A 223,121-nucleotide genomic window follows, 5' to 3' on the forward strand; every position below is an offset into this window, starting at 1 on the left:
GACCTTCGTGCTGTGCTGGGGGACGACCTCGACGGCGAGTGCGCTCACCGTGCTGCTGCTGCGCGGGTCGGGTGTCATCAACCGGAACGACCCGTTCTGAGATGGCCGCGGTCGACGTCGCCCTGGTGACCGGCGCCGCGCTCATGGGCGTCGCCGGTGCGCCTCACTGCGCGGCGATGTGCGGCGGCGTGAGCGCCGCCGCGGTCGCACGGTGTGGCGGGCATTCGCGTGCGTTCCACGCCGGCCGTGTCGCCGCCTATGCGGCGGGCGGGGCGGTGGCGGCGTCGAGTGTCGGGGCGATCGCACAGTGGAGCGCGATGGCCCCGGCGCTGCGGCCGGTGTGGGCGATGGTGCAGGCCGCGGCGCTCGTGCTCGGGCTGTGGCTGCTGTGGACGGGGCGCCAGCCGGCGTGGATGGCGGCCTCGCGGGCGCCCACGCTGTCGCCCGCGCTCGCGGCGGGTGGCTGGCAGCCGGTCGCCGGGCCCCTGCGCGCGGGCGCCACGGGAGCCGCCTGGATCGCCTGGCCCTGCGGGCTGCTGCAGTCGGCGCTGGTGGCCTCGGGGCTCGCCTCGTCGGCGGCCGGGGGGGCGCTCGTGATGGGGGTGTTCGCGGTCGTCTCGTCCGTGGGGCTGTGGGGCGCGCACCGCGTCTTCGGGCGTTCGGACACCGCCTGGGCCGTGCGGGCCGCGGGGGCGATGCTCGCCGCGGCGGCGGGCTGGGCCCTGGGCCACGGGCTGTGGCAGCGGCTGCTGGCCCTGTGCTGAGCGGCCGTCAGGCCAGCGCCTGCATCACCAGCGCCTGCAGCAGCGTGTCGATGTCGGCCTCGTCGGGGGCCAGCGCCCGCGCGGCGTCGAGAGCCCCGTCCAGCAGCGGGCGGTCCACCCGGTCGTTCAGCTCGCGCACGATGCCGGGCGGCACGCCGTCGGTCAGCAGGCCATCGTAGAGGCGCCCGAGCAGGGCCAGGGTTTCCGGGAAGGCCGGGGTGTCCGCGGGCGGCAGGCTGCCGAGCTGGACCATGACCACCCGCGCCCCGAGCGCCTCGGTGGCGCGCACGAGCGTCAGCGCCGCTGGCGTGTCGGGTGACGGCGTCAGCAGCGCGACGTTCTTGCCCCGCAGCGGCCGCGGCGGGCTGCCCGCCAGGCCGGCGGCCCGCAGCTGCGACGCGGTGTCGAACAGCGCGGCGGCCAGGAGGGAAGGGCGGGGCAGGGTGGAATTCATCGGAGCCCCGAGCGTAGGGCGATGGGCGCCGGCGTCCTTGACGGGAGTCAAGCCGTCCCTGCGGGTTCCGTTTTGTCACCGTTCGTTTACACAGCGCGACGCAGCGTGACACGGTGTTCGTCGGCCGGTGTCGGGCGGAACCTAACCTGACGTCATTCCAGAAACACACCGCACCGGAGCCTCCCATGACCGCCCTCGCCGCCGCCTCGTCGTCCCATCCGCAGATCCGCCCCGCCGGGCTGCCGGCCACCGGAACGGGCGATCGCATCGCGGAGGCGCTGCAGCTGGTGCGCGGCACGCTGCCGATCACGCGGCGGGTCTGCCAGCCGGGCACGGCGATCTACGAGGCGGGCGAGGTGTTCCGTTCGCTGCACATCGTGCACGCCGGGGTCTTCAAGCTCGTGACGCGGTCGTCGGACGGCCGCGAGCAGGTCACCGGCCTGCAGTTCAAGGGCGACTGGCTCGGATTCGATGGCGTCGCCTCGGGCCGTCACGGCGCCGACGCCGTGGCCATCGACACCAGTGAGATCTGGACCGTGCGCTACGAGGACCTGCTGCGCGCCTGCGCCACCCAGCCCGCGCTGATGCACCTGATGCACGTGGCGATGAGCCGCGAGATGACGCGCGACCGCGACATGCTGCTGTCGATCTGCACGCTGCCCGCCGACGCCCGCGTGGCCGGCTTCCTGCAGCAATGGGCCTCGGCCCTCGCCGAGCGCGGCCTGCGCACCGACCAGATCACGCTGCGCATGACGCGCGCCGAGATCGGCAACTCGCTGGGCATGAAGCTCGAGACCGTGAGCCGCGCGCTGTCGCGCCTCGCCCGCGACGGCCTGATCGCGTTCTGCGGCACGGGCCGGCGCGACATCACGATCCCCGACGTCGACGCCCTCGGCGCCATCGCCGGGCGCCACGCCGCCACCCTTCAGTGAGGGGCGCTCGCGGCGAGCGCGCGCACGATCGCGTGGCGCAGCTCGTTGCGGGAATAGGGCTTGGCCAGCAGCTCCCATGACGCGGGCGCCGTCTCGCTGGTGTCGATGAGCGCCGCCGGATAGCCCGAGACCAGCAGCACGGCCAGCGCCGGATCCGCGAGGCGCGCCTCGCGGGCCAGCTCGGTGCCGCGCTGGCCGGCGCCGAGTTCGATGTCGGTCAGCAGCAGCTCGAACGCGCCGGGCTGGCCGAGCCGTACCAGGGCCTGTTCGGCCGTGGCACACGGCGTCACCTCGCACCCGAAGGCCTGCAGGAAACGCACGGCCACGGCGCGCACCTCCGGTTCGTCCTCCACCAGCAGCACCTTCAGGCCTGCCGGGATGGCGGTGTTCGCGACGACCAGCTCGGGTTCGGCGGGGCGGGCCAGGTCGGCGGGCAGGTACAGCGTGACAGTGGTGCCGACACCCGCCCCGCTGTCCAGGCCGATGGCCCCCTGCGACTGCTTCACGAAACCGTAGACCGTGCTCAGGCCGAGGCCCGTGCCGCGGCCCACTTCCTTCGTCGTGAAGAACGGCTCGAAGGCGCGTTCCTTGACGGCGTCGCTCATGCCGGCGCCGGTGTCGGTGATCGCGATGGCGACGAGCAGGCCGTCGGGGTCGTCGCGTTCGAACGGCACGGAGAGGTCGTCCGGGGGCGACGTGACGCCGCGGCACGTGAACGTGAGCTTGCCGCCGGACGGCATCGCGTCGCGCGCGTTGATCGCGATGTTGAGCAACGCGGACTCGAGCTGCACCGCGTCGGCGAGGCAGGCCGGCACGTCGGGGGGCACGTCCACGTCGATGCGGATGCGCGGGTCCATCGTGCGGCGGAGCATGTCGGCGAGCGACGTCACCATCGCCTGCACGTCGACGTGACTCGGGCTCAGCACCTGGCGCCGCGAGAAGGCGAGCAGCTTGCCGGTGAGCTCGGCCCCGCGCCGGCTCGCGCGGGTGGACGCGGCCACGAGGTGGCGCGCGTGGTCGTCGCCGGCCACGGCCGGCAGCTCCTCCAGCACCTGCAGGTTGCCCTGGATGACGGTGAGCAGGTTGTTGAAGTCGTGCGCGATGCCGCCGGTCAGCTGGCCCACGCTTTCCAGCCGCTGCGAGTGGCGCAGCTGCTCGTCGCTCTGCACGCGCTGGAGCGTGGCGGCGAGCAGGTTCGACAGCGAGACGAGGTAGTGCACCTCGTCCTCGCCGAACTGCTGCGGCGACCGCGCGCGCACGGTGAGCAGGCCCACGTCGCGGCCGCGGTCGGACAGCGGCACGCCCAGCGCGCTCACGAGGCCGGCCTCGAGGTAGGCGGACGGGACCTCGAAGCGCGTCTCGCGCCGGTAGTCGGGGACGACGACCGGGCCGCCCTGGGCCAGCACATAGCCAGGCGTGCTCGCCGGGTCGAACGGCAGGCGCTGGCCCACCGGCTCGCTGGGCAGCAGGCCGACGCCCGCGGCCACCATGAACTCCATGCGGTTCGGCTCCAGCAGGAACAGCACCGCGGTCTCGACCTGCAGCGCCTCGGCCGCCTCGGCGGGGATGCGCTGCAGCAGCACCTGCGGGTCGAGCGTGTCGACCGCGATGCGGCCGATGCGGGCGACCGATTCGCTGTAGCGCGCGCGGGCCAGCGCCTGCTGCACGCGCGGGTAGGCGCCGATGCCCCGGATGGCCGCGACGACGTACGGCAGGCCGTGGCCCTGCAGCGGGCTGAGGGCGATCTCGACCATCACCTCGCTGCCGTCCTTGCGCTTGGCCACGAGGTCCATCTGCGTGCCCATGGGCCGCGGCCGCGGCGCGGCGCCATAGGCCTGCCGGAACGCCGCGTGGCGTGGGCGGATGCTGTCGGGGACCAGTGCGTCGACCGGGTGGCCGTTCAGCTCGCCCGGGGCGTAGCCCAGCAGCGTGTCGGCCGCGGGGTTGCTGAGGCGGATGACCCCGGCGTCGTCGACGAGCAGCAGCGCGTCGGGGTAGGCGGCGAACAGCGACCGGTAAAGCGCCGGGTCGTTCGCGGGGTCGACCGGGGGCGTCATGCCGGCTCCACCGCCGGCACGAGCACGTAGCCGGCGCTGCGCACGGACTTGATGATCTGGGGCAGGTCGGCGTCGGCCTCGATCTTGCGGCGCAGGCGGCCGATCTGCACGTCGATCGTGCGGTCGAACGGACCGGCCGAACGGCCGCGGGTGTGCTCCAGCAGGAAGTCGCGCGAGAGCACGCGGCCCGCGTGGTGCACCAGCACGCGCAGCAGTTCGAACTCGCCGCTGGTGAGCACCACCGGGGCGCCGTCGGGGCTGCGCAGCTCGCGCGAGCGTTCGTCGAGGGTCCAGCCGGCGAAGCGCCAGCGGGTGCCGGGTTCGGCCGACGGTCGCGCGGCGGGCGGGGCCGGCGGGGTCATGCGGCGCAGCACGGCCTTGATGCGGGCGACCAGTTCGCGCAGGTCGAACGGCTTGGTCACGTAGTCGTCTGCACCCACCTCGAGGCCCACGACCTTGTCCACCGCGTCGCCGCGGCCGGTGACGATCACGAGGCCGCACTGCCAGTGCTCGCGCAGCTGGCGGGCGATCGCGAAGCCGTCCTCGCCGGGCAGACCGAGGTCGAGCAGCACGAGCGTGGGCGGGTCCGACGCCATCAGCCGCATCAGGTCGCCGCCGGTGTGCAGCGGCGTGACCCGGAAGCCGTGGCCGGTCAGGTAGCCGGTGAGCAGGCGGGTGATCTCGGGTTCGTCGTCGAGGACGGCCAGGTGCGTCGGGTCCAAGGGGCGTCAGGGGGTGGTGCTGCAGGGGATCCCGCAAGCGTACCGCGTTTGCGCGACGGGTCTCCCCGGGGCCAACGCCGCGCCGCCGCAAGGGGCTTGCGCCCCGTTCGCGTGACCGATTGCCCGGGGTGGCGCAGGATCACCCGGATGGGGGTGTGCCGGCGGTTCCTGGCTTCCGGTAAAGTTCGCGTCTTGATCGTTCAAGTAAAACCGGTTCCACAGAATGGGCCCGGTGGTGGATGATCCGGCTGTTTTTCCGAATTCCGACCTCATGTCCCACGCCAAACCTCAAGTCGTCTACCAGATCTTCCCCGAGCGTTTCGCGATCGGGCGGCCGCACGACAGCCGCTCGAAGCTCGCGTTGCCGGCGTACCAGAAGCCGGGCTATTCGCTGCGAGCCTGGCACGAGCCGGTGCTGCGCGAGCCGGGCTCGCGCGAGGCCGCGGCCGATCCGGGGCTGTCGTTCTACGGGGGAGACCTGCAGGGCGTGACGGACCACCTGGCCTACCTGCAGGACCTGGGCGCCACCACGCTGTACTTCACGCCCGTCTTCGAGGCGCCGTCGAACCACAAGTACGACGCGGTGAGCTTCGACCGCGTGGACCCGATGTTCGGCGGCGACGCCGCGTTCGCCACGCTGCTGTCGGCCACGCGCGAGCGTGGCATGGGCGTGGTGCTCGACGCCGCGCTGAACCACGTGAGCTTCAACCACCCGTGGTTCCTCGCGGCCCGCCGCGGCGAATCGCCGTACCGCGACTGGTTCACCTTCCTCGATCCGAAGTCCCACGCCGAGATCCACTCGCGCGACCCGGCCGTGCTGGCCGAGGCCGACTACCTCTGCTGGTGGGGCCACCGCTACATGGCCGAGCTGCGGCTCGACGCGCCGGGCCTGGAAGACCTGCTGTACCGTGCGCCGGGCAGCCTGCTGCGCCGCTTCCTCGACCAGGGCATCCAGGGCTGGCGCTTCGACACGGGCCAGGACATCGGCCTGCCCTTCGTGCAGCGCATGCGCGCCTCGCTGCAGGCGGCGTACCCGAAGGCCGAGTTGCTCGGCGAACTGATGAACTACGGTGGCGGCTGGGTCGGCGACGACCGCTTCACCGGCGTGATGAACTACTACCAGCGCTCGGCCGTGCTCGGGTGGCTCTCGGGCGACGTGGGCGCGCGGCAATCGAACGCCGCGCTGCGAGACGGCTACGTCGGGTGCGGGCACGAAGGATCGCTGTCGTCGTGGAACATGCTGGCGAGCCACGACACCCCGCGCCTCAAGCACCTGCTGCCCGATTGGGCGGACCGCCGCCTCGCGCTCGTCGCGCAGTTCACGCTGCCGGGCATCCCGGTCATCTACTACGGCGAGGAAAACGGCATGGATGGCGCGGGCGACCCCGACTGCCGCCGCCCGATGGAGTGGGACCCGTCGAAGTGGGACGGCACCACGCGCGAGTTCTACCGCATGCTGATCGCGCTGCGCCAGGGCAACCCCGCGCTGGGGCAGGGCCGCCTCACGGTGCTGGGCGACCGCCTCGACGGCACCGATGCACTCGTGTTCCTGCGCCACACCGGCCAGCCCGGCGAGACGGCGCTCGTGGTGCTGAACCGCGGCGACCGCGCGTTCGACGGCAGCCTGCTGCTGCCCGATCCGCACCTCTACAGCGGCCTGCGGCTGCGTGACGTGGTGGGCGACGGATCGGCCGAACTGCTGATGGGCGGGCAGACCCGCGTGAAGGTGCCCGCACGAACGGCTGCGGTGTTCCTCCCGGATGACCACCTGCCGAACTTCCGGTACTTCAAGCCCCGCAACCGCTGGGCCTGAAGCACCGCGGGAGCGGTCAGAGCTGGATGCGCGCGCCCACGGCCGGCGCCGTGTGCTGCGTGACGGTGCGGGTGGTGCCGTCGTCCAGACGCACGGTCACCTTGTAGACGGTGGTGGCGCGGGCCTGCTTCTCGATCTCGTGGCCGGCGAAACCACCGCCGACGGCGCCGAGCACCGTCATGGCCTTCTTGCCGTTGCCGCCGCCGACCTGGTTGCCCAGCACGCCGCCCACGACACCACCGGCCACGGCGCCGACGCCGGTGCCTTCACCCTTCTGTTTGACCGCCACGACTTTCTCGACCACGCCGCAGCTGCGGCATTCGGCGGCGTCTTCCTGCACGACCGGCTTGGTCGATGCATGGTTCTTCGCGGCCTTGGCCGCGGGGGCCACGGGCGCTTCGGCGACCACGGGTTCGGGCGCCGCCTGGTTCTTCACGAGCGCGGTGGACAGGGCGCCCCCGCCCACGGCCCCCAGCACGCCGACGATGCCGGCAATGGCCCACACGGGCAGCTTGCGGCGCGGGGCGGGCGTTTCAACATGCGAAGCAGCAACGACATCGGTCATTTCATTTCCCTCTTTTTCCTTCGTTCATCGGTGGCAGCGGCGTGTCGGCCGGTCTGCACCCACCTCCAACGCCGTCGCCAGACCCGGGGTTTACCCCGTGACGGATCGCACGATGTAACGAAGGGTTCGAGGTTCACGCGCGGGCAACCGACGTGCCCGGCGCCGCATCCAGGCATCCGAGGGCCTGCAGCGTCGTTCGGACGGCTTCATCCAGCGGCGTGTGCGGTTCGGCGCCGAGGAAGGCGACGAGGCGGCGGTTGTCGAGTTGCACCGGCTGTTGCCACAGGTAACGCAACTCCTGCATTTCGCGGAACACCGTGATGAACGGCGACATCAGTCGGTACAGCCACCAGGCCGGGCGTCCGATGGTCACGCCGGGACGGCCGGCCACGCGCACGATCGCGCGGGCCATGCCGTCGCCCGCCGCGTCCCAGTGGCCGGCCATGTGGAAGGTCTCGAATGCCGCAAGGTCGGCCTCGCGTTCGATCAACCTCACCATCGTCTCCGCGACGTCGGGCAGGTAGGCCCAGGCGTGGCCCACGTCGGGATCGTTGGGGTTGGTCACCGACGTCACGGGCCGGCCCGGCTTCACGAGCGCCTGCGAGAACCAGGCGTTGCCCGGGTCGGGGCCGAAGAAGTCGCCGGCACGCACGACGAGCGACCGCACGCCGGTGGTGGCCGCCCGTGCGAGGCGCTGTTCCATCTCGACGCGGATGCGGCCCTTGCGCGTGACGGGGTGCTGCGGCGAATCCTCGCGCAGCAGCGGGAATGCGTCGGGGCCGTGGTTGTAGACGTTGCCGGGGAGCACGATGCGCGCGCCGTGCGTGCGGGCCGCGGCGATCGTGTGGTCGAGCATCGGCAGCACGAGGCGGTGCCAGTCGCGGTAGCCGGGCGGGTTCACCGCGTGCACGATCACCGAGGCCCCACGCGCGGCGGTGGACACGTCGGCCGCGTCCATCGCATCGCCGCCCACCCATTCGACCGCGAGGCCGGGCCGGCGGGCCGCGGCGGCCACCGGGTCGCGGTGCAGTGCGCGCACGCGCCAGCCGCGCTGCAGCAGGGTGCGGGCCACCTGGCCGCCGATGCCGCCAGTGGCGCCGAGGACGAGGGCTGCGGGTCGGGTCATCATTCTCTCCAGTCGTTGTCGATGGGCAGACTGTCGGCGCGAGCGGCACGGCGCACAATTGCCCATCGCCGCATGGCCGCTATAGAAAATCGCATGGCCCTCCCCGAAGAACCGTCCTGGGACCTGTACCGCACGTTGCTGGCCGTGCTGGAGGAGGGCTCGCTTTCGGGCGCGGCCCGCCAGCTCGGCATGACCCAGCCCACGGTGGGCCGCCAGGTGGAGACGCTGGAGCGCCTGCTGGGCGTGCCGCTGTTCACCCGCTCGCAGCTGGGCCTCGCGCCCACCGACGCGGCCCGGGTGCTGCGGCCTCATGCCGAGCAGCTGCGCGCGGCGGCCGCGGCGCTGTCGCGTGCCGTCGGCGGGTCGGCCGACGAGGTGCGGGGCTCGGTGCGCATCACCGCCGCCGAGGTGATCGGCATCGAGGTGCTGCCGCCCATCCTCGCGTCGCTGCGCGACGCCCACCCCGGACTCGAACTGGAGCTGGTGCTGTCCGACCGCGTGCAGAACCTGCTGCAGCGCGAGGCCGACATCGCCGTGCGCATGGTGCAGCCCACGCAGGACGCGCTGGTGGTGAAACGGGTGGGCCGCATCGGCCTCGGCCTGCACGCGCGGGCCGACTACCTCGCGCGCCGCGGCACGCCGGCGACGATGGCCGACCTCGACGGCCACGCGCTGATCGGCTTCGACACCGAAGCCCCGTTCATCCGGCTGATGCAGGAAGACCTGCCCGTGCACCGCGGCATGTTCTCGCTGCGCACCGACAGCAACCTCGCCCAGCTCGCGGCCATCCGGGCCGGGTTCGGCATCGGCTTCTGCCAGAACGCGCTGGCGCGGCGCAGCGGCGACGTGGTGCGCGTGCTGGCCGACCACGTCGCGCTGCACCTCGAGACCTGCATCGTGATGCACGAGGACCTGCGCGACGTGCGGCGCTACCGGGTCGTGTTCGACGCGCTGGTGGAGGGCCTGTCCCGTCACGTGGACGTCACGTAAATAATCTTTACGCGATGCACGGCGCGTGACAGAATCGCGCTTCCGCATCCGGGGTGGATGCGGTTCCATCCCGCTCCCGCATCGTGAACGACACCACCCGCAAAGTCGCCATCCCCGGCCTGATCGCGCTCGCCTGGCCCATCTTCATCGAGCAGGCCCTGCACATCCTGACGGGTGTGGTCGACACCTTCATGGTCAGCCACGTGTCCGACGACGCGGTGGCCGCGCTCGGCACCGCGTGGCAGATCGTGGTGCTGTTCCTGATCGTGTTCAGCTTCTTCTCGATCGGTGCGTCGGTGGTCATCACCCACCACCTGGGCGCGAACGACCGCGAGGGCGCCGACCGCATCGCCGCCACGGCCGTGGGCACGAACACGTGGATCGGGCTGGTCGTGAGCCTGGCGGTTTGGTTCTTCGCCGAACCCATGCTGCGGCTGATGCAGCTGTCCGAGCCGCTGCTGGTGCACGCGGTGCCATTCCTGCACTGGATGGGCGGCACGCTGTTCCTCGAGGCCATGAACTTCGCGCTGTCGGCCGTGCTGCGCTCGCACGGCCACACGCGCGAGGTGATGATCGTCACGCTCGGCCAGAACCTGCTCAACTTCGCGGGCAACGCCGTGCTGCTGTTCGGGCTGTTCGGCGCGCCGAAGATGGGGGTGCTGGGGGTCGCGCTGTCCACGGTGTTCAGCCGCTTCGTCGCCTGCATCGCGCTGTGGATCCTGGTGGAGCACCACACGCACCTGAAGATCCGGATCAGCGACTTCCTGACGTTCCAGCGCGAGCGCCTGTCCCGCATCCTGCACATCGGCCTGCCGGCGGCCGGCGAGAACATCAGCTGGTGGGCCGCCTTCATGGTGATCACCGCGTTCACGGCCCGCATGGGCGACACCACGCTCGCCACGCAGTCGTACACGATGCAGATCGCGATGGTGATGATGCTGTGCAGCCTGTCCATCGGCCTGGCCACCGAGATCCTGATCGGCCGCCTCGTGGGCGCCGGCCGGTTCGAGGACGCCTACGCCGAGTGCATGCGCAGCCTGCGCATCGGCCTCGTGGTGACCATGGGCGTGGCCATCACGTTCGCGATCCTCGCGCCGTACATCCTCGGCCTGTTCACGAAGGACCCGGAGATCATCGCCACCGGCTCGATGCTGCTGCGCCTCGGCCTGCTGCTGGAACCCGCGCGTGCGTTCAACCTGATCGTCATCAACAGCCTGCGGGCCGCGGGCGACGCACGGTTCCCGCTGTACGCGGGGCTGCTGTCGCAGTGGTGCATCATGGCCTTCTGCGGCTGGCTGTTCGGCACGTTCTTCGGGCTGGGCCTCGTGGGCGTGTGGTGCGCGTTCCTGATCGACGAATGGCTGCGCGGCCTCGCGATGCTGCACCGCTGGCGCAAGCGCCGGTGGCTGAAGTACGCACTGCGCATGCGGGCCGAGGCGACGGCCGCGGCCCCGGCCACCGCGGCGTGATCTACAAGGAGGCCATGGCCGCGCGCGTGCGCGCCGCCTGGGCCTCGATCCATTCGCAAAAGCGCCGCGCGTCCTCGGACAGCTGCGCCGGCGCCGGCTTCACCAGCCAGTAGCCGAACGGCGAGGCCATGCGCCGGCCCGGGAACACCTCGACGAGTTCGCCGCGCACGGTGGCGTCGATGGTCATCGCGAGCCGCGCCATCGCGATGCCCTGGCCCGCGAGCGCGGCCTGCACCTGCTGGTGCGTGTAGTTGAAGAAGAGCCAGCGCCGCGGCTCCAGGTCGGGCTCGCCCTGCTCGGCCAGCCAGCGCTGCCAGCTGACGAACTCCTGGCTGCCGCGCGGGTTGTCCTCCTCCATCAGCGTGTGGCCCGCGAGGTCGCGCGGGTGCGTGAGCGGCGGGCCGGTGCGCTGGGCGCGTTCGAGCAGCAGCGGGCTCACCACCGGCGTCACGATCTCGTCGAACATGGGCACCGCATGCGGCGTGATCTGTTCGGGACGGCAGTAGCGCAGCGCGACGTCCACCTCGCCGCTGTCGTTGCCGTCGGGGTCGACGATGTTGTCGGTGGCGCTGACGCGGATGTCGATCTCCGGGTGGGCGTGCTGGAACTCCTCGAGCCGCGGGATCAGCCACAGCGTGGCGAACGACGCGAAGGTGCTGACACTCACCACCCGCCGGCCGCGCGCCTGGCGCACCTGCCGCACCGCGCCGTCGAGGCGTTCGAGGAACGGGTCCACCGCGCGCAGCAGCATGTGGCCGGCCTGCGTGAGTTCCACCTTGCGCGTGCCGCGCAGGAACACGACCGCGCCGAGGTCGTCCTCCAGGGCCTGGATCTGCCGGCTGATGGCCGACTGCGTCAGGAACAGTTCGTCGGCCGCGGCCCGGAAACTCAGGTGCCGGGCGACGGCCTCGAACGCACGGACGGGCCCCACCCCGAGCGGCCGGCGGCGTACGTTATTCATGAGCAGAACGAGATAATCGGGTGCGGGCAACTCATTGGACGCATCAGGGGCTCCCCTCTAAGCTTCGCTTCATTCCAGTGTAGATGGAGAAAGTCATGAGCGGACAACTGATGAGCAGGACGCAATCTCGGCGCGACGCCCTGTGGACGCTCGCCCCCGGCGAAGCGCTGCGCCTGACCGTGGGCCCCGGCCCCCGCCAGCTGCGGGTGGTGGAGGGGTGGCTGTGGTTGACGACCGAGGGCACGCGCGAGCAGCCGGCCGAGGACGTCTGGCTGCTGCCGGGCGAACCGATGGAACTGCCCGCCGGCAGCGAGTGGGTGGTGGAAGCCCGGGCGACGGGCCGATTCCAGCTGCTGGTGCCGCCGCAGCCCCGTCCGTGGCGGGCGTGGCAGGCACGCATCACGTGGTGGCTGCGCGGCTTCCGCCCGGCGCCGCCCCGCGGGCTGCGCGCCTGAGCGCCGCTCAGGCGTCGCGCGCCACGTAGCGCCGCCAGGCGCCCTCGGGCTGCGACAGCCGGTCGGCCACCACCGACAGCACCTTCGGGTTCCACGGCAGGCCCATGTGGCTGCCGTCCACCTCGACGTTCTCGGCCATGCGGCCCCGCTGCAGCACGCAGGCCTGCCAGGCCACCACGCCGTCGCTGCGGCTGTAGACCGACGTGGTGGGCACGCCGGGCGTGGTGCGCAGCCGGGCGGACAGCTCGGCGTCCACCGACGGCGCCTGGCCGTTCATCGTGTGGTACAGCCAGCCGACGTTGGTCTCGTGGCCCGAGCCGGCGAAGGGCGTGCCGAGCGTGACCACCTGGCGCACGGCGCCGGGCACGATCTTCGCGATCTCGCGAGCGTAGATGCCGCCCAGGCTCCAGCCCACGAGGCTGGCGCGCCGTCCATGTTCGCTGGAGACGGATTCGACGTGGCGGGCCAGGCCGCCCAGCCATTCGTCGATGTGCCCCTGGGGGCCCGTGTTGAACCCCAGTTCCCAGTCGAACACCGCGTAGCCCAGCCTCTCGCAGCAGTCGCGCAGCGGCGCGATGGCCCGCCGGTCGGTGGCGAGTCCGGGGAAAAAGACGACCGGGTGGCCGTCGCCGGCCTGCAGCCGCGACCGGTCCATCAGGTGCATGCCGGCGAACTCGAAGGCCGCGCGCAGCGGTTCCATGCCCAGCAGGCCGAGTGAAGGCGGGAAGGGCAGGAAGGCGGTGCTCATGGGGGGTCCTCTCCGTGATGATCGTTCTGTCTGCATGATGCGGTGGCACCGCGACGGCTCGCAATGCCTCCGACGGATGATTCGCCGGTCAGCGTTCGCCTACGTGATGCAACGTAGGGCCCTCCAGCATGAATCCTGCCTGCTGTCCCGCGCCCGCCGATGGTGCGATCCAGATGTCGAAGGCGCCCGGTTCGGCCACCCACTGGCCTTCGGGCCCGATGAAACGCAGGTCGCTGCGGTCGAGGCGGAACGTGATGGTGGCGGACGCGCCCGCGGCCAGCGGCACGCGGCGGAACGCCTTCAGCTCGCGCACCGGACGGGTGACCGATGCCACGCGGTCGTGCACGTACAGCTGCACCGTTTCGACCGTGTCGCGCGCCCCGCGGTTCGTGATGCGCGCGGTGACGGTGAGCACGCCGTTCCACGGCAGGCGGGCCGGGCTCACCGACACGTCCTCGTAGACGACGTCGCCGTAGCCGAGGCCGTGGCCGAAGGGGTAGAGCGGTGTGTGGGGCGAGTCGAGGTAACGGGTGGTGTAGAACGCCTCGGGCCGGGACGGCACGACGGGGCGCCCGGTGGGCTTGTGCGCGTAGTGGTACGGCACCTGCCCGGACTCGCGCGGGAAGCTGACCGGCAGGCGGCCGGTGGGGCCCGTGTCGCCGAACAGCACGTCGGCCACCGCGTGGCCGGTTTCGCTGCCGAGGAACCAGGTGACGGCGACGGCCTGCGCGTCGCGCACGGCGCCCTGCAGCGCGAGCGCGCGGCCGGTGCGCAACAGCACCACCACCGGCTTGCCGGTGGCGGCCACGGCCTCGGCCAGGGCCTGCTGCGCGGGCGGCAGGCCGATGCCGGTGCGCGAGCGGGCCTCGCCCGACTGCGCCTCGGTTTCACCCAGCGCGAGCAGCACCACGTCGGCGCGCCGCGCCGCCGCGACGGCCGGCGCGATGTCGGTGCCCGGCACCACGAGCAGGTCGGACGGCCGCGCCATCGCCGCGCGCAGGCCCTCGGCCAGGCCCACCGGCGGGCGCGGGCCGGGGAACAGCGTCCAGGGGCCGTTCAGGTCGGCGGGGCCGCCCGTGAATGGGCCGACGAGCGCGATGCGCCGGCCGACCTTCGGCAGCGGCAGCAGCGCGCCGTCGTTCTTCAGCAGCACGATGGACCGGGCGGCGGCCTCGCGGGCGAGGGCGCGGTGCTCGGGCCAGTCCGTGCGCTCGGGCGCGTCGAGCCCGCGCATCGGGTCGTCGAACAGGCCCAGCCGCTGCTTGAGCCGCAGCACCCGCCGCACCGCGTCGTCGAGCCGGGCCAGGGGCACCTCGCCCGAGGCCACCAGCGCGGGCAGGTGGTCGCGGTACAGCCCGCTCTGCATGCTGATGTCGGTGCCGGCGAGGAAAGACAGGCGCGTGGCCTCGCGCGCGTCGGCGGCCACGCCGTGGGCGATGAGTTCCTCGTCGGCGGTGTAGTCGGACACCACCACGCCCGGGAACTTCCATTCGCCGCGCAGCACCTGGCCCAGCAGCCAGGGGTTCGCGTTCGACGGCACGCCGGCGATCTCGTTGAAGGAGGTCATCACAGCGAGCGCGCCCGCGTCGAGGCCGGCCTCGAACGGCGGCAGGTACACCTCGCGCAGCGTGCGTTCGGACAGGTCCACCGTGTTGTAGTCGAGGCCGCCCTCGGCCGCGCCGTAGGCCGCGAAGTGCTTGACGGTGGCGGCCATCGCATCGGGTCGCGACAGGTCCGCGCCCTGGAAGCCGCGCACGCGCGCGGCCGCGAAGCGGCGGCCGAGGAACACGTCCTCCCCCGCGCCTTCGACGCCGCGGCCCCAGCGGGCGTCGCGGGCGATGTCGACCATGGGGGCGAAGGTCCAGCGGAAACCGTCGGCCGCGGCCTCGACCGCGGCAGCGCGGGCCGTGCGTTCGGCGAGGTCGGGGTCCCAGCTGGCGGCCTCGGCCAGCGGCACCGGGAACGTCGTTCGGAAGCCGTGGATCACGTCGGCCGCGAACAGCAGCGGGATGCCCAGGCGCGACTCGGTCACCGCGATGCGCTGCGCCTCACGCTTGCCCGCGAGGCCCTGGCCGTTGAAGAAGCCGGTGATGCGGCCGGCGCGCAGGTCGGCCCGCTGTTCCTCCGCACTCGGCTGCCGGGTCTCGGGGTTGGCGATCGTGCCCGCGGCGACGGGGGCGAACAGGCTCAGCTGGCCCACCTTCTCCTCGACGGTCATGCGGGCGAGCAACGTCTCCACGAAGTCCGTGGGGGCCGGCGCGGCGGAGACGAGGGTGCACGCGAGCACCGGCAACGCGAACAGCAGGCCGCGCCGCCGCATGGGTCAGGCGGAACGCCGGTGTTCGGCGATGGCCTCGGCCAGCAGCCGTGCGATGTCGTCGATGGCGTACGGCTTGGCGATGGTGCGCACGGGCAGGTCGGTGGTGTCGAGCACGGCGGCGTAGCCGCTGACGAGGATCACCGGCAGGCCGGGGCGCTGGCGCTGCAGCGCGTGCACGAGGTCGACACCGCTCATGCCGCCGGGCATCACGACGTCGGACAGCACGGCGTCGATGTCCTGGCGCGATGCCGCGATGGCGAGCGCGTCGGGGCCGCTGGAGGCCACGAGGATCGAGAAGCCGCAGTCTTCGAGCGCCTGCGCGGTGAGGCCGCGCACGAGGGCGTCGTCCTCCACGAGCAGCACCGTGCCGCTGCGCGTGGGCACCGGCGTGGCGAGTGGCGTGGCCGTGGCCACCGAGGGGACGGCGTTCGAGGCCGGCAGGAACAGCGTCACGGTGGTGCCGCGGCCCATCTCGCTGCGCACGGTGGCGAGGCCGCCGGTCTGCACCGCGAAGGCGTACACCTGCGCGAGGCCGAGGCCGGTGCCTTCGCCCACCGCCTTGGTGGTGAAGAACGGTTCGAACACGCGCGGCAGCAGGTCGGAGGCGATGCCGTGGCCCGAGTCGGTCACGCCCACGGCGACGTAGTCACCGCCGCGCAGGCCGGGGATCTCGTTGTCGTTGACCCGCCGGTTGAACGCCCGCACGGTGATGGTGCCGCCGCCTCGCCCCTTCATGGCATCGCGGGCGTTCAGCACGAGGTTCAGCACGGCCAGCTCGAACTGCACGGGGTCGAGCAGCACCGGCGAGGTGTTGTCGCCGGGATCGAGTTCGACGGTGACCCCTTCGCGCACCGCACCGCGCACCAGGTCGGCCAGGCCGTCGAACTGGCGGGCGAGGTCGACGACCTCGCGGTGGCCGGGCTGGGCCCGCCCGAAGCTCATCAGCTGGCGCGTGAGCTTCACCGCCTTGCCGATGGCGCGTTCGCACGCGCCGAGCGCCTTGGTGGCACGCGGGTCGGAGGCGAGCTTGCCGGCGAGCTGCACGCCCGAGGACATGGTCTGCAGCAGGTTGTTGAAGTCGTGCGCGATGCCGCCCGTCAGGCGCCCGAGCGCCTCGAGCTTCTGCGTGGCGAGTGCCACGCGCTGCGCGCGTTCGGCCTCGGCCACGGCGGACTTCACGCGCCGCTGCAGGTTGGCCTCGTTGTCGCGCAGCTCGCGGCTGGCGGTGGCGAGCAGTTGCTGCACCACGTCGGTCTCGGCGAGGCCCGTGGGCTTGGGCCGCACGACGTTGCCGGCGCCGAGCGCTTCGGCGTCGGACTGCAGCAGCGCGACCGGGCCCTCGATGGAGCGGCCGAGCCACACCGCGGCCAGTGCGGCCAGGCCCCACATGGCCGCGGAGATCAGGAGCATGGTGCGCAGGGCTTCCAGCGCCGGGCGGCTGAGTTCGTCGCGCGGCACGCCGATCAGCACGGACCAGCCCGAGTCGGGGGCGCGGCTGAAGACGGTGAACACCTTGGTGCCGTCGAGCGTGACGGTCTCGTGCACGCCTCGGGTGTCGAGTCGCAGGCGCTCGAGCATGTCGGGGGTGGCCGAGCGGCCGATCATCTTGTCGGCATCGGCGCTGCGCGCGAGCACGCGGCCCTTGGCGTCGACCAGCGTGCCGGTCCAGCCGGCGGGAAGCTGCTGCTGGTCGAAGATGCGCTGCAGCTGCGAGGCCACGCTGGCCATCGACACGTGCATGCGCACCTGGCCGTCGCGCATCACCGGGATCCACACCAGGAAACTCTGCTGGCGCGTCACGGGCGACATGTACAGATCGGAGACGATCGGCCGGCTGTCGATCCGGCCGAGGTCGGGCGGGGCCGGGACGGGCGCCTGCGGCACCGACAGCAGCGAAAACGGCGCCCGCGTGTTGATGAGCGTGCGGCCCGAGAGGTCGGTGAGCATCACCGCGTTGTCGGCCCCGGGCGAGACGGCACGGGCCTGCTCGTAGAACGCGCGCAGGTCTTCCCGGTCGAGCGCGGGGGACACGGCCAGGGTCTTCAGGACACCGGCGCGGTACGCCACCTCGCGGTCGGCCACGAGGCTCAGCGCGCGGGCCGTTTCGGACGCGGCCGACGTGAGCGACTTGCGCGCCTCGACGTGGATGGTGTACGCCGCGAAGAGCGAGATGCCGCTCGTGGGCAGCAGCACGCCGAGGGTCAGCAGCATCAGGCGACGACGCACCGAGGGCGATCGGCTGCGGAGTGGCGCCATGGGGAAGGCGCTGTCGGTGGCCGGGGCTTGCATGGACCGATTCTAGGAGCAGGACCAAGCCGGACCGGGGCGTCGGGACACTCCGTAACAACACCGCCTTCGTGACACGCCTGTGACCTCTGGGGCACACCCTGGCTGGGGTGCGCGACAGCTGGTGGCGGGACGGGCGCATCCCTACGCTTCGGGTCAATCCAGTTCCGAGGGGTTCCCCATGTCGGCCGTCCAGAACAGTTCCAACCCGCCATCGCGCACACCCGGTTCACCCGACGGGTGGGACGTGGTGCATGGCGTGCTCGACGTGGCCGGGTTCGTGCCGGGCCTCGGCGCGGTGCCCGACCTCCTCAATGCCGGGCTCTACGCCGTCCGGGGCGACCTCGGCAACGCGGCGCTGTCGGCCGCCGCGGCGGTGCCGCTGTTCGGTGACGCCGCGAAGGGCACGGCCATGGCGGTCAAGGCAGGCAGGGGCCTCGCGGCCGATGCCGGCGAGGCGGCCGTCAAGCGGGCGGTGCGCGAGGGCGGCGACGACGGGCTCGGGCGCGCGCTGGGCACGGGACAGCCGTACGAGGCCCTGGTGCGCGGCGAGAAGGTGACGCTCGACGGCGTGACGACGCGGTCCGTCGAGTACGTCAAGCGGGCCCGCGACGAAGCGGCCGAGCTGCGCAAGGCCTTCGACGGCGGCGGGCGCAAGGACTTCCTCGTGTCGCTGGCCTCCGACCCCAAGAAGGCCGCCGCCCTGCGCGAGGCGGGTTTCTCGCCGGCCGAGATCGAGCGCATCGCGTCCGGCCGCGTGCCGCAGGGCTGGCAGGTGCACCACAAGCTGCCGCTCGACGACGGGGGCACGAACGATTTCGGCAACCTCGTGCTCATCAAGAACGATCCGTACCACATCGCCGTCACCAATACGCAGCGGACGCTGACGGGGCACCTCGAGCCGGGCGGTGCCGCGCGTGTCGAGTGGCCGATGATCCCCGGCTTCGTTTACCCTGCGAAACCCGGAGTCACCGCACCATGACCGCCACCACGATGTACGACGAGGTCCTCTCGAAGATCCACGAGGAACAGCGCGAGGCTGGCGAGGCCGTGTTCGCGGGTGCGTCCGACGCGCGGCTGGCCGACCTCGTCGAGGAGGCCCGCGCCACGTTCGGCGCCCCGCTGCCCGACGACTACCTCGACTTCCTCCGCGAAGCCGACGGTCTCGACTTCAACGGCCTCGTGATCTACGACTCGCATTCGTCGCCCGAGGCGCGCACGGGGCACTTCTGGCAGGGTTTCGTGGCCGCCAACCTCGCGTGGCGCGAGGACGCGGCCAACCGCCGTTGCCTCGTCTTCGGCGACACCGACACCGACCTGCTGCTCCAGGACCTGGCCTCCGGCGAGTTCCGCCGCGTCGATCGGGTCGGGCGCGACCTGCAGGAGGTGTTCCCGTCGCTGCGCGCGATGTTCGAACAGGTGCTGTCCGAACGCGCCGCCTGACCTTCGGGGTTTCCCGGGGCACAATCGCCCCGTCATGAAAGTTGTCGGATCGAAGTGGTGGGTGCTGGCCGGTCTCGGGCTGGTGGTGGGCGTGGTCCTGGTGTTCCAGGTGGCGGTGCGCCAGATGCGCGTGGGGGTCGAGCAGGCCCTCGGGCCGCGCGCGTCCGTGGGCTCGCTGGGGGTCGGGTGGTCCGGGGTCGTGATCACCGACCTGCGGGTGCGCGCCGAACGGCCGCGCTGGCCGGCCGAGGACGAGCTGCGCGCGGCGCGGGTCGTCGTGGTGCCCGAGTTGTCGAGCGTGTTCCGCGCTGCCTGGCGCGTGCGCCTCGTGCGCGTGGAGGGCGCCTACGTGTCGCTGCTGCGCAAGCGCGACGGCGGGCTGCAGGTGGTGCCGGGCCTCGTGCGCACCGAGGCGAAGCCGGAGCAGACCGGCCGCCCCGTGAACATCGGCCGCATCGAACTGGTCGACGCCGCCGTCGAGTTCTTCGACGCCACCGTGCGCCAGCCGCCTCACCGCATGCGTTTCGAGCGGCTCAACGCGGAACTCGAGGACCTCGCGCTGCCCGGCCTCGACCAGCCGGTGCAGGTGGCGCTGTCGGCCGTCTTCAAGGGGCCGAAGCGCGATGGCGACATCACCCTGAACGGCCACGTCGTCCCCGCGACACGCAACGGCGAACTGAACGCGCGGCTCACGGGCGTGGACCTGATCGCGCTCGAGCCGTACCTGCTCAAGGTGCACGAGGCCGGCGTCAAGCGCGGCACGCTCGACCTGACGCTCGACGCGAAGGTCGAACACCAGCGGCTCCATGCGCCCGGCGTCGTCACGCTCAAGGACCTGGAGCTCGGCACGGGCAGCGGCGTGTTCGGCACCTTCGCCGGGGTGCCGCGCCAGGCCGTGCTCGCGAGCCTCGACCGCAACGGCCGCATCGAGCTCAAGTTCACGCTCGAGGGCCGGCTCGACGATCCGAAGTTCTCGGTCAACGAGGCGCTGTCGCTGCGCATCGCCGCCGGCCTCGCCGAATCGCTCGGCGTGAGCCTGGGCGGCGTGGTCGAGGGCGTGGGCGGCGTGATCAAGGGCCTGTTCGGGCACTGACCCGCCGTCACGCCCGCGCTCATTTGCGGGCGACCTTCGCAGGCGCCTTCGGTGCGGCCGGCAGCGCGCCGCGGATCGACGCGGCCGCCTGGTCGAGGGCTTCCTTCGAGGTCTTGTCGCCGGTGTTGATGTCGTACAGCGCCGTGCTGAAGTGCTTCCAGAACAGCGTCATCTCCGGGTTGTTCGGCATCGGACGGCCGTTGTAGATCGTGTCCATCGACGTGCGGATCTTCTCGTCGCTGTACATCGTCCAGAACATCGCCTTCGACGCCGGCACGCCGATGGGCTTGTCGGCGTTCATCGCGGCCAGCCCCTCGCGCTTGAGCAGGTGGTTCTTCAGGAAGTCGTTGGCCGCGGCCTTGTTGGGCGAGTTGTGCGTGATCATCGCGCCGAGCACGCCCACGAACGGCTTCGGCGCCTTGCCGGCCACGGTGGGCAGCATCGCGACGCCGTAGTTGATCTTCGCCTTCGAGAGCGACTCCCAGGCCCACGGGCCGGTGATCCACATCGCCTGCTTGCCGCTCTTCATGCCCTCTTCGGCTTCCTGGTACGTCATGCCGCCCTCGGGGATGGCGCCGCCCTTGATGAGCTGCTGCAGCATGTTGCCGCCGGCCACCGCGCCGGGGTGGGCGATGCCGGTGTCGGTCGCGTCGTACGAGCCGTCGATCTTGCGCTGGAAGACGTAGCCGCCGCCGGCCGAGAGCATGGGCCACGTGAAGTACGGGCTCGCGGTCTCCCAGCCGATCGCGCGCTGGCCCTTGACCTTCAGCTTGTTGTTCAGGGGGATGATCTCCTCGAAGGTCTTCGGCGGGTTGGGCACGAGGTCCTTGTTGTAGATGAGGGCCACCGACTCCACGGCGATGGGGTAGGCCCACACCTGGCCGCCGAGCGTGAAGGCGTCCCAGGCGATCTGCACCACGTCGCGGCGGAACTCGGTGCCGGGCACCACGGGCTCGAGCCAGCCGGCCTTGACCCAGCCGCCCAGGCGGTCGTGCGGCCAGATCCAGATGTCCGGGCCCTTGCCGGCCTTCATGGCCGCTTCGAAGCCGGCCGGCGCATCGGTCGAGTGCGATTCGTTGTCGCCGGGGGCCTTCGGCCCGGAGACGTCCTCGAAACGGCCCGTGCTGCCGTTGAACGGCATCACGCGGACCTTGGTGCCCGTCTGCCGGGTGTACGCCTCCGCGACCTTCTGCAGTCCCTTGTAGCCCTTGTCGTTGTTGATCCAGATCGTCAACACGCCGGGGTCTGCCGCCTGCGCGCCGCCGGCGGCCAGCAGCAGACCCAGGAGCGTGGACGCCGCGGTGCGGCGGGTGAGGGGAAGGTACTTCATGGGTTTTCTCTCCGAGGATGAAAAAAAGCCCCACCCGTTGCTGGGCGGGGCTCGCGAGTCGTCGGCTGTGTCGCCGCTCGATCAGTTCTTGACGACGTAGACGAGCGCGGTGCGGGCCGGCACCGTGAACGTCCCCGTGCCGGTGACGACCGACGCGGCGGTGGCCGGGCGGCGGTCGGTGCCGGTCGCGTGCACCGGGTGCAGCTCGTAGGCCTTGCCGGCTTCGGACGCGATCGTCAGGGTCTGCGGGACCTTGTCGGCGTTGACGAAGTACAGGACGTCCTTGAAGTTCGCGCCGGTGTAGCCGGTGCCGTTCAGGTGGCCCACCAGCACCGTCGGGACCTGGGTCGGGCCGGTGTTGGGGAACGTCAGGCGGGCCTTGACCTCGTCGGCGGTGCGCAGGCGGAAGAGCGAGGAGCTCTTGCGGATCTGCAGCAGGTCACGGAACATGCCGCTCGCCGCCTCGATCTCCGGCTTGCCCGGCTTCATCGCCGGCAGGTTCGCCGCGGCCAGCACTTCCTTTGCCAGGTCCTCGCTGCCCGAGATGGGCAGGCCCACGCCGAAGTTGTTCGTCGTGTAGGTCCAGTCGAGCACGTTGAACCAGTCGCCCGAGTTGAAGCTGTTGCTGTCCATCGACTTCGAGCGCAGCACGTCGGCGCCGGCGTGGAAGTACGCGATGCCCTGGCTGAAGCTGTTGATCGCGGCGGCGAGCGTCTGCGCGCGCACGCGGTCGTCGAGCGTCGTGGTCTTCGGCATCTTCGCGGCGAGCGCGTCCCAGAACGTGCGGTTGTCGTGGTTCTCGTAGTAGTTCACCACTTCACCCGGCTGGCTCACGTACCCGGCGGGGTCGTCGCCGTAGCGGATCTCCGAGCCCTTCTTCGTGCTGCCGTCGGCGACCACGAAGCTGTACTCGCGCAACGAGCCGGCGAGGCCCACGCGGATCATGTCGGCGGCTTCCGTCAGGTTGCCCACCGTGTGACCGCTGGCCGATTCGTTCTGGTCGTAGAAGAGGCCGCTCACGAAGCCCTGGCGCTTGAAGTCGTTGCCGTCGTCGCAGCAGCCGCCGCCGCGGATGCGGTCGCGGGCACGGTCGCTGAACGTGGCGATGCCGCTGCCGTTCAGGGAGAGCTGCGAGGCCTGCACGAAGCGCTGACCGTTCGCCACTTCACCGAAGTTCCAGCCTTCGCCGATCAGGAACACGCTGCGGCCGGCCGCGGCGTCGACGTCGGTCTTGAGCTTCTCCATCACGCTGCGCGGCTGGTGGCCCATCAGGTCGAAGCGGAACGAGTCGATCTTGTACTGGGTGGCCCAGGTCTTGACCGAGTCGATCATCAGCTTGCCCATCATCGCGTTTTCGGTCGCGGTGTTGCTGCAGCAGGTCGACGTGGTGACGTTGCCGTCCGCGTCCAGGCGGTGGTAGTAGCCGGGGACGATGCGGTCGAGCACCGACTTCTCTTCCTGGCCGTGCTGGAACGTGTGGTTGTAGACCACGTCCATGCCCACGCGCAGGCCGGCGGCGTGCAGCGCGGTCACCATCTGGCGGAACTCGACGATGCGCGTGGCGCCGTCGGCCGCGTTGCTCGAGTAGCTGCCTTCGGGGGCGGTGTAGTGGTACGGGTCGTAGCCCCAGTTGAAGCAGTCGGTGTCGGCGACGGCCTTCACGGCATCGCGCGGGCCCGTGGCGTCGCTGCTGCCCGCGGTGATCGCGGGGGCCTTGCAACCGGTCTCGGGCACGCTGCCGATGTCGTACACGGGCAGCAGGTGCACGTCGGTCAGGCCGGCCGTGGCCAGCGCCTTCAGGTGCTTCATGCCGTTCGAGCCGGCTTCGGTGAACGCGGTGTACTTGCCCCGCTTGGCCTCGGGCACCGTGGTGTCGCTGACCGAGAAGTCGCGCACGTGCAGTTCGTAGATCGACATGTCCTCCTGCGACGCGAGGACCGGGGCCGGGGTGGTGTCCCAGCCGGCGGGCTTGAGCGCGGCGCTCGAGAGGTCGGCGATGTACGAGCGCTTGGAGTCGGTGGTCAGGCTGACCGAGTACGGGTCGGTGACGCGGTTGCGCACGACACCGGTGCCGCGGGCGTACACGTCCACGAGGTACGTGAAGTATTTGCCGGTCATGTCGCCGCCGAGGCCGCCGCTCCACACGCCGGTGGCGGCGTCGCGGGTCAGGTCCTTCACGGTGGTGGCGTTGCCGGTGCCGGCGTCGTAGATGCACGCGCGCACCTGGCGCGCGGTGGGCGCCCACAGCTTGAGCGTGGTGGCGCCGCCCGCGGTCGTGGCGCCGAGGTCGTTCACGGCGGAAGCGCCCGCGTAGCGGTCGTCGAGGGCCCCGGCGATCTGGGTTTCCGTCGCGGTGATGGCCTTGCCGTCCGCGGTCTCCTCCACCAGCACGAGCTGGCCGGCGTACAGGTCGGGCAGCTTGTCCAGGTCGGCGTCGGCGACGGACAGCACGGTGCCTGCGGCCACGTACTTGAACCGCTCGGCCGCGGCGGCGGGCACGCTGCCTCCCACGGCGAGCGTCAGCGAACCGTCCGCGCCGCTCACGGGCTGGCCCTTGGCTGCGGAGACCTTCGCCGTCTTCGAGTGGTACAGCTTGAACACGGACGTGTTCGAGGTGCCCGGCCACTGGATCAGCTGGCGGTTCAGCCAGTAGGCGTTCGCGGTCGTGAGGTTGAGCTGGGTCAGCGCGGCTTCGCTGTTGTAGACCTTGGCGTCACCTTGCAGCAGCCACACGTCGCCGACCTGGTTCGTGACGGTGAGCGGGCTGTACGCGACGGAGATGTCGGCGGCGCGGCCGTCCTTGTCGCCGTTGTCCGGGTTGCCCGCACCCCCCATGCCATGGATGATGAACTTGAAGTCCTTGCGGTTCGCGTCGTCCTTGGGGTTGAGCACGGGCACTTCGAACACGATTTCGTTCGCGCCCGCGGCATAGCCCGGCAGGGCCGTGAAGGGCACCGGCGCGTTCCAGACGTTGATGTTCACGCCCGCGGGCAGGCGCGTCGTGTCCACGCCACCACCGTCCCACATGTGCAGGCCCCACCCGGCGTAGTTGCCATCGGTGCGGCGGTAGTGCACGCGCAGGGTCTTGATGTCCTGCACGGCGACGTTGGTCTCGGCCGGGCCGGTGGCCGAGGCGTTGAGCACCTGCTGGAAGGCGGTGCCGTTGCACAGCGCAAGGTCGGCATCGACCGGCGGGGACACGGTGGTGTCATCGCCGCCGCAGGCCGCGATCAGCGCGGCCAGGGAAACCGCGGTCAGGGTGGCGTGGCGCCGCCAGGCGCGGGAAGGGGTGTTTCTCATTCGTCGTCCTCGGTGTTCTTCGGAGCGGGCCTTGTGGGCCCGGCGGAGCAGCCGGATCGAGGAAAACGAAGAGCAACCAACGGGGAAACGTCGGCAAAACCTTTATCGATCCAGCGTTGCGGATTCTGAATCGGTAAAGTTTTGGGTCAAGGCCCCTGGCGCGGGGACTTTCCCTGAGACGCGCCCTCCCGGGCGCGCCATGTGGAACTTAGTGCACGATCTTGCCGTCGGCGCCGAACATGGCGAAGTCGACGTACTGCGAACCGGTGCGGTTCTTCTGCGTGAAGTCGAGCACGTAGCCGCCCACGTCGATCGAGCGGGCCGACACGATGGCGGAGGTCACGCTGCTGGCAGTCGGATTCGACACACCTTCGAGCGTCTTGACCAGCGCCTTCGCGGCGATGAAACCTTCGATGGAACGGGCCGACAGGTTGGGGTCCTTGGAGGCCTGGCGCAGCGCGAGGTACTCGCGGACCACCGGGCGGTTCGTATCGACGGCGAGCGGCAGCACCACCGAGAACGCGTAGCCGCGCGCGCCCTTCGGGCCCAGGGCCTTCAGCAGCGCCTCGGTGTCGATGATCGACATGCCGTAGAGCGTCGCGGTGCCGCCGGCCATGCCGTACTTCTTGACGAACTCCACGGCGGCCGCGGTCGTCGCGCCGAGCAGCACCACCTGGGGCTGGGCCTTGAGCATGTCGGCCACCGCGCCTTCGACGGCCGTGGTGTTGCGCGGGTACGCGGCCTTCGCGGTCAGCGTCACGCCGGTCTTGCGCGAGGCCGCTTCGGCGCCCCGCAGCACGTCCTGGCCGAGGCCGTCGTCCTGGTAGACCAGGCCCACGTTCTTGATGCCGAGCTGGTTGAGCTGCGTGAACAGGCGGGCCACTTCATCGTGGTAGCTGGCCTTCACGACGTGCATGCCGTCGGCCTGCGCCACGGAGGCGGCGCCCGAGACGGCGCCCACCATCGTGACCTTGCGCTGCTGCAGCACGCCGTCCTTGGCCAGGGCTTCCAGGTTGGTGGTGCCGACGGTGCCGATCATGGCCACGGGCGATTCACCCGCGATCAGTTCCTTCGTGAGGCGCACGGTCTCGACGGGGTTCTGCGCGTCGTCGCGCGTGACGAGGGTGACCGGACGGCCGCGCACGCCACCCTTGGCGTTGATGGCGTCGAAGTACAGCTTGGCGCCGGCGTTGATCGCGCGGCCGGTGACCCCTTGCGGGCCGCTCATCGGCGCGACCTGGCCGATGACGATCGGTTCACCGGCGGCCCAGGCGGGCAGGGTGGCGGCGAGGCCGAGGCCGAGGATGGCTCGGCGCAGCAGCGAGGGGAGACGAACGGGGGTAGACATCGGAGCTCCAGACAGCAAGGGACACGCGACAGGCGTGGACGGCCGGCATGGTAGCGTTAAATCCGGGTTAACCCTAGGGGTCTTTCGCGCTGTTTCGAAGAGTTGCGACGTGGTGCACGAATGTTGCTATTCCGGGCGTTCGAACCACCCGTCCGGACGGACCCATGGAGGCAGTCGGGCTTCCATCTTCCGAACATTCCACTACGGACGCGGTGGCAGTATGGTTGTGGACACTTCCGTCCGAGGACTTTGCGATGACCCCCGAACCCTCCACCCCCCTCTCGTTCGTCAGTGACTCCCCCGAAAGCCCGTGGGCCACGTACCTGTCCCAGGTCGACCGCGTCGTGCCGTACCTGGGCCCGTACGCCAAGTGGGCCGAGACCCTGAAGCGGCCGAAGCGGGCCCTGATCGTCGACGTGCCGATCGAGATGGACGACGGCACCGTGCGGCACTTCGAGGGCTACCGCGTGCAGCACAACCTCTCGCGCGGCCCCGGCAAGGGCGGTGTTCGTTATCACCCCGACGTGACGCTCGAGGAGGTGATGGCGCTGTCGGCCTGGATGACGGTCAAGACGGCCGCGGTGGGCCTGCCGTTCGGCGGCGCCAAGGGCGGCATCCGCCTCGACCCGAAGGAACTCTCCATCAAGGAACTGGAGCGGGTCACGCGCCGCTACACCAGCGAGATCGGCATCATCATCGGCCCGCAGCGGGACATCCCGGCACCCGACGTGAACACCAACGGCCAGATCATGGCCTGGATGATGGACACGTACTCGATGAACGTCGGCGGCACGGCCACCGGCGTCGTCACCGGCAAGCCGATCCACCTGGGCGGCTCGCTCGGCCGCGTGAAGGCCACCGGCCGCGGCGTGTTCGTCACCGGCCGCGAGGCGGCCCGCCGTCTGGGGCTGAACCTCCAGGGCGCACGGATTGCCGTCCAGGGCATGGGCAACGTGGGCGGAACGGCGGCCGAACTGTTCGTGCAGGCCGGCGGCAAGCTGGTCGCGATGCAGGACCACACGGGCACGGTGGTGAACCCCGCCGGGTTCGACGCGAAGGCCGTGCTGGAGCATGTCAAGCGCACGGGGGGCGTGGCCGATGTCGCCGGGGGCGAAAAGGTCGACAACGAGGCCTTCTGGGACACCGACTGCGACATCCTGATCCCCGCCGCCCTCGAAGGCCAGATCACCCCGGCCCGCGCGAAGCGCATCAAGGCGAAGCTGGTGCTGGAGGGCGCCAACGGCCCGACGCTGCCCGAGGCGGACGACGTGATGCACGAACGCGGCATCCTGGTCGTGCCCGACGTGATCTGCAACGCCGGCGGCGTGACGGTCAGCTACTTCGAATGGGTGCAGGACTTCAGCAGCTTCTTCTGGACCGAGGACGAGATCAACGTCCGGCTCGACAAGATCATGGTCGACGCGCTGAACCACATCTGGGAGACGGCGGACCGGCACAAGATCACCCTGCGGACGGGGACGTTCGCGGTGGCGTGCGAGCGCATCCTGATCGCCCGCCAGGAGCGCGGCCTTTACCCCTGAGACGTCATCCCGGCGAACGCCGGGATCCACTGCCGCCGGGGCGCATCCATCGAACGGTGGGCCCCGGCTTTCGCCGGGGGCGACAGGGCGGCGAATCGTGCGGAAATGCTGAATTAGGGGTTAACCCTTAAATCAGTGCTTGCAAAACGTCAGGGTAAACCCTAGATTTGGGGTGTCGGCACCTGTTGTGCCGTTTTGGAGACCCTGATGACCACCGCCGCCCGTTTCCTGACCTCCCTGCTCCGCGCTCGGGGCGTTCCTTCGGATGTGGCCCGCACCGCACGCATGATGCGCGAGGCGAACCGCCTCGAAGCCTCGTCCCCGGCCGCCGCCGCTGCGCTGCGCGCCGCCGCCCGCGAAGTCGTGCTGGCCTGAGGCCGGTCTGCGGCGGCCCGCACGGGCCGCCGTCGTTCCCCTCCCGGCCATCGCCGGGATTCCGTGTGCTGTGCGGTTCGCCGGACCGGAAACGAAAACGCCCGGCAGGTGCCGGGCGTGATCGTGAACAAGCCAGCGAGCCAGCGGCCGTGAGGCCGCCGCCGCTCAGTATTCCCAGAAGATGCGCTGCAGGTCGGCGCTCGAGACACCCTTGGCCAGCGCCACCGCGGCCAGGATCTTGGCCTTCTGCGGGTTCAGGTCGTGGGCCACGACCCAGTCGTACTTGTCGTCGGGCTGCTCCGAGTTGCGGATGACGAAGCCGTCGGCGATGCGCGACGACCGCACGATCTGGATGCCGGCCGCACGCGCCTGCTTCAGCCCCTCGACGCCGTAGTCGGGCACCGAGCCGTTGCCGGTGCCGGCGTGCACGATGGCCTTCACGCCCGACTTGATCGCGGTCTGCACGAAGGCCGTGCCCATGCTGCCGGAGCCGTAGACGATGGCGACCTCGGGCAGCGCGGTCATGCTGTCGATGTCGAACTCCGACGTGGTGGTCTGGCGCTTGACCGGCGCGCGGAACCAGTAGGCGCGGCGTTCGACCATCATGCCGAGCGGGCCCCACTGGCTGCCGAACGCGCTGGTCTTGATGTTCACGCGCTTGGCGGCGTCACGGCCCGAGAGGATGTCGTCGTTCATCATCACGAGCACGCCCTTGCCGCGTGCCGTGGGCGTGCCCGCGAGCACCACCGCGTCGTACAGGTTCAGCGCGCCGTCGGCCGACAGTGCCGTGCCCGGCCGCATGGAGCCCACCAGCACGATGGGCTTCTCGGTGCGGATCACGAGGTTCAGGAAGAACGACGTCTCTTCGAGGGTGTCGGTGCCGTGCGTGATGACCACGCCGTCGACGGCCGGGTCCTTCACGAGGGCCGAGACCTGCTTGCCGAGCGCCACGAGCCGTTCGTTCGTGAAGCTCTCGGAGGCGATCTGGAAGGCCTGCACGCCCTTCACGTCGGCCACGTCGGCGAGTTCGGGCAGGCCGGCGATCAGCTTGTCGACCGGGACCTTGGCGGCCTGGTACGTGGCGCTGTTCGCCGACGATGCGCCGGCACCGGCGATGGTGCCGCCGGTGGCGACCACCACGATGGACGGCTTCTTGGCCGGCGCCGCCGTGGTGGCGGTCTGGGCACAGGCGGTGAATGGCGCGAGGACGGCGACCGCCAACAGGGCGGTCACGGAACGGCGCAGCGAGGGCAGCATCGGATTCATGTCGGGAAGCTCCATGACAAGGGACAGGAAGTGTGCGCCGGATGCAACTGCCATGCCACTCGGGTCAGGGGAGCCCCCGAGGCCGTCGTCAGCGCCCTTGACGGCGCTGCTGCCACGCAAGCAGTTCGCCCACGATGCCCCGGCGGAACGCGATCACGCAGACCACGAAGATCGCACCGATGATCACGGTGATCCACGAGCCCACCCGGTCGGCCAGGAAGTTCTGCAGGCCGATGATGGTGAATGCGCCGATCACCGGGCCGGCGAACGTGCCCATGCCGCCCAGCAGCGTCATCAGCACCACCTCGCCCGACAGCGACCAGTGCACGTCGGACAGCGTGGCGAATCCGAGCACCAGCGTCTTGAGGGACCCGGCGAGGCCGGCGATGGCGGTGGACAGCACGAAGGCGAGCAGCTTGTAGCGGTCGACGTCGTAGCCCAGCGAGACGGCCCGCGGCTCGTTCTCGCGGATCGCCTTGAGCACCTGGCCGTACGGCGAATGCACGATGCGCACGATGGCGAGGAACACGGCGGCGAACACGGCCAGCACGACGAAGTACATGGTCAGGTCGTTCGACAGCGGGATGAAGCCGAAGAGCTTGCCGCGGGGCACGCCCTGCAGGCCGTCCTCGCCGCCGGTGAACGGTGCCTGCAGGCACACGAAGTACACCATCTGCGCCATCGCGAGCGTGATCATCGCGAAGTAGATGCCCTGGCGGCGGATGGCGATGAGGCCCACCACGAGCCCGAGGCCCGCGCCCACCGCGAGGCCGGCCAGCAGGCCGAGCTCGGGCGGCCAGCCGGCCGAGCGAACGAGCCAGCCGGTGGCGTAGGCCGCCGCGCCCATGAAGGCGGCGTGGCCGAACGACAGCAGGCCGGTGTAGCCGAGCAGCAGGTTGAACGCGCACGCGAAGATCGCGAAACACAGCGCCTTCATCATGAAGACGGGGTAGAGCCCGATGAACGGCGCGGCGATCAGCACGACGAACACGGCGGCCCAGAGTCGCGGGCCGGTGAAGAGCGAGAGGCTGGATTTCATGGCGGGCACCGGGGTGGAAGCGTTGGATGTCACGGCGGAGCTCAAGTCACTTCTCCTTGCCGAACAGGCCCGCCGGGCGGATCACCAGCACGATGGCCATGATCACGAACACGACGATGCTCGACGCTTCAGGATAGAACACCTTGGTGAGGCCCTCCACCACGCCGAGCACGACGCCGGTCAGGATGGACCCGAGGATGGAGCCCATGCCGCCGATCACCACCACGGCGAACACGATGATGATGAGGTTCGACCCCATCAGCGGGGTGATCTGGATCACCGGGGCGGCCAGCACGCCGGCCAGCGCCGCGAGGGCCGCGCCACCCGCGTAGGTGAGCGTGACCATCACCGGCACGTTGATGCCGAAGGCCTGCACGAGCGACGGGTTCTCGGTGCCGGCGCGCAGCGTGGCGCCGAGGCTGGTCTTCTCGAGCAGGAACCAGGTGCCGAGGCAGACGGTGAGCGAGGCCACCACGACCCAGGCGCGGTAGTTCGGCAGCACCATGAAGCCGAGGTCGGTGGCGCCCTGCAGCAGCTCGGGCACCGAGTACTGCTGGCCGGACACGCCGAACTGCTCGCGGAACACGCCCTCGGCGATGAGCGCGAGGCCGAACGTGAGCAGCAGGCCGTAGAGCGGGTCGAGCTTGTAGAGGTGGCGCAGGAGCGTCTTCTCGATCAGCACGCCCAGCGCGCCCACCACCAGCGGCGACAGCACGAGCGCCACCCAGTAGTTCAGCCCGAACTTCTCGAGGCTGAGCCAGGCCACGTACGCGCCGATCATGTACAGCGCGCCGTGCGCGAAGTTCACGATGCCGAGCAGGCCGAAGATGACGGCCAGGCCAAGGCTGAGCATCGCGTAGAACGAGCCGTTGACCAGGCCGAGCAGCAGCTGGCCCAGGAAGGCCTGCACGGGGATGCCGAAAATTTCGTCCATGGGAGTCCAGGAAATCGGGCAGGCCGGGCGCCCGCGGAGCGGAGCGCCCGGAGGGTCAGTGGGTTACTTCCAGAGCTCGCACTTCGACTCGGCCTTCGTGGTCCACGCGGCGTCGCCCTTGATGGTCTCGACGACGTTGTAGTAGTCCCACGGCTCCTTCGACTGCTCGGGCGTCTTGACCTGCATCAGGTACATGTCGTGCACGAGGCGGCCGTCGGCGCGGATGGTGCCGTTCTTCGTGAACACGTCGCTGACCGGCGTCTTGCGCATCTGCGCGAGCACCTTGTCGCCGTCGTCGGTGCCGGCGGCCTTCACCGCCTTCAGGTAGTTCAGCGCGGCCGAGTAGTCGGCGGCCTGCAGCGACGAGGGCATGCGCTTGAACTTCTCGAAGAACTTGCGGCTCCAGGCGCGCGTTTCCGCGTTCTGGTTCCAGTACCAGCTGTCGGTGATGTACATGCCCTGCGTGTTCTTCAGGCCGAGCGAGTGCACGTCGTTGATGAACACCAGCAGGCCGGCGAGCTTCATCTTCTTCGTGATGCCGAACTCGTTGGCGGCCTTCACCGCGTTGATGGTGTCGCCGCCCGCGTTCGCGAGGCCGAGGATGTCGGCCTTGCTCGACTGGGCCTGCAGCAGGAACGACGAGAAGTCGCTGGCGGACAGCGGGTGGCGCACGGCGCCGGCCACGGTGCCGCCGGAGGCCTTGACGACGTTGGCGGTGTCGTTCTGCAGCGCGTGGCCGAAGGCGTAGTCGGCCGTCAGGAAGTACCAGCTCTTGCCGCCGGCCTTCACGACCGCGCTGCCGGTGCCCTTCGCGAGGGCGACGGTGTCGTAGGCCCAGTGCACGGTGTAGGGCGTGCAGCGTTCGTTGGTGAGCGCGGAGCCGCCGGCGCCGATCACGAGGAACGGCTTCTTCTTCTCGGCCGCGACACCGGCCATGGCCAGCGCGGCGCCCGAGTTGGTGCCGCCGATCAGCATGTCGAGGCCCTGCTGGTCGAACCATTCGCGGGCCTTGGAGGCGGCCACGTCGGGCTTGTTCTGGTGGTCGGCGAAGAGCACCTCGATCTTCTTGCCGTTGATGTTGCCGCCGGCGTCGGCCACGGCCATGCGCACGGCCTCGACACCCGCGGGGCCGTCGATGTCGGAGTAGAGGCCCGACATGTCGGTGATCATGCCGATGCGGATCACGTCGCCGGAGATCTGGGCCTGGGCGGCGCCGCCGGCCAGCGTGGCGGCCCCGGCGAACAGGCAGGCCGAGGCGATGCGGGTCATCTTGTTGAACGTCATCTGGAGTTCTCCTGTTGGATGAGAGCAGAGCGGGAGGGTGGGCGTGTCAGACGCCCAGGTATTCGTGGAGGCTGTCGAGCTTCGACGGCAGTTCGGCCTGCGTGAAGGCCTGCTGGATGCGGCCGTGTTCCATCACGAGGAAGCGGTCGGCGAGCGGCGCGGCGAAGCGGAAGTTCTGTTCGACCATCAGGATCGTGTAGCCCTTCTTGCGCAGCGTGGTGATCATCTGGGCGAGCTTCTGCACGATGACCGGGGCGAGGCCCTCGGAGATCTCGTCGAGCAGGAGCAGCCGCGCGCCGGTGCGCAGGATGCGGGCCACGGCCAGCATCTGCTGCTCGCCGCCGGACAGCCGCGTGCCCTGGCTGTGCGCGCGCTCCTTCAGGTTCGGGAACATCTCGTAGATCTCGGAGACGGCCATGCCGCCCTGCGCGAGCATGGGCGGCAGCATCAGGTTCTCCTCGGCCGACAGGCTCGAGAAGATGCCGCGTTCCTCAGGGCAGTAGCCCACGCCGAGGCGGGCGATGCGGTGCGGCGACAGCGAGATGGTCTCGGTCCCGCGCACCTTGATGGAGCCCTTGCGGCTGCCGATCAGGCCCATGATGGCGCGCATGGTGCTGGTGCGCCCGGCGCCGTTGCGGCCGAGCAGCGTGACGACCTCGCCCTCGTTCACGTCGAGGTCGACACCGTGCAGCACGTGCGATTCGCCGTACCAGCCCTGGAGGTTGCGGATTTCGAGGAAGGGAGTTGCCATGGTGTTCTCGTGGCTCGCTTCAGTGGCCTTGCAGCTGGGCGTCGGCGCTGCCCATGTACGCTTCCATCACGGCCGGGTTCTTCGAGACCTCGGCGTACGGGCCTTCGGCGAGGGTGGCCCCGCGCTGCAGCACCGTGATGGTGTCGGCGATGCTCGAGACCACGCTCATGTTGTGCTCGACCATCAGGATGGTTCGGTTGGCCGACACCTTCTTGATCAGCTGGCGGATGCGGTCGACGTCTTCCAGGCCCATGCCCTGGGTGGGTTCGTCGAGCAGCATCAGCTCGGGGTCCATCGCGAGCGTGGTGGCGATCTCCAGCGCGCGCTTGCGGCCGTAGCTCAGCTCGACGGTGGGCAGCGCGGCGTAGGCGTCGAGGTCGACCGACCGCAGCAGCTCCATCGCGCGGGCGTTCAGCGGTTCGAGGATCGACTCGGCGCGCCAGAAGTGGAACGAGGTGCCGAGCTTGCGCTGCAGCGCGACGCGCACGTTCTCGAGCACGGTGAGGTGGGGGAACACGGCCGAGATCTGGAACGAGCGGATGACGCCGCGGCGCGCGATGCGGGCCGGCGACTCGTTCGTGATGTCGCTGCCGTTGAAGAGGATCTGGCCCCGCGTGGGGATCAGGAACTTCGTGAGCAGGTTGAAGCAGGTGGTCTTGCCGGCGCCGTTCGGTCCGATCAGCGCGTGGATGTGACCGCGCTGGACCTTGAGGTCGACCTGGTTGACCGCGACGAAGCCCTTGAACTCCTTCGTGAGGCCCCGGGTTTCGAGAATGGTGTCCATCGGATCTTTCCTGGCTTCGAGGTGGCTGGGCGCAGGCCGCGCCCACGGTGGAACAAGCGATGGTGGCCCGACGTGTCGTGGACAGCGGACGCAGCGAAGAATACGAACGAGGTTGTGCCCCAGCAATGCGCAAAATTACCTTAGGGTGTTCCCTCGACCCATCCCACACCCGCAGGCCGGGTCGGCCTGCGGGTCGTCAGCGCCGTGTCAGCGAGACGGGGTCGGTTTCACTTCAGTTCGCGCTCGGTTCGCGCTCAGTTGGGAATGACGATGGCACCGGCCGCGGTGGTGATGGTGTCGCCGGCCGCGGGCGCGGCCGCGATGTCGGGCACGTTCGCCGCGGCGATGGCGGGCGCCGCGCCCGGCGTGCCACCACGCGGCACGGTGCGCACCACCTGGCTCGGGGGCAGGGCGGTCTGCTGCTTCATGTGGGCCCACATCAGGTCGAGCGCCTTGTTCATGTAGTGGTGCACCGGGATGAACAGCGTGTCGTAGCCCACCACGCCGCCCGCGGCGGGGTTGAAGCCGTCGAAGTGCTGGCCGTTGAGCACCTCGTAGTAGCGCAGCTTGCTCGCGGCACCTTCCACCTTCGAGTTGTAGGCGGCGTACGCGCGGGCGGTGTGGTTCGGCGGCAGCAGCGTGTCGCTGCGGCCGGCCACGATGACCGTGGGCTTGCTGCGCAGGTTGCCCGACATCAGCACCTCCTGCACCCCGGCCTGCACCCGCGTGCTGCGCGCCAGCGCGGCACCGGTGAGCGGTGTGCCGGTCACCGTGTCCACGCCCTTGACGAGGTCGTGCAGGCACAGCAGGCCGTCGAGCGAACCGTCCATGCGCTGCGTGGACGGCGACACCCCCACGTGGTACAGCTTCGCGCCGCCCACCGAGTCGTTGTAGACCACGTCGCCGCCGGTGTTCAGGCCGTTGCCGGTGGCGAACAGGATGGCCTGCGTCGCGGCCACCTGGGCCGCGACGTTGCCGGTGGCGTCGACATTCGCGAGGCTGAAGCCGCAGACGTTGTCGCCCACCGAGAAGCGGCCATAGGCGTTCACGTAGTCCAGCGCGACGTACACGTCGGCCAGCCGGTAGTGCGAGGCGTGCAGCGCGTCGTGGTTCGGGTCGGTCCAGCCGTAGGCGCGCATCTTCGCGAGCGCGTCGTCGGCCTGGGCCGCGGTGGTGGCGCCGGTGACGAGGCCCTTGTCGGCCAGGCTCTGGCAGCGGTTCGTGGCGATGGTCTGCAGCTCGACGCCGCCGACCATGGTGAACGCGTTGCCGAGCGGCGCGGTGCCGCCGCCGAACCAGCCCGGGCGCACGCCGGTGGGCGCCTGGGCGGACGCGGAGATGGCGGCGCACGGCTCGTAGATCATGCGCCAGGTGAAGTAGTCGGCGAGCGGGCGGCCGGCGTTCGCGACGGCGGCGCCGCCGGCCGTCACGGTGACCCCGGCCATCGACTTCGGCTGCACGTTGGGCTCGGAGACGGCCACGGCGTCGATCAGGCCTTCGGTGTCCTGCTCGGCCGCCTGGATGGACTCGCCGCCGCCGTTCGAGACGGACGAGGCGATCACGAGCACGTTGCCGGCCTGGTAGGACCGCAGGTGCTTGCCGCTCGGCGTGTCGACGGCGGCGTACTCCTCGTTGATGGCCCACAGCGCGAAGCGGATGCTGTCGAGCACGTTGCGGCCCCAGTCCTTCTCGGGGTTCTGCTGCGAGTGCGCGTGCTTGTAGGCGAAACGGTTCGGCGTGGCGGTGTTGAAGTCCGTGAGCGCGGTGCCGGTCAGGTCGCTCGCGAAGTGGGCGTCCTTGCCCGCGGTGGCGCGAGCCACCAGCCGGCCGTCGATCAGGTTGACCTTGTCGGCCTGCAGGTCGTGGTAGCCGATGCCCTTGCCAGCGTCGGTGTAGGCCACCGCGCAGCCGCGCTTGAGGCCCCATTCGCCCGAGGTGCCGATGGCGCCGTAGATGCCGCGCGAGCCGGAGGACGGCGCGGTGATGATGCAGGGGGCGGTGCGGTCGAAGGTCGAGGGGATCTGCACCATCATGCCCACGTTCTTGCGCCCGGTGCCGTCGTCGGCGAACGCGATGAACTCCTTGCCGGCGATCTTGCCTTCGCCGGCGGTGACGGTGCCGGCGGACGTGACGTTCGGGCCGTACAGGGTGCCGTAGCCGCCGCCCGCGGAGAAGTCGACGAGGGCGCGGTAGTTCACGTAGATGGCCCGGCGGCGCAGCTCGGCGGCGGTGGGGTTCACCGGGTCGGCGAACGTGGGGGCGGCGCCGGCGATGCCCGTCTTGCCGAGGCCGGCCGTCAGCAGGTCGTCGGTGGTGCCGTCGTAGCTGGTGGTCTTGACCGTGCCGAATCCGGCGGGCAACTGGTTCAGGTCGGGGGTGTCGTCGTCGTCGCTGCAGGCGCCGAGCGCCAGCGGCAGGCAGAGCAGGGCGGCGGCGAGCCGCGTCAGGGTGTGCGTCATCGGATCTCTCTCTCGGGAAGAAGGTTGATGAACATCCAGCCATGTGTCGGGTGACACATTTCCGCGGCGACACCACGTCAAACTAACGGTTTCCCACAGTTGAAATCAGGGTCTTCCGGGTCAGACTGGTCACCGTGGGGCAGGAGCGTACGAGGGCCCCCTCCGTGCCACAACCCGCAAAATTTCCCTAGGGCTTCCCCCAAGGTCATGTCGATCGACCCGCTGATTTCAGACCCGCGCATGGCGTTCGTGTTCGACAAGGCCCCCGTGGGCCTGTGCGTTTCCGAACACCGCATCATCCGCCGCTGCAATGAGAAGTTCGCCGCCATCTTCGGCTACGAGGTGTCCGAGATCGAGGGGCAGTCGTTCGCGATGCTGTACCCCACGTTCAGCGAGTTCGAGCGCATCGGCCAGCTGAGCCAGACCAGCATGCGCGCCTCGGGCCTCTACTCGGACGATCGCATCATGCGGCGCAAGAGCGGCCAGCTGTCGTGGTTCCATTCGGTGGGGCAGTCGATGGACCCCGACGTGCCGTTCGCCGTGGCGGTGTGGATGTTCGAGGACCTGGAGGCCACGCGCCCGGTCACCGTGGAACTCACCGCCCGCGAGCGGGACGTGGCCAGCCTGCTCGTCACCGGCGCCACGGCCAAGACCATCGCCCGCACGCTGGGCCTGTCGCCGCGCACGGTGGAGCACTACCGCACCAAGCTCATCAACAAGTACGACGTGCGCACCACGCACGAGCTGATCTCGCGCCTGGTGGGGCCGGTGCGCTGATCCCTCAGTGCGCCGCGCGGGCGCGCCACGCCGCCACGAAGGCATGGGCGCTGGCGGCCACGTCCTTCGGGGTCATGCCCGGCGTGAACAGCTGCGAGCCGATGCCGAAGCCGGTGGCGCCGGCATCCACCCACGATGCGAGGCTGGGCGCGGTGACCCCGCCCACGGGCCACAGCGGCACCCCGCGCGGCAGCACCGACTTGAACGCCTTGAGCCCCGCGATGCCGATGGATTCGGCCGGGAACAGCTTGAGTGCATGGGCCCCCGCCCGCAGCGCGGTGAATGCTTCGGTGGGGGTGGCCACGCCCGGTGCGCACAGCATGCCCGAGGCCTTGGCGTGGGCGATGATGCCCGGGTCGCAGTTCGGCGCCACCATCAGGCGGCCGCCGGCCTCGTGCACGTGGTCCACGTCGTCGATGGTGAGCATGGTGCCGCCGCCCACCCACACGTCGGGTGGCGCGATGCCGGCCAGCCGCCGGATGCACTCGACCGCGAACGGGCGGTTCAACGGCACCTCCAGCATCCGGAAGCCCGCCCCGATCAGCACCTGGCCGATGACCTCCGCCTCGTCGGGCACGATGCCTCGCAGGATGGCGACCAGCGGCGGGTCGACGGCGGCGAGGAATTCCGCAGGAGTGTTCTGGGTCATGGGCACACCCTATGCCTTTCGGTGGCGGTTTCCAAGAGGGACAGTCAGGACAGCGCCTGGCGCACGCGCGGCGCAAGATGCCGGAGGGCGGCCAAGTGCACCTCACGCGGGTCGAGGATGTCGAGCTTCACCCGCATCAGCGCGGCAGCGGCCGCGTGCCCCTCGGCCAGCGCGCGCGAGCCGATGGCGTGCACCTGCGCGGGCGGCCGGTCGCCCCACGTGCGGCGGCGGTCGTGCCATTCGGCGCCCATCAGCAGACCGCTCAGGTACGACGCGGCGTGGGCCGCAGGCATCTCGCCCGTGACCACCTTCGCGCGGCAGCCGAACAGCGTGGTCGACAGCGCGCCGTCGCGGGCCGCGGCCACGCCGGCCTCGAAGGCGGCGGGCGAGGCGACCGGGTCGCGGCTGGCCGCGGCCAGCGTGCCCTGCGTCGACAGCAGCGCATACAGCTCGCCGGTCATGAAGGTCTGGAACGCCACCAGCCGGCCGTCGCGCACCTCGGCCCACTTGCTGTGGGTGCCGGGCAGCACGAACCAGCCGTCGCGCACGCCCAGCGCCACGGCGCCGAGCAGCTGGGTCTCTTCGCCGCGCATCACGTCCACGCGGCCGTCGCCGCGCCAGCGCACGCCGGGCACGATGGCTGCCGGGCGGCCGAGCGTGGGGGCCGGCACCGGCACGAGCGCCTGGGCGAGCGATTCGAGCGGCTGGCCGGCCTCGATGTAGGGCACCTCCTGCCAGCCCATCGCGCTGCCGATCATCCCGGACATCACGACCGGCGCGTCGGCCGGCACGCCGGGCAGGTGCAGCAGCAGGTCGGCGAGCGAGGCCTCGAACCGCCCGCGGGCCGCCAGCACGCCCTGGTCGTCGGCGGCCTCGGCGGCACAGGTGCCGTCCGGCGCGAGCAGCCAGGCGCGGCGGTTGGTCGTGCCCCAGTCGATGCCGACGAGGGCGGAGGCGGGAGGGCTCATGCGGGGCTCCGGGACGAATCTCCATTCATCATACAATATGGTCCAGCCGCAGGCGGCCGGGCCGATAGACTCCGTCATCGCCATTTCGCCCCGCCCGCCACCCCCCATGGCCACCCACCGCCCGCCTTCCGCGTCCACCTACGCCGGCCGCAACCTGCACGGCAAGGTGGTGAACGAACTGGGGCGGCGCATCGCGGGCGGCGACTATCCGCCCGGCGCGACGCTGCCGGTCGAGGAGACCTTGTGCGTGGAACTGCAGGTCAGCCGCACGGCACTGCGCGAGGCCGTGAAGGTGCTGGCCGCCAAGGGCCTGCTGGAATCCCGTCCCCGCGTGGGCACCCGCGTGCGGCCGCCGGAAAGCTGGAACCTGCTCGACCCGGACGTACTCGCCTGGCGCTGCGCCACGCGGCCCGACCCGGCCTTCCTGCTGCAACTCGCCGAGATGCGGGAGATCTTCGAGCCCGCGGCCGCCGCGCTGGCGGCCCGTCACCGCACCGGCGAACAGCTGGCCGCGATCGAGGCGGCGTTCGACGCGATGGCCTCGGCCGAGGAACTGGGTGCCTGGGTGCAGGCCGACCTCGCGTTCCACGACGCCGTGCTGCAGGCGACGGGCAACCCGCTGCTGTCACCACTGGCCGCGATGATCGGCTCGGCCCTCGAGAGCCTGCTGGGCCTCACGGCCCGCACGGCGGACAACTTCAACGCGAGCCTGCCGGACCACCGCGCCGTGCTCGACGCCATCCGCCAGGGCGACGGGGTCGCCGCGCGGGGGCGCATGGAATCGCTGCTGGGGGACACGCGGGCGCTGATGACCCGGTCCGCGCCGTTCGTGTGACGCCGGTCAGGACCCCACGACGAACACCGACACCGACTGCGGCGGCAAGGTGAAGCTCGCGTTGCCGTAGGCATCGGCCGCCGCGTCGGCCGCCCCCGCCGGGAACTCGCGCTCCAGCACCGCCGTGGCCGGCAGCCCGCTCGCCGACGCGGTGGCGGCCGTGGTGCCGTAGTTGATGGCGATCACCGTGCGCTCGTCGCCCAGCGTGCGCTGGAACGTGTAGACGAGGCCGTTGACGGTCGGGTTGTCGTAGGTGCCCCGCGCGATCGACGGCAGCGCGTGGCGCAGCGAGATCATCGCGCGGTAGTGGTTCAGCAGCGAGTTCGGGTCGTTCTCCTGTGCCGCGACGTTGTTCGTCGCGACGTTGGCCGAACGCGCGCGGAACGGCGTGCCGGTGGTGAAGCCCGCGCGGGCGGTGTCGCCGGTCCAGCTCATCGGCACGCGCAGCTGCACGTCGCCGTCGATGTTGCCGCGGCTCATGCCGATCTCCTCGCCGTAGTAGATGAACGGCGTGCCCGGCTGCAGCAGGTACGTGGCGGCCGCGAGCTTGTACTGCGCGACGTTGCCGGCGAGCTGGTCCCAAGGGCGCGGGCCGGCGAAGGTGTCGTGGTTCGACAGCAGCGTGGACTTCGTGGAGGCCTGGCCCGTCGGGAAGTACGAGGCCGACGCCTGCACCGCCCAGGCTTCGCCGCGTGCGGCCGCGATCACCTGCTGCTGGTGGCCGAAGGCGAATGCGCTGCCGCAGGCCGCGTTGTTCGCATCGACGGCGGGCGGCGCCTCGCACACCATGAAGCGCTGGTGGTAGGCATCGAGCACGGTGCGCACGTCGCGCATCAGCGGCAGATTCTCGGGCTGGGCCTCCCAGGCCTGCGGGCCGTTCTCGACGAGGTTCGCGGTGGCGTCGAAGCGGAAGCCGTCCACGCCGCGGTTGAGCCAGAAGCGCAGGCTGTCGTGGTGGTACGCGACGACGGCCGGCGTGCGCAGGTTCCAGTCCGGCATCTGGTCCCAGAAACCGGCGAAGTAGGCGCCCGTCGTGGTGGCCAGCGTGTACCAGGGGTTCTTGCCGTAGATGTTCCAGCCGCCCGGCAGGCTGTCCTTCCACACGTACCAGTCGCGGTAGGGGCTCGTGCGCGAGGCCTTCGACGACTGGAACAGCGCGTGGTCGGCCGCGCTGTGGTTCATCACGTAGTCCATGACGATGCCGATGCCCAGGCGGTGGGCCTCGGCCACGAGCGCGTCGAAGTCGGCGAGCGAGCCGTAGTCGCGTTCGATGCCGCGGTAGTCGGTGACCGCGTAGCCGTGGTCGTGGTCCTGGCTGTTCGTCACCGGCATCAGCCACAGGCCGGACACGCCCAGCGACTTCAGGTACGGCAGCCGGCTTCGCAGGCCCTTCAGGTCGCCCTGGCCGTCGCCGTCGCTGTCCTGGTAGCTGCGCACGAAGATCTGCGCGAAGACACCCGTCTGCCAGTGGGCCGGCAACGCACTGCCCGGGTCGTTCACCGTGACCGCGGCCATGGGGTCCGACGGCTGCGACCCGGAGGACGGGGAGGGTGGGGGAGGCGCGGGCGCCGGGGCGGTGTCGCCACCGCCGCCACCTCCGCAGGCCTGGAGGATCAGGAGGGAGGTGGCGCACACCAGCGTGCGCAGCGAGGGAGCGAGCGGCATGGAACGAACTTCGATCGATTCGGGAGAGGCCGGGAATTGTCTCGTGATCGATCAAGAGCCGTATCGGCGGTTACCCTCGTGATGGGGGCCGCGCGGTCCGTCAGGCGTCGTTCAGGCGGCGCATCGTCTCGCCGTCGAGCGCCAGCGTGGGGGCCGCCAGGGCTTCGTCCAGTTGCGCCACGCTGCTGACGCCGAGCACGGGCAGCACCGGCACCGTGCCGCGCAGCATCCACGCGAGCACCACTTGATTGGGTGTGGCGCCCAGCGTGCGTGCCACCTCGTGGAGCACCGCGCGGCGCCGATCCGCGCCGGGCGTGTCGTAGTCGGCTGGCAGCGGGCGGTCGGGGCGGGCGTAGGCGCCGGACAGCAGCGCCGAGTAGCCCAGCACGGTCAGTTCGCCGTCGGTGCCGGCGTAGTCGACCAGTTCCGGCGTGACCGGGAACTGCGTGGCTTCTGGCGCCGGTGTGCGCAGGTGCCGCGCTTCGAGGTAGCTGTGCCGCATCTGCACCGCGCGGAACAGCGGCAGGCCGGCCTGCCGTGCGTGGTCTCTCGCGAGGGCCAGCCGCCAGGTGGGGTAATTGCTCGCGGCGACGGCGCGCACGTCGCCATCGCTCACCAGCGTGCCCAGGGCGCGCAGCGTCTGCGAGAAGGCCGTCGCGCGGTCGTCGACATGGGCGTAGTACAGATCGAGGCGGTCCACGCCCAGGCGCTTCAAGCTGGCAGCGGCCTCGGCCTTGATCACCGAGGCGGCCAGTCCCTCGCGGTTGAACGCCGAATACGGCTGCGACGGGTCGCGCGGTGCGGCGCCCACCTTCGAGGCGATCACGACCCGGTCGCGCAGCCCGCGGCTGCGCAGCCAGCGCCCGATGAGCGCCTCGCTCTCGCCGCCGCGGCCGCCGTCGGTCCAGAAGCAATAGCAGTTGGCCGTGTCGATGAAGTTGCCGCCCGCCTCGACGAAGCGATCCAGGATCGCGAACGACGTGGGCTCGTCGATGCGCGTGCCGAAGTACATCGTGCCGAGGCACAGCTCGGACACGTGGAGGGAAGGGTCGTTGCCGAGGGGAAGGTGTTTCATGGGGCCTCCGGGATTGCGGTGTGAGGTCACTGTAGGCACCCGGGGCACGCAGGAGAAGCCGGCGGGACGGCGGTACATTCCAAACTCTCAGTTGGGAATCGAACCGCCATGGACCAGTTGCGAGCGTTGACGCTCTTCTCGAAGGTGGCCGCGATGGGCAGCTTCCAGCGTGTCGCCGTCGCCGAGGGCATCACCGCCCAGGCCGTGGGAAAAAGCGTGCGCCAGCTCGAGGAGCACCTCGGCGTGCGACTGCTCCACCGCACCACGCGCCGCTGCACGCTCACCCAGGAAGGCCAGGCCCTGCTCGACACGACCCGTGCGCCGCTCGACGACCTCGGGCGCGCGCTGCAGCAGGTGCACGCGACGAGCCAGCAGGTGGCCGGTGCACTGCGCATCAGCGCCGCGCCGTCGGCGCGCGGGTTGCTGGCCGAGCCGGTGGCCCGGTTCTGCGAACGCCATCCGCGGGTGCAGGTCGACCTCCTCGCGCACAACGCGTTCGCGGACACCGTCGACCAGCGCGTGGACGTGGGTTTCCGGTCCGGGCACGAACCCTGCGGCGACCTGGTGGCGCGCCGCCTCTTCACCGTGCGCCAGCAGCTGTGTGCCGCCCCGGCGTACCTGGCGCGCCACGGCACGCCGGCGACCCTCGGCGATTTGCGCCGGCACCGCTGCACCGTCTTCCGTGACGCGCAGACCGGCCGGCCCTGGCCGTGGCAGCTGGGTTCCGCGGGCGAGGCGTTCGAGCCGGACGCCGCGGCGTGCACCAACGACCCGGAAACCGAGGTGGCGCTGGTGCGCGCCGGGCTCGGCATCGGCCTGCTGGACGGCATCTGTGCCGCGGACGACCTGCGGGCCGGGCGGCTGGTGGTGGTGCTTCCGGACCTGCATCCGGAAGACCTGGGCTTCTACCTGTACTACCCGAGCCGGCGGCGCCTGCCGCAGCGCACGCGCGCGTTCATCGACTTCGTCGTGGCCCATTTCTCGGGCCATTCCGCGGGCCGGTGAGGCACCGGCCCGCCCCGCGCGGCGTCACGCCACCGCGAGCTGCGGCTGGGCCGCGTTCACGCGCTGTTCGGTCTTGGCGTCGAACAGGTGCACGTCGGCCGGCTGCCAGTTGAGCGACACGGTGTCGCCCACCTTGCCGTCGACCTTGCCCGGCACGCGGATGACGAGCGGGCCCGCGGCGGTCTCGACGAACGCGTAGCTTTCCGGGCCCGTGGGTTCGATCATCGTCAGCTTGCCGGCCAGGCCCGTGCCGGCGGGCGCGAAGCGAAGCGCTTCGGGCCGCAGGCCGTAGACCAGTTCCTGGCCATCGTGGGCAGCCAGCGCGGCGCCCAGCTGAGGGCCGAGCGGCAGGTCGACGCCGTTGGCCACGAGCGTGTTGCGCTCGCGCTTCGCCTTGATCATGTTCATGGCCGGCGAGCCGATGAACTCGGCGACGAACTTCGTGGCGGGGCGGCTGTAGATCTCGTCGGGCGTGCCGAACTGCTGCAGGATGCCGTCGCGCATCACGGCGATGCGGTCGCCGAGGGTCATGGCCTCGACCTGGTCGTGGGTCACGTAGACCGTGGTGGTCTTCGTGCGCTGGTGCAGCAGCTTGATCTCGGCGCGCATCTCGACGCGCAGCTTGGCGTCGAGGTTCGACAGCGGCTCGTCGAACAGGAACAGCGACGGCTGGCGCGCGAGCGCACGGCCCATCGCGACCCGCTGGCGCTGGCCGCCGGAGAGCTGGCCCGGCTTGCGGTCGAGCAGGTGGTCGAGCTGCAGCATCTTCGAGACCTTGTCGACGAGCACCTTGCGCTCGTCCTTCGGCACCTTGCGCATCTCGAGCGCGAACTCGATGTTCTGCGCGACCGTCATGTTCGGGTACAGCGCGTAGCTCTGGAACACCATCGCGATGTCGCGGTCCTTCGGGGCCACGTACGTGATGTCGCGGTCGCCGAGGAGGATGTTGCCCGAGGTGGGCGAGTCGAGGCCGGCGATCATCGACAGCAGCGTCGACTTGCCGCAGCCCGACGGGCCCACGAGGATGATGAACTCGCCCTTCTCGATCTCGAGGTCGACGGACTTGAGGATGTGGTGCGAGCCGTAGCTCTTCTTGACCTGGCGGATGGACAGTGCGCCCATGATGTTCTCCTTAACCCTTGACGGCGCCGGCCGTCAGGCCACGCACGAAATATTTGCCGGCGATCACGTACACGAGCAGCGTGGGCAGGCCCGCGATCAGCGCGGCGGCCATGTCGACGTTGTATTCCTTGACGGAACTCGTGGTGTTCGCGAGGTTGTTCAGGCCCACGGTCACCGGCTTGGAGTCGGCACCCGAGAAGACCACCCCGAACAGGAAGTCGTTCCAGATCTGCGTGAACTGCCAGATCAGGCACACGACGATGATGGGCGTCGACAGCGGCAGCACGATGCGCGTGAAGATGCGCCAGAAGCTCGCGCCGTCCAGCATCGCCGCCTTGATCAACTCGTCCGGCAGCGCCGCGTAGTAGTTGCGGAAGAACAGCGTGGTGCCGGGCAGGCCGCACAGCAGGTGGACGAGGATCAGGCCCCACACCGAGCTCGCGATGCCGAGCCAGCCGAGCACCTGCGACATCGGCAGCAGGATCACCTGCAGCGGCATGAACACGCCGAACAGCAGCAGCGCGAACATCGTCTCGCTGCCCTTGAACTTCCACTTGCTGAGCACGTAGCCGTTGATGCCGCCGAGCGCGGTGGACACCAGCACGGCCGGCACCACGATCATCACCGAGTTCCAGAAGAACGGCTGCAGGCCGTTGCAGTCCGCGCCGGTGCAGGCGGTGGACCAGGCCTTGCCGAACGCGGCGAAGTCGACGGCGTGGGGCAGGGCCAGCAGCGAGCCGCCGCGGATCTCGTCCATCGACTTGATGGACGTGACGACCATCACGTACAGCGGCAGCAGGAAGAAGGCGGCGAAGCCGATCAGCACGGCCCACAGCAGCCAGCGCTGCCAGGTGAGCGAGCGGCTGGGCGCCGGGGCGGACGCGGCGGGCGCGCCCAGGGTGGTGGCGCTGCTGCTCATCGCTTGGTGCTCCGGAGTTCGCTGTAGAGGTACGGCACGACGATGGCCGCCACGACGGCGAGCATCACGGTGGCCGAGGCGGCGCCGAGGTTGATCTGGCCGCGGGTGAACGCCATCGAGTACATGTAGGTGGCGGGCAGGTCCGTGGCGAAGCCCGGGCCGCCGGCGGTGAGGGCCATCACGAGGTCGAAGCTCTTGATGGCGATGTGCGACAGCACCATGATGGTGGAGAAGAACACCGGCCGCAGGCTCGGGATCAGGATGCGCCAGTAGATGCGGGGCAGCGAGGCACCGTCCACCTGGGCGGCCTTGATGATCGAGTCGTCGATGCCGCGCAGGCCGGCGAGGAACAGGGCCATCACGAAGCCCGCGCTCTGCCAGATGCCGGCGATGGCCACGCAGTAGATGGCCTTGTCGGGGTCCACCAGCCAGTCGAACGTGAAGCTCTCGAACCCCCAGCCGCGCACGGTGGCCTCGATGCCGAGGCCGGGGTTCAGGATCCACTTCCACGCGGTGCCGGTGACGATGAAGCTCAGCGCCATCGGGTACAGGTAGATGGTGCGGAGCACGCCTTCCTGGCGGATCTTCTGGTCGAGCAGCACGGCCAGCAGCAGGCCGAGGGCGAGCGCACCGCCGATGAACAGCGTGGCGAAGATGGCCAGGTTCCACGAGGCCACCTGGAAGCGGTCGCTCTCGAAGAGGTTGATGTAGGGCTCGATGCCGGCGAACTCGTAGTTCGGCAGCAGGCGCGAGGCCGACACCGAGAAGTACGCGTTCCACAGGATCAGCCCGTAGATGAAGAGGAAGCCGAGGACGAACGACGGGGCGACGACGAGCTTCGGGAGCCAGTCGATGCGCGGCCGGGCCGGCGAGGTGCTGGGGGTTTGACTCATGAAGTGGGTGGCCCGGGGCGGACTCGTGATCCGCCCCGGGCCGGTCTCCTGCGGGCTAGCTGAGGAAAGGTCGGTCGAGGACCCGGATCACTTGGCCTTGGCGGCGGACACGAGCTTGTCCATCACCTGTTCCGGCGTGTCCTTCTCGCTGTTCCAGTACTGCGACACCACGTCCTTGATGGCACCTTCGGCGGCGCTCGACACGGCCATGCCGTGGGCGATCGACGGCACGAGGCTGCCGGCCTTCGACGTCTCGACGAAGTCCTTCGACGACTGCTTGGCGCAGCTGTCGAACTTGTCGAGGTTCATGTTCAGGCGGACCGGGATGGAACCCTTGTTCAGGTTGAACAGCTCCTGGAAGGCGGGCGACATGATCGCGCCGGCCAGGTTCTTCTGGGCCTTGATGTTCGCTTCGTTCTTCAGCTGGAACATGGCGAAGCTGTCGACGTTGTAGGTGTAGGCCTTCGACGTGCCCGGTGCGGCCACGCATTCGAAGTCCTTGCCCGGCGTCTTGCCGGCGGCGATGAACTCGCCCTTGGCCCAGTCGCCCATCAGCTGCATGCCGGCTTCGCCGCGGATGACCATCGCCGTGGCGAGGTTCCAGTCACGGCCCGGAGCGTTCTTGTCGGTGTAGTCCTTGACCTTCTTGAAGGTGGTCAGGACTTCCTTCATCTTCGCGCTCTTGAGCGTGGCGGGGTCCAGCTGCACGAGGGCCTTCTTGTAGAAGTCGGCACCACCGACGCCGAGGGCGACGTCTTCGAAGATGGTGAAGTCCTGCCAGCTCTGGCCACCGTGGGCGAGCGGGATCAGGCCGGCCTTCTTGATGGCTTCGGCGGCGGTGAAGAACTCGGCCCAGGTGGTGGGCGCCTTCACGTTGGCCTTCTTCAGCACTTCGGGGTTGACCCACAGCCAGTTCACGCGGTGCACGTTGACCGGCGCGGCGATGTAGTGGCCCTTGTACTTGAGGCCGTCGGCGATGGCCTTGGGCAGGTTGGCGTCCCAGTTGTCGGCCTTGGCGACGTCGTCGAGGTTGGCGAGCACGCCTTCCTTCGCCCAGTCCTGCAGCGACGGGCCCTTGATCTGGGCTGCCGACGGCGGGTTGCCGGACACGACGCGCGACTTGAGCACGGTCATGGCCGAGTCGCCACCACCACCAGCCACGGCGAAGTCTTTCCACGTGTCGCCCTTGGCCTGCATCGTGGCGGCGAGGGCCTTCGCGGCCTTGGCTTCACCACCCGACGTCCACCAGTGCAACACCTCGACCTCGCCGGCGTGGGCCAGCAGCATGGTCGAACCCAGAGCCAGCGCGGCTGCGGCTTGCAGCGGCTTGACGGAGAACTTGCGCATGTTTTTCTCTCGCTTTCAGTAGGGAGGGGAGGGCATGAGCCCCTTGAAGTCATGGAGAAAAGATGCCGGCAGGGAGGAGCGGGGGCACCCCGGGGCACATCGACCTTCCAGGGAGATCGATCCCTCGATTCTTAATGAAAGATTAATTGACATTAATGAGTAATAACCCTCAGGCCGGATGCGACCGGAACAGGGATGTGCGGGGGGCGGACGAAAAAAGGGCCGGTCCGCCCCGGCGTTCGCCGAGGCCGAACCGGCCATGAGCCCCAGAGGAAAAGGAAACCGTCAGCGGGTCAGTAGGTGAGGCCGAAGCCGAACGGGAACAGCGTGTCCGCGGCCGGGTACCCCGGCACGTCGGGCTGGTTGTCGAGGATGGCCTGCACCTTGTTCGCGAGGGCGAACGGCATCTTGCCGGCCGGCTTCACGGCGGCGCCGGTGGCGAGCACCTTGCCGCCCAGCACGTCGAGCAGTGCGGTGTTGCTCACCCCGAACCCGGCCACGATGGCGCCGGCGTCCTTCAGACCGCTGGCGTCGTCGAGCACGTACGGCTGGCGGAAGTAGATCGCGAGCACGGTCTTGCCCGGACCCACCTCGTTCATCACCGCCTTGATCTGGTCGAGCGAGGGCGAGACGAGCCACGACTGGGCCGTGTCCATCTCGGTGAAGGACAGCATGCCGTTCTCCCACGGGAACGAGCCGCCGAACACCAGGCCGCTGTCGATGCAGGCCTTGCCGGCGTCGTCCGCCGAGAAGTCGGCCGGGGACACGCAGCGGTCGCTCGAGCCCCAGCTCTTGCCGGTGGCCGGGTTGATGCGGCCGCCGGTGGCGGGGTCGGTGCTGCTGTAGGTGCTGGTGTACTTCGTCGTCGTCCCCGGCACGAGCCGGTTGTTCGACACCTCGACGCGGATGATCGCGACGTCGTGCCCCGCGGCGCTCGGCCGCGCGCCGCCGACCAGCGCCTCGCCGTCGGTCACCGTGTAGCCGTACTTGTCGACGTCGCTCTTGGCGAGGCCCATCGTGTAGACCTTGGCCCCGGCCTTCAGTGGCAGCGTCTTGCCGCCGCCGGCCTGGTCCTTGTTCTGCAGCAGCACGATCGACTTGCGCTGGATGTCGAGACCGGCGGTGCGGTTGGCATCGCTGCCGATGGCGCCCGCGGCGAGCGTGGCGTCCACGTACGGGTTCTCGAACAGGCCCAGCTGGAACTGCTCCTTCAGCAGGCGTTTGGCTGCTTCGGTCACGCGGGCCTCGGAAACGAGGTTGGCGGTGACGAGGTCGACGATCGTTTTGTTGACGTTGAAGCCCGACAGCGTCTCGGTGCCTCCGTTGATCGCCGCGGCGACGCGCTCGGCGACGCTCTTCTTCTCGAGGCCCCAGGCGCGGTCGTTGATGATGCCGGTGTCCGAGTTCACGTAGCCCTGGAAGCCCAGCTTGCCGCGCAGCAGGTCGGTCACGATCTGCTTCGAGAAGGCCATGCCGGTCTGCTCGTACGTCACGCCTTCGTACGTGACGTTGATGGGCACGCCGTAGTACGGCATCACGGACGACACGCCGGCGTCCAGTGCCGCCATGAAGGGCTTGAGGTGGTAGCCGAAGTTGCCGCCCGGGTAGACCTGGTTCTTGCCGTGGGCGTAGTGCGGGTCGAGGCCCATCTCCTGCGGGCCGCCGCCGGGGAAGTGTTTCATCGTCAGCGCCACGGCCGAGCTCGGCGACACCGATGTGCCGTCCTTGAGCGCCGTGCCCTGCAGGGTCTGCACGAGCGTCTTCATGATGTTGGCGTTGAGGTCCGCGTCCTCCGTGAAGGTCTCGTGGACGCGGTACCAGCGCGGTTCGGTCGACAGGTCGGCCATGTAGCCGTACATGCCGCGCAGGCCGATGGACTTCCACTCGTTGCCCATCACCGTCGCGAAGTTCCTGATGAGCGACATGTCGCCCGCGCCGAGCGACGCGGCGGCGAGGCCGGCCTCCTTCGGGAACTCGGTGAACGCGCCGGCGGCCTCGTTGATGCCGACGCGCGCGTCCTTCTCGTAGTGGTTGCGCGCGTTCGACTTGAACAGCGAGGGGATGCCCAGGCGGCTCGCCTCGCTCATCGCCTGCACGGCGTTCGTGAACTCGGCCGCCTGCTGCGGCGTCACCTGGCCGGCCGCGGGCGTGGCGGTCACGACGCTGCGGAAGATGAAGCGGCGCATCTGCTGCGTCTGCACGAAGTTGGTGGCGTTCGCGGGCAGGGCGCCGGCGGTGCCGGCGTTCATCGTGTCGATGAGCATCAGGCCGGCCTTCTCCTCGAGGGTCATCAGCGAGACGAGGTGGTCGATGCGCTCCTGCAGCGGGCGGCGCCAGTCCTCGTACACGTCGAGCGTGCCGTTGCCGTTGGCGTCCTTGAACTGCTTGCCGTCGACGGTCAGCACGGCCTTCGTGCGCACGCCGATCACGGGCTGCGGGGTCTCGGCCACGGTGTCGTCGTCCCCGCAGCCGGCCAGCAGCGATGCGGAGAGGGCGCCGGTCAGCAGGATCTTCAGGGCGACGGGGCGAGGCACCGGACGGCGGCGTGCACGAACCAGGGATTCGTTCATGAGGTACTCCAGAAAGTCGATGGGGTTCCTGTCGCGGCCGCAACAGACCAGAAGGGTCGTCAACACAGCGTGTTAACGTTATCTTCGTTGACTTTGCAAGGATTGCTGATGGGGATATCCCTGTAGGAGATTGCCCACAGGCTCGGCGGCCCACCCGGATCGTTTGGGTGTGTTTATCGATAACAAGACCGCGCGCCCGAGGCGCGGGTCAGGTGGCGCGGCGCAGCTGGATGTGCACGCGCAGGCCGCGGGGGATGCGGCTGTGCAGCTCGACGCGGCCGTCGTGGCGCTCGACGATCTCCTTCACGATCGCGAGGCCCAGGCCGCAGCCGCTGCCCTCGTGGGTGGCGCGGAAGAAGCGCTCGAAGACGGCCTGGTGGTGTTCCGGCGGGATGCCGGGGCCGGAGTCCTCGACCTCGACGATGGCCTTCTGGTCCTGCGCGAGCACGCGCACGGTGACCTCCGCACCGCGTCCGGCATAGCGGATCGCGTTGTCGACGACGTTGACCACCGCCTCGCGGATCAGCAGCGCGTTGGCGTCCACCATCACGGGTTGCGGGGACCTGGCGCCGGGATCGGCCATGCCGAGGTCGATGCCTGCGGCGAGCGCGCGCGGCACCATCTCGGCGGTGGCTTCCTCCACGGTGCGGCGCAGGTCGAAGCGCGAGCGGCCCATGCTGTTCGTGGACTCGGGCTCGGCGCGGGCAAGCGTCAGCAGCTGGCTCACCAAGTGCGCGCTGCGCGTGGCGCTGTCGTGCACGCGCTGCAGCCGGGCCTTGAGCGCCGGGTCGTCGGTCTCCTTGAGGGCCAGCTCCGTCTGGCCCTTGAGGCCGGCGAGCGGCGTGCGCAGCTGGTGGGCGGCGTCGCTGATGAAGCGCCGCTGGCCCGCCACGCTGTGCTGCACGGCGTGCAGCAGCTCGTTCAGTGCGTTGACGAGCACCCGCACCTCCTCGGGCGACGTGGCGAGCTGGATGGGCGTGAGGTTGTCGGGGGCGCGGTCGACCACGGCGTCGCGCAGGCGCGCGAGCGGCGCGAGGCCGGCGCGGATGCCGGCCCACACGATCACCGACATCAGCAGCACGAGGCCGCTGAGGGGCAGCGCCATGTCGACGAGGATCTGGCCGGCGAGCGCGTCGCGGCTCGCCCGGCTCTTGGCCACCTGCACGAGCATGGTCTGCGGCGTGTCGTCCTCGCCCCAGCCCACGTACAGCGCGGCGATGCGCACCGAGACCGGCGTGCCGTTCTGGTCGGCGACGGTGGCGTTGTAGAACACCGGGTCGTTGTAGGGCGGCATGGTCGCCCCGTTGGGCGGCAGCGGCAGCTTGTGGTTGCCGAGGATGAACTCGCCCGGGGGCGAGCTCACCATGTAGTAGACCTTGTCGTCGGGGTCGGACTCGATGATGTCGCGCGCGGCGCGCGGGAAGTCGATCAGCAGCCCGTTGCCGAGCGGCTTGACCTGGCGGCCGAGCGCCTGCGACGACTGGTACAGGTTGCGGTCGATCGCGAGGTTGGCGTAGCGCGCGGCGACGTTGTACGTGATGAACGCGGCCGCCGCCCACAGCACGAGCTGGGGCAGCAGCAGCCACACGAGCAGGTGCGTGCGCAGCGAGCGCGAACCGGGTGTGAGCCACGGGACCGTGCGCAGGGATTGGGAGAGGCGTTCGATGGGCATCGAAACCACGTCATCCCGGCGAAGGCCGGGACCCTGTGCGCACGCCGAAGGTCCCGGCCTCCGCCGGGATGACAGCCTGCTGGATCATCCCGCCGCTTCGAGCAGGTACCCGAGCCCCCGCACCGTGCGGATCCCGAGGCCCGACCCTTCGAGCTTGCGCCGCAGCCGGTGGATGTAGACCTCCAGCGCGCCGGCGACCGTGCCCGGCTCGTTGCCTTCGCCGGCCCATGCCTGGCCGATCTGCTCCTTCGTGACGACCTTGCCCTCGTGGGAGAGCAGCAGGTCGAGCAGCAGCCACTCGCGCGGGGACAGGTCCACCGGGGACCCGCCGATCGCGGCGCGGCGGCCTTCGCGGTCGAAGCTCAGCTGGCCGCTGGTCTGCACCGGCTGGCGCGCCGGCGTGCCCACGAGGCGGGCGCGGCGCAGCAGCGCGCCGACGCGGGCTTCCAGCTCGGGGAAGTCGAACGGCTTGGTGAGGTAGTCGTCGGCCCCGGCGTTGAGGCCGGCCACGCGGCTCTCCAGGCTGTCGAGGGCGGTGAGGATCAGCAGCGGCAGCGCGGGCCGCGCGGCGTGGGCGCGCTTGAGCACCGTCAGCCCGTCGACCATCGGCAGGCCGAGGTCGATGATGCCGAGGTCGAACGGCTGGTTGAGCAGCAGGTACTCGGCCACCGCCCCGTTGTCCGCATGGACCACCTCGAAGCCGGCCTGCCGCAGGTTCGCCGACAGGGCGTCGGCCAGCGTGGGATCGTCTTCGGCGAGGAGGAGTCGGGTCGGCGTGCTCACGCGGCGGATTGTGGCACGGGGGCGGAATCAGCCGATGTGGGAGATCCAGACCCCGGGCGCCGGGTTGGCCTGGCCGTCGCCGTTGCCCGTGGCCGGCGCAGTGGCCTCCGGCATGCGCCGCACCGCGAGGCCCACCGACACCATGTCCACCACCAGCAGGTGCAGGATGCGGGAGATCATCGCGACGAAGGTGGAGCTGTCCTCGTCGTGGTCCACCGCGATGCACACGTCGGCCTTCTTCGCGAGCGGCGACTGGGTCGACGTGATGGCGACGATGGCCGCGCCGCGGTCCTTCGCGGCGTCGGCCGCGCGCACGAGTTCGGGCGTCTGCCCCGAGCTGGAGATGAACACCGCCACGTCCTTCGGGCCCAGCACCTCGGCCGCGATCGAGAACACCGACGGGTCGGACCGCGCGACCACCGGGATGCGGAAGCGGAACAGCTTGTGCTGCGCGTCGAGGGCGACCATCGCCGAGTTGCCCACGGCGAACAGCTCGACGCGCGAGGCCTCGCGCAGCAGGCCGATGGTGCGCTCGATGGTGTCGACGTTGAGGCTCTCGCGGAACTGCACGATCGACGAGATGGTGTTGTCGAGCACCTTCGCGCAGAGGTCCGACATGGCGTCCTGCCGGCGCACCTGGGTGCGCTGGAACGGCACGGTGCCGGTCAGGCCCGACCCCAGCTTGAGCTTGAAGTCGGCCAGGCCCTCGAAGCCGAGCGAACGGCAGAAGCGGATCACGGTCGGTTGGCTGACCTCGGCGCGCTTGGCGATCACGCCCACCGCGTCGTTCAGCATGGCGCGCGGGTTCTCGAGCACGACGTTGGCCACGCGCCGCTCGGCCGGGGAGAGGCCCTCGCGCGCGTGGCGGATGCGTTCGAGCAGCGGGTTCCCGCCGTCGCGGCTCGGCACGTGGTCCACGAGCAGCGTCGACACGCCGTGGAAGGCGAGGTTGTCGGCGGTCAGCACGTAGGTGGGGATGCGAGCGAGGTATGCGGAGAACCGCCCCTTTTCCTCGAAGCGCTGGCGGAACGGCGACTTGAGGAACAGGTCGCCCAGGCGCGGCACGATGCCGCCGCCCACGAAGATGCCGCCGGTGGCGCCGAGCGTCAGCGCGAGGTCGGCCGCCACGGTGCCCAGCATCGCGCAGAAGCAGTCGATGGTCTCGGCGCACAGCGCGCTTTCGCCACGCTGGGCGCGGCGCACCACCTCGGCGGTGGCCAGGCCCGACGGATGGGCGGGGTCGCCGTCGCGCAGCGCCTCGTAGATCAACTCGATGCCGGGGCCCGACACGAGGCGTTCGGCCGACACGTGCGACATCGACTTCCACACGTGGCGCAGCACGCGCAGCTCGCGTTCGTCGATGGGCGAGAAGCTGGTGTGGCCGCCTTCGCTCGCGAGGCTGATGTAGCGGTCGTTCGCGGGAATGAGTGCGGACACGCCGAGGCCGGTGCCCGGCCCGAGCAGGCCGATCACGCCGTCGCTCGCGGCCGTGCCGCCGCCCACCTGCACGCGGCCGCCTTCGCCGACGCCGGGCAGCGCCATCGCGAGCGCGGTGAAGTTGTTGACGACCAGCAGCGTCGACAGCCCGAGCTGCTGCTGCACGTCCTGGATCGAGAACTCCCAGGCGCGGTTGGTCATGCGCACGCCGTCGCCGTCGATGGGGTACGCGATGGCGAGCGCGCCGTGTTTCGGGCGCAGGTCGGGCACCGTGTCGAGGTACGCGCGCACCATCGGCACGAACTCCGCGTAGTCGTCGCACGGGAGCACGGCGATGCGCTCGAAGCGGCCGCGCACGCGTTCGATGCAGAAGCGGGCGTAGGTGGCGCCGATGTCCGCGAGCAGCCGGGGTTCGGCTTCGCCGGCGTCGAGGTCCGTTGACATCAGCTCGGCCAGGTGCGGGTCGGTGGATACGACGTACGGTTCCATGAGGGTGCAGGAGAGATCCTGCACCCACTGTACCGAACAACGGCGGGGCGCATGCCGGGGGTCAGGGCGCGCGTTCGAGCAGCACCCAGCGCCGGGCGTCGAGCGCCACGCGCCCGCCGGTCACGATGCCGGGCTGGCCGGAGTACGCGTCGCGCACCTTGGTGCCTTCGGGGAAGGTGTCGCCCGTCACGATGGCGCGGCTGCCCGCCGCGTTCATCGCCACCACCACGCGGTCGCCGCTCTCCTTGTCGATGCGGCTGAAGGTGTAGGGGGCGTCGCCGAGCGCGCGGTGTTCGCCGCGGGCGAGCGCCACATGACGCTGGCGGAACGTGCCGAGCCTGCGCCAGTGGGCGAGCAGTGCGGTGTCCATCGACGACCAGTTCATGTCCGAGCGCGTGGCCTGCTGCGGATCGGAGTCGGGCACGGGGCCGAGCGGGCGGGCCGTCTCGTCGCCGTAGAAGATCTGCACGGCGCCCGGCGACAGCAGCAGGCCGGCGCCGGCCTCCTCGAGTTTCTTGCGATCGAACAGCGAGGTGTCGTGCGACGACAGGTAGTTCAGCGCGGTGTAGCCGGGGCGGCCGGACAGCAGCTTCGCGTAGCGGGCGAACATCGCGTCGGGCTTCGCGACGTCGGTCTGGAATTCGAAGTTGATCAGCGCGTCGAAGCCGTGGTCGTGCAGCGAATCCCGTTCGGGGCCCTTGCCCCAGTACTCGCCCACCATCCAGAAGGGTTCGTCGTCGATCTTCTTGCCGGGGTTCTTCGACTTCCATTCGGCCAGGGCTTTCGTGGCCGTGGTCTTGAGTTCGGCCCACGCGGCGGGCTCCACGTGCTTGACCGTGTCGGCCCGGAAGCCGTCGATGCCGTACTCGCGCACCCAGTCGGTGAGCCAGGTGATCAGGTAGCCGCGGACCGTGGTGTCCGGCAGGTCGCGGGCGTTCGTGTCGGGTTTGCCGGGGTAGGGCTGCGGCGCGGGCTGGGCCGCGGCTGCGGCGGCGGCCTTGCGTGCCTTCTTGCCTTTGGGCGCAGGCGCGGGCGGCGGCGGGGTGAACGGCTGGCGCTTCTGCAGGAAGGCCGGCAGCTTCACGAACTCCGTGCTTTCGGTGCGGAAGTCGGGCAGGTACGCGAGCTGCATCGTCTGGTCGTCGCGGCCGCCGTCGATGTAGCCCGGCAGGCCGGCGCGCACCCAGTCGCGGCCCCACCACTGCGTGAAGTTGAAGTTGTTGTAGTCGATGTAGCCGTGGTAGTCGGTGAGGGTCGCCTTCTCCGAATCGGGCCACAGCACCTTGAGGCCCAGGTCCTTCGCGCTCTGGATGTCGAGGTAGCCGGGGTGGTTCATCACCACGTCGAAGAGGATGCGGATGCCCTGCGCGTGGGCCGTGTCGACCATCTCGCGCAGTTCCTCGGGCGTGCCCATGGACTGGTCGAGGGTGGTGAAGTCGAGCGCGTAGTAGCCGTGGTAGGCGTAGTGCTTGAACTCCTTGTTGCCGCCCACCACCCAGCCGTGGATCTGCTCGTACGGCGCGGTGATCCAGATGGCGTTGACGCCGAGCTCCTTGAACCAGCCCTGCTTGAGCTTGTTCGTCACGCCTTTCAAGTCACCGCCGTGGAACGTGCCGATCTCGTCCTTGCCGTCTTTCTGCCGCCCGTAGGCGTGGTCGTTCGACGGGTTCCCGTTCTCGAAGCGGTCGGTGATCAGGAAATAGACGATCGGGTTGTCCTTGAAGCGGCCCGGCACGGCGGCCGGGGGCTTCGCGGCGGCCGTGGCCTGGGCGACGGCGAGCGGCTCCTGCACCGGAGCGGGGGTGGAACACGCCGTGGCCAGCATCGCCAGCACGGAGGCGGCGACGAGCCGCAGGGAGGGGCGGAAATTCACGGCGTGTCGTTCCCGTCGGTGGATCAGTTGCAGGGCTTGGCTTCGCGGGCCTTCTTGGCGTCTTCCAGCGACGTGTAGATCTTGCGGTCACCGCTGTTGACCCAGATCTCCTTGGTCGTGCTGGCATCGAACGCCATGTCGCGGCCGCCCTGTTCCTTCGAGTCGCCCTTGTGGATGATGTAGTTCACGCGGCCCTTCGTGAAGTCGTCGACCTTCACGGTCCAGAACACCCCGAAGTCGTTCTTGCCGGAGACGGGCATCGGCTTCTGCCACTCGATGCCGGCCAGCGGAATGCCGCCGTCCTTCCACAGGTGCGCGCCCCACCCGTCGTAGGCGTTGTCGCAGCGGTTGTAGTTGATGGTGGCGGTCTGGGCCTGGGCGCCCAGGGCGCAGGCGGCCAGGGCGGCGGCCACGGCGATCTTCAGGGTCGAGCGGATGTCTTTCATGAGTGAGACCTCTTGTTCAACGTGATGGAACGGGGCAGCCGCCCCGGGCTGGGGGAATCGAAACGATCCGAGTCGGGCTCAGCCTTTGATGCCGCCGGCCGTGAGGCCGGAGATCATCCATTTCTGCGCCAGGATGAAGACGACGGTGATGGGCAGACCCGACAGGATGGCCGCGGCCGCGAAGTCGCCCCACAGGTACTTCTGCTCGTAGAGGAACAGCTTGGAGCCGACGGCGAGCGTGAGCTTGGCTTCCTCGTGCAGCAGGATGGAGGCGACGGGGTATTCGATGATGGCCCCGATGAACGCGAGCAGGAACACCACCATCAGGATGGGCACCGCCATCGGCAGCAGCACGAGGCGGAAGGCCTGCCACGGCGTGGCGCCGTCCACCTTCGCGGCCTCCTCGATCTCCACCGGGATGGTGTCGAAGTAGCCCTTGATGGTCCACACGTGCAGCGCGATGCCGCCCGAATACGCGAGCAGCAGCGACCAGTGGCTGTCGATGCCGAATGTGGGGAACACGTTGCCGATGCGGTCGAAGATCGCGTAGATGGCGACCAGGGCCAGCACCGACGGGAACATCTGCATCAGCATCAGGCCCGCGAGCGAGGCCTGCTTGCCGCGGAACTGCATGCGCGCGAACGCGTAGGCCGCAGTGGTGGAGAGGAACAGCGTGATGATGGCGGTGAGGCCCGCCACCTTGACCGAGTTCCAGAGCCACAGCAGCACCGGGAAGTCGGGCTTCACGAGGCGTCCGTCCTCCGCGGTGTACGAGATGCCGAGGGCGAGCTTCCAGTGTTCGAAGCTGATCTGCTCGGGGATCAGGCTGCCCGCGGCGAAGTTGCCGGGCCGCAGCGAGATCGAGAGGATCATCAGGAACGGGAAGATCACCACGAGCACGAGGCAGATCAGGAACACGTGCGCGAGCACGACGCGCCAGCGATGGGATTTGTCGACGACGATGGCCATGTTCTTGTCTCCTCAGCGCGTTTCTTCGCGGGCGATCTTCGTGAAGCGCATCTGCACCAGCGAGATGACGGCCACCATGGCGAAGATCACGGTCGAGATGGCGGCGGCCAGGCCGAACTGCTGGCCGGAGTCCTGGAACGCGATGCGGTACGTGTACGACACCAGCAGGTCGGTGGTGCCCGCGGGCACGCTGGTGTCGAGGAAATCGGGCCGGCCGCCGGTCAGCAGCGCGATCAGCACGAAGTTGTTGAAGTTGAACGCGAACGCGGAGATCAGCAGCGGCGTGAGCGGCTTGAGGATCAGCGGCAGCGTGATGCGGAAGAAGTTGACGAGCGGGCCGGCGCCGGCCACGGCCGAGGCCTCGTACAGGTCGGCGGGGATGGCCTTGATGAGGCCCATGCACACCACCATCATGTACGGGTAGCCGAGCCACACGTTGACGATCAGCAGCATGATCTTCGCGAGCGTCGGGTCCGAGAACCACGCCGGCTTGATGCCGAACAGCGCGTGCAGGATCAGGTTGATCTCGCCGAAGTTGTTGTTGAACAGGCCCTTGAACACGAGGATCGAGATGAACCCCGGTACCGCGTAGGGCAGGAACAGCATGATGCGGTACACGCCCTTGAACTTCAGCGCGTCCCAGTTGAACAGCACGGCCAGCAGCATGCCCAGCGCCGCGGCGAAGAACACCGTGAGCGCCGAGAACATGACCGTCCACACGAAGATGCGGATGAAGGGCTCGCGGAACGCGCTGTCGGTGAAGATGCGGCGGTAGTTGTCGAGGCCCACGTTGACCTGGAAGCCCGGCTGGATGCGCTCGCCGCGCTGGTTCTCGTAGAAGCCGGTCTTGAAGTTCGCGGTGAGGACGTCGCCGTTTTCCTTGTTGAGCAGCGTGCCGTCGCCGCGCGGCTCGTACAGCGGCTCCACGGGACCGAACTGGCGCAGGCCGGTCATGCGCAGCTTGCGGCCGTCCGGCGTCACGAAGGTGAGGGCCTTGAGGGCGGCCTGGCGCGGGATCAGGTCGCGCAGCTGCAGCGGCTCGCCCAGCGGGATCTTCACGTTCTCGGCGGGCTCCACGGCCAGCTCGAGCGGGTTGTTGTTCTTGAGCGCCAGGGGGCCGGAGACGAAGGCGGCCTGGGTTTCGGGGTTCTCGAAGCGGGCGCGGAACTCGGCGCCGTCGGCGTGCAGCGTGAACTGCAGGCTCTGGCCCTCGACCTGGTGCGTCTCGTCGATCAGGTACTGGGTGGCGCGGGGGAACTTGAGCAGGTTCTTCGAACTGTGGTTCGTGAAGCCGATGCCCATCGTGTAGACCATCGGGAACACGACGAAGATCAGCGCCGCCCCGATGCCCGGGAACAGGTAGCGGTACGCGTAGGCCTTCGACGACGAATAGATCCACGCGGCGAGCGCGACGATCACGAGGATGGTGCCTGCCAGCAACGTCTCGCCGGCGGCATGCACGGCCACCACGACATACAGCGCGGCCAGCAGCACCGCGGCCAGGAGGACCGGAGGCAACCAGCGGGACAGGGACATCTTCAAGCTCATGGGGTCAATCAGGAAATCGAAAGCCCGCCGGGGCTCGTGGCTCCGGCGGGTGGGGTCACGAACGGGTTACTTCGTGGTGATGCGCTTGGCCGCGCCGTCCAGCGCTTCCTTCGGCGACTGGCGGCCTTCGGTCATGTTCTGCAGGGCCGACTGCATCGACGACCAGAAGCGGCCCATTTCCGGGTTGTTCGGCATGGGAGCGCCGTCCTGCGCGCTGGCCATCGTCGCCTGGATGTTGGGGTTCGCCTTCAGCTCGGCGTACAGCGCCTTGCTGGCCGGGGTGCCCAGCGGCACGTCGTCGTTGATCTTCTTCAGGCCGTCGACGCTCAGCATGTGGTTCTCGATGAACTCGATCGCCACGTCGCGGTTCGGCGACGCCTTCGAGACCATCGCGCCCAGCACGCCCACGAACGGCGCGGCCTTCTTGCCGGCGACGGTCGGGATCTTGGCGACGCCGTAGTCGATCTTGGCCTTCTTCAGGTTGTCCCACGACCACGGGCCGTTGATCATCATCGCGACCTTGCCCTGGGCCATGCCGGCTTCCATCTCGGCGTAGCCGGCACCCTTGGTCATCACGCCGTCCTTGACGTACTTGGCCAGCAGGTCGGCGCCCTTGAGCGCGCCGGCGTTGTTCACGCCGGTGTCGGCCGGGTCGTACGTGCCGTCGGCCTTCAGCTTGAACGCGTAGCCACCGTTGGCGGCCAGCAGCGGCCAGGTGAAGTACGTGTTGTTGTAGTCCCAGAGGATGGCCTTCTTGCCGCCGGCGGCCAGCTTCTTGTCGAGCGCCGCGATTTCCTCGAAGGTCTTCGGCGGGTTCGGCACGAGGGCCTTGTTGTAGACGAGGGCGACGGCTTCGATCGAGAGCGGGTAGCCCCAGGTCTTGCCACCCACCGTGAAGGCCTTCCAGGCCAGCGGGTCGATGTCGGCCTGGACCTTCTTGCCCGGGGTCACGGTCTGCAGCAGGCCGCCGGCGATCCACTCGCCGATGCGATCATGCGGCCAGATCCAGATGTCCGGGCCCTTGCCGGCGGCGGCGGCCTGCTGGAACTTGCCCGGGGCGTCTTCCGGGTGCTCGACGACGACCTGCACGCCGGTCTTCTTCGTGAATTCCTCGCCGACCTTGGCCAGGCCGTTGTAGCCCTTGTCGCCGTTGATCCAGATCAGCAGCTTGCCGGGTTCGGCGGCCTGGGCGTGCAGCGCGAAGCCGCTGCCGAGGGTGAGGGCCGCCGCGGCGGCCAGCAGTTTGATCTTCTGGCGTTGGATCTTCATCTTCAGTTCTCCTTCAGTGGATGCCTTGGCAGGGGTAACGCGTCAGGGCAGGGTGTGCCCCTGTTCGTCGAACAGGAAACAACGTTGGGGCGGGAAATTGAGCCAGGCGGTGTCGCCGGTGTTTAGGGGGTTGTCCGGGTCGGTGCGCACCGTCAGCGGCTCGGGCGAATCGCCCACGGTCACGTGCAGGTACGTGGTGTCGCCCAGGTGCTCGGCCAGCTGCACGAAGGCCTTGACGGCTTCCTCGGTGCGCGTGCCGGTCGCGACGATGTGTTCGGGACGCACGCCCAGCGTGACCTTGGCACCCGTGGCGAGCCGGCTGGTGTCGGCCTGCACCGAGACGCAGGTGCCGTCCTTCAGTCGCACGTGGCCGCCGTCGTGCAGCACGCCGTCGATGAAGTTCATCTTCGGCGAGCCGATGAAACCCGCGACGAAGCGGTTGACGGGCTTGTGGTACAGCTCCATCGGCGTGCCGACCTGCTCGATGCGGCCGGCGCTCAGCACCACGATGCGGTTGGCGAGGGTCATCGCCTCGACCTGGTCGTGGGTGACGTAGATCATCGTGGTCTGCAGCTCGCGATGCAGGCGCGAGAGTTCCACGCGCATCTGCACGCGCAGCGCGGCGTCGAGGTTCGACAGCGGTTCGTCGAACAGGAAGACGCCCGGCTTGCGCACGATGGCGCGGCCGATCGCGACCCGCTGGCGCTGGCCGCCGGACAGCGCCTTCGGCTTGCGCTCGAGCAGGTGCTCGATCTGCAGGATCTGCGCGGCGCGGGTGACGGCCGCCTTCATCGCGTCCTTCGTGAAACCGGCGAGCCGCAGGCCGAACGCCATGTTCTCCGCGACGCTCATGTGCGGATAGAGCGCGTAGCTCTGGAACACCATCGCGATGCCGCGCTTGGCGGGCGGCACCTCGTTCACCTGCTGCTCGCCGATCCACAGCTCTCCGGCCGTGATCTCCTCCAACCCCGCGATGCAGCGCAACAGCGTGGACTTGCCGCAGCCCGACGGACCCACGAACACCACGAACTCGCCGTCCTGGATCTCGAGGTCGATGCCGTGCAGCGTCTCGACCTCGCCGTAGGACTTGCGCAGTCCCTTCAACTTCAGATGTGCCATGTGTGTACCGTCCGCGGGATCAGGCCGCGATCTCGCCGAAATAGAAGCCGTGGCCGGGCAGGGTGAACCGCTGGCCCTCGCGCTGCCCCTGCAGCGCCGGGTCGAGGTGGGTCGCCACCGCGAGACTGTCGGGCACCGCGAGCGTCAGGTCCACCGGGTCGGCCCCGAGGTTGAACACGCACAGGAGGGTCGCCCCGTCGCCGCCGTGTTCGGGCGAACGCACCAGGACGAGCACGGGTTCCGGGGCGTCGACGAAGCGGATGTCGCCCGTCACCAAAGCCGGTTGCGTGTGGCGCCAGGCCAGCAGCCGGCGCATGAAGTTCAGCGGCGAGTCCGGTTTGGCCTCGTTGACGTCGACGGCGCGGGTGGCGTGTTCGGCCGGCACGGGCAGCCAGGGCGCCACGTCCAGGCCGCGGCTGAAGCCGGCGTGCGGCTGGGCCTGCACCCAGGGCATCGGCGTGCGGCAGCCGTCGCGTCCCTTGAAGTCGGGCCAGAAGGTGATGCCGTAGGGATCCTGGAGCTTCTCGAACGGGATGTCGGCTTCGGTCAGGCCCAGCTCGTCGCCCTGCCACCAGCACACGCTGCCGCGCAGCGAGACGAGCATGGCCATCGCGACCTTGCTGTAGTCGGTGCTGGCACCCGGGCCGCCCCAGCGGGTCAGCACGCGGGGCACGTCGTGGTTGCCGTACGACCAGCTGGCCCAGCCGTCGTGCATCTGCGCCTCGAGCTCCTCCACCTCGTTGCGGATGTGGCCCGCGGTGTTGTCGCTGGTCAGCAGGTTGAAGCTGTAGGCCATGTGCAGCTTGTCGCCGCCGCGGGTGTACTCGGCCATGATGCGCAGCGAGTCGTCGTCGCCGATCTCGCCGACGCTCGCCGCGCCGTACTCGTTCAGCAGCGTGCGGATGCGCTGCAGGAACGGCAGGTTCTCGGGCTGCGTCTTGTCGTACAGGTGGCGCTGCATGCCGTACGGGTTGCTCTCGCCGACGCTGCGCGTGTCGCGCTTCTCGGCCGGCGGGTTGTCGCGCAGCTGGCGGTCGTGGAAGTGGAAGATGCAGGCGTCGAAGCGGAAGCCGTCCACGCCGCGCTCCAGCCAGAAGCGGATGTCGGCGAGGATCTGGTCCTGCACTTCCGGGTTGTGGAAGTTCAGGTCGGGCTGGCTCGACAGGAAGTTGTGCAGGTAGAACTGGCGGCGGCGGGAGTCCCACTGCCAGGCCGAGCCGCCGAACACGCTCAGCCAGTTGTTCGGGGGCGTGCCGTCGGCCTTCGGGTCGGCCCAGACGTACCAGTCGGCCTTCGCGTTCGTGCGGCTCGAGCGGCTTTCCTTGAACCATTCGTGCTGGTCGGACGTGTGCGACAGCACCTGGTCGATCATCAGCTTCAGGCCCAGCTCGTGGGTGCGGGCGATCAGGCGGTCCATGTCGGCCAGCGTGCCGAACAGCGGGTCCACGTCGCGGTAGTCGGCGATGTCGTAGCCGAAGTCCTTCATCGGCGACTTGAAGAACGGGGAGACCCAGATCGCATCGACGCCGAGGCTGGCGATGTAGGGCAGCCGGTCGATGATGCCGGCGATGTCGCCCACGCCGTCGCCGTTGTGGTCGGCGAAGCTGCGGGGGTAGACCTGGTAGATCACGGCGCCGCGCCACCAGTGGGTGTCGGCAGCGGGAGCGAGTCGGGAGGTAGAGGTGTTCACGGGACGGGACTCGGCGTCGGGAGGGTCAAACAGTCGAACGGAGCTTCAATGCCATGGGCGCCGCGCGGAGGCGGCGCACATGGCGCTGAAGGCAGGCCCAACGGCTCGTGACCGCTGGAACTGCCCGGGTTGAGGTCGGCGAAACGGCAGCATGCTCCTCGGGGGAATTCCTGCCAACCGTTTCGTCAGGCCTCGTGGATCACCACCAGGACTCGACTTGCAGGCCGTACGTCAGGCCGTTGGTCTTGTCGCCGAAGACGCCGTTGGCGATCTTGTTGCCGCCGAGCGTGTTGGCGTCGTTCCACTTCGCATAGGTGACGAAGCCGCGGAAGACCGGACGCGACCAGAAGCCCTTGGAGAGCGTCAGTTGCGGGGCGATCGTCAGCTTGGCCAGCTTGGCGGTGGGTTCCGAGCCGCTCTTGGCCTGGTCGTAGCCGGCTTCGACGGCGATGCTCACGTTGTCGTTGAAGTTGTACTGCGGGCGGATGCCGAAGCTGGCCCACTGCGAGTCGGCGCCGCCGGCGTTCGCGAACACCTTGCCGTACGAGGCGGTGGCCATGCCGCTCACGTTCGTGCCGGCCAGGTCGAAGTAGAACTGGTCGTGGATGCGGTAGGACCAGTCGTTCTCGGCGGCTTCGCTGCCACCGACGTACGTCGGCACGAAGCTCCAGTTGGCGCCCAGGCCTTCACCCAGCACCACGGCGAACTTGTTGAAGCCGCCGCCCATGACGTTGCTCTGGGTGTGCTCGAGGAACAGCTGCGTGCCCTTGCCTTCCGGCGCGGCGGTGGCCGTCTTGTTGGCGGTGCTGCCGAAGAGGTACAGCAGTTCACCTTCGAGCTTGCCGTCCTTGTTGGTCGGGATCTCGTACAGGCGGGCGCTGAGGTGCTTCGACGTCATGTTCGCCGAGTCGTGGCCGTTGCCGGTGCCGCCGTCGCTGTTGCGCTGCTGGTAGGCGAAGGCGAACTTGACCGTGCCGAACGAGATGTCCTCGATGCCGGCGCCGGGGCCGCTGTTGCTCCAGTAGTAGTAGTCGTTGATGTGGATGTCGTGGCGGTTGTAGTAGCGCTTGCCGACCCACACCTTGGCGTCGCCGAAGGTGGCGCTGTCACCGAAGAAGCCCCCACCCTGGAAGAAGTTCTGGCGGCTGGCCACGTTGAAGCTGTTGCCGTTGGTGCCTTCGAAGTCCTGGGCGTTGTTTTCCTGGAGCGCGAGCATCAGGTTGTACTTGGCCCAGGCGCCGTCGGCCTTGCCGAACGGGGCCACGACCATGGCTTCGCCGTACGAGTCGCACTCGTTGCCGAGGCGGTACTTGGCCTGGGCGCCGCGTGCCTGGAAGCACTGCAGGCCGCCGCCTTCACTCGTGGCGCCGACTTGCGTGCGCATGTAGCCGTGGAACTCGATGCCCTGGGCGAACGCCGAGGGCGCACCAAAGGCGCCGGCCGCGGCGGCTGCCACGGCCAACATCTTGAACTTCTTGATCATCACGGAGGGACTCCTCGTCTAGTTGCTGCTCGATACCGACAGCGAACCTCAATGGGTTCTTGTGCGTCGGCGGTTGGGGGAAACGGTTCCGGCACGACAGGCCACCCGGAGCGCACGCCGCGGCCCACGCCTGGAAGGCGGCCTGCGGGGGTTCGACGGGAAGGATGTAGTGCGACATGAATGAGGTGTGCGGTGCAGCACCCATCAAAAGTAGCTTGACTACAGAATCAGGTGCCATTTGCGACTGGGGTGGACTTTAGGGTTCGTACTGAATCGAGAAACAGCGGGATAACCCTAGTGTTGGTTCGGGCCAAACCCTAATGGTGTTGGTCCCTGGTTGACGTTTGTGGACGTTCTCCAGGTCATCGCATACGATGCCGCCATGTAGTCTGAGTACAAAAAGACTGCGAATAGGCGGCCATCGTGTCGACAGGACGCCACATTTCCATGACCAGGGACCTTGTTTTGAACCAGCAATTCACGTATCCGCGCCTGCTGGGCGACATCGGCGGCACGAATGCCCGCTTCGCATGGCAGGAGGCCGAAGGGGCCCCGCTCACCGACATCGCGACCCTTCCGTGTGCCGATTTCGCAACGGTGCTCGACGCGATCAGGGAATACCTGAGGGCCCATGGCAAGGCCCAGCCGCGCTGGTCCGCGATGGGCATCGCGAACCCGATCACGGGCGACCGCGTGCAGATGACCAACCACCACTGGTCGTTCTCGATTTCCGAGGTGCAGCGCGACCTGGGCCTCGACCGCTACCTGCTCATCAACGACTTCACGGCGCTCGCGCTGTCGCTGCCGGCGCTCGAGCGGGCGCAGCTGCGCCAGGTGGGTGGCGGCGACGCCGTGCCGGGCGGCCCCATCGCGCTGCTCGGCGCGGGCACGGGCCTCGGCGTGTCCGGCCTGCTGCAGACGGCGGGCGGTCAGAGCGTGCCGCTGAACGGCGAGGGTGGGCACGTCACCCTCGGGGGTGTCGACGCGCGCGAGGACGCGGTGATCGCGGTGCTGCGCCGTCGCTATGGCCACGCTTCGGCCGAGCGGGCGCTGTCCGGGCCCGGCATCGTCGCCCTGTACGAGGCGCTGTGCGAACTCGACGGGGTGGCTGCGAAGCCCATGACGGCCGCGACGATCACGGCCGCGGCCCAGGCCGGGCAGGATGCCCAGGCCGTCGAGACCGAGGCCGTCTTCTTCTCGCTGCTCGGCACCGTGGCCGGCAACCTCGCGCTGTCGCTCGGCGCGCGGGGTGGGGTTTACATCGGGGGGGGTATCGTCCCGCGCCTCGGTGACCGTATCCTCTCGTCCAGCTTCCGCAGCCGATTCGAGAGCAAGGGGCGGTTCCAGCCGTACCTCGCGTCGATTCCGGTGTTCGTCGTGGCGGCCGAGGTCTCGCCGGCCCTGATCGGTGCGGCCCGCGCCCTCGACGTCCTTTGATGACCTGATCGTCCTTCCTGGAGACCCATCGATGATCCACCCCACCGCGTTCCGCCGTGCGACCGCCTGCGCCCTGCTCGGGCTCGCCTTCGCCCTGCCCGCGTACGCCCAGAAGCCGCTCGACTGGGCCCTCGGCGGCAACCCGCCGAAGGAAGCGCCGGGCGAGAAGCTCATCTTCCGCATCGGTGAATCGAGCGGGCTGGAGCTCGTGCCGCGCGAGAATGGTGCCGCACCGAACGACCAGCCGCGCACGGTCGACCCGGCCGTGCTGCGCCAGCAGCTGATGCTGCTCACGTACGTGACCCCGAAGGGCGCGGCGGAGCCGCTGTTCTCCGACGACGAGGCCACCGACATCTCGGGCCCCCTCGCCAAGGCGTTCGCGATCGCCAAGCCGACGCAGGACGTGCTGCTGTTCTCGTCGTACCGCCGTGATTCCTACTTCGTGCCGCCTCTCGGCATGACGGCGCGCCTGTTCCTGCTCGGCGACAAGCTCAACGTGATCGTCGGGCAGCCGCGCATCGAGTACTACGGGCAGTGGCGCATCAACGCGAGCGTGCGTCCGGCGCTCGTGTTCGGTTCGCGCACCACGGCCGGCAAGGCGAAGCTGCAGGCGCCGGAAGGGGTGCTGGTCCGCAGCGACTGGGGTGTGCTCCCGCTGGTGTCGGTGGCCACCGCGCCGGCCCGCACTGCGCCGCCGGCCATCGCCCCGGTGCCCGTGCCAGTCCAGGCCGCTCCGGCCGTGGCGCCTGCCGCCGCACCCGCGCCGGCCGCCGCGCCCGTCACCGATCCGGAAGCCCGCCTGCGCACGCTGAAGCGCCTGCGCGACGGCGGCCTGATCAGTGAAGAGGAGTTCCAGCAGAAGAAGGCGGAGATCCTGAAGACGCTGTGAAGCGTTTCGTACCGTGAGTGACCCCGGCGAAAGCCGGGGCCCACGGCCTCGCCCCGTGTGCCTGGGGCGCGGTGGATCCCGGCGTTCGCCGGGATGACGGGCGCGTTTGGGTTGCGCCGGAGGGGCCCTCAGGACTCCGGTGTGCGCTTTTCCTGCAGCACGGCCTTTGAGCGGCGCAACTGCGCCACCAGTTCGGGGCCGCGTGCGAGCGCCACCGACACGGCCAGCACGTCCAGCACCGCCAGGTGCGCGAGGCGCGAGGTCATCGGGGCATAGACGTCCGGGTCCTCCGGCACGTCCACGTTCAGCGAGATGTCGCAGGCGCGGGCCAGCGGCGAGCCTGGCACCGTGAGGCCGATGGCCGTGGCGCCCGCCTCGCGGCCAATCTCGACGCTGCGGATCACGTCGCGCGTTCGGCCGCTGCCGGAGATCGCGACGAGCACGTCGCCGGGTTCCAGCAGCGAGGCGGACATCGCCTGCACGTGTGTGTCCGACAGGGCCGCCGTGGGCACGCCCAGGCGGAAGAACTTGTGCTGCGCGTCCATCGCGACGATGCCCGAGTTGCCGACACCATAGAACTCGATGCGGCGTGCCGTGCACAGCGCCTCGACGGCCCTCGTGAGCGATGACGGGTCGAGGTGGTTGCGCACGGTGACCAGCGCGGCGATCGCGCGGTCGAACACTTTCGCCCCCACCTCCGCGGAGGAGTCCTGCGCGTTGACGTCGTGGTGGATGTACGGCAGCCCGGTGGCCAGGCTCTTGGCCAGGCGCAGCTTGAACTCGCGCAGGCCGCTGAAGCCCAGTGCGTTGCAGAAGCGCGCGATGGTGGGCTGGCTCACGCCGGCGCGCGTGGCCAGTTCCGCGAACGACAGGTCGATCACCTCGTTCGGGTGCTGCAGCACGTAGTCGGCGGCCTGCTGTTCGGACGGACGCAGTTCGTCCCGCGCGGCCTCGATGCGTTGCAGCAGCGTGGCGGTGGCGGGCGAGGGGTCGGGGGTCTTGGGGGTGGCGCGGGAACGGGGCATCGGGGGGCGGGGACTCAGGGGCTCCAGTACATCCTAAGCGGTCGCGTGCGGTGAAGCATCAAGGCATCGATCGGCAGTGGGTTGTCGGCGCGGGCGGCGCGGGCCTCCGCCGTCAGCATCGCGCCCTTCTGCGTGCCCTGCACGAGCAGCGCGACGTGACGGGCGGCCAGCAGCGCGGCGAGGTTCATGCCGAGCCGCGCATGGGGCGCCACCGGCGGCTCGATCGCGGCGAGGGCGGGTGCGGCGGCCGGGTCCAGCGCTTCGGCGAGGCCGCGGGCGCGCGGGAACAGCGAGGCGGTGTGGCCGTCCTCGCCCATGCCCAGCACCACGGCGTCGGCGCCGGCGAGCAGGGCCTGCAGCGTGCGGGAGCGTTCCTCCACGGCTTCGGCCGGATGGTCCGCGCGGGTCTTCAGCGGCACGAACGTGGCGGCCGAGGCGTGGCGCGTCAGCAGCCGCTCGCGCACGAGGCGCTCGTTGCTGTCGCCCGAGGCCGGGTCCACCCAGCGTTCGTCGACGAGGGTCACGGTGACACGGGACCAGTCCAGGCGCGAGCGCGCCAGCTCGTCGAACAGCAGCTTGGGGCTGCGGCCGCCGGACACCGCGAGCGTCGCCGCGCCCCGGGCCTGCAGCGCGGCCGCGAGGATGCCGACGAGTTCGTGCGCGAGGGTCTGGGCCGCCTGCAGCGGGTTCTCGAAGGTCGCGAGATCCGGCTCGCGTAGGGAATTCGGGGTCATGGTGGGGCTCGGTAGTTTCTCTACAGATCGGGTGACGGCTGCACGCCGGTCCGAAGTGTGATTGCAGTGTTTATAGGGTCAATCAGGGAAGGTGAGGCTGGAAATTCGTTTTGGAACCGTGTAGCATTCCTACAAGACTTTCGAAGTATCGCCCAAAACATCGATTCAGATCGATCCGGACATATGTCACTTCATCCCGTGGTCGCGCGAGTGACCGACCGGGTGCGCGCCCGCAGCGCCACCCTCCGCGCCGACTACCTCGACACCGTGGCCGCCAGCAAGTCCGCTGGCGTGGCCCGGGGCGCCGTTGCATGCACGAACCTCGCGCATGCCATGGCTGCTCACCCCTCGCATGAAAAGCTGGTGTTGCGTGAGGCCCACCGGCCGAACGTGGCCGTCGTCACGTCGTACAACGACATGCTGTCGGCCCACCAGCCTTATGCGGACTATCCCGCGCGCATCAAGCGCGCCCTGCATGGCGCAGGCGCCGTCGGCCAGGTGGCCGGCGGCGTGCCGGCCATGTGCGACGGCGTCACGCAGGGCCAGCCCGGCATGGAGCTGTCGCTGTTCTCGCGCGACGTGATCGCGATGTCCACCGCCGTCGCGCTGTCGCACGGCGTGTTCGACGCGGCGATGTGCCTCGGCGTCTGCGACAAGATCGTGCCGGGCCTGCTGATCGGTGCGCTGCACTTCGGCCACCTGCCGGTCGTCTTCGTGCCGGCCGGGCCCATGTCCACCGGCATGAGCAACGACGAGAAGGCGAAGGTGCGCCAGCTGCACGCGAAGGGCCAGGTCGACCGCGCCGCGCTGCTCGAGGCCGAGAGCAAGGCGTACCACGGTGCCGGCACCTGCACGTTCTACGGCACCGCCAACAGCAACCAGCTGCTGATGGAGGTGATGGGCCTGCACCTGCCGGGCGCCGCCTTCATCCCACCCGATTCGCTGCTGCGCGGCGCGCTCACCGAAGCCGCCGCCGTGCGCGTGGCCTCGCTCACCGCGCAGGGCAACGAGTACACGCCGCTCGCGCAGGTGGTCGACGAACGCGCCATCGTCAACGCCATCGTCGCGCTGCTCGCCACGGGCGGGTCCACGAACCACACGATCCACCTCGTCGCCATCGCCCGCGCCGCCGGCATCGTGATCGATTGGAGCGACTTCGACGAGCTCTCGAAGGTCGTGCCGCTGCTCACGCGCATCTACCCGAACGGCACGGCCGACATCAACCACTTCCATGCCGCCGGCGGCATGGGCACGCTGATCGGCAACATGCTGTCCGAGGGCCTGCTGCACGAGGACGTGAGCACGGTCGCCGGCCCGGGCCTCGCCCGCTACGCCGAGGAGCCGGTGCTGACCGAGTCCATGGGCGTGAGCTGGCGTGCCGCGCCGGCCGTGAGCCACGACACCACCGTGCTGCGCCCGGTGGCCGACCCGTTCAGCGCCGACAGCGGGCTGCGCATGCTGAGCGGCAACGTCGGCCGCGCCGTCATCAAGGTGTCGGCCGTCAAGCCGCAGCACCGCCGCGTCGAGGCGCCGGCCGTCGTGTTCGGCAGCCAGGCCGAGTTCCTGCAGCGCTACAAGGCCGGCGAACTCGACCGCAACTTCGTCGCCGTGCTGCGCTTCCAGGGCCCGAAGGCCAACGGCATGCCCGAGCTGCACCAGCTGACGCCCGCGCTCGCCAACCTGCAGGACAAGGGCTTCGCGGTCGCGCTCGTGACCGACGGGCGCATGTCCGGCGCGTCCGGCAAGGTGCCGGCGGCCATCCACATCACCCCCGAGGCGCTGGGCCAGGGCCCGATCGGCAAGGTGCGCGACGGCGACATCGTGCTGCTCGACGCCGACCACGGCGTGCTCACCGTGCACGTGCCGGCCGGCGAATGGGCGGCCCGCCCGCTCGCCGCCGCCCCTGCGGGCGCCCAGCGCGGCATGGGCCGCGAACTCTTCACCGCGGCACGCGCCGCCGCCGGCACGGCCGAGGAGGGTGCCTGCACCTTCGGCTGGGCTGCTGTCTCCTCCAAGGACCTGACGCATGAAAACGCCTGACATCCTCGCCCTCTCGCCGGTGATGCCGGTCATCGCCCTCGAACGCGTCGCCGACGCGGTGCCGCTGGCCCGTGCGCTCGTGAAGGGGGGCATCCGCCTGCTCGAGGTCACGCTGCGCACGCCCGTCGCGCTCGAATGCGTGCGCGCCATCGCGGCCGAGGTGCCCGAGGCGGTGGTGGGCGTGGGCACCATCACCACGCCGGCCGACCTGGAGGCCTCGGTGCGCGCCGGCGCCGTCTTCGGCGTGAGCCCGGGGGCCTCGGCCTCGCTGCTCAAGGCCGCCGCGGCCGGCCCGCTGCCGTTCGTGCCGGGTGTGATGACGCCGTCGGACGTCATCAACGCCGCCGAATCGGGCTTCAACACGCTGAAGCTGTTCCCCGCGGCCCAGGCCGGCGGCCTCGAGATGCTCAAGGCGATGGGTGGGCCTTTCCCTCATGTTCGCTTCTGCCCCACGGGTGGTGTCACACTGCAGTCCGCCCCGGCGCTGCTCGCGTTGAAGAACGTGGTGTGTGTCGGAGGCTCGTGGCTGACCCCGAAGGCGCTGATCGACAGCGGCGACTGGGCGGCGATCGAAACCCTGGCCCGCGACGCCGCGGCCCTTCGCCAATAACACGACCATGTTCGATCACCAATCGACCCCTTGCCGCAGCCTGGTGCTGTTCGGCGCCACCGGCGACCTGGCCCGCCGCATGCTGTGGCCGTCGCTCTACGCGCTGCACGCCGACGGCCTGCTGCCCGAGCAGTTCGCGCTGATCGGCGCCGCGCATTCGAAGTACGAGCCGGCGAAGTTCGCCGAACTCGTGCGCAACTCGGTGCTCGGCTCGGCCAACGCGGCGATGTTCGACGAGGCCAAGTTCGCCACGTTCATCGCACGCGTGAGCTACGTGTCGGTCGACGCCTCGAGCGAGGCCGGCATGCAGCCCCTGCGCGACGCGCTCGCGCCGCACGAGGGTGGCACGATCTTCTACCTGTCGACCTCGCCCCACATGTTCGGCCCCATCTGCCGCACACTGGGCGCCTGGGGCGTGCACCCGGACAGCCGCGTGGTGGTCGAGAAGCCCATCGGCACCGACGAGAAGAGCGCGAACGCCGTCAACGACGCCATCGCCTCGGCCTTCGCCGAGCCGCAGGTCTTCCGCATCGACCACTACCTGGGCAAGGAAGCGGTGCAGAACCTGCTGGCGCTGCGTTTCGCGAACGCCATCTTCGAGCCGCTGTGGAACGCCAACGCCATCGAGCAGGTGCAGATCACGGTCGCCGAGACCGTGGGCGTCGAGGGCCGCTGGGGCTACTACGACGGCGTGGGTGCGCTGCGCGACATGGTGCAGAACCACCTGCTGCAGCTGCTGTGCCTGGTCGCCATGGAGCCGCCCGCGAGCTTCACGCCGTCGGCCGTGCGCAACGAGAAGGTGAAGGTGCTGTGGTCGCTGCGGCCCATCAACGGCACCAACGTGCACACGCACACCGTCACCGGCCAGTACACCGAGGGCTTCGCCGGTGGCCAGTCCGTGCCGGGCTACCGCGACGAGGCCGGTGCCAACAAGGTCAGCGACACCGAGACGTTCGTGGCCCTGCGCGCCGAGATCGACAACTGGCGCTGGGCCGGCGTGCCGTTCTACCTGCGCACCGGCAAGCGCATGCAGCGCCGCTCGAGCGAGATCGCGATCCACTTCAAGAGCGCGCCGTACAACATCTTCTCGGGCATCGGCGCCACGCTGCAGCCGAACGTGCTGCTGATCAAGCTGCAGCCGGAGGAAATGATCACGCTGAGCCTGATGCACAAGCTGCCGGGCCGCAACGACATGCAGCTGGGCCAGGTGGGCCTGAACCTGTCGCTCGGCGACAAGTTCACGCAGACCCGCCGCCGCATCGCCTACGAGCGCATGCTGATCGACGTGCTGGCCGGCAACCCGTCGCTGTTCGTGCGCCGCGACGAGGTCGAGGCCGCATGGAAGTGGATCGACGGCATCGTCGAAGGCTGGCGCCAGACAGCCCAGAAGCCCAAGCCGTACGGCTCGGGCTCGTGGGGACCGAGCGCGGCCATCGGGCTGCCGGAGCGGTTCGGGCATTCCTGGAACGAGTGAGATGATGTCGGGATGCCCACGCCCGACACCCTCCTCGCGTTCTTCGGCATCGCCGTGCTGCTCTGCCTGAGCCCCGGCCCGGACAACGTCTTCGTCCTCTTCCAGTCCGCCCTGAACGGCCGGGCCGCCGGTTTCGCCGTCGTGCTGGGTCTGTGCACCGGCCTGCTCGGGCACACCGCCGCGGTGGCCCTGGGCCTGGCGGCGCTGGTGGCCGCGTCCGAGACGGCCTTCACGGTGCTCAAGCTCGCCGGCGCCGCCTACCTCGTGTGGCTCGCGTGGCAGGCCTTCCGTGCACCGGTCGGGCCGCTCTCCGCGCAGGCCGAGGCCGCGCCACTCGGGCGCATGTACCTGCGCGGTGTGGTGATGAACCTCACCAATCCGAAGGTCACCATCTTCTTCCTCGCGTTCCTCCCGCAGTTCGTCGACCGCGCGCGTGGCGAGACCGGCGTGCAGGTGCTGTGGCTCGGCGCGGTGTTCATCGTGGCCACGCTGCTCACCTTCGGCGCCATCGCGGTGTTCGCCGCCACGTTCGGGCGGGTGCTTCAGCGGTCCGAGCGCGCGCAGCGGGTGCTCAACTGGGGCGCCGGCACGGTGTTCCTGGGGCTGGCGGCGCGGCTGGCCTTCGCGCAGCGCTGAGGAATTCAATCGCAAGAGTCGGGGTGATGGCCGGCGGGGCCGCCGGCACCATGGGGTCTCCGTTAGATTCAAGAGGCCGTGACCATGAAACGAGACCTTCCCCCGACCTTCGCGTCCGACGACGCCCGCTGGGCCGCGGTCGCGTCGCGCGACCCGTCCGCCGACGGGCAGTTCTTCTATGGCGTCGCCACCACGGGCGTCTACTGCCGCCCGTCGTGTGGCGCGCGGCTGCCGCTGCGCGGCAATGTGAGTTTCCACGCCACCTCTGAAGCCGCCGAGGCGGAAGGCTTTCGGCCTTGTCGGCGTTGCGGGCCGGACGGGCCCACCAGGGCGCAGCGGCAGGCCGAGTTGGTGACCGCCGCCTGCCGCGCCATCGAGTCGGCCGAGACCCCGCCCGACCTCGAGACGCTGGCCGCGGCGGCCGGGCTGAGCCCGCACCACTTCCATCGCGTGTTCAAGGCCGTGGCGGGCGTGACGCCGAAGGCGTATGCGAAGGCCCATCGCGCGGGCCGCGTGCGCGACGGGCTGGTGCGTGCCGGCACCGTCACCGAGGCGCTGTACGACGCGGGCTACGCCTCCAGCGCGCGCTTCTACGACGACGCGTCCGGCGTGCTCGGCATGGCACCACGTGCCTACCGGCAGGGCGGGGCCGACGCGGTGATCCGCTTCGCCGTCGCGCAGTGCAGCCTGGGTGCGCTGCTCGTCGCGGCGACGGACAAGGGCGTGTGTGCCATCGCGCTGGGCGACGATCCCGATCCGCTGGTGAAGGAACTCCAGGACCGCTTCCCCCGCGCCGAACTGCGGGGTGGTGACGCCGCGTTCGAGGCGATGGTCGCGGTGGTGGTGGGCGCCGTCGAACGCCCGGGCCCGGCGCTCGACGTGCCGCTCGACATCCGCGGCACCGCCTTCCAGCAGCGCGTGTGGCAGGCCCTGCGCGAGATTCCGCCCGGCCGCACGTGCAGCTACACCGAGGTGGCCGAGCGCATCGGCTCGCCCACGTCGGTGCGTGCGGTGGCCGCGGCCTGCGCCGCGAACACGCTCGCGGTGGCCGTGCCGTGCCACCGGGTCGTGCGCAGCGATGGCGGCCTGTCGGGCTACCGCTGGGGAGTCGAGCGCAAGCGCGCGCTGCTCGCCCGCGAGGGAGAGGGTTCGTGAACCTCGATGCCATCGACTGGAGCCGAGTCGAACACGACCTCGACGCGCAGGGCCAGGCCGTGCTGCCCGGCCTGCTCGACGAGGCCGTGTGCCTCGAGGTGGCCGCGATGTACGCACAGCGCGAGCGCTTCCGCAGCCGCGTGGTGATGGACCGCCACGCCTTCGGCCGCGGCGAGTACCAGTACTTCGCGTACCCACTGCCCGAGCCGCTCGCGGCGCTGCGGCCCGCGCTCTATGCGCGGCTGCGGCCCGTGGCGAACCGGTGGAACCGCGCGATGGACATCCCGGTGTCGTACCCCGAGCGCCACGAGGAGTTTCTCGAACGGTGCCATGCGGCGGGACAGACCCGGCCCACGCCGCTGCTGCTTCAGTACGGCGCTGGCGACTACAACTGCCTGCACCAGGACTTGTACGGCGAGCACGTGTTCCCGCTGCAGGTGGCGGTGCTGCTGTCCGCGCCGGGGCGCGACTTCACGGGCGGCGAGTTCGTGATGACCGAGCAGCGGCCCCGCATGCAGTCGCGGCCCATGGTGGTGCCGCTGGGGCAGGGCGATGCCGTGGTGATGGCCGTGCACCACCGGCCCGTGCAGGGCACGCGCGGGCCGTACCGTGTGCAGCTGCGCCATGGCGTGAGCGAAGTGCGCTCGGGCCATCGCCACACGCTGGGCCTGATCTTCCACGACGCGACATGACACCCGGCCTGTTCGACGAACCGCAGGAGCCGCTCGGCGACGGTGCCGTGCTGCTGCGCGGCTTCGCGCGCGACGAGTCCGAGGCGCTGTTCGCCGCGGCGCAGGCCGTGATCGCCGAGGCACCGCTGCGCCACATGGTCACGCCCGGCGGCCTCGCGATGGCCGTCGCGATGACCAACTGCGGTCCGCTCGGCTGGGTGTCCGACCGCCGGGGCTACCGGTACCAGGGCACGGACCCGCTGTCCGGCCACGCCTGGCCCGCGATGCCCGGCGTGTTCCGCGCGCTCGCGGGACGGGCCGCGGCGGCCGCGGGGTTCGAGGGTTTCGAACCCGATGCGTGCCTCGTCAACCGCTACGTGCCCGGCACGCGGCTGTCGCTGCACCAGGACCGCGACGAGAGCGACTATGGCGCCCCCATCGTGTCGGTGTCCCTCGGGCTGCCGGCCGTGTTCCTCTGGGGCGGAACGAAGCGGGCCAACCGGCCGCACCGCGTGCCGCTCGACCACGGGGACGTGGTGGTGTGGGGCGGCCCTTCGAGGCTCGTGTTCCATGGTGTCGCACCACTCGCGCCGGGCGAACATGAACGCTTGGGGACACAACGCGTGAACCTGACCTTCCGCAAGGCCGGTTGATCTCGGGTATCGTCCCGCGATGACCTCGACGACAGCCCCTTCCGCGACGCGTGTGGCCGTGGCGGGCCTGTTGTCCCTGGCCGTCGCGATGGGCATCGGCCGCTTCGCGTTCACGCCACTGCTGCCGGTGATGCTCGGCGAACACGCCGTCGACCTGACGGGCGGCAGCTGGCTCGCCACCGCGAACTACATCGGCTACCTGCTCGGCGCGCTGATGTGCACGGCGCAGCCTACGCTGTGGGCGCGCTGGCAGCGCCCGCCCATCGATGCGGCCCGCTGCGTGCGCGGCGGGCTGGTGGCGACCGGGCTGCTGACGGCGGGCATGGCCTTGCCGGTTCCGGCGCTGTGGCCCCCGCTGCGTTTCCTCGCCGGCGTCGCGAGTGCGGTGGTGTTCGTCTACACGTCCGGCTGGTGCCTCGGGCGCCTCGCGGGCCTGGGCAAGCCGGCGATGGGCGGCGTGATCTACGCGGGACCCGGCGTCGGCATCGCGGCCAGCGGCCTGCTCGTGGGCGCGGTGATGGCGGCGGGCGGGTCGTCACCGGTGGGCTGGGTCGTGTTCGCCGCGCTCGCGGCGGCGCTGACGCTGACCGTGTGGCCCACGGTGCGCGGCGCGGCGCACACGTCCGCCGCGACGTCGGCGGCGCCGGGGCCGTTCACCGCGGAGAAGGGCTGGTTCGTGCTGGGGTACGGCCTCTCCGGCTTCGGCTACATCATCACCGCGACGTTCCTGCCCGTCATCGCGCGCGAGACGCTGCCGCCCACGGCGTGGCTCAACTGGTTCTGGCCGCTGCTGGGCTTCGGCGTGGTGGTGGGGGCGCTGCTCGCGACGCGCGTGCCGCGCCGCATCGACTTCCGCGACGCCCTCGCGGCCTGCTTCGTGATCCAGGCCGTCGGTGTGGTGATCGGCGTGTGGGTGCCGGGGGTCGCGAGCTTCGCGCTGGGCAGCCTGCTCGTGGGGCTGCCGTTCACCGCGATCAGCTTCTTCGGCATGCAGGAGGCGCGGCGGCTGTCGCCGGCGGCGCCCGCCGGGCTGATGGGGCTGTCCACCGCCGTGTACGGCGTGGGGCAGATCGCCGGGCCGCCCATCGCGGCCTGGCTGATCGCGCACAGCGGCACGCGGGCCCAGGGCTTCGCGTGGGCGCTGGAGGCGGCCGCCGGGTCACTCGTCGCGGGCGCGGTGATCCAGCTCGTGCTGGCGCGGGCGCACCCGCGCCCGGCCGGTCAGTGAATGCGGATCGAACCCAGCCCGAAGATGCCGATGAGGCCGATCGCGATCAGGTAGATCGCGACGATGAAGTTCAGCAGCTTGGGCATCACGAGGATCAGGATGCCGGCGATGAGCGAGATCAGCGGGGTCAGCGACAGGTGGATGTTCAAGGGCAGGCACTCCAGGGTTGAAAACGACGGGGCACTGTAGCGCGGTTCACTCGCGGAGTTCGGCGAGGGTCACGTCCACCTTGCGCACTTTGCCCGCCCGGGACACGGTCAGTGTCACGCGGTCGCCCGGCTGGAAGCGCTCGAGCGCGGTGAGCATGTCGTCGAGGTCGGAGACCTCCTCGCCGTCCACCGCCTGGACCACGTCGCCCTGCACGATGCCACCCTCGGCGCCGCGCTGGAAGGGCACGAGGCCGGCCTTCGCCGCCGGGCCGCCCGGGGCCACGCGCACGAGCGGCAGGCCCTTCGGCAGGCCGAGGGTTCGGCCCATCCCCTCGGGGCCGGACGTCACGCCGAGCGAGGGCCGCACCATCCGGCCGTCGCGGATCAGGCGCGGCACGATGCGGTTGACCTCGTCCACGGGGATCGCGAAGCCGATGCCGGCGCTGGCGCCCGACGGGCTGTAGATCGCGGTGTTCACGCCGATCATGCGGCCGGCCGAGTCGAGCAGCGGGCCGCCCGAGTTGCCGGGATTGATCGCCGCGTCGGTCTGGATCGCGCCGCGGATGCTGCGGCGGGTCACGGACTCGATCTCGCGATCGAGCGCGCTGACGATGCCCACCGTGAGCGTCTGGTCGAGCCCGAACGGGTTGCCGATCGCGTAGACGCGCTGGCCCACGAGCAGGTCCTTGCTGGTGCCGATGGCGATGGGGGGCAGCTTCGCGCGCGGCGCGTCGATCTTCAGCACTGCGATGTCGCGGTCGGGGAACACGCCGACGAGCTGGGCCTTGTGGCTGCTCTGGTCGGACAGCGTGACCCGCGCCCCGTTCGCGCCCTGGATCACGTGGTAGTTGGTGACGATGTGGCCGCGGTCGTCCCACACGAAGCCGGTGCCGGTGCCCTGCGGGACCTGGTGGGTGCGGGCCGAGAAGAAGTCGCGCTCCAGGCCGAGGGCGGTGATGTTGACGACCGAGGGCGACGCGCCCTTGAAGACGGCGATGTTGTTCTGCTCCTCGGCGGTCAGCGGGCCGCGCGGGGCGATGGGCCGCGGTGGGGCGTCGGTGCGGGCGACGGCGGTCAACGTGCCGGCCAACAGAACGGCGCTCACGAGGAGGGAACGGGGCGAGGGCAGGGGCATGGTGTCGGTGCGGGCGAGTGGCGTCCGGCGCCCATGTTAAGCAAGGCCCGGGTCGGCACGATTGCACGGCGCGGGATGTCGCACGTCGCTGCAACGCGGCTACGATGCGCCACCTCCACGGCCGGCCCGACCATGAACCCCGTCACCACCGCCAGCTTCGTGTTCCTCGCCGCGCACCTCGTCGCGCTCGTCGTGCGAGGGTACGGCGACACCACCCTCGCCCTCGTCGTCAGTTCGCTGCTCATGTTCGCGTGCTGCCTCGCGAGCGCCGTGCACCTGCTGGGCGCGAAGGCGGCGCTGAAGTTCGTCGCCATCGCCGTGGTGCTGGGCTGGTTTGCCGAGCAGATGGGGGCGTCCCACGGCTGGTTCTTCGGCGAGTACGACTACACCGACGTGCTGGGCCCCCGCCTCGGCGAGGTGCCCGCGGTGATCCCGCTGATGTGGTTCTCGCTCACCTACATGGGCTACGTGATCGCGAACCTGATCGTCTGGCGCGCGCCGGTCGACGGCTCGCCGCGCTGGTTCGACGCCGTGGTGCTGTCGCTGCTGGCCGCGATGGTGGTCACCGCCTTCGACCTCGGAGCCGATCCCTACTTCGTCTACACGCTGAAGGCCTGGATCATGGTCGAGAAGGACGGCTGGTGGTTCGGCGAGACGGTGCAGGGCTTCTTCGGCTGGATGTTCGTGTCCTTCTGCATCGTCTTCCTGTTCCGCCTGACGCTCCGCCACACGCCGCCGCTGCCCTGGAGCCCGGTGAACCGACGGCATGCGCTCGTGCCAGTGCTGATGTACGCGGGCTTCATGGTGTTCCAGATGTGCGTGAGCCACCCGATGGAGCTGCGCACCATCGCGTTCTTCGCGATGGGCATGCCGATCCTCTGCGCGCTGGCGGGCTGGCAGCACTGGCTGCCGTCGGGAAAGGACGTGCGATGAGCCGCCCCGATCTCGACCGCATGCAGCATGTCGCCGACCCCCTGGCCGACGACACCGTGGCCGCCGTGCTGGGCGACTGGGCCGAGGTCGGCATCGCCGAACGGCTCGAGCGCATCCGCGTGATGAACCGCCTGATCGGCGGGTGGAAGACCAACGGCGACCTCGTGGGGTGGCGGGCGGCGGGTGACGGTGTCACGCCGGGCATCGCCGCGCCGCTGGAGGCCTTCGTGCAGGCAGGATGCAAGCTGCCCGGGTGGGTGGACAAGGACAAGATCGCGCGCGCCGAGGAGATGTTCTTCGCGCAGGGGCCGCTGTCGTGCCTGCTGCTGTTCTGCCGCAGTCTGCCCGAGTGCTACGTGGTGCCCGACCTCGCGGCCGTGCTGCAGGTGTCGGGCCAGCTCACGCAGCACACGGACTACCGCGTGCGGTCCACGGCCGCGATGATCTTCCCGGTGATGATGAAGGGCGGGCTCACGACGCCGGAGGGCGGGGGCATCGCCCAGACGCTGAAGGTGCGGCTGATCCACGCCACGATCCGCCACCTGATCCTGCACGGGAACCCGTCGGACGTCCGGGGCGTGGTGCCGCCGCTGGTGCTGGGCGGGCCACCGAAGTCGATGCACGAGGCGCTGCTGGGCCACGGCTGGAACGTCGAGGCCGACGGCTTGCCATGCAACCAGGAGGAACTGGCCTACACGCTGTTGACCTTCAGCCACTGCTTCCTGTCCAGCCTGCACCGGCTGCACCTCGGCCTGGGTCCGGAGGAGGAGGGCGCCTACCTCCACGCATGGAACGTCGTGGGCCACGTGCTGGGCATCCACCGGGAACTGATGGTGCAGGACACGCCGCAGGCCCAGGCCTTGTTCGACGAGATGCAGGCGCGCGGCCGCGCCGATCCCGTGTCGCCCGACCCGCGGCCCGCGCTGGCGTCGGCGCTGATGAACGCGATGTCGGCGGAGATCCCGTTCCGCGTCGCGAAGCCGGTGCCCGTGCTGATGACCCGCCACCTGTGCGGCACGGCGACGTCGTCCGACCTCGGTCTGAACGGCCACGTGTCATGGCTGTCGCGTGCGCTCTTCGCGCTGGGCATGGGCATCGTGGGCGTGATCGACCGCGCGGCACGGCTCGTGTGGCCCGACTTCTCGCTGTCGCGGTTCGTCGTGCGGGTGCTCGGCTACCACGTGGTGACGAAGCTGCTGATGGACCAGACGCGGCCGCTGCAGCTGCCCGACCACCTGCTGTCGCGGGTGCGGGACGTGGTCGCCGCGTGGAGCGACGACCCGAAGGCACCGCGCTGGCTGAACGTGATGGAAGACCGGTTTACCACGATCGGTACGTGGAAATCCGTGGTTCGCCGGTGATGCCGTGCGGGGTGTCCCCCCGATAATGGCGCGCCGCTCCGGCATGGCGCCGAGCGGTCCCTGCAGTTCCTCCATCCCATGCACTCCCGCCGCGCCCGGTCGCTCCTCCTCTGGTGCCTTGCCTTCCTGATCGGCGGGCTGCTCTGCGCCTCCGGCCTCCGTGCGCAGCCCGTCGCCGGGCGGGCTCTCGTGCTCGACGGCAGCGTCGAGACGGTCGACGCCTGGTCGGCCGCCACGCTGCGCTTCGATGCCACGCGGTCGCAGACCCTCGACGACGTGCTGGCCGACCCCGCGGGCTTCAAGGCCCCGGCCTCCGACTTCCCCACCTTCGGCGTGCGCAAGGACGCGCTGTGGGTGCGTGTGCCGCTCGACGTGCGCTGCCAGAGGCGGTGCCCGTGGGTGCTCGACATCGACTACACCGCCATCTCCTACGTCGACGTGTTCCTGCTGACCGAGGGGCGGCTGGTCCAGCGCATCGAACTCGGCAACCTGCGGCCGTTCGCCGACCGCCCCCTCGGCGCCCGCAGCCACGCCGCGGTGCTCGACCTGCGCCCCGGCAGCCGGCAGGAGCTGGTGCTGCGCATCGAGACCAAGGGCGCCATGATCGTCCCGCTGTCGCTCAACACGCCGGCCCAGTTCCACTCGCGCGCGCTGAACGAGCAGATGCTGCAGGGCCTGCTGTCGGGCCTCGGCATCTGCTTGCTGCTCTACAGCATCGGCCAGGGCATCGGGCTGCGCGAGAGCCTGTTCCTGAAGTACGCGCTGATGATCTCGGGCAGCATCGTCTTCTCGCTGCTGCAGTTCGGCATCGGGGCGCAATACCTGTGGACCGACAGCCCGTGGGTCGAGACGCACATCGGGCCGCTGTCCGCGCTCATCGCGTCGGTGGGGTCGTTCCTCTTCATCGAGCAGGTGCTGGCCGGGCCCGACACCAGCCGCATGTTCAGCCGCGTGATGAAGGGCGGTGCGGTGTTCGCGGCGGCCACGGCGGCGGCCTACGTGGCCGGTGTGATCGACACGCGCATCGTCAGCGGCATCGTCAGCATCCTCGCGCTGATCCCGGTGCTGATGGGCATTCCCGGGGCGGTCAAGCGCGCGATCCGCGGCGACCAGGTCGGCGTGTGTTTCCTGATCGCGTGGGCGGTCTACTTCTTCGCCACCGCGGTGATGATCATGGTGATCAACGGCCGTGCGCCGGTGAACTTCTGGACGCTGCACTCGTTCCAGTTCGGCGCCACGGTCGACATGCTGCTGTTCATGCGCGTGCTGGGGCTGCGCATGAAGGACATCCACACGCAGGCGCGCCACGCCACGCTCGAGCGCGATGCCATGCGCTCGCTCGCCCACACCGACCCGCTCACCGGCCTGCCCAACCGCCGCGGCCTCAATGCCACGCTGAATGCCGCGCTGAATGCCGCGCTCGCGCGGTCGGGCGACAACCGCCACGTGGCCGTCTACATGCTCGACCTCGACGGCTTCAAGCCCGTCAACGACCGCCACGGGCACGACGTGGGCGACGAGCTGCTGATCGCCGTGGCCGGGCGCCTCCTGTCGAGCGTGCGCCGCGGCGACACGGTGGCCCGGCTCGGGGGCGACGAGTTCGTCGTGATGTCCGAGCAGCTCTCCGGCGAGGACGATGCCCTGCTGTTCGGCGAGCGCCTGCTGGCGGCCTTCGCCACCCCGTTCGACATCGACCCCCACAGCTTCCGCGTGGGGGGCACCATCGGCTACGCGCTGGCCCCGGCCGACGCCACCGACGCCGTCACGCTGCTGAAGTTCGCCGACGCGGCCATGTACCTCGGCAAGGAATCGGGCAAGGGCTGCATCCGCCGCGGCGGGGCGGCGGTGCTGCGGGAAGCCTCGTCCCCGGAAGCCGGCCTCGCCTGGCCCCAGCCCCCGGAAGGACAACCCACTGCGTAGATCCCACTACGGGTTTTCCGGTCGTTGACGCGGCTTCGGTTAACGTTAACAATTCAATCCCCCGGCCCCTCCGGGCCGACTGGAGAGTTCGATGAAGACCTGGTTCCGTTCCTTCGCCGCCTTGGCCGTTTCGGCCGTGATCGCGTCGCCCGCCTTCGCCTGGCCCGACAAGCCCGTGACGCTGCTCGTGCCGTTCCCGCCGGGCGGTTCCACGGACAGCCTGGCGCGCACCCTCGGCGCGAAGCTGCAGACCGACTGGAACCAGACCGTCATCGTCGACAACAAGCCGGGTGCCACGGGCACCATCGGCGCCGGCCAGGTCAAGCGCTCGGCGGCCGACGGCTACACCGTGCTCGTGTCGTCGCTCGGTCCGTTCGTGATCGCGCCGCACCTGATCAAGAACGTGCCGTACGACGCGTCCAAGGACTTCGACCTGCTGATGGTCGCCGTGCAGGCCCCGAACGTGCTGGTCGTGCCGGCGGTGTCGCCGTACAAGAGCGTCGCCGACGTGCTCGCCGCGCTCAAGAAGGACCCGGGCAAGATGAGCTTCGCCTCCTCTGGCAACGGCTCCTCCGATCACCTGACCGCCGAACTCTTCTGGCAGCAGACGCACACCGAAGGCCTGCACGTGCCGTACAAGGGCGGCGCCCCCGCCATCAGCGACCTGCTGGGCGCGCAGGTCGACGCCTCGTTCCAGAACATCAACGCCGTGATCTCGCAGATCCAGGCCGGCAAGCTGCGCGCGCTGGCCGTCACCGGCGACAAGCGCTCCGCGTTGCTGCCGCAGGTGCCCACCCTCGCCGAGTCGGGCGTGAAGGGCGCCGACGTGTACTCGTGGCAGGCCATCGCCGCACCGAAGGGCCTGCCGGCCGACGTGAAGGCGAAGCTGCACAAGTCGCTGGTCGCGGCCCTGCAGGACCCGGCCGTGCACAAGAAGCTGACCGACGTCGGCTTCGAGATCGTCGCCAACACGCCCGAGCAGTTCGCGCAGTTCCAGGCCGCCGAGTTCGCGCGCTGGAAGAAGGTCATCGAGACCGGCAAGATCACCGCCGACTGAGCCGGCTCACGTTTTTTCCCCTGGGAGTCATTCCATGTCCACCCCGAAGGTCGTCGACCTCAAGGTCATCCCCGTCGCAGGCCGCGACGGCATGCTGCTCAACCTCAGCGGCGCACACGCGCCGTTCTTCACCCGCAACATCGTCATCCTCACCGACAGCGACGGCCACACCGGCGTCGGCGAGGTGCCGGGTGGCGAGAAGATCCGCCAGACGCTCGAAGACGCACGCCCGCTGCTGATCGGCCAACCCATCGGCGACCACCTGCGCCTGCTGCAGGAAGCCCGCGCGGCCTTCGCCGACCGCGACAGCGGCGGCCGCGGCCTGCAGACCTTCGACCTGCGCATCGCGATCCACGCGGTCACCGCGATCGAGTCCGCGCTGCTCGACCTGCTGGGCCAGCACATGGACCTGCCGGTCGCCGCACTGCTCGGCGAGGGCCAGCAGCGCGACCGCGTCGAGATGCTCGGCTACCTGTTCTTCGTGGGCGACCGCACGAAGACCGGCCTCGACTACCTGAACCCCGGCGACGAACCCGACGAGGCCGACGGCTGGAAGCGTGTGCGCCACGAGACCGCGATGACACCCGAGTCCGTCGTGCGCCTGGCCGAGGCCGCGTACGCGCGCTACGGCTTCAACGACTTCAAGCTCAAGGGCGGCGTGCTGTCCGGCGAGGCCGAGGTCGAGGCCGTCACGGCGCTGCACGAGCGCTTCCCCAAGGCGCGGGTCACGCTCGACCCGAACGGCGGCTGGCTGCTGAAGGATGCGATCCGCCTGATGCGCGACATGCACGGCATCCTCGCGTACGCGGAAGACCCGTGTGGCGCGGAGGAAGGCTTCTCCGGCCGCGAGGTGATGGCGGAGTTCCGCCGCGCGACGGGCCTGCCCACCGCGACGAACATGGTGGCCACCGACTGGCGCCAGTTCCAGCACGCGCTGTCGCTGCAGTCCGTCGACATCCCGCTCGCCGACCCGCATTTCTGGACCATGGCGGGTTCGGTGCGCGTGGCGCAGACGTGCCGCGACTGGGGCCTCACGTGGGGTTCGCATTCGAACAACCACTTCGACATCTCGCTCGCGATGTTCACGCACGTGGGCGCCGCTGCGCCGGGCCGCGTGACCGCCATCGACACGCACTGGATCTGGCAGGACGGCCAGCGCCTGACGAAGGACCCGCTGCAGATCAAGGGCGGTTTCGTCGAGGTGCCGAAGCGCCCCGGCCTCGGCATCGAGCTCGACATGGGCGAGGTGATGAAGGCCAACGCGCTGTACCAGCAGCACGGCCTCGGCGCACGCGACGACGCGATGGCGATGCAGTTCCTGATCCCGAACTGGAAGTTCGATCCGAAGCGGCCCTGCCTCGTGCGCTGATCGCCCGAAAAATCCCCCCGGATCGCGGGAGGCCCCCCGCGCGAAGCCCCCGATCCGGGTGATTTTTCACAAAGATCCCCGCAGGTCGGGGGACCGTCCCGATGCGTGCTGTCACACAGCGGGCGTACAGTGCGAACCAGACGGCGGTGCGGCGTATCCGCTCATCCGCACCAAGAAGACCGGCAATGTCTCGTGACCGGCGCCGTCGCCATCTTCACGTGCCCACGACCCCGCCGTCGTGGCGCCTCACCACCACGGTGGCCGACCTCGGCCGGCCGCCGTCGGGCCAGCGGGAATGCAACGACGGCCAGGCCGGCTCGTTGCGCGCCGCCACCGGGCTCTCGCCGGGATGCTGGATGTTCACGAACAGCGTGCGCAGGTCCGGCGTCGACGTCACCCCGGTCACCTCGCATTGCCTCGGTCCCGTGAGGAAGCGCCGCACCTCGCCCGTGGCCGGGTCCGCCGCGAGCATCATGTTGTTGCCGTAGGTGCCGGTGGACGACGAGTTGTCGGTCTGGATCCACAGCACGCCGCGCGGGTCGATCCACAGGCCGTCCGGACTCGCGAAGAGGTCGCCGCGCACCGTGCCGCCGTGTTCGGGGGCGCCCGCGAGCACGAAGTGCGACCACGTGAACGTGGTGCCATCGAAGTCGCCGTCCTCCTTCCAGCGGATCACCTGGCCCCACACGTTGCGCGCGCGCGGGTTCGCCGCGTCCACCCCCGGCTGGCCGGGCGCCCCGCGCTTGCTGTTGTTCGTGAGCGAGCAGTAGACCTCGCCCGTGGACGCATCCACCGCGATCCATTCGGGCCGGTCCATCTTCGTCGCACCGAGCAGGTCGCTCGCCTGCCGTGTCTTCACGACCACCTCGCCCTGGTCGGCGAACCCGGCCTGCGGCGTGAGCGGGCCTTCACCGGCGACGAGGGGCAGCCACCGGCCGCGGCCGTCGGCATCGAAGCGTGCGGCGTACAGCGTGCCGTGGTCCAGCAGCGTGCGGTTCGCGGCCGCGCCGCCCGGCGCGATCCGGTCGCGGCTGACGAACTTGTAGACGTACTCGAACTGCGCGTCCTCGCCGGAGTACACCACCGCGCGGCCGTCGCGGGTCACCGCCACCGTGGCGCCTTCATGGGCCGCGCGGCCGAGGGCCGTGCGCTTCACCGGCGTCGACGTGGGGTCCATCGGGTCGATCTCGACGATCCAGCCGAAGCGGTTCGGTTCGTTGGGATGCCGCACCGCGTCGAACCGTTCGTCGTGCTCGGCCCAGCGCATGCCCACGCCGCGGCGGGTCACTCCCCAGCGGGCCGCGTGGGCGTCGGGCCGGTCCGGGCCGTTGAAGTAGAGGATGAAGTTCTCCTCGCCCGTGAGGTAGGTGCCCCACGGCGTGATGCCGCTCGCGCAGTTGTTCAGCGTGCCGAGCACCCGGCGCCCCGACGGGTCCGCGGCCGTGCGCATCAGCGGGTGGCCAGCGGCCGGGCCCGACACCGCGACGGGCGTCAGCGTGCTGATGCGCCGCGCGTAGCGGGACGGCCGCACGACGTTCCAGCGATCGCCGTCGCGGGCCACCTCGATCACCGAGACCCCATGCGCCGCCTGCCCCTTGCGCACCTTCTCCGCACTCCAGTTCGCCGTGCCGTCGGGGTGCAGCAGGCCGTCGTCGACGTACTCGTGGTTCATCACGAGCAGGCCCCGGTCGGACCCGTCGAGCGCGAAGTAGTGCATGCCGTCGTGGTGCATGCCCATCTGCACGGCCTGCTCGTCGGCGGTGTTGCCGGCATCGGGGCGGAAGGCGGGCATCGCGCCGGCGAGGCCCACCGGGTCGCCCCACGGTGCGATCACCTGGGCCGTGTAGCCGGGCGGCACGACCACCGTGTCGGCCGTGGACACCGGCACGGACTCGAAGCCCAGCGGGGAGGGCGGCGCGGCGGGCACCTGCCGGCACGCCGCCACCGGCCCGAGCAGCGCGCCCACCGTGAGGCCCACGCCGCCGCGCAGCACCGTGCGGCGCGCGGGGTCGGACACCTCGTGGATCGACGGGTTCGCCGATCGGTTGCTGTCTTCCATCGTGTCGAAGTCTTTGGCCATGCGCGATTCTGTGCCATGCTCGCGCGATCACAACACCGGGGATCCCATGTCCACTGCCGCCCACATCGTCGTGGCCCTCATCGGCCTGCTCCACATCTACATCCTCGTCCTCGAGATGTTCCTGTGGACGAAGCCCGCGGGCCTGCGCGCCTTCGGCCAGACGCCGCAGACGGCGGAGCTGACGAAGGTGCTCGCGGCCAACCAGGGCCTCTACAACGGCTTCCTCGCCGCGGGCCTGCTGTGGGGCGTGTGGCTCGGCCCGGCCGGCAACGCGATCAAGGTGTTCTTCCTGCTGTGCGTGCTGGTCGCGGGCCTCTACGGCGCGGCCACCGCATCGCGCAAGATCCTGTTCGTGCAGGCCGTGCCGGCACTGATCGGCCTCGCCCTCGTCGCGCTGTCGTAGTCCCATCCCTACGCGCATCAGCGGGCCGATCCGATGGGCCCCGCGTGCGTTCGTTGGTGCAATGAAGGCTCAGTGAACATCCCTCGAAGGAGAAGCACCATGGCCTACGACAAGCACTCACCCGAACGCGATGCGAACCTCGACCCGATCACCCGGGAGCCGGGCGCCCACCCCGTGGGCACCGGCGTGGGCGCCGCTGCGGGCGGCATGGCCGCCGGTGCGGCCGTCGGCACCGTGGCCGGCCCCGTCGGCTCGGTGGTCGGCGCCGCCGTGGGCGCGGTGCTCGGCGGCCTCGCCGGCAAGGGCATCGCCGAGGCGATCGACCCCACGGTGGAGGACGACTACTGGCGCGCGAACTACCGCGCACGCCACTACGTCGACGCCGCCGAGACCTACGACGACTACGGCCCCGCGTACCGCTACGGCGTGGAGCGCTACGCGCACGCCGAAGGCCGCTCGTACGACGAAGTCGAGCCCGAGTTGTCCCACGACTGGGGCGCCGCGCGCGGTGGCTCGCGCCTCGACTGGGAGCGGGCGAGCCCCGCCACCCGCGACGCCTGGAGCCGGCTCGACGCCAACCGGTGACGGAGGCCGCCATGCTGAACACCGTCTCCGACCGCTACCACGCCTTGCGGGAGGAACTCTTCCGCCTGCAGGCCCAGGACGTGCGTGACATGCCGGCGATCGAACGCGTGCTCGACGCGCTCTCCGCGGAATACCGTCGCCTCAAGAGTGAGGATGGCCAGCATGGCAACAACCCGCTCGAGTGGCGGCACGGCGAACCGCCGGTGCTGACCCTCGACGCCGAGGACGTGCTGCCGCTCCCGTGACATCGCGCGGCGCGGGGATGTGGTGCAATCTGCCGCCACGTCCGATCCCGCCGCCGCATGCCCGCTCCGCTTCCCTCGTCCCGTGACGCCGCCATCGCCGCGTGGGTGACGGCGCTGCGCGCCGGGGCCGATGCCGCGGCCTTGCGGGCGCTGCCGGAACTCACGCCGGACGAATCGGCGCGCGTGATGGAGGCGATGCGCGTGGCCGGCCAGGTGGACCCGCCACCCACCGACGGCCCGCGGTTCCGTCCCCGCCTCACGCTGCAGACGCTCGGTCGTGGCGAAGGCCTGCTGGGCATGCGCCCCTCGGGGCCGTTCGGGCCGCGCGGCACCGCGGTCACCGTCGCCTTCGTCGACTGGGTCTACACGCTGCCGTCGGGCGCGGTGGTCGAGGTGCCCGCGCCCACGTCCGTGCTCAACAGCCGCGCCCCCGCGCGCATGTCCACCACGGACACCGAAGGCCGTGCGGTGACGCTGCGCCGCGACGCACGTGCCGAGGCCGACGCGATGGACCAGGTGTGGGGCCTCGGCCTGCACCCGCTCGACGCGTCGACGCTGCAGTGGCGCGACCGCGCCTACGTGTCGCCGGGCGCGGCCCTCTGGTCCCTCGAACAGGAAGTCCGTTTCGCCGACCTGTGGGCCGATGCACTGCCGGGCCTGCGTGCGAGCGGCTGGCGCATCGTCGTGCGCCCCGGCTTCGCGCACGAGAGCGCCCGGGTGCAGGCCTGGCGGCTCGTGCTGGACCCGGTGAGCGGCGAGGTCCTCGGCAAGGAGGTGGCGGGGCCGATGTCGCCGCGGCCCGCGGCGGTGGGGTCGCTGCGCCAGCCGAAGCGGGAGGGGTCGTTCATGCTGAGCCTCGGCGTGGAGATCGAGGGCGAGACCTGGGACCTCGCCCCGTTGCTGTGGGACCTGCTGCGCCGCGACCGCCGCTGGCTGGACGCCCGCCAGATCGCGGCCATCCCCGACGAGGCGGTCATCACGCTGCGCGCGCCGGGCGGCCGCCGTGTGGACGCCCCGGCCGCGCCGCTGAAGGCCATCGTCGGCACGATGGTGGACCTGCTGACCGGGCCCGAGGCGCCGTCGGGCCCGCTGCGCCTGTCCGCGTGGGACACCCGCCGCCTCGACGCGCTGCGCGCGAGCCTGCTCGACACGCAGGTGGAACGTGCCGGTGAACACGGCCGCTGGGCGCTGACCGGCGACGTCGGCCTGCGCGACCTCGCGGCCCGCCTGACCCACACCACCGAACCCGCGGCGGTGGCCGACCCGCCTGGCCTCGCCGTCACGCTGCGCGACTACCAGCGCCGCGGCGTCGCGTGGCTGCAGTACCTGCGTGAGCAGCACCTCGCCGGCATCCTCGCCGACGACATGGGCCTCGGCAAGACCGCCCAGGCGCTGGCCCACCTGCTGATCGAACGCCAGGCCGGCCGGCTCGCGGGCGCGCCCGCGCTGGTGGTGATGCCCACGTCGCTCGTCTTCAACTGGCAGGCCGAGGCGAAGCGCATGGCGCCGGACCTGCGCGTGCTGACGCTGCACGGGCCCGACCGCGCCGAACGCCTCGCCGACATCGCGACGCACGACGTGGTGCTCACCACGTACCCGCTGGTCTGGCGCGACATCGACGCGCTCGAGGCCGTGCCGTTCCACGTGCTGATCCTCGACGAGGCGCAGACCGTCAAGAACCCCGCGGGCCGCGCCGCCCACGCGCTGCGCCGCCTGCGAGCCAACCACCGCCTGTGCCTCACCGGCACGCCGCTCGAGAACCACCTCGGCGAGCTGTGGGCGCAGTTCGATTTCCTGATGCCGGGTTTTCTCGGTGACCAGCGCTCGTTCACGCGCCGCTGGCGCAAGCCCATCGAGGAGAACGGCGAGACGCTGCGCGCCGAACTGCTGCGCCGCCGCGTGCGGCCCTTCATCCTGCGCCGGCGCAAGGACGACGTGCTGGCCGAGCTGCCGCCGAAGACCGAGGTGATCGAACGTGTCGAACTGCAGGGCCGGCAGCGCGCGCTGTACGAGAGCGTGCGCGTGGCGTCCGACGAACTCGTGCGGCGTGTGCTCGTGCGCAGCGGCTTCGGCGGCGGGCTGATCTCGATCCTCGACGCGCTGCTGAAGCTGCGCCAGGTGTGCAACGACCCGCGGCTGCTGCAAGGCCGCCGCATCGCGCAGGACATCGAAAGCGCCAAGCGCGAGCGCCTGCGCGACCTGCTGTCGTCGCTGGTCGCCGAAGGCCGGCGCGTGCTGGTCTTCTCGCAGTTCACCGCGATGCTGTCGCTGGTGCAGGGCGACCTCGACGAGCTCGGCCTGCCGTGGCTCGCCCTGACGGGCGACACACCGCCCGCGCGGCGTGGCGCGGTGGTGCGTGCGTTCCAGGCCGGCGAATGTCCGCTGCTGATGCTGAGCCTGAAGGCCGGCGGCGTGGGCCTGAACCTCACGGCGGCCGACGCCGTCGTGCACATCGACCCCTGGTGGAACCCGGCCGTCGAACGCCAGGCCACCGACCGCGCGCACCGCATCGGCCAGGACAAGCCGGTGTTCGTGTTCAAGCTGATCGCGGCCGGCAGCATCGAGGAACGCATCCTCGACCTGCAGGCCCGCAAGGCCGCACTGGCCGACGGCGTGCTGGGCGAAGACGAGGGTCTGGCGATGAAGTTCTCGCCGGCCGACCTCGACGCGCTGCTGGCGCCGCTGGCCTCACCCTGATTCACAACCAAGGAGACAAGCATGACCCTGAAGCTCGAAGGAAAGTCCATCGTCATCACGGGCGCCGCCAGCGGCATCGGCCGCGCGAGCGCGCTGCTGTTCGCGCAGGAGGGCGCGAAGCTGCTGCTGGTCGACCGCGCAGACGAGGTCGAGGCCACCGCCAGCGCGGTGCGCGCGTCCGGCGGCACGGCCGACGCCCGCGTGGCCGACGTGTCGAGCGAGGCCGAGGTGGAGGCCTTCGTCGCCGCGGCCGTGTCGCGCCACGGTGCACTCGACGGCATCTTCGCGAACGCCGGCATCAGCGGTGGCGTTCGCGCCCTCGACGAACTCACGGCCGAGGATTGGCTGCGGGTGCTCAACGTCAACCTGATCGGCGCGTTCCTCGCGGTGAAGCACGCGGCGCGCGTGATGGTGCCGGCGGGCCGTGGCGCGATCGTGTGCACCGCGTCGGTGGCGGGCATCCGCTCGGGCGCGGGCGGGCTGCCGTACAGCGCGAGCAAGGCCGGTGTGATCAGCCTCGTGCAGACCACCGCGAACCAGCTCGCGGGGTCCGGGGTGCGCATCAACGCGGTGTGCCCGGGCCTGATCGAGACCGGCATGACGCAGGCCATCTTCGACCGGGCGCGCGAACGCGGCAACGAACACAAGATCGGCCAGCTCAATCCGCTGCGTCGCAGCGGCCAGGCGCACGAGATCGCGAGCGCCGCGATGTTCCTGCTGTCCGACAGCGCCTCGTACGTGAACGGGCAGGCGCTTGCCGTCGATGGGGGCCTCACGAGTTCGCTGCCGGTCGTGCCGCCGCGGGCTTGAAAGATTGGCTGTCGCCACCACAACACACTGTTGCTTGCGATTCAAACGCCCGAAGCTCACAATGCGCTCCATGTTCAAGACCACCGCACTCACCTCCAACGCCTGCCGTCACTCGGTGGCGCGCGTGGGTGAGCGCGTGAGCTGCTTGAAACACTAGCCTTTCGACTTCGGTCGGAGGGCGTGCATGCCTTCCGGACCGTTCTCCGATGAACCCCGGTTGGCACTGCCCTCCGGGGTTTTTTGCATCTGGGGCATCTGGAGATTCGCCATGTTCAACCAACGCACCTACGACAAGCTGATCGCGACGATTCGCTCCCGCCAAACCGCGGGAGGCTTGCACTCGCGCTTTGGCCCTTCCTTCCGGCAAGTGAACTGCCGGCGCTGACCCGATCTGTTTCGTGGGGGCGCCGGCCCCACACGAAAGAGATCACCATGAACACCCATCCCATCCGCAACATCGGCGTCATCGCACACGTGGACGCCGGCAAGACCACGACCAGCGAACGCATCCTGTTCCACACGGGCAAGAACCACCGCATCGGTGACGTCAGCCATGGCGACACCACGATGGACTTCGACGAGCAGGAACGCCGCCGCGGCATCACGATCAACAGCGCGGCCACCACCGTGTTCTGGAAGGGCGCGCAGATCAACCTGATCGACACGCCCGGGCACATCGACTTCAACATCGAGGTGAACCGTTCACTGCGCGTGCTCGACGGTGCGATCGTCGTGTTCGACGGCGTGGCCGGCGTGGAGCCGCAGACCGAGACCAACTGGCGCCTCGCGGACCGCTATCACGTGCCGCGCATCGCGTTCGTCAACAAGCTCGACCGCGTCGGGGCGGACTTCCCGCGCGTGGTCGCGATGATCGGCGAACGCCTGGGCGTGAAGACGGCCGTGACGCAGTGGCCCATCGGCGCGGAAGGTGGATTCCGCGGCGTGGTGGACCTGCTCTCGCTGAAGGCGCTCACCTGGACGTCGGACGAGGTCGGCGGCCACCTGCACGAAGGGCCCGTGCCCGAGGACCTGCGCGCGGTCGTGCAGGCCTGGCGCGCGAAGCTGATCGACCAGGTGGTCGAACAGGACGACGACGTGCTGGCTGCGTTCCTCGACGGGAACGAGCCGACCGTCGAGCAGCTGCAGGCGTGCCTCCGCAAGGGCACGCTCGCGGGTGCGTTCGTCCCGGTGCTGGCCGGCGCGGCGTTCAGGAACAAGGGCGTCGAGCCGCTGCTGGACGCGGCCGTGGCGTACCTGCCCGCGCCGGGTGAAGTGGCGGCGCAGGCGGGGCAGCCCGAGGCCGATCCGGACGGGCCGCTGGCCGCGCTCGCGTTCAAGGTGGTGGCGGAGCCCACCGGCACGATGGTCTACGTGCGGGTGTACCGCGGCCGCTTGAAACCGGGCGACGTGGTGCTCAACGGCAACACCGGCAAGCGCGAACGCATCGCCCGGCTGTACGAGGTGCATGCGAACAAGGTCGAGGAGCTGGAGGTCGTCGAGGCCGGCGGCATCGCGGCGATCGTGGGCCTGAAGGACACGGTCACCGGCCACACGCTCACCGACCCCGCGGTGCCGCTGGTGCTGGAAAGCATCACGGTGCCCGAGGCGGTGATCGACGTGGCGATCGAGCCGAAGACGCAGGACGACCAGCAGCACCTCGGCAAGGCGCTGGCCGCGATGGTGCGCGAGGACCCGAGCCTGCGCGTCCGCCAGGACGCGGAGTCGGGCCAGACGCTGCTGTCGGGCATGGGTGAGCTGCAGCTCGAGGTGTCGGTCGAGAAGCTGCGCACGCGGCACCGCGTCGAGGTGACCGTGGGTCGGCCGCAGGTCGCGTTCCGCGAGACGCTGTCGCACGCGGTGGAGGTCACGCACCTCCACAAGAAGCAGTCGGGCGGCCCCGGGCAGTTCGCCGAGGTCGTGTTGCGCTTCGAGCCGCTGGCGCGCGGTGACGGTGTCGTGTTCGAGAACGAGAGTGTCGGGGGCGCGATCCCGCGTGAGTTCGTGCCGGCGATCGAGGCGGGCATCCGGCGTGCGGCGCAGTCCGGGGTCGTGGCGGGGTATCCCACCGTCGACTTCAAGGCGACGCTGCTCGACGGGCGTTTCCACGAACGCGACTCGTCGGCGATGGCCTTCGAGCTGGCCGCCGGCGCGGCGTTCCGCGAGGCGGCCGCGCAGGCGGGTGCTTCGCTGCTGGAGCCGGTGATGGCCGTGGAAGTGACGACGCCGGCCGAGTTCGTGGGCGACGTGCTCGGTGACCTGAGCCGCCGCCGCGGCCTCGTGCGCGGGCAGGACAGCCGTGGCAATGCCGCGGTGGTCGATGCCCACGTGCCGCTGCGCGAGATGTTCGGCTACATCGGGCACCTGCGTGCGATGTCCTCGGGACGCGCGCAGTACACGATGCAGTTCGAGCGCTATGCCGAAGCGCCGGCGTCGGTGCTGTCGGCGGTGCGTGCAGGTTGACACCCTGTGCGCGAGGGGGCGGTCCGCAAGGGCCGCCCCCTTCTTTTTCATGCCGATGGATGAAGGGGATTCCACTTCCCTAGTCCGTCGTTTCACGTGTTTCAGCCCCCTACCTTGAACGTTGAAGGGCAGGGCGCCAGTGACGAAAGTTCCTCGACCGCGCGGATCGTTCGCGCGGGTTCCACCCAAGGAGGAAATCATGTCGATGAAGTCACTGAGGAATCTGCTGTCGGGTCTCGTCGCCGCCTGCGCCGTCGCGGCGCCGTTCGCCACGTTTGCGCAGACCACCACCGCGTGTGGTGAAGGGGTCAAGGCCGAGGTCGCCAAGGCGGTCGATGCCGCGGCCTCGTTGAGCGAGGGCGAGAAGCTCAAGGTCGAGGCGCAGCTCTACGACAAGTTCAAGAGCTGCGGCACCATCGACGCCGCTCAGCTGCCCGCGGCCGATCCGATCTTCACCGCGGCGCGGCAATGCGGCGCGAAGGTCTCGGCCCTCGGCAGCCTGTTCTACGAGGAGATGTCGTGTTGCGGGTACGACCCGCAGCGGCGCACCTTCGCCTGCCCCGTCAAGGTGAAGCAGCGCTTCGGGTTCGGCGGCTCGCCGCTGCCGGGCAGCCGCGAGCATGTGCTGCACTGCGTGGCGGACGCGGCCGGGGTGCTGCAGCCCGTCGGTGCCGACAGCGTGCACCTGTCGAACTCGGCGCTCGCGCCGACGTGGCAGTTCGCGGTGGTGGCCAACGCCACCGACAACCTGCCGCTGGTGCAGCCCATGAACGGGCAGGTGCGCCGGGCCCGCTCGATCCTGTCGTGGAACCTGCGGCCCACGAACTGCAACTACCAGCCCATCTGGGGCAACGCGCTCGACTACGCGATCCGCCTCGACCAGTAGGCTCAGCCGCCCGAGGCGGCCAGCGACTCCTTGAGGAGCTGGCGCAGCTTCTTGCGGCCGTCGGCGTTGGTGGCCCGCCAGGCCTTCAGCGCCGTCGCCAGGAACTGCTGCTCGGACGGGCTGAGGCCGGCCGGCTCGCGCTCCTCGTCGAGCCAGCCGGCCGGCTTGCCGCAGTGCTGCTCGATCTGGCGGGCGAGCTTGTCGCCGATGGGGCGCGCCGACTTGATCTGGCTCCACATGCTGGGCGAGATCTCGAGCTTGGCCGCGAAGGCCTGCTCGAGGCCTTTCGGCGGGGCGCCCGAGGCCATCGCCGTCTCGGCGAAGGTCTGGAACAGGTTCAGCGCGTTGCGGCGCCGTTCGAGGGTGGTGTTGCTCACGGGGGACTGCGAAAAAAATCTGTTGCGCGGATTGTCGCAAAGGCTTGACGCCTCGGTAAAGACTATTTACGATCGCTCCATCCAATTGCAAGACCACCTTCCAACCCACACCCACCACCTGGAACTTCCGTGAATTTCAACTGCACCACCCCACGTATCGCGCCCGCTTCGGGCCGTGGCGTCGTGTCGCTCCGAATTCACTCTTCCACGTCGTCTGGTCTGAATGTGATGGTTGTCGCGGGGTCCGGGACAGGCTGAATCCAGCCTTCTCTCTGAATTTTCAGAGGCCCGGGTTCCGCAAAGGACCCGGGCCTCTTGCATTTCCACGGCGCCCCGCCACGGGGCACGACGTTTCACTTCGGGTGTGTCTTCGCACTCCAGGCCGCGCAATCAGGTGCGAGCGGCTCGGGATGTGCGCGGCCGGATCCGGTCTCGTGCAGCGAGGCACCCCTTCGACGGAAGGGCTCGCGCGACGGGCACAACCGAAGTGGAACCGCGTCCATCCGGCCGGTTTTTGTTCCGCTGTCGTCGACTCACGAGGGAGACTCCCATGCAAAAGAAGCAGTCTGAAAACAAGTTCCTGCTGCAACTGGCGGCCCTGAAGCCGCGCAACCCGTTCGCGGCGCTCGGGCGCCAGCGTGCGGCAGGCAGCCACACGTCCGTCAAGCGCACCCGCGGCAAGGAGGAAAAGGACCTCGTGCAGCGGCTGCGGGAGGCGGGGCTGTGAACGCGCGGGCACTCGCCGGGATGGCGGTGACGGTGCTGATCGCCGTGGTGGCATTCGCACTGCTCGTGGGCCGCTGGGCTGCACGGGACGCGGGCTTCGGGTAACCTTCGGTCCGACACCGATTCCGGAGCCGAGATGGACGACCACCCCGCCCGCGCACTGCCAGGTGCCGCTGCGGGCGGCGGTCCACAACCGGCAGGCCTCCTCGAACTCGACGGCAGCGCCGGCGAGGGCGGTGGACAGCGCCTGCGCTCGGCCCTGACCCTGTCGATGTGCACCGGCCGGCCGTTCCGGATGCGCCACATCCGGGCGGGCCGCGAGCGGCCCGGCCTGCTCCGCCAGCACGTCGCGTGTGTCACCGCGTCCCAGGCGGTCAGCGGCGGCTCGGCCGAGGGCGCCGAGGTCGGGTCCACCGAAGTGGCCTTCTCACCGGGCGAGGTGCGCGCCGGCGACCACGTGTTCGGGGTCGGCAGCGCCGGCAGCTGCACGCTGGTGCTGCAGACCGTGTGGCCGGCCCTGATGGCCCTGCGCGAACCCAGCCGCATCATGCTGCGGGGCGGCACCCACAACCCGGGCGCCCCGCCGTTCCACTTCATCGACCGGGCCTACGCGCCGCTGATGCGCCGCCTGGGCTGCCCCTCCGAACTGCGGCTGCGGCGCCACGGGTTCTACCCGACCGGTGGCGGCGGCATCGAGGTGGTGCTGCCCGGTTCTCCCGACGGGACACTCACGCCGTTCGACCTGCTGGAGCGCGGGGCGTTGCGCAACGGCTACGCCGAATGCCTCGTGGCCGCGGTGCCGCGCCACGTGGGCGCCCGCGAGCTGGACACGCTCGGCCGCGCTTTGGGCTGGTCCGGCGAGCAGTTGCGGCTGCCGCTCGTGCGGCAGAACGAGGGGCCCGGCAACGCGTTGATGGTCACCCTCGAGCATGAGCACCTGGTGGAACTGTTCACCGCGTTCGGCGAGAAGGGCGTGAGCGCCGAGACCGTGGCCCGCAACGTCGTGCGGGAGGTGCGGGCCTACACCGCGGGCCAGGCCGCCCTCGGCCCGTGGCTGGCCGACCAGTGGATGCTGCCGCTGGCCATCGCCGTGTGGCGCACGGGTTCCCCGGCCGGTTTCACCTGTTCGGGACTTTCGGCCCACGCGCGCTCGAACCTCGAGCTGATCGGGCAGTTCCTGCCCGTGACCTTCCGCACCTCGCAGGCGGACACCGGCTGGCGCGTCGACATCGGCGCCTGACCCCCGCGCCCACGGAGGAGCCCCCTTGTGCCGGGGGAGGGTCCGATCTATAACGGATGACAGCATGCCTCCGGGGGGAGATTCCATGTCCAGGTCCAGGTCCTGCGCCCGGCCAGAAGGGCCTCGCCGATGAGGGCACCTCGTCGCGCGCCGTGGTCGCCCGCCTGGTTCCGCTGGGGCTGGCTGTGCCTGGCGGCGCTCGCCGCCGGAACGACCTGGGCCGTCGACGATCGCAACGGCGACTGGCCCGAAGCGGGCGAAACCGAACTGCGCACCAAGGCGGTCTACCTGTACCAGTTCGGCGCGTTCGTCGCCTGGCCCGCCCGGGCGTTCCCGGCCGTCGAATCCCCGGTCGTGATCGGCATCCTCGAGGCCGAGGCCCTCGCCAACGAACTCTCGATGGTGGTCGACGGGCGCAGGCTGCAGGGGCGGCCCGTCGCGGTGCGCAAGCTGCACCTGGGCGATTCGCTGGGCGGCGTGCACGTGCTGTTCCTCGGCCGGGGCGCCGATGCCCAGGTGATCGAGGCGATTTCGGCGCTGCGGGGCCAGCCGGTGCTGACGGTGGCCGACACGGTGACGCCGGCCGACGTGCGCAGCATCATCCGTTTCCTGGTGGCCGACGGCCGGCTCCGGTTCGACGTCTCGCTCAAGGCCGCCGAGCAGGCCAGCCTCGGCATCAGCGCGCGGCTGCTCGCGGTGGCCCACCGCGTCGACAGGGGGACGGCGCCATGACCCCCACGGCTCCGGACGCCGGATGAACCCGCCGGTCCAGCGCACCGTCAGCCGCAAGCTGGTCAGTGTCGCGTTGCTGACCACCCTGGTCGTGCTGGTGCTGTCGATCGCGGCACTCTGCGCGCATACCCTGCGCACCGACTACCGCCGGCTCTCGGCCGACATGCGGGTGCAGTCCGAGCTGATGGGCCACATGACCGCGCCGGCGCTCGCGTTCCACGACCGGGCGCTCGCCCGCAACAACCTGCACCTGTTGCGGCTGCGGCCCGAGGTGCTCGGCGCCACCCTCTACGACCACCAGGGCCATGTCTTCGCGACGTACACCGCGCCGGAGCAGCCGATGCGGGAGCCGGGCGAGGTCGAGCACGACGGCGTGCGGCTGGAAGGCGACGAGATGGTGGTGTTCTCGCGCATCGTGCAGGACAAGGACGTGCTCGGCACGCTGCACCTGCGCGTGGACCACGGCCTGTACGACCGCCTGGTCGGGCTGGTCGCCATCGGCTTGCTCGTCACGGCGATCGCGATGGTGGTCACGTACCTGCTGTCGACCCGGCTGCACCAGGCGGTGACCGCCCCCATCCTGTCCATCGCCGACATCGCCCGCGACGTCGTCGAGCGGCGCGACTACTCGCGCCGCGCGTCGAAGACCAGCGACGACGAGATCGGCCTGCTCGCGGACTCGTTCAACGACATGCTGAGCGAGATCCAGCGGCGCACCGAGGCGCTCGAGCGGTCCAACCAGGAGATCGCCCGCGAGGTGGGCGAACGCACCCTCGCGCAGCAGGAGGTGATGCGGCTGAACACCCAGCTCGAGCAGCGGGTGCGAGAACGCACGCTGCAGCTCGAAGCCATCAACGAGCAGCTGGTGCTGGCGAAGGCGGTGGCCGAGAAGGCGAACCAGGCGAAGTCCGAGTTCCTCTCCAGCATGAGCCACGAGCTGCGCACGCCGCTGAACGCGATCCTCGGCTTCACCCAGCTGCTCGACAGCGACGCGGTGCCGATCCCCGTGGCCAAGCGCCATGAGTACCTGACGCACATCCTGAAGGCCGGCAAGCACCTGCTGGTGCTGATCAACGAGGTGCTCGACCTCGCGAAGGTCGAGTCCGGCACGCTCGCGCTGTCGCTCGAGACCGTGAGCCTCGCCGAGGTGTTCCGCGAGTGCCGCGAAATGATCGAGCCCACCGCGGTGCAGCGGCGTGTGCGCATGGCGTTCGCTCCGGCCGATGGCCTGCACGTGGTGGCGGACCGCACGCGGCTCAAGCAGGTGCTGCTGAACCTGCTGTCGAACGCGGTGAAGTACAACCGCGAGGGCGGCGCGGTGGCGGTGGAGGCCCGGGCGTCCGCCACGGGCCGCGTCCGTGTCACGGTGCAGGACACCGGCAAGGGCCTCGACGCCCGCCAGCGCGCGCTGCTGTTCCAGCCCTTCAACCGGCTCGGCCAGGAGGCGGGACCGGAGGAGGGCACCGGCATCGGCCTCGTCGTGACGAAGCGGCTGGTGGAGCTGATGGACGGGGAGATCGGGCTCACGAGCACGGTCGACGTGGGCAGCGTGTTCTGGTTCGAGCTGGCCTCGGGCGAGGGCATGACGCCGCGCGAGGCCGCGCAGGCCGGCGACACGCGCCCGGACCCGTTCTCGACCTCGCCGGTCGAGGGGCGGCGCACCGTGCTGTACGTGGAGGACAACCCCGCGAACCTGCGGCTCGTCGAGGAGATCGTGGCGCTGCGCACCGACCTGCGCCTGATCTCGGCGGCCGAAGGCGGGCTCGGGGTGACGATGGCCCAGGCGCACCTGCCGGACGTGATCCTGATGGACCTCAACCTGCCCGGGGTGGGTGGCGTGGAGGCGCTCAAGCTGCTGGCCGAGGACCCGCGCACGGGCCACATCCCGGTGATCGCGCTCACCGCGAGCGCGATGCCGCGCGACGTCGACGCGGGCCTCGCGATGGGCTTCTTCCGCTACCTGACCAAGCCGCTCGACGTGGCGGTGTTCCTCGCCGCGCTCGACGACGCATTGGCGGCCGCGAGCGGGCCGCCCTGACTCAGAGGAAGCGTTCGAGCAGGCGCCGCGACGCCTTGTCGAGCCCGAAGCGGTCGCGGATCAGGAACTGCACGCCACGTTCGTCGGCGATCAGCAGCGCGCCACCGCCCAGGCGGCGGATGTTCTCCTCGACCTCGAGCACGAGGCGGGTGTCGCCGCGGTCGGTCTCCACGTCCCACGTGGTGGGCGTGGCGAACGTGGACACCGAACGGATGCGCAGGATCACCGGCGTGAACTCGCGCTGGGCGAGTTCCTCCTCGATGAGCTGGCGGGGCGCGTCGGCGAGTGCGCTCAGCCGGTCGATCCACACGAGTTCGTGGCCGTCGGCGCCCACGAGCGAGATGCCTTCGTCGGGCGCCGCGATGGGGAACGCGCGCACCGGCACGCAGTGCTCCGAACGCACGCCGTCGGCGCCGATGTGGACGAGGTGGCCGAGCGGGGAACGTTCGAGCCGGAACGCGGGCGGGGTGAGGGCGGTGTCGGTCATCGGGAGGCTCACGGGTTGCCGGCGGGGTGGGCGGCGTGGGGCACGGGGTCGGCGGGCGGCAGTTCGTTGCCGTCGTCGTCCACGCGCCGCAGCTGCGCCTGGTAGAGGCGCCAGTACGCGCCCTGTCTGGCGATCAGTTCGTCGTGCGGGCCCACCTCGACGATGCGGCCGCGGTCCATCACGACGAGGCGGTCGGCCTTGCGCAGCGTGGAGAGGCGGTGCGCGATGGCGATGGTGGTGCGGCCCTGCACGAGGTTGTCGAGGGCCTTCTGGATTTCCTTCTCGGTCTCGGTGTCGACCGCCGACGTGGCCTCGTCGAGGATCAGCAAGCGCGGGTCGATCAGCAGCGCGCGTGCGATCGAGATGCGCTGGCGTTCGCCGCCCGAGAGGCCCTGGCCGCGTTCGCCCACGAGCGAGTCGTAGCCCTGCGGCAGGCGCAGGATGAACTCGTGCGCGTGGGCCGCGCGTGCGGCCGCCACGATCTCGGCGCGGGTGGCTTCGGGTTTGCCGTACGCGATGTTCTCGGCGATGGTGCCGAAGAACAGGAAGGGCTCCTGCAGCACGAGGCCGATGTTGCGGCGGTAGTCGGAGACGGCGTAGCGGCGCACGTCGTGGCCGTCGACGTGGATGGCGCCGTCGGTCACGTCGTAGAAGCGGCAGATCAGGTTCACGAGCGTGCTCTTGCCCGAGCCGCTGTGGCCCACGAGGCCGATCATCTCGCCCGGCTGGATGTCGAGGTCCAGGCCGCGGATCACCGTTCGGTTGCCGTAGCGGAAGCCGATGTCGCGCATCTCGATGCGGCCCTTCGCGTTCACGAGCGGCACGGGCTCGGCGGGCTCGGGCACGTTCGAGACGTGGTCGAGGATGTCGAAGATGCGCTTGGCGCCCGAAGCCGCCTTCTGCGTGACCGACACGATGCGGCTCATCGAATCGAGCCGCGTGTAGAAGCGGCCGATGTACGCGATGAAGGCGGTCAGCACACCGACCGTGATCTGCTGGTTCGCCACCAGCCAGATGCCGAAGGCCCACACGACCAGCAGCCCGATCTCGGTGAGCAGCGACACGCTCGGCGAGAACAGCGACCACGTCTTGTTGAGCCGGTCGTTGACCTCGAGGTTGTGGACGTTCGCGGTGCGGAAGCGCTGCGCCTCGCGGCGCTCCTGCGCGAAGGCCTTCACGACGCGGATGCCGGGGATGGTGTCGGCCAGCACGTTGGTCACCTCGGACCACACGCGGTCGATGCGTTCGAAGCCGGTGCGCAGGCGGTCGCGCACCTTGTGGATCATGTACGCGATGAAGGGCAGCGGCAGCAGCGTGACGAGCGCGAGCCACGGGTTGATGGAGAACAGGATGACGGCCGTCATCCCGATGGTCAGCACGTCGATCGCGAAGTCGAGCGCGTGCAGCGAGAGGAACACGCAGATGCGGTCGGTCTCGGAGCCGATGCGGGCGATCAGGTCGCCCGTGCGCTTGCCCCCGAAGTAGTCGAGCGACAGCTGCAGCAGGTGCTCGTACGTGGTGGTGCGCAGGTCCGCGCCGATGCGTTCGGAGACGAGCGCGAGCAGGTAGGTGCGTGCCCAGCCGAGGCCCCATGCGACGAGCGCCGCGGCGAGCAGGCCGCCCAGGTACAGGCCGACCTTCCACGGGTCGATCTGGGCGCCGTTCTGGAACGGGATCAGGATGTCGTCCATCAGCGGGATGGCGAGGTACGGCGGCACGAGCGACGCTCCGGTCGACAGCAGGGTCAGCAGGAAGCCGAGGCCGAGCTGTTTCCGGTAGGGGTGTGCGAAACGCCACAGACGCAGCAGCACCCACGTGGACGGCACGGGTTCGGCTTCCGCGGAAAACGAGGTTTCCTCGTCGGGCTCGAGGGGCTCGGCGTGACGTCCCTCACGAAGTGCCTCGACCCGTTGCTCGAAGACCTTCACCAATTTCAGCGATTGGGCGTGTGCACCGAGCGTGAACCGCCATTGCGCGAGCCGCGAGCTTGTATCGAGGAGTTCCAGCGTGGCCACGCCGGCGTGATCGAAGGAGCGCATCGCGAGGTCCGCGGACAGCGTCCAGGCCTGCCATGCGTCGCTGTTTGGCGACAAGTTCCACACGCGAGAATCTGTGATCGCCACGAGGCCAAAACCGAAGCGCAACGAGCCCGGATCGAGGTCAACCGCGAGCGTGGCGAGCACGTTCTCATTCGGGGCGAGTTCAGCTCGCAGGGCCGCAAGAGATGTCTCGGTGCGGGCTTCCAACGTCAGATCGGAATCGAGTAGTGGCATGGTGATGATGTCGTACCGCGGTGCAGTGCATGGGTCCGCTTTCCGCAGCGGGGTCGGGAATTCTCGCCGAAGCGCACCGTTTCGTGTTTCATCGGAGGGAGCCGGGCATTTCCATACGGCGCACAATTGCGGGCTGGACCGGATCCTTCCGGTCATGACCACCTTGCCGAAAAAACCGCCCAAAATGACGAAGAAGGCCGACATCCAGCTGCAGCGCATCCGCTACCTGCGGGGTCCCAACATCTGGACGTACCGCCCGGTGCTCGAGGTCTGGCTCGACCTCGGCGAGCTGGAAGACCATCCCTCCAACGTGCTCCCCGGCTTCAACGAGCGGCTGCTGAAGATGCTGCCCGCCCTGATGGAGCACCACTGCGGCGTCGGTGAACGCGGCGGCTTCATCCAGCGCCTCGAAGGCGGCACCTGGGCCGGCCACATCCTCGAGCACGTGGTCATCGAGCTGCTCAACCTCGCCCGCATGCCCACCGGCTTCGGCCAGACCCGCAGCACCTCGCAGCGCGGCGTCTACCGCATGGTGTTCCGGGCCCGCGACGAAAGCGTCGCCCGCTCGGCCCTGGCCGAAGGCCACCGCCTGCTGATGGCGGCCATCAACAACGAACCGTTCGACGTCGACGCGGCCGTCGCCCGCCTGTGCGAGAAGGTCGACGACTGCTACCTCGGCCCGAGCACCGCGCACATCGTCGGCGCCGCCACCGACCGCGCCATCCCGCACATCCGCCTGAACGCCGGCAACCTCGTGCAGCTCGGCTACGGCGCCAGCCAGCGCCGCATCTGGACGGCCGAGACCGAGATGACCAGCGCGATCGCCGAAGGCATCGCCGGCGACAAGGACCTCACGAAGAAGCTGCTGGCCGCCGTCGGCGTGCCGGTGCCCGAAGGCCAGGTGGTGTCGTCCGCCTCGGAAGCCTGGGACGCGGCCGAGGACATCGGCCTGCCCGTCGTGGTCAAGCCCACCGACGGCAACCACGGCTGCGGCGTCACGATGGACCTGACCGAGCGCCGCGACATCGAGGCCGCCTACGACGTGGCCCTGAAGCAGGGCAGCGAAGTCATCGTCGAGCGATTCATCCGCGGCCATGAGCACCGCCTGCTCGTGGTGGGGGGCCGCGTGGTCGCCGCCGCCCGCGGCGAACTCGCCACGGTCACCGGCGACGGCACCTCCACCGTCCGCCAGCTGGTCGACAGCCAGCTCAACACCGACCCGCGCCGCGGCGAGAACGAGGACTTCCCGCTCAACCGCCTCGACTACGCCGAAGACGAAACCCTCGGCATCGAGCTGCAGCGCCAGAACCTCACCCCCGATGCCGTGCCGGCCGCCGGCCGCGTCGTGCTGATCCAGCGCAACGGCAACCTGTCGTTCGACTGCACCGACCAGGTGCACGCCGACGTCGAACATGCCGTGGTGCTCGCCGCCCGCGTGGTGGGCCTCGACATCGCCGGGGTCGACCTGGTCTGCGAGGACATCTCCAAGCCGCTGCACGTGCAGGGCGGTGCCGTCGTCGAAGTCAACGCGGGCCCGGGGCTGCTGATGCACCTGAAGCCGGCCGTGGGCGCGCCCCGCCCGGTGGGCCGTGCCATCGTCGACCACCTGTTCCCCGAAACCGAAGCCGGCGCCGGCCGCATCCCCATCATCGGCGTGGCCGGTTCGCAGGACACCCACACCATCTCGCGCCTCGTCGCGTGGCTGGTGCACCTGAGCGGCCGCCGCGTGGGCCTGGCCTGCCGCGACGGCATGTTCCTCGACCGCCGCCGTGTCGAGCAGGCCGACTCGGCCCGTTTCGATCCGGCCCACCGCCTGCTGATCAACCGCGCCGTGCAGGCCGCGGTGATCGAGAACGGCGCCGAATCCATCCTGCGCGACGGCCTCGCGTACGACCGCTGCCAGATCGGCGTCGTGACCGACTTCGAGGGCTGGAAGTCGCTCGCGAACTACGACGTGCAGGAAGCCGACCAGATGACCAAGGTGCTGCGCACCCAGGTCGACGTGGTGCTGCCCGACGGCGTGGCCGTGCTGCATGCCGCCGACGACCGCGTGGCCGACCTGAAGTCGCTGTGCGACGGCAGCGTCATCCTGTACGCCCTCGACGGCAAGAACGAGAAGCTCGCCGCCCACCGTGCCGAAGGCGGCCGCGTGGCGTTCATGCGCGACGACCACGTCGTGCTGGCCACGGGCCACAGCGAAACCACGCTGAACAGCCTGCGCCGCGGCCGCGTGCGCAACGACGAACAGGGCCTCGCCCGCCAGCGCGTGCAGCTGGCCGCCGTGGCCACGGCCTGGGCCATGGGCATCTCGCTCGACCTGGTGGCCGCCGGCATCGAAACCTTCGACTGGGACCTGCGCCAGGCGCGCCCGGTGGTGGCCAAGTCGGCCCGCTGATCGACCGATCTCTCTGCGAAAGCACACGCCAATGGAAGTCTCCCGCATCCGGGCCCTGCGCGGCCCGAACCTCTGGAGCCGTCACACCGCCATCGAGGCGATCGTGACCTGCGCCGTCGACGAACGCGCCAAGGCCGAGATCCCCGGGTTCGAACCGCGCCTGCGCGCGCTGTTCCCCGCCGTCGGCGAGCTGCGTCCGCGCGGCTACGTCGGCAACATCTCGCTCGCCCACGTGCTCGAGCGCGTGGCGCTCGCCCTGCAGGCCCAGGCCGGCTGCCCCGTCACCTTCAGCCGCACGTCGTCCACGCTGGAGCCGGGGGTGTTCCAGGTGGTCGTCGAATACAGCGAGGAGCCCGTGGGCCGCAAGGCCTTCGAACTCGCGCTGGCGTTGATCGATGCCGCGCGCCATGACACCGCCTTCGACGTGGCCGCGGCCATCGCCGAACTGCGCGACACCGACGAAGACGTGCGCCTCGGCCCCAGCACCGGCGCCATCGTCGACGCCGCCGTCGCGCGGGGCATCCCGTACCGCCGCCTCACCGAAGGCAGCCTCGTGCAGTTCGGCTGGGGCTCGCGCCAGCGCCGCATCCAGGCCGCCGAGGTCGATTCCACCAGCGCCGTGGCCGAGTCCATCGCGCAGGACAAGGACCTGACCAAGCTGCTGCTGCGTTCCGCCGGCGTGCCGGTGCCGCTGGGCCGCCCCGTCTCCGACCCGGACGACGCGTGGGAAGCCGCCATCGAGATCGGCCTGCCCGTCGTGCTCAAGCCGCAGGACGGCAACCAGGGCAAGGGCGTCACGGTCAACATCGTCACCCGCGACCACCTGAACATCGCGTACAAGGCCGCGGCCGAGTACGGCGAGGTGATGGTCGAGAAGTTCCTGCCCGGCAACGACTTCCGCCTGCTGGTGGTGGGCGACAAGCTCGTCGCCGCCGCACGCCGCGATCCGCCGCAGGTGATCGGCGACGGCGAACACTCGGTGCGCCAGCTGGTCGACATCGTCAACCAGGACCCGCGCCGCGGCGAGGGCCACGCCACGTCGCTCACGAAGATCCGCTTCGACGACATCGCGGTCGCGCGCCTGAAGGTCCAGGACCTCGAACCCGACTCGGTGCCCGTGAAGGGCCAGCGCGTGATCCTGCGCAACAACGCGAACCTCAGCACCGGCGGCACCGCCACCGACGTGACCGACGACGTGCACCCCGACGTGGCCGCCCGCGCCATCGAGGCCGCCCAGATGGTGGGCCTGCACATCTGCGGCGTCGACGTGGTGTGCGAGAGCGTGCTCAAGCCCCTCGAGGAACAGAGCGGCGGCATCGTCGAGGTGAACGCGGCCCCGGGCCTGCGCATGCACCTGTCGCCCAGCTACGGCAAGGGCCGCAACGTCGGCGAAGCCATGGTCGCGAACCTGTTCGGCCCCGGCGACGACGGCCGCATCCCGGTCGTGGCCGTCACCGGCACGAACGGCAAGACCACCACGGCCCGCCTGATCGCCCACATCATCGCGGGCAGCGGCATGCGCATCGGCATGACCAACACCGACGGCGTCTACGTGAACGGCCGCCAGATCGACAGCGGCGACTGCAGCGGCCCGCGCAGCGCGCGCAACGTGCTGATGCACCCCGATGTCGACGCGGCGGTGTTCGAGACCGCCCGCGGCGGCGTGCTGCGCGAAGGCCTCGGTTTCGACCGCTGCGACGTGGCCGTGGTCACCAACATCGGCGCGGGCGACCACCTGGGCCTGAACTACATCACCACCGTCGAGGACCTCGGCGTGCTCAAGCGCGTCATCGTCCAGAACGTCTCCACCACCGGCTACGCGGTGCTCAACGCCGCCGACCCGATCGTGGCCGGCATGGCCGCCAGCTGCCCGGGCAAGGTCATCTTCTTCGCGGCCGACCGTCAGCAGCCCGTGATGGCCACGCACCGGGCACAGGGCAACCGCTGCGTGTACGTCGACGGCGACGCCATCGTCGCGGCCGAGGGCCCGTGGCGCGAGAAGGTGTTCCTGCGCGACATCCCCATCACCCGCAACGGCACCATCGGCTTCCAGGTCGAGAACGCGATGGCGGCCGTGGCCGCCGCATGGGGCCTGGGCCTGCATCCGGACACCATCCGCCGCGGCCTCGCCAGCTTCTCGAACGACGCGGACAATGCGCCGGGCCGCTTCAACGTGCTGTCGTACCGCGGCGCCACGGTGATCGCCGACTATGGCCACAACCCGGACGCGATGCGTGCCCTGGTGTCGGCGGTGGACGCGCTGCCGGCGAAGCGCCGCTCGGTGGTCATCAGCGGGGCGGGCGACCGCCGCGACGAGGACATCCGCGAGCAGACCATGATCCTGGGCGACGCCTTCGACGAGGTCGTGCTGTTCCAGGACGCCTGCCAGCGCGGCCGTGCCGACGGCGAGGTGCTGGCGCTGCTGCGCGACGGCCTGGCCGGCGCGAAGCGCACGAAGGACGTGCACGAGGTGCGCGGCGAGTTCGTCGCCATCGACCTCGCGCTCGAGCGCCTGCAGCCGGGCGACCTGTGCCTCGTGCTGGTCGACCAGGTCGAGGAGGCGCTGGCCCACCTGGCCGCGAAGGTGGCCGAGGCCGTCGCCGAAACCGCCTGAGGTTCCTCTCTCCCTCGCAACGGGCCGCTTCATGCGGCCCGTTCCCTTTGGCGCGCGCGAATGCCCGTTTTCGCGGGCACCGTGATGAAAACCGATTGGTCCGCAGGGGCAACGCGCTGCCGCGGGTGGTTTCGCGTTTAATACATACTAACCCTTGTGGATCGATAAAGATTCTGTGAGACGGAAACCAATTCCCGCATGAGAAAAGAATCTTTCGCAGGGGTGGAGGAGAGGTTTCAACCTCAACACACTCAGGGAGAGAGTTTCATGAAAAACGCAATCTGGCACGCGGTGGGCCTTGGCCTCGCCGCGTGGTCGACCGTCGCCTCGGCCGCCGGGGAAATCAAGCTGCAGCAGGTCACGTCCATCGTGTCCAGCAAGTACGGCATCTCGCAGCAGAGCAGCACCTTCGAGGTGAACGTCGCCAACCTGGCCTACAACAAGCAAGTGTTCGCCCACTACAAGCAGGCGGACGGCAGCTGGGTGGACCTGCCGCTGACCTACAGCCGTGCCGTGGGTTCGGGCCGGGAAATCTGGACCACGTCGTACTCGCCGCCGCTCAATACCACGTTCGACCTGCAGTTCGCCCTGAAATACGTGGTCAACGGGCAAACCTACTGGGACAACAACAACGGCAACAACCACTTCGTGCCCAAGGATTCCGGCGCCCACCTCGGCGCGGGTATCAATGTCCACAACCTGTATTACCAGCCGACGGTGCGCCTCGGGGTTTCGGACGCGTATGTGTACGGTGCCGCGGCGCTGCGGAACCTCGCCGTGCTCAAGGACGTGACCATCGTCTATTCGACCGACAACTGGGCCACGACGAAGAGCACCACGGCGACGTACTCGCCGAACCACTGGGCCGGCGCGTACAGCTCGGCGGCGAACCCCAACGCCGACGGCATCGAGGTGTGGCCGTTCTCGCTGAACGTGGGCGCGGGCGCCTCGCAGGTCGACTACGCGATCCGCTACACCGTCAACGGCGAGGTGCACTGGGACAACAACGGCGGCCAGAACTACCGTTCGGCCCTGGTGCGGCAGTAAGGCAGGGGGCGCGGGGCGTCAGCCCCGCGCAGGTGGGCACAGCAGGCCGATGAACATCGGGCGCAGGTACAGCTCGGCCACGTTGTCCTCGGTGATCTCGCCCACCCAGTGTTTCAGGCCCGCGGCGCCGCTGATGAGGCCGGTGCCGATGTGGCCGGCGATGGCCTGGTCGATGGTGCGGATCGACCCGTCGATCATGCCGTCCACCACCACGCCGGTCTGGCGGGTGGTGAGCCGGTTCATCGTGCGGCTGACCTCCGCGCGGCGGGCCGGGTCCACCACCGCGCTGATGGCGCCCAGGCGCAGCAGCGGCCCCTCGGCCGACAGCTGGAACCGCGACAGCGCGCGGGTGCTGGCGCAGGCTCGCTCCCAGCCGTTGCCGAAGTTCCGGTCGCTGAAGGCGAGCGCGGCGCGGATGATCTCGAAGGTGCGCTCGAAGCACGACCAGACGAGGTCTTCCTTGTTGTCGTTGTGGTGGTAGAACGAGCCCTTCGTGACGTTCAGCTGGGCCGAGATCTTGTCCACCGAGGCGCCCCGGTAGCCGTGTTCATTGACCATGTGCGAGGCCGCACGCAGGAAGGCCTCGGCCACCGGGTCGGCGTCGCGGCGGAACTGCCAGGCCAGCTCCTCGGGCGTGGGCGGGGTCCAGGAGGAGCCCCCGCCGGCGCTGCCGTTCACGAGGATGTCGCTCACGCGCGTGGCCACGTCCTCGTACTCGACGGCCTCGTGGCGCACGATCCACGCGCGCATCCAGTGGCCCATCGACACCACGCCGTAGGCGCGCGCGTTCAGGTCGGCGCGTGACAGCGCGGCCGTCTCGGGCCCGCGCAGCAGGTCGCGCACCTTGCGGAACAGGGTCGTGTAGGCGGCCGACACCTCTTCGAACTGCGGGCTGGGCAATGCACGCATGTCGTTGAACAGCACGAGCGGCGGGTGTTCGCCGAGGTCGACCGAGGCGAAGAGCAGGGCGAGTCCGCGGAAGTACGCAGCCACGCGCCCCGCCACGGTGCGTTCGGCACGGGCCGCGTCGGCGACCTTCGAGAACGCCTCGATGGAACGCTGGAAACATGCGCTCGCGAGGTCTTCCTTCTTGCGGTAGTAGTACGTGACGCTGTTGGTCACGAGCCCCACGCTGGCGGCGATCTCGGACAGCGTCGCGCCCTTGACCCCGTGCTGGTTGAACTGCCGGGCGGCCGCCGAGAGGATGGCCTCCCGCTTCTCCTGGTAACGCTGGGTCTGAGGGGCAGACGTCGTCGACGGCATCGGGAACTCGGGGGTTGGGCGGTGGGCCCGGATTATGCCGTCCGGACCACCCGGCTTTCGTTGCTGCTGTGTTGCATGGGTGGCGGGGCGACGGCCGAGGTGACCGGCGGGTGCACCAGGTGGCAGGCCACCGCGCGGCCGCCGCCTGTGGAGGTGAGCACGGGATCGACGGTCTTGCAGACGTCCGTGGCCATCGGGCAGCGCGGGTGGAAGCGGCAGCCCGACGGCGGGCGCAGCGCACTCGGCACCTCGCCGCGCACCGGGATGCGCGGGCGCTGGCGCTCCACCTCCGGATCGGCCACCGGCACCGCCGACATCAGCGCCTGCGTGTACGGATGCAGCGGGCGCGCGTAGAGGTCGTCGCGGCTCGCGATCTCGACGATGCGCCCGAGGTACATCACCGCGATGCGGTGACTGATGTGGCGCACCACCGCGAGGTCGTGCGCGATGAAGAGGTACGACAGGCCCAGGCGCTGCTGCAGGTCCACGAGCACGTTGACCACCTGCGCCTGGATCGACACGTCGAGCGCCGAGACGGGCTCGTCGCAGATGATCAGGCTGGGCTCGAGCGCGAGGGCCCGTGCGATGCCGATGCGCTGGCGCTGGCCGCCGGAGAACTCGTGCGGGTAGCGGTCGGCCATGTAGGGCAGCAGCCCCACGGTGGCCAGCAGCTGCGCCACCCGCTCGTCGTACTCGGCCTGGCTCGACACCAGCCTGTGTACGGCCAGCGGCTCGCCGATGAGGTCGCGCACCCGCATGCGCGGGTTCAGCGAGCCGTACGGGTCCTGGTAGACCATCTGCATGCCGCGGCGCAGCGGGCGCATCTTCGCCTTGTCGAAGCCGGTGATGTCCTGGCCCTCGAAGATGATGCGGCCGCCGGTCGGTTGCAGCATGCGAAGCGCGGCGAGGCCCGTGGTGGACTTGCCGCAGCCCGACTCACCGACAAGGCCCAGCGTCTCGCCGCGTTTCAGCGAAAACGACACGCCGTCGACGGCCTTCACGGTGGCGCGCGGCTTGCCGAAGGGCCACGAGGGGCCGACGGGGAAGTGCACGGACAGGTTCTCGACCCGCAGCACCTCGTCAGTGGCCGCGGGGAGGGGAGCGAGGTGGTCAGACATCGGCGAAACACGCTTTCTGGTGGCGGGGCTCGGGGCCCTGCACCACCGTGAGTTCCGGGCGCTCCGCGCGGCAGCGGTCGTGGGCGAGGCGGCAGCGCGGGGCGAACGCGCAGCCCGTGGGCAGCGCGGCGAGGTCGGGCGGCTGCCCGTCGATGGGGATCAGGCGCTGGGTGGTGTCGCTGTCGAGCCGCGGCACCGAGGCCATGAGGCCCTGGGTGTACGGGTGCTTCGGGTTCTTGTACAGCGCCATCGCGGGCGCGGTCTCGACCACGCGGCCGGCGTACATCACGACGACGCGGTCGGCGTAGCGCGCCACCACGCCGAGGTCGTGCGTGATCAGCACGAGCGCGGAGTTCGCCTTCGTGGCCAGTTCCTTGAGCAGGTCGAGGATCTGCGCCTGCACCGTGACGTCGAGCGCTGTCGTGGGCTCGTCGGCGATGATCAGCTGCGGCTCGCACGCCATCGCCATCGCGATCATCGCGCGCTGGCGCATGCCGCCCGAGAACTGGTGCGGGTACGCGTCGCGGCGCGACAGCGCGTCGGGCATGCGAACCCGGCCGATCAGGTCCACGGCCCGCTCCAGCGCCTGCTTCCACGGCGTGCGGCGGTGCAGGTTCACCGGTTCGGCGATCTGGTAGCCCACGGTCAGCGCCGGATTCAGCGACGACATGGGCTCCTGGAAGATCATCGCGATGCGGTTGCCGCGCACCGCGCGCATCTGCGCGTCGGTGAGCTTGAGCAGGTCCTGGCCGTCGAACAGGATTTCTCCCTGTTCGATGCGGCCGGGTGGCGACGGGATCAGGCGCATGATCGACATCGCCGTCACGCTCTTGCCCGAGCCCGATTCGCCCACGATGGCGACGGTCTCTCCGGCGTCGACGTCGAACGACACCCCGTCCACCGCGGTGACGTGGCCGCGGTCGGTGCGGAAGCGGGTGGTGAGCCCGCGGATGCGCAGCAGCGGCTCGGTCATCGTCAGTACCCCATCTTCTTCTTCAGGTCCTGGTCGACCCACATGCGGGCGTGGATCGGGCCCGGGCGGGCGGCGCCGGCACGCAGTTCGCCGCCATAGTTCTTCACCCACGGCCACCACGCTGTGTAGACGTACTGCACCGGCAGCCAGATGTACGGCGCCTTCTCGATCACCTCGCGGGTCATCAGCTTCGTCATCGCGAGGCGGCGGCGTTCGTCGGGTTCGGTGAGGATCGCGTTGAAGCGGCGGTCGAAGTCGGGGTCGGCGTACATCGACACGTTCCACTGCTGGCCCGTCACGAACTGCTTGCGCAGCGAGGTGGTGGGGTTCGTGGGCGAGTTCGTCATGAAGTAGCCGGCCGCGTGCTTCTTGCTGTTCATCGCCGACAGGAAGGCGCCGTACTCCAGCTGCTGGATCTCCATCTTGATGCCGACCTTCGACAGGTAGCTGCCGAGCATCGCGAGCAGGTCGGCCTCGGCGGTGACGGCGGTGGCCTGCACCTTGAACGTGAAGCCGTTCGGGTACCCGGCCTCGGCCAGCAGCTTCTTCGCCTTCGCGGGGTCGTACGTGAAGAGCTCCTTGACCGCGGGGCCCATGGCTTCGAGCGGCTCGTACGAGCCGACGTAGTCCGGGTGCTGCGGGAAACCCATCATCTCGGCGTGCCCGCCGAAGTACGACTTCAGGATCTCCTGCTTGTTGACCGCGAGGTTCATCGCACGGCGCACGCGGATGTCGTCGAACGGTTTGGTGTCCATGCGCATCGCGAGGAAGGTGCTGCTCATGCCGAGCCAGCGCGACCACTGCAGCTTCGGCGCGCTCTTCTTCAGCTCGTCGACGGCGCTCCAGCGCACGGCCTCCAGCACGTCGATCTTGCCGGTGCGCAGGCCCGTGAGCCAGGTGGCCTCGTCCTTGATGGTGCGGTAGACGATTCGGTCGGCGAAGGGCAGCTTGTACTTCTGGCCGCCGATGGTTTCCGTGTCCCAGTAACCGGCGTTCTTCGTGTACGTGTAGGAGTTGTTCTGCACGTAGTCGGTCAGCATGTACGGGCCGGTGCCGTTGGCGTTCTTCCAGTTGTTGGCGCCGGCGGTGACCACCTCCTTCGGCACGATGGCGGAGTAGTAGCCCCAGCCGAAGCGGTAGTCCCACTCGGCGTTGTACGCGTTGAACGTGAACACCACGGTGTGTTTGCCCGTGGCCTCCACCTTCTCGACGTGGTCGAAGTAGTTGGCGATCTTCTTCGGGCTCTTGTTCAGGCGGTCGTAGGCGTACACCACGTCGTCGGCCACCAGCTCGCGCGCTTCCATCACGCCGGGCTTGGCCGGGAACATCACGCCCTTGCGCAGCTGGATCTCGATGCGCAGCGGGTTCTGCTTCCATTCCCACTTCTCGGCCAGCTCGCCCCGGATGGACTCGGGCGGCAGCCACGCGTCGGCGTAGTACGGGTAGGGGCCGCCGTTGCGCTTGGCCTTGGTCAGGTCGGCCGCGAACAGCTGCTCGTAGACGAGGCCGGTGTCGACGTTGTGCTTCCAGTTGTAGTCGGCCGGATCCCACGACAGTGCGCCGATGGTGATGTAGGGCGTGCCGATGGTCAGCTGGCCGCCGTACTGCGGCTTGGCGGGCTGCGCCAGCACGGCGGCGGGCAGGGCGGCCAGGGCGAACGCGGCGATCAGGGGGCGGAGGGCCATGGGAGAGTTCCTTTCCGTGGAGACTGCGGGAGGGATCGGTCGATGGGTCAGCGGCTGCCGCGCATGCGCGGGTCGAGCAGGTCGCGCAGGGCGTCGCCGAACACGTTGGTGGCGTAGACCACGAGCGTCAGGCACAGGCCGGGCGCGAGCGCGAGCCACGGGCCCTGGAACATGAACTGGCGGCCGGTGCCGGTCAGCATGCCGCCCCAGGTGGGCGCCGGCGGCGGCACGCCGAGGCCCAGGAAGGCGAGGCCCGATTCGGCGAGGATCACCGCGCCGATGCGCGTGGTGAACAGCACGATCACCGGCGGCAGCACGTTCGGCACGATGTGCTTCCAGAGGATGCGCGGCGTGGACGCGCCGATGGACTGCGCCGCGTGCACGTACATGTTCTCGCGCACCGACACCACCGCGCTGCGCACGATGCGCGAGCCGCCGATGCCCAGCAGCAGGCCCAGGGTCAGGATCACGGTGGTCATGCTGGGCCCCATCACCGAGACCACGACGATCAGGATGACGAGGTCGGGGAAGCTCATCCATGCGTCGACGAAACGCTGCACCAGCATGTCGGCCTTGCCGCCGAGGTAGCCGCTCACGACACCGATCAACAGCGACACGAGCGTGGCGAGCGTGGCGGCCGACAGGCTGATGATGACCGACAGCTGGGCGCCGTAGAGGCAGCGCGACAGCACGTCGCGGCCGAGGTTGTCGGTGCCGAACGGGAATTCCCACGATGGGGCCTTCAGCCGCTCGATGGGGTTGATCTCGTTGTAGTCGTGCGGGGCCAGCACGTCGGCGAAGATGCCGCAGAACAGGAACACGAGGAACAGCACGCCGCCCGCGGCACCGAGCGGCTTCTCGCGGAACATGCGCGTGGTCAGGCGCCACACGCGGTGCGCGAGCCGCGCGCCGGGGACCACGCGGCGGCGCGGGGCGGCCAGCGCGGCGGAAGGGGAGGTCTGCAACGTCATCCTTGCCTCACGCGGGGATCGAGCAGGCCGTAGCTCAGGTCCACGGCCAGGTTGATGAGCATCACGGCGACCCCCACCACCAGGAACACGCCGGTGATGACCGGGTAGTCGCGCTGGCTCACGGCGTCGATCAGCAGCAGGCCCATGCCCGGGATCACGAAGATCTGCTCGATGATCACGGCGCCGCCCACGAGCAGTGGTGCCTGCAGGCCCACGAGCGTGATGACCGGGATCAGCGCGTTGCGCAGCGCGTGGCGCCACACCACGCGGCGCTCGTCGAGGCCCTTGGCCCACGCGGTGCGGATGTAGTCCTGGCGCAGCACCTCGAGCGTCATCGTGCGGGTCATGCGCATCGTGACGGCCGACAGCCCCATGCCCAGCACGGCGGCGGGCAGCAGCATGTTCTTGATGTTCTGCAGCGGGTCGTCGGCGAAGCGCACGAACTCGACCGGCGGCGACCAGCCCCACCAGATGGACGGGAACACCATCACCATCGTGCCCACCCAGAAGCTGGGGACGGCCAGCAGCAGGATGGAGAACGAGCGGGTGATGTAGTCGCCGGCGGTGTCCTGGCGGATGGCCGAGTACACGCCGATGGGCACCGCGAGCACCAGCGCGAACACGAGGGCGATCAGGCCCAGCTCGAAGCTCACCGGCAGCCGCTGCGCGAGCTGTTCCCAGACGGAGTCACCGGCCCACAGCGACTGGCCCAGGTCGCCGCGGCTCACGATGCCGCCGATCCAGTGCAGGTACTGCTGCCACATCGGCTTGTCGAGGCCCAGCGTGGCGAGCAGCTGCTCGCGGCTCAGCTGCTGGGCCGAGATGTCGTTCTCCGACAGCATCATGTCGATGACGTCGCCCGGGATCAGGCGAACGGTCACGAACACGATCAGGCTGGCGAAGAAGAGGGTGGGGATCAACCCCAGCAGGCGGCGGATGGCGTAGGTGCTCATCGCCCGGGACCCCTGCTCGTTTCCGAGGCATCAGGTCCGCATACCCATTCTTCGGTTCCGCGGGAATTGGTGTGCATGCTCGTCCAGTGAAGTGGGGGGCAGCGGGGCCTCGGGCCCCAGGACATCATGTCCCAGTAGCGGCAAAACATTGCGAGGGCAAACACCTAGGCCTGTCCGAATTGGAAATCCACGCCCGGTGAAAGCCCATACCGTTAGTTCTAAACGTGTCACCTAGGTGCGGAAAGTTCCATTGCTTTCTGCTAACGTGGCCGCACACCGAACTCACCCTCAAGGAGCACCATGGATTTCTCGATGTCGCAGCGGCAGCAGCACTGGCAAGGCCGCGTGAAGGACTTCATGCAGAAGCACGTCTACCCCGCCATCCCGGTCTACACCGCGCAGATGAAGGCGTTCGGAGACAACCGCTGGCAGGTGGTGCCGGTGGTGGAGGAGCTGAAGGCGGTCGCGAAGGCCGAGGGGCTGTGGAACCTGTTCCTGCCGAAGGACTCACTGCCCGAAGACAGCCCGTACCGCGGCGCCGGCCTCACGAACCTCGAGTACGCGCTGTGTGCCGAGGAGATGGGCCGCGTCGGCTTCGCCTCGGAGGTGTTCAACTGCTCGGCGCCCGACACCGGCAACATGGAAGTGCTGGCTCGCTACGGCTCCGAGGCCCACAAGAAGGAGTGGATGGAGCCGCTGCTGCAGGGCAAGATTCGTTCAGCCTTCCTGATGACCGAACCCGACGTGGCGTCGAGCGACGCCACCAACATCGAGACGTCGATCCGCCGCGACGGCGACCACTACGTCATCAACGGCCGCAAATGGTGGTCGTCCGGCGTGGGCGACCCGCGCTGCAAGATCGCCATCGTGATGGGCAAGACCGACCCCGACGCGCCGCGCCACGCGCAGCAGTCGCAGGTGCTGGTGCCGCTCGACACCCCCGGCATCGAGATCGTCCGCATGCTGCCGGTGTTCGGCTTCGACGACGCGCCGCACGGCCACGCCGAGGTGGTGTTCCGCGACGTGCGCGTCCCGGCGTCCAACCTGCTGCTGGGCGAGGGCCGCGGCTTCGAGATCGCCCAGGGCCGCCTCGGCCCGGGCCGCATCCACCACTGCATGCGTTCCATCGGCAGCGCCGAGGTCGCGCTCGAGAAGATGGTGCGCCGCCTGCAGGCCCGCACGGCCTTCGGCAAGAAGCTGTCCGACCACTCGCTGTGGGAGGAGCGCGTGGCCACCGCTCGCATCGACATCGAGATGACCCGCCTGCTGTGCCTGAAGGCGGCCGACATGATGGACAAGGTGGGCAACAAGGTGGCCCGCCTGGAGATCGCGATGATCAAGGTGCAGGCCCCGCGCATGGCGCTGCAGATCATCGACGACGCCATCCAGGCGTTCGGCGCGGCCGGCGTGTCGAGCGACGCGGGCCTGGCCAAGCAGTACGCCAGCATGCGCACGATGCGCATCGCCGACGGGCCGGACGAGGTGCACAACCGCACCATCGCCCAGCTGGAGTACGGCAAGTACCGCGGCTGAGGATCAGCCTTGCAGCGCCTTGCCCACCTCGTTGCGGCCTTGCACGGCGCCCGACTCGGGCACGTACTCGTCGTCGCGCGCGGAGATGGCATCGAACTGCTCGGCGATGCGCTCCGGCGTGTCGGCGTCGAGGCCGAGGTGCACGCCCTGCGTCATCGTGACGTAGGCGCGCTCGAAGGTGCCGGCGCCCGCGCACAGGATGGCGCGGCTGGGCGCGTCCTCGCTCACGAGGTACAGCAGGCCCGGGGTCACGGCCTCGGGCTTGAGCTTCTCCAGGATGGCCGCGGGCATCAGGCCCTCGGTCATCGCGGTGGCCGCGGTGGGCGCGAGGCAGTTGACGCGGATGTTGTCCTTCGCGCCTTCGAGCGACAGGGTCTGCATCAGGCCCACCAGGGCCATCTTCGCGGCGCCGTAGTTCGACTGGCCGAAGTTGCCGTACAGGCCGGACGACGAGGTCGTCATCACGATGCGGCCGTAGCCCTGCGACTTCATCAGGTCCCACACGGCCTTCGTGCAGATGGCCGCGCCCATCAGGTGCACGTCCACCACGAGGCGGAAGTCGTCGAGGGTCATCTTCGCGAAGCTCTTGTCGCGCAGGATGCCGGCGTTGTTCACGAGGATGTCCACGCGGCCCCAGGCGGCCACCGTGTCGGCCACCATCGCGGCCACGGCGTCCACGTCGGTCACCGACGCGTTGTTCGCGCGCGCTTCGCCGCCCGCGGCCACGATCTCGCGCACCACGGCCTCGGCCGGCGTGTCGCCGCCTTCGGCGGGCGCCCGCCCGAAGTCGTTCACCACCACCTTCGCGCCACGGGCCGCGAGGGCCAGCGCGTGCTGGCGGCCGAGGCCGTTGCCCGCGCCCGTGACGATGGCGACCTTGCCGTCAAAACGAATGCTCATGTTTCTCTTCCAGTGATCCGGGTGGGTTGTGCAGGAACCGAGCGGGCGCTCGGTCCGGAGGCCGACACCCTATCAGATGCCGGTGTCGCGCGGCAATCGCGCGATGCGGCCCCGTTCTCGTTTTTCCCCTGAACTTCAAAGGAGACATCCACCATGACCACCCTCTTCTCGCTGGCCGGCAAGGTCGCCATCGTCACCGGCTCGTCGCGCGGCATCGGCAAGGCCATCGCCGAACGCATGGCCGAACACGGCGCCAAGGTCGTGATCTCGTCGCGCAAGCCCGAGCCGTGCGCCGAGGTGGCCGCCGCCATCAACGCGAAGTACGGCGCCGGCAGCGCGATCTCCGTGCCCGCCAACATCTCGTCGAAGGACGACCTCAAGCACCTCGTCGACGAGACCACGCGGCAGCTGGGCAAGGTCGACATCGTCGTGTGCAACGCCGCGTCGAACCCGTACTACGGCCCGATGGCCGGCATCGAGGACGACCAGTTCCGCAAGATCCTCGAGAACAACGTGATCGCCAACCACTGGCTGATCAACTTCGCCGCGCCGCAGATGATCGAGCGCAAGGACGGCGCCATCGTGATCGTCTCGAGCATCGGCGGCCTGCGCGGCTCGCCGGTGATCGGCGCGTACAACATCTCGAAGGCCGCCGACTTCCAGCTCGCGCGCAACCTCGCCGTCGAGTACGGCCCGCACAACATCCGCGTCAACTGCATCGCCCCGGGCCTCATCAAGACCGACTTCGCGAAGGCCCTGTGGGAGAACCCCGAGACGCTCAAGCGCGCCACGTCCACCACGCCGCTGCGCCGCATCGGCGAGCCCGACGAGATCGCCGGCGCGGCCGTGTTCCTCGCCTCGCCCGCGGGCTCGTTCCTGACGGGCCATGGCCTCGTCGTGGACGGCGGCGCCACCATCTGACCCCACGACCTCCGCCGCACGATGGACGACCTCACCGACTTCCGTGCCCGCACGCGGGCGTGGCTCGAACAGAACTGCCCGGCGGAGATGCGCCGGCCGCTCACCAGCGAAGACGACACCTGCTGGGGCGGCCGCCGCTGGACCTTCGCGTCGCCGGCCCAGCGCACGTGGCTCGAACGCATGGCCGAACGCGGCTGGACCGTGCCCACGTGGCCGCGCGAGTACGGCGGCGGCGGGCTCTCCGGCGAGGAGGCCAAGGTGCTGCGCCAGGAGATGCGCGCGCTCGGCTGCCGCTCGCCGCTCGACAGCTTCGGCATCTGGATGCTGGGCCCGGCGCTGCTGAAGTTCGGCACCGAAGCCCAGAAGCTCGAGCACCTGCCGAAGATCGCCCGTGGCGAGATCCGCTGGTGCCAGGGCTACTCGGAGCCCGGCGCGGGCTCCGACCTCGCGTCGCTGCAGACCCGGGCCGAGGACCGCGGTGACCACTTCGTCGTCAACGGCCAGAAGATCTGGACCTCGTACGCCGACCGGGCCGACTGGATCTTCTGCCTCGTGCGCACCGACCCCGGCGCGCGCAAGCACACCGGCATCAGCTTCGTGCTGTTCGACATGGCCACGCCCGGCGTGTCGGTCAAGCCCATCGTGCTGATCTCGGGCAAGTCGCCGTTCTGCGAAACCTTCTTCGACGACGTGCGTGTCGAGAAACACAACCTCGTGGGTGCGCTCAACGGCGGGTGGGACATCGCCAAGTACCTGCTGACCCACGAGCGCGAGATGATCGGCGGCATCGGCGACCGGGCCAGCGCCCGGCCGCTCGGGGCCACCGCCGCGTCCCTGGTGGGCGTGGACGAACGCGGCCGCCTCGACGACCCGCTGCTGCGCGCGCGCATCGCCGAGTTCGAGGTGGACGAGGCCGCGTTCCGCGCCGCGATGGAACGGGCCGGCGACCTGGCCCGCGCGGGCCAAGGCAACCCCGCCTTCTCGTCGGTGCTGAAGTACCTCGGCGCCGAACTCAACAAGCGCCGGCAGGAACTGCTCGTCAGCGCCGCCGGCAGCGATGCGCTCGACTGGGACAGCGACCGCACGAGGCAGGGGGCGCTCGCCCGCGCCTGGCTGCGCAGCAAGGGCAACTCCATCGAGGGCGGCACGAGCGAGGTGCAGCTCAACGTGATCGCCAAGCGCATCCTCAACCTGCCCGGAGCCTGAACCGATGCCCCTCGTGCTCACCGAACAACAAGGGCAGCTGCGCGACAGCGCCCGCGACTTCCTCGCCGACCGCTCGCCGGTCTCCCGCCTGCGCGCGCTGCGCGACCAGCGCGGCGACCTGGGTTACGACCCGCAGCTCTGGACGCAGTTCTGCGAGATGGGCTTCACCGGCATGTGCGTGCCGGAGGCCTTCGGCGGCCTGGGTCTCGGCCAGGTCGAGGCGGGCGTCGTGGCCGAGCAGATCGGCCGCCACCTCACGGCCTCGCCGTTCCTCGCGTCGTCCGTCGTCGCGGCCGCGGCGCTGTCCCTCGCGGGCAGCGAGGGACAGAAGGACACGTGGTTGCCCCGCATCGCCGGCGGCGAGGTCATCGCCACGCTCGCGGTCGACGAGGCCGGCAAGCACCGGCCGTCCGCCATCGCGCTGAAGGCCACCGCCGACGGGGCCCACTTCGTGCTCGACGGCCAGAAGACCTTCGTCCCCGACGGCCACGTCGCGGGGCTCCTCGTGGTCGCCGCGCGCACCGCGTCGGGCGTGTCGCTGTTCCTCGTCGAACCGGGCGCGCCCGGCCTGCGCATCGAACGGTCCGGCATGGTGGACGCGCACAACGCGGCGCGCCTCGCGTTCGACGGCGTGCGCGTGCCGGCCACGGCGGTGCTCGGCGCCGTCGACGCGGGTTCGCAGGTGCTCGAGGCCGTGCTCGACATCGGCCGCGTGGCCGTGGCCAGCGAGCTGGTGGGCATCGCCGACGAGGTGTTCGAACGCACCGTCGCGTACCTGAAGGAACGCCAGCAGTTCGGCAAGGTGATCGGCGAGTTCCAGGCGCTGCAGCACCGCGCCGCGTTCCTGTTCTGCGAGATCGAGCTCGCCCGCGCGGCCGTGCTCAAGGCGCAGCAGTCGATCGACGAAGGGCTTGCATCCGCTCCCGAACTGACCGCCGTGGCCAAGGCCAAGGCCGGGTCGGTCGCCACGCTCGCCGTGCAGGAGGGCGTCCAGCTGCACGGCGGCATGGGCATGACCGACGAGTTCGAGCTGGGCTTTTTCATGAAACGCGCCCGTGTCCTGCAGGAGCTGTTCGGCGACGCCTCGTTCCACGCCGACCGCCTTGCCCACTTCAGGAAGTACTGAGATGACCGATCCGAAACCCTGGCCCGTGATGTCGATCGAGCGGGCCCATGAACTGATGACCACGCCCGGCTCGGCCTTCGAGATCGAGGAGCGCGTGATCCGCGGCGTGCCGTTGCGCGTGTGGAAGAACGCGCCGGCCACGATGCGCGAGGTGTTCCTCGTGGGCCGCTCGCACGGCGCCGCCACGTTCCTCGTCTACGAGGACGACCGCGCCACGTTCGAGGGCTTCGCGCGCGCCACGCTCGTGCTGGCCGAACGCCTGCAGCAGCAGGGCGTGGCGAAGGGCGACCGCGTGGCCATCGCGATGCGCAACGTGCCCGAGTGGCCGGTGGCGTACTTCGCCGCACTGCTCGTGGGGGCCATCGCCACGCCGCTGAACGCGTGGGGCACCGGCAACGAACTCGAGTTCGGCCTGAGCGACTCGGGCGCGAAGGTGGCCATCGTCGACGCCGAACGCTGGGACCGCATCGAGCCGCACCTGCCGCAGTGCCCGGCGCTCGAGCGCGTGTTCGTCGCACGCGTGAAGGGGTCGGTGTCGAACCCGATCGCCACGCCGCTCACCGACGTGATCGGCCCGGTCAACGGCTGGTCGGACCTGCCCGCGCGGCCGATGCCGGCGGTGCCGCTGGACCCCGAGGACGACGCCACCATCTTCTACACGTCCGGCACCACGGGCCGCCAGAAGGGGGCGCTCGGTACGCACCGCGCGTCGATCAGCACGGTGCTCGCCAGCAGTTTCTCGGCGCAGCGCAACTTCTGGCGCAAGGGCGAGCCGGTGCCCAAGCCGGAGGACCGCAAGTTCCAGCGCGCGGTGCTGCTCGCCATCCCGTTCTTCCACACCACCGGCTGCCAGGCGATCCTGTGCGCGGCGGTGTACGGCGGCACGAAGATCGTGTGCCTGCACCGCTGGGACGTCGAGCAGGCGATGGGCCTGATCGAACGCGAACGCTGCACGCAGGCGGGTGGCGTGCCCACCATTGCCTGGCAGATCATCGAACACCCCGAGCGCCACAGGTTCGACCTCTCGAGCCTCGAGAGCGTGTCGTACGGCGGCGCACCGGCCTCGCCCGAACTCGTGCGGCGCATCAAGGAGGTGTTCCCGCTGTCTGCGCCGGGCCTCGGCTGGGGCATGACCGAGACATCCGCCACGTTCTCGAGCCACGGCGGCGAGGACTACGTGCGCAAGCCCGACAGCAGCGGCCCGGCCCTGCCCATCTGCGACATGAAGATCGCCGACGACGCAGGCAACGCGCTGCCGCCGGGCCAGGTGGGCGAGTTGTGGGCCCGCGGCCCGAACGTCGTGAAGGGCTACTGGAACAACCCCGAGGCCACGGCGGCCACGTTCGTCGACGGCTGGGTGCGCACCGGCGACCTGGGCTACATGGACGAGGAGGCCTTCCTGTTCATCGTCGACCGCAAGAAGGACATGCTGATTCGCGGCGGCGAGAACATCTACTGCACCGAGGTCGAGGATGCGCTGTACGCCCACCCGGCCGTGATGGACGCGGGGGTGGTGGGCCGGCCCCACCGCACGCTGGGCGAGGAGCCGGTGGCCGCGGTCACGCTGAAGCCGGGGCAGTCGGTGAGCGAGGCCGAGCTGCGCGCCTTCGTGGGCGAACGGCTCGCGGCGTTCAAGGTGCCGGTGCGGATCCATTTCAACGCCGGCATGCTGCCGCGCAACGTCAATGGCAAACTGCTGAAGCCCGAGATCAAGAAGCTGTTCCCGCAGGAGGCGGCATGAGCGAGAAGGAACCCACCCCGAACATGAAGGCGCCGCTCGCCCCGCTGGCGGGGGCGGTGCCGCCGCGTCCGGCGTGGTTCGAGGCCGCGCTGGCGCGCGCGCCGGAGCGGTCCGTGGTCGACGTGCTCGGCACGGGCATCGAGGTGCTGACGTGGGGCGAACGCGGCCGGCCCGGCCTGCTGTTCCTGCACGGCAACCGGGCCCACGCCGACTGGTGGAGCTTCATCGCGCCGTACTTCGCCGACACGCACCGCGTGGTCGCGATGTCGTGGTCCGGCATGGGCGGCTCCGGCTGGCGAGACACCTACGCGATGGCCACGCTCGTCGAGGAGATGGACACGGTGGCCCAGGCCACCGGCCTGTTCGACGGGCCGGTGAAGCCGGTGGCCGTGGCGCATTCGTTCGGCGCGTTCGTCGCACTGCGCTACGCGGCCGATCGCGGGCGCAAGTTCGGTGGCGTGGTCACGGTCGACATGCCGATGACCAAGCGGCCCGACGGCCCGCGCGAACGCTCGAACGAGATGCGCGACAACGCGGTGTACCCCGACATGGCCGCGGCCCTCGCCCGCTACCGCTTCGCGCCGCTGCAGCCTTGCGAGAACCTCTTCATCGCCGACCACATGGCGCGCCTGTCGCTGAAGCCCGCGGCCGACGGCCCCGGTGTCACGTGGCGCTTCGACCCCTACATCTGGCGCGAGCTGCGCATCGGCAGCCCCGGCCAGGACATGGTGGCCAGCCAGTGCCCCGTGGCCGTGATGTGGGGCGGGGACTCGGTGCTGATCGACAAGCCCCACCTCGACCACGTGCGGTCGAAGTACGCGTCGGGCATGCCGTGGATCGAGATCCCGTCGGCGGGCCACCACGTGATGGTGGACCAGCCGCTCGCGTTCGTGACGGCGGTGCGCGGGCTGCTGTCGGGGTGGCCGCGCACGCCGCGCCCGGCCGTGGTGCCGGCGCCGGCCGCGGCCGAAGGGGTCAGTCCGCCGTGACCTTGGCGCGGCGGATCACCTCGCCCCACTTGCTGGTCTCCGCCGCGATGAAACGCTCGAACTCCTCGGGCGTGTTGCCCACGGGCACCGTGCCCATGCCCTCGAGCCGTGCGCGCACGTCTTCCATGCGCACGATGCGGGCGACCTCGTCGGACACCCGCTTGACGACGTCCTTCGGGGTGCCCGCCGGCGCCAGCACACCAGCCCACGTGCTGCCGGTGAAGTTCGCGAGGCCCTGCTCGATGAACGTGGGCACGTCGGGGGCGGCGGGCAGGCGCTTGTCGCTCGCCACGCCGATCAGCCGCACCTTGCCGGTCTTGCCCGGGTTGATGAGGCCGGAGGCCGCGTCGAAGAACAGCGACACCTGGCCACCCATCAGGTCGGTCAGGGCCGCGGCCGCGCCGCGGTAGGGGATGTGGACCATGTACGTGCCGGTCTGGGCCTTCAGCAGCTCGGTGGTCAGGTGCGCGGCCGAGCCGTTGCCGCTGGACGCGAAGCTCACCTTGCCGGGATGGGCCTTCGCGTAGTCGACCAGTTCGCGGGCGGTCTTGAACGGCGCGTCGTTGTTGACCGCCGCGATCAGCGGCGAAATGCCGATGAGCGACACCGCCGCGAGGTCCTTCCGCGGGTCGTACGGCAGCTTCGGGTACAGGGTGGTGTTGGCAGCGTATGCGGCGATCACGACGCCGAAGGTGGTGCCGTCGGGCGTGGCCTTCGCGATGGCATCGGTGCCGATGATGCCGTTCGCGCCGGGGCGGTTGTCCACGGTGACGACCACGCCCAGCCGCTCCTGCAGCTTCTGCGCGACGAGCCGCGCGGTCACGTCGGTGAATCCGCCGGGTGGGTAGGGCACCACGACGCGGATGGGCTTGGAGGGCCAGGTGTCGGCGCGCACGGTGGGCACGGCGAGGGTGGCGGCGAGGCCCGCGGTGAAGCGGCGGCGATCGATCCGGGACATGGTGGGATCTCCCCAAAAACGAGTCATCCCGGCGGATGCCGGGACCCTGGGCGTCGTCGAGGCGCCGGGGGTCCCGGCCTGCGCCGGGATGACATCTGCAGGCCGAGGCCTTACTTCAGCGAGCTGAGCTTCACTTCCTTGACCTTGCCGTTTTCGATCACGGCGACACGGGTGTCGGCCAGCGTGCCGCCCTTTTCGTCGACGCCATCGAGGCTGTTCGGGTTGTGCGCCGGGGTCAGCTGCTTGGCCGCCTTGTCGAGCGCCGCGCGGATGGCGGTGGCGTCGGTCACGGTGCCGGCGACCTTCATGGCCTCGGCGGTGAGGTACACGGCGGTGTAGTTCAGCGAGACTTCCGAGCTCGGGATGCGGCCCGGGTAGGCCTTCTGGAAGCGGGCCACGAAGTTCTGCGCGTCGGGGGTCTTGTCTTCCACGAGCGGCAGCACGCCGATGGAGCCTTCGAGCGGGCCGTAGCCGCCGATGACCTTGGCCATCTCGTCCATCTTCGCCTGGTCGATGATCACGAAGCCGCCCTTGAAGCCCAGTTCGCGGGCCTGCTTGACGACGAGGCCGGTGGGCTCGGAGGCGCCGCCGATGAACATCACGTCGGGCTTGGCGGCCAGCGCGCGGCTCACGCCGCTGTAGAAGTCGGCCGCGCGGTTGTACGACATGGGGTTCTCGATGACGACCTTGCCGCCGGCGGCTTCCCATGCCGGCTTGAACACGGCGGTCCAGGCCTTGGCGTAGTCGTGGTCGCCATGGGCGAACGCGAGGTTCTTGCCGTACTTGGTCATCGCGTGCTTGACGAAGGCCGGCACGTAGGAGGTGAACTCGGGCGGGATGCGCAGCGTGAGCTTGTTGCCGCGGGCGGTGATCTGCGGCACGGAGGTGTACGACAGCAGCAGGTACTTGTTCTGCTCGTTGTTCACCTGCAGGGCCAGGCCGCCACCCGAGTGCGGCACGAGGATGGCCGGGGTTTTCGATTCCTGCACCAGGCGCTGCGCGTTGATGGCGGTCTCGGACGGGTTGTACTTGTCGTCGAGCGCGACGATCTCGAACTTGTACTTCTTGCCCGCCACCTCGAAGCCGGCGGCGTTGATCTCGGCGACCGCCATCTGCATGCCGTCGAGCACGTTCTTGCCGTACAGCGCGGCACCACCGCTCAGCGGGCCGGAGAAACCGATCTTCACGACCTCCTGGGCGAAGGCCGGGGCGGCGAAGGCCAGGCCGAATGCCGCTGCGGCGGCGACCTGCTTCACGTTGAGTTTCACGTTCATCTGCTATCTCCTGGTGGTGGGACGGTCTGGACGAAATCGTCGTGCGACGTACGCTCTTCTGGGAACGGTAGTTTGATGGCGAGCGTTGACGGGCCGATATGGGGGGAACTGCTGAGGAACCCCACAAGCAACACACCAGAAAGCAGTCATCCCGGCGAATGCCGGGACCCTGGGCGCCATCGAGGTGCGCAGGATCCCGGCCTGCGCCGGGATGACGGGGGAGAAGCGGGAGCGGGTTACTTGAGGGCGCTGAGCTTGATCTCGCGGACCTTGCCGTTCTCGACGACCGCCACGCGCGTGTCGGCCAGCGTGCCACCCTTGTCGTCCACGCCGTCGAGCGTGTTCGGGTTGTGGGCGGGGCTGAGCTCCTTCGCGGCCTTGTCGAGCGAGGCGCGGATCGCGGTGGCGTCGGTCACCGAGCCGGAGGCCTTCATCGCGCCGGCCAGCAGCCAGACGGCGGTGTAGTTCAGCGAGACTTCCGAGCTGGGCACGCGGCCCGGGTAGGCCTTCTGGAAGCGGGTCACGAAGTTCTGCGCGTCGGGGGTCTTGTCCTCGATCAGCGGCAGCACGCCGATGGAACCTTCCAGCGGACCGTAGCCGCCGGTCACCTTCGTCATCTCGTCCATCTTGGCCTGGTCGATGATGACGAAGCCGCCCTTGAAGCCCAGTTCGCGGGCCTGCTTGACGACGAGGCCGGTGGGCTCGGAGGCGCCGCCGATGAACATCACGTCGGGCTTGGCGGCCAGCGCGCGGCTCACGCCGCTGTAGAAGTCGGCCGCGCGGTTGTACGACATGGGGTTCTCGATGACGACCTTGCCGCCGGCGGCTTCCCACGCCGGCTTGAACACGGCGGTCCAGGCCTTGGCGTAGTCGTGGTCGCCGTGGGCGAACGCGATGTTCTTGCCGTACTTGGTCATCGCGTGCTTGACGAAGGCCGGCACGTAGGAGGTGAACTCGGGCGGGATGCGCAGCGTGAGCTTGTTGCCGCGGGCGGTGATCTGCGGCACGGAGGTGTACGACAGCAGCAGGTACTTGTTCTGCTCGTTGTTCACCTGCAGGGCCAGGCTGCCGCCGGAGTGCGGCACGAGGATCGCGGGCGTCTTGTACTGCTGCACCAGGCGCTGCGCGTTGATGGCGGTCTCGGACGGGTTGTACTTGTCGTCGAGCGAGACGATCTCGAGCTTGTACTTCTTGCCGGCCACCTCGAGGCCCTGCGCGTTGATCTCGTTGACGGCGAGCTGCATGCCGTCGAGCACGTTCTTGCCGTAGAGCGCGGCGCCGCCGCTCAGCGGGCCGGAGAAGCCGATCTTCACGACCTCCTGGGCGAAGGCGGAACCGGTGAACGCCAGGCCCAGGGCGGCGGTGGCGGCGAGGTGCTTCAGCTTGAATGTCACGGTCATCTGTCTACTTCCTGTGGTGCAACGATCGGGAAACGAAGGCCCGTCCGCCGGCGCGTGACAGGGCCGGCGGAGGGTGGCGGAAACAGTGGGAGGGGAAACGCCGCGCGAAGTTCAGGCGCCGATGTAGGCGCGACGCACGGCCTCGTTGTTGAGCAGGCTGTCGCGGTCGCCTTCCATGACGATGTGACCGCCTTCGATCACGTAGGCGCGGTGCGCGATCTTCAGCGCGGCGAACGCGTTCTGCTCGGCGAGCAGCACCGTGGTGCCGGCGCGGTTGATCTGCTGGATCACCTCGAACACCTGCTTCACGACGAGGGGCGCGAGGCCGAGCGACGGCTCGTCGAGCAGCAGTGCCTTCGGACGGCTCATCATCGCGCGGCCGATGGCCACCATCTGCTGCTGGCCGCCCGACAGCGAACCGGCCGGGTCGTCCTTCTTCTGCTCGAGGATGGGGAACAGCGCGAGCACCTCGTCGAGGCGCTTCTTGTTGCCCGCCGTGTCGCGGCGGTGCACGTAGGCGCCCAGCATCAGGTTCTTCAGCACGCTCATCTGCGGGAAGAGCTTGCGGCCCTCCGGGCACTGCACGACGCCCGCCTCCACGATCTGCGCGGCGCGCATGCCGACCAGCTCCTGGTTGTGGAAGCGGATGCTGCCGCCCGCGGCGCGGTGGATGCCGCTCGTGGTCAGGAAGATGGAGCTCTTGCCGGCGCCGTTGGCGCCGAGCAGCACGACCAGCTCGCCTTCCTTCGCGTTGAGGCTGACGCCGTCGAGCGCCTGGAAGCTGCCGTATTTGAGCGAAACGTTCTCAAGCGTCAGCATGTTCGCTCCCGAGGTAGGCGTCGATCACGGCGGGGTTCGCGCGGATCTCGGCGGGGGTGCCCTCGGCGATCTTCTCGCCGTAGTTGAGCACCATGATCTTGTCGGCCAGGCTCATGATCATGTTCATCTTGTGTTCGATCAGGCCCACGGTGAGCCCGTGCTTGACCATCTTGCGGATGAGATCGGCCAGGCCCACGGTTTCATCGGGATTCACGCCACCCGCCGGTTCGTCGAGCAGCACCACTTTCGGGTCGGTGGACAGCGCGAGCGCGAAGGCCACGCGCTTGCGCTCCTCCTGCGAGATGTCGCCGGCCATGCGGTTGGCCATGTGCGACAGGCCCACGAAGTCGAGCGCGTCGCGTGCCTTCTCGCGGCAGACCTTCTCCTCGTTCTTCAGGCGCGAGGAGCCGACCAGCACGTCCCACAGGCCCGACTTCGTGCGCAGGCGGTGGCCCACGATCAGGTTGTCGAGCACCGAGGCGTTGTCGAACAGCGCCGTGGTCTGGAAGGTGCGCGACACGCCCAGCTTCGCGACCTCGTCGGTGCGCAGGTGGGTGACGTCGACGCCGTCGAGCGTGATGCGGCCCGAGGTGGGCTTGTGCACGCCGCTGATCAGGTTGAAGAACGTGGTCTTGCCCGCGCCGTTGGGGCCGATGATCGCGTTGATCTTGCCCTTCTCGATGGAGGTGCTGACCTCGTTGACGGCCGCGAGGCCGCCGAAGCGTTTGCTCAGGTTCTCGATCTTAAGCATGGGTCGCGCCTCCCTGCGGGGCGGTCGTGTTGACGGGCTTGGCGGCCGGGGCGGCGGCCAGCTTCTTGGCTTCGTTCGACGCGCGGCGGGCCTTCCAGGCGAGGTAGCTGCCGACGATGCCGTTGGGCACGAAGATCACGAGCAGGATGATCAGCGGGCCGAACACGACGTAGCGGTACTCCTGCAGGAACTGCAGGTGCTGCGACAGCCACGGCATGCCGATGGCGCCGAGCAGGGGGCCGAGGATGGTGCCGATGCCGCCGATCAGCATGAACGTGGTCATCTCGAACGTGTGGTGCGTGCCCGCGAGGTCGGGGCCCAGGAACCGCACGAAGCCGGCATACAGGCCGCCCGCGAGGCCGGCGTAGAACACCGACAGCAGGAACGACAGCAGCTTGTTGCGCGCGAGGTTGATGCCCAGCGACTCGGCCAGCTCGTCGCTGTTGCGGATGGCCATGAACGTGCGGCCCAGCAGCGACGTGACGATGCGGTGCATGACGAACGCGCCCACCACGAGGAACGCGAACACCAGGTAGTACAGCGCACGCGGCTGGTCGAACACGTAGCCGCCGAAGCCGGTGGGCGCCGGGATGCCGATGATGCCCACGGTGCCGTGCGTCAGCGATTCCCACTTCTCGATCACGAGGAACATGATGTAGCCCACGCACAGCGTGAAGATCGAGAAGTAGTGGCCCTTCAGGCGCAGCGACACGAAGCCGAGCGGCAGGCCCACGAGCGCGGTGATCACGCCGGAGAGAGCGAACGCGATCCAGAACGGCACCTGGTGGTCCACCGTCAGGATGCCCACGACGTAGGCACCGAGCGCCATGAAGCCGCTGTGCGCGAGGTTGAACTGCCCGGTGTAGCCCGTGATCAGGTTCAGTCCCAGCGTGGCCAGCGCGAAGATGTACGCGGTGGACATCACCGTGAGGTGATAGTCGTTGCCGGTGACGAACGGAAAGACGAGGCCGGCGAGGACGAGCAGCGTCCAGCCGATGCGGCCTTCGAGGTACTTCATGTCAGCGCACTCCCTTGGTGAACAGGCCCTGCGGGCGCACCGACAGGATCACCACCAGCAGCACGAAGGCGATGATGTCCTTGTAGTCGGACGAGATGTAGAACGCGCCGAAGCTTTCGGCGAAGCCGATGATCAGGCCGCCGACGATGGCGCCGGGCACGCTGCCCATGCCGCCGAGGATGATGATCACGAAGGCCTTCGTGATCACGAGGTTGCCCATCGCGGGGTACACGAGGTTGATCGGCGCGTACAGCGACGCGGCGATGGCGGCCAGGGCGCCAGCGATCGCGAAGGTCAGCATGGCCACGCGGTTGGCGTCGATGCCCACGAGCGAGGCGCCGTCGCGGTTCTGCGCCATCGCGATGATGGTGGAGCCGGTGACGGTCTTCTTCAGGAACAGGTGCAGCACGACCATCATCAGGAAGGCCGCGGCGATGATCAGCAGGCGCTGCACCGGCGCGGTGAGGCCGCCGAGTTCGACGATGCCGCTGTACGGCGACTGCATGCGCTGGAAGTCGGCGCCCCAGATCAGCTGGGCCGTGGCTTCGAGGAACAGCATCATGCCGATGGCCGCGATCATCGGGTGCAGGCCGCTGTGGTGGCGCAGCGGGTGGAACACGAGGCGTTCGGCCAGCGTGGACAGCACCGCCACGACCGCGGCGGAGCCGGCCATCGCGAGCCAGTAGTTCACGCCGTAGCGCGTCATCAGGTGGAACGACACGAAGGCGCCGGCCATGTAGAACGCACCGTGGGCGAAGTTCGGCACGTGCAGGATGCCGTACACGAGCGTGAGACCCAGGGCGACGAGGCTGTAGATGCCGCCGAGCGTGAGCCCGTTGAGCACCTGCTGCAGGAATTGTTGGAGGAAATCCATCGCTCAGTCCTTCCGCGCGGGGACGGTGGAGGGGTTCACGATGGGCGTCTGCTCGGGGCTGTGGCCGCGACCCGTTCGGGCAGGCATGGGCATGTTCGTCACGCTCCTGTGTCGAGAAGAAGAGAGGTTGGCGACCGCCGGGGATGCGGTCGAGAGATCTCCCCGGGAGGGGCCAACCGCACGTTGCGCTCCGTAGAACGCGTCGCGATCTTGCTGCCATGCAGAACTGCAGTCAACGCGAATGTTCTGCGATGCGGAACACACAAGGGCAAACACTGAGAGGATTTTTCCGTGCTTGTCGCTTGGGAGACCTTGTGTACCGGTAACTACGTAGATGCTCCGGAATGCATTTGTCCTGTGTCCTGCGCGTGACACCGGGGCATTCGAAGAGTTACCCTGTCGTTCGACCGGGTCGGACTTGCCGCTCTGCCAGAGCGGCTGTATATTCCGCAGTGCAGAAGCATGTTTTGCAATTGACGTGCAAGCGGAGGCCTTGCACGCTGCGTCACAGGGGCCGTGCTCGAGCTCCGTTCAACATCAAAGGTCGATTCATGAAAGTGCTGGTGGCAGTCAAGCGGGTGGTGGACTACAACGTGAAGGTTCGCGTCAAGAGCGATGGCACGGGGGTGGACATCGCGAACGTGAAGATGAGCATGAACCCGTTCGACGAGATCGCCGTCGAAGAGGCGGTGCGGCTGAAGGAGAAGGGTGTGGTCACGGAAGTGATCGCCGTCTCGTGCGGCCCCACGCAAGCGCAGGAAACCCTGCGCACGGCGATGGCCATCGGTGCCGACCGCGCCATCCTGGTCGAGAGCGCGGACGAGCTGCAGCCGCTGGCCGTGGCCAAGCTGCTCAAGGCGCTGGTGGACAAGGAACAGCCGTCGCTCGTGATCCTGGGCAAGCAGGCCATCGACGACGACAACAACCAGACGGGCCAGATGCTGGCGGCGCTCGCGGGCCTGCCGCAGGCGACGTTCGCCAGCAAGGTGGAACTGGCTGCCGATGGTGCCTCGGTCACGCGTGAAGTCGACGGGGGTCTGGAGACGCTCAAGCTCACGCTGCCGGCGGTCGTGACGACCGACCTGCGCCTGAACGAGCCGCGCTACGTGACGCTGCCGAACATCATGAAGGCGAAGAAGAAGCCGCTGGACGTGGTGAAGCCGTCCGACCTGGGGGTGGACGTGGCCCCGCGCATCAAGACGCTGAAGGTCAGCGAGCCGCCGAAGCGGTCGGCTGGCATCAAGGTGCCGGATGTCGCCACGCTGGTCGACAAGCTGAAGAACACCGCCAAGGTTCTCTGAACCCGGCTCGCCGCTCGACGCCCAGGGTCCCGGCCTTCGCCGGGATGACGTCTGGGGGAGAGGTGAAAGAACAATCTGTCATCCCGGCGAAGGCCGGGACCCTCGGCGTGGTATCGCGAGGGAATGCACAAGGAACACGAACATGACCGCACTCGTCATCGCCGAACACGACAACCAATCCATCAAGGGCGCCACCCTGAACACCGTGACCGCCGCCGCCCAGCTGGGTGGTGACGTGCACGTCCTCGTCGCCGGCTCGAACGCCGCCGACGCCGCCAAGGCCGCCGCCGCCATCGCCGGCGTGGCCAAGGTGATCCACGCCGACGCCGCCGGCTTCGAGCACGGCCTCGCCGAAAACGTCGCCGCGCAAGTGATCGCGCTGGCCGGCAGCTACAGCCACATCGTCTTCCCGGCCACGGCCTCGGGCAAGAACGTCGCGCCGCGCGTGGCCGCGCTCCTCGACGTGGGCCAGGTGAGCGACATCACGAAGGTGGTGAGCCCCGACACGTTCGAGCGCCCGATCTACGCCGGCAACGCCATCGCCACCGTGCAGAGCAGCGACAAGGTCAAGGTGATCACCGTGCGTTCGACGGGCTTCGATGCCGCGGCCGCCACGGGTGGCAGCGCCGCCGTCGAAACCGCATCGGCCACGGCCGACAGCGGCAAGTCGAGCTTCGTGGGCAGCGAGATCGCCAAGAACGACCGCCCCGAACTCACCGCCGCGAAGATCATCGTCTCCGGCGGCCGCGCGCTCGGCAGCAGCGACAAGTTCAATGAAGTGTTGACCCCGCTGGCCGACAAGCTCGGCGCTGCGCTGGGCGCCAGCCGCGCCGCGGTCGACGCGGGCTACGCCCCGAACGACTGGCAGGTGGGCCAGACCGGCAAGATCGTCGCCCCGCAGCTCTACATCGCCGCGGGCATCTCGGGTGCCATCCAGCACCTGGCCGGCATGAAGGACTCCAAGGTGATCGTCGCGATCAACAAGGACCCGGAAGCGCCGATCTTCAGCGTGGCCGACTACGGCCTCGAAGCCGACCTGTTCACTGCGGTACCGGAGTTGGTCCAAGCTCTCTGACCCATCGAAGCAGTACCCACCAGGAGCGAACGAATGAACAAGCCGTATGAAATTCCTTCCGTTCGCGACCTGGTGTCGCCGGCCGAGTGGAAAGCCCGCGTGGACCTCGCCGCCGCCTACCGGCTGGTGGCGCTGTTCGGGTGGGACGACCTCGTGTTCACGCACATCTCGGCCCGCGTGCCCGGCGAGGAACACCAGTTCCTGATCAACCCGTACGGGCTGTTCTTCGAGGAGATCACGGCCTCGAGCCTGATCAAGGTGGACCACCACGGCAAGCCCGTGATGCCGTCGCCGTACCCGGTGAACCCGGCCGGCTTCGTGATCCACAGCGCGGTGCACGAGGCCCGTCCCACGGTCAACTGCGTGCTGCACACGCACACCCTGCACGGCGTCGCCGTGTCGGCGCAGGCCGGCGGCCTGCTGCCCATCTCGCAGCAGTCGGGGTTCCCGCTGACGAACCTCGCGTACCACGCGTACGAAGGCGTGGCGCTGCGCGACGAGGAGAAGGCGCGGCTCGTGGCCGACCTCGGCACGGCCAACAGCATGATCCTGCGCAACCACGGCCTGCTGACCTGCGGCCGTTCGGTGGCAGAGGCCTTCCAGGCGATGTACACGCTGGAGTCGGCCTGCCGCATCCAGATCCTCGCGCAGTCGGGTGGCACGCCGCTCACGATGGTGCCGCAGAGCATCCTCGACACGATGGGCGAGCAGGCCCGCGAGGTCAGCAAGGGCCTCGGCGCGAACCTCGTGTGGCCGGGCCTGCTGCGCCGGCTCGACCGCCGCAACCCCGGCTACGACACCTGAGGACCGCATCTCCCATGGCGATCCTCGTCCTCTCCAATCCCCTCCCGTCGGCACCGTTCGCCGAAGCCCTCCGCCATGCCGCGCCCGACGTGCCGATCTGGACCGAGGCCGATGCCCCGGATCCCGGGCAGGTCGAGGCCATCCTCGCGTGGCGCATGAAGGCCGGCATCCTGCCGAAGTACCCGAACCTGCGCGTGCTGTGTTCCACGGGGGCCGGCGTCGACAAGCTGCTCGTCGAGGACCTGCCCGCCACCGTGCCCGTCACCCGCGTGGTCGACCCGGCCCAGGGTGTCGAGATCGCCCAGTACGTGGTGGCGCAGACGCTCGCGTTCACGCGTGACCTGCCGCTCTACGCGCGCCAGCAGGCCCATGCCCAGTGGAAGCGCCACCCGGTGCGCCTCGCGTCGCAGTGCCGCGTGGGCGTGATGGGCCTCGGCGCCGTGGGCCAGGCCATCGCGCGTGCGTTCGCGCCGCTCGGCTACCCGGTCTCGGGCTGGAGCCGCAGCGCGAAGTCGCTGCCGGGCATCCAGTGCCATGCGGGCCTCGACGGGCTCGCGAAGTTCCTGTCGCACACCGACATCCTCGTGTGTGCCCTGCCGCTCACGCCGGAGACACGCGGCCTGTTGAACCGCGGCACGCTCGGCCAGCTGCCGAGCGGCGCGTTCGTGGTCAACGTGGGCCGGGGCGAGCAACTGGTCGAACCCGACCTGCAGATGCTGCTCGACGAGGGCCACCTCGCGGGCGCCGCGCTCGACGTGTTCGACCGCGAGCCACCGCCGCCCGACAACTGGGTGTGGGGCCATCCGAAGGTGTCGGCCACGCCGCACATCGCCGCGCAGGCCTCGTTCGACGTCGTGGCCGCGCAGTGTGTCGACGCGTGGCGCAGCGCGCGCGCCGGCGACACGCCGGCCCTCGCGGTGGACCGCACCGCGGGGTACTGAGCATGACCGCGCCGAACAACCCCCGCTGGACCCGCCGCCCCGAGGGTTCGACCTGGGGCGATTTCGGCCCCGACGACCAGCTCGGCCGCCTGAACCTGCTGACCCCCGCGAAGGTGCGCGAGGGCGTGGCCGAGGTGGTCGAGGGCCGCTCGTTCGGCCTCAGCCTGCCGCTCGATTTCCCCGGGGGCCAGAAGCTCAACACCCGGCGCAAGCCGCCGGTGCTGCAGCCCACGGAAGTGCGCGGCATGCCGTTCATGAACCTGGCGCTGGGCCAGTTCGACGCGCGCTACACCGACGTCGTCTGCGACGACCAGGTCACGCTCACGCTGCAGTACTCCACGCAGTGGGACAGCTTCGCCCACGTGGGTGCGTGGTTCGACGCCGATGGCGACGGCGAACCCGAGAAGGTCTACTACAACGGCTACCGCGCGCACGAACACGTGCTGGGCCCGGGCGACCTGAAGCTCGCGTCGTGCCCGTGTGGCGCCGACGGCGGTTCGTACGCGCTCGCGCTCGGCATCGAGACGTTCGCCGCGCTGCCCATCCAGGGCCGTGGCGTGATGGTGGACCTGCACGCGCACGTGGGCAACGCCCGCGAACTGATCGGGTACGAACGGCTGATGGCCATCCTGCAGGCTGACCGCGTGGTGATCGAACCCGGCGACCTGCTCGTGGTGCACACGGGCTTCGCCGACGTGGTGCTGTCGATGAACCGCGACCCGGACATGGCCGTGCTGGACCAGTCGTGCGCGGTGCTCGACGGGCGCGACGAACGCCTGCTGCAATGGATCACCGACAGCGGCATCGCGGCCATCTGCACCGACAACTACGCCGTGGAGGCGTTCCCCGCGCGCAAGGCCGACACGACCCCGTCCGCCGCGCTGCCGCTGCACGAACACTGCCTCTTCAAGCTGGGCGTGCCGCTCGGCGAACTCTGGTGGCTGCACGACCTGGCCGCCTGGCTGCGCGCCCACGGCCGCAGCCGCTTCTTGTTGACCGCGCCGCCGCTGCGCCTGCCGGGGGCCGTGGGCTCGCCGGTGACGCCCGTCGCCACGGTCTGATCCTCTTCCCCGAAGGACCTTCGATGCAGGAACTCTTCGCCCACGATTTCGGCGTGATCGCCGACCTCGTGCGCCACCACGCAGAACAGACCCCCGACCACCTCGCGCTGGTCGACCCCGACCGCACGCTGACCTACGCGCAGCTCGACACGCTGATGGACCGCATCGCCGCCAGCCTGCAGCGCGACGGATTCGAGGCCGGAGACGCCATCGCGATCTGCGGCCTGATGACTGCGCCGTACGCCGCGGTGTTCCTCGGCGCGCTGCGTGCCGGCGTGGTGGTGGCCCCGCTCGCCCCGGGATCGACGCCGCCCAGCATCGTGAAGATGCTCGCGGACGCCGATGCGAAGCTGCTGTTCTGGGATGCGTCCGCCACCGACACGCTCGCGCTGGCGAAGACACCGCGCGTCGGGCTCGACGGCGGTCTCGAGGCGTGGCTGGTGCCCGAGGGCACGAAGCCGGCGCGTGTGGTGCCCGAGCCGTCGTGGCCCTTCAACATCATCTACTCGTCGGGCACCACCGGCGAGCCCAAGGGCATCGTGCAGCCGCACGGCATGCGCTGGGGCCACGTGCGCCGCGGAGCCACGTACCAGTACGGCGGCCCCGAGGGCGTCACGCTGCTGTCGACCCCGCTGTACTCGAACACCACGCTCGTCGTGTTCTTCCCCACCATCACGTGGGGCGGCACCGCGGTGCTGATGCCGAAGTTCGATGCGGGCGGCTACCTGAAGCTCGCCGAGAAGCACCGTGTCACGCACACGATGCTCGTGCCGGTGCAGTACCAGCGCCTGATGGCCCACCCCGACTTCGACCGGTACGACCTGTCGTCGTTCAAGTACAAGTTCAGCACCAGCGCGCCGTTCGGCGCCGCGCTGAAGGCCGACGTGCTCAAGCGCTGGCCGGGTGGCCTCGTCGAGTTCTACGGCATGACCGAAGGTGGCGGCACCTGCATCCTCGAGGCACACCTGCACCCGACGAAGCTGCACACCGTGGGCAAGCCGGCCGACAACCACGACATCCGCCTGATCGACGACAACGGCGTCGAGGTGGCGCGCGGCGAGGCGGGCGAGGTGGTGGGCCACTCGCCGATCATGATGACCGGGTACCACGGCCAGCCCGAGAAGACGCGCGACGCCGAGTGGTACGACCCGGCCGGCAAGCGCTTCATCCGCACCGGCGACGTGGGCCGCTTCGACGAGGACGGCTTCCTGACCCTGTTCGATCGCAAGAAGGACATGGTCATCAGCGGCGGCTTCAACATCTACCCGAGCGACCTCGAGGCGGTGCTGCGCAAGCACGAGGCCGTGTTCGACGCGGCCGTGGTGGGTGTGCCGTCGGAGCAGTGGGGCGAGACGCCCGTGGCCTTCGTCGTGCGCCAGCCCGGCGCCACGGTGGACGCCGAGACCTTGCTCCAGTGGACCAACGACCAGGTGGGCAAGACCCAGCGCCTGGCGGGTCTGCAATGGATCGACGAGCTGCCGCGCAGCGCGATCGGCAAGGTGCTCAAGCGCGAGCTGCGCGACCAGTACGCGAAGAAGTGATGTGCGGGGTCAGCGTCCGCTGACTGCCGCCACGTAACGCGCGATCGCCATGATCTGCGCGTCCGTCAGCTGCCCCTTGTACGAGGGCATCATGCCCACGCCGTTGCGCAGCGCGGCCGCCACGCGGTCGGCCGACGGCTTGAGCTCGTCGAGCACCGGTCCCACCTCGCCCGCGCTGCCCGCGTCCTTCAGCGTGTGGCACACCGCGCAGGCGGGCGTGGCGCCCTTCAGGAAGAGCGCCTTGCCCACGGCGAGATCGGCCGCCGGGTCGGCGGCGAGCGCCGGCCCTGCCGCCAGGCACAGGGCGACCAGCAGCGGCCGCATCAGACCACCGTGACCTTCACGGCGTGGTCGGCCCAGCTGTTGTTGCCGTAGCCGCTCACGTTCTCGAGGCGCTGCTCGGGCTGCACGTTGCCGGCCGCATCGGTGGCGCGGCTGGCGAGCGTGTACGTGCCGGCCGGCACGCGGACCTGCGCGGCGAACTGGCGCCACGCGAAGCGGCCGAGGTCGGGGCCCACGAAGCCGGTGACGTGCCAGGTCTTGCCGCCGTCCACGGAGATCTCCACCTTCGTCACGGGGCTCGTGCCGCTGAAGGCCACGCCGTGCACCTGCAGCAGGCCGGCCTTCACCGGCCCGCCGTCCGGGCTGGGCGAGTTGATCCACGACTTCACGTTCATCTCGAGCACCGAGGCCTGGCTCGGGTCGGCCTTCTGGCCCATCGGGGTCATGCGGTAGCCGTGCTGCATGATCTTCGCGCCGGACTCCTTCGCGCTGAAGGCCACGCGCTTGACGTACTTGATGTTGTTCACGCCCTGGTAGCCCGGCACCACGAGGCGCAGCGGGCCGCCATGCGCGAGCGGCAGCGGCGCGCCGTTCATCTCCCACGCGAGCAGCGCGTCGCCCAGCGCCTTGATGGGCAGCGACCGTTCGACGATCACGCTCGCCGGGTCCACGCCGTCGGGCAGCTTCTCGCCGCCGGTGCCGGTCAGGAACGCCAGCGAGGGGTCGGCCAGCCCGCCCAGGGCCTCGACCACCGCGCGCAGCGGCACGCCGCTCCACACCACGCAGCCCGCGGCCCCCACGGTCCACGGCGTGCCGCTCGGTTTGTGCGGGAAGAAGCCGCGGCCGTTGCCCGAGCACTGCAGCACGGTGGCGACGGTGTCGATGCCCATCGTCTTCAGCTCGGCGAGCGTGAGGGCACGCGGGTTGCGCACGCCTTCGATGCTGACGGTCCACGCGTTGCGGTCGGCCACGATGGCCGCGGGCGGCGTGGGCAGGTTGTTGCGCACGTAGAGCTGCTCCGCGGGCGTGATGACGCTGCTGCCGAACGCGCTGCGTTTCGTCTCGATGGTGGTGCTCGTGTGCACGATGAGCGCGTTGGCGTCCTTCCACGCCGCGTACTCGGGCAGCGGCTTCGCGGCCTGAGCCAGCGCGGCGTCGCTCCACGAACCCAGGCCGGCGGCGGCCAGGGCACCAGCGGAACCGGCAAGCAGGTGGCGACGGTGGAGGGACGGGGTGGGGAAGGTCATCGAGGTCTCCGGTCTCTGGAAAGGCGCTGTTGGAAATGCAGCAGCTCGGGGTGAATGGCGGCGAGTATTGCATCGGGTCATGTCGATGCACATGGTTCCGTGGCTCCGGAAAAACCCCTGTGTCGGCGAAACAGTCCGCTACACATTGGGCGGACACGCGTGTTCTTGTGATCGTTCACATGAACGAGACTCGCGCCCGATCGGGTTGCCTGACCGGTCATGACAAGAACAACGTTGGAGGGAACATCGATGACGAACGTGCAAACGCTCGCGGGCCTGGTCTTGTGCCTCCTGTCGGGGCTCGCCCAGGCGGAGCTGTCGGCCCTCGTGGCCATCGAACCCACGGCGCGCAAGGAAGGCCTGATGGTCTCGCGCACCGGCATCGAGAGCAGCCTCTCGAAAGCGGTGGGCCGCGCGGTGACGGTGGTCACCAGCGACGACCTCGCCGATGTCATGAGATCGACACGAAGCGGCGCACACGACCTCTTCATCGCGCCCGCGCAGGTGGCCGCGTCGGCCCTCGCGCGTGGCTACGAGCTGGTGGGCGCCACGGCGCCGGCGGACCAGTACGTGCTCGTCGGGCGGCAACGGTTCGCGTCCACGGCGGCCGTGCGCGGCAACCGCATCTACCTGCCGCAGCAGGACTCCATCTACACGTACATGGCGCGTGGCATGCTCAACGCCACGGGCCTTTCGTTCAAGGACCTGTCGAACGTCGAGTACGCACGTTATCCGCAGGCCGGGCTCACGGCGCTGCGGGTCGGTGCGTCGGACGCCACGGTGATCCGCCGCGAGGACTGGGCCGACTGGGACAAGGAGAACCCCGGCGTCGCGAGAGTGCTCGCGACGTCCGACGAGGTGCCGGGCGGGTTCTCGGTGGTGATGAAGAGCGACCTGCCGGCCGACGTGCGCGCGCGCATCGCGAAGTGGTTCGCATCGCCGGGCACAGGCGCGAACCTGCGGCCCGTCACCGAACGGCCCGACATGCAGGCCTACAAGTCCGTCGCGCAGCTGGGCACCTTCACGCCCACGCACCTGCCGGGCGCCGAGGTGGTCAACGCGGCGCGTGTGCAGCAGCTGCTGGCCGAAGGCGCGGTGCTCGTCGACACCCGCACCGACAAGGAATTCCGCGCGAAGCGCGTGCCCAACGCGCTGTTCGTGCCGTACCACGAGAAGAGCCTGAAGGACACCGCGTACGACGTGGCCGCCGACGACTTCGCCGGCCTCGCGAAGCTCGACAAGACCGTGCCCACGATCTTCGCGTGCAACGGGGCCGAGTGCTGGAAGTCGTACAAGGCGAGCCGCGCGGCATTGAGCGCCGGGTTCAAGCGCGTGTACTGGTTCCGGGGCGGGTTGCCCGAGTGGGAGAAGGCGGGGTTGCTGGTCGCGAAGGAGTGAACCGCCCTGTCATCCCGGCGAAGGCCGGGACCCTGGGCGGAGGTCGAAGGTCCCGGCCTTCGCCGGGATGTCATTTCATTGAACGTTTGAATAGATCCGGGTGAAAATATCACCCATGACGTCCTCCTGCATCGCCTTCGACGGCTCCCGCCGCATCGCCGTCGGTCCGCTGGCCGAGGTCGCCGCCGACACCAAGCGCGCGATCGACGCCGGGGCCGAAGGCCCCATCCTCGTCTTCGACGAAACCACGAGCGAACTCGTCGAGATCGATTTCCGGGGTTCGGTGGCCAGCGTGCTGAAACGCCTGCCCGCCGTGGCGGCCGCGCCCGAGCCGGAGGAATCCGAACCCGAGGCGCCGCGAGGCCGCGGACGGCCGAAGCTCGGTGTGGTGGCCCGCGAGGTCACGCTGCTGCCCCGCCACTGGGACTGGCTCGCGTCGCAGCCGGGCGGCGCCTCGGTCGCGCTGCGCAAGCTGGTCGAGGAGGCGCGCCGCACCCATGCCGCGGCCGACGCGGCGCGGCAGTCGCGCGAGGCGGCGTACCGTTTCATGTCGGCCATCGCCAGCAGCTACGACGGTTTCGAAGAGGCGTCGCGGGCGCTGTTCGCGAAACAGGGCGCCCGTTTCCAGGAACTGCTGCGCCCGTGGCCCGTCGACGTGCGCCAGCACACGCTGGCGCTCGCGCTGGCGTCGTTCGCGGCCGATCAGGTGTAGGAGCCGGGCGACCCCGGCGGCACGCCTTCGCGCCAGATGGCGAGGCAGTCGTCGAGTGCGGCGTCGTAGTCGAAGTCGGGCTCCGTCCGTTCGGCCACGCGCTCGATCACCTCGAACGCGAACTGCGCTTCACCGTACGTTCGCCAGTCGGCCATCAGATCGCGGTTGCGGTGCACGCCGCGCTGCAGTTCCATGCGGTGACGATTCAGCGAGCCCGTGAGGTTGCGACTCCGATCGACGAACACACGACCTGTGGCCAGGTTGCGGATGGCGAAGAGACCCATCGGCGGATGGGCCAGCTTGTACGCGAGCTTCAATTCCTTCTGGCGGGCGCGGTCGCTCATCACCACACCGCGGCGGCGAGCCGCTGCGCCTCCATGCGGACGTCGTCGGGCCACCGCGCGGTGAGCGTCTCGAACCGCGCGGCATCGCCGGCGTACAGCGCCCGCACCGTGTCCTCGAAGCCTTCGCGGTCACCGGCCTCGAAGCGGAGGAAGCGGTAGCAGGCATCGCGTGCGTCGGCGTGGCGGAAACGGCCGTCGGCATCGCGGCGGGCTTCCTCGACGAGGCGGCGCAGCGTGGCGCTCGGGCTGCGTGGCTGTGCCGCGAGCCAGGCCCAGTGGCGTGAGAGCAGGGTGATGCCGTGTGTGGCGTCGGCGGAGTCGTGTGTCATGGGGACCCCCGTGGTTCAAAACGACATTTTCACCCGGGTTAATATTGAAAGTCAATTAAACCCGGGTACAAATGAAGGGCGCTCCCATGAAAAAGGGCCGCGTGAGCGGCCCTTGCTGGCAGGACGGGTGGTTTACTTGGCCGCCAGACCGAGGCGTTCGATCAGGCGTTTGTCCTTCACGTACGTCTCCCGCGCCCAGCGCGCGTAGTCGTCGCCGCTGCGGTACCAGACCTCCTGGTTCAGCTGGGCCATGACTTCCGCGTGCTTGGGATCGTCGAGCGCCTTCTTGAACGCGTCGTGCAGCACCTTGACGACGGCCGGGTCCATGCCCTTCGGGCCCACGAGGCCGTACGGGGAGGTGGAGACCACGCCGTAGCCCAGGTCCTTCGCGGTGGGCACCTGCGGCCAGCGCTTCGTGCGCTTCTCGCCGAACGTCAGCAGCAGGCGCATCTTGCCGTCGTCGACGAACTTGTCCCAGCCCGACGCATCGCTCTGGGCCATCACGTGGCCGCCCATCAGCGCCTGCATCAGGTCGGCGTTGCCCTTGAACGGGATGTGGTTCAGCTGCACCTTCGCATTGGCCGACAGTTCCTCCATCAGCAGGTGCGGCGAGGTGCCGATGCCGGTGGAGCCGTAGTCGATCTTGCCCGGGGCCTTGCGGGCCGCCTCGATGTAGTCGTTGAAGGTCTTGAAGGGCGAGTCTTCACGCACCGTGAAGCCGAAGGTGTAGCCGGAGATGCCGATGATGAACGTGAAGTCGGTCAGCGGGTTCCACTGCACCTTCTGCATGTGCGGCACGCGCAGCATGCCCATCGGGTACTGCGAGATGGTGTAGCCGTCGGGCTTGGCCGTGAGCGCCATCGCGCCGGGGCCGATGGTGCCGCCGCCGCCCGGCTTGTTCTCGACGATGATGTTCTGGCCGAGGTACTTGCTGGCGATCTCGGCGAGCACGCGGTGGTGCCGGTCGGTGGAGCCGCCCGCGGGCCACGGCACGATCAGCGTGATGGGCTTGCTGGGGAACGCTTGCGCGAAGGTGGAGCCCATCGGGGCGGCGAGTGCGGCGCCGACGGCGCCGAGCACCATGGCGCGGCGGAAGGTGAACTGGTTCACTGAAAGTCTCCTGTTGGTTCCGGTCGATGCCGCGGGAAGTCTGCCCCGCGGCGCGTGTTGGCGCGGCCCGGATTTACCCGGGGCGTTTCGCTTCCTGGTCCTGCAGTTCGCGCCACATGACCTTGCCCGAGCCGGACTTGGGCAAGGACGCGACGAACTCGACGATGCGCGGGCTCTTGTAGACCGCCATGTGGTCGTGGGCCCACGTGATGATGTCCTGCTCGGACACCTGGCCCGCGAACGACGGCCGCAGCACCACGAGCGCCTTCACGGTCTCGCCGCGCTTGACGTCGCTGGCCGCGATGACACACACCTCCTGGATGGCCGGGTGGCGGTACATCAGGCCCTCGACCTCGGCCGGCCACACCTTGAAGCCCGACGCGTTGATCATGCGCTTGAGCCGGTCGACCATGAAGAAGTAGCCGTCCTCGTCGACCTGGGCCAGGTCACCCGTGCGCAGGAAGCGCTTGCCGTCGATCTCGACGAAGGCTGCCTTCGTGGCCTCCGGGTTGTTCCAGTAGCCCTGCATCACCTGCGGGCCGTGGACGACGATCTCGCCGATCTCGCCGACACCCAGTTCCTTCATCGTGGCGGGATCGACCACGCGTGCGTCGACGTCGAACACCGGGATGCCGAGGCACTGCGGTTTCGGCCGGTGCGGCGGGTTGATGTGCGTGGCGGCCATGGTCTCGGACATGCCGTAGCCCTCGACGTACATGAGCCCGGTGCGCTCCTTCAAACGCGCCGCGATGGCCTCGGGCATCGCGGCACCCCCGCCGCGGATGCCGTTCAGGCTCGAGATGTCGTACGGCAGCACGTCGTCGTTCGACAGGAAGTCGATCATCATCGTGGAGATGACCTGCCACGACGAGACCTGGTAGCGTTCGATCAGGCGGGCCGCGGCGACACGGTCCCATCGCGGCAGCACCACCACCGTGCCGCCGGAGAACAGCGGTCCGTTGAGGCCACCGGCCATGCCGGTGACGTGGAAGAACGGCAGCACCGAGAGGTACGTGGTGTCCTGCGCGCGGTTGAACCACTGCAGGCCACCCACGAGCGTGGACATCACGCTGCGGTGCGTGTGCGCGCAGCCCTTCGGGTTGCCGGTGGTGCCCGAGGTGTAGGGCATCACGCACAGGTCGTCGGGGCCGGCGGTGAGCGGGCCGGGGCGCTGGTTCGCCGCGAGCGCGTCGCTCCACAGCACCACGCCCGGTCGCGTGAGCGGCAGGCGCGCGGCGCGCACGAAGTCGGGCAGGGGCAGGTCGGTGGGGCGCTTGACGTAGTCGCTGTACGCGGCCACCAGCAGGTGCTTCAGGCCCTGCTCGGGACCGTCGCCCATCAGCGGTTCGATCTCGCCGAACAGGTCCTGCGGGACGATGGCGGTGGTAGCGCCGGTGTCGTGCACGTAGTGCACGAGCTCGGCGGTGCGGTTCATCGGGTTGACCGGCACGACCACGGCGTTGGCGCGCAGGATGCCGTAGTAGGCGAGCATCCACTGCGGGCTGTTCTGCATGTAGAGCAGCACGCGGTCGCCGGCCTTCACGCCGCACACCTGCTGCAGGTGGCCGGCGAGGCGCTCCGTCTCGTCCTTGAATTCGCGGAACGTGATGGGCGTGTCGTAGAAGACGATGTACGGCTTGTTGGGGAAGCGGGCCGCGGACACCTCGGCGTTGAACCAGACGTTGGTCTCGGGCAGCGTGAGGTGTTCCGGCAACCCCGGCGGCCAATGGGGGAGATGGCGCTCAGACATCGGGTTGCTCTCGGTAGTTCAGGAGAAAGGGTACTGCAATCACGGTCGAAAGAAATGCGGGAAACACACAGGAACTTTTGAACAACGCCTCCCCCCGGAAACGACCGCGGGCCCGAAGGCCCGCGGTGGAATCACCGAGCGATCAGGGACGCGGGAGCCAGCGCGCGAGCTCTTCCTTCGCGATGGCGTTGCGGTGCACTTCGTCCGGGCCGTCGGCGAAGCGCAGCGAGCGGGCGCTGGCGTAGGCGTGGGCGAGACCGAAGTCGTCGCTCATGGCGCCGCCGCCGTGCACCTGCATGGCCCAGTCGATCACCTGGCAGGCCATGTTCGGGGCGACGACCTTGATCATCGCGATCTCCTGCTTCGCGTGCTTGTTGCCCACGGTGTCCATCTTGTAGGCGGCGTTGAGCACGAGGAAGCGGGCCTGGTCGATCATCACGCGGGCGTTGGCGATGCGCTCGCGCGTCACGCCCTGGTCGGCGATCTTGCGGCCGAAGGCGGTGCGGCTCAGCGCGCGCTTGCACATCATCTCGAGCGCGCGTTCGGCGCGGCCGATCAGGCGCATGCAGTGGTGGATGCGGCCCGGGCCGAGGCGGCCCTGCGAAATCTCGAAGCCGCGGCCTTCGCCGAGCAGGATGTTGGAGGCCGGCACGCGCACGTTCTCGAACGTGATCTCGGCGTGGCCGTGGGGCGCGTCGTCGAAGCCCAGCACCGGCAGGTGGCGCAGCACGGTGACCCCGGGCGTGTCCATCGGCACGAGGATCATCGACTGCTGCTGGTGGCGGTTCTGGTGGTTCGGGTCCGTCTTGCCCATGAAGATCATGATCTTGCAGCGCGGGTCGTTCGCGCCGGACGTCCACCACTTGCGGCCGTTGATCACGTACTCGTCGCCGTCGCGCAGGATGCTCGACTCGATGTTCGTGGCGTCGGACGAGGCCACGGCCGGTTCGGTCATCGCGAAGGCCGAACGGATGGTGCCGTCGAGCAGCGGCTTGAGCCACTTCTCATGGTGTTCCGGCGTGCCGTAGCGCACCAGCGTTTCCATGTTGCCGGTGTCGGGGGCCGAGCAGTTGAAGGCCTCGGGGCCCAGGCCCGAACGGCCCATGATCTCGGCCAGCGGGGCGTACTCGAGGTTCGTCAGGCCGAAGCCGTATTCCGAATCGGGCAGGAAGAGGTTCCACAGGCCGGCGGCCTTGGCCTTGACCTTCAGGTCCTCGACGACCTTCGTGGGCAACCAGGCGTTGCCCGCCTTGCGGTTGGCGTCCACCTCCGCCTCGAACGCGTGTTCGTTCGGGTAGACGTGTTCTTCCATGAACGCGGTGACGCGCTGCTGCAGGCCCTTGACCTTGTCGCTGTACTCGAAATCCATCGGTATCTCCTCTGCGTGTTGAACCGGATCGCGGGCCTGGCCGAAGGTCAGCGGGTGCTGACGATCGTCTGCGCCAGTTCCCACGCCTGCTCGGCGAGGGGTCGGGTGCGCTTGCCCGCGGCCAATGCTTCGGTGCTGGAGGCGTTGCCCTGCAGGGCGCGGGCAGTGATGCCCTGGAGGATGCCCACCAGCCGGAACATGTTGAACACCAGATAGTAGGACCACTGGTCGGGGGTGACAGTCTCCGAGGTGCCACGGCCGGTCCGTTTCAGGTACGTCTTGACGTAGTCCGATTCGGAGGGGATGCCCAGCGACGCCAGGTCGATGCCGGCCAGGCCGCGCGAGGCGTTGGCGGGCATGCGCCAGGTCATGCAGTGGTACGCGAAGTCGACGAGCGGGTGGCCGAGCGTGGAGAGTTCCCAGTCGAGCACCGCGAGCACGCGGGGTTCGGTGGGGTGGAACACCATGTTGTCGAGGCGGTAGTCGCCGTGGACGATGCGGGTCTCGTCGCCCGCGGGGATGTGCTGCGGCAGCCAGTCGATCAGGTTGTCGGCCGCTTCGATCTTCTCCGTTTCGGCGGCGCGGTACTGCTTGGTCCAGCGGGCCACCTGGCGCTCGATGTAGTTGCCGGGCTTGCCGTAGTCGCCCAGGCCCACGGCCACGGGGTCCACGGTGTGCAGCGCGGCGATCACGCGGTTCATCTCGTCGAAGATGGCCGCGCGTTCGGTGTTGGTGGCGCCGGGCAGCGTGGGGTCCCACATGATGCGGCCGTCGACGCAGTCCATGATGTAGAACATCGTGCCGATGACGTCGGTGTCCTCGCACAGCGCGTAGGGCTTGGCGACGGGCACGTTGGTCTTCGACAGGCCGCTGATCACGCGGAACTCGCGGTCCACGGCATGGGCCGACGGCAGCAGCACACCCTTGGGCTTGCGACGCATCACGTAGCGCTTGCCGCCGGCGGTCAGGCGGAACGTCGGGTTGGACTGGCCGCCCTTGAACTGCTCGACCAGCAGGTCGCCGCTGAAGCCTTCCACGTGCTGGCGCATGTAGTCGGCGAGGCGGTCGACGTCGAACGCCTGGGCTTCGGAGACGGGACGGGTCCCGACGAACTTCTCGGTGTCGCTCATGGTGTGCCGGTGTGCGGGTTCAGGAATGTCAGACGATGGACGAGCCGCCGTCCACGATCAGCGTCTGGCCGGTGATGTGGCGGGAGGCCTCGCTCGCGAGGAACACGACGGAGCCCTTCAGGTCCTCCTCGCCGCCGATGCGGCAGAGCGGAGAACGGGCGATGACGCCGTCCTGGATGCGGTCGAGCAGGCCGGCCGTCATCTTCGACTGGAAGTAGCCCGGGCAGATCGCATTCACGTTGATGTTGCGCGGACCCCATTCGGCGGCCAGCGTGCGCGTGAAGTTGATGGCCGCGGCCTTCGACGTGTTGTACGCGATGGTGGTCACGCCCTTGGCCGTGCCCTTGAGGCCGCCGGTGGACGCGATGTTGATGATCTTGCCCTGCTGGCGCGGCAGCATGCTACGCTTGCCCACTTCGCGCGACAGGAAGAACGGCGCGGTGATGTTGAGGTTCATCACCTTGTGCCAGGCCTCGTCGGGAAAGTCTTCCGCGGGCGCGGCCCAGTTGGCGCCGGCGTTGTTGATCAGGATGTCGATCTGCCCGTGGCGCTCCAGCACCGCCGACACGAGGCCGGGGATCTGGTCGAACTTCTGCAGGTCGTTCTGGACGGGCATCACGTCGGTGACGCCGAGCGCCTTCAGGTGCGCCTCGGCTTCGGCGAGTTCGTCGGCCTTGCGCGCGGTGATGACGAGCTTGCAGCCCATCTCGCCGAGGGCTTCGGCCATCTGGAGGCCGAGGCCGCGCGAGCCGCCGGTGACGAGCGCGACCTTGCCGTCGAGCTTGAAGAGGTTCTTGACGCTCATGGGGTGTGGCGGGTGAGGGGAGGGGATGTCACGGGGCCGGAGCCCCGTGACGCGGGCGGTCGAAGGTCAGACGACTTCGAACAGGCCGGCCGCACCCTGGCCGCCGCCGATGCACATCGTCACGACGACGTACTTGGCGCCGCGGCGCTTGCCTTCGATCAGCGCGTGGCCGGTCAGGCGGGCGCCGGTGACACCGTACGGGTGGCCGACGGCGATGGCGCCGCCGTTGACGTTCAGGCGGTCGTCGGGGATGCCCAGCTTGTCGCGGCAGTAGATCACCTGCACGGCGAAGGCTTCGTTCAGCTCCCACAGGCCGATGTCGGAGACCTTCAGGCCCGTCTGCTTCAGCAGCTTCGGGATCGCGAAGACCGGGCCGATGCCCATTTCATCGGGCTCGCAGCCGGCCACGGCGAAGCCGCGGAAGATGCCCATGGGCTTGATGCCGCGCTGTTCGGCGAGCTTGCCGTTCATCACGACGACGGCCGAGGAGCCGTCCGAGAACTGGCTGGCGTTGCCGGCCGTGATGACACCGCCCGGCAGGGCCGAGCGGATCTTCGCGACCCCTTCGAGCGTGGTGTCGGCGCGGATGCCTTCGTCGGATGAGATCGTCACTTCCTTCGTGGTCAGGCGGCCGGTTTCCTTGTCGGCGACACCCATCACGGTGGTCATCGGAACGATCTCGTCGTTGAACTTGCCGGCGGCCTGGGCGGCGGCGGCGCGCAGCTGGCTGCGCACGCCGTATTCGTCCTGGGCTTCCTTCGAGATCTTGTAGCGCGAGGCGACCTGCTCGGCCGTCTGCAGCATGCTCCAGTAGATCTCGGGCTTGTGCTCGATGAGCCACGGGTCGGCGCGCATGTGGCGGTTGGTCTCGTTCTGCACGCACGAGATGGATTCGACACCGCCGCCCACGACGACCTGCGCGCCGTCGACGATCACGCTGTGCGCGGCCATCGCGATGGCCTGCAGGCCCGACGAGCAGAAGCGGTTGATGGTGACGCCGGCCGTGGTGACGGGCAGGCCGGCGCGCAGTGCGATGGCACGGGCGACGTTGCCGCCCGTGGTGCCTTCGGACAGCGAGCCGCCGAAGAAGACGTCCTCGACCTCGGCCGGGTCGATGCCGGCGCGGGCGACGGCGTGCTGCACCGAGTGGGCGCCGAGCGTGGCGCCGTAGGTCATGTTGAAGGCACCCTTCCAGCTCTTGGCGAGGCCGGTGCGGGCGGTGGAGACGATGACTGCGTCGGTCATGATGGTTCCTTGCGATTCGTGTTCTGTGCCGTGTCACCCCGGCGCAGGCCGGGGTCCTCTGGGGATGCCCAGGGTCCCGGCCTTCGCCGGGATGACAGGGGTTGTTAATTGAAGGACTTGCCCTCTTCCGCCAGCTTCACGAGCAGCGGGGCGGGCGTCCAGAACTTGGCGTCCGAACCCGGTTCGGCCGCGAAGCGCTTCAGGGCGCGGATGACGTTGGGCAGGCCCACCTGGTCGGCGTAGAGCATCGGGCCGCCGCGGTGCGCGGGGAAGCCGTAGCCGTTCAGGTACACGATGTCGATGTCGGACGCGCGCTGCGCGATGCCTTCCTCGAGGATGCGGGCGCCTTCGTTGACCATCGCGAAGATGGCGCGTTCGACGATCTCCTCGTCGCTGACCTTGCGCGGGGTGATGCCGCGTTCCTTGCGGAAGTCGGTGATCATCTGGTCGACCGCGGGATCGGGGATCGGGTCGCGCTTGCCTGCTTCGTACTTGTAGAAGCCCGCACCGGTCTTCTGACCGAAGCGGCCGGCCTCGGCGAGGCGGTCGGCGACGATGGGGATGTACGCGTCCGGGTTGGCTTCCTTGCGGCGCTTGCGGCCGGCGTAGCCGATGTCGAGGCCGGCGAGGTCGCCCATGCGGTAGATGCCCATGGCCAGGCCGAACTTCTCGAGGGCCTTGTCGATCTGCTGCGGCGACGCACCGGCGTTCAGCGCCTCGTTGGCGGCCGCGCCGTAGCGGGCCACGATGCGGTTGCCGATGAAGCCGTCGCACACGCCCGACACCACGGCGATCTTCTTGATCTTCTTGGCGAGCTGCATCGACGTGGCGAGCACGTCCTTGCCGGTCTTCGCGCCGCGCACCACTTCCAGCAGGCGCATCACGTTGGCCGGGCTGAAGAAGTGCAGGCCGATGACGTCCTGCGGGCGCTTCGTGAACGCGGCGATCTGGTCGAGGTTCAGGGCCGACGTGTTGGAAGCCAGGATCGCGCCGGGCTTCATCACCTCGTCGAGCGTCTTGAACACCGTCTCCTTGACCTCGATGCTCTCGAACACGGCCTCGATGGCGAGGTCGACGTTCTTGAAGCCGTCGTAGCTCAGCGTGGGGGTGATCAGGGCCAGGCGCTCGTCGAGCTTGGCCTGCGTGATCTTGCCCTTCTTCAGCGAGCTCTCGTAGTTCTTGCGGATGGTGGCGAGGCCCTTGTCGAGCGCTTCCTGCTTGGCTTCGAGCAGCACGACGGGGATGCCGGCGTTGATGAAGCTCATCGCGATGCCGCCACCCATGGTGCCGGCGCCGATGATGCCCACCGACTTGATCTCGCGGACCGGCGTGTCTTCCGGCACGTCGGAGATCTTCGAGGCGGCGCGTTCGGCCTGGAAGATGTGGCGCAGCGCGCGCGATTCCGGCGTCTGCATCAGGCCGAGGAACAGGTCGCGTTCGGTCTTCAGGCCTTGGTCGAAGGACCCGCCGACGGAGGCGGCGACCGCCTCCACGCACTTCAGCGGAGCCGGGAAGTTCTTCGAGACGGCGCCCACGGTGTTGCGGGCGAACTGCAGGAAGGCCTCGGCGTTCGGCTGCTTGACCTTCAGGTCGCGCACGCGCTTGAGCGGCGCCTTGTCGGCGACGACCTTCTCGGCGAACTTCACGGCGCCGTCGACCAGGTCGCCGTCGATGATGGCGTCGAGCAGCGGGGTGCCGGCGAACTTCGCGGCGGGCACGGGGGCGCCCGAGACGATCATGTTCAGCGCGGTCTCGAGGCCCACGAGGCGGGGCAGGCGCTGCGTGCCGCCCGCGCCCGGCAGCAGGCCGAGCTTCACTTCGGGCAGGCCCAGCTGGGCGTCGGCCTTGGCCACGCGGAAGTGCGCGCCGAGGGCCAGCTCGAGACCGCCGCCGAGCGCGACGCCGGCGATGGCCGCGACCACCGGCTTCGAGGACCCTTCGATCGCCTTGATCACGTTGCCGAGGTTGGGCTCCCAGCCCGACTTGGGCGTGCCGAACTCGCGCACGTCGGCGCCGCCCGAGAACGCACGGTCCGTCCCCGTGATGACCAGCGCCGAAACCTTCGGGTCGGCGAGCGCGCGGTCGAGGCCTTCGACGATGCCGACGCGCAGCGCGTGGCCGAGGCCGTTGACCGGCGGGTTCGTCAACGTGACGACCGCGACGGCGCCACGCACCTCGTATTGGGTGGAAGGTTGGTTGCTCATGTTCGGGGGTTCCTCTTGGCGGCTGACGGTGGAGGGGACCTGGGTTCTGCAACAGCCCGGTGCGGAATGTCTCGTTGTTCCGCTATGCAGACCAGAATTTTGAAAAGTGGACTATCCTAGCCAGACCCATTCGCGTTGTAAACGGGGCGAATCCGGATCTCAACCCGGAAGTAGGTCGCTAAATGCCCGGCAACGCAATCACCCGCGCGACATCGAAGGTCTTTTTCGCGGCCGGGAAAGTTCCAATTTCAAAATTCCAGTTTTGCGATGCAGAATGTCGAATCGCTCACGTCACGTGCCCTGGAGACGACCCGAATGAACTTCGAATACACCCCTGAACAGCAGGCCTTCCGCCAGGAAGTCCGCACCTTCCTGGAGTCCGCGCTCCCGGCCGACATCCGCGAACGCGCCGCCGCGGGCAAGCGCCTCGAGAAGGACGACATCGTCCGCTGGCAGAAGATCCTCCACGCCAAGGGCTGGGGCTGCAGCAGCTGGCCCAAGGAATACGGCGGCACCGGCTGGAACTCGGTGCAGCGCCACATCTTCGACGAGGAGTGCGCCGAGCTGGGCACGCCGATGCAGCTGCCGTTCGGCCTGAAGATGGTCGCCCCGGTGATCATGCGTTTCGCCAACGAGGCCCAGAAGGCCCACTTCCTGCCGCGCATCCTGTCGGCGGAAGACTGGTGGTGCCAGGGCTACTCGGAACCGGGCGCCGGCTCCGACCTGGCCTCGCTCAAGACCCGCGCCGTGCGCGGCACCGACGCCGACGGCGAGCACTACATCGTCAACGGCCAGAAGACCTGGACCACGCTCGGCCAGTACGCCGACTGGATCTTCTGCCTGGTGCGCACGAGCACCGAAGGCCGCCAGCAGGAAGGCATCTCGTTCCTGCTGATCAACATGAAGACGCCGGGCATCACCGTGCGCCCCATCATCATGCTCGACGGCGAGCACGAGGTGAACGAGGTCTGGTTCGAGAACGTGCGTGTGCCGGTCGAGAACCGCGTGGGCGAGGAGAACAAGGGCTGGACGTACGCCAAGTTCCTGCTGGGCCACGAGCGCACCGGCATCGCCGGCGTGGGCCGCTCGAAGGCGGCGCTGAAGCGCCTGAAGTCGCTGGCCCGCCGCCAGCCGGGCGACAACGGCCGCCCCATCATCGAGGACGTGCGCTTCCGCGACCGCCTCGCCCAGGTCGAGCTGGAGCTGATGGCGCTCGAGATCACGAACCTGAAGGTCATCGCCGGTGAAGACAAGCACCTGCCGCCGGGCCCCGAGGCCTCGATGCTGAAGATCAAGGGCTCCGAGATCCAGCAGCTGCTGACCGAACTCACCGTGCAGGCCCTGGGCCCGTACGCGCTGCCGTACCTGCCGGAACGCCTGGAAGCCGGCTGGACGGGCGAGCCGCTCGCGCCGCAGTACGCCCCGCGCGACGCGGCGGCCACCGGCCACTACTTCAACGTGCGCAAGACCACCATCTACGGCGGTTCGAGCGAAGTGCAGAAGAACATCATCGCCCAGATGATCCTGGGCCTCTGAGCCCCCTGGACGCGAACGGAGAACACTCATGGATTTCAATTTCAGCGAAGAACAAGTCGCCATCCAGGACAGCCTGCGCCGCTTCCTGACGAAGGACTACGGCTTCGAGCAGCGCCGCGCCATCGCCAAGTCGGCCGACGGCTTCAGCCGCGAGGCCTGGGCCACGTACGCCGAACTGGGCCTGCTGGCCCTGCCGTTCTCCGAAGAACACGGCGGCCTCGGCGGCAACTCGGTCGACGCGATGATCGTGATGGAGACGCTCGGCACGAACCTCGCGCTCGAGCCCTACCTGGCCACAGTCGTCGTGGCCGGCAGCCTGATCGCCGACGTGGGCTCCGACGCCCAGCGCGACAAGCTGCTCGGCGGCATCACCGGTGGCGAGCTGCTGGTCTCGCTCGCCCACCAGGAGCCGGGCGCCCGCTACAACCGCCAGCACGTCGCCACCAGCGCCAAGAAGGAGGGCGACGGCTGGGTGCTCAACGGCCACAAGGCCGTGGTGCTCGGTGCGCCGTCGGCCGACCAGCTGCTGGTCTCCGCCCGCACGTCCGGCGCCGCGTTCGACGCGAACGGCATCACGCTGTTCGTGGTGGACCCGAAGGCCGCGGGCGTCACCGTCACCGGCTACACCAACCAGGACGGCCAGCGCGCCGGCGAGGTGGTGCTGAAGAACGTGAAGGTGGGTGCGGACGCCGTGCTCGGCAAGGTGGACGGCGCGCTCGCCGGCATCGAACGCGCGATCGACCGCGGCATCGCCGGCCTGTGCGCCGAGGCCGTGGGCATCATGACCGCGCTCAACGCCACCACGCTCGACTACCTCAAGCAGCGCAAGCAGTTCGGCGTGCCCATCGGCAAGTTCCAGGCGCTGCAGCACCGCATGGCCGAGATGGCCATCGCTGCCGAGCAGTCGCGGTCGATGGCCACGCTGGCCGCGCTGCGCGCCGACTCGACCGACGCCGCCGAACGCAGCCGCGCCGTGTCGGGTGCCAAGGCCTACATCGGCCAGGCCCTGCGCAAGGTGGGCCAGGACGCGGTGCAGATGCACGGCGGCATGGGCGTGACCGACGAGCTGATGGCCGCGCACTACTTCAAGCGCCTGACCATCATCAACTCGACCTTCGGCGACACGGACCACCACCTGGCCCGCTTCAGCGACACGCTGCTGACCGCCTGACCGGCTGCATCTTGAGAGCACACGGGCCCGCACGGGCCCGTTCCGCGTTCCGCCTTCGTGAGGAAACTGACCCGTGAGTGACATCATCAACCGCCGCGACCTCGACTTCCAGGTCTTCGAGGTCCACGACGCCGACTCGTTGACGCGCCGCGAGCGCCACGCCGACCACAGCCGCGAGACGTTCACCGCGACGCTCGACACGGCCCAGGCCATCGCCACGGACAAGTTCGCGCCGCACAACCGCGAGTCCGACGAGAACGAGCCCACGTTCGACGGCCAGAAGGTCACGATCATCCCGGCCGTGAAGGAGGCGCTGGAGGCGTACTGCGCGGCCGGCATGATGTCGCCCACGAAGGACTACGACCAGGGCGGCATGCAGCTGCCGGTGCTGGTGGCGCAGGCCGCGTCCGCGATGTTCAAGAGCGCGAACGGCCCCACGCTGTCGTACGCCGGGCTCACGTCGGGCAACGCCAACGTGATCCAGAACTTCGGCACCGAACGCCAGAAGAAGAAGTACCTCGCCTCGCTGCTGTCGGGCCGCTTCTTCGGCACGATGGCGCTCACCGAGCCGCAGGCCGGGTCGAGCCTGTCCGACCTGACGACGAGTGCCACGCCCAACGGCGACGGCACCTACTCGATCAAGGGCAACAAGATCTTCATCTCGGGCGGCGACCACGAGATGACCGAGAACATCGTGCACCTCGTGCTCGCGCGCATCCCCGGCGCGCCGGCGGGCGTGAAGGGCATCTCGCTCTTCACGGTGCCGAAGTTCCACACCGACGAAGACGGCAAGATCGGTGCGCGCAACGACGTCGCGCTCGCGGGCCTGATCCACAAGATGGGATGGCGCGGCACCACGTCCACCATGCTGTCGTTCGGTGAGAAGGGCCAGTGCATCGGCGAACTCGTGGGCGAGGAGCACAAGGGCCTCGCCTGCATGTTCCAGATGATGAACGAGGCGCGCATCGGCGTCGGCATGGGCGCCGTGATGTACGGCTACCGCGGCTACCTGGCCTCGCTGCAGTACGCGCGTGAACGGCCGCAGGGCCGCCTGCCCGGCAACAAGAACCCGGCCGACCCGCAGGTGCAGCTCATCGAACACGCCGACATCCGCCGCATGCTGCTCGCGCAGAAGGCGTACGTGGAAGGGGCGCTGTCGCTGGGCCTGTATGCGGCCCGCCTGGTCGACGACCAGCGCACCGGCGAGACCGAACAGGTGCGCACGGAGGCCGGCCTGCTGCTGGACCTGCTGACCCCCATCGTCAAGTCGTGGCCGTCGCAGTGGTGCCTGGAGGCCAACAGCCTGGCCATCCAGATCCACGGCGGCTACGGTTACACGCGCGAGTACCCGGTGGAGCAGTACTACCGCGACAACCGCCTGAACATGATCCACGAGGGCACCCACGGCATCCAGGCACTGGACCTGCTGGGCCGCAAGGTGATGATGCAGAAGGGCGCTGCCCTCGAGCTGCTGGGCCGCGAGGTGCGCAAGACCATCGCCGAGGCCGAGGGCAGCGAGGGCCTGCGCCCGTTCGGCGAGGCGCTGACGGCCGCGTGGAACGACGTGCTCGAGACCGTGCGCAAGATCGGCTCGGTGCTCGCGGACGACGGCGACCGCGCGCTCGCGAACGCCGCGGTGTTCCTGGAAGCTTTCGGCCACACCGTGATGGCGTGGACGTGGCTGCGCCAGGCCATCGTCGCGTCGAAGGCACTGCCCTCGGCGGCGAGCGACGACGACCGCGACTTCTACCTCGGCAAGCTGCGCGCGTGCCAGTGGTTCTTCCGCTGGGAGCTGCCGCGCAACGGGCCGCAGCACGCGCTGCTGCGCAGCCTCGACGACTCGACCTTTACCATGTCGCCGTCCTGGTTCTGACGCGGCCATTGCCATGAACGACGCAGTACCCGAGGGCTTCGCTCCGCTCAAGCGGGGCGGCCCCTACTTCTCCCAGCTCGGCCCGCTCTACAGCCGGCGCGACGAGTTCGACATGGTGGTGCTCGGCCTGCGGGTCACCGAGGCCCACACCAACATGATCGGCATCACGCACGGCGGCATGCTGGTGACCTACGCCGACGGGGCGCTGGGCATCAACCTGTCCGTCGCGCGCGGCGTGCCGCGTTCGTTCGTGACCGTGCACCTGTCGAACGACTTCATCGACTCGGGCCGGCCGGGCGACTGGCTCGAAGCCCACGTGCGCATCCGCAAGATGGGCAAGCGCCTGTCGTTCGCCGACTGCGAACTCAAGGTGGGTGACAAGACCCTCCTGCGCAGCAACGGCGTGTTCGCCTCCATCAACCCGCCGGGCGAGCCCGTGCCCAACGACGGCTGAGGCCGTGCCTCCCATGCAGAAGATCCACGTGCTGTTGAAGAAGGAAGAGCTCGATGGCGAGCGCCTCGACAGCAAGGTCGTCATCGTTCTCGACATCCTGTTCGCCACCACGACGATGGTGGGGGTGCTCGCCGACGGCGCGTCGGCGGTCGTGCCCATGGCCGACGGTCCGTCGGCGCTCGAGGAGGTGGCCCGCCGCCCCGAGGGCAGTTGCCTGCTGGCCGGTGAACTGAACGCCGAGACGCTGCCCGGGTTCCTGGCCGCCACGCCGTCGAACCTGATCGCCGAAGGCGTGAAGGGCCGCACCCTCGTCTACGCCACCACCAACGGCACACCGGCCGTGCTGGCCTCGAAGGGGGCGCACGCGGTGTACGTGGCGGCGCTCACGAACGCGAAGGCGGTGGTGGACCACGTGGTGCGACACCACCCCGAGCGCACCGTGCTGATCGTCTGCGCCGGGTCGGCCGGCCGCTTCAACCTCGAAGATTTTTATGGGGCCGGTTACCTCGTGTCACTCTTCCGCGCGGCGGGCGGTGGACGCGACTACACGGACGCGGCGCTCGCCGCCGGCCTGCTGCACGCGCAGGGTGAAGGCCAGCCGGAAGCGCGGCACGCGTTGTGGCTCGCCCGCGTGGGCCGGCGCATGCTGTCCAAGGGCCTCGAGGACGAGGTGCGCTACGCGGCACGCAAGAGCTGGCTCGACGTCGTGCCGCGGTTCCAAGACGGGGTCGTGACACTGCTGGGGCAAAACTCCTCCCGCTGACCCCCCGGGTGGAGGACTTGCCGCCTCCGAAGTTTTCAATCACATTCACGGGTCCAAGGTGGCCCGGGGATGCTGGGGGAGGTGCGCGAAACGACGCATCCGCATCCCGCGAGGCCGCCCGCCACGAAGGGCCGCCCGGCATGATCCGTTCCAAGCAAGACTACCTCGCCTACCTGCAGGCCGACCGCATCGCCCTGGGCGTCCAGGGCCGGCTGAGCGAATGGCTGTTCGACGACGTGTGGCGGTTCCAGCGCCGCCTGCGCAAGGTCGAGTACCTCGCCAACACCCGCGCGAGCTGGCTGCGCCGCAAGTGGGCCACCTGGCGGTACATGTCGCTGTCCCGCACGCTCGGCTTCTCGATCCCCATCAACACGTTCGGCCCGGGCCTGTCCATTGCCCACCGCGGCACCATCGTCGTCAACAGCAAGGCGCGCATCGGCGCCAACTGCCGTCTGCACGTGTGCGTGAACATCGGCGAAAGCGTCGAGCCCGGCAGCACGCCGGTGGTGGGCGACAACTGCTACATCGCGCCCGGGGTGAAGATCTTCGGCCGCATCGTGATCGGCCACAACACCGCGCTCGGCGCGAACGCCGTCGTCAACAAGAGCTTTCCGGACGGCAACGTCACGCTGGCCGGCGCGCCGGCCCGGGTGGTCAACCGCCGCGGTGCCACCGGCATGCACACCCACGGCTACCCGCTGCCGTTCAGCACGCTGGCCCATCCCTCGGCCACGGCCAAGCCCAAGGCGCCCGCGCGGCCCGCGTCCGGCGAACGCGTGCTGCAGAGCGAAGGCTCGTCGCAGGCGGGTTGAACGGCGGTTCAGTCGAGCGACAGGGGCCCTTGCACCTGCCCGGCTTCCGCCTGGATCCGCGCGGCGAACGCTGCGGGGCTTCCGCCCAGCACCGTGCTGCCGGCGCTTTCGAAGTGCCGGCGCAGGTCGGGTGACATCAGGGCCTCGCCGAATGCGGCGTTGAGCCGCGCCACCACGTCGCGCGGCGTGCCCGCGGGTGCGAAGACACCGAACACCGAGGCCAGGTTCGCGTCCGGGAACCCCGCTTCGGCGAAGGTCGGCACGCCGGGCAGCATCGCCAGGCGCCTCGGACTGCCCACGGCCAGCGGCCGCAGCCGGCCGGTCGCCACGTGGGCGCGCTGCAGCGGGCCCGCGTTGGTCAGCAGCAGTTCGAACTGGCCGGCCAGCGCATCGTTGACCTGATGGCCGCCGCCCGCGTACGGCACGTGCGTGAGCGTGATGCCGGCCGAGGCCTGCACGCGGGCCAGCACCCGGTGTCCCGTGGTGCCCACGCCCGACGTGGCCCAGCGCAGGTGCCCGGGCGCCGCCCGCGCCTGCGCGACGACGTCGGCGAGCGAGCGTCCCGTGAAGGCCGGAGTCGCCACGAGCAGTGCGGGGGTCTCCAGCACCGCGATGACCGGTGAGACCTCGCGTGGCTGCAGGAACAGCGGCGTGATGGCCGAGTAGCAGAGCGTGTGGCCGTCGGGCCGCGCGCGGGCGAGGGTGTCCAGCGCGACGAGGCCGGCAGCGCCGGGGCGGTGCTCGACGAGGACGGGGGCGCCGAACCTCGGCTCGAGCGCCTGCGCCAGGCGTCGGGCCGCGTCGTCGCTCAGCCCGCCCGGCGGGTAGGCCACGATCAGGCGCAGGCCCGGCGCGGTGGCCCGGGCCGTCGATCCGATCGAGGCCGCGGCCAGCAGCCAGGTGCGGCGGTCCATCTCAGCGCCGCGCGGTGGCGTGGCGGCGCGCCGCCTGGCGGGCGAGGTCCGTGAACATCGTGACCGCGCGGCCCGTGTCCTCGGCGCGATGCACGAGGGTCAGCGGTGCGTCGAGCCGGGCGCCCTCGGCGAGCCGCCGGTAGGCCACCGCGTGCGGATGGATGCCTTCCATCGACGCGGGCACCACGCTCACGCCGACGCCAGCGGCGACGAGGCTCAGTCCCGTCATCATGCGTTCGACCTCCGCGGCCACGTGGGGCCGGATGCCGTGTTCCTCGCACAGCGCGAGCAGGTTCGCGTACAGGCCCGGTGCGCCCGGCCGTCGCACGAGGATGAACGGTTCGGCCGCGAGCTGGCGCAGCGCCACCGGGCGCGGTCGGGCCGAACGCCCGAGCGCGAGCGGGTGGTCGGAGGGCAGGGCGACCCGCACCGGTTCGTGCAGCAGCGGCGTGAAGACGAGGCCCGGCGGCCGCGCCACCGGCACGCGCAGGATGCCGCAGTGCAGCCGGCCGGCCACGATCGCCTCGGTCAAGTCGGCGGCGTTGAGTTCGCTGATCTCGAGGTCGATGCCCGCGTGCCGCGCACGGAACGCGCGCAGCAGCTGCGGCGTGAACGCGTGGGCCGCGGCCGAGCTCGTGAACGCGACGCTCAGCCGGCCGTACTGGCCTTGCGCCACGCGGGCCATCAATCGTTCCACGGCGTCGACGTCGCCCACGATGCGCCGCGCCTCGTCGAGCAGCAGCGCGCCCGCGTCGGTGAGCCGCGTGCCCTTCGCGTGGCGGGTGAAGAGGCGCACGTCCAGCTGGGCCTCCAGCGCGCGGATCTGCTGGCTGAGCGGCGGCTGCTTCATGCCGAGGCGCTCGGCGGCCGTGGTGATCTGCCCCGTCTCGGCCACCGCGAGGAAGTAGCGCAGCTGGCGGACCTCGAGCGGGTGGCGGGGCGTGTCGGCGGAGGCGGACATGGCGGGCGGGAAGGGGCGGAAGGCCGATTGAGCCGCGGTGGCGGGCCCGCCGCATTCGCGGAATTGCGTAGCGTGCGCGCTTTCCCTGATGTCCTGGCGCCTCCGTCCCGGCGGGGTGCGGCCGGGCAGGGCGTGCCATATGCCATGCGTATGGCAAGGCGGTCCGCGCGTCTTTGACCGTGATGGCGCCGCGCTCGACGATGCGTCTCCCTCAACGAACCGGAGCCATCGCCATGCGCCACGTCCCGCGTCCCCTTGAATGTGTTTTCACCGCGGCCTTCGTGCTGCTCTCGACCGGGTGTGGAGGTGACGATGACGACGTCGTCGTCGCGCCGCCCGTGGCGACGGAGGCGGCGCCCACGGCCGCCACGTGCCCCACCGAGGTGGCGGCCGTCGCGCGCTGCCTGTCCGGCAAGGACTCGGCCGGCGCGTACTACTTCATCGCGATGCCGACCACGTGGAACAACACCCTCGTGCTGCACGCGCACGGTGGCCCCGAACTCGGTGGCGCGCCCACGTCGGCCGACCGCTCGGCCGAGGACCTCGTGCGCTGGGCCGTGATGGTCAAGGCCGGATACGCCTGGGCGGGGTCGACCTTCCGCCAGGGCGGCGTCGAGGTGCGCGCCGCGGCCGCCGACACGGAACGCCTGCGCGGCATCTTCCGCTCGCACGTGGCACAGCCGCGCCGCACGATCCTGCACGGCCAGTCGTGGGGGGCGAACGTGGCGGCGAAGGCCGCCGAGACCTACACCGCGGCCACCTCCGGCGGCGTGGCGCCGTACGACGCCGTGCTGCTCACGAGCGGCGTGCTCGGTGGCGGCACCCGGTCCTACGACTTCCGCCTCGACCTGCGGGTGCTGTACCAGCACCTCTGCAACAACCACCCGCGCCCGTCGGAGCCGCAGTACCCGCTGGCCATCGGCCTGCCGAAGGATTCGACGATGACCTCGGCGGACCTGGCGGCCCGCACCGCCGAATGCCTCGCGCTCGACAAGCCGCAGGCGCAGCGCACGGCCGAGCAGCAGGCGAAGGTGCAGACGATCGTGAACGTGATCAAGATCCCCGCGAGCTCGATCCAGTCGCACCTGAACTGGGGCACCTTCCACTTCAAGGACATCACCCACCTGCGCACCGGCGGCGCGAGCCCGTTCGGCAACGTGGGGGCGGCGTACGCGGGCTCTGCGGACGATGCCGCGCTGAACGCCGCCGTGCAACGCTTCACCGCCGACCCGGCGGCCTACCGCAAGTTCGCCGAGGACACGGACCTCACGGGGAAGATCCCCGTGCCCGTGCTGACGCTCAAGGCCGTCAACGACCCGACCGCATTCGTCGAACTCGACGCGCACTTCAAGACCACGATGGCCGCGGGTGGCAGCGCCGATCGCCTGGTGCAGACTTTCGCCGACTTCGCGACCCACAGCTACCTGAGCGACCCGACCTACGTCGCGCTGATGGACCGCCTGATGGTGTGGGTGGACCAGGGCGTGAAGCCGACGCCGGACAGCGTGGCGGCGAAGTGCCCCGAGTTCGAGGCCACGTTCGGGACGGGATGCAAGTTCCTGCCGGCGTACCAGGCGCCGGCCCTGGCCACGCGTGTGCCGGAACGCACGCGCCCCTGAGGGTCAGCGCAGCAGCGAGGCTTCGAGGCGGGAGACCGTCTCGATCAGGCGCGGCCTCACCTCGTTCAGCAGGAATTCCTTCGACAGGTTGAACGAGGGCCCGCCGCAGTTGATGGCCATCGGCGGGAGACCATTGCCCGGCTGGAACGCGCGGGCGATGCCGTTGACATCCTTCTGCCAGTCGCCGAAGGAGCACGTGACGCCGAGGGTGCGGTAGTCCTCCACCGCCCGTTCGATGCCGTCGCGGATGTCGGGCCAGGCGACCTCGTCGAGTTCCTGCACGCGTTCCATGAAGTCGAGCCGCTCACGGTCGGGGATGGCGGCGAGGTAGGCGCGGCCGATGGCCGACGAGGCCACCGGGATGCGCGAGCCCACGTCGAGGCTCAGCGTGAGCGCGGCCGAGCTGCGGCAGTTCTCGACGTAGATCATCGAGAGGCGGTCGCGGGTGCCGAGCGAGACCATCGAGCGCGACAGGTCGGCGAGTTCCTGCATCAGCGGGCGGGCGATCTGGCGCACGTCGAGGCGCGCCAGCATGGCGCTGCCGAGCGACAGCGTGGCGGTGCCCAGGCGGTACTTGCCGCTTTCCTCCACCTGGATCAGGTAGTCGAGCTTCGTGAGCGTGGAGGTCAGGCGCGAGACCGTCGACTTCGGCAGCTTGCAGCGCTGGGCGATCTCCTGGTTGCCGAGCGCCTTGTCGCCGGAGCGGAAGCACGCGAGCACCTCGAGGCCGCGCGCGAGGGCGGTGACGAAGTGGCGGTCTTCCTTGGGATTGGGCTTGGTGGCGGTCTTGGCTGGGGCGTTCATCGGATCGGGGTTTCGCGGAAGCGGCGTCTGAAAAGTGGAACACAAATCCGCAAATTGCGGGGTGATGGCAATCCCGAGTGGGGTTCGTACCGGGCGTCGGCATACTCGATCCCACCCGGACAGGGTGGTGCGTACCCGCCAAAAGTTGACAGGGAACCCACCAGCATCAACAATCTCAATCCGTTTTTATAAGCAGAATATTGTTCTGCAATGCAGTCCAAAAGTCCAGGACTTCATTCGCATGGAGAGAGACATGGGTGAACAATCGATGAACGTCCTCGGTCTGGTGGGGGCGGGTGTGATGGGCATGGGCATCGCGCAGATCGCCGCGCAGGCGGGCCTGACGGTGCGTGTGTTCGACGTGCGCGAGGGTGGTGCCGCGACCGGTTGCAAGAAGCTTGCCGAAACGCTGGCCAAGCTCCAGGAGAAGGGCAAGCTGACCGCCGAGCAGGTGGCCGCGGCCACCGCGCGGGTGAGCCCGGTCGCCTCGCTTGCCGAGCTGGCCGGCTGCGACGTGGTGGTGGAAGCCATCGTCGAGGACCTGAAGGCCAAGCAGTCGCTGTTCGCCGAACTGGAGGGCATTGTCGGCGACGGCTGTGTGCTCGCGAGCAACACGTCGTCGCTGTCCGTCACCGCCATCGCCGCCGGCCTCAAGCGGCCGCAGCGCGTGGCCGGCTTCCACTTCTTCAACCCGGTGCCGGTGATGAAGGTGGTGGAGGTGGTCGACGGCCTGCTGACCGACCGCGGCGTCACCGACCGCCTGCTCGAGCTGGGCCGGCGCCTGGGCCACACCGCGGTGCGCGCGAAGGACACCCCCGGCTTCATCGTGAACCACGCCGGCCGCGGCTTCAGCACCGAGGCGCTGCGCATCGTGCAGGAAGGCGTCTGCGACATCCCCGACGCCGACCGCGTGCTGCGCGAGGTGGCCGGGTTCATCATCGGCCCGTTCGAACTGATGGACATCACCGCGCTCGACGTGTCGCACCCGGTGATGGAATCCATCTACCACCAGTACTACGAGGAGCCGCGCTACCGGCCGAACCCGCTGACGCGCCAGATGCTGTCGGCGGGCATCGTGGGCCGCAAGGTGGGCCGCGGCTTCTACCAGTACGACAACGGCCAGCGCGTGCCCGTGCCCGAGGCGGCGGCGCCCACGGCCAAGCCGTCGTCGGTGTGGCTCGCCCCGGGCATGCCCACGGTGATCGCCGACCTCGTGGCCATCGCCGGCGTGCAGATCGACTCGGGCGCCACGCCGCGGTCCGACAGCCTGTGCATCGTGGCGCCTGTCGGCGACGACGCCACCACCGTCGCGCTGCAGCTGGGCCTCGACCCGGCGCGCACGGTGGGGGTGGAAACGCTGTTCGACACCAGCCGCCGCCGCGTCGTGATGACCACGCCGGCCACCACCCCCGCGTGGCGCGACGCCGCCCACGCGCTGTTCGCCGCCGACGGCAAGCCGGTCACGGTGATCCGCGATAGCGCGGGCCTCGTGGCCCAGCGTGTGGTGGCCACCATCGTGAACATCGCCGCCGACATCGCGCAGCAACGCATCGCCACGCCGGCCGACATCGACCGCGCCGTGTCCCTCGGCCTGAACTACCCGTTCCCGCCGCTGGCCTGGGGCGACCGCCTCGGCGCGCGCACCGTGCTCACCATCCTCGAGCGCATGTTCGCCTTCTACGGCGACGCCCGTTACCGCCCGAGCCCGTGGCTCAAGCGCCGCGCCCAACTCGGCCTGTCGCTGCTGACCGAAGAATCCTGACCTGCTGGGAACCCCATCCATGGACCTCACATTCACCCCTGAAGAACAAGCCTTCCGCGAGGAAGTCCGTTCGTTCGTGCGCACCAAGCTGCCGGAGAGCATCCGCCACAAGGTGATGAACAGCCTGCGCCTCACGCGCGACGACCACGTGCTGTGGCAGCGCACGCTGCACGAGCGCGGCTGGGGCGGCCCCGGCTGGACGAAGGAGTTCGGCGGCCCGGGCTGGAACGCCGTCGAGCAGTACATCTTCGAGGAAGAGTGCGCCGCCGGCGGCGCGCCGCGCCTGATCCCGTTCGGCATCAAGATGGTGGCCCCGGTCATCATGGCCTTCGGCTCGCCCGAGCAGCAGCAGCGTTTCCTGCCGAAGCTCAGCAGCGCCGAGGAATGGTGGTGCCAGGGCTACTCGGAGCCGGGTTCGGGCTCCGACCTGGCCTCGCTCAAGATGCGCGCGGTGCGAGGCGTCGACGCGAAGGGCGACCACTTCGTCGTGAACGGCCAGAAAACCTGGACCACGCTCGGCCAGTACGCCGACTGGATCTTCTGCCTCGTGCGCACCGACCCGCAGGCCAAGGCCCAGCGGGGCATCAGCTTCCTGCTGATCGACATGAAGTCGCCCGGCATCACGGTGCGTCCCATCATCACGCTCGACGGCGCCCATGAAGTCAACGAGGTGTGGTTCGAGGACGTGCGCGTGCCGGCCGAGAACCTCGTGGGTGAAGAGAACAAGGGCTGGACGTACGCCAAGTTCCTGCTGGGCCACGAACGCAGCAACATCGCCGGCATCGGCATCGCCAAGCGCGAGCTGGCACGCCTGAAGCGCGTGGCCGCCACCGAGCAGAAGCGCGGCCGCCCGCTGCTCGAAGATCCGCTGTTCTCCGCGAAGGTGGCCCAGGTCGAGGTGGACCTCACGGCGCTCGAGATGACGAATCTGCGGGTGCTCTCGGCCGAGAAGGACAAGCGCGCGCCGGGCCCGGCCGCGTCCATCCTGAAGATCAAGGGCACCGAGATCCAGCAGGCCATCACCGAGCTGCTGCTGCAGGCCGTGGGGCCGTACGCGCTGCCGTACATCCCCGAGGCGCTCGCGGCCGGCTATTCGGCCGAGGCGGTGGGGCCGCAGTATGCGGCGTCGCTCGCGGCGCACTACTGCAACATGCGCAAGCTCTCGATCTACGGCGGGTCCAACGAGATCCAGAAGAACATCATTTCCCAGCAGCTGCTGGGCCTGTAAGGAACGCACGCCATGGACTTCAATTTCAGCGAAGAGCAGCTGCAGCTGCAGGACGCCATCACCCGTTTCGTGCAGGGCGACTACGACTTCGAGCACCACCGCAAGGTGGTGGCCTCGGCCGACGGCTGGGACCGCAAGGCCTGGCAGGGCCTGGCCGACCTCGGCGTGCTCGCGATGATCGTGCCGGAAGACCAGGGGGGCCTCGGCTACGGCCCCATCGAGACGCAGCTGGCGCTGCAGGCCACCGGACCGGCGCTGCTGGCCGAGCCGCTGCTGACCAGCGGCGTGATCGCCACGGCCCTCGTGCGCGACTTCGCGCAGGAGCCGGTGCGTTCGGAGCTGCTCGGTGAACTCGCCACCGGCGGCCGCATCCTCGTGCTCGCGCACCAGGAGGCCAAGGCACGCGGCGACGTGGCGGTGGTGGACACCACCGCGAAGGCCGACGGCGACGGCGTGGTGCTGAACGGTGCCAAGGCGGTGATCTACCACGCGGCTGCCGCAGACGAGCTGCTCGTGTCGGCGCGCGAAGGCGACGGCGTGTCGCTGTTCCGCGTGGCCAAGGACACGGCGGGCCTCACGCTGCGTTCGTACGCCACCATCGACGGCCAGCGCGCCGCCGAGGTGCTGCTGTCGAACGTGAAGGTGCCGGCGTCGGCGCGCCTCGGCGCGGCCGGCCAGGCGCTGCCTGCCATCGAACGTGCGCTCGACATCGGCCTGGCCGCGGTCACCGCCGAAGCCGTGGGCATCATGGAGGCCACGGTCAACGCCACGGGCGAGTACCTGAAGACGCGCCAGCAGTTCGGCCAGCCCATCGGCCGCTTCCAGGCGCTGCAGCACCGCATGGCCGACATGCTGCTGCACCTCGAGCAGGCCCGTTCGATGAGCTACCTCGCGGCGATGGACTGCCAGAACCCCGACGACGACGCGCGCCGCAAGACGCTGTCGGCCGCGAAGGTCACCATCGGCCAGGCCTGCCGCTTTATCGCGCAGCAGTCCGTGCAGCTGCACGGCGGCATGGGCATGACGGACGAACTGAACGTGAGCCACTGGTTCAAGCGGCTGCTGGCCATCGAGCTGAGCTTCGGCGACACCGACCTGCACCTGGAGCGGTTCGCGAAGCTGAGCCAGCGGGCCGCCCTGGAAGCCGCGGCGGCCTGAGGCCCACCCGACTCCGGGGGGCGCCCCGGAGTCGCCCTGTCCATCCTTGATAATCGGTCGCAAACGGGGCCCGGTTCACGCCGGGCCGAACCGCAACGGCAAGACCGAGACAGGGCAGGTGCAGATGCAGCGCATCGTGATCGTGGGTGGAGGTGCGGGTGGGCTGGCGTTGGCCACCCAACTGGGCAAGCGGCTGGGCAAGAAGGGCCTCGCGGAAGTCACGCTGGTCGACTCGGCCCGCACCCACGTCTGGAAGCCGTTGCTGCACCAGCTGGCCGCGGGCAGCTTCGACACCCACGCCGAGGAGATCGAATACCTCGCACAGGCCCGCTGGAACCACTTCAAGTTCCGCCTCGGCACGCTCGTCGGCATCGACCGCACGGCCAAGACCGTTCAGCTGGCCGCCAGCTACGACGATGCGGGCCAGGAGATCACCCCGGCCACGCAGCTCGCCTATGACACCCTGGTGATCGCCGTCGGCAGCCAGACCAACGACTTCGGCACGCTGGGCGCGGCCCAGCACAGCATCAAGCTCGACAGTCCGCAGGCCGCGCGCCACTTCAACGACCGGCTGATCAACGCCTGCATCCGCGCGCAGAGCGTGCCCCGCGGCGCAGGCACTGGCCGCCTGACGGTGGCCATCGTGGGCGGTGGCGCCACCGGCGTGGAGCTGGCGGCGGAACTGCATGCCGCGGCCCGCGTGCTCGCCAACTTCGGCTTCGACCACATCCACCCCGAGAAGGACCTGCAGATCGTGCTGGTCGAGGCCGCGCCGCGCCTGCTGTCGCAGCTGCCCGAACGCCTGAGCGAATCGGCGGTGCGCGAGCTGCGCAAGCTCGCGATCGAGGTGCACACGAACGAGAAGGTCGTGGAGGTCACCGCCGACAGCCTGAAGATGGCCAGCGGCCGCGTGGTGGGTTCGTCGCTCACCGTGTGGGCCGCGGGTGTGAAGGCGGGCGACTTCCTGAAGACGCTCGGCGGCGACGACCCACTCGAGACCAATCGCCTGAACCAGCTGCTGGTCAACGGCAACCTGCAGACCTCGCGCGACCCGTCCATCTACGCCTTCGGCGATTGCGCCGCGTGCCCGCAGCCCGACGGCACCTGGGTGCCGCCGCGCGCGCAGGCCGCGTACCAGCAGGCCATGTACCTCGCACGGGCGCTGCCCCGCCTGATCCGCGGTGACACGGCCACGCCGTTCGTGTTCAAGGACCAGGGCTCGCTCGTGTCCCTCTCCGAGTATTCGTCGGTGGGCAGCCTGATGGGCAGCCTCACGCGCGGCAGCCTGTTCATCGAGGGCCGCATCGCGCAGTTCATGTACTGGTCGCTGCACAAGCAGCATCAGCTGGCGCTGGGCGGGTGGAAGAAGATGATCCTGATCACCTTGTCGGAGATGCTGGACCGGACGCATCGGCCGCGGATCAAGCTGCACTGACCGGGCACGCGGTTGACAGGGGGGCGAGTCGATGCCGTACATCCTGCTTCTCCTGGTCATCCTCGGTTTCTGGGCCCTGTTCGCTTTGGTCGCGGCCAGGGGCGTGGTCGCCGTGGTGAATGCCGTGCGTCCGCACGTCTCGACACGCGCCTTGCCGGAGAAGTCCCGGCGACGGTGGTTCGCCATCACCTGGGTGGCCTGTGCCTGCTTCATTCCCGCGGGATGCTGGCACCATCAGTCGGTGGGCTACGTGCGGCAGGCCGTTCCTCCGGAGCTGGAGATCGACGAGCTGGTCTATCGAGAGGCGTCGTTCCTGGGCGATTGCCGAATCGGGGTCTTCAGGTTGTCGGCGCAGACGATGGCGCGTGTGCGCGATGAGGGGCTGTCGTTCCTCCAGACTGCGCGGTCCGGGCGGCATGAATCGATGTATCCCCGTGCAGGCTTCAGCTACGAGGCCTGGCGCCGGACCCCGCCGGAGCCCAGGAACGAGCGCGATGTCATGCAGGCGAGGTGGTGTCTCGGCCACAAGCCTTCCGCCCTCGAGGACATCTATGCCGTGCTGGACCGGGAGGGTGGTTACCTGACCGTCGACGGCAGCGAGAAGGACCTCGTCCTGCTGCCGCGCCTGGGTTTGCTCGTGGTGTCGCTCAAGGCGTAGCGAGGATCGCCATGACACCCTTCGACCACCCCTTTGCCACCCTGCTCCTGTGGGTCGCAGGGATCGCTTTGGCGGCCTACCTCATCACATGGACGTGGATGACGCTGCTCAGGACACTGTGCCCCCCAGCTGGGCGGCGCAAGGAGCCCGGGCCGGGAGCCGGCTTCGGTTTCGCCATCGCCTGGCTCGTCACCGCCGTCATGCTGCCGTGGCTCTGGGGCCGTGGTGTCACGCTGCTGGCAGCGGTCCAGTCCGTCCCGGCCCAGTTGGAGATCGCGGGCCTGGTCTCCCACGGCCGACCCGGCGGGGGGAACTGCAGCATCACGATCTTTCGCCTGTCCGATTCGACGGTGGCCCGCGTGCAACGGCTCGGACTGTCGTCGCTGGCGGATGTCACCGAGGGCCGGGCCAGTCATGGGCGGCGCCTTCCTGATTGGGGCACGGTGCACGCGCGGTACATCGACGACGATTCGGCCGTGAACGCGATCCACTGCATCGGGCATGGAGCCGACCTGCTGAGGGCCGTGGCTCCCGGGATTGTTCACACCGGAGGCTTTCACGCCGCCGATGTGGTCCATCAACTCGTGCTCGTGCCGGCCACCGGATTGCTGATGGTCGGCCAGAAGATCGACTAGTTCAGGGTTTTTACCGAGATGGGCGTTGTCGATTCGCGCTTCCGTGCTTCGACGTCAGGATGTCCCATCCCTCTACGTCCACTGAAAGGTTCATCATGACCACCGGCACCGTTCGCCTCCACCGTGTTCTCCGCTGCCCGCCCGAGCGTGTCTACCGCGCCTTCGTGGAGCCCGACGCGTACGCGCGCTGGCTCCCCCCGCATGGCTTCACCGGTCAAGTCCACGAGATGGACGCGCGCGTGGGCGGCCGCTACCGCATGAGTTTCCGCAACTTCAGCAGCGGCAACAGCCATTCCTTCGGCGGCGAGTACCTGGAACTGGTGCCTGGCGAGAAGGTGCGCTACACCGCGCGTTTCGACGACCCGAACCTGCCGGGGCAGATGCAGACCACGATCACGCTGAAGGCGGTGTCGTGCGGCACCGAGGTCACCGCGGTGCAGGAAGGCATCCCCGAGATGATTCCCACCGAGATGTGCTACCTGGGCTGGCAGGAGTCGCTGCTGCACCTGGCGCAGCTCGTGGAGCCCGAGATTCCGGGCTGATCCCCACGCCCCCATGTTGTCATCCCGGCGGAGACCGGGACCCTGGGCGTGCTCGGAGGCGCCGCTCGTCGAACCGGCGCCCAAGATCCCGGCCTTCACCGGGATGACGGTTCTGTTGATGCGTCAGTCGAAGATGTCGCTGAGCCACGACTTCTTGCGGTAGTGGCCACCGTGCTGGCGCTTGCCGAAGTCGGAGTCGTCGAAGTCGCGGCGGTGTTGCTGCGGATAGGGTTGCTGGGGCGCCTGCTGGGGCGCGGGGGCTTGTGCGGGGCCCGCCGACAGCTGGATCAGCTTGTCGAGTTCGCCCCGGTCGAGCCAGACGCCGCGGCACTTGGGGCAGTAGTCGATCTCCACGCCCTGACGTTCGGACATCAGCAGCGTGGATTCCGGGCACACCGGACATTGCATGGGGATCTCCCGAGAAGCCAATCGACTCCTTGGGAGTCGCGCGCGCCGGGGGAGTTCCGCCGTCAGCCCATCCAGCGTTCCGTGGCGCCTTCCACCACCGCCGACAGCTGCAGCCCCTTCGCCTTCTGCTGCCGCAGCCACGTGGCATCGTTGCCCGCGAAGACGCTGTCGCGCAGCAGGTTGCTGGCGTCGAGCGCCTTGCGGTCCAGCGCGTGTTCGTCGATGCGCGCGAGCGTGCGGATGATGTCGTCGCGCAGCTTCGAGCGCTGCTTGGTCTTCGGGTCGACGATCTCGCCCTCGAGGCCGAAGCGGCACGCCTGGAAGCGGTTGAAGGTGTAGACGAGGTAGTCGTCTTCCTCGGGTTCGAACGGGCGTTCCTCGCGCAGGTAGCTGCAGATGCACTGCAGGTAGCAGGCGAGCGCCGCGGCCTTGTCGACGGTGAGCGGCGTGTCGCACACGCGCAGCTCGATGGTGCCGAACTCGGGCTTCGGGCGGATGTCCCAGTAGAAGTCCTTCATCGACTTGACGACACCGGTGCTGGTCATCTTGTCGAAGTAGTGGCCGAACTCGTCCCAGCTGCGCACGAAGGGTGCGCGGCCCGACAGCGGGAAGGCGAACACGGAATTCAGGCGGGCCGAGTCGAAGCCGGTGTCGACGCCCTGCACGAACGGCGACGAGGCGCTGAGCGCGATGAAGTGCGGCACGTAGCGCGACAGTGCGTGCAGCAGCCACAGGGCCTTGTCGCCATCTTCGCAGCCCACGTGCACGTGCTGGCCGAACACGGTGAACTGCTTCGCGAGGTAGCCGTACAGGTCGTTGAGGTACTCGAAGCGTTCGGTGGGGAAGATCTGCTGGTCGCTCCAGTGCTGGTACGCGTGCGTGCCCCCGCCGGCGATGCCGATGTTGAGCCGGCGCGCGGCCTGCGAGAGCTGCTCGCGCAGGTCGTTCAGCTCGGCGCGCAGTGGCGAGAACTCGCGCTGCACCGAGCTGCCGATCTCGATCATGCTGCGCGTGATCTCGGGCTTCACGTCCCACGCGCCGGTGTGCTTGTCGAGCAGGCGCAGCAGGTCCTGGGCCTGGGGGGACAGGTCGAAGTCGTGGGTGCTGACGAGCTGCAGCTCGAGCTCGACGCCGAGGGTCAGGGGTTCGGAGGAGGTGAACTCGGCGAGTGGCATCAGGTGTCCTTCGTCTTGGCGTGGGGGCACTCGTCGGCGAGCGTCTTCAGGGACCACTGTGTGAGCATGGGCCCCACGAGGTGCAGCACGGTGGTGGCCACCAGCAGGGCCTGCAGCATCTGCGGGTCGATGCCGGGCAGCTCGGCGGTCCAGCCGAGCGTGTCGGCCGTGAGCAGCACGGCGAGGCTGCTCATGGGCTGCAGCGCGAGGATGAGGGCGAGGCCCTGGCGCATGCTCATGCCGCTCGACTTGGCGAGCAGCGACACGGCCAGGGCCTTGCCCACGAGGCGCGCGACGATGATGGCGACGACCCACGGCCACAGCGTCATGACGCCGTCGAGCGTGAACAGCATGCCGAGGGAGATGAACAGCAGCACGCCCAGCGCCGCGCCCGCGGAGCCGAGGTGGGGCTCGACGGTGAGGGCGTGGCCCATCTTGCGGCGCGCGGTCATGCCGGCCACCAGCAGGGCCAGCAGCGGGGAGAGCTTCCACTGCGCGGCCAGCATGGCGGCGAGGATCACGACGGCGATCTGCAGCACCGGCGCGGCGGCGTCGCCGCGCACGAGCTCGGTGAGCTTCGACAGCAGCCAGCCCGCGGCCAGGCCGAGGATGAACGAGCCGGCCACGACGAACACGGCGCCGAACGCGGCCACCAGCAGCTCGTCGCTCCAGCTGGGGGCGTCGGCCGCGGCGAGCACGCGCCAGGCCTTGATGGCGACCATGGTCAGCACGCAGTTGATGGACGTGGTGATCAGCAGCCGTTCGGTGACCTGGCCGCGAGGCCGCAGCTCGTGCACGAGGCCGAGCGTGATGACGGGTGACGTGGACATGGCCACCGCGCCGGCCAGCACCGCCGACACGAGCGGCGCGCCCATCGCGTGCAGCACGACGGTGACGCAGATGCCCGCGAACGCGCCTTCGAGCACGCAGGTGAGGGCGACCGCGGGGTTGTCGATGAGCCAGCGCGGCCGGATGCGGCTGCCGAGTTCGAACACGAGCACGCCGATGGCGAGGTCGATCAGGGGCTTCCACGGGTCGAGGTCGGTGCGCTCGAGCAGGCGGAAGGCGAGCGGGCTGGCGAGCGCGCCGGTGATCATGTGGCCGAGCATGCGCGGCAGGTGAAGGCGCCGGTGCAGCGCCTCGCCGAGCACGACCGCGACGAGCAGGACGATGGCGAAGCCGAGCACCGGATCGGCCCCGCGCAGGCCGTCGAGTGTCCACAGCGCGGCCGACGGCGACGAGGCCGCCGAGGCGGGCGCGAGCCAGGTGTCGATGGCAGGGGTGTTGGGCATCGGCCGATCCTAGCCGACGCTTCCGGCCACCGGAACGCCCGGTGGGGTCTTTATCATCACGTCCCTTGAAAGGCGCCGAGCGGCCCCGATATGGTGGGGGCCTTTTTTCGCGCGCCCCCTTTTTTGCTTCACAGAACGACCATGGACAAACAAACCCTTTCCTTCCAGGCCGAGGTCAAGCAGATCCTTCACCTGGTCACGCACTCCCTGTACTCGAACAAGGAGATCTTCCTGCGCGAGCTGGTGTCGAACGCATCGGACGCCTGCGACAAGCTGCGCTTCGAGGCGCTGAACGACGCCTCGCTGTACGAGGATCAGCCGAACCTCGAGGTGCGCGTCGCCTTCGACAAGGACGCCCGCACCATCACTTTCCGTGACAACGGCATCGGCATGAGCGCCGAGGAAGCGGTCGCCAACCTGGGCACCATCGCCAAGAGCGGCACGCGCGAGTTCATGAGCCGTCTCGAGGGCGACCAGAAGAAGGACGCCCAGCTGATCGGCCAGTTCGGCGTGGGCTTCTACTCCGGCTTCATCGTGGCCGACCGCATCACCGTCGAGACGCGCCGCGCCGGCGCGGCCGCCGACCACGGCGTGCGCTGGACCTCCGAAGGCACGGGCGACTTCCAGGTCGAGAGCATCACGCGCCCCGAGCGCGGCACCTCGGTCATCCTGCACCTGCGCGAGGGCGAGGACGAGTTCCTCAACGGCTGGAAGCTCAAGGCCATCATCGGCAAGTACTCCGACCACATCTCGCTGCCCGTGCTGATGCAGAAGGAGGAGTGGGACGCCGAGGCCCAGCAGCAGGTCACGAAGGACGAGTGGGCGCCGGTCAACAAGGCCGCGGCCCTGTGGACGCGCAGCAAGAACGACATCACGCCCGAGCAGTACGCCGAGTTCTACAAGCAGATCAGCTACGACACCGAGGCGCCGCTCGCCTACACGCACAACCGCGTCGAGGGCCGCAGCGAATACACGCAGCTGCTGTACGTGCCGGCGAAGGCCCCGTTCGACCTGTGGAACCGCGACAAGCGCGGCGGCGTGAAGCTGTATGTCAAGCGTGTGTTCATCATGGACGACGCCGAGGCGCTGATGCCGGTGTACCTGCGCTTCGTCAAGGGCGTGATCGACAGCGCGGACCTGCCGCTGAACGTGTCGCGCGAACTGCTGCAGGAAAGCCGTGACGTGAAGGCGATCCGCGAAGGCTCGACCAAGCGCGTGCTGGGCATGCTGGAGTCGCTCGCCAACAGCGAGGACGAGGCCGAACGCGCGAAGTACGCCGCGTTCTGGAAGGACTTCGGCGTGGTGCTGAAGGAAGGCATCGGCGAGGACCACGCGAACCACGAGCGCCTGACGAAGCTGCTGCGCTTCACGTCGACGCACGCGGACGAAGGCGTCTCGCTGGCCGACTACGTCAGCCGCATGAAGGAAGGCCAGGAGTCCATCTACGTGATCACGGCCGACAGCCTGGCCACCGCGAAGAACAGCCCGCAGCTCGAGATCTTCCGCAAGAAGGGCATCGAGGTGCTGCTGCTCACCGACCGCGTGGACGAGTGGCTGCTGAGCCACCTGCACGACTTCGAGGGCAAGACGCTGCAGAGCGTGGCCAAGGGCGCCGTCGACCTGGGTTCGCTGCAGGACGAGGCCGAGAAGAAGCAGGCCGAGGAAGCCGCCACCGCGTTCAAGCCGGTACTGGACCGCCTGAAGGAGGCGCTGAAGGACCGCGCGAAGGACGTGCGTGTCACCACGCGCCTCGTCGATTCGCCGGCCTGCCTCGTGGTGGAGGAGGGTGATGTCAGCGCGCACCTGGCCCGCATGCTGAAGCAGGCGGGGCAGGAGGCGCCGGCGTCGCGGCCCACGCTGGAGGTGAACGCCGAGCATGCGCTCGTGAAGCGCCTGGACGGCAGCGCCCACTTCGACGAGCTGGCGAACATCCTGTTCGACCAGGCGCTGCTGGCCGAGGGCGGGCAGCTGGACGATCCGGCCGCCTACGTGCGCCGGGTCAATGCCCTGCTGACGACGACGCTCTGAGCGTCTCGGCCTGTTCGAGCAGGCGGGTCGCCTGCTCGTTCCAGTAGCCCCGCCCCCCGAACCACGGGAACGCCACCGGGAAGGCCGGGTCGTTCCAGCGGCGGGCGATCCACGCGCTGTAGTGGATCATGCGCAGCGTGCGCAGGGCCTCGATCAGGCGCAGCTCGCGCCAGTCGAATTCCATGAAGTCCTCGTAGCCCGCCAGCAGCGAATCGAGCTGGCGGCGCATCGCGACGGGTTCGCCCGACAGCAGCATCCAGAAGTCCTGCACCGCGGGGCCCGTGAGGGCGTCGTCCAGGTCGACGAAGTGCGGGCCGGCGTCGGTCCACAGCACGTTGCCGGTGTGGCAGTCGCCGTGCAGGCGCAGGGTCCGGAAGGCCCCCACCTCGTCGAAGCGCTGCTGCACCTGTTCCAGTGCGGCGTCCACGGCCTGCTTCCAGCCCGACTCGGCGTCGAGCGGGATCAGCTCCGAGCCGAGCAGCCAGTCGCGCGGGCCGGTGCCGTAGGTGGCGATGTCCAGGCGCAGGCGGTGCTCGAACGGGCGGGTCGCCCCCACCGCGTGGATGCGGCCGATGAAGCGGCCGATCCATTCGAGCACGGCCGGGTCCTCCAGTTCGGGGGCGCGGCCCGAGCGGCGCGCGGCGACACCGAAGCGGTAGGTCTGGCCTTCCACATCGAAGCGGGCGAGCGTGCCACCGCCGTCGAGTTCGAGGGGCGCGGCCACGGGGATCTCTGCCTCGTGCAGCTCCCGCGCGAAGGCGTGTTCCTCGAGGATCTGTTCGTCGGTCCAACGGCCGGGGCGGTAGAACTTCGGCACGACCACGCTGCCGTCCTCCAGGAACACCTGGAACACGCGGTTCTCGTAGGAGTTGAGCTGGATCAGGCGGCCGTCGCCGCGCAGGCCGACCGAGTCGAGGGCGTCGAGCACCGCTTCCGGCGTGAGGCCGGCGTACGGGGTGTCGATCGAAGGAGAGGGGGACGGGGACATGCGCGCATCGTACGACGCGCGCAGGAAACCCGGGTCAGCGGCGGGCGCCCGACGCCATGCGGGGATCGTCGTCGTCGACGATGCCGCCGACGTCGTGGCCGAAGCCGCTGGTGCGCTGGCCCACCGACGAGGGGGCGTTGCCCTGCGGGTCGGACAGGGTGCTGAAGTCGCTGCCGGTGAAGGACGAGTCGAAGCGGCTGTCCATCGCGAAGAACGAGTCCTGGAACAGCGAGGAGTCCTGCCAGAGGGCGGTGCGTTCGGCGCGGCGGGTGGCCACGGTGCTCGCGAGGCTGTCGCGCGCCTCGTTGAGCGACGGGGCCGGCAGCGGCGCGCGGGCGGCGGCGCCGCTGTGCGGCACGAGCAACTGCAGCTCGGCGACGGACGGCAGGTGGTCGGCCGGGCACACGAGGTAGCGCACGCGGCAGGCCTCGAGCACCGATTGCTTGATCTTCATCACGCGGCTGGAGTGGCCGCGTTCCACGTCGAGGTCGATGGCGGCCAGCACGCGGCCGTTGGCGCTGCAGACCGCGAACGTGACGTGGTTCGAGCCCAGCAGGTCGTACCAGTAGCGCACGGTGGTGACGTCGGTGGGCTGGCAGAAGCGCACGAGCGGCAGCTTCGACAGGATGACGTGGTGGGGCAGGGCTTCGCGCAGCAGGCGGTAGATGCGGCGCTCGTCGGCGGTGAAGACCGGGCGGCCGGTCAGGTCCCAGTTCGCGGGGAGCGGCTTCGGCGGCGGCGGCTTGCGTCCTCGCAACACCAGGATCGTCAGCAGCGGCATCACGATGGCCACGGCCACGACGACGATCCAGGGGAGGAATTGATTGTTCACGGTACTGACTCGGGGGATCCGCGATGCCCGTGGGGGCCGGAGGGTTTCGGATGGATCCTAACCCTGGGTGTCGGAGGCGTTACATCCCCGACATGGGTGTGCGAACCACGCCCCTCGGGGGGGGCTTTCGGCCCCCTCGCGGCTCACTCCGACGCGATGCGGGCCTTCTCGGCGATGTGGTCACCAACGTCGCGCACGAGGTTCATCAACTCGTTCATGCGCCGGGCGTGAACTTTGAAACGGAAATCGAGTTCCGCAGCATGCTGCCCGACCAGCTCGTCGACCCGGGAGACCAGATCGTCGGGGGGCAACTGGAGCCACGCGGCCGATTCGGGGCCGTCGCGCTGCACCGTCGCACCGGCGTTGGCGGCGATCTTGAGCATCGCGTTGTTTTCGCTCAGCGCGTGGATGAAGAGGCGGCTGCAGCCGCGGTTGCGGGCATGGAGCATCGCGCGGTCGAACAGGCGGGCGCCGTAGCCGCGGCCGCGGGCCTGGGTCAGCACGGACACGCCGAACTCGGCCGTGGCGCGGTCCTCGGGCGCCTTGGCGTCCGGGGCGTAGGCCAGGTGCGCCATCGCGATCAGCACGAGGCTGCGGTTGAAGATGCCGAAGAGTTCGTCGCGGTCGAAGTCGAGGCCGTCGACGTACCGGCGGATCTGTTCGTCCGTGGCCGGGTAGCCGAAGCGCAGGTAGCGGTCGCGCGGGTCGAGCGACAGCAGGTGCAGCGCCGCGCGCTCCCGGTGGCGGGGGGCGAGGGAGCGGATGGGCACCCACTGGAACAGCGCTGGCTCGGAGGTCTTCATGGTCTGGCGGGATATCAGGGTAAACACTGTATCACCCATTGTGCGGCGCAACAAAGGGAGTGCCATCGGAATCGACGGAAGCCCATGTAGCCTGCCCTTTGAACTTCGGATACACTAGAAGGCTTTCCCGACTGGGCTCTGGGAAAAGGATCGGGCGTGCTCCTCGAGCGTGCCCGGTAACGACGACCGAACAGTGAGAGGCTGCCGCATCGCATGAGCAGCACCGAACGACCGGACCCCGTCCCTGTTTTGAGCCTGATTCGAAAGAACCTCATGAAGACCTTCAGCGCCAAGCCGGCCGAAGTGACGCACGAGTGGTTTGTGATTGACGCCACCGACAAGGTGCTCGGACGTGTTGCCAGCGAAGTGGCACTCCGTTTGCGCGGCAAGCACAAGGCCATTTACACGCCTCACGTCGATACCGGCGATTTCATCGTCGTCGTCAACGCCGACAAGATCCGTGTCACCGGCAACAAGGCCACGGACAAGGTGTACTACCGCCACACGGGTTTCCCGGGCGGCATCTACGGCACCAAGTTCAAGGACATGCAAGCCAAGCACCCCGGCCGCGCGCTGGAAAAGGCCGTCAAGGGCATGCTGCCCAAGGGCCCGCTCGGCTTCGCGATGGTGAAGAAGCTGAAGGTGTACGCCGGTGCCACGCACCCGCACACCGCCCAGCAGCCCAAGGCGCTGGAAATCTAAGGAGCGGTGATGATCGGAAATTGGAACTACGGTACCGGCCGTCGCAAATCCTCGGTGGCCCGCGTCTTCATCAAGAAGGGCACCGGCCAGATCCTCGTGAACGGCAAGCCCGTCCAGGAGTACTTCGGTCGCCAGACCTCCATCATGGTCGTTCGTCAGCCGCTCGTGCTGACCGCCAATGATGCGGCCTTCGACGTCAAGGTCAACGTGCGCGGCGGCGGCGAGTCCGGCCAGGCCGGCGCGGTGCGCCACGGCATCACCCGTGCGCTGATCGACTACGACACCGGCCTGAAGTCGGCCCTCAAGCAAGCTGGTTTCGTGACCCGCGATGCGCGTGAAGTCGAACGTAAGAAGGTCGGTCTGCACGGCGCCCGTCGCCGCAAGCAGTTCAGCAAGCGCTGATCGACCCGGTTTCCGTGTTTGCCGCTTCGTGCGGTATGTCACGGTTTCCACCACAAAAGCCGCCTCCGGGCGGCTTTTGTGTTTTTTGGCCGCCTTTGCGGTGACATCCGCAAGGTTTGGTCACAGCCGCGCGGAAAGGGCCCTCCTACAATCGCGGACTTCCCTCACTCCCGATGCCGCGCCACCCGCCCATGCGCTGGAAACTGCTCCGCCGCCGCCTGTCGATCAGCGCCCCGCGCATGATCGTCCGCAGCCACCTGCCGTGGCCGCTGCGGTGGATCGTGTTCGCGCTGATGCTGGGCTTCTCGGCCGCCATCGGCCTGTGGGCCTTCGAATTCGGCAAGGACATCGCCGGCCTCGACCGCAATGCGAAAGCCGAGCTGGCGGAGTTGCGCATCGAGGTCGCCAAGTTGCGGTCCGAGCGAGAAGGGGCTCAATCCATCGCCAACACGGCCGAAAGTCTCCTCAGGGCCGAGAAGGCCGCGCAGGAGAAGCTGGCGCAGCAGCTCAAGCAGGTCGAGGCCGAGAACCTCGGCCTGAAGGGCGACCTCGGCTTCTACCAGCGCCTGCTGCCTGCCGCCGGCAACGACAGCCTGAGCGTGCGGGCGCTGCAGGCCAGCGCCCAGTCGCCCACGCAGACGCGCTTCCAGGCGCTGCTGATGCAGATCGGCAAGAACCTGCCCGAGTTCGCCGGCCGTTACGAGGTGCTGCTGACCGGCACGCTCGACGGCAAGCCGTGGACGCTGGCGCTGCCGGGCGGCCCGAAGCCCCTGCAGGTCAAGCAGTCGCTGCGCCTGGAAGGGTTGATCGACCACCCCGAAACGGCCGTGGTAAAAACCTTGCAGATCAAGGTGACAGACAAGCAGGGCGCCGTCCGGGCCACCCAGACGGCGAAGTTGTAGCAAGAACCCCGGGGCTCGCCCCGCGATCACCGACCACCGGAGAGAACCATGTTCAGCACCAAGAAGAAACAACCGCCCATCCGCACGCTGATCGGCGAAGGCACCGTGATCACCGGTGAACTCCGCTTCAAGGAAGGCCTGCGCATCGACGGCGAGGTGCAGGGTGACGTGCTGGCGGCCGAGGAAGGTCACAGCATCCTGGTGATCAGCGAGAAGGCCCGGGTGGTCGGCCGCGTCCGAGCGGCCCACGTGATCATCAACGGCCGGGTCGAAGGCCCGGTGCAGTCCGACGAGCTGCTCGAGCTGCAGCCGAAGGCCAGCATCGTGGGCGACGTGCGGTACCAGTCCCTTGAAATGCACCAGGGCGCCACCATCAATGGAGAACTGCAGCCGTTGAAAGCGGACGAAAAGGCCCCTTTGATCAAGCTGGCCACGTCCAACGCGCCGAGCGCGCCGACGGCGGCGGTGGGATAATCCGTCATCCCGACGAATAGTCCGACCCTGATTCACCTGGAGACGCCATGAGCGCCGTTGCAGAACACGTTACCCCCGCCGACGAAGCCCCCCCGGTGCCGCTGGTCTTCACCGACAGCGCCGCCTCGAAGGTCAAGGAGCTGGTCGACGAAGAAGGCAACCCCGACCTCAAGCTGCGCGTGTTCGTGCAGGGCGGTGGCTGCTCGGGCTTCCAGTACGGCTTCACGTTCGACGAGATCGTGAACGAAGACGACACGCAGATGAACAAGAACGGCGTCACGCTGCTGATCGACGCCATGAGCCTGCAATACCTGGCCGGCGCCGAGATCGACTACAAGGACGACCTCCAGGGCGCCCAGTTCGTCATCAAGAACCCGAACGCCACCACCACCTGCGGGTGTGGCTCGAGCTTCTCGGTCTGACCGAACCCGCGCCAGCGACAAGGCCGCCCTCGGGCGGCCTTTTGCTTGGGCGGCGCTTCAATCGACGAAGTCTTCATCGCTCGTGAGCGAGCGGATGAACGACTCGAAGTCCGCTGCGACGAACGTGACCTTGTAGCCCAGCTCCTGGTCGACGTGCACGACGGTGGGCTCGCCCGCCGGTCCGCAGGCGCGGTAGTCCAGGCAGAGCATGTCGTGGCCCGCCGAGGGGCAGTCCGCGAAGTAGACCCCGATCTCCGGGTAGCCCCACTCCTCGTGCCAGAACTCGCTGCCGAACTCGCCGCAGAGCGAGTTGGGCCGGTCACGTCCGATGGCGTAGATGCCGGTGATGGCGATGTGGTCCGAGGCCCAGGACGTCGGCTCGCTCGTGCGGTGCGCGGTGTTGACCGGGATCCCTCCGTTCTGGACGGCGGCGAGCGCGACGTAGGCGGCCGGCAGCTTGTAGCCCAGGTCGGCCTCCACCGCGGCGAGTGTCGCGGCGGTTGGCGGTGGCTCGACGTACTCCTCGTCCGCGTACTCGGACGCCTCCCAGAAGGCGGTCAGGTCGAAGTTCCCGAACGGGCGCATCGGAGTCGGTGTCAGCCGGGGTAAAACGCCCCGAGCACCCGCGGCCCTTCGGCCCCGGTGACCGCCGGCAGGTTGCCGTGGAGCTTGTGCACGTGCGCCCAGGCCAGCCAGGCGAAGGCCGTGGCCTCCACCTGCATGGCCGGCAGGCCGCGGATGTCGGTGGGTTGCACGGCGACGCGCGGCAGGTGCTGGGCGATGCGCTGCATCAGGTGGCGGTTCAGCGCGCCGCCGCCACACACCAGCAGCTTCTTCGCGGTGGGGGCCTGGGTCAGCACGGCGTTGGCGCAGGTGAGGGCGGTGAGCTCGCACAGCGTGGCCTGCACGTTGTCGGCCCGCAGCGAGCCGTCCACCTGGCGCAGCTTCGCGGCGAGCCAGTCGGCGTTGAAGAGGTCGCGGCCCGTGCTCTTCGGGGGCGGGAGGGTGAAGTACGGTTCGTCGAGCAGCAGGTCGAGCAGGCGTGCCTGCACCTGGCCGCTGGCGGCCCAGTCGCCGTTGCGGTCGAATGGCTGGCCGGTGTTCTGCTGGCACCAGAGGTCGAGCAGCACGTTGGCGGGGCCGCAGTCGAAGCCGCGGGTCTGGCCGTCGGCCGCGAGCACGGTGAGGTTGCTGATGCCGCCGAGGTTCAGCACGGCGCCGGCCTCGCCGGGCCGTCCGAAGAGGGCGCGGTGGAAGGCCGGCACGAGCGGGGCGCCCTGGCCGCCGGCGGCCACGTCGCGGCTGCGGAAGTCGGCGACGACGCCGATGCCGGTGAGTTCGGCGAGCAGGGCGGGGCTGTTGATCTGGAGCGAGTAGCCGGGCTGGCCGTCGATGCGCGGCTGGTGGCGCACGGTCTGGCCGTGGGCGCCGATGGCGATGACCTGGGCCGGCTCCCAGGGACCGGTGGCGCACAGCTCGGCCACCACATGCGAATAGAGGCGCGCGAGCGCGTTGCCGGCCAGTTGGGCGCGGTGCAGTTCGTCGGTGCCGCCAGGGGTGTTCAGCGCGAGCAGGTCGTCGCGCAGCGCCTCGGGGAACGGGTGGTGCGCGTGGGCGAGGACCTTCATGGTGCCGAGCCCGGACGGTGCCTGCCGGCCGCTGGGGTCCTCGGCGGCGAAATCGACGAGCACCCCATCCACGCCATCGAGCGACGTGCCGGACATCAGACCCACGAACAGTTCAGTCATGGGAGTCGATTGTGCCCCGGGTCACGCGGTTGCGGCTGTGACCAGGGGTGAGCGCGTGCTCGCTCTTTCGGGGTGGGTCAGTCGACGAGGGCGACCGCGCGGCCTTCGGTGGCCTCGGCCGCCTCCAGCTGCTGGCGGAATTCCTTGGCCACGACAGCGAACTTGGCCTGGGCCGCGGGCGACAGCGTCACGGCTTCGGAGGCCTTGGCCACGAGCAGCGGGTTCTGCTGCTCGCCGTTGATCTTCACCTCGAAGTGCAGGTGCGGGCCGGTGGCCCAGCCGGTGGAACCGACGTTGCCGATGACCATGCCCTGGTCGACGCGCTGGCCGTTGCGCACGTTGATGCGGCTCAGGTGGCCGTACAGCGTGGCGCGGTTGTTCGCGTGCTTGATCTGGATGACGTTGCCGTAGCCGTTCTGCCAGCCGGCGAACTCGACGACGCCGTCACCCACGGTGCGCACCGGGGTGCCCGTGGGTGCACCGTAGTCGACGCCCTTGTGGGCGCGCCACTTCTGCAGCACCGGGTGGAAGCGCATCGCGAAGCCGGAAGTGACGCGGGAGAATTCCATGGGGCTCGACAGGAACGAGCGGCGCTTGCTCTGGCCGTCGAAGCCGTAGTAGCCGCCCTTCTGCGTGCCGTCCTGGAACCACACGGCCTCGTGCGACTTGCCGTTGTTGACGAACTCGGCGGCGAGCACGCGGCCCGACGACTGGTTCCACGTCACCGGTTCACCGTCGGCGGTGAGGGCTTCGTAGACGACGCTGAACGTGTCGCCCTTGCGCAGTTCGCGGTGGAAGTCGATGTCGGTGCCGAACATTTCGGCCAACTGCGTGGCGACGGGGTCGGGGATGCGGGCCTCGTCGGTGGCGGCGAACAGCGAGCTGCGGATGGTGCCGCTGCCCAGGCGCACCTGGGACGCGAGCGGCGCGGTTTCCACCATCGCGATGAACTTGTCCTCGAAGCGCGTGATGCGCAGGCGGGAGAAGTGGGTGCCGGCCTGGTCCGGGTTCTCGGCCGGGTAGCGCGCCACGAGTTCCTCGAGGAGGCCGGTTTCGCCGGTGCGGACCTGCACCATCTTGCCCACGCGGCCTTCCAGCAGCTTGCGGGCGGTCTTGTCGGTGCGCAGGAAGGCGGCGGCACCTGCGTCGGTGACGTTCATGCGGCGCAGCACGGTGTCGACCGTGTCGGCGCTGCGGGTCAGGTCGCTGCGGAACAGCTGCAGCGGGTGGTTCGCGAGGGCTTCCAGCTGCGACGAGGTGTCGTCGGCAGTGACGATTTCGGTCACCAGGCGCCGGGGAAGGTCGGACGCGTCGGGGGCCATCGGGGCGATACCGAACGCGGTGACACCGAAGCCCATCAGGCCGACGACCACGGCCGTGGCCAGGGTACGCGGGTGCTGGTGGACGAGCTGGCGGGTACGGGAGCCGAACGACGCGACCGCGCGATCAATATTTTCCAACGAACTCAATTTGATGCGGGGCCGAGCGGCCCGATTGCAAGCGCCGGCCGAAGCACGGGACGCTCTGGTTTGTCTCGCCGACCGGCGGGTCCACTAGAATTGCGGACGCCGGGCAGAACCCACTTGTTGCAGTGGAGAACCATCGGGGGTGCGGCATTGTAGCCAGCCCCACGGACCCCCAACCCCGGATATCCCCTCAAAAACGAGCCCCAATTCATGCCCGCGTCAGAAATTTCCGCAACCGCAGTCAATGACACTGCTGCTGCCGACAAGTTCCCCGTGACGGACCGTGTCCGGCAAGCCCTCGACGTGACGCGCCGGGGCGTTGACGAACTGTTACCTGAATCCGAGTGGACCACCAAGCTGGCCCGTTCCGAAGCAACAGGCGTGCCATTGCGCATCAAGCTGGGCCTGGACCCCACGGCGCCGGACATCCACCTCGGCCACACCGTCGTGTTGAACAAGATGCGCCAGCTGCAGGACCTGGGGCACCAGGTGATCTTCCTGATCGGCGACTTCACCTCCACCATCGGCGACCCGTCCGGCCGGAACACCACGCGCCCGCCGCTCAGCCGCGAGCAGATCGAGGCCAACGCCACCACGTACCTGAACCAGGCCAACCTCGTGCTGGACCCGGGCCGCACCGAGGTTCGCTACAACTCGGAGTGGTGCGACGCGCTGGGCGCGCGGGGCATGATCCAGCTGGCCTCGCGCTACACCGTGGCCCGCATGATGGAGCGCGACGACTTCACGAAACGCTTCAAGGCCGGCACGCCCATCAGCGTGCACGAGTTCCTGTACCCGCTGATGCAGGGCTACGACTCGGTGGCCCTCAAGGCCGACCTGGAGCTGGGTGGCACCGACCAGAAGTTCAACCTGCTGGTGGGCCGCGCGCTGCAGAGCGAGTACGGCCAGGAACCCCAGTGCGTGCTGACGATGCCGCTGCTCGAGGGCCTCGACGGTGTCGAGAAGATGTCCAAGAGCAAGGGCAACTACATCGGCATCACCGAACCCGCGAACACGATGTTCGCGAAGCTGCTGTCCATCAGCGACGTGATGATGTGGCGCTACTTCACGCTGCTGAGCTTCCTGAGCGAAGCCGAGATCGCGAAGCTGAAGGCCGAGGTCGAGGGCGGTCGCAACCCGAAGGACGCCAAGGTGCTGCTCGCCAAGGAGATCACCACGCGCTTCCACAGTGCGGCGGCGGCCGACGCGGCCGAGGCCGACTTCAACAACCGCTCGAAGGGCGGCATCCCCGACGAGATTCCCGAGGTGAGCCTCACCGGTGCTCCGCTGGGCATCGGCGCGCTGTTGCGTTCGGCGAACCTCGCGGCATCGTCCAGCGAAGGCCTGCGCCTGATCGACGGTGGTGGCGTGCGCGTGGACAGCGTCGTCATCAGCGACAAGGGACTGAAGCTGGAAGCCGGCACCTACGTCGTGCAGGTGGGGCGACGCAAGTTCGCTCGTGTGACCCTCACGGCCTGACCGCATGCTGGCGCTGGTGCAGCGGGTCGCCGAGGCCCGCGTCGACATCGCCGGCCGCACCGTGGGCGCCATCGGCCGCGGGCTGCTGGTGCTGGTGTGCGCCGAGCCGGCCGACACCGAGGCGCTGGCCGACAAGCTCGTCGCCAAGCTGCTGAAGCTGCGCATCTTCTCCGACGAGGCCGGCAAGATGAACCTCGACGTGGCCGGCGTGAACGGCGGCCTGCTGATCGTGAGCCAGTTCACCCTGGCCGCGGACACCCGCGGCGGCAACCGCCCGAGCTTCACCGGCGCCGCGCCGGCGGCACAGGGGCGGGCGCTCTACGAGCGGGTGGTGGCCACGGCGCGTGCGTCGCACCCCGTGGTGGCGACGGGCGAGTTCGGGGCGGACATGCAAGTGGCCCTCGTCAACGACGGTCCGGTCACCATCCCGATGACCTTGCGCGAGTAGTCAGCCCTGCCCGTGGGTGTCGGGCCACACGGCCCCGTGCCCGCTGTCTCCGGCGACGAGCGTGTTGCCCATGCCCAGCAGTTCGCGGGCCTTCTCCAGGCTCAGCAGCTGCGCGCGGCTGCGCCGCAGGTGGTTGCGGTGGCGTTCGATCTCCCACACGAGCCCGATCAGGTCGCGCTGGGTCTGCGCCGTGCGGATGCGCGTGAGCGTCAGCGGCGCGAAGATCGCGGCCTCGGCGCCCATGGCCCCCACGAGCAGGCTGCGCACCTGGTGGCGCAGCGATTCCTCGGACACGGCCGGGCGGGGACGCGCGTGGTCGGCGACCGGGGTGGTGAGGACCGGCGGCGGCGGACGGCGCAGGGGCGCCGCTGGAGGCGCGGGGATCGGCGCAGGTGTCGGCATCGGTGCCGGAACCGGCGGTTCGGGCGCGACGGCCGCCTCGACCGGGAAGACGTCCGGATGGCCCTCCGTGTCCGGACCTTCGTCATGGACCAGGGGCGCGGCGGCCGCCAGGTTCACCTCGAACTCCACGTCCGGCTCGTCGACATCGGGGATGGGCGGGAGCACCCAGGGTTCGACCGGCGGCGTGATGGGGCCTTCGTCCCGCACGTCCAGTTCCACGCTGGTGAGCTTCGGCAGGTCGAGGGCGCCCGGCGCCGTTTCCTGCGGTTCGGGGGCCATGACCTCGGCCGGCACCTCGACGAGGCCCAGGCGCACCAGTTCCTCGAAGTGGCTGGTGGCCGCGCCCGCCTTGTTCGCCATGCCCAGCACCTCGCCGAGCGGGCGGCGGCCGTCGACCAGCAGCAGCACCGTGCGATGGCGCTGGCTGAGGCCGCGGGTGCGGTGGCGGAGTTCGTCGACGCCGTCGGCGGTCTTGAACGGGGCGGGGGACAGGGGCATGAGGACCCGGGAGGAAACGCTGGAGGACGAGGTTCCGATTGTGGTCCCGCCGCCGGGTTCCCAACACGGCATCAATGGGCGCAATGCCCGGCTGTTTCATCCTGTCACCACGGCCGTGGCGGCCCCCAAACAAACAGGCCACCCGAAGGTGGCCTGCGTGCCGGAGCGAAGAACGATCGGTCGGCGATCAGTCGGCGTACTGGACGTTGGCGCGGATCACCGGCGTCCACTTGTTGATCTCGGCCTCGACGAACTTCTTGTGCTCGGCGCCGTTGACGCGGTTGTCGGTGACGACGACGGCGGCCAGGGCTTCTTCCGACTTGATGAAGGCCGGGTCCTTCAGCGTGGCCTTGAGGGCGGCGTTCAGCTTGTCGACGACGGGCTTCGGCGTGCCCTTCGGGGCGTACAGGCCGTGCCAGATGGTCACGTTGAAGCCCTTGAGGCCCGACTCGTCGAGCGTGGGCAGCTTGGCCAGGGCCGGCATGCTCAGGCGCTTGGCGGTGGAGACGGCGTAGAACTTGATCTTGCCGCCTTCGGCCTGGCCCATCGTGTTGGTGGTCTGGTCGCACATGATGTCGACCTGGCCGCCGAGCAGGTCGGTCATGGCCGGGCCCGTGCCCTTGTACGGCACGGCGACCATCTCGACCTTGAGGGTGCTCTGGAACAGCAGGCCGCACAGGTGCGAGGCCGAACCCACGCCGGCGTGGGCCAGGTTGATCTTGCCCTTGTTCGCCTGGATCCAGGTGTTCAGTTCGGCGTAGTTGTTCGCGGCGAGCGTGGAGCGGCCCACGAGGGTCATCGGCACTTCGTTGATGAGGCCGAGGTACTCGAAGTCTTCCAGGGTCTTGTACTGCAGGTTGCGGTACAGGGCCGGCGACGTGGCCATGCCGATGTGCGTGAGCAGGATCGTGTAGCCGTCGTTGGCCGCCTTGGCGACCTTCGTGGCACCCAGCGTGCCGCCGGCGCCGCCGGCGTTCTCGATGATGATGGGCTTGCCCAGCTGCTTGCGCAGGCCTTCGGCGAAGTCGCGTGCCACCTTGTCGGTGGGGCCGCCGGCCGCGAACGGCACGACGATGGTGATCGGCTTCTCGGGGTACTCGGCCAACGCGGCCGTGGCAGTGAGCGCGGTGAGTGCAGCCAGCAACAGCTTCTTCATGGGGGCAATCCTCGGATGGGTCGGCAGGTATCGGAAAGCCGATGCTACGCAATGGCCCCCGCGCCTCGCATGCCGGAAACTACGTAGCGGCGGTCAAAGCGCCAACTCTGCCCGCGCCACCTCCACGTGCAGCCGCTCCGCCGCATCGAGCGGCACGCATTCGGCGGCCTCGGCGTACAGCTTCTCGGCGTCGCGCAACTTGGTCTCACCCTCCAGCATCACCAGGCCGTTCGCGTATTCCATGCGGGCGATGGCCGACATCGGGTTGAGCCGCAGGCCCGTGCGGAACATCGACACCCCCTCGTCCTTGCTCGCGCCCTGCGTGCGCCCGAGCAGCGCGCCCATCGTGTCGATCACCTCGGCATGGAACGCACCGAGCGCAGTGTGGGCATCGGCGTGCTGCGGCTGCAGCCGGATGGTGGTGTCGAGCGCGGCCTTGATGCGTGCGCCCAGCCCGAGCTGCAGCGCCTTCGAGATGCTGATGCCCTGCGCGTAGCGGCCCAGCGCATAGGCCAGCAGGTAGTGGGCGTTCGCGTTGCCCGGGTCTTCCTCGACCTGGGATTCGGCCCGCGCGACCACGTCGAGGAACAGCGCGAAGCGCTGGCATTCGCTGCGCTCGAGGTAGTTCGCCTGCATGGCCTGCGCCTTGTTGGCGACCGTCAGGCCGGCGGACGAGGCCGTGCGCAGGCCCGCGTCCACCGCGGCCTCGAACTCGCCCGCGTGGTACAGCGACCAGGCCTGGAGCACGTCGTCGTCCTCGGGGAAGGCCTCCGCATCGCCGGCGTGCAGGCGCGACCACGAGGCCCTGAGCGCGTCACGGTCATAGCGGTAGGCGTCTGCCTCGTAGGGAAACGGGTTCCAGCGGGACATCGGGTTCTCCTTCGCTCAAGCGGCGGGCGAATCGGGATGGTAACGGCCCACGAGCGCGAGGAGGTGATTCCGCTCGGGCCCGTCGAGGTACGGCATGACCAGGCTCAGCACGTGGAATGCCCCGCGCAGCAGCGCGGCGCCCGCGGCTTCCGGCTCCAGCGCGCGGCGCGGGTCGCGCACGTACTCGTAGCTGAGCCAGTAGGTGAGCACCACCACCATCGCCGTGGCCACCGGGTCCAGCTCGTGGCTGTCGGCCCGCAGCGCGCCGCCGCGGTTCATGCCGTCGAGCACCTGGCGCACGGCACGCGCCTTGTGGTCGAGCAGGTCCTGGAAATGGGTCTCCAGGTGGCGGTTCTTCGAGAGCAGATCGTTCAGGTCGCGGTACAGGAAGCGGTATTCCCACAGCAACTCGAACAGCATGTGGAAGAACAGCCAGGCGTCCTCGACGTGGCGCACGTCGCCGGCCGCGTCGAGCAGGGTCTCGAGCGAGGCCCGGTAGCGGTCGAACAGCGCGTTGATCAGCGTGTCCTTGGCCGGATAGTGGTAGTACAGGTTGCCGGGGCTGATGCCCATCTCGGCCGAGATGGCCGTGGTGGACACGTTCGGTTCCCCGAGGCGGTTGAACATCACGAGCGCCGCCTCGAGGATGCGTTCGGCGGTGCGGCGCGGCTTCTTCGGGGGAGAGGGCATCGGGCCAATCTAGCAGCGAAATCCTGGGCGGGCCTCCGAGTCAACCCGGGTCCTGCAGGATTCACGGGACCTGCCTACAATCCCGCGCTCCATGCCAGCCATCTCGTTCCAGAACGTCAGCAAGACCTACCACGCCGCCGGACGCGACGTGCGGGCGCTCGACGGCGTCTCCTTCGACATCGAACCCGGCGAGTTCTTCGGCCTGCTGGGCCCGAACGGCGCCGGCAAGACCTCGCTGATCAGCATCCTCGCCGGCCTGTCGTCGGCCACGGGTGGCCATGTGAAGGTGCACGGGCACGACGTGGTCACCGACTACGCCGCCGCGCGGCGCAGCCTCGGCATCGTGCCGCAGGAGCTGGTGTTCGACCCGTTCTTCAGCGTGCGCGAGACGCTCGTCATCCAGAGCGGCTACTTCGGCGTGCGCAACAACGGCGCCTGGATCGACGAGCTGCTCGCCGGCCTCGGCCTCGCCGACAAGGCCCACGCGAACATGCGGCAGCTGTCGGGTGGCATGAAGCGCCGCGTGCTGGTCGCGCAGGCACTGGTGCACCGTCCTCCGGTCATCGTGCTCGACGAGCCCACCGCCGGCGTCGACGTGGAGCTGCGCCAGACGCTGTGGCAGTTCGTGGCCCGCCTGAACAAGGAGGGCCACACGGTGCTGCTGACCACGCACTACCTGGAAGAGGCCGAGGCGCTGTGCAGCCGCATCGCGATGCTCAAGCAGGGCCGCGTCGTGGCGCTCGACCGCACCACCGCGCTGCTCGCCGGCACGGCCAGCACCATGCTGCGCTTCAAGCTCGACGCGCCGCTGCCGTCCTCGCTCGCCGCCCAGGCGCGGGTCACCGGCCGCATCGTGCAGCTCAAGGCCCACGACGCCGCCGAGGTGGAGCAGGTGCTCGCCACGCTGCGCGCCGCGGGGCTCCAGCCGGAAGACCTCGAGATCGGCCGCGCCGACCTGGAGGACGTCTTCCTCGAGATCATGCAAACCGAATCGGGAGGCCTCTGATGAGCGCCCCAGGCCTGCTCGCCGGCACCCGCACGCTGCTCTACAAGGAGATGCTGCGCTTCTGGAAGGTGAGCTTCCAGACCGTGGCCGCGCCGGTGCTCACCGCCGTGCTGTACCTGCTGATCTTCGGCCACGTGCTGGAAGACCACGTGAAGGTCTACGACCAGGTGGGCTACACGAGCTTCCTGATCCCGGGCCTCGTGATGATGAGCGTGCTGCAGAACGCGTTCGCCAACAGCAGCAGCTCGCTGATCCAGAGCAAGATCACCGGCAACCTCGTGTTCCTGCTGGTGACGCCGCTGTCGCACTGGGCCTGGTTCCTCGCCTACGTGGGCGCCTCCGTCGTGCGCGGCGTGGTGGTGGGCCTCGGCGTGCTGGTCGTCACGGTGTGGTTCGCGCCACTGTCCCTCGCCGAACCCCTGTGGGTGTTCGTGTTCGCGGTGCTGGGCGCAGCCATGATGGGCGCGCTGGGCCTGCTGGCCGGGCTGTGGGCCGAGAAGTTCGACCAGATCGCTGCCTTCCAGAACTTCATCATCATGCCGATGACGTTCCTCTCGGGCGTCTTCTACTCGGTGAAGTCGCTGCCCCCGTTCTGGTACGGCCTGAGCCACCTGAACCCGTTCTTCTACATGATCGACGGCTTCCGCCGCGGCTTCTTCGGCGCGAGCGACGTCTCCCCGTGGATGAGCCTCGCCGTGGCCGGCGGCAGCCTGCTGCTGGTGTGCGCGCTGTGCCTGCACCTGCTGCGCATCGGCTACAAGATCCGGCACTGAAACGGGTCGTCCGGCCGGGTTTTCCCGGCATGGGCGATAATGTCGACCACCATGGCTGATCCCACCCCCGCCGAAGTCGAGCGCTACATCGCGCAAGGCCTGAACTGCGAACACCTGCAGGTCGAGGGCGACGGCCGTCATTTCTTCGCGACCATCGTGTCCGCGGAGTTCGACGGCGCGAGCCGCGTGGCGCGCCACCAGCGGGTCTACCGGGCGCTGGGCGATAGAATGCGCGAGCAAATCCACGCCCTGTCCATGAAGACGCTCACCCCCGCCGAATGGGCCGCATCCGCCCCGTCGGCCACCCCCCACCACCACTGAAAGCGGCCGCAGGGTTCACTGCGGCCGGCTGGCCTGCACCTTCGGCGGGCTTGCTGGTCGTGTGAGTCCCGGGCTGAAACCCCCATGGACAAACTCCTCATCCGCGGTGGCCGCCCCCTGAAGGGCGACGTGGTCATCTCCGGCGCCAAGAACGCCGCGCTGCCCGAACTGTGCGCCGCGCTGCTGACGCCCGAGCCGGTGACGCTCCAGAACGTGCCCCAGTTGCAGGACGTGGGCACCACGCTCAAGCTGCTGCGCAACATGGGGGTCACGGCCGAGCGCAACGAGGCCACGCCCGACGTGGTCACGCTCACGGCCGAGCCGCTGACCACCCGGGAAGCGCCGTACGAGCTCGTGAAGACGATGCGCGCGTCCATCCTGGTCCTGGGCCCGCTGCTGGCCCGCTTCGGCGAGGCGCGCGTGTCGCTGCCCGGCGGCTGCGCCATCGGCTCGCGCCCGGTCGACCAGCACATCAAGGGCCTGCAGGCCATGGGCGCCGACATCGTCGTCGAACACGGCTACATCGTCGCGAAGGCCAAACGGCTGAAGGGCGCCCGCATCACGACCGACATGGTCACCGTCACCGGCACCGAGAACCTGCTGATGGCCGCCACGCTGGCCGAGGGCGAGACGGTGCTCGAGAACGCGGCCCAGGAGCCCGAGATCCCCGACCTCGCCGAGATGCTGATCTCGATGGGCGCGAAGATCGAGGGCCACGGCACCCGCCAGATCCGCATCCAGGGCGTCGAGCGCCTGCACGGCACCACGCACCGCATCGTCCCCGACCGCATCGAGGCCGGCACCTTCCTGTGCGCCGTGGCCGCGGCCGGCGGCGAGGCCTTCCTGAAGTACGCCCGCGCCGACCACCTGGGCGCCGTGATCGACAAGCTGCGCGAGGCCGGTGCCTCGGTGGAATCGGTCGACGGCGGCCTGCGCGTGAAAAGCAACGGCCGCCCGCGCGCGGTCAGCTTCACCACCAGCGAGTACCCGGCGTTCCCCACCGACATGCAGGCCCAGTTCATGGCGCTCGACTGCATCGCCGACGGCGCCGCGGTGGTCTCCGAGACCATCTTCGAGAACCGCTTCATGCACGTGAACGAGCTGGTGCGCCTGGGCGCCCAGATCGACGTGCACGGCCACACCGCCACCATCCGCGGCGTGCCGAAGCTGTCGGGCGCCACCGTGATGGCCACCGACCTGCGCGCCTCGGCCAGCCTCGTGATCGCCGGCCTCGTGGCCGACGGCGAGACCATGGTCGAACGCATCTACCACCTCGACCGCGGCTACGACCGCATGGAAGCCAAGCTCCGCGGGCTGGGCGCCGACATCGAACGGATCAAATGACGATGATCACTCTCGCCTTGTCCAAGGGACGCATCTTCGACGAGACCCTGCCGCTGCTGAAGGCCGCGGGCATCGAGGTCACCGAAGACCCCGAGAAATCGCGCAAGCTGATCCTCGCCACCACCCGCCCCGACGTGCGCGTGGTGCTGGTGCGCGCGACGGACGTGCCCACCTACGTGCAGTACGGCGGCGCCGACGCCGGCGTGGCGGGCAAGGACGTCCTGCTCGAGCACGGTGGCCAGGGCCTGTACCAGCCGCTCGACCTGAAGATCGCCAAGTGCCGCCTGAGCGTGGCCGTGCGCGCCGACTTCGACTACGAAGCCGCCGTGAAGCAGGGCTCGCGCATCGCCGTGGCCACCAAGTACACGCAGTGCGCCCGCGAACACTTCGCGAACAAGGGCGTGCACGTCGACCTCATCAAGCTCTACGGCTCGATGGAGCTCGCGCCGCTGACAGGCCTGGCCGACGCCATCGTCGACCTGGTCTCCACCGGCAGCACGCTCAAGGCCAACAACCTCGTGGAAGTCGAGGAAATCATGCAGATCTCTTCGCGCCTGGTGGTGAACCAGGCTGCGTTGAAAACCAAGCGCGAACCCCTTCGCGAACTCATCGACGCCATCGCGTCAGCCATCGTGTAAACACACACACCACCATGAACGTGCAGATCCGCCAGCTCGCCACCGCAGACGCCGACTTCGACACCAGCTTCCAGCATGTGCTGCACTGGTCCGAAGCGACGGACCATGCGATCGAGCAGCGGGTCACCGACATCCTGGGCGACGTGCGCACGCGCGGCGACGCCGCGGTGCTCGAGTACACCGAACGGTTCGACGGGCTGAAGGCCGCGTCGGTGGCCGAGTTCGAGATTCCCCGGGGTGAGCTGCAGGCCGCGCTCGCGAGCCTGCCGCCCGTCCGGCGCCAGGCCCTCGAGGCGGCCGCCGACCGCGTGCGCGACTACCACCAGCGGCAGCTGGAAGTGACTGGCCGCTCCTGGAGCTACCGCGACGCCGACGGCACGCTGCTCGGCCAGAAGGTCACGCCGCTCGACCGCGTGGGCATCTACGTGCCGGGCGGCAAGGCCCAGTACCCGTCCAGCGTGCTGATGAACGCCATCCCGGCCAAGGTGGCGGGCGTGGGCGAGATCATCATGGTCGTGCCCACCCCGGGTGGCGAACGCAACGCGATGGTGCTGGCCGCCGCCGCGGTGGCGGGCGTCGACCGTGCCTTCACCCTCGGTGGCGCCCAGGCCGTGGGTGCGCTCGCCTACGGCACGGCCACGGTGCCGGCCGTCGACAAGATCACCGGCCCCGGCAACGCCTACGTCGCCAGCGCCAAGCGCCGCGTGTTCGGCAAGGTGGGCATCGACATGATCGCCGGCCCGAGCGAGATCCTCGTGCTGGCCGACGGCACCACGCCGCCCGACTGGGTCGCGATGGACCTCTTCAGCCAGGCCGAACACGACGAGATGGCGCAGAGCATCCTGCTGTGCCCGGACGCGGCCTACATCGCCCAGGTGCGCGAGGCCATCGACCGCCTGCTGCCCGCCATGCCGCGCCACGAGGTGATCCGCGCCTCGCTCGAAGGCCGCGGCGCGCTGATCCTCACGCGCAGCATGGAAGAGGCGTGCGAGATCAGCAACCGCATCGCCCCGGAACACCTGGAAGTCAGCTCGACCGACCCGCACCGCTGGGAGCCGCTGCTGCGCCACGCCGGGGCCATCTTCCTGGGTGCCTTCACCAGCGAGAGCCTGGGCGACTACTGCGCCGGCCCGAACCACGTGCTACCCACGTCGGGCACCGCGCGCTTCTCGTCGCCGCTCGGCGTGTACGACTTCCAGAAGCGCAGCAGCCTGATCGAGGTGAGCGAGGCCGGAGCCCAGAAGCTCGGCACCATCGCCGCCGAACTCGCCTACAGCGAGGGCCTGCAGGCCCACGCCCGCGCCGCCGAACTGCGCCTGAAGGATCTGACCAAATGACCGCCGACCTCGACACCCGCATCCAGCGCTGCATCCGCCAGGACGTGCAGTCGATGCACGGCTACGCCATCCAGCCGAGCGCCGGCTTCGTCAAGCTCGACGCGATGGAGAACCCGTTCCGCCTGCCCGAGCCGCTGCGCACCGAACTCGGCCGCCGCCTGGGCGAGGTGGCGCTGAACCGCTACCCCGCGGGCCGCATCGACGACCTGCGCAACGCGCTCAAGCGCCACGTGAACCTGCCTGACGGCTTCGAGCTGGTGCTGGGCAACGGCTCCGACGAGATCATCACCATGCTCAGCATGGCCTGCGACGTGCCCGGCGCGAAGGTGCTGGCGCCGCTGCCGGCCTTCGTGATGTACGACGTGTCCGCGCGCCTGCAGGGTCTCACGTTCGTGGGCGTGCCGCTCACGGCCGACTTCGAGCTCGACGAGGCCGCGATGCTCGCCGCCATCGCCGAGCACCAGCCCGCGCTCGTCTACCTCGCGTACCCGAACAACCCCACGGCGAACCTGTTCGACGACACGGTGATGGAGCGCATCGTGGCGGCCGCGCCGGGCCTCGTGGTGATCGACGAGGCCTACCAGCCGTTCGCCTCGCGCGACTGGTTCGAGCGCATGACGCGCCACCCGCACGTGCTGGTGATGCGCACGCTCAGCAAGTTCGGCCTGGCCGGCGTGCGCATCGGCTACATGGTGGGCCGCAAGGCCCTCGTCGACGAGGTCGACAAGGTGCGCCCGCCGTACAACGTGAGCGTGCTGAACGCCGAGGCCGCGATCTTCGCCCTCGAACACGCCGACGAGTTCGCGCGCCAGGCCGCCGTGCTGCGCAGCGAGCGCACGCGCCTGCTGGCCGCGCTGTCGAAGCTGCCCGGCTGCAAGCCGTTCCCGAGCGAGGCCAACATGGTGCTGGTGCGCGTGCCCGACGCCGCGGCGCTGTTCGCCGCGCTCAAGGCACGCAACGTGCTCGTGAAGAACGTCTCCGGCCTGCACCCGCTGCTGGCCAGCTGCCTGCGCCTGACGGTGGGCACGCCGGAGGAGAACACCCTGATGATCGAAGCCCTGGAAGCGAGTTTGAAATGACAGCCGAACGCATTGCCGACGTCACCCGCAACACGGCGGAAACCAAGATCCGGGTCCGCATCAACCTCGACGGCACGGGCACGGCCAAGCTGTCCACGGGCATCGGCTTCTTCGACCACATGCTCGACCAGATCGCCCGCCACGGCCTGATCGACCTCGACATCGACTGCAAGGGCGACCTGCACATCGACGGCCACCACACGGTGGAAGACGTGGGCATCACGCTTGGCCAGGCCGTGGCCAAGGCCGTGGGCGACAAGAAGGGCCTGCGCCGCTACGGCCACGCCTACGTGCCGCTCGACGAGGCGCTGTCGCGCGTGGTCATCGACTTCTCGGGCCGACCGGGCCTGCACATGCGCGTGCCGTTCAAGTCCGGCATGGTGGGCGCGTTCGACACGCAGCTCGCCTTCGAGTTCTTCCAGGGCTTCGCGAACCATGCCCTCGTCACGCTGCACATCGACAACCTGCACGGCGACAACGCCCACCACCAGTGCGAGACGGTCTTCAAGGCCTTCGCACGGGCCATCCGCATGGCGCTCGAGATCGACCCGCGCATGGGCGACGTGATCCCGTCCACGAAGGGGTCGCTGTGAGCAAGACCGTCGCCGTCGTCGACTACGGCATGGGCAACCTGCGGTCCGTGTCGCAGGCGGTCAAGCACGTCGCCGCGGGCACGGGGTTCGATGTGATCGTTACCTCCAACCCCGACGAGGTGTACGCGGCCGAGCGCGTCGTGCTGCCGGGGCAGGGCGCCATGCCCGACTGCATGCGCGAGCTGCGCGACTCGGGCGTGCAGGAGGCCGTGCTGCACGCGGCCGCGAACAAGCCGCTGATGGGCGTGTGCGTGGGCATGCAGATGCTGCTGTCGCACAGCGAAGAGGGCGACACCGGCGGCCTCGGCCTGATCCCCGGCGACGTGGTGCGCTTCCGCCTCGAAGGCCAGGTGCAGCCCGACGGCAGCCGCTACAAGGTGCCCCAGATGGGCTGGAACCGCGTGCGCCAGGCCCGGCCTCACCCGGTCTGGGCGGGCGTGCCCGACGACGCCTTCTTCTACTTCGTGCACAGCTTCCACGCGAAGCCCGCCGACGCCGCGCACAGCGTGGGCGAAACGGATTACGGCGTCCGCTTTACCTGCGCCGTCGCCCGAGATAACATTTTCGCGACCCAGTTCCATCCGGAGAAAAGCGCCGAACACGGCCTCGCCCTGTACCGCAACTTCCTCCACTGGACCCCGTGACGCCCCACGAAGGCGTTCTTCCTTCCCTCACCACCTCCACCCTCGGCCATGCTGCTGATCCCCGCGATTGACCTGAAAGACGGCCACTGTGTGCGCCTCAAGCAAGGCGACATGAATGCTTCCACCACCTTCGGGGAAGATCCGGCGCAGATGGCCCGACGATGGGTCGACGCCGGCGCACGCCGCCTGCACCTCGTGGACCTGAACGGCGCCTTCGCGGGCAAGCCGGTCAACGAGGCCGCCATCAAGGCCATCCTGGCCGAAGTGGGCGAGGAGATCCCGGTGCAGCTGGGCGGCGGCATCCGCGACCTCGACACCATCGAGCGCTACCTCGACGACGGCCTGAGCTACGTCATCATCGGCACGGCCGCGGTGAAGAACCCCGGCTTCCTGCGCGACGCCTGCAGCGCCTTCGGCGGCCACATCATCGTGGGCCTCGACGCGAAGGACGGCAAGGTCGCCACCGACGGCTGGAGCAAGCTCACGGGCCACGAGGTCATCGACCTGGCGAAGAAGTTCGAGGACTACGGCGTCGAAGGCGTGATCTACACCGACATCGGCCGCGACGGCATGCTGTCGGGCATCAACGTCGACGCCACCGTGAAGCTGGCGCAGGCGCTGAGCATCCCGGTGATCGCGTCGGGTGGCCTGTCGAACATCGCCGACATCGAGAAGCTGTGCGCCGTCGAGAGCGACGGCGTGGAAGGCGTGATCTGCGGACGCGCCATCTACAGCGGCGACCTCGACTTCGAGGCGGCCCAGCGCCGTGCCGACGAACTCAACGGCGTCTGACCCTTCATCCTCTTTCCCGCGTGGTTCGTCCTGGCGGCCGCGCCGTGTCCACACTTCGGCACCCCCGCCATGCTTGCCAAACGCATCATTCCCTGCCTCGACGTGACCGGCGGTCGCGTCGTCAAAGGTGTCAACTTCGTCGAACTGCGTGACGCCGGCGACCCGGTCGAGATCGCCGCGCGCTACAACGACCAGGGCGCCGACGAACTCACCTTCCTCGACATCACCGCCACCAGCGACGGCCGGGACCTGATCCTCCCGATCATCGAGGCCGTGGCGTCGCAGGTCTTCATCCCGCTGACCGTGGGCGGGGGCGTGCGCACGGTGGACGACGTGCGCCGGCTGCTGAACGCCGGGGCCGACAAGGTGAGCTTCAACTCCGCGGCCGTGGCCAACCCCGACGTGATCCGCGACGCCTCGGCCAAGTACGGCGCCCAGTGCATCGTGGTGGCCATCGACGCCAAGGGCCGGGCCGATGGCTCGGGCTGGGACGTCTACACCCATGGCGGGCGCAAGAACACCGGTCTCGACGCCGTGGAATGGGCGAAGAAGATGGCCGCGTACGGCGCCGGCGAGATCCTGCTCACCAGCATGGACCGCGACGGCACGAAGATCGGCTTCAACCTGCCGCTGACGCGCGCCGTGAGCGACGCGGTGGACGTGCCGGTCATCGCCTCCGGCGGCGTGGGCACCCTCGAGCACCTGGCCGAAGGCATCCAGCAGGGCCATGCCGACGCGGTGCTGGCCGCCAGCATCTTCCACTACGGCGAACACACCGTGGGCGAGGCCAAGGCACTGATGGCGAGCCGGGGCATCCCGGTGCGTCCTTGAGCGCGGCGGGACCGCGGGGCACGCCGCCCCGCGAGGTGCGCATCATCGGCGGCCAGTGGAAGCGCAGCAAGCTGCCGGTGGCGAACCTGCCCGGCCTGCGGCCCACGCCCGACCGCGTGCGCGAGACCCTTTTCAACTGGCTGGGCAACGACCTCGATGGCTGGCGCTGCCTCGACGCGTTCGCCGGCAGCGGGGCCCTCGGCTTCGAGGCCGCGTCGCGGGGGGCGTCCGAGGTGACGCTGCTGGAGCGCGAAGGCCGCCTGGTGAAGGGCCTGCAGGACGTGCACGCCCGCCTGAAGGCTGGTGATTCCGTGCGGGTGACCGGCGCCGACGCCATCACCTGGATGGGCCGCCAACCGGCCGGCAGCTTCGAGCTGGTGTTCGTGGACCCGCCGTTCGACGCCGGCCTGTTCGGCAAGGCCGTGGCCGCCGCGTCGCGGGTGGTGGTGCCCGGCGGGCTGATCTACCTCGAGGCCGACCGGGAGTTCTCGCCGGAAGACTTCAGCGGCGAGCCGCTCACCCGGCACCGCCACGGGCGTGCCGGCACGGTGCACTACCATTTGTTTCAACGTGCCGAGCCCGGCTACACTGCGCCCGAATCGACCGCAGCCGCCCCGAAGGAGCCCGCTTGACTTCCGTGACCCGCCTCACCGCCGTCTACCCCGGCACCTTCGACCCGATGACGCTGGGCCACGAGGACCTGATGCGCCGGGCCGGCCGCCTGTTCGAGCGCCTGATCCTCGCCGTGGCCGCCGGCCACCACAAGCGCACGATGTTCACGCTGGCCGAGCGGCTCGAGATCGCCCAGGAACTGGCCGTGAAACACCCGAACGTCGAGGTGATCGCCTTCGACGGGCTGCTGAGCGACTTCGTGACCAGCCATGGCGGCAAGGTGGTGGTGCGCGGCCTGCGCGCCGTCAGCGACTTCGAATACGAGTTCCAGATGGCCGGCATGAACCGCCACCTGATGCCCAACGTGGAAACCGTGTTCCTGACCCCGAGCGACCAGTACCAGTTCGTGTCGGGCACGTTCGTGCGCGAAATTGCCAACCTCGGCGGTGATGTCTCCAAATTCGTGTCACCCTCCGTCCTGAGCCGCTTGCACCAGAAGGTGAAAGCGGACAAGAAGGCCGGCTGATGTTCTTCCGGCCCGACTGCGGAGCGTGACCCGAGATGGCGTTGCTGATCACCGACGAATGCATCAACTGTGATGTGTGCGAGCCCGAGTGCCCGAACCAGGCGATCTCGATGGGCGAGGCTTTTTACGAGATCAACCCGGCCAAGTGCACCGAGTGCGTGGGGCACTTCGACGAGCCCCAGTGCGTGCAGGTGTGCCCGGTGAGCTGCATCCCGATCCACCCGGACCACATCGAGTCCAAGGAAACGCTGTGGGCGAAGTACCGGAAGCTTCAGGGGCTGACCGACGCGCCTGCGCCCGACAGCGCCTCCTGAGCGAATGGCGTCCCGGCGAACGCTTGCTGCGGTTCGGGGGAAAACGACAAGCTCCCGAAAACACTCGTCATCCCGGCGAACGCCCATTGCTGTCCGGGGAAAAAACGGAAGATCGGTGACAGGCCCGACCCCGAGCGGGATGCAACGGATCTGCCGATGTCGTGACTCGATCGCATCGCGAAAACACGCTGTCATCCCGGCGCAGGCCGGGACCCTGAGCGTTGTGCCCCGCTCAGGCGCCGGAAAGTCCTCCGCGATGGCTCGCTGCCCTCGTGCCGAGGTGCAGTGTCTGGAGGTTCAACGCCGCGCTTCCGGCAAGGCCCAGGGTCCTGGCCTGCGCCGGGATGACGAGTGTTTTGAGTTCGTCTCGTTTTCCCCGGACAGCAATGGGCGAACGCCGGGATCCAACGTGGCCCAGGGCGCGCCATTGGACCGGTGGGCCCCGGCGTTCGCCGGGGTGACTTGCTGAGGGCGGTGCGTCTTCAGCGCGCAGCGGCAGGCTTCTTCCTGTCGCCTTCGTCGGCCGGCGCCCCCTTGAACGGCACCGTCAGCCCGTCGTCACGGCCCCGCTTCTTTTTCTTCGCCACCTTGCCGGACGTCTTCCGGTCCTCGGACTCGGCGACCCGTGTCACCGGGATCAGGCCCGGTGCACGCACCCGCGCGGCCTCGAGGCGTTCCCGTGCCGCCGCCATGCTGTCGGCCGCCGCGGCGGTGCGCCGGACCGCGTCTTGCGCTTCGGCGCGCTGGCCGGCGTCGCGGGTGTCGCTCACGTCCAGTGCGCGGCCCTCCCCGGCGGGGCAGGGGATCTGCGAGAACGTGCGGCCTTCGGGACCGCAGCGGTAGATGGTGGCGGCGTGACCGGTGGCGGCGAGCCCCGCGAGGCACACGGCCAGGGCCGCGAGGCCGCGGGCGACGGCGAAGCCACGCATGTCGCCGCGCCGATCAGGTGGAGGGCGTTTCGCCGGCCGGGGCCGCGGGCTTGCCGACCCCCTCGGGCCGGGGCGGCTTCGGGCGCGGCGGCTTCGCGTTGATCTTCATGTTCGCACGCTCCATGTTGGCTTCGAGCAGCAGGTCGAGTGCCGGCAGGGTGCGGTGGATGCACTCGTGGATGGCGTCGCGCGCTTCCGGCTTGGGCTTGCGCAGCACGTAGTCGACCACCTCGGCCTTCACGCCGGGATGGCCGATGCCGAGGCGCAGCCGCCAGTAGTCGGGGGTGCCGAGTTGCGCGTGGATGTCGCGCAGTCCGTTGTGGCCGGCGTGGCCGCCGCCGAACTTGATCTTGACCTGGCCCGGGAGCAGGTCGAGTTCGTCGTGGGCCACCAGCACCTCGTTGGGCGCGATCTTGAAGAAGCGGGCGAGGGCGGCCACCGACTTGCCGGAGAGGTTCATGTAGGTCTGCGGCTCGAGCAGCCACAGCGGGCCCTCCTGGCGGTTCACCCGGGCGACGAGCCCGAAGTAGCTGCGCTCGGGCACGAGCGTGGCCTTGAGTTCGCGCGCCACGGCGTCGATCCACCAGAACCCCGCGTTGTGGTTCGTGGCCTCGTATTCCGCCCCGGGGTTGCCGAGGCCTACCAACAGTCGAATCATGGCGACATTATCGGTGCTGGATCCCGGGAGGGCGGTGCCGATCCGCCCTCGAAACTCAGGTCCTGCGCCGCCGGTCGATCCACTCGAACAGCCCCATCCCCACCAGCATCGCGGCCACGAAGAGCAGGGCCTTCGAGTGGCCCATCACCATCGCGACGAGCGCCGGCCCCGGGCAGAACCCCGCCAGGCCCCAGCCGGCGCCGAACAGCAGGCCGCCCGCGACGAGCCGCCGGTCGATGTGCCGGGCCGTGGGCAGCTTCATCGCCGAACCCAGCAGCGAGACGGAGCGCGGGCGGGCGATGGTGAAGCCCACGAGGCCCACGGCGATCGCGCCGCCCATCACGAGGGCCAGCGACGGGTCCCAGCGGCCCGCGAGGTCCAGGAAGGCGAGCACCTTCGCCGGGTCGGTCATGCCGGAGAGGATCAGGCCGAGGCCGAACACGAGGCCGGCCGCGAAGGCGGAGAGCAGGAGGGCCATGGCGTGTCCTTCAGCCGGCGAACAGGTGGCGGATCACCCAGACCGCCACGAAGCCCGCGGCCATGAAGGCGAGGGTGGCCACGAGCGAACGTGGCGACAGGCGCGAGAGGCCGCACACGCCGTGGCCGCTGGTGCAGCCGGACCCGAGGCGCGTGCCGAAGCCGACCAGCAGGCCCGCGGCGACGGTGGCCGACGTGCCGGCGTCGATCGTCACCGGCGGCCAGGCCGTCACGGCCCGCCACAGCCACGGCGCGGCGAACAGACCCAGCAGGAACACCACGCGCCACGCGGTGTCGCCGCGCGCCGGGGGCAGCAGTCCACCGAGCACCCCGCTGATGCCCGCGATGCGGCCGTTCAGCAGCACGAACATCGTGGCGGCCAGGCCGATCAGGGCGCCGCCGGCGAGGGCGGTCCAGGGGGTGAAGGCATTCCAGTCGAGGGTCATGGCGGGATCTCCTGCGGCATGGTGGCACACCGGGCACGGACGAAAAAAAGCCCCGCCGAGGCGGGGCTTCTCAGATGCCCGAAGGCTCTTCTTATTTCTTGTTCTGCTTTTCGGACTTCTTGCCCTTGCCAGCCGGAGCGGCGGGGGCAGCGACGACCGGAGCGATCTCGGCTTCTTCGACCGGGACCGAGGTCGACACGATCACCGGGTTCGGCTTGCCTTGCGTCACGACCTTGACGCCGGCGGGCAGCTTCAGGTCGCTGACGTGCAGGGCCTGGCCCTTGGTCAGTTCGCCGAGTTCGACGGTCAGGAACTCGGGCAGGGCCTTGGCCAGGCACGAGATGCGGAGTTCGGTGACGACGTGGTTCACCAGGCACTTGTCGGTCTTGACGGCCGGCGAGTTTTCTTCGTTCACGAAGTGCAGGGGCACCTTCTTGACGATCATCGTGGTGGCGTCGACGCGCTGGAAGTCGATGTGCAGCACGATCTGGCGGAAGGGGTGCAGCTGGTAGTCACGGAGCAGCACTTGCTCGGACTTGCCGTTCAGTTCCATGTCGAGGATCGACGAGTGGAACGCTTCCTTCTTCAGCGCGTGGAACAGCGCGTTGTGATCGAGTTCGATCAGCGACGGGGTGGCGGCGCCACCGTAGACGATGCCAGGCACCTTGTCGGCGTTGCGCAGGCGGCGGCTCGCTCCGGTCCCCTGCAGCTTGCGCTCGAAAGCAACAAATTTCATGGTTTGCTCCAAATAGGAAGACGCCCGCGACCAGGCGTCGAAGTGGGCCTTGCGGCCCGCGAAAGACAGCGCCTGTCGGCACCGCCGTGTGCGGATCAGAAGTTGTTGTTCTGCTCCGCGAACAGGGACGTCACCGACTCACCGTCGGAGATGCGACGGATGGTTTCGGCGAACAGGAACGCGACCGACAGCTGGCGCACCTTCGGGCAGGCCTTGCCGTCTTCGCTCAGCGGGATGGTGTTGGTGATCACCACTTCGTCGAGCTGCGAACCCTTGATGCGTTCGATGGCCGGGCCCGAGAACACGGCGTGCGTGCAGTAGGCGTACACGCTCTTCGCGCCACGCTCCTTCAGCACCTCGGCGGCCTTCACGAGGGTGCCGGCGGTGTCGATCATGTCGTCCATGATCACGCAGTTGCGGTTCTCGATGTCGCCGATGACGTGCATCACTTCGGACACGTTGGCCTTCGGGCGGCGCTTGTCGATGATGGCCAGGTCGCAGCCGAGCTGCTTGGCCAGCGCACGGGCGCGCACCACACCGCCGACGTCGGGCGACACCACGACCAGGTCGGGGTAGCGCTTGCTCTGCACGTCGGCCAGCAGCACGGGCGACGCGTAGATGTTGTCGACGGGGATGTTGAAGAAGCCCTGGATCTGGTCGGCGTGCAGGTCCATCGTGAGCAGGCGCTCGACACCGACGGCTTCCAGCATGTTGGCCACGACCTTCGCGCTGATGGGCACGCGGGTGGAACGCGGGCGGCGGTCCTGGCGGGCATAGCCGAAGTAGGGAATCACGGCCGTGACGCGGCGGGCGGAGGCCCGCTTCAGCGCGTCGACCATGATGCACAGTTCCATCAGGTTCTCGTTCGTGGGCGCGCACGTGGGCTGCACGACGAAGATGTCGCGCGCACGCACGTTCTGCTGGATCTCGATGGCGACTTCACCATCGGAGAACCGGCCGACCGAAGCCTTGCCGAGTTCGATGCCCAGGTGCGAGGCCATTTCCTGCGCGAGGGCGGGGTTGGCGTTGCCGGTGAACAGAACGGTATTGAAAAGCACATTCCCTCCGTCGGGGCTGGTTTGGGGCGCATTCGCGGGCACAGCGCGCCCTTTCATTTCAGCTGCGGTGTGCCACCGGGTGGCACGGGAACCATGACGAAAAATTCGTCACCCATATCGACAAAAAGAGCCTCAGCGCATCGGTCCGGCGGACCGCTCACTGAAGCTCTTTTTTCTAATTCAGTGGCAGGGGAAGAAGGATTCGAACCTTCGCATGTCGGAATCAAAATCCGATGCCTTAACCAACTTGGCGACTCCCCTACACAGGCTGCCTGCTTTCGCAAGCGGCCCAAAACTTTTCAGTCGGAAGCCCAACCCCTCAGGGGATGTTCCTCCAGACTCCGGCACATTCTTCCAACCCAACCCTCCGGCAAATCGGAAGGAAGGGACGCCAGTGGCTGGTGTCCTGTGCCTGCCCTGGCGAACACGGCACTGCCGGAACCGGTCATGCGGCTGTTGCCGAACCGTTCCTGCAGAACCCGGGCCACTTTCGTGACTTCGGGGCATTCAGACTCTGCCGGAGGCTGCATCACATTGATGCCGTATCCGTCTAGAAGGCTTTGAATGCCTGCATCAACCAGGAAGCCCGCTACTTTATCAGGTTTGTTGTCGCGCGCCAAGAGCGGACTCGCAAAAATCGCACGGGTTTCGATGCCAGCCGCCGGTTTGACCACCGCGAGCCATTGCCGCGGCAGGGCCAGCGGGGTCAGGACCTCGCCCACGCCTTCCACGAAGGCATTCTGGCCGCCGATGAAAAAGGGCACGTCGGCCCCGAGCGACAACCCCAGTGCCATCAGGCGTTCACGGGACCAGCCGAGGTCCCACAGCCGGTTCAGCGCGAGCAGCGTGCTGGCCGCGTCCGAACTGCCGCCGCCCATGCCGGCGCCCCACGGCACCTGCTTGTCGATGCTGATGTCGGCGCCGAACGACGTGCCCGAGGCGGCCCGCAGCGCGCGGGCGGCGCGCAGGCACAGGTCGTCGGCGGGCAGGGGGGCGGTGAGGTCGTGGCGCTGCAGCCGGCCATCGGCGCGGCGCTCGAAGTGCAGCGTGTCGGCCCAGTCGATCAGCACGAAGACGGACTGCAGCAGGTGATAGCCGTCGGCCCGCCGCCCCACGATGTGCAGGAACAGGTTCAGCTTGGCCGGGGCGGCCACGTCGGTCAGGGTCATCGCGCTCATCGGTCGACCTGGGCGCGGACGGTCACCAGCGGCGGCGCGGCCCGCTGCGCGACCACGAGGCCGTCGCCGAAGCGGCCCAGGCGCACGGCCCAGCCGAGCTGGTCGAAGCCGGGTTCGGTGGGCGGCGTGGTGGCCTGGCTGGGCGCGCCGGACCAGGGGCGGCCGCGCAGCCAGTCGAAGAGGGCGGCCACGGGCAGGCTTTCGCCCAGCATCTCGCGGGTGAGTTCGTCGAGGTTGCCGAACGTCGATTCGCCGTCGGACGTGACCAGGCGGGCGCCCTCGGGCGACCAGTCGGCCTGCGCGATCATCGTGCCGAGCGGGCTCGTGAGGCTCATGCGGCCGGCCGGCGGGCTGCCCGCGAGTTCGAACCCGGCCGTGACCGACCGCGCGGGCTGGCCGGCGCTCGCGTCCACCTTCACGGCCAGGCGGCCCGAGAGGCTGTCGCCGGGCGGTGCGGGCGGTTGCACGGTGGTGCACGCCGACACCACCGCCGCCGCGGCGGCGGCCATCGCGACGCGCCGACGGATCACAGGTCGACCTTCAGGCGGGCGAGGGTGTCGCGCAGCACGTCGTTCGTGGCATCGCGGGCGCGCACCTCGCGCAGGATGCGGCGGGCCTCGTCGCGCTGGCCGGTGACCCACAGCAGTTCGCCGAGGTGCACGCCGATCTCGACGTCGGGGCGCAGGCGGTAGGCCTGGCGCAGCAGGCGCAGCGCCTCCTGTGAATTGCCGAGGCGGTACTCGACCCAGCCGAGGCTGTCGGTGATGAACGGCTCGTTGGGAGACAGCTCGAGCGCCTTGACGATCAGTTCGCGCGCCTCGGGCAGGCGCAGGTTGCGTTCGGCGAGCGAGTAGCCGAGGGCGTTGTACGCATGGTGATGGTCGGGGCGGATCTCGATCACCTTGCGCAGCAGCCGCTCCATGTCCTCGAGGCGGTTGAGCTTCTCGGCCATCATGGCCTGCTGGTACAGCAACTCCGAATCGTTCGGGTACTTCCGGTTCGCCTCGGCGAACACGGCCTCGGCCTGGGCCCATTGCTTCGCGTCGCTGTAGAGCTGGGCCTCGAGCACGAGCTTCGTGCGCGCCGCTTCGGGCGTGTCTTCCGGGGCCTTGCGGACGAGGTCCACGGCCTGCTTGAGCTTGCCCTGCTTGGCCAGCAGCTCGGCACGGCGGGCCGTCACGTCCAGCGCGCGCTGGGGGTCGGTGACCTTCGCGAGCCAGCCCTCGGCGCCCGCGTAGTCGCGCTGCATCTCGGCGGCGCGTGCCAGCAGGAAATAGGCTTGCGCCACGCTCTGGTCGGTGGGGCTGTCGTCATCGTCGTCGTCGCCCGCGGCGAGCACGATGGGCGACTGCGTGCCGGTGGCCGGGGCCGTGGCGACGATGGAGCCGTCGCGCAGGCCGGCGAGGTAGCGGTAGACCGTGGTGGTGGCCTCGGCCGGCTTCTTCAGTTCGAGCTGCAGCGCGGCGAGGGTGACCCACGGCGCGGCGATCTGCGGGTCGCGGCGCGTGACTTCGTCGAGCTGCGCGGCGGCCTCGGCGTAGCGGTGCATCGAACTCAGCACGCGGGCGTACAGGATGCGGATGGCCGAGCCCTGCGGACGCACCTTCAGGTGGTCGACCACGATCGCGTCGGCCTCGGGGTGGCTCACCAGCAGTTCCATGGCCAGCAGCGCGGGCGTCTCGGCGGCGGGGTCCTGCTGGTGGGCGGCGCGGGTGAGTTCGAGCGCACGTGCGGTGTCGCCGGCGGCCGCCATCATGCGGGCAAGGGCGATGCTCGCGCCGACCCGGGTCTCGGGCTTGGCGACCCACGGCGTCAGCACCGGCTCGAGCAGCTGGGCGTTCGCCTTGCGGTCGCGGTTGCGCGCGAACAGGCGGGGGATCGACGCGAAGGTGCCGGCACGGTCCTCGGGCGGGGTCAGGTCGAGCATCGCACGCGTGGCGGTGGCGGCCTCGGGGAAGCGGTCGAGCGCCAGCAGCAGCTGCACCTCGTAGCGCGTGGCCTGCACCGACGTCGGGATGGCGTTGCGCCAGGCCTGGACGGCGGACAGCGCGGCGGGGCCGTCGCCCATCTCGGATGCGAGGCCCACGGAACGGCGGAACAGCGATTCGTCGAGCGAGCGCCGGGCCGCCTCCAGCATCATCTGGTACGCGAGGCCCTTCTGGCCGGAGCGGGCCTCGAGTTCGGCCACGAACAGCTGCGTGAACATGCGCGCGTTCAGCGGCGAGTTGTTCACCACGGCGGGCGGGGCGTCGTCCGCGTCGGGGTCGGTGGGGGCGGCCGCCGCCTGCGCGCGTGCCGCGGGGGCAAGCGCCAGCGAACAGGCCAGGGCGAGCGCTGCACGAGAAATTGGGGAGAAGGCCCGCATGAATGCTCCTGTATGCGTGATCGATTCTAGTGTCACGTCCCGGCCGGCGTCTGCGGCGCCCCGGCTCGCCATAATCGAGGCATGCCGGAACTGCCCGAAGTCGAAACCACCCGCGCGAGCCTGGCCCCGCGCATCGCCGGCGCCGTGGTCACGGGCGTGCGCCTCGGCAAGCCGCTGCGCTGGCCGCTCGGCTGCGACCCCGACAGCCTCGTGGACCGCACCGTGGGCGAGGCCACCCGCCGCGGCAAGTACCTGTGGCTGCCGCTCACCGGCGGCGGCCTGCTGATGCACCTGGGCATGTCGGGCTCCCTTGCGTTCCGCGATGCCGTGCCCGAGCCGGCCGCGCACGATCACTTCGACCTGCTCACCACCCGGGGCACCCTCCGTCTGACCGATCCCAGGCGATTTGGTGCCGTGGTCTGGTCGAACGCGCTCGACCAGGACCCCGCCCTCAAGCTGCTGTCCGGCCTGGGCCTCGAACCCTTCGACCCCGCCTTCACCGGCGCCTACCTGCACGACGCGCTGAAACGCCGCCGCATCGCCGTGAAGCTCGCGCTGCTGTCGGGTGACATCGTGGTGGGCGCCGGCAACATCTACGCCTGCGAGGCCCTCTTCGCCGCCGGCATCGACCCGCGCCTGCCCGCCAACAAGGTCAGCCGCCCCCGCGCCGAGCGCCTCGCCGAGGCCGTGCGCACCATCCTCGCCCGTGCCCTGGCCCTGGGCGGCACCACGCTGCGCGACTTCAAGGACACCCACGGCATGGCCGGCGCCTTCCAGGACCAGGCCAGGGCGTATGGCCGCGAAGGCGACCCGTGCACCGTCTGCGGAACCCCCATCCGGAGAATCACCCAGGCCGCCCGCTCCACCTTCTTCTGCCCGTCCTGCCAGAAAAGATAGGCAAAGACGGTGGCCAGTGGGGAAATCCGCACGGTCCGGCGGCCCCGAGGGTGACCAAGTGTTTCGACGGGGGCGGCGGGCATGCCCCTTGCGATACCATGGCCGACGCTTACCTGCCGGGCCCGTCCATTTCCATGGCTTCTTCCTTCGCAAGCAGTCTTGATGCTCTTGGCCTCTGGCGCGCCGGCCTGGGGCGCCGCCTCGACGAATTCGGCCATTTCCTGGGCGAACACGACCTGGCCGATCCCGCCGCGGCCGAAGCCCTCGACACGCTGCGCCGCGGCCTCGTCAACGAGAAGCTCGTGGTCGCCTTCGTCGCCGAGTTCTCGCGCGGCAAGTCCGAGCTCATCAACGCCATCTTCTTCGCCGACACCGGCCGCCGTGTGCTGCCCGCCACCCCGGGGCGCACCACCATGTGCCCGGTCGAGCTGGGCCACGACGGTGAAGAGGCGCCCGCGCTCGCGCTGCTGCCCATCGCCACCCGGCTCGAAGGCCTGTCCCTCGCCGACCTGCGCTCGCAGCCCCGCGCCTGGACCCACATCCCGCTCGACGTGACCCACCCCGAGCGCCTGTCCGAGTCGCTCCAGGAAGTGATGCGCACCCAGTGGGTGAGCGTCGACGAAGCCCGCGCGCTGGGCTTCTGGCACGACGACAACACCGAAGACAACCCGCCGGTGGACGACACCGGCCGCGTGGAAGTGCCGGCCTGGCGCCACGCGATGATCAACTACCCGCATCCGCTGCTCAAGCGCGGCCTGGTCGTGCTCGACACCCCGGGCCTGAACGCCATCGGCGCGGAACCGGAACTGACGCTGAGCCTGCTGCCGTCCGCGCACGCGATGGTGTTCATCCTCGGCGCCGACACCGGCGTCACGAAGTCCGACCTGACCATCTGGCGCGACCACCTCGGCTCGCCCACCACGTCGAGCTTCGTGGTGCTGAACAAGATCGACGCGCTGCGCGACCCGCTCGCCACGGCCGCCCAGGTGGCCGACCAGATCGAGACGCAGCGCAACAACACAGCGCGCACGCTCGGCGTGGCGCCGGAGAAGGTGTTCCCGCTGTCGGCCCGCCAGGCGCTCGCCGCCCGCGTCGACGGTGAAACCGCCGCGCTGGCCGAGAGCCGCGTGCTCGACCTGGAAGCCGCCCTCGGCGCCCAGCTGCTGCCGCAGCGCCGCGACGTGCTGCAGACCACCGTGGTCGACGCCGTGATGCGCACCGAGGCGCTCGTGTCCCGCCGCCTCGGCGACCGCCGCCGCCAGCTCGCCGAGCAGTTGCTCGAGCTGCGCGGCCTGCGTGGCAAGAGCGGCGCGAAGACCCGCCTGATGATCGAGCGGGTGGACGCCGAGACCCGCGAATTCGAGCAGTGCACCGCCCGCCTGCAGGCCATGCGCATGGTCCACAGCCGCATGCTGAAGAACGCGCTGATCGACCTCACCAGCGACCGCCTGCGCGAAGAGGTCACCGAGATGCAGACGGCCATGCACGCCACGCTGCTCAACCTCGGCGCCAAGAAGGCGTTCATCGCGCTGTGCAGCCGTCTGCGCGAGCTGCTCGAAGCCACGCAGACGCGCGGCAACGAGATCCACACGATGCTCACCGCGTCGTTCGCGAAGCTCAACGCCGAATTCGGCTTCTCGCTGTCGGTCAACCAGATGCCCGACATGAACCGGTTCGTGCAGGAGCTCGCGCTCATCCAGCGCAACTACGTGCAGTACCTGGGCCTCACGCAGGCGCTGCGCCTGTCGCAGACCAAGTTCATGGAGCAGTTCCGCCGCATGCTGATGTCGAAGCTGCGCGTGGTGTTCGAGAACGCCAGCGGCGAACTCGAGCTGTGGAACAAGATGGCGTCGTCGCAGGTCGATTCGCAGCTGCGCGAACGCCGCCGCGGCTTCCGCCGCCGCCGCGAGGCGCTCGAGCGCATCCAGGCCGCCTCCGGCGAGCTGGAACACCGCCTGAGCGAACTCGAGGCGCAGGACGCCCAGCTGCAGCAGCAGGTGGCCCGCTGCGCCGACCTGATCGGCAAGCTCAAGGAACACGCCCACCTCGACCCCGCCACGTTCGGCGAGTCGGGCCACGGTCAGCTGGTCGACACCGAATCGCGCATCGCCATTCAAGCCTGATCCCCGGCTCTTCTTGCAGTCCAGCTCGCCGTCCCGTTTCGCCACCCCGCTGATCGCGTGGCAGCGCACGCACGGACGCCACACGCTGCCGTGGCAGCAGACCACCGACCCGTACCGCGTGTGGCTCTCCGAGATCATGCTGCAGCAGACGCAGGTGACCACGGTGCTGGGCTACTACGCGCGGTTCCTCGCCCGCTTCCCCGACGTGCGGGCGCTGGCCGAAGCCGAACAGGACGACGTGCTCGCGCTGTGGAGCGGCCTCGGCTACTACAGCCGCGCGCGCAACATGCATGCGTGCGCGAAGGCGGTGGTCGAGCGCTTCGGCGGTGAATTCCCGCGCAGCAGCGAGCTGCTGCAGAGCCTGCCCGGCATCGGCCGCTCGACGGCGGCCGCCGTCGCGGCCTTCTGCTACGGCGAGCGCGTGGCCATCCTCGACGGCAACGTCAAGCGGGTGCTGACGCGGTTCCTCGCGTTCGACGCCGACCTGGCCGTGGCCGCGAACGAGCGGGTGCTGTGGAACCGTGCCACGGAGATGCTGCCGGAGCAGGGCATCGAGGCGTACACGCAGGGCATCATGGACCTCGGCGCCACCATCTGCCTGCCCCGGTCGCCGCAGTGCCTCGTGTGCCCGGTGCAACCCGGTTGCCAGGGACGCCGCGACGGGCAGCCCGAGCGCTTCCCCGTGAAGACGCGCAAGCTCAAGCGCAGCCAGCGCGAGAACGCCTGGCTCTGGCTCGTGCGCGACGACCGCCTGTGGCTCGTGCAGCGTCCCGAGACCGGTGTGTGGGCAGGCCTCTGGAGCCTGCCCGAGTTCGACTCGGTCGACGCCTTGCGTGCGGCCGCGGCCGACTGGCCCGGTGCGGCCGAGGTGCTCGACGCGTTCAAGCACGTGCTGACCCACCTCGACTGGACGCTGCATCCGGTGGTCTGGCGCCTGCCGGCGAAGGCCGTCGCGAAGGACGTGGCCCGCATCACGGCCACGCTGCCGGCCGGCCGCTGGGTCACGCGCGACGAGGCGCTGTCGATGGGCGTGCCGTCGGCGTTGCGCAAGCTGCTGGAACGCACACCCCCATCAGCGGGGGGCTGAAAACGGGGTTCACCCCACCTCGGTGGGGAGGGCAAGGAGCGTGACTTCCCGCACGCTTCAGGGCTGGGTCGTCGCGGTGACGGCCCGCATTCGAACACCCAGGGATCCATGCAGCACCCATCCTCTTCCTCCTTCCTCGCGTGGGCCGCGGCGCCCGCGCTCGCGGTCTCGCTGTTGCTCACCGCCTGCGGCGGTGACGACGCCCCGGCGCCGGCCACCGGCACCGAAAACCCGCAGGCCCCGAACTCGACGGTCGCGGGCACCGTGCTCGACACGGCCACCGGCAAGCCGGTCGGCGGTGTCACCGTGAAGTCGGGCACCCAGACGGCCACCACCGACAACGACGGCCGCTTCACCGTGCCCGTGGCGGCCGGCACGCGCACCGTGCTGACGTTCAACAAGACGGCCTATGCCGAGAACGTCGTCGTCACGCACGCCGTGGCGCAGCAGACCACCACCGTCACCGCGCAACTGCTCCCGGTGGCCGCCAGCGGCGTCGTCGACCCGGCCGCGGGCGGGTCGGTGACCGTGCCCGGTTCGTCCGCGCGCGTGACGTTGCCCGCTGCCGCCCTGGCGCGTGCCGACGGCCTGCCGATCTCGGGCTCCGTCACCGTGTCGGTCACGCCGATCGACCCGGCGGTGAACCCCGCCTACATGCCCGGTGACTTCCGCGCCCGCACGACCGCCGGCCTCTCGAGCATCGAGAGCTACGGCGCGATGACCGTGACCCTGGCCGACACCACCGGCGCCCGCGTGAACATCGCCACGGGCAAGTCGGCCACCGTGCGCATCCCGCTCTCCACGCGCGGCACGCCCACGAACAGCATCCCGCTGTTCTGGTTCGACGCCACGAAGGGCGAGTGGGTGGAAGAAGGCACGGCCACGCTGGCCGGCACCGCGCCCAACCAGTACTACGAAGGCACGGTGACGCACTTCACCACCTGGAACGCCGACCAGTACGTCAACACCGTCAACATCACCGGCTGCCTGAAGGACGAGGCCGGCGCCGCGGTGGCCAACGCACGCATCGTGACCGACGGCATCGACTACTCCGGCACCGCCTCGGCCATCACCGACGCCGCCGGCAACTTCGTCGTGCCGATGAAGCGCCAGGCCAACGGCACGGTCACCGCGCAGAGCGGCGTGCGCTTCTCCAACACCGTCTCGGTGACGTCGGGCACGGCGGATGCGCCGCTGTCGCCCACCGGTGCCTGCCTGGTGCTGAGCAACGCCGCTACCGGCCTGACCATCAAGCTGACCTGGGGCCGCTCGCCGTCCGACGTCGATTCGCACCTGTTCGCTCCGAACGGCGACCACGTGTACTTCGCCGCCGATGGCAGCCTGACGGCCGCGCCGTTCGCCGCGCTGGACGTGGACGACATGAGCAGCTACGGCCCCGAGGTGATCACGGTGCGCCGCCTGATGGTGGGCACGTACCGCTACGCCGTGAACAACTTCAGCGAAGACACCGGCCCTGGCCTGACGGGATCGCCCACGCGCGTGGAACTGAACAACGCGGGGGCGGTGTCGGTGTTCACGCCGCCGGCGGGTGAGGGCGCCAACACCTGGTGGTGGACCGTCTTCTCGTTCACGGTGGACGCGCAATGCCGCATCACGGTGACGCCGATCCAGACCTGGTCTGCGACCGACCCGGTCGAAGCGCCGAACACCCCGGCCACGTACTGCACGGCGTCCTGAGGACCGTGTGAGCGCCCCCGGCCGGTGTCCCACCGGCCGGGGGCTTTTTCATTCCGGGATCAGCGCACCACGCCCTTGCTGCGCAGGAAGTCGTCCACCAGCTGGAGCCGGCCCACGGGGTCTTCCAGGGCCATCAGGCGCTGCTTCGCGGCCACCGAGATGGGCAGGATCTCGCACCACCGGTTGGCCACCCAGCCCGCGTCCTCGAAGTGGAAGGGTTTCAGGAAAGGCTCGGAGCCCTGCTGCTTGAGCGTGCCGATGGCGTTGGCAAGGCCCTTGACGGTCTCGAGCTGAGACTCGGACGGCGCCACGCGCTCGTCGTTGTCGAGGGCGCGCGTGCGGCCCTCCCAGAGCCCGTCGTCGAGCTGCGTCTGCCCCACGAGCGTGAAGCGGTTCAGGCCGCGCGCACGCACCTGAAGGATGCCGGCCTGGGGCGCGTCCACCTCCATCAGCTCGGCCATCACACCGACGGCCTCGAAGGCATTGGGATCGGATGCCTTGCCGCCCTCGCTGGACTGGCGCACGGCCACCACGCCGAACGGCTTGTGTTCGCGCAGGCAGGAACTCACGAGGTCGAGGTAGCGGGCCTCGAACACCTTCAGGCTCAGCAGGCCGCCTGGAAAGAGTACGGCCTGCAGCGGAAGGAGCGGCAGTTTCACGGTCGAGGAACGAAAGCGCATGCGCGGCAGCAAAGAGGTCAATCGCGGGCGTCGAGTTCGCGGTGGCGGATCAGCGAGACGCTGCGCTTCGAGAACCGGCGGGCGAGCGTCTCGGTCAGGTAGACCGAGCGGTGCTGGCCACCGGTGCAGCCGATGGCCACCGTGAGGTAGCTGCGCTGGTCGTTCTCGAACGCGGGCAGCCAGCGGGCGATGAACGCCTCGATCTGCTCGAGCATCTCGGCCACCTCGGGCTGGGCCTCGAGGTACTGGATCACGCCGTCGTCGCGGCCCGTCTGCGCACGCAGTTCACGGATGTAATAGGGGTTCGGCAGGATGCGCACGTCGAACACGAAGTCGGCGTCGAGCGGCACGCCGTGCTTGAACGCGAACGACTCGAACACGAGGGTGAGGGCGAGGCTGCCGGCCTGCACCAGGTCGCGCATCCACAGCCGCAGCTGGGCGGGGCGCAGCTGGCTGGTGTCGACCACGGTGGAGATCTCGCGCAGTTCGGCGAGCAGCTCGCGTTCGAGTTCGATGGCGTCGTACAGGGCACGGTGGCCGTCGGGCGCCTTGTCTTCCCGGCGGCGGTTGAGGCTCTGCGACGTGGCCTGCTGCGACAGCGGGTGCGGGCGGCGCGACTCGGAGAACCGGCGCACCAGCGCGTCCGTGCCGGCGTCGAGGAACACCGAGCGGATCACCACACCTTCACCCCGCAGTTCCTCGATCAGCGGCAGCAGGTGGGGCAGCGAACCGGCGCTGCGCACGTCCACCGCGATGGCGACGCGGCGCTGCGAGCGGCCGTGCTCGAGTCGCAGGAAGTCGCGCAGCAACTCGGGCGGCAGGTTGTCGACGCAGAAGAAGCCCGCGTCTTCCAGCGCGTGCAGCGCGACCGACTTGCCGGACCCGGAGATGCCGGTGACGAGCACCACCTCGTTGAGCGCTGCGGGGTCGGGGGCTCCGGGAGCGGGGGTGTTCATGATCGTTTGCGTGCGCGGGCGGTGGTGGGGACGTCGGCGGCCACGGACAGCAGTTCCTGCGCGTGGGCGAGGCTCGTGCTGGACAGGCGTTCACCTCCCAGCATACGGGCAATTTCGGCGACGCGCGATTCCCCATGGACGGGGGTGATGTCGCTGCGCGTGCGGCCTTCGTGCGCGGCCTTCGCCACCACGAAATGGTGGTCGGCGCAGGCGGCCACCTGGGGCAGGTGCGTGACCGCCATGACCTGGCGGTCGCGGCCCAGCTGCTTCATCAGGCGGCCCACGGTGTCGGCCACCGCACCGCCCACGCCCGCGTCCACTTCGTCGAAGATCAGCGTGCCCGCGGCTTCGCCATGGGGCGCGAGCTGGCTCGTGGTGACGGCGATGGCGAGCGCGATGCGCGACAGCTCGCCCCCCGACGCCACCTTGGCCATGGGGCGCGGCGTGCTGCCGGCGTGGCCGGCGACCAGGAACTCGGCCGATTCGAGACCGTGCGACTGGGGCGTGTCCTGCTTCTGCAGCGCCACCTCGAACACGCCGCCGGCCATGCCCAGCTGCTGCATCGCGGCGGTGACGGCGTGGCTGAGCTTCGGCGCGGCGGTGCGGCGCACGCCCGACACCCGCTTCGCCTCGGAGTCGAACGTGGCCTTCGTGTCCTTGACCGCCGCTTCGAGCGCGGCCAGGTCGGCCGCGGCGTCGAGGGCGCGCAGTTCGTCCTTCCACGCCGACAGCGTGGCGGGAAGCTCGGCCGGCGTGCGGCGGTAGCGTTTCGCGAGGCCCATCCACGCGGACAGGCGGTCGTCGAGTTCCTGCAACCGCTCGGGCTCCAGGTCGGCATGGTTCAGGTAGCTGCCGAGCGTGTGGGCGGCGTCCTGCAACTGCGTCTGGGCGCTCTGCAGCACCTCGGCCACCTCGGCGAGGCGGTGGTCGTACTCGGCCACGTCCTGCAGGGCATCGGCGGCGCGGGCGGTCAGGCTGTCGGCGCTGTGGTCGGCCTCGCTGATGGCGTCGAGCGCCACGCGGGCCGCGTCCATCAGGGCCTGGGCGTTGGACAGGCGCGAGTGTTCGGCGTTGAGCTCGTCCCACTCGTCGGTGCCGGGGGCGAGCTTGTCGACCTCGTTGATCTGCCAGGCCAGTCGCTCGCGTTCGCGTTCCAGGTCGGCCTGCTGCGTGCGGGCGCGTTCCAGCGCGTCGGTGGCGGCCTTCCAGCGCGACCACGCCGCGGCGAGGGCGTCGGTGTCGAGGCCCGCGTAGGCGTCGAGCAGCCCGCGCACGGAGGCCGGCCGCGTGAGGCTCTGCCACGCGTGCTGGCCGTGGATGTCGACGAGGTGGTCGGCCGCCTCGCGCAGCTGCGCCACCGTGGCGGGGCTGCCGTTGACCCACGCGCGGCTCTTGCCCTGGGCGTCGATGACGCGGCGCAGCAGCAGCGTGTCGCCCGGCTCGAAGCCGGCGTCCTCCAGCCAGCCGGCGAGGCTGGCGGGCGCGTCGAACTCGGCCGTGATCTCGGCGCGGGCCGAACCCTCCCGCACCACGCCGGCGTCGCCGCGGCTGCCGAGGGCCAACTGCACGGCGTCGATCAGGATGGACTTGCCGGCGCCGGTTTCACCGGTGAGCACCGAGAAGCCGGCCGAGAGGTCGACCTCGAGGGACGTGACGATGACGAAGTCGCGGAGGGCCAGGCGGCGAAGCATTCAGACTCCGGTGTTCCAGTGGAGTTTTCGGCGGAGCGTGGCGTAGTAGCTCCAGCCCAGTGGGTGAAGGAATCGCACCTGGTGCGACGAGCGCGCGACCGTGATGCGGTCGCCCGGCAGCAGGCTGGCCATGCCCTGCATGTCGAAGTTGACGCTGGCGTCGCGGCCCTGGGCCACCTCGATGCTGATGCGGCCCACGTCGGGCAGCACGATGGGGCGGTTCGACAGGTCGTGCGGGGCGATGGGCGCCATCACCCAGGCCGCGATGCCCGGGTGCAGGATGGGGCCGCCGGCCGACAGCGCGTACGCGGTGGAGCCGGTGGGCGACGCGACGATCAGGCCGTCCGCGCGGAAGTTGCCCACGAACTCGTCGCCGATGGTGACCTTCAGCTCGATCATCGACGACGTGGGGCCGCGGCTCACGACCACGTCGTTCACGCCGAAGCCGTCGAAGATCAGGCGTTCGTCGCGCCACACGCCGCCTTCGAGCATGGTGCGGCGTTCCTCTTCGTAGTCGCCTGCGATCATGGGGGCGAGGGCATCGGCGAAGTGGCCGATGGGCACGTCGGTGATGAAGCCGAGGCGCCCCTGGTTGATGCCGACCAGCGGCAGCCCGAACTGGGCCAGCTGGCGGGCGCTGCCGAGCATGGTGCCGTCGCCGCCCACCACGATGGCGATGTCGCATTCGCGGCCCATCTCGGCGTGGGTGAGGGCGTTGTAGTCCGTGATGCCCGTGTTCAGCGCGGTGTCGCGCTCGAGGGACACGTCGAGCCCCTGGCGGACCAGGAACTGGGCGATTTCCTCCAGCGGCCCCTGGATGCCACGGGCCTGGTACTTGCCCACGAGTGCGGCATGACGGAAGCGTGAAGACATGCTCAGAATTACACCACAGCAACATGACGGCGCCACCCCGGGAAACCGGCCCCGATCCGGCCCCGGCCTACAATCACTTTCATGCTGGACGAGCGTGCCAAGACCCTGCTGAAAGCGCTGGTGGAGCGCTACATCGCCGACGGGCAACCCGTCGGCTCGCGCACGCTCTCCCGGGCCTCCGGCCTGGACCTGTCCCCGGCCACCATCCGCAACGTGATGGCCGACCTGGAAGACCTGGGCCTGATCGCCAGCCCCCACACGAGCGCCGGCCGCATCCCCACCGCCCGCGGCTACCGCATCTTCGTGGACACCATGCTCACCGCGCAGCCGCGCGACCTGGGCCCGGGGCCCGACGCCCCGCAGATCCACCCCGACCAGCCCCAGCGCGTGATCGCCAGCGCCGCGCACCTGCTGTCGAACCTGTCGAACTTCGTGGGCGTGGTCACCGCGCCGCGCAAGGTGGGCGTGTTCCACCACATCGAGTTCCTGCGCCTGTCCGAGCGCCGCATCCTCGTGATCCTGGTCACCCCCGACGGCGACGTGCAGAACCGCGTCATCCTCACCGCCCAGGACTACACGCAGGGCCAGCTCCAGGAAGCCAGCAATTTCCTCACCGCGCAATACGCCGGCCTGTCCATCGAGCAGGTGCGCGAGCGCCTCAAGACCGAGGTCGACGCCCTGCGCGGCGAAATCGCCACGCTGATGCAGGCGGCCGTGGCCGCCGGCACCGAGGCCGACGACCAGCAGGAACAGGTCGTCATCTCCGGTGAACGCAACCTGCTCACGGTGCAGGACTTCTCGAGCGACATGGGCTCGCTGCGCAAGCTGTTCGACCTCTTCGAACAGAAGACCCAGCTGATGCGCCTGCTCGACGTCTCGAGCCGCGCCGAGGGCGTGCGCATCTACATCGGCGGCGAGAGCCGCGTGGTGCCGTTCGAGGAACTGTCGGTGGTGTCCGCTCCCTACGAGGTCAACGGGCAGATCGTCGGCACGCTCGGGGTCATCGGCCCGACGCGCATGGCGTACGACCGGATGATCCAGATCGTGGACATCACGTCGCGGCTGGTGAGCAATGCGCTGAGCACGAAGTAAGGGCCGCAGGCCTCGGCCTACGGCACCCGCCATCGCCGTCCGACACCTCGCTCCTGGCACGGCCTACGGCCTTGCACGCGGCGCATCGGCATCCTTGAGACCGTCGCGGCATCGTCCGCATCGTTTCGAGGAGATCCCCATGAAGAAACTCGTTTCCACCCTCGCCCTGGTGATGATGAGCAGCCTCGCCTTCGCGCAGGCCGGCACCGCCGTGAAGGAAGCCGGCAAGGCAACTGCCGAGACGGCCAAGCGCGGCGTCGAGGAGACCAAGAGCGTGGTCACCGACGAGCCGAAGAGCAGCGTGCACGATGCCAAGGCCGATGTGCACAAGGCCAAGGCGAAGCGGCATGGCAAGAAGGCCAAGGCGGCGGCGAAGGAGGCGGTGAATTGAGCGGTCGAAGCCGCTTCGGAACGACCCGCCTGTCAACTCCGGCGGAGAACGGCGTCGGATTGCCGTGGAGCTGCAGGCCAGGTTGGTAGGCCGGGTGGGACTCGAACCCACTGTCGAACGATTATGAGTCGTCTGCTTATACCGCTTAAGCTTCCGGCCCCGGGCAACCCGGCATCTTAACGCTGAGGGTCGGTCGCATCGCCTCGGGCACGAGGCGTACCGGGATCGTGGCGCGAAGACGCCGCGCGGGTCCGCGACCCACCGGCGGGCAGGCTTGCGGTGTGCGCCCGCTCTGGTGAAACGCCGTCGACAGTTTTGACGTGCAGGCGAAGTGCGCGACACACGTCACGCCGTGGAACCGGTTTTACTTCGATCGGTACGGCGCAAAACGGATTTGTGTAGAATCGCGGCCAGGGAGGGCTTGACCGATTCGGTAAGCCCCGCAAAAAGAAGGCATCGACCTTCGTGTAATCACCGGGCTTGCAGTATGAGATCGGCAGCGTGTGGCGCATCGGCTTCGATGCGGAATGGAGGGGCGCGTCTCCGCCAAAGGAGGCATTCGGACGGTTCACGTGCGAACGTGGACGCGGCCACCCGTGGCGTGGCTCGCACATGACGCCCGACACCGCCCTCCAGCTTCTCTCCGACCTGTTCAAGCTGGGGCTTTTGCTCTGCGCTCCGCTGCTGGCCGTGATCCTCGTCGTGGGTCTCGTCGTCAGCGTGCTCCAGGTCGTCACCCAGGTCCAGGATCCCTCGGTCGCGTTCGTGCCGAAGCTCGTGCTGTTCGTGGGCGCCCTGATCCTGCTGGGACCGTGGATGCTGAACCGGCTCACCTCGTACGCGGGCAATCTGCTCGCGCGCCTCGGGAGCCTCGCATGACGGGCGGCAACGACGCCATGGCCGGCATCGCCGCGTCCATCCTGGGCGTCGGTGTGGACACTGGCCTGCTCGCAGTCCTGCTCCTGTCCGTGCGGTTCTCCGTCGCGTTCGGAATGTCGCCGGCGCTCTCGTCCCACGGCATGCCGGCGATGGTCCGGGTGGCGCTGGTCTTCCTCCTCTCCGCGCTGGCCGCGCCGTCCCTGCCGGGCAGCCTTGCACCGGGGGCGGCGGGCTGGTCGGCCTCCTGGCTCATGGCCGCGGTGGCCTCGGAGGTGTTCGTCGGCATGCTGCTGGGCTTCGGCGTGCACATCGTGCTCGCGTCGTTCGCCATCGCCGGCCGCATGCTCGACGTGCAGATCGGCTTCGGCATCGGCTCGGTCTTCGACCCGGTCACGCGCTCGAGCCAGAACGTCATGGGCACGCTGATGAGCCTGGTGGGCGTGACGCTGTTCTTCGCGATGGATGCCCACTTGGTGCTCGCATCGATGCTCGCCCGGTCCACCACGCTGTTCCCGCTCGGCGCGCTGCCCGACTTCGCCGACCCCATGCCGCTGCTGTCGGGTGCGGGCCGCATGTACGCGATCGGACTCGCGCTCGCCGCGCCCGTCGCCATCGCGCTGGTGCTGAGCGACCTGCTCGTCGGCGTCACCTCGCGGAACATGCCCCAGATCAACGTGCTGGTCCTGAGCATGCCGCTCAAGGTGCTGGTTGCCTATTTCGTGCTCGCCGTCAGCGTGCGTGCATGGGCCCCCCTACTGTCCGGCGTGTTCGGCATGGCGGGCGACATCCTGGGAGCGAAGTGATGGCCGACGGTCAGACCGACCTCGATCGCAGCGAAGCAGCGTCGCCGTTCAAGTTGCAGAAGGCACACGACCGAGGGTCGATCTTCCGCAGCATGGAGGTGACGTTCGCGGTCGTGCTGCTGGCCCTGACGGCCTGCGCCTACGGCCTCGGCGAAGCCACGCTCCGCCGCGCGGGGCAGCTGCTGTTCGCCGGCCTGTCCATGAGCGGCCGCTCGTCGCTCGAGCCGCAGGGCGCGCTCAGCGCCGCCTGGCTGCTCGCGGTCGCTGCGGCGCAGGTGGTCGCGCCGCTGTTGTTCGTCGTGTGGATCGCCGGGACGGGAGCCGCCGCGCTGCAGGCACGAGGCGTGTTCTCGGCGGAGCCGCTGCGGCCCGATTTCTCGCGGCTCAACCCCGCACAGGGCTTCAAGAAGCTCTTCTCGCTGCGCTCGCTCATCGACCTGCTGCGCAACGCGGTCAAGCTGCTGCTCCTCGGCGTTGCCGCGATCCTGTGGGGAACGAACCACCTGGGTGACATCCTGTCGATGCAGCAGCTGCCGGTCCGCGCGCAGGCCGCGCTCGGGTTGCGCCTGATCGCCGGAGGGCTCGGCCTCGTCGCCACGCTGTACATCGTCTTCGCGCTGTTCGACTGGCTGTTCAACCGGTGGGACTTCGGCCGGCAGATGCGCATGTCGAAGCGCGAAATGAAGGACGAGCACAAGGAGCGCGAAGGCGATCCGAGGATCAAGGGGCGTCTGCGCGAGCTGCGCCAGGAGTGGCTGCGCAAGGCGAGGACCGCGAGCCAGGTCAAAGGCGCCGATGTGCTGGTGACCAACCCGACGCACTACGCCGTGGCGCTCCACTACCGCCACGGACAGACACCGGCGCCGGTGATCCAGGCGCG

General features: G+C 69.5%; 204 protein-coding genes and 2 tRNA genes (2 of these 206 cut by a window edge). 103 read left to right on the plus strand and 103 right to left on the minus strand.

Annotated features, from left to right (window positions below):
* Both A4W93_RS04085 and A4W93_RS04090 read left to right on the plus strand, forming a co-directional pair.
* On the plus strand, positions 1 to 100 hold the 3' portion of the coding sequence (locus A4W93_RS04085; RefSeq protein WP_085749395.1) for a hypothetical protein. Its footprint begins 149 nt before the window's first position; 100 of the gene's 249 nt are visible here — the last part of the coding sequence; the start codon falls outside the window, past its left edge; it ends in the stop codon at positions 98 to 100.
* Position 101: 1 nt separating this feature from the next.
* Positions 102 to 764 (plus strand): sulfite exporter TauE/SafE family protein, encoded by a 663-nt coding sequence (locus A4W93_RS04090; RefSeq protein WP_085749396.1) that lies wholly within the window; start codon positions 102 to 104, stop codon positions 762 to 764.
* Between the two features lie 7 nt (positions 765 to 771).
* Here A4W93_RS04090 and A4W93_RS04095 read toward each other — a convergent pair whose 3' ends face one another.
* Positions 772 to 1,218: a Rossmann-fold NAD(P)-binding domain-containing protein gene (locus tag A4W93_RS04095; protein ID WP_085749397.1), complete on the minus strand. Its 447-nt coding sequence runs from the start codon at positions 1,216 to 1,218 to the stop codon at positions 772 to 774.
* A gap of 185 nt (positions 1,219 to 1,403) precedes the next feature.
* Here A4W93_RS04095 and A4W93_RS04100 point away from each other — a divergent pair, with 185 nt between their 5' ends.
* Complete coding sequence (locus tag A4W93_RS04100) at positions 1,404 to 2,150, plus strand: Crp/Fnr family transcriptional regulator (protein WP_085749398.1); 747 nt, start codon at positions 1,404 to 1,406, stop codon at positions 2,148 to 2,150.
* On the opposite strand, the gene A4W93_RS04105 is transcribed toward A4W93_RS04100, so the two are convergent.
* Together A4W93_RS04105 and A4W93_RS04110 are read right to left on the minus strand one after the other, a co-directional pair.
* Entirely contained in the window at positions 2,144 to 4,207 is a 2,064-nt protein-coding gene (locus A4W93_RS04105) for a PAS domain S-box protein (RefSeq protein WP_085749399.1), read from the minus strand. The genes A4W93_RS04100 and A4W93_RS04105 overlap by 7 nt on opposite strands.
* On the minus strand, positions 4,204 to 4,929 hold the full coding sequence (locus tag A4W93_RS04110) for a winged helix-turn-helix domain-containing protein (RefSeq protein ID WP_085749400.1): 726 nt from the start codon (positions 4,927 to 4,929) through the stop codon (positions 4,204 to 4,206). The genes A4W93_RS04105 and A4W93_RS04110 overlap by 4 nt, the downstream gene beginning before the upstream one ends.
* Positions 4,930 to 5,200: 271 nt before the next feature.
* On the opposite strand from A4W93_RS04110, the gene A4W93_RS04115 reads away from it, so the two are divergent.
* Positions 5,201 to 6,742, plus strand: a complete 1,542-nt coding sequence (locus A4W93_RS04115) for a glycoside hydrolase family 13 protein (RefSeq protein ID WP_169726503.1) — start codon at positions 5,201 to 5,203, stop codon at positions 6,740 to 6,742.
* 16 nt (positions 6,743 to 6,758) lie between these two features.
* Here the strand turns inward: A4W93_RS04115 and A4W93_RS04120 are convergent, their stop codons facing one another.
* Together A4W93_RS04120 and A4W93_RS04125 are read right to left on the minus strand one after the other, a co-directional pair.
* Entirely contained in the window at positions 6,759 to 7,307 is a 549-nt protein-coding gene (locus A4W93_RS04120) for a glycine zipper 2TM domain-containing protein (RefSeq protein ID WP_085749402.1), read from the minus strand.
* A 133-nt stretch (positions 7,308 to 7,440) separates the two neighbouring features.
* A complete protein-coding gene (locus A4W93_RS04125) occupies positions 7,441 to 8,433 on the minus strand; it encodes an NAD(P)H-binding protein (protein ID WP_284291063.1) in 993 nt (330 codons plus the stop codon).
* Positions 8,434 to 8,526: 93 nt separating this feature from the next.
* Here A4W93_RS04125 and A4W93_RS04130 point away from each other — a divergent pair, with 93 nt between their 5' ends.
* Positions 8,527 to 9,423, plus strand: a complete 897-nt coding sequence (locus A4W93_RS04130) for a LysR family transcriptional regulator (RefSeq protein WP_085749404.1) — start codon at positions 8,527 to 8,529, stop codon at positions 9,421 to 9,423.
* An 83-nt stretch (positions 9,424 to 9,506) separates the two neighbouring features.
* Entirely contained in the window at positions 9,507 to 10,892 is a 1,386-nt protein-coding gene (locus A4W93_RS04135) for an MATE family efflux transporter (protein ID WP_085749405.1), read from the plus strand.
* A 1-nt stretch (position 10,893) separates the two neighbouring features.
* Here the strand turns inward: A4W93_RS04135 and A4W93_RS04140 are convergent, their stop codons facing one another.
* Positions 10,894 to 11,853: a LysR substrate-binding domain-containing protein gene (locus A4W93_RS04140; RefSeq protein ID WP_085749406.1), complete on the minus strand. Its 960-nt coding sequence runs from the start codon at positions 11,851 to 11,853 to the stop codon at positions 10,894 to 10,896.
* A gap of 95 nt (positions 11,854 to 11,948) precedes the next feature.
* Here A4W93_RS04140 and A4W93_RS04145 point away from each other — a divergent pair, with 95 nt between their 5' ends.
* Positions 11,949 to 12,308 (plus strand): DUF2917 domain-containing protein, encoded by a 360-nt coding sequence (locus tag A4W93_RS04145; protein WP_157782111.1) that lies wholly within the window; start codon positions 11,949 to 11,951, stop codon positions 12,306 to 12,308.
* 7 nt (positions 12,309 to 12,315) lie between these two features.
* On the opposite strand, the gene A4W93_RS04150 is transcribed toward A4W93_RS04145, so the two are convergent.
* The 3 genes from A4W93_RS04150 to A4W93_RS04160 form a co-directional block, all read right to left on the minus strand.
* Complete coding sequence (locus A4W93_RS04150) at positions 12,316 to 13,056, minus strand: alpha/beta hydrolase family protein (protein WP_085749408.1); 741 nt, start codon at positions 13,054 to 13,056, stop codon at positions 12,316 to 12,318.
* A gap of 88 nt (positions 13,057 to 13,144) precedes the next feature.
* Positions 13,145 to 15,376 carry a glycoside hydrolase family 3 N-terminal domain-containing protein gene (locus A4W93_RS04155; protein WP_085749409.1) on the minus strand — a complete coding sequence of 744 codons (2,232 nt, stop codon included), beginning with the start codon at positions 15,374 to 15,376 and terminating at the stop codon, positions 13,145 to 13,147.
* A gap of 3 nt (positions 15,377 to 15,379) precedes the next feature.
* Complete coding sequence (locus A4W93_RS04160) at positions 15,380 to 17,665, minus strand: hybrid sensor histidine kinase/response regulator (protein WP_085749410.1); 2,286 nt, start codon at positions 17,663 to 17,665, stop codon at positions 15,380 to 15,382.
* Positions 17,666 to 17,843: 178 nt separating this feature from the next.
* Here A4W93_RS04160 and A4W93_RS04165 point away from each other — a divergent pair, with 178 nt between their 5' ends.
* From A4W93_RS04165 to A4W93_RS04175, 3 genes are read left to right on the plus strand one after another with little or no spacing between them, the layout of a single operon-like run.
* The gene (locus tag A4W93_RS04165) at positions 17,844 to 18,644 is read left to right on the plus strand and encodes a hypothetical protein (protein ID WP_085749411.1); all 801 of its coding nucleotides are present in this window, start codon (positions 17,844 to 17,846) and stop codon (positions 18,642 to 18,644) included.
* A complete protein-coding gene (locus tag A4W93_RS04170; RefSeq protein ID WP_085749412.1) occupies positions 18,641 to 19,105 on the plus strand; it encodes a YrhA family protein in 465 nt (154 codons plus the stop codon). Before A4W93_RS04165 ends, A4W93_RS04170 begins: the two co-directional genes overlap by 4 nt.
* A 34-nt stretch (positions 19,106 to 19,139) precedes the next feature.
* A complete protein-coding gene (locus A4W93_RS04175; RefSeq protein ID WP_085749413.1) occupies positions 19,140 to 20,198 on the plus strand; it encodes a DUF748 domain-containing protein in 1,059 nt (352 codons plus the stop codon).
* 19 nt (positions 20,199 to 20,217) lie between these two features.
* Here the strand turns inward: A4W93_RS04175 and malE (A4W93_RS04180) are convergent, their stop codons facing one another.
* The 3 genes from malE (A4W93_RS04180) to A4W93_RS04190 all read right to left on the minus strand — a co-directional run bounded on the left by malE (A4W93_RS04180) (position 20,218) and on the right by A4W93_RS04190 (position 26,176).
* Positions 20,218 to 21,528: a maltose/maltodextrin ABC transporter substrate-binding protein MalE gene (gene malE / locus A4W93_RS04180; protein ID WP_085749414.1), complete on the minus strand. Its 1,311-nt coding sequence runs from the start codon at positions 21,526 to 21,528 to the stop codon at positions 20,218 to 20,220.
* Positions 21,529 to 21,609: 81 nt separating this feature from the next.
* Positions 21,610 to 24,828, minus strand: a complete 3,219-nt coding sequence (locus tag A4W93_RS04185) for an alpha-1,6-glucosidase domain-containing protein (RefSeq protein WP_085749415.1) — start codon at positions 24,826 to 24,828, stop codon at positions 21,610 to 21,612.
* Positions 24,829 to 25,036: 208 nt separating this feature from the next.
* Positions 25,037 to 26,176 carry an ABC transporter substrate-binding protein gene (locus A4W93_RS04190; RefSeq protein ID WP_085749416.1) on the minus strand — a complete coding sequence of 380 codons (1,140 nt, stop codon included), beginning with the start codon at positions 26,174 to 26,176 and terminating at the stop codon, positions 25,037 to 25,039.
* A 254-nt stretch (positions 26,177 to 26,430) separates the two neighbouring features.
* On the opposite strand from A4W93_RS04190, the gene A4W93_RS04195 reads away from it, so the two are divergent.
* Together A4W93_RS04195 and A4W93_RS29480 are read left to right on the plus strand one after the other, a co-directional pair.
* The gene (locus A4W93_RS04195; protein ID WP_085749417.1) at positions 26,431 to 27,717 is read left to right on the plus strand and encodes a Glu/Leu/Phe/Val family dehydrogenase; all 1,287 of its coding nucleotides are present in this window, start codon (positions 26,431 to 26,433) and stop codon (positions 27,715 to 27,717) included.
* A gap of 207 nt (positions 27,718 to 27,924) precedes the next feature.
* The gene (locus A4W93_RS29480) at positions 27,925 to 28,092 is read left to right on the plus strand and encodes a hypothetical protein (protein WP_157131586.1); all 168 of its coding nucleotides are present in this window, start codon (positions 27,925 to 27,927) and stop codon (positions 28,090 to 28,092) included.
* A 165-nt stretch (positions 28,093 to 28,257) separates the two neighbouring features.
* On the opposite strand, the gene A4W93_RS04200 is transcribed toward A4W93_RS29480, so the two are convergent.
* The 7 genes from A4W93_RS04200 to A4W93_RS04230 all read right to left on the minus strand — a co-directional run bounded on the left by A4W93_RS04200 (position 28,258) and on the right by A4W93_RS04230 (position 36,609).
* On the minus strand, positions 28,258 to 29,349 hold the full coding sequence (locus A4W93_RS04200; protein ID WP_085754029.1) for an asparaginase: 1,092 nt from the start codon (positions 29,347 to 29,349) through the stop codon (positions 28,258 to 28,260).
* Positions 29,350 to 29,446: 97 nt separating this feature from the next.
* The gene (locus tag A4W93_RS04205) at positions 29,447 to 30,397 is read right to left on the minus strand and encodes a branched-chain amino acid ABC transporter permease (RefSeq protein WP_085754030.1); all 951 of its coding nucleotides are present in this window, start codon (positions 30,395 to 30,397) and stop codon (positions 29,447 to 29,449) included.
* Positions 30,398 to 30,443: 46 nt separating this feature from the next.
* A complete protein-coding gene (locus A4W93_RS04210; protein ID WP_085749418.1) occupies positions 30,444 to 31,331 on the minus strand; it encodes a branched-chain amino acid ABC transporter permease in 888 nt (295 codons plus the stop codon).
* Between the two features lie 63 nt (positions 31,332 to 31,394).
* Positions 31,395 to 32,600: an ABC transporter substrate-binding protein gene (locus tag A4W93_RS04215; RefSeq protein WP_237357848.1), complete on the minus strand. Its 1,206-nt coding sequence runs from the start codon at positions 32,598 to 32,600 to the stop codon at positions 31,395 to 31,397.
* 61 nt (positions 32,601 to 32,661) lie between these two features.
* A complete protein-coding gene (locus tag A4W93_RS04220; RefSeq protein WP_085749420.1) occupies positions 32,662 to 33,366 on the minus strand; it encodes an ABC transporter ATP-binding protein in 705 nt (234 codons plus the stop codon).
* A gap of 19 nt (positions 33,367 to 33,385) precedes the next feature.
* Positions 33,386 to 34,150, minus strand: a complete 765-nt coding sequence (locus A4W93_RS04225; RefSeq protein ID WP_085749421.1) for an ABC transporter ATP-binding protein — start codon at positions 34,148 to 34,150, stop codon at positions 33,386 to 33,388.
* 254 nt (positions 34,151 to 34,404) lie between these two features.
* Positions 34,405 to 36,609, minus strand: coding sequence for a 3-hydroxybutyrate oligomer hydrolase family protein (locus A4W93_RS04230; RefSeq protein ID WP_085749422.1), 2,205 nt, complete (start codon positions 36,607 to 36,609; stop codon positions 34,405 to 34,407).
* Between the two features lie 207 nt (positions 36,610 to 36,816).
* Here A4W93_RS04230 and A4W93_RS04235 point away from each other — a divergent pair, with 207 nt between their 5' ends.
* Positions 36,817 to 37,386 (plus strand): helix-turn-helix transcriptional regulator, encoded by a 570-nt coding sequence (locus tag A4W93_RS04235; RefSeq protein ID WP_085749423.1) that lies wholly within the window; start codon positions 36,817 to 36,819, stop codon positions 37,384 to 37,386.
* Positions 37,387 to 37,390: 4 nt separating this feature from the next.
* On the opposite strand, the gene A4W93_RS04240 is transcribed toward A4W93_RS04235, so the two are convergent.
* Together A4W93_RS04240 and A4W93_RS04245 are read right to left on the minus strand one after the other, a co-directional pair.
* Positions 37,391 to 38,035: a 2-dehydro-3-deoxy-6-phosphogalactonate aldolase gene (locus A4W93_RS04240; RefSeq protein ID WP_085749424.1), complete on the minus strand. Its 645-nt coding sequence runs from the start codon at positions 38,033 to 38,035 to the stop codon at positions 37,391 to 37,393.
* 44 nt (positions 38,036 to 38,079) lie between these two features.
* Positions 38,080 to 39,003 (minus strand): 2-dehydro-3-deoxygalactonokinase, encoded by a 924-nt coding sequence (locus tag A4W93_RS04245; protein ID WP_085749425.1) that lies wholly within the window; start codon positions 39,001 to 39,003, stop codon positions 38,080 to 38,082.
* A 106-nt stretch (positions 39,004 to 39,109) separates the two neighbouring features.
* On the opposite strand from A4W93_RS04245, the gene A4W93_RS04250 reads away from it, so the two are divergent.
* Positions 39,110 to 39,838: a FadR/GntR family transcriptional regulator gene (locus tag A4W93_RS04250; RefSeq protein ID WP_085749426.1), complete on the plus strand. Its 729-nt coding sequence runs from the start codon at positions 39,110 to 39,112 to the stop codon at positions 39,836 to 39,838.
* A gap of 6 nt (positions 39,839 to 39,844) precedes the next feature.
* On the opposite strand, the gene A4W93_RS04255 is transcribed toward A4W93_RS04250, so the two are convergent.
* Both A4W93_RS04255 and A4W93_RS04260 read right to left on the minus strand, forming a co-directional pair.
* On the minus strand, positions 39,845 to 41,503 hold the full coding sequence (locus A4W93_RS04255) for an alpha-amylase family glycosyl hydrolase (protein WP_085749427.1): 1,659 nt from the start codon (positions 41,501 to 41,503) through the stop codon (positions 39,845 to 39,847).
* 100 nt (positions 41,504 to 41,603) lie between these two features.
* Positions 41,604 to 42,578, minus strand: a complete 975-nt coding sequence (locus tag A4W93_RS04260; protein WP_085749428.1) for an aldo/keto reductase — start codon at positions 42,576 to 42,578, stop codon at positions 41,604 to 41,606.
* Positions 42,579 to 42,686: 108 nt separating this feature from the next.
* On the opposite strand from A4W93_RS04260, the gene A4W93_RS04265 reads away from it, so the two are divergent.
* Entirely contained in the window at positions 42,687 to 43,583 is an 897-nt protein-coding gene (locus A4W93_RS04265) for a LysR family transcriptional regulator (protein WP_085749429.1), read from the plus strand.
* Between the two features lie 24 nt (positions 43,584 to 43,607).
* Here A4W93_RS04265 and A4W93_RS04270 read toward each other — a convergent pair whose 3' ends face one another.
* From A4W93_RS04270 to A4W93_RS04340, 16 genes are all read right to left on the minus strand, one after another.
* The gene (locus tag A4W93_RS04270) at positions 43,608 to 44,705 is read right to left on the minus strand and encodes an ABC transporter ATP-binding protein (protein WP_085749430.1); all 1,098 of its coding nucleotides are present in this window, start codon (positions 44,703 to 44,705) and stop codon (positions 43,608 to 43,610) included.
* A gap of 10 nt (positions 44,706 to 44,715) precedes the next feature.
* Positions 44,716 to 45,624: a carbohydrate ABC transporter permease gene (locus A4W93_RS04275; protein ID WP_085749431.1), complete on the minus strand. Its 909-nt coding sequence runs from the start codon at positions 45,622 to 45,624 to the stop codon at positions 44,716 to 44,718.
* A complete protein-coding gene (locus A4W93_RS04280) occupies positions 45,621 to 46,517 on the minus strand; it encodes a carbohydrate ABC transporter permease (protein ID WP_085749432.1) in 897 nt (298 codons plus the stop codon). Before A4W93_RS04280 ends, A4W93_RS04275 begins: the two co-directional genes overlap by 4 nt.
* An 87-nt stretch (positions 46,518 to 46,604) precedes the next feature.
* Positions 46,605 to 47,864, minus strand: a complete 1,260-nt coding sequence (locus tag A4W93_RS04285) for an ABC transporter substrate-binding protein (RefSeq protein ID WP_085749433.1) — start codon at positions 47,862 to 47,864, stop codon at positions 46,605 to 46,607.
* A gap of 293 nt (positions 47,865 to 48,157) precedes the next feature.
* Positions 48,158 to 50,434, minus strand: coding sequence for a glycoside hydrolase family 3 protein (locus A4W93_RS04290; RefSeq protein ID WP_085749434.1), 2,277 nt, complete (start codon positions 50,432 to 50,434; stop codon positions 48,158 to 48,160).
* A gap of 208 nt (positions 50,435 to 50,642) precedes the next feature.
* Positions 50,643 to 52,106, minus strand: coding sequence for a sensor histidine kinase (locus A4W93_RS04295; protein ID WP_085749435.1), 1,464 nt, complete (start codon positions 52,104 to 52,106; stop codon positions 50,643 to 50,645).
* Between the two features lie 84 nt (positions 52,107 to 52,190).
* Entirely contained in the window at positions 52,191 to 52,889 is a 699-nt protein-coding gene (locus A4W93_RS04300) for a response regulator transcription factor (RefSeq protein ID WP_085749436.1), read from the minus strand.
* A 27-nt stretch (positions 52,890 to 52,916) separates the two neighbouring features.
* Positions 52,917 to 54,770 carry a glucokinase gene (locus A4W93_RS04305; protein WP_085754031.1) on the minus strand — a complete coding sequence of 618 codons (1,854 nt, stop codon included), beginning with the start codon at positions 54,768 to 54,770 and terminating at the stop codon, positions 52,917 to 52,919.
* A gap of 106 nt (positions 54,771 to 54,876) precedes the next feature.
* Positions 54,877 to 56,688, minus strand: a complete 1,812-nt coding sequence (locus tag A4W93_RS04310; protein WP_320409211.1) for an alpha-amylase family glycosyl hydrolase — start codon at positions 56,686 to 56,688, stop codon at positions 54,877 to 54,879.
* A 23-nt stretch (positions 56,689 to 56,711) separates the two neighbouring features.
* Positions 56,712 to 57,134 (minus strand): pullulanase-associated domain-containing protein, encoded by a 423-nt coding sequence (locus tag A4W93_RS04315; RefSeq protein WP_085749437.1) that lies wholly within the window; start codon positions 57,132 to 57,134, stop codon positions 56,712 to 56,714.
* A gap of 78 nt (positions 57,135 to 57,212) precedes the next feature.
* Positions 57,213 to 58,103, minus strand: a complete 891-nt coding sequence (gene malG / locus A4W93_RS29485; protein ID WP_099959859.1) for a maltose ABC transporter permease MalG — start codon at positions 58,101 to 58,103, stop codon at positions 57,213 to 57,215.
* Positions 58,104 to 58,115: 12 nt separating this feature from the next.
* On the minus strand, positions 58,116 to 59,639 hold the full coding sequence (gene malF / locus A4W93_RS29490; protein ID WP_237357690.1) for a maltose ABC transporter permease MalF: 1,524 nt from the start codon (positions 59,637 to 59,639) through the stop codon (positions 58,116 to 58,118).
* A 78-nt stretch (positions 59,640 to 59,717) separates the two neighbouring features.
* Positions 59,718 to 60,920 carry a maltose/maltodextrin ABC transporter substrate-binding protein MalE gene (gene malE, locus A4W93_RS04325; protein WP_085749438.1) on the minus strand — a complete coding sequence of 401 codons (1,203 nt, stop codon included), beginning with the start codon at positions 60,918 to 60,920 and terminating at the stop codon, positions 59,718 to 59,720.
* A gap of 42 nt (positions 60,921 to 60,962) precedes the next feature.
* Positions 60,963 to 62,039 (minus strand): ABC transporter ATP-binding protein, encoded by a 1,077-nt coding sequence (locus A4W93_RS04330; protein WP_085749439.1) that lies wholly within the window; start codon positions 62,037 to 62,039, stop codon positions 60,963 to 60,965.
* Positions 62,040 to 62,058: 19 nt separating this feature from the next.
* Positions 62,059 to 63,729, minus strand: coding sequence for an alpha-amylase family glycosyl hydrolase (locus tag A4W93_RS04335; RefSeq protein ID WP_085749440.1), 1,671 nt, complete (start codon positions 63,727 to 63,729; stop codon positions 62,059 to 62,061).
* A gap of 199 nt (positions 63,730 to 63,928) precedes the next feature.
* Positions 63,929 to 65,212, minus strand: a complete 1,284-nt coding sequence (locus A4W93_RS04340; protein WP_085749441.1) for a maltoporin — start codon at positions 65,210 to 65,212, stop codon at positions 63,929 to 63,931.
* Between the two features lie 465 nt (positions 65,213 to 65,677).
* Between A4W93_RS04340 and A4W93_RS04345 the strand changes: the two genes are divergently transcribed.
* The gene (locus A4W93_RS04345; RefSeq protein WP_237357691.1) at positions 65,678 to 66,649 is read left to right on the plus strand and encodes a glucokinase; all 972 of its coding nucleotides are present in this window, start codon (positions 65,678 to 65,680) and stop codon (positions 66,647 to 66,649) included.
* A gap of 31 nt (positions 66,650 to 66,680) precedes the next feature.
* The gene (locus A4W93_RS04350) at positions 66,681 to 67,538 is read left to right on the plus strand and encodes an SHOCT domain-containing protein (RefSeq protein WP_085749443.1); all 858 of its coding nucleotides are present in this window, start codon (positions 66,681 to 66,683) and stop codon (positions 67,536 to 67,538) included.
* A gap of 128 nt (positions 67,539 to 67,666) precedes the next feature.
* Here the strand turns inward: A4W93_RS04350 and A4W93_RS04355 are convergent, their stop codons facing one another.
* Both A4W93_RS04355 and pgl read right to left on the minus strand, forming a co-directional pair.
* The gene (locus A4W93_RS04355) at positions 67,667 to 68,563 is read right to left on the minus strand and encodes an SIS domain-containing protein (protein ID WP_085749444.1); all 897 of its coding nucleotides are present in this window, start codon (positions 68,561 to 68,563) and stop codon (positions 67,667 to 67,669) included.
* 14 nt (positions 68,564 to 68,577) lie between these two features.
* Positions 68,578 to 69,297, minus strand: a complete 720-nt coding sequence (gene pgl / locus A4W93_RS04360; protein ID WP_085749445.1) for a 6-phosphogluconolactonase — start codon at positions 69,295 to 69,297, stop codon at positions 68,578 to 68,580.
* A gap of 183 nt (positions 69,298 to 69,480) precedes the next feature.
* On the opposite strand from pgl, the gene edd reads away from it, so the two are divergent.
* The 8 genes from edd to A4W93_RS04400 all read left to right on the plus strand — a co-directional run bounded on the left by edd (position 69,481) and on the right by A4W93_RS04400 (position 77,764).
* On the plus strand, positions 69,481 to 71,337 hold the full coding sequence (gene edd, locus A4W93_RS04365) for a phosphogluconate dehydratase (protein WP_085749446.1): 1,857 nt from the start codon (positions 69,481 to 69,483) through the stop codon (positions 71,335 to 71,337).
* Complete coding sequence (eda, locus tag A4W93_RS04370; protein ID WP_085749447.1) at positions 71,324 to 71,947, plus strand: bifunctional 4-hydroxy-2-oxoglutarate aldolase/2-dehydro-3-deoxy-phosphogluconate aldolase; 624 nt, start codon at positions 71,324 to 71,326, stop codon at positions 71,945 to 71,947. The genes edd and eda overlap by 14 nt, the downstream gene beginning before the upstream one ends.
* Positions 71,948 to 71,954: 7 nt before the next feature.
* Positions 71,955 to 73,421, plus strand: coding sequence for a glucose-6-phosphate dehydrogenase (gene zwf, locus A4W93_RS04375; RefSeq protein WP_085749448.1), 1,467 nt, complete (start codon positions 71,955 to 71,957; stop codon positions 73,419 to 73,421).
* Between the two features lie 12 nt (positions 73,422 to 73,433).
* On the plus strand, positions 73,434 to 74,057 hold the full coding sequence (locus A4W93_RS04380) for a LysE family translocator (protein ID WP_085749449.1): 624 nt from the start codon (positions 73,434 to 73,436) through the stop codon (positions 74,055 to 74,057).
* Positions 74,058 to 74,141: 84 nt separating this feature from the next.
* Positions 74,142 to 75,212, plus strand: coding sequence for a bifunctional DNA-binding transcriptional regulator/O6-methylguanine-DNA methyltransferase Ada (gene ada, locus A4W93_RS04385; protein WP_085749450.1), 1,071 nt, complete (start codon positions 74,142 to 74,144; stop codon positions 75,210 to 75,212).
* Positions 75,158 to 75,904: a 2OG-Fe(II) oxygenase gene (locus tag A4W93_RS04390; protein WP_099960027.1), complete on the plus strand. Its 747-nt coding sequence runs from the start codon at positions 75,158 to 75,160 to the stop codon at positions 75,902 to 75,904. The genes ada and A4W93_RS04390 overlap by 55 nt, the downstream gene beginning before the upstream one ends.
* Positions 75,901 to 76,536 carry a DNA oxidative demethylase AlkB gene (alkB, locus tag A4W93_RS04395; protein ID WP_085749452.1) on the plus strand — a complete coding sequence of 212 codons (636 nt, stop codon included), beginning with the start codon at positions 75,901 to 75,903 and terminating at the stop codon, positions 76,534 to 76,536. The genes A4W93_RS04390 and alkB overlap by 4 nt, the downstream gene beginning before the upstream one ends.
* A 19-nt stretch (positions 76,537 to 76,555) precedes the next feature.
* Positions 76,556 to 77,764, plus strand: coding sequence for a YbfB/YjiJ family MFS transporter (locus tag A4W93_RS04400; protein WP_085749453.1), 1,209 nt, complete (start codon positions 76,556 to 76,558; stop codon positions 77,762 to 77,764).
* On the opposite strand, the gene A4W93_RS04405 is transcribed toward A4W93_RS04400, so the two are convergent.
* Positions 77,758 to 77,913, minus strand: a complete 156-nt coding sequence (locus A4W93_RS04405) for a DUF3096 domain-containing protein (protein WP_085749454.1) — start codon at positions 77,911 to 77,913, stop codon at positions 77,758 to 77,760. The genes A4W93_RS04400 and A4W93_RS04405 overlap by 7 nt on opposite strands.
* A gap of 46 nt (positions 77,914 to 77,959) precedes the next feature.
* Positions 77,960 to 79,048, minus strand: coding sequence for a S1C family serine protease (locus tag A4W93_RS04410; protein ID WP_085749455.1), 1,089 nt, complete (start codon positions 79,046 to 79,048; stop codon positions 77,960 to 77,962).
* Positions 79,049 to 79,180: 132 nt separating this feature from the next.
* On the opposite strand from A4W93_RS04410, the gene A4W93_RS04415 reads away from it, so the two are divergent.
* From A4W93_RS04415 to gudD, 5 genes are all read left to right on the plus strand, one after another.
* Positions 79,181 to 79,981, plus strand: coding sequence for a carotenoid biosynthesis protein (locus tag A4W93_RS04415; protein ID WP_085749456.1), 801 nt, complete (start codon positions 79,181 to 79,183; stop codon positions 79,979 to 79,981).
* Positions 79,978 to 81,342: an oxygenase MpaB family protein gene (locus tag A4W93_RS04420; RefSeq protein WP_085749457.1), complete on the plus strand. Its 1,365-nt coding sequence runs from the start codon at positions 79,978 to 79,980 to the stop codon at positions 81,340 to 81,342. The genes A4W93_RS04415 and A4W93_RS04420 overlap by 4 nt, the downstream gene beginning before the upstream one ends.
* A gap of 78 nt (positions 81,343 to 81,420) precedes the next feature.
* Positions 81,421 to 83,262, plus strand: coding sequence for a diguanylate cyclase (locus A4W93_RS04425; protein ID WP_085749458.1), 1,842 nt, complete (start codon positions 81,421 to 81,423; stop codon positions 83,260 to 83,262).
* 91 nt (positions 83,263 to 83,353) lie between these two features.
* Positions 83,354 to 84,319 carry a Bug family tripartite tricarboxylate transporter substrate binding protein gene (locus A4W93_RS04430; RefSeq protein ID WP_085749459.1) on the plus strand — a complete coding sequence of 322 codons (966 nt, stop codon included), beginning with the start codon at positions 83,354 to 83,356 and terminating at the stop codon, positions 84,317 to 84,319.
* A gap of 34 nt (positions 84,320 to 84,353) precedes the next feature.
* Positions 84,354 to 85,688, plus strand: coding sequence for a glucarate dehydratase (gene gudD / locus A4W93_RS04435; protein WP_085749460.1), 1,335 nt, complete (start codon positions 84,354 to 84,356; stop codon positions 85,686 to 85,688).
* Between the two features lie 214 nt (positions 85,689 to 85,902).
* On the opposite strand, the gene A4W93_RS04440 is transcribed toward gudD, so the two are convergent.
* On the minus strand, positions 85,903 to 87,768 hold the full coding sequence (locus tag A4W93_RS04440) for a PhoX family protein (protein ID WP_085749461.1): 1,866 nt from the start codon (positions 87,766 to 87,768) through the stop codon (positions 85,903 to 85,905).
* 46 nt (positions 87,769 to 87,814) lie between these two features.
* Here A4W93_RS04440 and A4W93_RS04445 point away from each other — a divergent pair, with 46 nt between their 5' ends.
* The 7 genes from A4W93_RS04445 to A4W93_RS04475 all read left to right on the plus strand — a co-directional run bounded on the left by A4W93_RS04445 (position 87,815) and on the right by A4W93_RS04475 (position 95,854).
* Entirely contained in the window at positions 87,815 to 88,171 is a 357-nt protein-coding gene (locus A4W93_RS04445) for a DUF1304 domain-containing protein (protein WP_085749462.1), read from the plus strand.
* Between the two features lie 99 nt (positions 88,172 to 88,270).
* On the plus strand, positions 88,271 to 88,756 hold the full coding sequence (locus A4W93_RS04450; RefSeq protein WP_085749463.1) for a hypothetical protein: 486 nt from the start codon (positions 88,271 to 88,273) through the stop codon (positions 88,754 to 88,756).
* Positions 88,757 to 88,767: 11 nt separating this feature from the next.
* Positions 88,768 to 89,001, plus strand: coding sequence for a hypothetical protein (locus A4W93_RS04455; RefSeq protein ID WP_157131587.1), 234 nt, complete (start codon positions 88,768 to 88,770; stop codon positions 88,999 to 89,001).
* Positions 89,002 to 89,058: 57 nt separating this feature from the next.
* Positions 89,059 to 91,698, plus strand: a complete 2,640-nt coding sequence (locus tag A4W93_RS04460; protein WP_085749465.1) for a DEAD/DEAH box helicase — start codon at positions 89,059 to 89,061, stop codon at positions 91,696 to 91,698.
* Positions 91,699 to 91,719: 21 nt separating this feature from the next.
* Complete coding sequence (locus tag A4W93_RS04465; RefSeq protein WP_085749466.1) at positions 91,720 to 92,508, plus strand: SDR family NAD(P)-dependent oxidoreductase; 789 nt, start codon at positions 91,720 to 91,722, stop codon at positions 92,506 to 92,508.
* A gap of 432 nt (positions 92,509 to 92,940) precedes the next feature.
* Entirely contained in the window at positions 92,941 to 94,968 is a 2,028-nt protein-coding gene (gene fusA, locus A4W93_RS04470; protein WP_085749467.1) for an elongation factor G, read from the plus strand.
* Between the two features lie 199 nt (positions 94,969 to 95,167).
* Positions 95,168 to 95,854 (plus strand): hypothetical protein, encoded by a 687-nt coding sequence (locus A4W93_RS04475; RefSeq protein ID WP_085749468.1) that lies wholly within the window; start codon positions 95,168 to 95,170, stop codon positions 95,852 to 95,854.
* Between the two features lie 2 nt (positions 95,855 to 95,856).
* On the opposite strand, the gene A4W93_RS04480 is transcribed toward A4W93_RS04475, so the two are convergent.
* Entirely contained in the window at positions 95,857 to 96,231 is a 375-nt protein-coding gene (locus A4W93_RS04480) for a hypothetical protein (RefSeq protein WP_085749469.1), read from the minus strand.
* A gap of 550 nt (positions 96,232 to 96,781) precedes the next feature.
* Between A4W93_RS04480 and A4W93_RS30005 the strand changes: the two genes are divergently transcribed.
* The 4 genes from A4W93_RS30005 (at position 96,782) to A4W93_RS04495 (ending at position 100,967) form a co-directional block, all read left to right on the plus strand.
* On the plus strand, positions 96,782 to 96,958 hold the full coding sequence (locus tag A4W93_RS30005) for a hypothetical protein (RefSeq protein ID WP_169726504.1): 177 nt from the start codon (positions 96,782 to 96,784) through the stop codon (positions 96,956 to 96,958).
* Positions 96,959 to 97,093: 135 nt separating this feature from the next.
* The gene (gene rtcA, locus A4W93_RS04485; RefSeq protein WP_085749470.1) at positions 97,094 to 98,197 is read left to right on the plus strand and encodes an RNA 3'-terminal phosphate cyclase; all 1,104 of its coding nucleotides are present in this window, start codon (positions 97,094 to 97,096) and stop codon (positions 98,195 to 98,197) included.
* Between the two features lie 129 nt (positions 98,198 to 98,326).
* Positions 98,327 to 98,929, plus strand: a complete 603-nt coding sequence (locus tag A4W93_RS04490) for a TOL_0243 family YfiR-like periplasmic protein (protein ID WP_085749471.1) — start codon at positions 98,327 to 98,329, stop codon at positions 98,927 to 98,929.
* Positions 98,930 to 98,951: 22 nt separating this feature from the next.
* Entirely contained in the window at positions 98,952 to 100,967 is a 2,016-nt protein-coding gene (locus A4W93_RS04495; protein WP_085749472.1) for a sensor histidine kinase, YfiR-like protein-associated, read from the plus strand.
* A 1-nt stretch (position 100,968) separates the two neighbouring features.
* Here the strand turns inward: A4W93_RS04495 and A4W93_RS04500 are convergent, their stop codons facing one another.
* Both A4W93_RS04500 and A4W93_RS04505 read right to left on the minus strand, forming a co-directional pair.
* The gene (locus A4W93_RS04500; protein WP_085749473.1) at positions 100,969 to 101,454 is read right to left on the minus strand and encodes a cyanophycin metabolism-associated DUF1854 family protein; all 486 of its coding nucleotides are present in this window, start codon (positions 101,452 to 101,454) and stop codon (positions 100,969 to 100,971) included.
* Between the two features lie 8 nt (positions 101,455 to 101,462).
* Positions 101,463 to 103,727, minus strand: coding sequence for a cyanophycin metabolism-associated ABC transporter (locus A4W93_RS04505; RefSeq protein ID WP_085749474.1), 2,265 nt, complete (start codon positions 103,725 to 103,727; stop codon positions 101,463 to 101,465).
* Positions 103,728 to 103,911: 184 nt separating this feature from the next.
* On the opposite strand from A4W93_RS04505, the gene A4W93_RS04510 reads away from it, so the two are divergent.
* The 3 genes from A4W93_RS04510 (at position 103,912) to A4W93_RS04520 (ending at position 109,783) form a co-directional block, all read left to right on the plus strand.
* Positions 103,912 to 106,122 (plus strand): cyanophycin synthetase, encoded by a 2,211-nt coding sequence (locus tag A4W93_RS04510; RefSeq protein WP_085749475.1) that lies wholly within the window; start codon positions 103,912 to 103,914, stop codon positions 106,120 to 106,122.
* Between the two features lie 31 nt (positions 106,123 to 106,153).
* Entirely contained in the window at positions 106,154 to 108,736 is a 2,583-nt protein-coding gene (gene cphA, locus A4W93_RS04515; RefSeq protein ID WP_085749476.1) for a cyanophycin synthetase, read from the plus strand.
* A gap of 267 nt (positions 108,737 to 109,003) precedes the next feature.
* Positions 109,004 to 109,783 carry a carbohydrate-binding protein gene (locus tag A4W93_RS04520; protein WP_169726505.1) on the plus strand — a complete coding sequence of 260 codons (780 nt, stop codon included), beginning with the start codon at positions 109,004 to 109,006 and terminating at the stop codon, positions 109,781 to 109,783.
* Between the two features lie 18 nt (positions 109,784 to 109,801).
* On the opposite strand, the gene A4W93_RS04525 is transcribed toward A4W93_RS04520, so the two are convergent.
* Genes A4W93_RS04525 through A4W93_RS04550 form a run of 6 tightly spaced genes read right to left on the minus strand, consistent with a single transcriptional unit; the run spans position 109,802 to position 116,746 of the window.
* Complete coding sequence (locus A4W93_RS04525) at positions 109,802 to 111,046, minus strand: TetR/AcrR family transcriptional regulator (protein ID WP_085749478.1); 1,245 nt, start codon at positions 111,044 to 111,046, stop codon at positions 109,802 to 109,804.
* 32 nt (positions 111,047 to 111,078) lie between these two features.
* Complete coding sequence (locus tag A4W93_RS04530; protein ID WP_085749479.1) at positions 111,079 to 112,164, minus strand: ABC transporter ATP-binding protein; 1,086 nt, start codon at positions 112,162 to 112,164, stop codon at positions 111,079 to 111,081.
* A complete protein-coding gene (locus A4W93_RS04535; protein ID WP_085749480.1) occupies positions 112,157 to 113,137 on the minus strand; it encodes an ABC transporter ATP-binding protein in 981 nt (326 codons plus the stop codon). Before A4W93_RS04535 ends, A4W93_RS04530 begins: the two co-directional genes overlap by 8 nt.
* Before the next feature lie 2 nt (positions 113,138 to 113,139).
* Positions 113,140 to 114,822: an ABC transporter substrate-binding protein gene (locus tag A4W93_RS04540; protein ID WP_085749481.1), complete on the minus strand. Its 1,683-nt coding sequence runs from the start codon at positions 114,820 to 114,822 to the stop codon at positions 113,140 to 113,142.
* A gap of 47 nt (positions 114,823 to 114,869) precedes the next feature.
* Positions 114,870 to 115,793 (minus strand): ABC transporter permease, encoded by a 924-nt coding sequence (locus A4W93_RS04545; RefSeq protein WP_085749482.1) that lies wholly within the window; start codon positions 115,791 to 115,793, stop codon positions 114,870 to 114,872.
* A complete protein-coding gene (locus A4W93_RS04550) occupies positions 115,790 to 116,746 on the minus strand; it encodes an ABC transporter permease (RefSeq protein WP_085749483.1) in 957 nt (318 codons plus the stop codon). The genes A4W93_RS04545 and A4W93_RS04550 overlap by 4 nt, the downstream gene beginning before the upstream one ends.
* 300 nt (positions 116,747 to 117,046) lie before the next feature.
* Here A4W93_RS04550 and A4W93_RS04555 point away from each other — a divergent pair, with 300 nt between their 5' ends.
* Positions 117,047 to 118,279, plus strand: coding sequence for an acyl-CoA dehydrogenase family protein (locus A4W93_RS04555; protein WP_085749484.1), 1,233 nt, complete (start codon positions 117,047 to 117,049; stop codon positions 118,277 to 118,279).
* Between the two features lie 3 nt (positions 118,280 to 118,282).
* Here the strand turns inward: A4W93_RS04555 and A4W93_RS04560 are convergent, their stop codons facing one another.
* The gene (locus A4W93_RS04560; protein WP_085749485.1) at positions 118,283 to 119,179 is read right to left on the minus strand and encodes an SDR family NAD(P)-dependent oxidoreductase; all 897 of its coding nucleotides are present in this window, start codon (positions 119,177 to 119,179) and stop codon (positions 118,283 to 118,285) included.
* A 153-nt stretch (positions 119,180 to 119,332) separates the two neighbouring features.
* Between A4W93_RS04560 and A4W93_RS04565 the strand changes: the two genes are divergently transcribed.
* Genes A4W93_RS04565 through A4W93_RS04585 form a run of 5 tightly spaced genes read left to right on the plus strand, consistent with a single transcriptional unit; the run spans position 119,333 to position 125,162 of the window.
* Positions 119,333 to 120,100 (plus strand): SDR family oxidoreductase, encoded by a 768-nt coding sequence (locus tag A4W93_RS04565; protein WP_085749486.1) that lies wholly within the window; start codon positions 119,333 to 119,335, stop codon positions 120,098 to 120,100.
* 21 nt (positions 120,101 to 120,121) lie between these two features.
* Positions 120,122 to 121,306: an acyl-CoA dehydrogenase family protein gene (locus tag A4W93_RS04570; RefSeq protein WP_085749487.1), complete on the plus strand. Its 1,185-nt coding sequence runs from the start codon at positions 120,122 to 120,124 to the stop codon at positions 121,304 to 121,306.
* A 4-nt stretch (positions 121,307 to 121,310) separates the two neighbouring features.
* Entirely contained in the window at positions 121,311 to 122,432 is a 1,122-nt protein-coding gene (locus A4W93_RS04575) for an acyl-CoA dehydrogenase family protein (RefSeq protein WP_085749488.1), read from the plus strand.
* Between the two features lies 1 nt (position 122,433).
* The gene (locus A4W93_RS04580) at positions 122,434 to 124,173 is read left to right on the plus strand and encodes a class I adenylate-forming enzyme family protein (protein WP_085749489.1); all 1,740 of its coding nucleotides are present in this window, start codon (positions 122,434 to 122,436) and stop codon (positions 124,171 to 124,173) included.
* A complete protein-coding gene (locus A4W93_RS04585) occupies positions 124,170 to 125,162 on the plus strand; it encodes an alpha/beta fold hydrolase (RefSeq protein WP_085749490.1) in 993 nt (330 codons plus the stop codon). The genes A4W93_RS04580 and A4W93_RS04585 overlap by 4 nt, the downstream gene beginning before the upstream one ends.
* Here the strand turns inward: A4W93_RS04585 and A4W93_RS04590 are convergent.
* The 7 genes from A4W93_RS04590 to A4W93_RS04620 all read right to left on the minus strand — a co-directional run bounded on the left by A4W93_RS04590 (position 125,149) and on the right by A4W93_RS04620 (position 132,256).
* Complete coding sequence (locus tag A4W93_RS04590; RefSeq protein WP_085749491.1) at positions 125,149 to 126,120, minus strand: Bug family tripartite tricarboxylate transporter substrate binding protein; 972 nt, start codon at positions 126,118 to 126,120, stop codon at positions 125,149 to 125,151. The two genes, A4W93_RS04585 and A4W93_RS04590, sit on opposite strands and share 14 nt — an antisense overlap.
* Positions 126,121 to 126,230: 110 nt before the next feature.
* Positions 126,231 to 127,394, minus strand: coding sequence for an ABC transporter substrate-binding protein (locus A4W93_RS04595; protein ID WP_085749492.1), 1,164 nt, complete (start codon positions 127,392 to 127,394; stop codon positions 126,231 to 126,233).
* A 236-nt stretch (positions 127,395 to 127,630) separates the two neighbouring features.
* Complete coding sequence (locus A4W93_RS04600; protein ID WP_085749493.1) at positions 127,631 to 128,794, minus strand: ABC transporter substrate-binding protein; 1,164 nt, start codon at positions 128,792 to 128,794, stop codon at positions 127,631 to 127,633.
* 111 nt (positions 128,795 to 128,905) lie between these two features.
* Positions 128,906 to 129,613 (minus strand): ABC transporter ATP-binding protein, encoded by a 708-nt coding sequence (locus A4W93_RS04605; protein WP_085749494.1) that lies wholly within the window; start codon positions 129,611 to 129,613, stop codon positions 128,906 to 128,908.
* Positions 129,600 to 130,364: an ABC transporter ATP-binding protein gene (locus tag A4W93_RS04610; RefSeq protein WP_085749495.1), complete on the minus strand. Its 765-nt coding sequence runs from the start codon at positions 130,362 to 130,364 to the stop codon at positions 129,600 to 129,602. Before A4W93_RS04610 ends, A4W93_RS04605 begins: the two co-directional genes overlap by 14 nt.
* Positions 130,357 to 131,382 carry a branched-chain amino acid ABC transporter permease gene (locus tag A4W93_RS04615; protein ID WP_085749496.1) on the minus strand — a complete coding sequence of 342 codons (1,026 nt, stop codon included), beginning with the start codon at positions 131,380 to 131,382 and terminating at the stop codon, positions 130,357 to 130,359. Before A4W93_RS04615 ends, A4W93_RS04610 begins: the two co-directional genes overlap by 8 nt.
* 1 nt (position 131,383) lies before the next feature.
* Complete coding sequence (locus tag A4W93_RS04620) at positions 131,384 to 132,256, minus strand: branched-chain amino acid ABC transporter permease (protein ID WP_085749497.1); 873 nt, start codon at positions 132,254 to 132,256, stop codon at positions 131,384 to 131,386.
* 551 nt (positions 132,257 to 132,807) lie between these two features.
* Between A4W93_RS04620 and A4W93_RS04625 the strand changes: the two genes are divergently transcribed.
* From A4W93_RS04625 to A4W93_RS04650, 6 genes are all read left to right on the plus strand, one after another.
* Positions 132,808 to 133,557 carry an electron transfer flavoprotein subunit beta/FixA family protein gene (locus A4W93_RS04625; RefSeq protein WP_085749498.1) on the plus strand — a complete coding sequence of 250 codons (750 nt, stop codon included), beginning with the start codon at positions 132,808 to 132,810 and terminating at the stop codon, positions 133,555 to 133,557.
* Between the two features lie 142 nt (positions 133,558 to 133,699).
* On the plus strand, positions 133,700 to 134,632 hold the full coding sequence (locus tag A4W93_RS04630; RefSeq protein ID WP_085749499.1) for an electron transfer flavoprotein subunit alpha/FixB family protein: 933 nt from the start codon (positions 133,700 to 133,702) through the stop codon (positions 134,630 to 134,632).
* A 33-nt stretch (positions 134,633 to 134,665) separates the two neighbouring features.
* On the plus strand, positions 134,666 to 135,436 hold the full coding sequence (locus A4W93_RS04635) for a class II aldolase/adducin family protein (RefSeq protein ID WP_085749500.1): 771 nt from the start codon (positions 134,666 to 134,668) through the stop codon (positions 135,434 to 135,436).
* Between the two features lie 14 nt (positions 135,437 to 135,450).
* Positions 135,451 to 136,377, plus strand: coding sequence for a 2-hydroxyacid dehydrogenase (locus A4W93_RS04640; protein ID WP_085749501.1), 927 nt, complete (start codon positions 135,451 to 135,453; stop codon positions 136,375 to 136,377).
* Between the two features lie 2 nt (positions 136,378 to 136,379).
* Positions 136,380 to 137,438, plus strand: a complete 1,059-nt coding sequence (locus A4W93_RS04645; protein WP_085749502.1) for a cyclase family protein — start codon at positions 136,380 to 136,382, stop codon at positions 137,436 to 137,438.
* Positions 137,439 to 137,461: 23 nt separating this feature from the next.
* Complete coding sequence (locus A4W93_RS04650) at positions 137,462 to 138,979, plus strand: class I adenylate-forming enzyme family protein (protein WP_085749503.1); 1,518 nt, start codon at positions 137,462 to 137,464, stop codon at positions 138,977 to 138,979.
* Between the two features lie 9 nt (positions 138,980 to 138,988).
* Here A4W93_RS04650 and sorU read toward each other — a convergent pair whose 3' ends face one another.
* Together sorU and sorT are read right to left on the minus strand one after the other, a co-directional pair.
* On the minus strand, positions 138,989 to 139,303 hold the full coding sequence (gene sorU / locus A4W93_RS04655) for a SorU family sulfite dehydrogenase c-type cytochrome subunit (protein ID WP_085749504.1): 315 nt from the start codon (positions 139,301 to 139,303) through the stop codon (positions 138,989 to 138,991).
* Positions 139,303 to 140,508 carry a SorT family sulfite dehydrogenase catalytic subunit gene (sorT, locus tag A4W93_RS04660; protein WP_085749505.1) on the minus strand — a complete coding sequence of 402 codons (1,206 nt, stop codon included), beginning with the start codon at positions 140,506 to 140,508 and terminating at the stop codon, positions 139,303 to 139,305. Before sorT ends, sorU begins: the two co-directional genes overlap by 1 nt.
* Before the next feature lie 249 nt (positions 140,509 to 140,757).
* Here sorT and A4W93_RS04665 point away from each other — a divergent pair, with 249 nt between their 5' ends.
* Together A4W93_RS04665 and A4W93_RS04670 are read left to right on the plus strand one after the other, a co-directional pair.
* Positions 140,758 to 141,906 (plus strand): PhnD/SsuA/transferrin family substrate-binding protein, encoded by a 1,149-nt coding sequence (locus A4W93_RS04665; RefSeq protein WP_085749506.1) that lies wholly within the window; start codon positions 140,758 to 140,760, stop codon positions 141,904 to 141,906.
* A gap of 115 nt (positions 141,907 to 142,021) precedes the next feature.
* Positions 142,022 to 142,618 carry a DUF2239 family protein gene (locus tag A4W93_RS04670; RefSeq protein WP_085749507.1) on the plus strand — a complete coding sequence of 199 codons (597 nt, stop codon included), beginning with the start codon at positions 142,022 to 142,024 and terminating at the stop codon, positions 142,616 to 142,618.
* Here the strand turns inward: A4W93_RS04670 and A4W93_RS04675 are convergent.
* The 9 genes from A4W93_RS04675 to A4W93_RS04715 all read right to left on the minus strand — a co-directional run bounded on the left by A4W93_RS04675 (position 142,609) and on the right by A4W93_RS04715 (position 152,904).
* Positions 142,609 to 142,962: a GIY-YIG nuclease family protein gene (locus tag A4W93_RS04675; protein ID WP_085749508.1), complete on the minus strand. Its 354-nt coding sequence runs from the start codon at positions 142,960 to 142,962 to the stop codon at positions 142,609 to 142,611. The two genes, A4W93_RS04670 and A4W93_RS04675, sit on opposite strands and share 10 nt — an antisense overlap.
* On the minus strand, positions 142,962 to 143,291 hold the full coding sequence (locus tag A4W93_RS04680; protein ID WP_085749509.1) for a DUF2239 family protein: 330 nt from the start codon (positions 143,289 to 143,291) through the stop codon (positions 142,962 to 142,964). The genes A4W93_RS04675 and A4W93_RS04680 overlap by 1 nt, the downstream gene beginning before the upstream one ends.
* A 132-nt stretch (positions 143,292 to 143,423) precedes the next feature.
* A complete protein-coding gene (locus A4W93_RS04685) occupies positions 143,424 to 144,374 on the minus strand; it encodes a tripartite tricarboxylate transporter substrate binding protein (protein WP_085754033.1) in 951 nt (316 codons plus the stop codon).
* Between the two features lie 100 nt (positions 144,375 to 144,474).
* The gene (locus A4W93_RS04690) at positions 144,475 to 146,151 is read right to left on the minus strand and encodes a long-chain fatty acid--CoA ligase (protein WP_085749510.1); all 1,677 of its coding nucleotides are present in this window, start codon (positions 146,149 to 146,151) and stop codon (positions 144,475 to 144,477) included.
* 142 nt (positions 146,152 to 146,293) lie between these two features.
* On the minus strand, positions 146,294 to 147,520 hold the full coding sequence (locus A4W93_RS04695) for an acyl-CoA dehydrogenase family protein (RefSeq protein ID WP_085749511.1): 1,227 nt from the start codon (positions 147,518 to 147,520) through the stop codon (positions 146,294 to 146,296).
* A 47-nt stretch (positions 147,521 to 147,567) separates the two neighbouring features.
* The gene (locus A4W93_RS04700) at positions 147,568 to 148,650 is read right to left on the minus strand and encodes a phosphotransferase (RefSeq protein WP_085749512.1); all 1,083 of its coding nucleotides are present in this window, start codon (positions 148,648 to 148,650) and stop codon (positions 147,568 to 147,570) included.
* Positions 148,651 to 148,678: 28 nt separating this feature from the next.
* Entirely contained in the window at positions 148,679 to 149,455 is a 777-nt protein-coding gene (locus tag A4W93_RS04705) for an SDR family oxidoreductase (RefSeq protein ID WP_085749513.1), read from the minus strand.
* Between the two features lie 66 nt (positions 149,456 to 149,521).
* Positions 149,522 to 150,700 (minus strand): acetyl-CoA C-acyltransferase, encoded by a 1,179-nt coding sequence (locus A4W93_RS04710; protein ID WP_085749514.1) that lies wholly within the window; start codon positions 150,698 to 150,700, stop codon positions 149,522 to 149,524.
* A 104-nt stretch (positions 150,701 to 150,804) separates the two neighbouring features.
* Complete coding sequence (locus A4W93_RS04715; protein ID WP_085749515.1) at positions 150,805 to 152,904, minus strand: 3-hydroxyacyl-CoA dehydrogenase NAD-binding domain-containing protein; 2,100 nt, start codon at positions 152,902 to 152,904, stop codon at positions 150,805 to 150,807.
* 315 nt (positions 152,905 to 153,219) lie between these two features.
* Between A4W93_RS04715 and A4W93_RS04720 the strand changes: the two genes are divergently transcribed.
* The 6 genes from A4W93_RS04720 to A4W93_RS04745 all read left to right on the plus strand — a co-directional run bounded on the left by A4W93_RS04720 (position 153,220) and on the right by A4W93_RS04745 (position 159,513).
* The gene (locus tag A4W93_RS04720) at positions 153,220 to 154,440 is read left to right on the plus strand and encodes an acyl-CoA dehydrogenase family protein (protein WP_085749516.1); all 1,221 of its coding nucleotides are present in this window, start codon (positions 153,220 to 153,222) and stop codon (positions 154,438 to 154,440) included.
* Positions 154,441 to 154,468: 28 nt separating this feature from the next.
* Positions 154,469 to 155,611, plus strand: coding sequence for an acyl-CoA dehydrogenase family protein (locus A4W93_RS04725; protein WP_085749517.1), 1,143 nt, complete (start codon positions 154,469 to 154,471; stop codon positions 155,609 to 155,611).
* 73 nt (positions 155,612 to 155,684) lie between these two features.
* A complete protein-coding gene (locus A4W93_RS04730) occupies positions 155,685 to 157,484 on the plus strand; it encodes an acyl-CoA dehydrogenase (RefSeq protein ID WP_085749518.1) in 1,800 nt (599 codons plus the stop codon).
* A gap of 13 nt (positions 157,485 to 157,497) precedes the next feature.
* The gene (locus tag A4W93_RS04735; protein ID WP_085749519.1) at positions 157,498 to 157,938 is read left to right on the plus strand and encodes a PaaI family thioesterase; all 441 of its coding nucleotides are present in this window, start codon (positions 157,498 to 157,500) and stop codon (positions 157,936 to 157,938) included.
* 13 nt (positions 157,939 to 157,951) lie between these two features.
* Entirely contained in the window at positions 157,952 to 158,701 is a 750-nt protein-coding gene (locus tag A4W93_RS04740) for a 2-phosphosulfolactate phosphatase (RefSeq protein ID WP_085749520.1), read from the plus strand.
* A 140-nt stretch (positions 158,702 to 158,841) separates the two neighbouring features.
* Positions 158,842 to 159,513 carry a serine O-acetyltransferase gene (locus A4W93_RS04745; protein WP_157131588.1) on the plus strand — a complete coding sequence of 224 codons (672 nt, stop codon included), beginning with the start codon at positions 158,842 to 158,844 and terminating at the stop codon, positions 159,511 to 159,513.
* Between the two features lie 8 nt (positions 159,514 to 159,521).
* Here the strand turns inward: A4W93_RS04745 and A4W93_RS04750 are convergent, their stop codons facing one another.
* Entirely contained in the window at positions 159,522 to 160,427 is a 906-nt protein-coding gene (locus A4W93_RS04750; RefSeq protein WP_085749521.1) for a Bug family tripartite tricarboxylate transporter substrate binding protein, read from the minus strand.
* 1 nt (position 160,428) lies between these two features.
* Positions 160,429 to 161,388 (minus strand): LysR family transcriptional regulator, encoded by a 960-nt coding sequence (locus A4W93_RS04755; RefSeq protein ID WP_085749522.1) that lies wholly within the window; start codon positions 161,386 to 161,388, stop codon positions 160,429 to 160,431.
* A gap of 233 nt (positions 161,389 to 161,621) precedes the next feature.
* Here A4W93_RS04755 and A4W93_RS04760 point away from each other — a divergent pair, with 233 nt between their 5' ends.
* Positions 161,622 to 163,007, plus strand: coding sequence for an alpha/beta hydrolase (locus A4W93_RS04760; RefSeq protein ID WP_085749523.1), 1,386 nt, complete (start codon positions 161,622 to 161,624; stop codon positions 163,005 to 163,007).
* A 3-nt stretch (positions 163,008 to 163,010) separates the two neighbouring features.
* On the opposite strand, the gene A4W93_RS04765 is transcribed toward A4W93_RS04760, so the two are convergent.
* A complete protein-coding gene (locus A4W93_RS04765; protein ID WP_085749524.1) occupies positions 163,011 to 163,811 on the minus strand; it encodes an IclR family transcriptional regulator in 801 nt (266 codons plus the stop codon).
* A 253-nt stretch (positions 163,812 to 164,064) separates the two neighbouring features.
* On the opposite strand from A4W93_RS04765, the gene A4W93_RS04770 reads away from it, so the two are divergent.
* The 7 genes from A4W93_RS04770 to A4W93_RS04800 all read left to right on the plus strand — a co-directional run bounded on the left by A4W93_RS04770 (position 164,065) and on the right by A4W93_RS04800 (position 171,229).
* Complete coding sequence (locus tag A4W93_RS04770) at positions 164,065 to 165,573, plus strand: 3-hydroxyacyl-CoA dehydrogenase (RefSeq protein ID WP_237357693.1); 1,509 nt, start codon at positions 164,065 to 164,067, stop codon at positions 165,571 to 165,573.
* Between the two features lie 19 nt (positions 165,574 to 165,592).
* Positions 165,593 to 166,801: an acyl-CoA dehydrogenase family protein gene (locus tag A4W93_RS04775; protein WP_085749526.1), complete on the plus strand. Its 1,209-nt coding sequence runs from the start codon at positions 165,593 to 165,595 to the stop codon at positions 166,799 to 166,801.
* A gap of 12 nt (positions 166,802 to 166,813) precedes the next feature.
* Positions 166,814 to 167,959: an acyl-CoA dehydrogenase family protein gene (locus A4W93_RS04780; protein WP_085749527.1), complete on the plus strand. Its 1,146-nt coding sequence runs from the start codon at positions 166,814 to 166,816 to the stop codon at positions 167,957 to 167,959.
* A gap of 124 nt (positions 167,960 to 168,083) precedes the next feature.
* Positions 168,084 to 169,394, plus strand: coding sequence for an NAD(P)/FAD-dependent oxidoreductase (locus A4W93_RS04785; protein WP_085754034.1), 1,311 nt, complete (start codon positions 168,084 to 168,086; stop codon positions 169,392 to 169,394).
* 31 nt (positions 169,395 to 169,425) lie between these two features.
* The gene (locus tag A4W93_RS04790) at positions 169,426 to 170,052 is read left to right on the plus strand and encodes a hypothetical protein (protein ID WP_085749528.1); all 627 of its coding nucleotides are present in this window, start codon (positions 169,426 to 169,428) and stop codon (positions 170,050 to 170,052) included.
* Between the two features lie 11 nt (positions 170,053 to 170,063).
* Entirely contained in the window at positions 170,064 to 170,687 is a 624-nt protein-coding gene (locus A4W93_RS04795) for a hypothetical protein (protein ID WP_085749529.1), read from the plus strand.
* Positions 170,688 to 170,782: 95 nt separating this feature from the next.
* Complete coding sequence (locus A4W93_RS04800; protein ID WP_085749530.1) at positions 170,783 to 171,229, plus strand: SRPBCC family protein; 447 nt, start codon at positions 170,783 to 170,785, stop codon at positions 171,227 to 171,229.
* Positions 171,230 to 171,352: 123 nt separating this feature from the next.
* On the opposite strand, the gene A4W93_RS04805 is transcribed toward A4W93_RS04800, so the two are convergent.
* The 3 genes from A4W93_RS04805 to A4W93_RS04815 form a co-directional block, all read right to left on the minus strand.
* On the minus strand, positions 171,353 to 171,637 hold the full coding sequence (locus A4W93_RS04805; protein ID WP_085749531.1) for a TFIIB-type zinc ribbon-containing protein: 285 nt from the start codon (positions 171,635 to 171,637) through the stop codon (positions 171,353 to 171,355).
* A gap of 62 nt (positions 171,638 to 171,699) precedes the next feature.
* Positions 171,700 to 172,812, minus strand: a complete 1,113-nt coding sequence (locus tag A4W93_RS04810; protein WP_085749532.1) for a YbdK family carboxylate-amine ligase — start codon at positions 172,810 to 172,812, stop codon at positions 171,700 to 171,702.
* Positions 172,812 to 174,104: a cation:proton antiporter gene (locus A4W93_RS04815; protein WP_085749533.1), complete on the minus strand. Its 1,293-nt coding sequence runs from the start codon at positions 174,102 to 174,104 to the stop codon at positions 172,812 to 172,814. Before A4W93_RS04815 ends, A4W93_RS04810 begins: the two co-directional genes overlap by 1 nt.
* A 141-nt stretch (positions 174,105 to 174,245) precedes the next feature.
* Between A4W93_RS04815 and htpG the strand changes: the two genes are divergently transcribed.
* Positions 174,246 to 176,132 (plus strand): molecular chaperone HtpG, encoded by a 1,887-nt coding sequence (htpG, locus tag A4W93_RS04820; RefSeq protein WP_085749534.1) that lies wholly within the window; start codon positions 174,246 to 174,248, stop codon positions 176,130 to 176,132.
* Here the strand turns inward: htpG and A4W93_RS04825 are convergent.
* From A4W93_RS04825 to A4W93_RS04835, 3 genes are all read right to left on the minus strand, one after another.
* The gene (locus A4W93_RS04825; RefSeq protein ID WP_407081723.1) at positions 176,104 to 177,144 is read right to left on the minus strand and encodes a serine/threonine protein kinase; all 1,041 of its coding nucleotides are present in this window, start codon (positions 177,142 to 177,144) and stop codon (positions 176,104 to 176,106) included. The two genes, htpG and A4W93_RS04825, sit on opposite strands and share 29 nt — an antisense overlap.
* 10 nt (positions 177,145 to 177,154) lie before the next feature.
* Entirely contained in the window at positions 177,155 to 177,952 is a 798-nt protein-coding gene (locus A4W93_RS04830; protein WP_157131589.1) for a DUF2726 domain-containing protein, read from the minus strand.
* Between the two features lie 143 nt (positions 177,953 to 178,095).
* The gene (locus A4W93_RS04835) at positions 178,096 to 178,755 is read right to left on the minus strand and encodes a GNAT family N-acetyltransferase (protein WP_237357694.1); all 660 of its coding nucleotides are present in this window, start codon (positions 178,753 to 178,755) and stop codon (positions 178,096 to 178,098) included.
* 273 nt (positions 178,756 to 179,028) lie between these two features.
* On the opposite strand from A4W93_RS04835, the gene rplM reads away from it, so the two are divergent.
* The 5 genes from rplM to erpA all read left to right on the plus strand — a co-directional run bounded on the left by rplM (position 179,029) and on the right by erpA (position 181,657).
* Positions 179,029 to 179,457 (plus strand): 50S ribosomal protein L13, encoded by a 429-nt coding sequence (gene rplM, locus A4W93_RS04840; protein WP_085749538.1) that lies wholly within the window; start codon positions 179,029 to 179,031, stop codon positions 179,455 to 179,457.
* A 9-nt stretch (positions 179,458 to 179,466) separates the two neighbouring features.
* Complete coding sequence (gene rpsI / locus A4W93_RS04845) at positions 179,467 to 179,859, plus strand: 30S ribosomal protein S9 (RefSeq protein WP_085749539.1); 393 nt, start codon at positions 179,467 to 179,469, stop codon at positions 179,857 to 179,859.
* A gap of 191 nt (positions 179,860 to 180,050) precedes the next feature.
* Positions 180,051 to 180,761: a DUF6776 family protein gene (locus A4W93_RS04850; protein ID WP_085754035.1), complete on the plus strand. Its 711-nt coding sequence runs from the start codon at positions 180,051 to 180,053 to the stop codon at positions 180,759 to 180,761.
* 48 nt (positions 180,762 to 180,809) lie between these two features.
* Entirely contained in the window at positions 180,810 to 181,235 is a 426-nt protein-coding gene (locus A4W93_RS04855; RefSeq protein ID WP_085749540.1) for a bactofilin family protein, read from the plus strand.
* A gap of 47 nt (positions 181,236 to 181,282) precedes the next feature.
* Positions 181,283 to 181,657 (plus strand): iron-sulfur cluster insertion protein ErpA, encoded by a 375-nt coding sequence (gene erpA, locus A4W93_RS04860; RefSeq protein WP_085749541.1) that lies wholly within the window; start codon positions 181,283 to 181,285, stop codon positions 181,655 to 181,657.
* Positions 181,658 to 181,714: 57 nt separating this feature from the next.
* On the opposite strand, the gene A4W93_RS04865 is transcribed toward erpA, so the two are convergent.
* The 3 genes from A4W93_RS04865 to A4W93_RS04875 all read right to left on the minus strand — a co-directional run bounded on the left by A4W93_RS04865 (position 181,715) and on the right by A4W93_RS04875 (position 184,865).
* Positions 181,715 to 182,242: an SMI1/KNR4 family protein gene (locus tag A4W93_RS04865; protein WP_085749542.1), complete on the minus strand. Its 528-nt coding sequence runs from the start codon at positions 182,240 to 182,242 to the stop codon at positions 181,715 to 181,717.
* Positions 182,243 to 182,253: 11 nt separating this feature from the next.
* Complete coding sequence (locus A4W93_RS04870; protein ID WP_085749543.1) at positions 182,254 to 183,405, minus strand: anhydro-N-acetylmuramic acid kinase; 1,152 nt, start codon at positions 183,403 to 183,405, stop codon at positions 182,254 to 182,256.
* A gap of 77 nt (positions 183,406 to 183,482) precedes the next feature.
* Positions 183,483 to 184,865: a M23 family metallopeptidase gene (locus tag A4W93_RS04875; protein WP_237357695.1), complete on the minus strand. Its 1,383-nt coding sequence runs from the start codon at positions 184,863 to 184,865 to the stop codon at positions 183,483 to 183,485.
* Between the two features lie 216 nt (positions 184,866 to 185,081).
* Here A4W93_RS04875 and tyrS point away from each other — a divergent pair, with 216 nt between their 5' ends.
* Positions 185,082 to 186,350, plus strand: a complete 1,269-nt coding sequence (gene tyrS / locus A4W93_RS04880; RefSeq protein ID WP_085749544.1) for a tyrosine--tRNA ligase — start codon at positions 185,082 to 185,084, stop codon at positions 186,348 to 186,350.
* A gap of 4 nt (positions 186,351 to 186,354) precedes the next feature.
* A complete protein-coding gene (gene dtd, locus A4W93_RS04885) occupies positions 186,355 to 186,798 on the plus strand; it encodes a D-aminoacyl-tRNA deacylase (RefSeq protein WP_085749545.1) in 444 nt (147 codons plus the stop codon).
* On the opposite strand, the gene A4W93_RS04890 is transcribed toward dtd, so the two are convergent.
* The 4 genes from A4W93_RS04890 to A4W93_RS04905 form a co-directional block, all read right to left on the minus strand.
* Positions 186,799 to 187,698 carry a hypothetical protein gene (locus tag A4W93_RS04890; RefSeq protein ID WP_085749546.1) on the minus strand — a complete coding sequence of 300 codons (900 nt, stop codon included), beginning with the start codon at positions 187,696 to 187,698 and terminating at the stop codon, positions 186,799 to 186,801. It abuts the gene before it with no gap.
* Positions 187,699 to 187,885: 187 nt separating this feature from the next.
* Positions 187,886 to 188,854 carry a tripartite tricarboxylate transporter substrate-binding protein gene (locus A4W93_RS04895; protein ID WP_085749547.1) on the minus strand — a complete coding sequence of 323 codons (969 nt, stop codon included), beginning with the start codon at positions 188,852 to 188,854 and terminating at the stop codon, positions 187,886 to 187,888.
* Positions 188,855 to 188,947: 93 nt separating this feature from the next.
* The gene (locus A4W93_RS04900; RefSeq protein WP_085749548.1) at positions 188,948 to 189,724 is read right to left on the minus strand and encodes a tetratricopeptide repeat protein; all 777 of its coding nucleotides are present in this window, start codon (positions 189,722 to 189,724) and stop codon (positions 188,948 to 188,950) included.
* Between the two features lie 15 nt (positions 189,725 to 189,739).
* Positions 189,740 to 190,414, minus strand: coding sequence for a TetR/AcrR family transcriptional regulator (locus A4W93_RS04905; protein ID WP_085749549.1), 675 nt, complete (start codon positions 190,412 to 190,414; stop codon positions 189,740 to 189,742).
* Positions 190,415 to 190,505: 91 nt separating this feature from the next.
* Here A4W93_RS04905 and A4W93_RS04910 point away from each other — a divergent pair, with 91 nt between their 5' ends.
* From A4W93_RS04910 to A4W93_RS04975, 14 genes are all read left to right on the plus strand, one after another.
* Positions 190,506 to 191,420 carry an ABC transporter ATP-binding protein gene (locus A4W93_RS04910; RefSeq protein ID WP_085749550.1) on the plus strand — a complete coding sequence of 305 codons (915 nt, stop codon included), beginning with the start codon at positions 190,506 to 190,508 and terminating at the stop codon, positions 191,418 to 191,420.
* Positions 191,420 to 192,193 carry an ABC transporter permease gene (locus tag A4W93_RS04915; protein ID WP_085749551.1) on the plus strand — a complete coding sequence of 258 codons (774 nt, stop codon included), beginning with the start codon at positions 191,420 to 191,422 and terminating at the stop codon, positions 192,191 to 192,193. Before A4W93_RS04910 ends, A4W93_RS04915 begins: the two co-directional genes overlap by 1 nt.
* Positions 192,194 to 192,244: 51 nt before the next feature.
* The gene (locus A4W93_RS04920) at positions 192,245 to 192,514 is read left to right on the plus strand and encodes a BolA family protein (protein WP_085754037.1); all 270 of its coding nucleotides are present in this window, start codon (positions 192,245 to 192,247) and stop codon (positions 192,512 to 192,514) included.
* Positions 192,515 to 192,598: 84 nt separating this feature from the next.
* Positions 192,599 to 193,858 (plus strand): UDP-N-acetylglucosamine 1-carboxyvinyltransferase, encoded by a 1,260-nt coding sequence (gene murA, locus A4W93_RS04925; protein ID WP_085749552.1) that lies wholly within the window; start codon positions 192,599 to 192,601, stop codon positions 193,856 to 193,858.
* Positions 193,859 to 193,860: 2 nt separating this feature from the next.
* The gene (gene hisG, locus A4W93_RS04930) at positions 193,861 to 194,496 is read left to right on the plus strand and encodes an ATP phosphoribosyltransferase (protein ID WP_085754038.1); all 636 of its coding nucleotides are present in this window, start codon (positions 193,861 to 193,863) and stop codon (positions 194,494 to 194,496) included.
* Between the two features lie 14 nt (positions 194,497 to 194,510).
* The gene (gene hisD / locus A4W93_RS04935) at positions 194,511 to 195,833 is read left to right on the plus strand and encodes a histidinol dehydrogenase (RefSeq protein WP_085749553.1); all 1,323 of its coding nucleotides are present in this window, start codon (positions 194,511 to 194,513) and stop codon (positions 195,831 to 195,833) included.
* Positions 195,830 to 196,912: a histidinol-phosphate transaminase gene (gene hisC, locus A4W93_RS04940; protein WP_085749554.1), complete on the plus strand. Its 1,083-nt coding sequence runs from the start codon at positions 195,830 to 195,832 to the stop codon at positions 196,910 to 196,912. Before hisD ends, hisC begins: the two co-directional genes overlap by 4 nt.
* Positions 196,909 to 197,505: an imidazoleglycerol-phosphate dehydratase HisB gene (hisB, locus tag A4W93_RS04945; RefSeq protein WP_085749555.1), complete on the plus strand. Its 597-nt coding sequence runs from the start codon at positions 196,909 to 196,911 to the stop codon at positions 197,503 to 197,505. Before hisC ends, hisB begins: the two co-directional genes overlap by 4 nt.
* A complete protein-coding gene (gene hisH, locus A4W93_RS04950; RefSeq protein WP_085749556.1) occupies positions 197,502 to 198,149 on the plus strand; it encodes an imidazole glycerol phosphate synthase subunit HisH in 648 nt (215 codons plus the stop codon). The genes hisB and hisH overlap by 4 nt, the downstream gene beginning before the upstream one ends.
* A 48-nt stretch (positions 198,150 to 198,197) precedes the next feature.
* Complete coding sequence (gene hisA / locus A4W93_RS04955; RefSeq protein WP_085749557.1) at positions 198,198 to 198,941, plus strand: 1-(5-phosphoribosyl)-5-[(5-phosphoribosylamino)methylideneamino]imidazole-4-carboxamide isomerase; 744 nt, start codon at positions 198,198 to 198,200, stop codon at positions 198,939 to 198,941.
* Between the two features lie 69 nt (positions 198,942 to 199,010).
* Complete coding sequence (hisF, locus tag A4W93_RS04960; RefSeq protein ID WP_085749558.1) at positions 199,011 to 199,772, plus strand: imidazole glycerol phosphate synthase subunit HisF; 762 nt, start codon at positions 199,011 to 199,013, stop codon at positions 199,770 to 199,772.
* A complete protein-coding gene (rsmD, locus tag A4W93_RS04965) occupies positions 199,769 to 200,404 on the plus strand; it encodes a 16S rRNA (guanine(966)-N(2))-methyltransferase RsmD (RefSeq protein WP_237357696.1) in 636 nt (211 codons plus the stop codon). The genes hisF and rsmD overlap by 4 nt, the downstream gene beginning before the upstream one ends.
* Complete coding sequence (gene coaD, locus A4W93_RS04970; protein WP_085749560.1) at positions 200,401 to 200,910, plus strand: pantetheine-phosphate adenylyltransferase; 510 nt, start codon at positions 200,401 to 200,403, stop codon at positions 200,908 to 200,910. Before rsmD ends, coaD begins: the two co-directional genes overlap by 4 nt.
* Positions 200,911 to 200,945: 35 nt before the next feature.
* Positions 200,946 to 201,224: a YfhL family 4Fe-4S dicluster ferredoxin gene (locus A4W93_RS04975; protein WP_085749561.1), complete on the plus strand. Its 279-nt coding sequence runs from the start codon at positions 200,946 to 200,948 to the stop codon at positions 201,222 to 201,224.
* 482 nt (positions 201,225 to 201,706) lie between these two features.
* Here the strand turns inward: A4W93_RS04975 and A4W93_RS04980 are convergent, their stop codons facing one another.
* From A4W93_RS04980 to A4W93_RS05025, 10 genes are all read right to left on the minus strand, one after another.
* Positions 201,707 to 202,153 (minus strand): hypothetical protein, encoded by a 447-nt coding sequence (locus A4W93_RS04980; RefSeq protein ID WP_085749562.1) that lies wholly within the window; start codon positions 202,151 to 202,153, stop codon positions 201,707 to 201,709.
* Positions 202,154 to 202,166: 13 nt separating this feature from the next.
* Complete coding sequence (gene pth / locus A4W93_RS04985; RefSeq protein ID WP_085749563.1) at positions 202,167 to 202,811, minus strand: aminoacyl-tRNA hydrolase; 645 nt, start codon at positions 202,809 to 202,811, stop codon at positions 202,167 to 202,169.
* A gap of 55 nt (positions 202,812 to 202,866) precedes the next feature.
* Complete coding sequence (locus tag A4W93_RS04990; protein ID WP_085749564.1) at positions 202,867 to 203,289, minus strand: DUF6691 family protein; 423 nt, start codon at positions 203,287 to 203,289, stop codon at positions 202,867 to 202,869.
* 10 nt (positions 203,290 to 203,299) lie between these two features.
* Complete coding sequence (locus A4W93_RS04995) at positions 203,300 to 203,734, minus strand: YeeE/YedE family protein (protein ID WP_085749565.1); 435 nt, start codon at positions 203,732 to 203,734, stop codon at positions 203,300 to 203,302.
* Positions 203,735 to 203,825: 91 nt separating this feature from the next.
* Positions 203,826 to 204,470, minus strand: a complete 645-nt coding sequence (locus A4W93_RS05000) for a 50S ribosomal protein L25/general stress protein Ctc (protein WP_085749566.1) — start codon at positions 204,468 to 204,470, stop codon at positions 203,826 to 203,828.
* A gap of 95 nt (positions 204,471 to 204,565) precedes the next feature.
* A complete protein-coding gene (locus A4W93_RS05005) occupies positions 204,566 to 205,528 on the minus strand; it encodes a ribose-phosphate pyrophosphokinase (RefSeq protein ID WP_085749567.1) in 963 nt (320 codons plus the stop codon).
* 184 nt (positions 205,529 to 205,712) lie between these two features.
* Positions 205,713 to 205,789 (minus strand) — tRNA-Gln (locus A4W93_RS05010).
* A gap of 38 nt (positions 205,790 to 205,827) precedes the next feature.
* Positions 205,828 to 206,706: a 4-(cytidine 5'-diphospho)-2-C-methyl-D-erythritol kinase gene (gene ispE, locus A4W93_RS05015; RefSeq protein ID WP_085749568.1), complete on the minus strand. Its 879-nt coding sequence runs from the start codon at positions 206,704 to 206,706 to the stop codon at positions 205,828 to 205,830.
* Positions 206,703 to 207,236: an outer membrane lipoprotein LolB gene (locus A4W93_RS05020; protein WP_237357697.1), complete on the minus strand. Its 534-nt coding sequence runs from the start codon at positions 207,234 to 207,236 to the stop codon at positions 206,703 to 206,705. Before A4W93_RS05020 ends, ispE begins: the two co-directional genes overlap by 4 nt.
* Positions 207,233 to 209,071 (minus strand): tetratricopeptide repeat protein, encoded by a 1,839-nt coding sequence (locus A4W93_RS05025; protein WP_085749569.1) that lies wholly within the window; start codon positions 209,069 to 209,071, stop codon positions 207,233 to 207,235. The genes A4W93_RS05020 and A4W93_RS05025 overlap by 4 nt, the downstream gene beginning before the upstream one ends.
* Before the next feature lie 81 nt (positions 209,072 to 209,152).
* On the opposite strand from A4W93_RS05025, the gene mutM reads away from it, so the two are divergent.
* The 4 genes from mutM (at position 209,153) to A4W93_RS05045 (ending at position 214,876) form a co-directional block, all read left to right on the plus strand.
* Positions 209,153 to 209,968 carry a bifunctional DNA-formamidopyrimidine glycosylase/DNA-(apurinic or apyrimidinic site) lyase gene (gene mutM, locus A4W93_RS05030; protein WP_085749570.1) on the plus strand — a complete coding sequence of 272 codons (816 nt, stop codon included), beginning with the start codon at positions 209,153 to 209,155 and terminating at the stop codon, positions 209,966 to 209,968.
* Between the two features lie 134 nt (positions 209,969 to 210,102).
* On the plus strand, positions 210,103 to 212,091 hold the full coding sequence (locus A4W93_RS05035; RefSeq protein ID WP_085754040.1) for a dynamin family protein: 1,989 nt from the start codon (positions 210,103 to 210,105) through the stop codon (positions 212,089 to 212,091).
* Between the two features lie 13 nt (positions 212,092 to 212,104).
* Entirely contained in the window at positions 212,105 to 213,178 is a 1,074-nt protein-coding gene (gene mutY, locus A4W93_RS05040) for an A/G-specific adenine glycosylase (protein WP_085749571.1), read from the plus strand.
* 108 nt (positions 213,179 to 213,286) lie between these two features.
* Positions 213,287 to 214,876: a DUF2135 domain-containing protein gene (locus A4W93_RS05045; RefSeq protein ID WP_085749572.1), complete on the plus strand. Its 1,590-nt coding sequence runs from the start codon at positions 213,287 to 213,289 to the stop codon at positions 214,874 to 214,876.
* A 59-nt stretch (positions 214,877 to 214,935) separates the two neighbouring features.
* On the opposite strand, the gene A4W93_RS05050 is transcribed toward A4W93_RS05045, so the two are convergent.
* The 4 genes from A4W93_RS05050 to A4W93_RS05065 are packed head-to-tail and all read right to left on the minus strand — an operon-like array spanning position 214,936 to position 219,076.
* A complete protein-coding gene (locus tag A4W93_RS05050) occupies positions 214,936 to 215,535 on the minus strand; it encodes an LON peptidase substrate-binding domain-containing protein (protein WP_320409212.1) in 600 nt (199 codons plus the stop codon).
* Between the two features lie 38 nt (positions 215,536 to 215,573).
* The gene (rapZ, locus tag A4W93_RS05055) at positions 215,574 to 216,512 is read right to left on the minus strand and encodes an RNase adapter RapZ (protein ID WP_085749573.1); all 939 of its coding nucleotides are present in this window, start codon (positions 216,510 to 216,512) and stop codon (positions 215,574 to 215,576) included.
* Entirely contained in the window at positions 216,509 to 218,203 is a 1,695-nt protein-coding gene (gene recN, locus A4W93_RS05060) for a DNA repair protein RecN (protein WP_085749574.1), read from the minus strand. The genes rapZ and recN overlap by 4 nt, the downstream gene beginning before the upstream one ends.
* Positions 218,204 to 219,076, minus strand: coding sequence for an NAD kinase (locus tag A4W93_RS05065; RefSeq protein WP_085749575.1), 873 nt, complete (start codon positions 219,074 to 219,076; stop codon positions 218,204 to 218,206).
* Between the two features lie 81 nt (positions 219,077 to 219,157).
* On the opposite strand from A4W93_RS05065, the gene hrcA reads away from it, so the two are divergent.
* Entirely contained in the window at positions 219,158 to 220,168 is a 1,011-nt protein-coding gene (gene hrcA, locus A4W93_RS05070; protein WP_085749576.1) for a heat-inducible transcriptional repressor HrcA, read from the plus strand.
* A 139-nt stretch (positions 220,169 to 220,307) separates the two neighbouring features.
* Complete coding sequence (locus A4W93_RS05075) at positions 220,308 to 220,559, plus strand: hypothetical protein (protein WP_085749577.1); 252 nt, start codon at positions 220,308 to 220,310, stop codon at positions 220,557 to 220,559.
* 83 nt (positions 220,560 to 220,642) lie between these two features.
* Here A4W93_RS05075 and A4W93_RS05080 read toward each other — a convergent pair.
* Positions 220,643 to 220,719 (minus strand) — tRNA-Ile (locus A4W93_RS05080).
* A 452-nt stretch (positions 220,720 to 221,171) separates the two neighbouring features.
* Here A4W93_RS05080 and A4W93_RS05085 point away from each other — a divergent pair.
* The 3 genes in view from A4W93_RS05085 to A4W93_RS05095 are tightly spaced (each overlapping or abutting the next) and all read left to right on the plus strand, a layout consistent with a single transcriptional unit that may run on beyond the window.
* Positions 221,172 to 221,438, plus strand: coding sequence for a flagellar biosynthetic protein FliQ (locus A4W93_RS05085; protein WP_085749578.1), 267 nt, complete (start codon positions 221,172 to 221,174; stop codon positions 221,436 to 221,438).
* The gene (locus A4W93_RS05090) at positions 221,435 to 222,241 is read left to right on the plus strand and encodes a flagellar biosynthetic protein FliR (protein WP_085749579.1); all 807 of its coding nucleotides are present in this window, start codon (positions 221,435 to 221,437) and stop codon (positions 222,239 to 222,241) included. The genes A4W93_RS05085 and A4W93_RS05090 overlap by 4 nt, the downstream gene beginning before the upstream one ends.
* A protein-coding gene (locus A4W93_RS05095; protein ID WP_157782112.1) for an EscU/YscU/HrcU family type III secretion system export apparatus switch protein crosses the window boundary here: on the plus strand, positions 222,241 to 223,121 show its 5' portion. 205 nt of this gene lie beyond the right edge of the window; 881 of the gene's 1,086 nt are visible here — the first part of the coding sequence; it begins with the start codon at positions 222,241 to 222,243; its stop codon lies off the right edge, out of view. Before A4W93_RS05090 ends, A4W93_RS05095 begins: the two co-directional genes overlap by 1 nt.

This window comes from Piscinibacter gummiphilus (genome assembly GCF_002116905.1).
GTDB classification, from domain to species: domain Bacteria; phylum Pseudomonadota; class Gammaproteobacteria; order Burkholderiales; family Burkholderiaceae_C; genus Rhizobacter; species Rhizobacter gummiphilus.

Bases quoted from the DNA above. Each gene is read 5' to 3' on its own strand.
- A4W93_RS04090 (WP_085749396.1), top strand. From the start codon at position 102: ATGGCCGCGGTCGACGTCGCCCTGGTGACCGGCGCCGCGCTCATGGGC.
- A4W93_RS04095 (WP_085749397.1), bottom strand. From the start codon at position 1,218: ATGAATTCCACCCTGCCCCGCCCTTCCCTCCTGGCCGCCGCGCTGTTC.
- A4W93_RS04100 (WP_085749398.1), top strand. From the start codon at position 1,404: ATGACCGCCCTCGCCGCCGCCTCGTCGTCCCATCCGCAGATCCGCCCC.
- A4W93_RS04105 (WP_085749399.1), bottom strand. From the start codon at position 4,207: ATGACGCCCCCGGTCGACCCCGCGAACGACCCGGCGCTTTACCGGTCG.
- A4W93_RS04115 (WP_169726503.1), top strand. From the start codon at position 5,201: ATGTCCCACGCCAAACCTCAAGTCGTCTACCAGATCTTCCCCGAGCGT.
- A4W93_RS04120 (WP_085749402.1), bottom strand. From the start codon at position 7,307: ATGACCGATGTCGTTGCTGCTTCGCATGTTGAAACGCCCGCCCCGCGC.
- A4W93_RS04125 (WP_284291063.1), bottom strand. From the start codon at position 8,433: ATGACCCGACCCGCAGCCCTCGTCCTCGGCGCCACTGGCGGCATCGGC.
- A4W93_RS04130 (WP_085749404.1), top strand. From the start codon at position 8,527: ATGGCCCTCCCCGAAGAACCGTCCTGGGACCTGTACCGCACGTTGCTG.
- A4W93_RS04140 (WP_085749406.1), bottom strand. From the start codon at position 11,853: ATGAATAACGTACGCCGCCGGCCGCTCGGGGTGGGGCCCGTCCGTGCG.
- A4W93_RS04145 (WP_157782111.1), top strand. From the start codon at position 11,949: ATGAGCGGACAACTGATGAGCAGGACGCAATCTCGGCGCGACGCCCTG.
- A4W93_RS04150 (WP_085749408.1), bottom strand. From the start codon at position 13,056: ATGAGCACCGCCTTCCTGCCCTTCCCGCCTTCACTCGGCCTGCTGGGC.
- A4W93_RS04155 (WP_085749409.1), bottom strand. From the start codon at position 15,376: ATGCGGCGGCGCGGCCTGCTGTTCGCGTTGCCGGTGCTCGCGTGCACC.
- A4W93_RS04160 (WP_085749410.1), bottom strand. From the start codon at position 17,665: ATGCAAGCCCCGGCCACCGACAGCGCCTTCCCCATGGCGCCACTCCGC.
- A4W93_RS04165 (WP_085749411.1), top strand. From the start codon at position 17,844: ATGTCGGCCGTCCAGAACAGTTCCAACCCGCCATCGCGCACACCCGGT.
- A4W93_RS04170 (WP_085749412.1), top strand. From the start codon at position 18,641: ATGACCGCCACCACGATGTACGACGAGGTCCTCTCGAAGATCCACGAG.
- A4W93_RS04175 (WP_085749413.1), top strand. From the start codon at position 19,140: ATGAAAGTTGTCGGATCGAAGTGGTGGGTGCTGGCCGGTCTCGGGCTG.
- malE (WP_085749414.1), bottom strand. From the start codon at position 21,528: ATGAAGTACCTTCCCCTCACCCGCCGCACCGCGGCGTCCACGCTCCTG.
- A4W93_RS04185 (WP_085749415.1), bottom strand. From the start codon at position 24,828: ATGAGAAACACCCCTTCCCGCGCCTGGCGGCGCCACGCCACCCTGACC.
- A4W93_RS04190 (WP_085749416.1), bottom strand. From the start codon at position 26,176: ATGTCTACCCCCGTTCGTCTCCCCTCGCTGCTGCGCCGAGCCATCCTC.
- A4W93_RS04195 (WP_085749417.1), top strand. From the start codon at position 26,431: ATGACCCCCGAACCCTCCACCCCCCTCTCGTTCGTCAGTGACTCCCCC.
- A4W93_RS29480 (WP_157131586.1), top strand. From the start codon at position 27,925: ATGACCACCGCCGCCCGTTTCCTGACCTCCCTGCTCCGCGCTCGGGGC.
- A4W93_RS04200 (WP_085754029.1), bottom strand. From the start codon at position 29,349: ATGCTGCCCTCGCTGCGCCGTTCCGTGACCGCCCTGTTGGCGGTCGCC.
- A4W93_RS04205 (WP_085754030.1), bottom strand. From the start codon at position 30,397: ATGAAATCCAGCCTCTCGCTCTTCACCGGCCCGCGACTCTGGGCCGCC.
- A4W93_RS04210 (WP_085749418.1), bottom strand. From the start codon at position 31,331: ATGGACGAAATTTTCGGCATCCCCGTGCAGGCCTTCCTGGGCCAGCTG.
- A4W93_RS04215 (WP_237357848.1), bottom strand. From the start codon at position 32,600: ATGACCCGCATCGCCTCGGCCTGCCTGTTCGCCGGGGCCGCCACGCTG.
- A4W93_RS04220 (WP_085749420.1), bottom strand. From the start codon at position 33,366: ATGGCAACTCCCTTCCTCGAAATCCGCAACCTCCAGGGCTGGTACGGC.
- A4W93_RS04225 (WP_085749421.1), bottom strand. From the start codon at position 34,150: ATGGACACCATTCTCGAAACCCGGGGCCTCACGAAGGAGTTCAAGGGC.
- A4W93_RS04230 (WP_085749422.1), bottom strand. From the start codon at position 36,609: ATGACGCACACCCTGACGCGGCTCGCCGCCGCCCTGCTCTGCCTGCCG.
- A4W93_RS04235 (WP_085749423.1), top strand. From the start codon at position 36,817: ATGTCGATCGACCCGCTGATTTCAGACCCGCGCATGGCGTTCGTGTTC.
- A4W93_RS04240 (WP_085749424.1), bottom strand. From the start codon at position 38,035: ATGACCCAGAACACTCCTGCGGAATTCCTCGCCGCCGTCGACCCGCCG.
- A4W93_RS04245 (WP_085749425.1), bottom strand. From the start codon at position 39,003: ATGAGCCCTCCCGCCTCCGCCCTCGTCGGCATCGACTGGGGCACGACC.
- A4W93_RS04250 (WP_085749426.1), top strand. From the start codon at position 39,110: ATGGCCACCCACCGCCCGCCTTCCGCGTCCACCTACGCCGGCCGCAAC.
- A4W93_RS04255 (WP_085749427.1), bottom strand. From the start codon at position 41,503: ATGCCGCTCGCTCCCTCGCTGCGCACGCTGGTGTGCGCCACCTCCCTC.
- A4W93_RS04260 (WP_085749428.1), bottom strand. From the start codon at position 42,578: ATGAAACACCTTCCCCTCGGCAACGACCCTTCCCTCCACGTGTCCGAG.
- A4W93_RS04265 (WP_085749429.1), top strand. From the start codon at position 42,687: ATGGACCAGTTGCGAGCGTTGACGCTCTTCTCGAAGGTGGCCGCGATG.
- A4W93_RS04270 (WP_085749430.1), bottom strand. From the start codon at position 44,705: ATGGGCGCACTGTCCATCCGCCAGGTCAAGAAGAGCTACGGCTCGCAC.
- A4W93_RS04275 (WP_085749431.1), bottom strand. From the start codon at position 45,624: ATGAGCAGCAGCGCCACCACCCTGGGCGCGCCCGCCGCGTCCGCCCCG.
- A4W93_RS04280 (WP_085749432.1), bottom strand. From the start codon at position 46,517: ATGAGTCAAACCCCCAGCACCTCGCCGGCCCGGCCGCGCATCGACTGG.
- A4W93_RS04285 (WP_085749433.1), bottom strand. From the start codon at position 47,864: ATGCGCAAGTTCTCCGTCAAGCCGCTGCAAGCCGCAGCCGCGCTGGCT.
- A4W93_RS04290 (WP_085749434.1), bottom strand. From the start codon at position 50,434: ATGAACGAATCCCTGGTTCGTGCACGCCGCCGTCCGGTGCCTCGCCCC.
- A4W93_RS04295 (WP_085749435.1), bottom strand. From the start codon at position 52,106: ATGCCCATCGAACGCCTCTCCCAATCCCTGCGCACGGTCCCGTGGCTC.
- A4W93_RS04305 (WP_085754031.1), bottom strand. From the start codon at position 54,770: ATGTCAACGGACCTCGACGCCGGCGAAGCCGAACCCCGGCTGCTCGCG.
- A4W93_RS04315 (WP_085749437.1), bottom strand. From the start codon at position 57,134: ATGAAAGACATCCGCTCGACCCTGAAGATCGCCGTGGCCGCCGCCCTG.
- malG (WP_099959859.1), bottom strand. From the start codon at position 58,103: ATGGCCATCGTCGTCGACAAATCCCATCGCTGGCGCGTCGTGCTCGCG.
- malF (WP_237357690.1), bottom strand. From the start codon at position 59,639: ATGTCCCTGTCCCGCTGGTTGCCTCCGGTCCTCCTGGCCGCGGTGCTG.
- malE (WP_085749438.1), bottom strand. From the start codon at position 60,920: ATGAAGATCCAACGCCAGAAGATCAAACTGCTGGCCGCCGCGGCGGCC.
- A4W93_RS04330 (WP_085749439.1), bottom strand. From the start codon at position 62,039: ATGGCACATCTGAAGTTGAAGGGACTGCGCAAGTCCTACGGCGAGGTC.
- A4W93_RS04340 (WP_085749441.1), bottom strand. From the start codon at position 65,212: ATGATCAAGAAGTTCAAGATGTTGGCCGTGGCAGCCGCCGCGGCCGGC.
- A4W93_RS04350 (WP_085749443.1), top strand. From the start codon at position 66,681: ATGATCCACCCCACCGCGTTCCGCCGTGCGACCGCCTGCGCCCTGCTC.
- A4W93_RS04355 (WP_085749444.1), bottom strand. From the start codon at position 68,563: ATGCCCCGTTCCCGCGCCACCCCCAAGACCCCCGACCCCTCGCCCGCC.
- pgl (WP_085749445.1), bottom strand. From the start codon at position 69,297: ATGACCCCGAATTCCCTACGCGAGCCGGATCTCGCGACCTTCGAGAAC.
- edd (WP_085749446.1), top strand. From the start codon at position 69,481: ATGTCACTTCATCCCGTGGTCGCGCGAGTGACCGACCGGGTGCGCGCC.
- eda (WP_085749447.1), top strand. From the start codon at position 71,324: ATGAAAACGCCTGACATCCTCGCCCTCTCGCCGGTGATGCCGGTCATC.
- zwf (WP_085749448.1), top strand. From the start codon at position 71,955: ATGTTCGATCACCAATCGACCCCTTGCCGCAGCCTGGTGCTGTTCGGC.
- A4W93_RS04380 (WP_085749449.1), top strand. From the start codon at position 73,434: ATGCCCACGCCCGACACCCTCCTCGCGTTCTTCGGCATCGCCGTGCTG.
- ada (WP_085749450.1), top strand. From the start codon at position 74,142: ATGAAACGAGACCTTCCCCCGACCTTCGCGTCCGACGACGCCCGCTGG.
- alkB (WP_085749452.1), top strand. From the start codon at position 75,901: ATGACACCCGGCCTGTTCGACGAACCGCAGGAGCCGCTCGGCGACGGT.
- A4W93_RS04400 (WP_085749453.1), top strand. From the start codon at position 76,556: ATGACCTCGACGACAGCCCCTTCCGCGACGCGTGTGGCCGTGGCGGGC.
- A4W93_RS04410 (WP_085749455.1), bottom strand. From the start codon at position 79,048: ATGCCCCTGCCCTCGCCCCGTTCCCTCCTCGTGAGCGCCGTTCTGTTG.
- A4W93_RS04415 (WP_085749456.1), top strand. From the start codon at position 79,181: ATGAACCCCGTCACCACCGCCAGCTTCGTGTTCCTCGCCGCGCACCTC.
- A4W93_RS04420 (WP_085749457.1), top strand. From the start codon at position 79,978: ATGAGCCGCCCCGATCTCGACCGCATGCAGCATGTCGCCGACCCCCTG.
- A4W93_RS04425 (WP_085749458.1), top strand. From the start codon at position 81,421: ATGCACTCCCGCCGCGCCCGGTCGCTCCTCCTCTGGTGCCTTGCCTTC.
- A4W93_RS04430 (WP_085749459.1), top strand. From the start codon at position 83,354: ATGAAGACCTGGTTCCGTTCCTTCGCCGCCTTGGCCGTTTCGGCCGTG.
- gudD (WP_085749460.1), top strand. From the start codon at position 84,354: ATGTCCACCCCGAAGGTCGTCGACCTCAAGGTCATCCCCGTCGCAGGC.
- A4W93_RS04440 (WP_085749461.1), bottom strand. From the start codon at position 87,768: ATGGCCAAAGACTTCGACACGATGGAAGACAGCAACCGATCGGCGAAC.
- A4W93_RS04445 (WP_085749462.1), top strand. From the start codon at position 87,815: ATGTCCACTGCCGCCCACATCGTCGTGGCCCTCATCGGCCTGCTCCAC.
- A4W93_RS04450 (WP_085749463.1), top strand. From the start codon at position 88,271: ATGGCCTACGACAAGCACTCACCCGAACGCGATGCGAACCTCGACCCG.
- A4W93_RS04455 (WP_157131587.1), top strand. From the start codon at position 88,768: ATGCTGAACACCGTCTCCGACCGCTACCACGCCTTGCGGGAGGAACTC.
- A4W93_RS04460 (WP_085749465.1), top strand. From the start codon at position 89,059: ATGCCCGCTCCGCTTCCCTCGTCCCGTGACGCCGCCATCGCCGCGTGG.
- A4W93_RS04465 (WP_085749466.1), top strand. From the start codon at position 91,720: ATGACCCTGAAGCTCGAAGGAAAGTCCATCGTCATCACGGGCGCCGCC.
- fusA (WP_085749467.1), top strand. From the start codon at position 92,941: ATGAACACCCATCCCATCCGCAACATCGGCGTCATCGCACACGTGGAC.
- A4W93_RS04475 (WP_085749468.1), top strand. From the start codon at position 95,168: ATGTCGATGAAGTCACTGAGGAATCTGCTGTCGGGTCTCGTCGCCGCC.
- A4W93_RS30005 (WP_169726504.1), top strand. From the start codon at position 96,782: ATGCAAAAGAAGCAGTCTGAAAACAAGTTCCTGCTGCAACTGGCGGCC.
- rtcA (WP_085749470.1), top strand. From the start codon at position 97,094: ATGGACGACCACCCCGCCCGCGCACTGCCAGGTGCCGCTGCGGGCGGC.
- A4W93_RS04490 (WP_085749471.1), top strand. From the start codon at position 98,327: ATGAGGGCACCTCGTCGCGCGCCGTGGTCGCCCGCCTGGTTCCGCTGG.
- A4W93_RS04495 (WP_085749472.1), top strand. From the start codon at position 98,952: ATGAACCCGCCGGTCCAGCGCACCGTCAGCCGCAAGCTGGTCAGTGTC.
- A4W93_RS04500 (WP_085749473.1), bottom strand. From the start codon at position 101,454: ATGACCGACACCGCCCTCACCCCGCCCGCGTTCCGGCTCGAACGTTCC.
- A4W93_RS04505 (WP_085749474.1), bottom strand. From the start codon at position 103,727: ATGCCACTACTCGATTCCGATCTGACGTTGGAAGCCCGCACCGAGACA.
- A4W93_RS04510 (WP_085749475.1), top strand. From the start codon at position 103,912: ATGACGAAGAAGGCCGACATCCAGCTGCAGCGCATCCGCTACCTGCGG.
- cphA (WP_085749476.1), top strand. From the start codon at position 106,154: ATGGAAGTCTCCCGCATCCGGGCCCTGCGCGGCCCGAACCTCTGGAGC.
- A4W93_RS04520 (WP_169726505.1), top strand. From the start codon at position 109,004: ATGAAAAACGCAATCTGGCACGCGGTGGGCCTTGGCCTCGCCGCGTGG.
- A4W93_RS04525 (WP_085749478.1), bottom strand. From the start codon at position 111,046: ATGCCGTCGACGACGTCTGCCCCTCAGACCCAGCGTTACCAGGAGAAG.
- A4W93_RS04530 (WP_085749479.1), bottom strand. From the start codon at position 112,164: ATGTCTGACCACCTCGCTCCCCTCCCCGCGGCCACTGACGAGGTGCTG.
- A4W93_RS04535 (WP_085749480.1), bottom strand. From the start codon at position 113,137: ATGACCGAGCCGCTGCTGCGCATCCGCGGGCTCACCACCCGCTTCCGC.
- A4W93_RS04540 (WP_085749481.1), bottom strand. From the start codon at position 114,822: ATGGCCCTCCGCCCCCTGATCGCCGCGTTCGCCCTGGCCGCCCTGCCC.
- A4W93_RS04545 (WP_085749482.1), bottom strand. From the start codon at position 115,793: ATGACGTTGCAGACCTCCCCTTCCGCCGCGCTGGCCGCCCCGCGCCGC.
- A4W93_RS04550 (WP_085749483.1), bottom strand. From the start codon at position 116,746: ATGAGCACCTACGCCATCCGCCGCCTGCTGGGGTTGATCCCCACCCTC.
- A4W93_RS04555 (WP_085749484.1), top strand. From the start codon at position 117,047: ATGGATTTCTCGATGTCGCAGCGGCAGCAGCACTGGCAAGGCCGCGTG.
- A4W93_RS04560 (WP_085749485.1), bottom strand. From the start codon at position 119,179: ATGAGCATTCGTTTTGACGGCAAGGTCGCCATCGTCACGGGCGCGGGC.
- A4W93_RS04565 (WP_085749486.1), top strand. From the start codon at position 119,333: ATGACCACCCTCTTCTCGCTGGCCGGCAAGGTCGCCATCGTCACCGGC.
- A4W93_RS04570 (WP_085749487.1), top strand. From the start codon at position 120,122: ATGGACGACCTCACCGACTTCCGTGCCCGCACGCGGGCGTGGCTCGAA.
- A4W93_RS04575 (WP_085749488.1), top strand. From the start codon at position 121,311: ATGCCCCTCGTGCTCACCGAACAACAAGGGCAGCTGCGCGACAGCGCC.
- A4W93_RS04580 (WP_085749489.1), top strand. From the start codon at position 122,434: ATGACCGATCCGAAACCCTGGCCCGTGATGTCGATCGAGCGGGCCCAT.
- A4W93_RS04585 (WP_085749490.1), top strand. From the start codon at position 124,170: ATGAGCGAGAAGGAACCCACCCCGAACATGAAGGCGCCGCTCGCCCCG.
- A4W93_RS04590 (WP_085749491.1), bottom strand. From the start codon at position 126,120: ATGTCCCGGATCGATCGCCGCCGCTTCACCGCGGGCCTCGCCGCCACC.
- A4W93_RS04595 (WP_085749492.1), bottom strand. From the start codon at position 127,394: ATGAACGTGAAACTCAACGTGAAGCAGGTCGCCGCCGCAGCGGCATTC.
- A4W93_RS04600 (WP_085749493.1), bottom strand. From the start codon at position 128,794: ATGACCGTGACATTCAAGCTGAAGCACCTCGCCGCCACCGCCGCCCTG.
- A4W93_RS04605 (WP_085749494.1), bottom strand. From the start codon at position 129,613: ATGCTGACGCTTGAGAACGTTTCGCTCAAATACGGCAGCTTCCAGGCG.
- A4W93_RS04610 (WP_085749495.1), bottom strand. From the start codon at position 130,364: ATGCTTAAGATCGAGAACCTGAGCAAACGCTTCGGCGGCCTCGCGGCC.
- A4W93_RS04615 (WP_085749496.1), bottom strand. From the start codon at position 131,382: ATGAAGTACCTCGAAGGCCGCATCGGCTGGACGCTGCTCGTCCTCGCC.
- A4W93_RS04620 (WP_085749497.1), bottom strand. From the start codon at position 132,256: ATGGATTTCCTCCAACAATTCCTGCAGCAGGTGCTCAACGGGCTCACG.
- A4W93_RS04625 (WP_085749498.1), top strand. From the start codon at position 132,808: ATGAAAGTGCTGGTGGCAGTCAAGCGGGTGGTGGACTACAACGTGAAG.
- A4W93_RS04630 (WP_085749499.1), top strand. From the start codon at position 133,700: ATGACCGCACTCGTCATCGCCGAACACGACAACCAATCCATCAAGGGC.
- A4W93_RS04635 (WP_085749500.1), top strand. From the start codon at position 134,666: ATGAACAAGCCGTATGAAATTCCTTCCGTTCGCGACCTGGTGTCGCCG.
- A4W93_RS04640 (WP_085749501.1), top strand. From the start codon at position 135,451: ATGGCGATCCTCGTCCTCTCCAATCCCCTCCCGTCGGCACCGTTCGCC.
- A4W93_RS04645 (WP_085749502.1), top strand. From the start codon at position 136,380: ATGACCGCGCCGAACAACCCCCGCTGGACCCGCCGCCCCGAGGGTTCG.
- A4W93_RS04650 (WP_085749503.1), top strand. From the start codon at position 137,462: ATGCAGGAACTCTTCGCCCACGATTTCGGCGTGATCGCCGACCTCGTG.
- sorU (WP_085749504.1), bottom strand. From the start codon at position 139,303: ATGCGGCCGCTGCTGGTCGCCCTGTGCCTGGCGGCAGGGCCGGCGCTC.
- sorT (WP_085749505.1), bottom strand. From the start codon at position 140,508: ATGACCTTCCCCACCCCGTCCCTCCACCGTCGCCACCTGCTTGCCGGT.
- A4W93_RS04665 (WP_085749506.1), top strand. From the start codon at position 140,758: ATGACGAACGTGCAAACGCTCGCGGGCCTGGTCTTGTGCCTCCTGTCG.
- A4W93_RS04670 (WP_085749507.1), top strand. From the start codon at position 142,022: ATGACGTCCTCCTGCATCGCCTTCGACGGCTCCCGCCGCATCGCCGTC.
- A4W93_RS04675 (WP_085749508.1), bottom strand. From the start codon at position 142,962: ATGAGCGACCGCGCCCGCCAGAAGGAATTGAAGCTCGCGTACAAGCTG.
- A4W93_RS04680 (WP_085749509.1), bottom strand. From the start codon at position 143,291: ATGACACACGACTCCGCCGACGCCACACACGGCATCACCCTGCTCTCA.
- A4W93_RS04685 (WP_085754033.1), bottom strand. From the start codon at position 144,374: ATGGTGCTCGGCGCCGTCGGCGCCGCACTCGCCGCCCCGATGGGCTCC.
- A4W93_RS04690 (WP_085749510.1), bottom strand. From the start codon at position 146,151: ATGTCTGAGCGCCATCTCCCCCATTGGCCGCCGGGGTTGCCGGAACAC.
- A4W93_RS04695 (WP_085749511.1), bottom strand. From the start codon at position 147,520: ATGGATTTCGAGTACAGCGACAAGGTCAAGGGCCTGCAGCAGCGCGTC.
- A4W93_RS04700 (WP_085749512.1), bottom strand. From the start codon at position 148,650: ATGAGCGACACCGAGAAGTTCGTCGGGACCCGTCCCGTCTCCGAAGCC.
- A4W93_RS04705 (WP_085749513.1), bottom strand. From the start codon at position 149,455: ATGAGCGTCAAGAACCTCTTCAAGCTCGACGGCAAGGTCGCGCTCGTC.
- A4W93_RS04710 (WP_085749514.1), bottom strand. From the start codon at position 150,700: ATGACCGACGCAGTCATCGTCTCCACCGCCCGCACCGGCCTCGCCAAG.
- A4W93_RS04715 (WP_085749515.1), bottom strand. From the start codon at position 152,904: ATGAGCAACCAACCTTCCACCCAATACGAGGTGCGTGGCGCCGTCGCG.
- A4W93_RS04720 (WP_085749516.1), top strand. From the start codon at position 153,220: ATGAACTTCGAATACACCCCTGAACAGCAGGCCTTCCGCCAGGAAGTC.
- A4W93_RS04725 (WP_085749517.1), top strand. From the start codon at position 154,469: ATGGATTTCAATTTCAGCGAAGAACAAGTCGCCATCCAGGACAGCCTG.
- A4W93_RS04735 (WP_085749519.1), top strand. From the start codon at position 157,498: ATGAACGACGCAGTACCCGAGGGCTTCGCTCCGCTCAAGCGGGGCGGC.
- A4W93_RS04740 (WP_085749520.1), top strand. From the start codon at position 157,952: ATGCAGAAGATCCACGTGCTGTTGAAGAAGGAAGAGCTCGATGGCGAG.
- A4W93_RS04745 (WP_157131588.1), top strand. From the start codon at position 158,842: ATGATCCGTTCCAAGCAAGACTACCTCGCCTACCTGCAGGCCGACCGC.
- A4W93_RS04750 (WP_085749521.1), bottom strand. From the start codon at position 160,427: ATGGACCGCCGCACCTGGCTGCTGGCCGCGGCCTCGATCGGATCGACG.
- A4W93_RS04755 (WP_085749522.1), bottom strand. From the start codon at position 161,388: ATGTCCGCCTCCGCCGACACGCCCCGCCACCCGCTCGAGGTCCGCCAG.
- A4W93_RS04760 (WP_085749523.1), top strand. From the start codon at position 161,622: ATGCGCCACGTCCCGCGTCCCCTTGAATGTGTTTTCACCGCGGCCTTC.
- A4W93_RS04765 (WP_085749524.1), bottom strand. From the start codon at position 163,811: ATGAACGCCCCAGCCAAGACCGCCACCAAGCCCAATCCCAAGGAAGAC.
- A4W93_RS04770 (WP_237357693.1), top strand. From the start codon at position 164,065: ATGGGTGAACAATCGATGAACGTCCTCGGTCTGGTGGGGGCGGGTGTG.
- A4W93_RS04775 (WP_085749526.1), top strand. From the start codon at position 165,593: ATGGACCTCACATTCACCCCTGAAGAACAAGCCTTCCGCGAGGAAGTC.
- A4W93_RS04780 (WP_085749527.1), top strand. From the start codon at position 166,814: ATGGACTTCAATTTCAGCGAAGAGCAGCTGCAGCTGCAGGACGCCATC.
- A4W93_RS04785 (WP_085754034.1), top strand. From the start codon at position 168,084: ATGCAGCGCATCGTGATCGTGGGTGGAGGTGCGGGTGGGCTGGCGTTG.
- A4W93_RS04790 (WP_085749528.1), top strand. From the start codon at position 169,426: ATGCCGTACATCCTGCTTCTCCTGGTCATCCTCGGTTTCTGGGCCCTG.
- A4W93_RS04795 (WP_085749529.1), top strand. From the start codon at position 170,064: ATGACACCCTTCGACCACCCCTTTGCCACCCTGCTCCTGTGGGTCGCA.
- A4W93_RS04800 (WP_085749530.1), top strand. From the start codon at position 170,783: ATGACCACCGGCACCGTTCGCCTCCACCGTGTTCTCCGCTGCCCGCCC.
- A4W93_RS04805 (WP_085749531.1), bottom strand. From the start codon at position 171,637: ATGCAATGTCCGGTGTGCCCGGAATCCACGCTGCTGATGTCCGAACGT.
- A4W93_RS04810 (WP_085749532.1), bottom strand. From the start codon at position 172,812: ATGCCACTCGCCGAGTTCACCTCCTCCGAACCCCTGACCCTCGGCGTC.
- A4W93_RS04815 (WP_085749533.1), bottom strand. From the start codon at position 174,104: ATGCCCAACACCCCTGCCATCGACACCTGGCTCGCGCCCGCCTCGGCG.
- htpG (WP_085749534.1), top strand. From the start codon at position 174,246: ATGGACAAACAAACCCTTTCCTTCCAGGCCGAGGTCAAGCAGATCCTT.
- A4W93_RS04835 (WP_237357694.1), bottom strand. From the start codon at position 178,755: ATGAAGACCTCCGAGCCAGCGCTGTTCCAGTGGGTGCCCATCCGCTCC.
- rplM (WP_085749538.1), top strand. From the start codon at position 179,029: ATGAAGACCTTCAGCGCCAAGCCGGCCGAAGTGACGCACGAGTGGTTT.
- rpsI (WP_085749539.1), top strand. From the start codon at position 179,467: ATGATCGGAAATTGGAACTACGGTACCGGCCGTCGCAAATCCTCGGTG.
- A4W93_RS04850 (WP_085754035.1), top strand. From the start codon at position 180,051: ATGCGCTGGAAACTGCTCCGCCGCCGCCTGTCGATCAGCGCCCCGCGC.
- A4W93_RS04855 (WP_085749540.1), top strand. From the start codon at position 180,810: ATGTTCAGCACCAAGAAGAAACAACCGCCCATCCGCACGCTGATCGGC.
- erpA (WP_085749541.1), top strand. From the start codon at position 181,283: ATGAGCGCCGTTGCAGAACACGTTACCCCCGCCGACGAAGCCCCCCCG.
- A4W93_RS04865 (WP_085749542.1), bottom strand. From the start codon at position 182,242: ATGCGCCCGTTCGGGAACTTCGACCTGACCGCCTTCTGGGAGGCGTCC.
- A4W93_RS04870 (WP_085749543.1), bottom strand. From the start codon at position 183,405: ATGACTGAACTGTTCGTGGGTCTGATGTCCGGCACGTCGCTCGATGGC.
- tyrS (WP_085749544.1), top strand. From the start codon at position 185,082: ATGCCCGCGTCAGAAATTTCCGCAACCGCAGTCAATGACACTGCTGCT.
- dtd (WP_085749545.1), top strand. From the start codon at position 186,355: ATGCTGGCGCTGGTGCAGCGGGTCGCCGAGGCCCGCGTCGACATCGCC.
- A4W93_RS04890 (WP_085749546.1), bottom strand. From the start codon at position 187,698: ATGCCCCTGTCCCCCGCCCCGTTCAAGACCGCCGACGGCGTCGACGAA.
- A4W93_RS04895 (WP_085749547.1), bottom strand. From the start codon at position 188,854: ATGAAGAAGCTGTTGCTGGCTGCACTCACCGCGCTCACTGCCACGGCC.
- A4W93_RS04900 (WP_085749548.1), bottom strand. From the start codon at position 189,724: ATGTCCCGCTGGAACCCGTTTCCCTACGAGGCAGACGCCTACCGCTAT.
- A4W93_RS04905 (WP_085749549.1), bottom strand. From the start codon at position 190,414: ATGCCCTCTCCCCCGAAGAAGCCGCGCCGCACCGCCGAACGCATCCTC.
- A4W93_RS04910 (WP_085749550.1), top strand. From the start codon at position 190,506: ATGCCAGCCATCTCGTTCCAGAACGTCAGCAAGACCTACCACGCCGCC.
- A4W93_RS04915 (WP_085749551.1), top strand. From the start codon at position 191,420: ATGAGCGCCCCAGGCCTGCTCGCCGGCACCCGCACGCTGCTCTACAAG.
- A4W93_RS04920 (WP_085754037.1), top strand. From the start codon at position 192,245: ATGGCTGATCCCACCCCCGCCGAAGTCGAGCGCTACATCGCGCAAGGC.
- murA (WP_085749552.1), top strand. From the start codon at position 192,599: ATGGACAAACTCCTCATCCGCGGTGGCCGCCCCCTGAAGGGCGACGTG.
- hisG (WP_085754038.1), top strand. From the start codon at position 193,861: ATGATCACTCTCGCCTTGTCCAAGGGACGCATCTTCGACGAGACCCTG.
- hisD (WP_085749553.1), top strand. From the start codon at position 194,511: ATGAACGTGCAGATCCGCCAGCTCGCCACCGCAGACGCCGACTTCGAC.
- hisC (WP_085749554.1), top strand. From the start codon at position 195,830: ATGACCGCCGACCTCGACACCCGCATCCAGCGCTGCATCCGCCAGGAC.
- hisB (WP_085749555.1), top strand. From the start codon at position 196,909: ATGACAGCCGAACGCATTGCCGACGTCACCCGCAACACGGCGGAAACC.
- hisA (WP_085749557.1), top strand. From the start codon at position 198,198: ATGCTGCTGATCCCCGCGATTGACCTGAAAGACGGCCACTGTGTGCGC.
- hisF (WP_085749558.1), top strand. From the start codon at position 199,011: ATGCTTGCCAAACGCATCATTCCCTGCCTCGACGTGACCGGCGGTCGC.
- A4W93_RS04975 (WP_085749561.1), top strand. From the start codon at position 200,946: ATGGCGTTGCTGATCACCGACGAATGCATCAACTGTGATGTGTGCGAG.
- A4W93_RS04980 (WP_085749562.1), bottom strand. From the start codon at position 202,153: ATGCGTGGCTTCGCCGTCGCCCGCGGCCTCGCGGCCCTGGCCGTGTGC.
- pth (WP_085749563.1), bottom strand. From the start codon at position 202,811: ATGATTCGACTGTTGGTAGGCCTCGGCAACCCCGGGGCGGAATACGAG.
- A4W93_RS04990 (WP_085749564.1), bottom strand. From the start codon at position 203,289: ATGGCCCTCCTGCTCTCCGCCTTCGCGGCCGGCCTCGTGTTCGGCCTC.
- A4W93_RS04995 (WP_085749565.1), bottom strand. From the start codon at position 203,734: ATGACCCTCGACTGGAATGCCTTCACCCCCTGGACCGCCCTCGCCGGC.
- A4W93_RS05000 (WP_085749566.1), bottom strand. From the start codon at position 204,470: ATGAAATTTGTTGCTTTCGAGCGCAAGCTGCAGGGGACCGGAGCGAGC.
- ispE (WP_085749568.1), bottom strand. From the start codon at position 206,706: ATGAGCGCGATGACCCTGACCGACGTGGCCGCCCCGGCCAAGCTGAAC.
- A4W93_RS05025 (WP_085749569.1), bottom strand. From the start codon at position 209,071: ATGCGGGCCTTCTCCCCAATTTCTCGTGCAGCGCTCGCCCTGGCCTGT.
- mutM (WP_085749570.1), top strand. From the start codon at position 209,153: ATGCCGGAACTGCCCGAAGTCGAAACCACCCGCGCGAGCCTGGCCCCG.
- A4W93_RS05035 (WP_085754040.1), top strand. From the start codon at position 210,103: ATGGCTTCTTCCTTCGCAAGCAGTCTTGATGCTCTTGGCCTCTGGCGC.
- A4W93_RS05045 (WP_085749572.1), top strand. From the start codon at position 213,287: ATGCAGCACCCATCCTCTTCCTCCTTCCTCGCGTGGGCCGCGGCGCCC.
- rapZ (WP_085749573.1), bottom strand. From the start codon at position 216,512: ATGAACACCCCCGCTCCCGGAGCCCCCGACCCCGCAGCGCTCAACGAG.
- recN (WP_085749574.1), bottom strand. From the start codon at position 218,203: ATGCTTCGCCGCCTGGCCCTCCGCGACTTCGTCATCGTCACGTCCCTC.
- A4W93_RS05065 (WP_085749575.1), bottom strand. From the start codon at position 219,076: ATGTCTTCACGCTTCCGTCATGCCGCACTCGTGGGCAAGTACCAGGCC.
- hrcA (WP_085749576.1), top strand. From the start codon at position 219,158: ATGCTGGACGAGCGTGCCAAGACCCTGCTGAAAGCGCTGGTGGAGCGC.
- A4W93_RS05075 (WP_085749577.1), top strand. From the start codon at position 220,308: ATGAAGAAACTCGTTTCCACCCTCGCCCTGGTGATGATGAGCAGCCTC.
- A4W93_RS05085 (WP_085749578.1), top strand. From the start codon at position 221,172: ATGACGCCCGACACCGCCCTCCAGCTTCTCTCCGACCTGTTCAAGCTG.
- A4W93_RS05090 (WP_085749579.1), top strand. From the start codon at position 221,435: ATGACGGGCGGCAACGACGCCATGGCCGGCATCGCCGCGTCCATCCTG.